The following is a 230686-nucleotide window of genomic DNA, read 5'->3' on the forward strand; positions in this document are numbered from 1 at the left end:
ACAGGCCGGACGACATCTCGCGGTGGGTCTGCGATTCCGTGGTGCGGGCGCCGATGGCGGTCCAGGCGATCAGGTCGCCCAGGTATTGCGGCGAGATCGGGTCGAGCGCCTCGGTGGCGGTCGGCAGGCCCAGTTCGCACACGTCCAGCAGGAACTGGCGCGCCTTTTCCATGCCAATGTTGACGCGGAACGAGTCGTCCATGTCCGGATCGTTGATATACCCCTTCCAGCCGGTGGTGGTGCGCGGCTTTTCGAAATACACGCGCATCACAAGCAGCATGGTATCGGCCACTTCGGCCTGCAGCGCCTTCAGGCGGCGCGCATAGTCCAGCCCGGCGACCGGGTCGTGGATCGAGCATGGGCCGACGACCACGAACAGGCGCTTGTCCTGGCGGTCAATGATGTTGCGCAAGGCTTCGCGGCCCTGCATCACGGTCTCGGAGGCCAGATCGGTCAGCGGCAGCTTGCTGTGCAAGGCTTCCGGCGACGGCATCGGCGCGAACGAGGTGACGTTGATGTTTTCAATGTCTGGGGAAATCATGATCTCTGCAGTGGTTTTATTTCTGGGGACAGATAGTGTAGCCGAAATGAGCGGGAGTGGTTTAAGCTTGCTGCCATGACCATTATCAATACCGAACCATTCGCCGCCGCCCGCTTCATCAAAGAGATTGGCCGCGGCAAGGCCGGCGCCCGCAGCATGAGCCGCGACGACGCCCAAGATTTGTACCAGGCCATGCTGGACGGCCGGGTGTCTGACCTGGAACTGGGCGGCATTTTGCTGGCGATGCGCATCAAGGGCGAATCGGTGGACGAGATCGCCGGCTTCCTCGATGCGGCCGAGGCCTCGTTCGAGCCGTTCAACGCACCGCCGGGCCAGTTTGCGCCGGTGTCGATTCCGTCGTACAACGGCGCGCGCAAGATGGCCAACCTGACCCCGCTGCTGGCCTTGCTGCTGGCGCGCGAGGGCGTGCCGGTGCTGTTGCACGGCGTCGCCACCGACCTGGGACGGGTGGCGTCGGCCGAGGTGCTGGCCGAGCTGGGCGTGGTGACGGCGCGGCACCGCTCCGAGGCGGAAGAGGCCATGTCGCAGGGCAAGCCGGCGTTTATTACGATCGATACCATGGCGCCCAAGCTGGCGTACCTGCTGTCGCTGCGCCGCAAGCTCGGCGTGCGCAACTCGACCCACACGCTGGTCAAGATCATGCAGCCGTTTGCCGGGCCGGCGCTGCGGCTGGTGTCGTACACCCATCCGGAATACTTGGAAATGCTGGGCGAATACTTCACCACGGCGGCGCTGCACGAGCGCGGCGACGCCTTCCTGATGCGCGGCACGGAAGGCGAGACGGTGGCCAACGCCAACAAGGCGCAGCAGATCGACTGGTTCCACGGCGGCCTGCGCACGACGCTGGTGCCCAAGCAAACGCTGGTCGGCGAACTGCCGCTGCTGCCGGAAAACAAGGATGCGGCCACCACGGCCGCATGGATCCAGTCGGTGCTGAACGGCGACGTGCCGGTGCCGCCGCCGATCGCCGAACAGGTGGCGCAATGCCTGCTGGTGGCGCGGACGGTGGCCTCGCGCCAGCATGTGAGCGAGCCGATCGAGTAAAATGCGCCCCCTCGTCATCCCCGCGCAGGCGGGGATCCATGCTGAGCCTCCCGGCCGGCGTTCTATGGGCCCCCGCTTGCGCGAGGGCGACGGTTGACTAACTGACGGGAACGACATGGCAAAGTTTGATGTAGCGGTAATCGGCGCAGGCGCGGCCGGCATGATGTGCGCGGCCACTGCCGCCCAGCGCGGCCTGCGCGTGGTGCTGATTGACCACGCCACCAAGCTGGCCGAGAAAATCCGCATCTCCGGCGGCGGCCGCTGCAACTTCACCAATGTGAACGCCGCCCCGGCCAACTTCCTGTCGGAAAATCCGCATTTCTGCAAAAGCGCCTTGTCGCGCTACACGCCGGCCGATTTCGTCGCGCTGGTCAAGCGCCACCGCATCGGCTACCACGAAAAGCACAAGGGCCAGCTGTTCTGTACCGAGTCCGCCGAGCAGATCATCGAGATGCTCAAGGACGAGTGCGCCGGCGGCGACGTCCACTGGCGCATGCCGTGCAAGGTCGAGCGCGTGGAGCGGGGCGAACAGGGCTTCGTGTTGCAGACCGATAGCGGCGAGATTGAAGCGACCAGCGTGGTGATCGCCACCGGTGGCCTGTCGATTCCGAAAATCGGCGCCACCGATTTCGGCTACCGCATCGCCCAGCAATTCGGCCTGCGCATGGTCGAGCCGCGTCCGGCGCTGGTACCGCTGACCTTCGACCCGCAACAGTGGGCGCCATTCGTGGAAATGGCCGGCATCGCGCTGGAAGTCAATGTCGAGACCGGCTCGCTGAAAGGCCGCAACCCCACCGGCGCGCGCTTCCGCGAAGACCTGCTGTTCACCCACCGCGGCCTGTCCGGCCCGGCCATCTTGCAGATTTCGTCGTACTGGCTGCCGGGCACGCCGATCGTGATCAACCTGCTGCCGGAACTGGATGTGGCCGCCACCTTGATCGAAGGCAAGGGCACCATCAAGAAGCAGCTGGGCAACGTGTTGTCGCAATGGCTGCCGACGCGCCTGGCGGAAGGCTTGCTGCTGGCACACGGTTTTGCGCTGGACGCCCGCCTGGCCGACATGCCGGACGCGCAGTTGCGCAAGCTGGGCGCCGTGATCAACCAGTGGACGCTGACGCCGAACGGCTCGGAAGGCTACAAAAAGGCCGAAGTGACGCGCGGCGGCATCGACACCCGCGAACTGTCGCAGCAGACCATGATGGCGACCAAGGTGCCGGGCCTGTATTTCATCGGTGAAGCGGTCGACGTTACCGGGTGGCTGGGCGGCTACAACTTCCAGTGGGCGTGGGCGTCCGGCGTAGCGGCGGGACAGGCGGTCTGATATACTGGTCGCCTGCACGTTGTTGTTTTTCCTGCGAAAGCCGCATGGCGGGCTGTTCCCGACAGCCCATGGCTTCCATTTTTGAGAAAAACCTGCTATAGTCTCTGTCTCCCTATAACCTCCAACGGTTTGAATTTTTACATGACCACTATTCGCCTTAAAGAAAACGAGCCGTTCGAAGTCGCAATGCGTCGCTTCAAACGCACCATCGAAAAAACCGGTCTGCTGACCGAACTGCGCGCACGCGAGTTCTACGAGAAGCCAACGGCTGAACGTAAGCGCAAGCTGGCTGCAGCCGTAAAGCGTCACTACAAACGCATTCGCAGCCAACAGCTGCCGAAAAAACTCTTCTAAGATTGCTTACGCAGGCCAACCTGGCACACGCCGGTTGTGTTTAGCGGCATCTAAGAGATACCCGCTCCGGCTTGGTCCGCAGCGGGTTTTCGCTTTTTCACCGCCACATTTTCTCAAGGAAACCTCATGGGCTTGAAAGAACAAATTACCGAAGACATGAAAAACGCCATGCGCGCCAAGGACAGCGGTCGTCTGGCGACGATTCGCCTGATCCTGGCCGACATCAAGCGCAAGGAAGTGGACGAGCAGATCGACGTCAGCGATGAGCAGGTGGTGGCCATCGTGGAAAAAATGATCAAGCAGCGCAAGGATTCGATCACCCAGTTTGAAGCGGGCAACCGTCCTGACCTGGCCGATATCGAAAAAGCCGAACTGGCCGTGCTGGTCACCTACATGCCGGCCGGCCTGTCGGACGAGGAAATCGCTGCCGAAGTGGCTGCCGCCGTGGCCGCCTCGGGCGCCGCCGGCCCGCAGGACATGGGCAAAGTGATGGGCATCGTCAAGCCGAAGCTGGCCGGCCGTGCCGATATGACCGTGGTGTCCGCCCTGGTCAAGAAAGCGCTGACCCCAGCGTAAGCAACACCGCCGCCGCCGTTTGATGTGCATCAAGGCGCATCGGCGGCGGCGGTATAGTCTGATCCACTCCGAGACCGTCCAGCCCAGTGATACCACAATCTTTTATCGCCGATTTGCTGAACCGCGTCGATATCGTCGACGTGGTCGGCCGTTACGTGCAGCTGAAAAAAGGCGGCGCGAACTTCATGGGGCTGTGCCCGTTTCACAACGAGAAGTCGCCCAGCTTCACCGTCAGCCCGACCAAGCAGTTTTACCATTGCTTCGGCTGTGGCGCGCATGGCACCTCGATCGGTTTCCTGATCGAATACTCCGGCATGGGCTTTGTCGATGCCGTCAAGGAACTGGCGCAAAACGTCGGCATGGTGGTGCCGGACCAGGACGACAAGATTCCGCCGGCGCAACGCGCGCAAATGCAGGCCCAGAGCCTGGCGCTGACCGAAGCGATGACGCGCGCCACCGACTTCTACAAACAGCAACTGCGCCACGCGCCTGAGGCCATCGCCTATTTGAAACGGCGCGGCCTGACCGGCGAGATCGCCGCCCGCTTCGGCCTCGGCTATGCGCCGCACGGCTGGGACAACCTGCGTTCCGTATTCCCCGATTACGACGTGGTGGCGCTGGCCGAGTCCGGCCTGGTGATCGACAAGGTGGACGAGGATGGCGGCAACCGCAAGCGCTATGACCGCTTCCGCGAACGCGTCATGTTCCCGATCCGCAATACCAAGGGCCAGGTGATCGCCTTCGGCGGCCGGGTGCTGGATCAGGGCGAACCGAAATACTTGAATTCTCCCGAAACGCCTTTATTTTCAAAGGGCTTCGAGCTGTATGGCTTGTTCGAGGCGCGTCAGGCGATCCGCGACGCCGGCTATGTGCTGGTGACGGAAGGCTATATGGATGTGGTGGCGCTGGCGCAGATGGGCTTCCCGCAAGCGGTGGCGACGCTGGGCACCGCCTGCACCACCCATCACGTGCAGAAGCTGTTGCGCCAGACCGACACGGTGATCTTCAGCTTCGACGGCGACAAGGCCGGCCGCCGCGCCGCGCGCCGGGCGCTGGAAGCGTGCCTGCCGCATGTGACGGACAACAAGACCATCAAGTTCCTGTTCCTGCCTGCCGAGCACGACCCGGACAGCTATGTGCGCGAACACGGCAAGGAAGCGTTCGAGCAGGAAATTTACGAGGCGATGCCGCTGTCGCAATTCCTGATCAAGGAAGCCTGCGGCGAGCACGACATGAACAGTCTCGAAGGCCGCGCCCGCGCGCAGTTCGACGCCAAGCCTATGCTGCAGGCAATGACGCCGACGGCGCTGCGCTTGCAGATCGTGCGCGGGCTGGCGCAGCTGACGCAGACCTCGCCGTCGGAAATCGAGGTGCTGTTCGAGCTGTCCAAGCCGGTGTCGCTGAACAAGATTGCACCGCCGCGCGGCGGGCGACCGCAGCCGAAAGGACTGGAGTTGCAAATCATGCGCGTGCTGATTGCCCATCCGGCGCTGGCGCTGGAGATCGACGACGCGGCGCAGGCAGCGTTCCAGTTCTTCGGCCAGGAATCGGCCGAGCGGCTGGCGCAGCTGGTGGCGACGGCGCGCGAGATGGGCGAGGGCGGCGCGTTTGCCGCGTTTGCCCAGCATCTGAAGTCGCTGGGCGACGATTACGACAGCCTCATCGCCGAAATCGTCAAGGAGCCGGAAACCGAGCGCGATACCGAGCGGGTGGTATTGCGGGCGGCGATCCGCCAGGTCAAGCACGATGCGCTCAAGCATGAGTTGAGCCAGTTGTTTGCGGCCGGGCTGTCATCCGATGAGATTGGAGTGCGCTACCGCGAGCTGACCGCGCAGCAGGATCAGCTGTTGCGCGAGGCGCAGGCGGAGTTGCCTACTCGTTAAGTTGTTGTTCGTTTTGTAGCGTAACGTTTCTGTCATGATTCCACTGGGGGATGTCCGGTCTTCCCTCTGGAAATTGAAAAGTGACGTGCTATAATAAAACGCTAAGTGTTGTATGTTTTGGCATCGTTTTTCTGTTCAGAGTGTGTTTGTTTTCAGTGAGTTAGGCTCTTGATCGACGCAGAGGAACGGGTGTCGGCGGCCAGGGCCAGCTACGGTCGAGCAAATAGTCTGTTTGCTAGCTCACCGAGTCACGGTTTCTTGCCCCCGCGCACGTGTCTGATGCAGTAGAATTCCTTGGAGTTCTATAGAGGGCGGTCGGCCTGACCCAGGTGTAAGTAAGTCGTAGTATTGTCGGACTTGTGTAGTCGGCAAGTTCGAAGACGTAGTGATCTAAGGATCGAAACTTTATCCGTAATCGAAAGCGCCTGTGCCAATCAAGAAACCTGAATCCAAAGCGGCTGAAAAGCCGGCTAAAGTGAGCGCAAAATCCGCTAAAACGGCTGACAAGCCGGAGACGCGTGTTGCCAGCAATCCGCCAGTGGTCAGCCAGACCACCGACGCGGCCACGCTGGCAGCCATCGACACGTCAGGCTACGTGTTGCCTTCGGTCAAAGTGCCAGGCCGGCGCGGGCGCAAACCCAAAGAATTCCAACCTGAGAACGACGAAGTCGCCGCCCTCAACGCGGTCGAACGCGCCGAGCTGAAAGCGGTCGACAAGGCCAAGGCCAAGGATCGCAAGGCCAAGGAAAAAGCGCTGCTCAAAGATGCGTTCTCGTCGGATACGGAAGCGACCGAGGAAGAGCTCGAACGCCGCCGCCAGAAACTCAAGACCCTGATCAAGTTCGGCAAGGAACGCGGTTTCCTCACGTACGCCGAAATCAACGACCATCTGCCAGACAATATCGTCGATCCGGAAGCGATCGAAGGCATTATCGGCACCTTCAACGACATGGGGATCGCCGTCTACGAGCATGCGCCCGATGCCGAGACGCTGCTGCTGTCGGACAATGTCGCCACCGTGACCAGCGATGACGAAGCCGAGGCTGCCGCCGAAGCGGCGCTGTCCACCGTCGATTCCGATTTTGGCCGCACCACCGACCCGGTCCGCATGTACATGCGCGAAATGGGTTCGGTCGAACTGCTGACCCGCGAAGGCGAGATCGAAATCGCCAAGCGCATCGAAGATGGCCTGAAGGACATGATCCAGGCGATCTCGGCCTGTCCGGTGACGATCGCGGAAATTATCGCCGCGTCGGACCGGATCCGCGCCGATGAAATCAAGATCGACGAAATTGTCGACGGTCTGGTAGACGATAACGAAGATGCGCCACCAGCGCCGGCGTCCGCCGCCAGCGACGAGGACGAAGAAGAAGAGGAAGAAGAGGAAGAGGAAGAAGAGGAAGAGGAAGAAGCCAGCGCTTCCGGTGCCGCCGCCGGCTACTCGGCCGAACAGCTGGAAGCGATGAAAAACGCTGCGCTGGATAAATTCGACACGATCTCCCTGCAATTCGACAAGATGCGCCGTGCCTTCGAGAAGGAAGGCTACAACTCCAAGGCCTACGTCAAGGCGCAGGAAGCGATTTCCTCGGAACTGCTGGGTATCCGCTTCACCGCCAAAGTGGTCGAGAAGCTGTGCGACACGCTGCGCGGCCAGGTGGACGAAGTGCGTCACATCGAGAAGCAAATCCTCGACGTGGCGGTGAACAAGTGCGGCATGCCGCGCGCTCACTTCATCAAAGTATTCCCGGGCAATGAAACCAACCTGGAATGGGTCGATGGCGAAGTGGCCGCCGGCCATGCCTACAGCGCCATCCTGGGCCGTAACATCCCGACCATCAAGGAGCTGCAACAGCGCCTGATCGACCTGCAAGCGCGCGTGGTGCTGCCGCTGCCGGACTTGCGCAACATCAACCGCCAGATGGCGGCCGGTGAAATGAAGGCGCGCAAAGCCAAACGCGAAATGACCGAGGCCAACTTGCGCCTGGTGATCTCGATCGCCAAGAAATACACCAACCGCGGCCTGCAATTCCTCGACCTGATCCAGGAAGGCAACATCGGCCTGATGAAGGCGGTCGACAAGTTCGAATACCGTCGCGGTTACAAGTTCTCGACCTATGCCACGTGGTGGATCCGTCAGGCCATCACGCGCTCGATCGCCGACCAGGCGCGCACCATCCGGATTCCGGTGCACATGATCGAGACCATCAACAAGATGAACCGGATCTCGCGCCAGATCCTGCAAGAGACCGGAGCCGAGCCGGACCCGGCAACGCTGGCCATCAAGATGGAAATGCCAGAGGACAAGATCCGCAAGATCATGAAGATCGCCAAGGAGCCGATCTCGATGGAAACGCCGATCGGCGACGACGACGATTCGCATCTGGGTGACTTCATCGAGGACAACAACACCCTGGCGCCGTCCGACGCCGCGCTGCACGCGTCGATGCGTGGCGTGGTCAAGGATGTGCTGGACTCGTTGACGCCGCGCGAAGCCAAGGTGCTGCGCATGCGCTTCGGCATCGAAATGTCGACCGACCACACGCTGGAAGAGGTCGGTAAGCAGTTCGACGTCACGCGTGAGCGGATTCGCCAGATCGAAGCCAAGGCCTTGCGCAAGCTGCGTCACCCGAGCCGCTCGGACAAGCTGAAGAGTTTCCTGGAAGGTAACTAAGGCTTGACTGAGATAGGGGGAGCCTATATGCTCCCGTGTTCTTCGGGCCCTTAGCTCATGCTTGGTTAGAGCAGAGGACTCATAATCCTTTGGTGCGCGGTTCGACTCCGCGAGGGCCTACCAATTTTTAATAGCTGCTCTTGGGCAGCTATTATTTCATCTGGCGTTAGATTTCCTGCGCAGTCTGGGGCGCCAGTCCCGCGACTTTCTTGAATGCGTTCTCGATATCCTGGCGTAGCTGATCCGGTGATGGATAGTTGCGGTAGCGGATGGTCTGGTAGCCGGCATTTCTCAGCATGGCGTCGCGGTCTGCATCTTTCGCTATCTTCTTGTCATGGGTGCTATCGTCCAGCTCGATGACAGCGATCGGCGTCAGGGTTTTGGTGCAGATCAGGAAGTCGGCGATTTTGCGGTCGTAGCGGTTGCGGTCGTGGTGATCGCTGGTGGTCAACAGGGCGGCCAGCGGCACTTGGGCGAAGACGGTGCAGTCGGTGAGGGTTTCCGTCAGCCGGAAGAACATTTGCTGCTCACGCGCGGTCAGCGGCCGGCGCGGCTGGACCTTTAGCTGGCTGAGCGGTTTGAGTTTGCTGCGCTTCTTCGGGATAAGCGAGATTGCAATTAGTATCCCGATGGTGGCGACGATCAGTAAAGCTGTGCTGTTCATGTCGAACCGTAAATAATTGTCTCGCGGCAATTTTACAGTTCGACATGCTTTCAATTCTCATACTTTGTAACAGCCGGCCATTTATTTGGCTTTGGCGGCCTCGTGCTGCTGGCGATATGCCTTCTCGGACGCCACGCTGCTGGCGATGACCTTGTCGTAGGCCGACTTGGTCAGGTTGATCGAGCAGAATTTGTCGAGCTCAGGCTTGATCTTGTCGACGGCGACTTCCTCGAATACCGCTTCTTTCTTGCCGTTCTGGCCGTGGCCGACGACGTAGTAGATGAAGCGCGGCTTGATGGTCTCGTCCAGGGAGATGTAATCGGCGCAGGTGGTTTTGACGATGGGTTTGGCGTGGTCGGCATTCTGGGCCATGGCGGCGCTGGCGGTCAGGGTGGCAAGCGTCAATGCTGCAATGTGGGCGATAACTTTCATGGCTAAACTCCTGAGATAAGGTTGGGTTTTTGATTGTTTTCGTGGCTGCGCAGCGACCAATTCAGCTTAGGTTTGGTGATTTAGAAATCACTTAAATGCCGATCTGCCTTAGGACCAGCAGTAAACCTGCCCGCAAGTAATGTTATTATTCCGGCATCCTTAACTCCATTCGAAGGCAGAAATGATTCCGTTTTCTCGCATCGTGGTACTGGCTGCTTTGAGCATTGGCTTTGCCGGCGTGCTACACGCGGCTGAATTTGATAATGTCGCGCGTACCAAGCTGATTGAAGAATATGCGCAGAAGCTGCAAGATAGCTATGTTTTCCCGGAAAAAGGCAAGCTGTTGGCCGATAGCCTGCGCAGCCACCTGAAGCATGGCGACTATGCCGGGCTGGAGGAGAAAGCCTTGGCGGAGCAGGTGCAGAAAGATCTGGATGCCATCGTGCCGGATCAGCACAACGGGCTGGTGTATGTTGAGTTTGATGCGCTGGAGGAGCCGCCACCGCCGCCGCCAAAGCCGGCTGTGCCAGTTGCGCGTCCGGGGCCAGATAATTTTGGCCTGGCCAAATTCGAGATGAAGGGCAAGGTGGCGTATCTGCAGGTCAGCCGCTTCGGGCCAGTGGATTCATTTGCCAACGAGGCGCTCGCCAAGGTGATGACCCAGGCGGCCGGTAGCCAGGCCATGATTGTCGACTTGCGCGATGGACAGGGTGGCATGCCGCCAATGGTGACGCTACTGTCCAGCTATTTCTTTGATGATCGTCCTGTGCATTTGCTGGACGAGTTGGACCGGAGTGGCAAAGTCACGGATTCCTTTATCACCACCACCAAGCTGGCCGGGCCACGCTACGGCAGCCAGCGCCCGCTGTATGTTCTGGTTGACGAAGAAACCGCATCGGCGGCGGAAGCTTTTGCTTACGGTTTGCAGCAGCAGAAGCGGGCGGTGATCGTCGGCCACAAGACCTCGGGCGGCGCGCACAAGCAGTTTGGCGAACCGGTGTCGCATCACCTGATCGCCTTCGTGGCGATTGGCCGCAGTGTCGATCCGGTCACCCAGGCCAACTGGGAACGCACCGGCGTGCAGCCGGACGTCGAGGTGCCCGCCGCGCAGGCGTTGGACGTCGCCCTGGCGCAAATCGCGAAAGCCCCCGGCGCTCGGTAACAGGTCTCGTTTATTTCACACGCTTTGAACGGGCCCAGGATACTGAGCTACCACGGGATCGGATGTAAGCAAGGCGACTCCCTCGATAATAGCCTGTGCTACAAGGATTCTGTCGAAGGGATCTTTATGGATTGATGGAAGACTGTCGATCGTAACGGCGTGTTCGCTGCTCACAGGTAGTTCTCTATAACCATTGTCAAGCAGTCCGCGTCTCAGCCTGCGCGGATCCACAAGAAAATCGTTGCGTCCGAGGCCGCGCTTGATCGTAATTTCCGATAGGCTGGCAGCACTGAACAACAGCTCGTTATTCGCGTCATCAAGTAAAGCGTGTGCGGCAGGGGGCAGCCGTTCAGGTTGCCCTGCTGCCCAGAGCAATAAATGTGTATCCAATAACAGCTTCATGCTTTACTGTTGAATAGCTGATCAATGACATCGGCCCCCATGCGGTCAAAGTCTTCCGGGACAATAATTTGTCCGGCCATAAAACCGAGACGGTGAGTTTGATCAATTTTTGGCGGGTGGAGTGCCGTTACCTTTACAAGAGGTTTCCCCGCCTTTGTAATGACAAACGACTCTCCTTTCGCAGCTTGCTCAACAAGTCTGGCAAGGTGCGTTTTTGCTTCATTGAGATTGACGGTAAGCATGGCTGCCTCTTGCTGGACTCAGTCTTCTTAGTTTGTACTAAAATCGCCTGACAAACTACCCAAAGGAGTGAGGAGATGATTGATTTGAATCGACGCGGGCTTATGCTGGCTGCTGGTAGCGCTATCACGGTGTCGGCGGTGGGATTGCCGGTGTTGGCGGCGACGCCGGAACGGAAGCTGGGTTACGCGATTGTCGGGCTGGGCGGCTATGGACTGGGCATCATTATTCCGCAGTTTAAGAACTGCCAGCACAGCAAGCTGGTGGCGCTGGTCAGTGGCGATCCGGTCAAGGCCAAGCGTGTCGCGGCCGAGTATGGTGTGCCGGAGCGCAGCATCTACAATTACGACAATTTCGACAGCATCAAGGACAATCCGGACATCGACGTGGTCTACGTCTGCTTGCCAGTGTCGATGCACGCCGAGTACACCATCCGCGCCGCGCAAGCCGGCAAGCATGTGATGTGCGAGAAGCCGATGGCGGTGTCGTCGAAGGAGTGTGAAGCGATGATCGCCGCCTGCAAGAAGGCCGGCAAGAAGCTGATGATCGGCTACCGCTGCCACTTCGAGGCCAACAATCTGGAAGCGCGCCGCCGCGCCCGCGCCGGTGATATCGGCAAGCTGCGCTACTTCCGCTCCGAACACGGCTTCACCGCCGGCAATCCCAACTCCTGGCGCCTGAAGAAAGCCATGTCCGGGGGCGGTTCGCTGATGGACATCGGCATCTATGCGCTCAATGCGGCGCGCTACATGACGGCCGAGGAACCGATCGCCGTCTACGCCAAGGAAACCACCGACCGCAACGATCCACGCTTCCGCGAGGTGGAGGATATGATCGAGTTCGAGCTGGAGTTCCCTTCCGGCGTCATCGCATCCTGCATGTCGATGTACAGCGCCAACCAGAACCACATCCTGCTGATGGGCGACAAGGGCCGCATCGATATGGAGCCGGGTACGCGCTACGACGGCAACAAGCTGTGGGTCGGACAGGATCGCAGCAACCTGATCACGCCGCCGCCGGGACCAGGCGCAACGCAATGGTCTGGCCAGCTGGACCATCTGTCGCTATGCGTGATCAATAACAAGGAGCCGATCGTGCCGGGCGAGGAAGGCTTGCGCGATATCCGCATCGTCGAAGCGATCTACCGCTCGGCGCGCGAGCAGAAGCGGATTGCGCTTACTTAGCCAGGTCTTCGACGGCGCGGATGTCCAGCATCGACACCACCAGATCCGCGCCGGTTAAAAATTCCTTCAGCGGGAAGCCGTCTTCCAGCGCCACCACCGAGCCTTCAACGATCGCCGCCGCGTCGCCGGCCGGGCGGTTGGGCGTGTGCGGCATGTAGGCGAATTGCGGGAAGCGGGTCTGGCCGCGCTCGGCAATTTCGTTGAGGCTGCGCGGCGCGGCACGCAACAGGCCGTTGCGCACGCTGCGCTGGCGCTCTTCGCTGCGCTTTTTCAGCAGTTCGCCCAGGCGGGCGATTTCCTCGGTCAACCGGTCCGATTCGGACTGCTGGCTTTGCATTTCCTCGTCGCTCAGCGCTTCTTCCCATTGCGTCAGCTTCAGCAGGCCGCGCTTGTGCATGGCCTGGCGCTGCAGGTCGATTTCCAGCGTGGACTGGCGCGTCTTGTGGCCTTCCAGCGCCTGCACGACGCTGACGTCGCCATTGGCGCGGTGCCATTTGTCGTTGAAGTCGAATACCAGGCCGTCAAAGTAAAAATACATCGGCAGCGCGTGCGGCGAGAGCAGTATTTCCTGCGGCAGCAGATTCCAGCGCTCGGCCACTTCGGTCAGGGTCAGGGTGAGGGGTTCTATCGTAGGCATGCGCATATTTTCGCACACAGCCGGTAAAATAATCATCTTGCTGTCGGGGAGTGATTGAAGATGATGTTTTTAAAAGTGCCGTTCGCGGAAAAAGAAGAAGCCAAGGCGCTCGGCGCGCGCTGGAATAGCGAGCGCAAGTCGTGGTACGTGCCGGATGGCAAAGACACCGGCGCCTTCGAGCGCTGGCTGCCGCCCGGCGGCGCCGATTTTGTGCCGGCGGTGGCCAAGCCGTCGCTCAAGTCGCGCCCGGTGATGACGGATTCGTATGCCGGCAAGCCGGTGATCGGCCGCTTCTACGTCGAGTTGCAGCACGACTGCGATCCGTTCGTAGTGTGCCCGGTGTGCGCCCCCAAGTTGGCCAGTTCAGGCTGGCAAGCGCATTACGACGATGTTGCGAAAATGCTAAATCCGCTGCGACCGGCATGATGCTCTATTTACAAAACTGACGGGAAGTGCAATCCTCGTTCTGATGAATCGCACGACTCTGCAGCCCACCTTCCGTACTGAAAACCGGCTGGCCGAGCCGGTGTTGCGTTGCCGCCAACCGGCCGATATTTTCGAGGCCCTGTTCCAGAGTATCCAGGGCGGCGAGGCGCACGCCCGCCCGACGCTGGAGCTGACGCCCGGCTCACCGTTTTTGCCGTTCCTGGAAATCGGCTATGCGCTGCGCGCCTGCGTGGAAAAACCGGCCCGCCACGATTACCTGCTGGAGCGCCTGCGTCCGCACTTGAGTGTGATGATCGGCACGCTGCCGGCCAGCATCCTGCCGATGGGCATGCTGCCCAAGCTGGCGCCGCTGCCCGGTTTCCGTCCGCTGGAGGCTATTTCGGACGACGAAGTGCATGACTGGCTGATCCTCGAGGGAGGCCTGATCTACGGCGAAATGCAGCGCTTCGAGCTGGAAAACTATTTTGACGCCATCAAACCCTTTCTGTCTCCCGGCGGCGTGATGGTCGACCTCGGCAGCGGCCTGGGCAAAGTGGTGATGACGGCTGCGCTGAGCTGGCCTTTCACGCGCTGCGTCGGCATTGAGCTGATGAATTATCGGCACCGGCTGGCGCAGGAGCGGCTGATCAAGCTGTTGACGCTGACGCGCCAGGGGCTGGAATCCCTGCCGCGACCGCTGACGCTCGATACGCCGCTGCTATTGCCCTCCGGACTGCAGGCCAGCGGCAGCCATTTGCTGGAATTGGGTTCGCGCATCGCCTTTGTCGAGAGCGATATGTTCAAGTTCGACGTGCGCGGCGCCAGTCTGGTGTTCTTGTACAGCACCTGTTTCGGCCCGCTGATGGATGCGATCAGCAACAAATTGGCGCGGGAATTGCAGGAAGGCGCGCTGGTCACCACCACCACCTATCCGATCAAGCACCCGGCGTTCCGGTTACTGCAGTCGCATGCCCCGGGTACGCTATCGTGGACCAGTGTGATGATTTACCAGCGCGTCGGGCCGCCGATGGACGAGCCGGCATCGGAAGCGCGCTATCTGCACCAGCCGGACATCGCAGCGTGGGAAGCCCGCGTGCGTGCCGAACTGGCCGGTTAAAGCAGCCAGTTGCGCGCAGTAGCGATCAAATTGTCCGACAATGCCCGCGTAAACGGGGTCTGGATGTCCCACATATGCCATATCAGCGGCACGTCCAGCCATTTACCGGGCGCCAGATCCACCAGCTGGCCCTGCTGGAGTTGCCGCTGGCATTGGGGTAGCGGCAGCATGCCGTAGCCAAAACCCGCCTCGACAAATCGCACATAGCCTTCCGAGCTGGACAGCGCGTGGTGCGGATAGCGGCCGGTATAGCCCGTATGCTGGGCGATGAAGCGGGTTTGCAGCATGTCCTTGCGGTCGAAGGTCATCACCGGCGCATGCGGAACGGTTTCGGCCGTCATGCCGCCCGGGAACCAGCGGGCGGCAAATGCCGGCGTCGCCACACAAAAATAGCGCATGATGCCCAGCGGCGTGGCGGTGGTGCCGGGTACCTGGGCGGTTTCACTTGTGACGCAGCCGAACACCCGGCCTTCGCGCAGCATGCTCAGCGTGTGGTCCTGGTCGTCCAGGCGAATCTGCAACATGCAGTCGCCGCTCTGCATCAACGGCGTCACCGCTTCCTGCAACCAGGTGGCGGCGCTGTCGGCGTTGACGGCGATGGCGATTTCGGGACGGATATCGCGGTCGCCGGGGCGCTTGTCCAGTGCCGATTCCAGCAGCCGCACCTGGCGGTAATGGGCGATCAAACGCTGCCCGGCTTCGGTCGGCGAGGGCGGCTGGCTGCGCACGATCAGCAACTCGCCGGCGCTGTTTTCCAGCAGGCGGATGCGCTGCGACACCGCCGATTGGGTGATCGACAAGGCCACAGCAGCCTTGTCAAAACTGCCATGATCGATTACCGCGTCGAGCGCGGCCAGTCCCCGGTAGTCTACGTGGCTCATTAGCTTCTCTAATACTTGGCAAATAATATTAATTATACTTATCTTGCGGCTGGCCGTAATCTGGCGTTTTTTTGCACGGAGACGGCCATGGAAGCCACCGCTTTTTTGAAAGGTATCGGTCTGGGCGGTAGCCTGATCGTTGCTATCGGTTCACAAAACGCTTATTTATTGCGGCAAGCGTTGAAGCGCGAATTTGTCATAACTTGTATTGCCATCTGTATTATCTGCGACGTGGTGTTAATTGCCGCCGGCGTCGCGGGTATGGGAAAGCTGATTATCGAAGCGCCAGCGCTGTTATTCTGGATAAAGATCGCCGGCGCCGGATTTTTGTTCTGGTATGGATTGCGTGCTGCGCGTTCGGCATGTAATCCATCGGCCATGGTCGACGATCAAAATAACACTGCGCCAGATCGAAAAACCGTGATTGCCGCCATGCTGGCCTTCAGTTTATTAAATCCACACGTTTATCTGGATACCGTCGTTTTATTAGGTTCCATCGGCGGGCAGCAGCCCGGCGATGGCAGGCTCTATTTTGCTTTGGGAGCAATGTTGGCATCCATCTTATGGTTTAGCAGCCTGGGTCTCGGTGCGCAGTATTTGAGGCCGGTATTTTACCGGCCAGGCGCCTGGCGAATTCTGGATGGGATTATCGCGCTGGTCATGTGGAGTCTTGCCATTTCGTTGTTTCTTTAGGGCGCAAGCTCAAAACTGGCTGGTACGTGCTAATTTTTGGCATGATTTGGCCGCGGTTGGGCTTACAATGACATGGTTACTTGAACCGCGCCGCAGCGGCGCCGCATGTCAATGAGCGCAGATCCAGGCTTTCTCATCGCGATGGTGGTGGAATTTACCGCCGATACCATCTTGAGCGCGTTACTGATTTTCCTTTGGCTGATGCAGCGCAAGGAAAAGCACGCGCTATTCTGGGGTGTCGGCCAGTTGGCCATTATGGCGGGCGGTATCGTCTGGTTTGGTACGGCGAATCTTATATCGCTGCAATGGCAGCTCTATTTAAGTGCATTCTTTTTGTCCGCCGGCATGGCGGGATATTGGTCCGGTACGCAATTCTTTATCGGGAAATTACGCGCGGTGCATGTGCGCTGGATCGCGCCCACCGTTTTAGTCGCCAGCGGATTGTTTTATCTGCTGTGGAATATCGATAATAACTGGCTGCCACGCGGCAGTGCCGCCGCCCTGGGCTTTATTATGCTGTGGGCAGGAACGCGGCTGATCGGTATTAATAACCGCTACCGTTTTCTTGGTATGACGCTGATGCTGCGCGGCGGGTTTAATTTAATTGCCGCCGCAAGTCTCAATCAAGATAGCTATGTAGTATGGTTTATCGGCACCAGCGTGCTGAAGGTGCTGACCATGCTCGGCCTGGTCTACGCGGTGCAGGATGAAATCCAGCAGCGCTACGCCCGCACCATCGACAGCCTGAGCCACGGCTTCCTGATCCGCGACCGGCGCGGCTACGTCCACGTCGCCAACGAACGCTGCGCCAGGTTGCTGGGTTTTGATAACGCCCAGCAACTGATCGGCAAGCACGTCTGCGATCTGCTGCCCGGTCTGTCGCGCGAAATGGCCGACCGCTATTTCTTCCGGTTCGAAGCCGACGGCGTGCAATATCCGATTGCCGATACAGCAACATTTAAACTGCGTAACGGCAATCATCTGCCAGTCGAACTGCTGGGCTCGCCGTATATTGAGCGCGGCCGCTTGTACTGCCTGGTCCAGTTGCTGGACATCAGCGAACGCAAAAAGAAGGATGACCAGCTGCACCAGGCCGCCCGCATCGATCCGGTCACCGGTTACGCCAACCGCCACGCCTTGTCGGACAGGCTGGCGCTGAAAGTTGCCAGGGCAGCCGAAAGCGGGCGCGAGTGCGCGGTGCTGTTTATCGATCTGGACAAGTTCAAGCGCGTCAACGATTCCTTCGGCCACGCGGCCGGCGACGAACTGCTGCGCACGGCCGCCCATCGTCTGCATGCATTGCTGCGTCCGGAAGATGTGCTGGCCCGCTTCGGCGGAGACGAATTCATCATTGTCCTGCCGGACCTGGCGCCGGGCAGCGCCGAACAGACGGCCATCGATTGCGCCGATGCCATCCTTGACGCCATGGCGCGCGGCTTCGAGCTGTCCTATCACGCTATCAGCGTCACGGCCAGCATCGGCATCGCCTGCTATCCAAACCACGGAACCGATAGCGAAACCCTGTTACGCAATGCCGATATCGCCATGTACGAGGCCAAGAAAACCGGCCGCGGCGAGCAGCGCATGTTTACCGAGGACATGAATGCGGCGGCCCGCGACGCCCTGGTGATTGACGGCGCACTGCGCGGCGCCATCGAGGCCAACGAATTTTCGCTGGTCTACCAGGCCATCACCAACGCCCACAGCGGTAAGCTGACCAAGGTCGAGGCGCTGCTGCGCTGGAACAGTGCGCTATTGGGACCGGTGCCGCCGGACCGCTTCATTCCGGTGGCGGAAGACAGCGGCATGATTATCGCGCTGGGCACCTGGGTGCTGGATCAGGCCTGCCGCCAGGTCGGCCTGTGGAAGCAGACGGCGCTGCATGACGTCACCATCAGCATCAACGTCTCGTCGTGGCAGCTGGCCGATCCGGGCTTTGTCACGCTGGTGTCGCAGGCGCTGATCCGCAACGGCCTGTCGCCGCATCAGCTGGAGCTGGAGCTGACCGAGCGCGTGCTGATCGAGGACACCCTCAACGTGCAGACCGTGCTGGCCCAGCTGCGCGCGCTGGGCGTCGGCATTTCGCTGGATGACTTCGGCACCGGCTATTCCTCGCTCAGCTACCTGACCCAGTTCCACCTGAACACGCTGAAGATCGACCGCGCCTTCGTCATGGACATCGAACACAGCGAACGCAGCAACAACCTGGTGCACGCGATTATCGCCATGGGCCACAGCCTCGGCTTGCAGCTGGTGGCGGAGGGCGTGGAGACCGCCGGCCAGGCCGCCATCCTGGAACGGATGGGCTGTCACTATTTGCAGGGCTATCACATCGCCCGCCCGATTGTGCCGGACGAGCTGTTGCGCTTCGCCGACAGCCGCGCCGCAGCGCTGGCGCAGACGCCTTCCCAGCCCGATTTCGCTATTTAGCGGCCGGCACTTTCTGCGCCGCTTCATCGTCGGTCAGTATCCAGATGCGGTCGATATAGCCCATGCCGTCCACCGTGTAGTTGACCACGATATCGGTGCCGCGCACAGCGGCCGGCATTTCGATGCGGTTATCCTGATTGAAGATGCGCGCCGACGGCGACAGCTGGCGCGGCTTGCCGTCCAGCGTGATGTCCGGGTAGTAGCCCGGCGTGAACTTGCCGCGCAGGATGTTGGCGGGGAAGGGACGGTCGATGGCCAGTGCCACCAGGGCCGGCAAGGCCAGCATCGCCGCCAATATCAGCGCGCTCAGTTTTCGCATCGTCCCTCCCGTGGAAAACGCCAGCTTACCCCAGCGTGCTGAACATCGCCACCACGGCGACCGCCATCACGCCGGTACACAGCCAGCCCAGTACGCGCAGCCGGCGTGAGATCACCAGCGCGCCCATCACCGACTTGCGCGAGGCCAGCAGCATGACCACCACCATCACCGGCACCGCGATCACGCCATTCAGCACTGCGCTCCAGAACAGCGCCTGGATCGGATCGACATTGGTGAAGCACAGTGCCGTGCCGACCAGCGTGGCACCGATGATGATGCCGTAGAACTTGCGCGCGCCGGACAGTTGCAGCTCCAGGCTGTTCTTCCAGCGCATGGCGCCAGCGATGGCGTAGGCGGCCGAACCGGCCAGCACCGGCACCGCCAGCAGGCCGGTGCCGATGATGCCCATGCTGAACAGCGCAAACGCGAAGTCGCCGGCGATCGGCCGCAGCGCTTCGGCCGCCTGCGCCGAGGAGCCGATATGCGTGATGCCGTGCGCGCCGAGCGTGGCGGCGGTGGTCAGCATGATGCACATCGCCACCAGGTTGGAAAAGCCCATGCCGCTGACGGTGTCGATCTTGATGCGCAGCAGCTGGTCCCTGGCCTGCTCGCTGGCGCGCTTGAGCGGGCGGGCGTCGGGATCGGCGCGCAGATCTTCCACCTCCTGCGAGGCCTGCCAGAAAAACAGATACGGGCTGATGGTGGTGCCGAAGATCGCCACCACGGTGGTGATGTAGTCCTTGTTCCAGGCCAGCGGCGGCAGCACGGCGGCATGCAGGATCTGCAGCCATGGCAGCTTGAGCGTGAGCGCGGTGACCACATAGGCCAGCAGCGCCAGCGTCAGCCATTTGAGCACGCGCACGTAGCTGCGGTACGGCAGCATCACTTGCAGCACCGCCGACAGCACGCCGGCGCCGGCCGCATACCAGTGCGCGCCGCCGCCCAGCACCATGCTGGCGGCCTGGCCCATGGCGGCGACGTCGGCGGCGATGTTGATGGTGTTGGCCAGCAGCAGCAAGCCGACCAGCGCGTACAGCAGCCAGGCCGGAAAATGACGGCGGATATTGGTTGCCAGGCCGTGCCCGCTGACGCGGCCGATCTGCGCGCTGATGGCCTGGATGCCGACCATCAGCGGATAGGTCAGGATCAGCGTCCACACCATGCCGTAGCCGAACTGCGCGCCGGCTTGCGAATAGGTGGCGATGCCGCTCGGGTCGTCGTCGGCGGCGCCGGTGATCAGGCCGGGACCGAGCTTGCCGAGCCAGCCTTTGGCCGGCGCCTTGGCGACGGTGGCCGCCGCTGGCGGTAGGGGCGGCACCGGCGGGGCGGGATGCGCTTCTGTTTCCATGAGGTCTCCTGTTTGCCCATGTTAACACGGTGCGGGCGTTAAATTAGTGTTGCTGTGTCATCAAGATGTCATGCCGGCGTCATCGCTTGGTCACATGCGCTTCCTACAATCTTGCCAGTTGACTATCCACCCCTCTAGCAAGAAAGAACTCTCTCATGTCACAGCGCTTCCCTCTGAAACCTTTGTGCCTGGTCGTCCTGCAAGCGCTGGCTTGCCAGGCTTATGCGGGCACCGCCGATGTGGCCGACGCCGCCGCCGATGACAGCGCTGCCGCCGGCGCCATGGCCGGTCCGGTGCAAACGGTGGAAATCACCGGCCGCGGCCAGTCGCGTCAGGTGCAGAATATCAACAAGACGGATCTGGCCGAAGTGCTGCCGGGCACCAGCCCGCTGAAGGTGCTGGACAAGCTGCCAGGCGTGAACTTCCAGTCGGCCGACCCGTTCGGCGCCTACGAATGGTCGACCAGCTTCAGCATCCGCGGCTTCAACCAGAGCCAGCTGGGCTACACGCTGGACGGCGTGCCGCTCGGCGACATGAGCTACGGTAACAACAACGGCCTGCACATCAGCCGCGCCATCTCGTCGGAAAACATCGGCAGCGTGTCGGTGTCGCAGGGCGCCGGTTCGCTTGGCACGGCGTCGTCGAGCAACCTGGGCGGCACGGTGCAGTTCTTCACGCTGGCGCCAACCGATGAGCGCGGCCTGACCTTCGCGCAAACCGTCGGCAGCGACTCGACCTCGCGCACCTTCGCCCGCGTCGACACCGGCCTGATCAACGGCGTCTTCAAGGCCTTCCTGAGCGGCACCCGCCAGCGCACCGACAAATGGAAAGGCGACGGCGGCCAGGACCAGGATCAGTGGAACTCGCGCTTCGTCTTCAACTTCGGCGACAACAGCCTGACCGGCTTCCTGAACTACTCGGACCGCAAGGAAATCGACTACCAGGATATGTCGCTGGAAATGGTGCGCCGCCTCGGCTACAACTGGGACAACTACCAGCCGGACTGGCAGCGCGCGGTCAACGCCGCCAAGGGCGTCTACACCGGCGGCGTCAACAGCCTGGACGATGCCTACTACTCGGCCGGCGGCCTGCGCAAGGACACCATCGGCGGCCTGACGCTGGACCTGCACCTGACCCAGGGCGTGGACCTGAAGACCACCATCTACCACCACGACAACAAGGGCCAGGGCCACTGGTACACGCCGTATGTGCCGACCAACGCGGCCAACCCGATCTCGCTGCGCACCACCGAGTACACCATCAACCGCGATGGCGTCACCAGCGACCTGAGCTGGGAAATCGGCGACCACACCGTCACCGCCGGCCTGTGGGGCGAGCGTAACAACCACACCGCCAGCCGCAACTACTATGGCGTGACCGGTCCGGCCGACACCATGTTCTACCTGACCAATCCGTTCGCCACCGACTGGAAGCAGAACTTCATCACCACCACCTCGCAGTACTACCTGCAGGACGCGCTGGCGCTGATGGACAACAAGCTGAAAATCAACGCTGGCTTCAAGGCGCTGGACGTCGACATCAAGGCCACCAACATCGTCGGCACCCGTGCCGCCGGCAACCTGGACGCCAACAAGAAATTCCTGCCGCAAGCCGGCTTCAACTACGCGCTGACCAGCGACGACGAAGTGTTCGGTTCGGCATCGAAGAACATGCGCGCGCACCAGCCGGGCGTGGGTGGTCCGTTCTCGCAGACGCAGGCGGCCTACAACGCCGGCGTCGCCAACCTGAAACCGGAAACCTCGACCAATATCGACCTCGGCTATCGCTTCAAGCGCGCCAGCCTGCAAGGTTCGGTGGCGGTGTACAGTGCGCGCTTTGACGACCGTCAACTGAGCGTGGCGACCTGCGCCGGCATCGTCGGTTGCCCGTCGACCTTCGTCAACGTTGGCAAGGTCGACACCAAGGGGGCGGAAGCGGTCGCCGTGTGGAAGTTCAACCGCGAATTTAGCTGGTTCAACTCGTACACCTTCAACGATTCGAAGTACAAGTCGAACTATATGGACGGCGCCACGCTGGTCGCCGTCAGCGGCAAAACGGTGGTGAACGCCCCGCGCCAGCTGTTCAACACCGAAGTGTCGTATGAAGGCGGTCCGGTGTTTGCCCGCCTGGGCGCCAAGTACACCGGCAAGCGCTACTACACCTACCTGAACGACAACGGCGTGCCGTCGTTCTGGCTGGCCAACCTGTCGGCCGGCTACAAGCTGAAGTCGCTGGGCTGGGCCAAGGAACTGTCGCTGCAGTTGAACGTGACCAATCTGTTCGACAAGCAGTACATCAGCACCATCGGCACCAATGGCTTCCAGGCGAGCGATCCGAACGGCACCGCGCAAACGCTGCTGACCGGCGCGCCACGCCAGTTCTTCCTGACCCTGAACGGCAAGCTGTAAGCAAGCCCGGCGCCACGCTGTTGCACGGAAAACACAAGCGCAGCGTGGCGCTGGCATGGCGCTGCACATAGTTGCATACTGGTTAGCCAGAAGCCGCTATGAGGAGTTGGGCCATGAAATGGTTTTACGATCTGAAGATAGCCACCAAACTGTTCGTTTCTTTTGGCGCCGTGCTGGTATTGACCCTGGTACTCGGCATCAGCAATATGTGGTCGATGGATCGCGTCAACCAAGCCTCCACCGACCTGGCCGAAAACTGGATGCCCAGTGTACGCGCGGTGATGGACCTGCGCACCGACGTCGGCGAAGTGCGGCGCTGGGAACTGGCGCATCTGCTCAACGAGGATCCGGCCGCCCTGGCCGATTATGAACAGCGCCTCGACAAGTCGCTGGCCCTGCTCAAACAACACCGCGACAACTACGAAAAGCTGATTTCCAGCCCGGAAGAAAAAGCCATCGCCACCGAGTTCGACAAGGGGCTGGCGGCCTTCCTCACCGATCACGGCAGGATGATCGAGATGTCGCGCGCCGGCAAGAAGGCCGAGGCGCGCGCGCTGTCGTCCGGCAGCTCGGCGCAAGCGCTGACGATCATCACCGATAGCGTCAACAAGCTGGTCAAGCTGAATGTGGATGGCGGCGATGTCGCCAGCGACGCTGCCTCGGCTACCTATCAGAATGCCCGCATCATCTCGATCGTGCTGCTGGTGCTGAACATCGGCATCGGCATGGTGCTGGCGATGTGGGTGGCGAAGATTGTCGCCACGCCCTTGCAGGAGGCGGTGTCGCTGGCGCGCGATGTGGCCGGCGGCGACCTGACCCGTTCCATCGACGTCAGGAGCGCCTGCGAAACGGGCCAGCTGATGCAGGCGCTGAAGGACATGACCGGCAATCTGCAAAGCCTGGTGAGCCAGGTGCGCAACGGCACCGACACCATCGCCACCGCGTCGTCGGAGATCGCCAGCGGCAACCAGGACCTGTCGTCGCGCACCGAGGAACAGGCCAGTTCGCTGGAAGAGACGGCCTCGTCGATGGAAGAGCTGACCAGCACCGTCAAGCAGAACGCCGACAATGCGCGCCAGGCCAACGTGCTGGCGCAGTCGGCCTCCGGCATCGCCATGAAGGGCGGCGATGTGGTGGGGCAGGTGGTCGGCACCATGGCCTCGATCAATGAATCGTCGCGCAAGATTGTCGACATTATTTCGGTGATTGACGGGATCGCGTTCCAGACCAATATCTTGGCGCTGAACGCGGCGGTGGAAGCGGCCCGCGCCGGCGAGCAGGGCAGGGGCTTCGCGGTGGTGGCGAGCGAGGTGCGCAACCTGGCGCATCGGTCGGCGGCGGCGGCCAAGGACATCAAGCTGCTGATCAGCGATTCGGTGGACAAGGTGGAAGCCGGCTCGGTGCTGGTCAACCAGGCCGGCGAGACGATGAACGAGATCGTCACCAGCATCACCCGCGTGACCGACATCATGAGCGAGATCACCTCGGCCAGCGTGGAGCAGAGCGCCGGCATCGAGCAGGTGAATACGGCGATCGTGCAGATGGACCAGGTGACGCAGCAGAATGCGGCGCTGGTGGAGCAGGCGGCAGCGGCGGCGGAGTCGATGCAGGAGCAGGCGGCCAAGCTGAGCGAAGTGGTCAGCGTGTTCAAGCTGCTGGCGACGGCCCCATCGGCGCCGGCGCGCAAGCCTTCGGTGCCGGCTGTGGTGGTGGCCAGCGCCAAGGCGCCGGCGCCACGGCCGGCGCTCAAAAAGCCGGTCAAGGAAACCGTCGGCGGCGACGAGTGGGAAGCGTTCTAACCGGATAGCCAGCAGCCGGCGCCTCTGAAAAGGCGCCGGCTTTTAAATCGCTTGACGATCATCCTACTAGAAGGTAGGATGTATGCATGAGTAAATTATCCAACACAGCGGAAGACATCCTCGGCAGCGCCCGGGTGCTGATCGCGGCGGGTGGCTACAACGGCTTCAGCTATGCCGACATCGCTGAAGTGATTGGCATCCGCAAAGCCAGCATTCATCACCATTTCCCCAGCAAGGTGGACTTGGTGCGGACGCTGGTGGCGCAGTACCGCGTCGCCGCCAGCGACGGACTGGAACAGCTGGAACTCAGCTTGCCCGATCCTGCCCAGCAACTGCGCGCCTACATCCGGTACTGGGAAACCTGCATCGGCGACGCCAGCGCGCAGTTTTGCGTCTGTGCCTTGCTGGCCAGCGAATTGCCGATCCTGCCGGAAGAAGTGGCGCTGGAAGTCCGCGCCCATTTCCGCGCACTGGCGGCGTGGATGGCGCGGGCGCTGGAGCGGGGACAGCAGCAAGGCGTGCTGAAGCTGGCACGTGCGCCGCAGGTGGAGGCGGAAATCTTCATGGCGTCGGTCCATGGCGCCATGCTGTCGGCGCGGGCTTATGGTGATCCGGCCATGTTCGGCGCCATCATGAAACCGCAACTGGATTTGTTGACCGCAGTCTAAGCAGGGATGCCGGAATGACCGGGCGTCCCTTTTTTAAACCCAATATACCTACCAACTAGTAGGTAGTAAACAAAGGAATCATCATGAACGACCATCTCAACCAGGGAAGCTGGCTCAAGCAGTACTACTCCCTGCGGGCGGCGTTTTCCATCGCCTGGGTCATTGCGGCCCTGACGGCGGGCAAGCAATCGTGGCTGATCGGCGCGGTGCTGCTGGTCGCCTATCCGGCATGGGATGCGGTGGCCAATTTCATCGACGCCGGCCGCAACGGCGGGCTGGCGGCCAACCGCACCCAGGCCATCAACTTCGGCGTCAGCCTGGCGACGGCGCTGGCAGTGGGACTGAGCTTGCAAAGCATGCAGGCGGTGCTGGGCGTGTTTGGCGCGTGGGCGATTCTGGCGGGACTGCTGCAGCTGGGCACCGGCGTGCGGCGCTGGAAAACCAACGGCGCGCAGTGGGCGATGATCCTGAGCGGCGGCCAGTCGGCGCTGGCCGGCGGCGCCTTCATCTTCCAGGCGCTGCACACGGCAGAACCGCCGGCGCTGGCCACGGTGGTGGGCTATGCGGGCTTTGGCGCGTTCTACTTCCTGATCTCGGCGCTGCTGCTGGCATTGAGCGCGCGCCGCCGGCAACGCGCGTAACGGCTTGGGGCGCCGCCGGCTTATTCCGGATGGCGCGCCTGCCAGGCCTTGAGCGCCGCGCGGTAGCGGTCCAGTTCTTCCTGGTACAGGTCATCTACGCAGTAAGTGCAGCCGCTGTGGCAGCAGTCGCCCGGTTCGGGCGGGGTGGGTGGTTGCGGCTTCGGGTCATCCATACTCATACTTTTCTCTACATCGGCGGCATGGCCAGCAGCGCCATGTTGCGGCCTTTTTCCTTGGCGCGATACAGGGCCCGGTCGGCCAGCTGCACCAGATCCTGCGGCGAGGTGTCGTCGCTCGGCACCATCACCGCCACGCCGATACTGATCGTCATGATACCAAACGGCGACTGTTCATGCGGCAACGCCCGCCGCGCCAGTTCGGCGCAGATATCCTGCGCCACGCCAAATGCATCGGCCGAGTCGGTGGCCGCCGCCAGCAGCGCGAACTCCTCGCCGCCATAGCGGGCCACCAGGTCGGTGGTGCGGCGGCCGTGGGTGGTGATCAGGTCGGCCACGGTGCGCAGCGCGGCGTCGCCAGCCAGGTGGCCGTAGTGGTCGTTGTACTTTTTGAAGTAGTCGACGTCCAGCATCGATAGCGCCAGCGTCTGCCCGGTGCGCGCGGCGCGCCGCCATTCGGCTTCCAGCGCCAGGTCGAAACCGCGCCGGTTGCTGACGCCGGTCAGGCCGTCGGTGGTGCTGAGCGCGGCCAGCTTGCGGTTGGATTCTTCCAGTTCCACGGTGCGCGCCGCCACCGTCTGTTCCAGCTCGGCCTGGTGGCGCGTCAGCCGCGTGATGCGCACCTTGTACGCCAGCGCCAGCGAACCCACCACCAGCGCCATCAGGCCGGAGCGGAACCACCAGCGCTGCCAGAACGGCGGCGTGATGGTGATGTTGAGCGTGGCCGGCACCTGGTTCCACACGCCCAGGTGATTGGCGGCCTTGACGCGGAAGATGTACTTGCCCGGATTCAGATTGGTGTAGCTGGCGGTGCGGTGGCTGGCGTCGGTCTCGACCCAGTCGCGGTCAAAGCCTTGCAGCTGGTAGGAATAACGGTTGCCGGACGGCTCGGTGTAGTGCAGCGCCGCGAATTCCAGTGCAAACACCGACGCCTGCGACGACAGGGTCAGCGCGGTCGGCGCCGTCACCGGACCTTCGGCCTTGACGTTCTCGCTCGGCTGGCCGTTTTGCAGCGAATGGTTGAATACGGTGATGTCGGTGATCGCCACCTGCGGCGGCACCGAGCTGGTCTTCACTTTCGACGGCGTCACCGCCGTCATGCCGTGCACGCCGCCGAAGAACAGCGTGCCGTCCGCGCCCAGCGCCGACGAGTTGACGGTAAAGCCTTCGGTCAAACCATCCGACGCGGTAAAGTGCGTGACCTTGCCGCTGTCCGGCTCCAGCCGGTACAGGCCGGTGATGGTGCTGCACCAGATCCTGCCTTCATGATCGTGCTGGATCGACAGGATTTTCGGCGCGCGCATGGCGGCCGCGTAGGACTTGAAGGTGATCCCGCCATCCGGCTTGAACACCACCAGGTTCAGCCCCTTGCTGGTGCCGACCCAGATGCGGCCTTGCGCATCCTCATGCAGGCTGGCGATGTTGTCGTCGCTGAGGCTGTTCGCGTCCTGGTTGGAGTGGCGGTAGTGGCGGAACTTGCCGCTGGCCTGGTCCAGCAGGTCGAGGCCGCCGCCATTCCATTCCGAGCCGGCCCACACGCGGCCTTGGCGATCTTCCAGCACCGCCGAGGTGCCGTTGACGCTGCGCGAGGTCGGGTCCTGCGGATCGTTGTAGTAGATCTTGCGCAGGTCGGTCTTGATCTCGTAGCGGATCAGGCTGTTACCGGTGGCCAGCCACAGCACGCCGCCGGCGCCGGGCGCGATGGCGTTGATGTAGTCGCTGGCGGTGTTGCCGAAGTGGATGGCCTGGAACGGGCTGTCCGGCGTGTCCAGCCGGTTCAGGCCGTTGGACGTGCCCAGCCACAGCGGACCCTTGCCGTCGTCGTCCTGGTACATGCTGTAGACGATCGAGTGCGACAGCTTGCCGGGCACCTTGTCGTCGGCGTGGTAGCTGTGCAGCACCTTGCTGGTGGCCGGGTCGTACAAGCTCATGCCCACATTCCCGCCCAGCCACATCTTGCCGTTCGGCGCGCGCGACAGGCTCAGCAGCGCATTGCTGGCCGGCGCCGAGCGGCTGTCGATGCGGAACGGCACATGGCGGGTAAAGCCTTCGCTGCTCAGGTTGGCCAGGGCGATGCCGTCGGTGAAGGAAGCGATCCACAGCATGCCGCCGCGGTCCTGCATCACCGCGCGCAGGTTGTCGCCGGGCAGGCTGTAGGGATCGTCGGCGGCGTGCACGAACTGGTCGAATGCTTCGTCGGCTTCGTTCCAGCGCAGCAGCCCGGCCGACAGCGTGGTGGCCCACAGCACGCCCTTGTTGTCGAGGCCGAAGTTGGTGATGCGGCTGTACGGCGAAACGATGGCCTTGCGGGTGTCCCAGTCGCTTTTGCCGTCCCAGCGGATGATGCCGGACTCGGTGCCGATCCACAGCGCGCCGCTGGTGTCGAATTGCAGCGCGCGGACGATGTTGACGCGCGCGTCCGGCTTGGCCGCTGGATCGACCTGGTGGTGGCGGAAGGTTTTGGCGCCGGGCGCCAGGTAATCCAGGCCGCCGGGCCAGGTGCCGATCCAGACGCCGCCTTGCGCGTCCAGCGCCAGCGCGTTGAGGTCGTTGCTGGCCAGGCTGTCGGGATCGGCGTCGCTGTGGGCGTAGATGGCGTCGAACTTGCCGCTGCGCGGATCGAAGTGCTGCAGGCCGCCCCAGGTGCCGATCCACAGGCCGTCCTTGCCGTCCGAAATGATGTTCTTGACGATGCGGTGGTTCTTCGGCGCCTTGTCGGAGGTAAACGTGGTGAAGTTGTTGGTGTCCGGATTGAAGCGCGCCAGGCCGTTCTGGGTGGCGGCCCAGATGCGGCCCTGGCGGTCCTCGAAGATGGACGACACGCGGTCATGCGGCAGGCTGGCCGGATCGGCCGGATTGTTGGTGTATTTCACCGCCTGGTAGCCGTTGTAGCGGTACAGGCCGTCCGTGTGGGTGCCGACCCAGACAAAGCCCTTGCGGTCCTGGATCAGCGACAACATCGACGGTTCGTCGCCGGCCAGCGGGCCGAGTTTCTTGAATCGCAACGACGGCGAGGGCGCCGCGCTGGTGATACTTGCGGCGCTCAGCGCCAGCAACAGGCAAAGGAAGAGCAGGCGGCGCAGGGCCGGGAAGGGCGCTAACATGGGGGGATCACAGTGAATTCTGGACAGGTTGGCTATTATACATGCCATTGATGCAAGGGTTTCGTGATAAAAGCTGCTGGTTTTTAGCGCAGTTGTCAAAAAGTAGGGTATAGTTTACGGCGCTTCACCATCCGTCCAGAATATGTCCGATACCGAGATCACCACCCCTACCGTCCCCGAGCAGGTCGCTGTCGCTGCCGCCGCCCCTGTCCGTTTCGCCGATTTCGGGCTGTCGCCCGATATCCTGCGCGCGCTGAACGACCAAGGCTACGTGCACCCGACGCCGATCCAGGCCCAGGCGATCCCTGTGCTGCTGCAAGGCCGCGACGTCATGGGCGCGGCCCAGACCGGTACCGGCAAGACCGCCAGCTTTGCGCTGCCGATCATCCAGATGCTGCTGGCGCAGGCCAGCACCAGCACCTCGCCGGCGCGGCACCCGGTGCGCGCGCTGATCCTGACGCCGACCCGCGAACTGGCGGTGCAGGTGGCCGAGAACGTCAAGGCCTACGCGGTGCACACGCCGCTGCGCTCGACCGTGGTGTTCGGCGGCATGGACATGAAGCCGCAGACCGTGATCCTGAAGGCCGGCGTGGAAATCGTCATCGCCACCCCGGGCCGCCTGCTGGACCACGTGGAGCAAAAGAACATCAGCCTGGGCCAAGTGCAGATGCTGGTCATGGACGAAGCCGACCGCATGCTGGACATGGGCTTCCTGCCGGACCTGCAGCGCATCATCAATTTGCTGCCGAAGAAGCGCCAGAACCTGATGTTCTCGGCCACCTTCTCGCCGGAAATCAAGAAGCTGGCCAACACCTTCCTGACCGACCCGATCACCATTGAAGTGGCGCGCAGCAACCAGACCGCCGACAAGGTGACCCAGGTGGTCTACAAGATCGCCGAGAACCAGAAGCATGCGCTGACCGCGCACATCCTGCGCCAGCGCGAGCTCAAGCAGGTGATCATCTTCTCCAACACCAAGCTGGGCGCCTCGCGCCTGGCGCGCGAGCTGGAACGCGAAGGCATGAAGGCGGTGGCGATCCATGGCGACCGCACGCAGCAGGAACGCATGGCGGCGCTGGACGCGTTCAAGAAGGGCGAGATCGACATCCTGGTGGCGACCGACGTCGCCGCCCGCGGCCTCGACATCTCCGACCTGCCGTGCGTGATCAACTACGACCTGCCGTACAACGCCGAAGACTATGTGCACCGCATCGGCCGCACCGGCCGCGCCGGCGCCTCGGGCGACGCCATCTCGATCTATTCGGACAAGGACGAGCGCCTGCTGGTCGATATCGAAAAACTGATCAAGCAGACCATCCGCCGCGCCGAGCCGGAAGGTTTCAATCCGGCCCCGAGCTTTGCCGACGAGCGCGGCGAACGCCGTCCGCGCCGCACCGAAGACATCGGCCGCGCGCCGGCCGGCCGTCCTGCCGAGCGCAGCGAACGTCCGCCGCGCAGCCTGGGTGGCGGCGGTCCGCCGCGCCGCGAGAAAGTCGATCCATGGTTCCTCAAACCCTATGAGCCGGCCAAGACCGCGCCAGCGCCGGCGCCAGCGACTGGCGGCGCGCTCACCAAGGCCAAGCCCAAGCTGGCCTTCCTGCTGGGCGGCGTACCCAAGTAACTTGCCGAAAAACCGCTCAGTCGAGCGGTTTTTTTCTGCGCAGCATGCGGCAATAATGTATTATTCAATGCGCAAACATTATTCTTTCGTAAATGAAACTGGCACGTACCTATCTGCTGCTGGCGATCATCGCCACGCTCTTCAACATTGCCGTGCAGGACTTGTGTACCCGCGTGTATGCCGGCCCCTATCATCTGCTGCTGGCCATGATCGTCGGCACCGGCGCCGGCCTGGTGCTCAAATACGTGCTGGACAAGCGCTACATCTTCCGCTTCCGCGCCGACAACCTCGGCCATGACAGCCGCGTGTTCGTGCTGTACGCCACCGCCGGCCTGGCCACCACAGTGATTTTCTGGGGCTTCGAGTTCGGTTTCAACCACTTGTTCGGCAGCCGCGAAGGACGCTACCTCGGCGCCGGCCTGGGCCTGGGTATCGGCTACCTGTGCAAGTACCAGCTGGACAAGCGCTACGTGTTTACTTCGGTGGCGGCCTGATGCGCTTGCACGGCTGGGGACGTTATCCGGTGGCCGAGGCCACGGTACTCACGCCAGCCGGCGCCAGTGACACCGCGCGCCTGCTGGCCGCGCGCGCTGGCCAGCCGCTGATCGCGCGCGGCCTGGGCCGCAGCTACGGCGACAGTGCGATCGCGCCGCTGGTGATCGACAACACCCGCCGTCACCTGCTGCTGGACTTCGACCCGGCCAGCGGCGTGCTGCGGGCCGAAGCCGGCGCCACGCTGGCCGACCTGCTGGACGTGCTGCTGCCGCAGGGCTGGTTCCTGCCGGTCACGCCGGGCACCAAATTCGTCACGCTGGGCGGCGCCGTCGCCAGCGATGTGCACGGCAAGAACCACCACCTGGACGGCTGCTTCAGCGCCCACGTGCTGTCGTTCGAACTGCTGCTGGCCGATGGCCGCGTGCTGGAGTGTTCGCGCAGCGCCCATCCCGAGCTGTTCCGCGCCACCTGCGGTGGCATGGGGCTGACCGGCATCTTGCTGACTGTCACGCTACGCATGCGGCGCGTGGCCAGCGCCTATATCGACCAGACCACGCTGCGCGCGCGCTCGCTGGGCGAGGTGCTGGCGCTGTTCGAACAGCACCGCGCCGCCACTTATTCGGTGGCCTGGATCGATTGCGTCAGCGGCGCCAATGGCCCGCGCCTGGGGCGCTCGCTGCTGATGCTGGGCGAGCACGCCGAGCAGGGCGGGCTGGCGGCGCTGCCCAAGCGCAGCCGCACGGTGCCGCTCGACCTGCCGCCGCAGTTGATGAACCGCCACACCATCGGCGCCTTCAACCAGCTGTACTACCACTTGCCACGCAGCACCCACGCGCGGGTGCACTACGAACCGTATTTCTACCCGCTCGACGGCCTGCTGCACTGGAACCGCCTGTACGGCAAGGCCGGCTTCGTGCAGTACCAGTTCGTGATTCCGCGCGCGGCCGGCACGGCGGCGCTGCAGGCGATCCTGGCGCGCATCGCCGCGTCCGGGCGCGGCTCCTTCCTGGCGGTGCTGAAGACCTTCGGTCCGGCCAACGACAACTTCCTGTCGTTCCCGCTGGAAGGTTATACGCTGGCGCTCGACTTCAAGCTGGAAGCCGGCCTGCTGCCGCTGCTGGACGAACTGGACGCCATGGTGCTGGCCGCCGGCGGCCGCCATTACCTGGCCAAGGATGCGCGCATGAGCCACGCCACCTTCCAGCGCAGTTATCCGCAACTTTCCGCCTTCCAGCAGGTGCGACGCGACTACGGCGCCGTCGGCGCGTTCGCTTCCTGCCAATCCACCCGTCTTGGACTCTGACATGCAAAAAATCCTCATCATCGGCGCCACCTCCGCCATCGCCGAAGCCGCCGCGCGCCGCTTCGCCCAGCGCGGCGATGCGCTGTACCTGCTGGCCCGCAACGGCGAGCGCCTGGAGGCGCTGCTGGTCGACCTGAAAATCCGCGGCGCCGCCATGACTGCCGGCGCGCCGTTCGACGCCAACGACTTCGATCAGCACGCCGCCACGCTGGAGCGCGCCGCCGCCGCCCTCGGCGGCCTGGACGCGGTGCTGATCGCCCACGGCACGCTGCCGGACCAGCAGGCCTGCCAGACCGACGCCACGCTGGCGCTGCAGGAAATCAGTACCAATGCGCTGAGTGTGATCTCGCTGTTGACCCTGATCGCCAACCGCTTCGAGGCGCAGCGCAGCGGCACCATCGCCGTGATCGGCTCGGTGGCCGGCGACCGCGGCCGCCAGTCCAACTACGTGTACGGCAGCGCCAAGGGCATGCTGGCGATCTTCCTGCAGGGCCTGCGCAACCGCCTGTTCAAGTCCGGCGTGCACGTGCTGACCATCAAGCCCGGCTTCGTCGACACGCCGATGACGGCCGCCTTCCCCAAGGGACCGTTATGGGCCACGCCGGAGCAGGTCGGCGGCGCCATCGTCAAGGCCATGGACGGCCAGCGCAACGTGCTGTACACGCCGTTCTTCTGGTGGGGCATCATGGCCATCATCCGCGCCATTCCGGAAACCATCTTCAAAAAACTCAGCCTGTAATGCGCGCCGTGCAATCGATCGCGGCGGCCCTGCTGGCCGCACTGGCGGCCGTCTGCCTGGCGCTGATGTATATGAAGCAGGGCATTACGGCGTCGCTGTTCTTCAATTCCGATGCCAGCTACCTGGCTGCGCTGTACTACGACCTGTTCGAGCGCGGCGGCCGGCTGTCGGCCTGGTTCCTGACGCCGGCGCCGTATTTTTTTCCCGACTGGCCGTTGTATTTTGGCATGCGCTGGCTGAGCGGCGCCGTCTATCCGGCGCTGGCCGGCGTCATGGCGCTGCAGGCGCTGCTGATGTGGGGCCTGAGCGCGCTGCTGTTGCGCCGCTTCACCCGCACCTCCAATGCGCTGGCGGCGGCGGCGCTGGGTACGGTGGTGATCTGCCTGCCGGCGGTGAATGGCGTCTTCCCTTACCTGTACGTGATGCTGGCGAGCTATCACTTCGGCGCCATGCTGGCGCTGCTGGGCGGGGCAGCGCTGTTACTGCCGCGGCTGGACCGGCCGGCCACGCGCGGCCAGTTGGCGGCGGTGCTGGCGCTGACCACGCTGATGGTGCTGTCCGATCGTCTGTACGCGCTGCAATTCGTGCTGCCGGCGCTGGCGCTGCTGGTGTTGTTGCGCGCGCGACTCAGTAACTGGCGTCCGCTTGCGCTGGTGTTGCTGGCCGGCTGCATGGCCGGCGTGGCGCTATACAAATGGAAACTGCTGGTGGCCCATGGCGTCAGCATGCCGTGGCATCTGACAGCGCGCTTGGCCGCCGCCAACTTGCGCGCGCTGGCCGACATCAGCGCCGTGGTGTGGCAGCACTATCCGCTGCTCGCGCTGTACAGCACCGGCTACTATGCGCTGCTGGTTGTGCTGGCGCCGGGCACGCTGCTGAATCGTGGTTGGCGGCTGCGCGACAGCCACGCCGCCTGGCTGTTTATGCTGAATTTGGCGAGCAGCGCCGGCCTGCTGCTGGCGATGACGCTGTCGGACCGCGCGCCGACCGACCGCTATCTGATTCCCGCCTTCCTGTTGCCAGTTTTGCTGGGCCCCGCATTAGGCTGGTCGCTGGCGGCGCAATGGCGCGGTGAGCAGGTGCGCCGGCACGGCGGCCTGACGCTGCTGCTGGGCGGTGCGCTGCTGGCGTTTCCCCTGTGCCAGGCGGTGGGGCGCGCCGGACCGGTTCAGCACGAATATTATCCCGCCGAGATCGCCTGTGCCGACCGCGTGTTCGCGCAGTACGATCTGCGCCGCGGCTACGCCGGCTATTGGGATGCGGCCTGGGTGGCAATGGCCAGCCAGCGCAAGCCGGTGATCGCGCTGGCCGCCATCGACCTGCGTGAACACCACTGGATCACCACCGCCGGCAATTACCAGCCGCGCTACGATTTTGCGCTGGTGACCACCGATCCGGCCGATCTCGACCGGCCGCAGGCCGGAGTGGTGATCGCCCGCAACGGGCCGCCGCAGGCGGTGGTGCACTGCGGGGCGCTGAATATCCTGGTGTATCCGCGTGACGGCGTGCAGCCGCTGGCGCCGCCGAAATAAGACGGCGGGTGCCGGCTTAGCTGGCGCCCCAGAAAATCAGCGCGAACAGCAGGCCGACCAGCAGGCTGGCGCGGTCCTTCAGCGCGAACACCACCGGGTCGTCGTGCATCTGGCCGCGGTGGGTCAGCATCCAGGTGCGGGTGACCCAGAACAGCAGCAGCGGGCAGGCCAGCCAGATCAGCTGCGGCCGGCTGTACAGCGCCACCGTGGCGCGATCCTGGGTGTACAGCGCCAGCACCAGCACCGACAGATAGCCGGACGCCGCGCCCAGCGAGGAAATCATTTCGAGGTCGCCGGGGAAGTAGCCGCGGCCGCTGGCCTGGGCGGTTTCGCCGCGGCGCCGCGCTTCGCGCAGTTCGGCGTAGCGCTTCACCAGCGCCAGGCTGAGGAAGATGAACATCGAGAACGCCAGCAGCCAGAAGGTCAGCGGCACGGCGAAGGCGGCGGCGCCGGCGATCAGGCGCAGCGTGTACAGCGCGGCCAGCGTGATGGCGTCCAGCGCCATCAGCCGTTTCAGATACAGCGAATAACCGAGCGTGATGGCGTAATACGCCAGCAGCACCGCGCTGAAGCGCCACGGCAGCAGCCACAGCGCCAGCCCGAAGGCGGCCAGCAGCAACAGCGGCGCCAGCGCCATGCCGATGCCGAGCGACAGCTGGCCGGCCGCGAACGGCCGCTTGCGCTTGCTCTTGTGGCGGCGGTCGTCGGGCAGGTCGAGCAGGTCGTTGAGCAGGTAGACACTGGAGGCGCACAGGCTGAAGCAGATAAACGCCAGCACCCCGGCCAGCACGCGCGTCGGCTGGTTGGCCGCGTGCGCGGCCAGCAGCGGCAGGAAGATCAGCACGTTCTTGACCCACTGGTGCACGCGCATGGCGCGCAGCATGGTGCGCAGCTGTTGCAGCGGCGCGACCGGCGCCATGACGGCGGCGACGTTGCCCAGCGCGGCGGCGCGGCGCTGCAGCCGGCCGCCGGCGCTGACCACGTAGGCATGGCGCGCCGCCGCCCACACCGGCAGGTCATCGTTGGAATTGCCGGCGTAATCGTAGCCGCGCTGGCCATACTGCTGCAGCAGGCGGTCGCGCTTGCGCTCGGCCGACAGATTGACGCCGTTTTCGGTGGCCAGCACCTCATCGAACAGTTGCAGGTGGGCGGCGATGCGCTCGGCATACAGCTGGTGGCTGGCGGTGGCCAGCACGATGCGGCGTCCGGCGGCGCGCTCGCGCCCGATCAGGTCCAGTACCCGCTGATCGTAGGGCAGGGTGGTGACGTCGATCTCGGCGGCCTGCGCCAGCCGCTGTTTCAGGTGGGCCTTGCCACCCGCCAGCCAGGCCAGCGGCGCCAGCAGCCGCAGCGGTTGGGCGCGGGTGTAGGCCAGCGCCGATTCCAGCAGCAGATCGGAACGCAGCAGCGTGCCGTCCAGGTCGACGACCAGCGGAATGGGATCGTCCCGGCGCATCATGATGGGCGCCGTGGCAGATTGCAAAGGGGGCGGGGAGCAAGCAAAAGGTGGCGCGAGGTCATGGAAACTCTTGGTATGAAAGACCAGCTATTATATTTGACGATTGCAAGAAAAGAAATAAAGCCACAATAGCTATGCACGCCGGCGGGGCGGCGTTGACTACAGCCAGCAGGTGGGCGCCACGCGCCAGCCTTGTTCGTCCAGCAACAGGCTGCTCAGCGCGCGCGCGCTGTCGGCCCAGTCGTGGCGCGGTAGCGCCGCCGACGCCGGCGCCCGGCCGGCCGCATGCAGCACCAGCCACTCGGTCAGGGCCGCCGCCAGGGTGGCGGCGTCGCCGTCGAAATACCAGGCGTGGTCGCCGCAGACTTCGCGGAAGACCGGGATGTCGCGGGCGATGATGGGCAGGCCATGGTGCGCCGCCTCGATCAGTGGCAGGCCGTAGCCTTCGCCGGCCGAAGCCGCCAGTAGCGCGGTGCTGCGGCGGTACAGCTGGCGCAGCGTGGCATCGCCGGCGTGGCGCAGCCAGAACAGGCGCTGGCCCCGCTCGGGATGGGCCTCGATGCGCGCGGCCAGGGTCTCGGTCATCCAGCCAGGCTTGCCGACGATGACCAGTTGCGCCGGCGTGCCGGCGGCCCACAGCTGCTCGAAGGCGTCCAGCGCCGCGTGGTGCATCTTGCGTGGCTCCAGCGTGCCGACCATCAGCAAGGTCGGCGCCAGCGCCAGCTGGTCCAGCACCCGCTGTTCCTCGGCGCTGACTGCGGTGTGGGCCGGCAGCGCGGCGGCCGGGTCGTGTTCAAAGTCGGCGCCGAGCGGGAAGGCGGCCACCCGCAGCGTGCCGGCGCGGGCGATGCGCTGCTGTTCCAGCCAGCCGCACAGCTCATCGGCCACCGTGTGCGAGATGCACAGCAGGCCGTCGGCAGTAGCCGCCACGGTGTCCAGCCAGCGCGCAAACCACGGCGCCGCGCCTTCGATGAACATGGCCGGCATCAGTAGCGGCAGCAGGTCGTAGACCACGAAGTACAGGCGCACGCCGTGGCGGCGCAGGTCGTCCAGCACGGCGCGGTTGTGCGGCAGTTGATCGGGGCACAGGTCGAGGCCGAGAAAGATATCGCCGGCGCGCACCTGGATGGCGCGCGCGGCGCCGTCGGCGGCCGGCGCCAGCTGTTCGGCATAGGCATAGTAGCCGCCGGCGTCGTACACCGGGGCGATGACGTAACCGGCCGGCGGCGCCGCCTGCAAGGCCTGCAGCAGGTTGCGCGCCAGGCGCTGGATGCCTGAATGATCGTCCTGGTGCACCAGCACCGACAGGTCGACCAGCAACTGGCGCGCGACGTTCATCTCAGGCCTCGCTCAGCGTCAGGTCGGTGGCGCGGCCAGCGGCCAGCGCGGCCTGCAGGCGCGCGCCAGCGTCGGCCGCCAGCTGCGGGCCCGGCCAGGCGCTCAGCAGCAGCGGCACGCCGCGGTCGCGCAGCTGGTTGCTGTCGAGCGGGGCTGCCGGCGCCGCGTCCAGCGCCAGCACGCGGTCGCCTTCCTGCAACTCGATCGGGCTGTCCTCGAGCTGCAATTCCGGCCGGCCGATCAGATCCAGCGCGTAGCGGCGCGCGTAGCGGTACTGGCCGTCGACCAGTTGCACCGGCTCGGTCCGGTAGCCGGCCGGCGCCTCGGTCAGCAGCGTCAGCAGCAGCTGTTCCTGCGCTGCCGCCTGCGGACCACGGCGCGCCGGCTCGGCCAGCGCGCTGACGTCGATCAGCAGCTGCGGCAGACCGCGGCGGGCGCGGTTGGCGGCCAGGCTGGCGGCGCTGGCCAGCAGGTCGGCGTCGCTCGGCGCCACCTGGGTGTCGATTTCGGCCAGGCCGCGCAGCACCTGGCGTTGCAGGCCATGCGGATGGTCGCGCGCGAAGCCCTCGATCACCTCGTGATAGGTGGCGCCGATGCGGGCCGGGTGGTGCACCGCGGCCATGTAGTCGCCGGCGGCGCGCGCCAGGCGCGCGGCCAGTTGCGGCTCGCGGCGCAGGCGCAGCAGGGCGTCGCCCAGTTCCTGTGCGGTGAACTGGTCGGGCAGCTTGATGGCCACGTCGTCCGGCACTTCGGCCGCCGAGCCGTGCGCATTGATCACGGTCGGTAGCCGGTAGGCCAGGCAATCGAGCACGGTGGCCGAGGTCTCGCCGCGCGACCGGCTGCGCAGCTGCACGGCGGCGTCGGCGGCAGCCAGGTACAGGCGGTAGGTGGCCGGGCTGGCGAAGCCGGTGATCTCGATATCCTTGCGGTTGCCGATGCGGGTTTCCAGCGCGCGGCCGAAATGCAGCACGTCATTGGCGCCGATGAACACCAGTTTGGCGTCCGGGTCCTGCGCCAGCTCGCTGCCGAGCCAGGCTTCAACGATCTGGTCGTTGCACTTGGTCACCGCCACCATGCCGAACGAGCAGACCAGGAACTGGCCGTCGGGTATGCCCAGCGCGCGGCGCGCGGCGGCCTTGTCGATGGCGCCCGGCAGCATGCGCAGCAGCGGGATCATCTGCCAGTCGGCGGCGCTGCCGGCGCCGTACCAGTGTTCGGCCAGGTCGATCGCGTGCTGCGAGTGGACGATCATGCCGGCCGCGTGGTCGAGCACCGAACGGTTGCACGGATACTGGTACACCGAGGCGTCGCGGCCGTCACGGCCCTCGTCGATCAGCGCGCGGTAGCCGTGCGACAGGTACAGCGCGCGGCAGTAGGCGTTCGGATACGGGCTGGCGCCGGCTGCGTAGTTGGTGATGCCGCTCATGTAAAAGTCGTGCAAGACCACCACGCCCGGATGGCGCTCCAGCAGCCCGAACATATGCTGGTGGAAGGCCGAGTTGCCGAAGTGGTACATGATGCGGTCGTAGCGGTGCGCGTGCTGCTCAAACCATGCCACCGAACGTTGCGGGAAATTGGCGGCGCTCCAGGCGTCGCCCAGGTTGTCCTGGGCCAGCACCAGTTCGACCTCGTAGTAGCGCGCCAGTTCCGGCAGCAGGTCGGCGCTGTAGTCGGCAATGCCGGAGCGTTCCGGCGGCAGCGGCGAGACATATGCCAGGCGCGGGCGGCGGCCCGGCAGCGCGGCCTGCACCGCCACGGCGGCGTTGCGCGCCGCGTGATTGCGCGCGTGGACTTCCTCGAAGGCCGCCAGCGCGGTCCGGGCGCTGGCGTCCCACGAGAATCGCTTGGCGTGCTCCAGGCCGTGCGCGGCCAGGTCGGCGGCAAAGCCGGGGTTGCTCAATACTTCGGCCATCTTGTCGCGGATCGCCGCCGGCCGGGTCGGATCGAACAGGGCGTCGGCGCGGCCCACCACTTCCGGGATGCTGCTGCTGTCCGAGCCGATGGTCGGCACGCCGCACGACATCGCTTCCAGCGCCGGCAGGCCGAAGCCTTCCTGCAGCGACGGGAACACGAACAGCGCGGCGCGGTTGTACAGCGACAGCAGGTCGTCGTCGGAAACAAAGCCGGTCAGCACCACGTCGCCGGCCGGCAGCTTGAACTTGGCGGCCAATTGCAGCAGGCGGTGGCGGTCGACGTCCTGGATGCTGCACACCACGGCCAGCTGGTATTGCGCGCGCAGCGGCGCCGGCAGCAGGGCGTAGGCTTCGATCAGGCCTTCGATATTCTTGCGGTAGTCGACGCCGCCGGTGTACATGATGAAGCTGCGCTGGATGCCGAACTTGGCTTCCAGCGCGGCGGCGTCGGCCGGGCTCAGCGTGCGCGGCCGGAACATGCTGTCCACCGCCGACGAGATATTGACCACGCGCTCTTCCGCCAGTTGCAGTGCCTCGATGCCCTCGCGCCGCGAATGGCCGGAAATGGCCAGCAGCAGTTCGGCGTTCTTCAGCCCTTGCAGCTTGCGGTAGTACCAGGCGGCCGCGCGCGCGTCGGTCAGGTAGACCTCCTTGCGCAGCAGCGGAATCAGGTCGTACAGCGTGACGGCGGTGTCGTAGCGCTGCTCGCCGGGCGGGCAGGACACCACCGCGTCGTCGCTCAGGCCCTCGAACAGGCTGGCCACGTGCAGCACGTCCGGCTTCAGGCTGGCCAGGTAGGCGCTGCGCAGCTGTTCCGCCGCGCGCACGCGCCAGGCGTTGCGTTCATCGTATTCGGACACCGGGCCGGGCAGGTGGCACAGCTTGATCTGGTCGGGCGGCAGCAGGCCGTCGAAGGCGGCGCGCACGGCGGCGGTGCCCTTGGCCAGCTGGCCGTTGAGGACGATTTGCAGCTGGTGATTGCCGGCGTTGCGCAGCATGGCTTGCGCCAGCGCGAGCGAGTAGCGGCCGATGCCGCGGTTCATGCTGGCGGCCTGGCAGGCCTGCAGGTCGAGAAGAATGCGCATAGTCTGATTATGGGTTGCGGGCGCGCTGCACGGCTTGCAGCAGCTGGTCGTAGACCTGGCGGGTGGCCGGTGGCAAGTGGTCCGGCTGGGTATCGGCCGGCAGCATCGGCGCGGCGCCGGCCTGGTCGGCCGGCGCCTGCGTGCTGCGCATGGCGATGGTGCGCAGCAGGCGCACCATGCGTGGCGAGCGCCCCAGCTGGCGGCGCAGGAAATGGTCCAGTGCCGGACGGCGCTGGATAAAGCGCATGGCGCGCCGCGCCACGCCCTTGGCCACCGCCGTCAGGCTCTGGCGGCTGCGGCGGCGCGCGCGCGCGGCCAGGTCGCGGCATTGCCACAGCCGGTGGCGTAACTGGTGGCGCAGGTACTTGACGGCCTTGACGGCGCCGCGGATCGGCCGTGCCAGGCGCCAGGCGACGCTGTGGTAAATCGCATCCAGTTCGCCCTGCAGGCGGCGCGTGTGCGCTACCTGCCATTCCATCTGCACCGCCAGGGCGTCGACCCGGGTGACCTGATGGGCGGCGTCGGCCGCGTGGGCTTCGGCGCGGGCATCGTTATGATCGGCACGCGCGCTTTGTTCGGCGGTGCGCTGGTTGGCTGCCTGCAGCTCACCGGTGAGTTGGGCCAGCGCCTGCTCCTGGTCCAGACGGGCCTGAGCAAGCGCCTGTTCGGTATGCTGGCGGTCAAGCTGCGCCTGCGTCAGTTGCTGTTGCAAATGCTCGGCGCGCTCGAGCAGTCCGCGTTCGTGGGCTGCCACCCAGTCCTGCGCCGCGCGTTCGGCCGCCAGGCCGGCGGCGGCGCGCTCGCGCCATGCGGTCAGCGGCATGGTGTAGTGGTGGTCTTCGGCCAGCACGAACTGGTCGCCGGCGTGCGGCGGCAGCGCCAGCACGGCGGCCAGCGCCGCCTGCTGCGGGCTGACGTAGTAGCATTTGTCGCCGTCCTGGTAGGCCAGTGTGTAGCGTGCCGCCTGCATGGCCGCCGCAATCGCGGCATCGTCCGGGTGCTGGCGCACCAGCACGATCCATGGCTGCCAGCGCGCCAGCTCGAAGCCGGCCAGCACCTCGGCCTCGGCGCCGTTGACGGCCAGGTTGACGAAGTGGATCGCGCCTTCCGCATGCTCCTCGCAAATCGCGTCCAGCGTGGTTTGCCGCACCGGGCGCTGCATGACTTCCAGGCCGTCGGTGCGGCAGGCGCGCGCCTGCTCGGCGTCGGTGCTGGAGCGCTGGCTGGCGCCGCTGTCGTAGAACAGCGCTTCGCCGTCCGTGCTGCCGGCCAGCAGCGCCAGCGTGACGTCGGCCGGGCGCGCGGCGCTCAGGCGTTCCTGCAGCGCGCGCGCCGGTTCCAGGTTGATGCCGCGCCAGCCGCGCTGGTAGAACGCCTGGGTGACCGAGCCGAGCACCGGGGCGCCGGCGCCGACATCGACGTAAAAGCCATGCGCGACGTGGCGCAGCGCGCGCCACAACATCACGTCTTCAAAATTCGGGGCGTAGGAAACGAAGTTCATGCGGAGCCTTCATGACGTTGGATCGACAGCGCCGGCGCCAGCCAGGTGCAGCCCTCGAAATACGGCAGATTCAGATTCATCACATTGAACACCAGCGCCAGGTCGCGCCACTCGTAATTGTCGACCAGGTGGGTGTCGGCGCTGTGCAGCGCGGTGGCGACCGAATAGCTGCCGACGCCGAGGTCGAGCGGGAAGGCGAAATCGACCGTCAGGCGCTGGCCGGCCTGCACCGCGCCGATCGGCTGGCCCATGTGGTGGGTGTTGGTGCCGAAAATGTTCTGGCCCAGCCGGTCCTTGATGCGGATGCCCAGCGTCAGGTTGCCGATGTCGGCCCGGATGGCGACCTCGATGCGCAGCGTGGCCGGGGCGCCGGCCGCCAGCATCTCGGCCCGCTCGCCCTTGGCGTCGAGGATGGCGATGTCGGTCACGCTGGCCTCGCCGGTGCCAGAGATGGTGGCCAGCTTGCCGCTGTCGGTGGCTTCCTGGCGCACCGTCTGGTTTTCCTTTTCCGCGATCATGGCGTTGTAATAGTCCATGATTTCCTCGGGCGGGCCTTCCTTGCTGACGCGGCCGCGCTCGAGCAGGATGGCGCGGTCGCACACCGACTGGATCGCGCTCTTGTCGTGCGAGACGATCAGCAGCGTGGTGCCCTGGGTGCGGAAGGCGCGGATGCGCTCAAAGCTCTTGTGCTGGAAATAGGCGTCGCCGACCGACAGCGCCTCGTCGACGATCAGCACGTCGGGGCGCTTGGCGGTGGCCACCGCGAACGCCAGCCGCATCTGCATGCCGCTGGAGTACACGCGCACCGGCTGGTCGATGTAGTCGCCGATCTCGGCAAACGCCTCGATCTCCGGCATCAGCGCATGCAGCTCGTCCATGGTGAGGCCGATCAGCTGGCCCGACATGAAGACGTTCTGACGTCCCGTGAAGTCGGGATGGAAGCCCATGCCCAGCTCCAGCATGGCGGCCACGCGGCCGTGCATGGCGACGCTGCCGCGGGTTGGCGCGGCGGTGCCGGTGATCATTTTCAGCAGCGTGCTCTTGCCGGCGCCATTGACGCCGATGATGCCCAGCGCCTGGCCGGGCGCGACCGCGAAGCTGATGTCCTGCAACACGTGGATGGTTTCGTGGCGCGCGCCGGCGAACGGCAGCAGCCATTCCAGCAGGCGGTCGCGGTGGCTGGCGTAGCGCTTGTACGATTTGCCCAGGCCGGATACTTGGATACTGCCGTTCATAATTCGTCCACCATTTCTCCGCCGCGTTTGCGGAACAGCTTCAAGCCCAGCAGGCACAGCACCAGCGCCAGCAGCGTCACCGGCAGCAGCGTGGCCCATTCCGGCCACAGGCCGTTGACCAGGATGCGCTGGTAGGACATGATCAGCGGCGCCATCGGGTTCCACACCAGCAAATCGGCGACCGATGGCGGCAGCACCGTCGATGGATACACCACCGGCGTGAACCAGAACCAGAATTGCAGCGCGATGGTGTAGAACTGGGCGACGTCGCGGAAAAACACGTTGAGCACGCCGAGGATCAGGCCGAGACCGATGGAAAAGACGATCTGCACCAGCAGCACCGGGATCAGCGCCAGGAAGGGCCAGCCGGGGAAGTTGCCGGAGATGACGAGGAAGCCGGTGAACAGGCCGAAGATGATGCCGAAGTTAATCAGCGCATTGGTCACCACGATCACCGGCAGGCAGATGCGCGGGAAATTGATCTTTTTGATCAGGCCGGCATGCTCGAGGAACATGGTCTGGGCGCGGCCGGTGATTTCGGCAAACAGGCCCCAGGTCAGCACGCCGGCGCACAGATAGATGCTGTAGGCGAAGGTGGAACTGGTGCCGGGCAGGCGCGAATGCATCACCTGGGCGAACACCACGGTGTAGACCACGATCATCGCCAGTGGGCTGAGCACGGTCCACAGCGCCCCCAGCAGGGAGTTGCGGTATTTCAGCTGGAATTCGCGCTGGACGCTGCTGAGGACGAAGCCGCGGTAGTTGTTCAGGTTGCCCAACAGGGCCAACGCGCTCAACGGCGCGCTCCCGCGTTGCCGATAGTGTGCATAAAGTTATTCTTAGTCATAAAAAAGCCGTGGAAAGACGGCGCGCATTATAGCGTTTTTGCATGATGTCACCGCTTCTGTTACTGCCTGTTACTGCTGGTGCGTTCAGGCGGCCTTGGAGTCGCTGCCGTCCACCAGCCGCTGCAACGCCTGGGCGTCGATGATGATCAGGCGATTGCTGTCCTTCTGAATGATGCCTTGCTGGGTCAGCTGCGCCAGCGCGCGGGTGACGGTTTCGCGGCTGGTGTTGATCATGTTGGCGATATCCTGGTGGGTCGGCAGGTTTTCCACCACGTCCGGGGTGCCGGGCTGGCTTTTCTTTTGCATCGCCAGGAAAGCGAAAATCCGGCGCGCCGTGTTGTTGATGCTGAGCAGGGTGCGGAATTCCGAGTCGCGCTGGATCTTCTCGGCCAGGTGGCGCAACATCTGGTTGGCCACCGACGGCGAATGGGAAAACAGGTGCAGCGCGGTCGGCGCCGGCAGGAAGGCGACGATCACGTCGCTCATGGCCACCACCGAGGCGGTGCGGGTGGAGCCGCTGATGACAGCGATTTCGCCGAAGAAGTCGCCCGGCTTGAGCATGCGCAGGCCGATGGCGCGGCCATCCTCGGTGACGTCGATCACCTGCAACTGGCCGTTGAGCAGGAACAGCAGACCATCGCCGCTGCCGCCCTTTTGCAGCACCACGGTGCGTTTGGGGTACTGGCGGATGCGGAAATCGCCCTTGATCGCCAGTATTTCCTCGTCGCTGAGCTGGGACAGCAACGGGATCTGGCGCAGGTGGATCTGCACATTGACCGTCGGTCCCGGATCTGCGGCGGCGGTGGTATTTTCGGGTGGACTGTCTTTCATAAGCGTATTGTAGCCGCTACTTGCCGTCGCGCCAGCGCCAGCTCAGTTGGACGATCCGGTTGTCGTATTGGAAGATTGAAATATTTTCCTTGTTGCGTATCGCGCGCCACTCCAGCTGGATAGCGCTGTTGGGGGTCACCGCATAACTCAGGCTGGCGCGCAGCGTGCGGCTGTTCTGGCGGCGCACGGCGTCGATCAGACCCGGCGAATAGCTGCGCTGGCCGTTCCATTGCAGCGCATTCCAGTCAAGTTCCGCTTCCAGCCCATGGCCCAGCGCCTGGCGCGTCGAGACGCCGAACGACCAGCCATTGCGGTCGCCGCCGGGGCGGCTGGCGACCGCATGGTCGCGCATGGCGCCGGCGCTGAGCTGGGCGAAATGGTCGTCGCCGCGGTGCGACAGGATGCTGCGCAGCTCGGTGGTGTTGGAGTCGAAGTTGGTCAGCGTGCGGTATTTGAGGTGGGTCAGGCCGCTGACCAGCGACAGCTCCATGCTCGGTGGCAGCGGCAGTGGCGGCGTCAGCCGTAATTGCGCCTGGGTCTGGGTCTGGTAGATCTTGCCGCCCAGCGTCAGCGCCCCGGCCAGGCCGCTGGCGCGCCATTTCCATCGTCCCCAGCGCCATGGATGGTCGATCCCGCCAAACGCCGAGATGGTGTTGTGGTCAAACTCGTGGTCATTGCGGCGGCCGTACAGCTGGACATAGGCGAGATCGCCGTTTTCGCTGAGGTCGGTAACGTAATCCAGCGTGACGGTCGCGTAGTGGTCGGCCTTGGGACGGTATTCGGCCGGCAGCGTCAATTCGCCACCGTCGACGCTGTAGTTGGGATTGCTGGCGCCCTGGTTGACATTGTGATCGTAGCCGCGGGCCACGTTGACGCCCCATTGCTGCTGGCGCTTCCAGCGGATGCAGCCCTGGCGGCGCTGGTCGTCGATGATGGCCTGCAAGCCCTTGGGCGGCTTGAAGGTGGTTTCGATGGTCACAAACAGCGCCTCGGCCTCGTCGGCCCGGCCGAGCGCGCACTGCAGCATGGCCAGGTCGAGCAGTTCGCCGGCGTTGCGGGCGCCGCGCTGGACCATGCGCGTCAGGATGGCGCCGGCGTCGGACTTGCGGCCGTCGGAAATGGCTTGCAGCGCCTCCAGGTAGAGGTCGGGCTCCTGGGCGGCCGGCGGCAGCGCCTCGGCCGGCGGCGTCAGCGGCGGCATGTCGACCGGCTGCTGCTGCGCCCATGTGGCCGGCGCCAGCAGCGCGCAGCCCAGGGCCAGCCAGCGACAGGCGCGCAGCATCATGCGGGCACCGCCGGATCGCTCAAGGCCCGCAAGGTGTACAAGGTGGTGAGGTGTTCTTTCCCGCGCAAGGTGATGTCGCCCAATCTGATCAGCTGGTGTCGTGTGCTCAATGCCGCCGTGCCGGGCCCGATGATGACGTCGTGCGGCAGATCGCGCGCGGCCGTCTCCAGCCGCGAGGCGACATTGACGCTGTCGCCGACCGCAGTATATATGCTGCGCGTCGAGGAGCCAAAATCGCCGGCCATCGCCATGCCGCTTTCGATGCCGATGCGCACCCGCACGGGCCGCTGGCCGCTGGCGTGGCGCTGCTGGTTGAAGCGGCGCACGGCGGCAATGATGCCGAGCGCCGCGTCCAGTGCCTGGTCGGCATGGTCGGCCACTGGCAGCGGCGCTCCCCAGAACGCCACCAGGCCGTCGCCGGTGAATTTGTCGAGCGTGCCGCGCCGTTCCAGCACCGGCCCCGTCAGGCATTCGAGGAAATCGCGCGTCAGCTGCGCCGCCGCCTCCACCGGCAGCGCGGCCACGTGGTTGGTGTAGCCTTCCATGTCGGCGATCAGCGTGGTGACTTCGCCGTGGCGCGGTTCCAGCGGATCTTCCAGGTTGCTGCGCAACAGTTCATCCACCACGGCGTCGGCCACATACTGGCGCAGCGTGCCCAGCAGCTGTCGCGACTGGCGCTGGCTGCGTTGCCAGGCCAGCGGCACCGCCACCAGCAGCAGGAACAGGTTCACCAGCAACGGGCCGGCGGCGTTGAACACGGCGTCGTGCGGACTCAGGCGCCACGCCAGCGTCAGCCACAACAGCGAGGCCGCCACTAGCATCAGCATGTTGGCCCACGCCGCCAGCCGCGGAAAACTATAGGTGGCGATCAGCGTCACCAGCAGGCCGAAGGCGATCGCCAGCAGCCGTCCGGGCCACGGCGCCGGCGCCACGCCGCTGCGGATATCCAGCTGGGCGCTCAGCGCGGCGGCGTGCACCAGCAGGCCGCTGGTGTTGGGCGAGAGCGGGGTGGCGACGCGGTCGGCCAGGCCCAGCGACGACGAGCCGATCAGCACCAGCTTGCCGTCGATCAGCTGGCGCGGCCAGCGCTGGTCGAGGATGTGGCTGGCCGGCACCACGGTGTAGGCTTCCCAGGCGCGGCTGTAGGGCAGGCGGCGCATGCCCCAGCCATCGTCCATGCCGCCGGTGGCGCCGTGGGTGCCGGGCAGCGCTGGCGCCGCGCAGCAATCGAGCAAGGCCAGCGACAGGGTCGGGTAGCGCTGGCCGGCAAACCAGGTTTGCATCGGCAGCCGGCGGATCATGCCGTCGCGGTCGGGAATGAAGCCGATATTGCCGACGTGGGCGGCCGCGCGCAGGGCCGGGTGGTTGCTGATATAGCCATTGGCGCGTACCGCGTCGCGCGGCAGCGGCGCGGCGATGCCGGCGCCCAGCGCACCGACGCGCAGCGGCCGATAGCCATCGAAGTCAAACGCATGCGGCATCACCAGCGGCCCATAGCGCGCCAGCATGGCCAGCCGGGCGTCGCCGCCGGCATCGGCCGGCTCCGGCATCACCAGGTCCAGCGCCACGCCGCGCGCGCCGTCTTCAATCAGCAACTCGATCATGCTGGCAATGCGCTCGCGCGGCCACGGCCACGGGCCGGCCTTGGCGAGGCTGCTTTCGTCGATATCGATCACCACCAGCCGCTGTTCCGGCGCGTGGCTGGCATTGATGCGGACAAAATGGTCGCGCAGCCATTCATTTGCCGTCGAGGCTGCCATATCGTAGGGCAACCACTGCAAGCCGATTCCCAATAGCACGGCCGCCAGCGCCACCGCCAGGCGGATCGCCAGAAACAGTCGGGTGCGTGGGAGAGCGGTGAGCGTCATTAAACTTGCAAATGGGAAATCGGAGAGTGTAGTGTTAAAGATGGTAACTTTGCAAGTTTGATTTCCGGCGACCTTGCCGTGGGCGATAAGGTAAGCAAATGTTGCAGAAAGTGAAGTCCAGTGTGGCGCCCGCTATACTAAGATCGTCAAAATCCGCAAAATGTGACTGCCATCACAGTATTATGGGCTATACAGCGGAGAATGGGAACTTAAAGGGAGTTTTGATTATGTCGCATACATTCAACCGCTGGTCGCTGAAGCTGGCCTTCGTGCTGGGGCTGGTGACGTCCGCTGGCAGTACGCTGGCTGCGGAAGCCGGGCGCATCGTGTTTGTCGCCGGCCCGGTGCATGTGGGCGCGCGTGCCGTGGCGCTGAATGACGCCATCCAGGAAGGCGATGAAATCACCACCGGCAAGCAGGCGTATGTTTACCTGAGGACGGTGGACAACGGGCTGCTGATCCTGCGCCCGGACAGCCGTGCGCGCATCGTCACTTATCATGTTGACAAGGTCGACCCGAGCAAGACCCAGATCAAATTCGAACTGCTGTCCGGCGTGGCGCGCAGCGTCTCGGGCGACGCCGTCAAGCTGGCGCGGCAGAATTTCCGCTTCAATACGCCGGTGGCGGCAATCGGCGTGCGCGGCACCGACTTTACCGTGTCGACCGACCAGGAAACCTCGCGCGTGACGGTGATTTCCGGCGCCATCGTAGTTAGCGGCTTCGGCGGCAGCTGTGCGCCCACCGGCAGCGGTCCGTGCGAACACGCGGCCAGCCGTGAACTGGCAGCCAACCAGGTCGGGCAGATGCTGCAGGTCAAACGCGGCCAGGCCGTGCCGCAACTGCTGAATAACTCCGCGCAGTCGCCGGATGTGGTGGCGCCGCCGCGCTCGGATGAGCCGGTCGGCAAGGGCGGCGGCGCCGCCAGCAGCGCCACACCGGGCGAAGTGAGCCTGGATCCGAAAAAGGGCGAGAACCTGCTGCATCAGGCGGAGTTGATCAAAACCGCATCGCTGACGCCGCCGGTCACCACGATGCCGCCGCCGGTCAGCACGCCCGAGACGCCGGTGACCGCGCCCGACCCGGGCGTAGTGGTGACGCCGCCGGTGGAGCCCGTCACGCCGAGCTTGCCGGCGCAGCCTGCCGCCGATCCGAGTCGTCTGATTTGGGGGCGTTGGCAGATCGTGGCCGACCAGGCCATCCAAAACAATAACGCCGCGCTGGCCGCTGCCGGCAACACGGAAATTGCCCGCAATAGTTACTATACGATTTTCCGTAGTCCAGGGGACGTCTTTAAATCGCCGGAACGCGGTTCGGTGGCGTTCAATTTACAGGGCGGCGAGGCGATGGTGTTGAATTCGGCCACCAAAGCCCAGTCGCTGGCGTCGATCGAGAATGGTTTGTTGTCGGTCAACTTCGACACTGCGCGCTTCACCACCGGGTTTGATCTGGTCAGTGACGGCACGCGCAGCAAATTGCAGGCCGGTGGCGGGGTCACCAGCGACGGCTTGTTAATGGGTGATCTTTTGTACTACACGTCCGCCAATATGACGGTGCGTGGCGGACTGAGTAATGAGAAAGGTGGCAGCGCCGCATATATATTCACCTCCCGGCTGGATGACAAGCGCGTGGTGAATGGCGTGACTTACTGGACCAAGTAAGTTGGCAAGCAACTCAACGTAAGCATATGCGTTTCATCTATATAGTAATTAGTAATGCGGTGATGAGATAAGAGAAAGCAGGCCTGGCGCCTGCTTTTTTTATACTGTGTTAATTTCTTCCCGAATTCAATGGATGACTAATGCCGTGGTCGCCGGTCAAAGCGTGGTATTAAAACCATGCATTGATTTTCAATAAATCTTCTCCGATAATGCCTCGCGGAGTGATTTTGTAGCGTTTTTATGAAATAAGAAGATTTTTTGATGGAATTTGTGACGTCCGTCACAACGAACAGCAATTGCCTTCTGCCATTATGGCACCCGTAGCAAGCACCAGGCTTCAAACACGATCTGGTTTGAGCTTCACTTTCGAATGAACACTTAGGAGTTTTAAATGGCAACTACCGTATCCCTCGACGATATCCAAGGCCTGTACATCGCTTACTTCAACCGTCCTGCAGACTTCGGCGGCCTGAAGTTCTGGCAAAACGCAGCGAATGCTGCTGGTGGCATCACCGTTGTTGCTGACGCGTTTGCGGCATCCCCTGAATACACCGAAGCCTACGCCGGCAAAACCAATTTCGAAATCGTTAACCAGATTTACCTGAACCTGTTCGGCCGCGAAGCTGAAGTGGATGGCCTGGTATTCTGGAGCAATGCTCTGGAAAATGGTCTGGGCGTTGGTAACGTTGCTTACCAAATCTTCAAAGGCGCGCAAAACGCCGACCTGGAAGCTGTTAACGCTAAAGTAGCTGCTGCTACCGCCTTCTACAACTCGCTGGACACTACTGCTGAAATCATCGGCTACAGCGGCGCCGCTGCTAACAACGTGGTTAAAGCATGGCTGGCTGGCGTTACTGACCAGGCAACCCTGGACGCAGCAACCACCACCACCGCGCTGGACGCAATCACGACCGCTACCGTAGCTGCATACAACAACGTGGCCGGCAAATCGTACAGCCTGACCACCGGTATCGACACCATCGTCGGCACCCAGTCGAACGACGTGTTCAACGCCACTCCTGATGGCTCGAACAACACCTTCACCGCCCTGGATAAACTGGACGGCGGCGCTGGCATCGACACCCTGAACATCGTTACCTCGACCGGTACCCTGGCTGGCTCCGCAGGCGCGACCGTTACCAACATCGAAATCGTCAACATTACCTCGGGTAACGCGATCACCGCAGCTGACATCTCCAGCTTCACCGGCGTGACCAACCTGAACGTAGTTTCGGGCGGCGCCATTTCGGGCGTAAAAGCTGCTGCAACCGCAGACATCAGCGTTGCAAACGGCCTGTCGAGCGTAGCAGTCGACGGCGGTAAAAACGTCACCATCAACGCTGCTGGCGCTGTCAACGTTGGCGCGGCCACCGCTGCTGCCGGCGACGTAAAAGTGACCACCAGCGCTGCTGGTAGCGTCACCATCAAAGGTGCCGGTGCTGAAACCGCAAATGTATTCAGCGGTGCAATCAACTTCGTCAACGGTACCACCGTCAACGCAACCGCTGTGAATGCCGTTTCCGCTGCAGATCGCAAAGCTCACGCTAGCGCACTGACCGCTGCAACCACTGCCAACACCGCTGCTACCAATGATACTGACGCGACCGGCGTGGCAAAACTGGCTGCTGCTGGTGTTGTAACCGACCTGGGTACCTTGGCTACCGCAATCGCTGCTGCTACCAACTCGTCGGCTGATGCTAGCACCGGCTTCTCGATTCAAGCCGCAACCTACGCTGCTCTGCAATCTGGTGCTATCACCGCAGCGAACAAGATTGCAATCGACCTGGCCTTCTCCAGCGCCGCTAGCACGGCAGCCGGCCGTACCGCCGCACTGGCTCTGGTAACCCCACTGCAGACCGCCGCTACCGCCGCAAGCAATGCTGCAATCGCTGCTGATGCTGCCAGCGATGCAACCGCCGCTGCCGCGCTGGCCGCTGCTACCACCGTTTCGGGTGCTGATACCGCTGCTGCTACGCAAAGCGCCGCTACTTCGGTAACCGCAACCACCAATACCGCGCTGACTTCGGCAACGGTTAAGGGTAACTATGGTTCGACCAACAACATCACCGACAATTCGACCCTGCACAACACCCTGACCACCGTAACGCTGGAAAACGCAGGTAATGCAACCCTGACCGGTCAAGCAATCACCAACGTGTCGGTAACTGGCCAAAGCGCTGATGTTAACGTGATTAACACCACCGCAGCGCATACCCAAAACTTCACCCTGAGCGGCATCACCGCCGGTACCTACACCGACGCTAACGCTACTACCGTGAAAATTGCAAGCACCGGTACCGCAACCAACGTGCTGACCGCCCTGACCGCCAACCTGGCTACTTCGGTTGTCGTGACCGGCGCAGCTGGCGTGAACTTCGGCACCCTGACCGCTGATGCAGCAGCAGTGATCGACGCTTCGGGCAACTCTGGCTCGAACACCATCAGCCTGCTGGCTGGTCAGCAATACAAAGGTGGTTCGGGTGTTGACACTGTGACCAGCAACGGCGCTGCAACCGTGACCGTGGATGGTGGTGCTGGTACCGCCGACAAACTGGTTCTGTCGGGCTTCGACGCAACCAAGGCCAGCAAGTACCTGAATTTCGAGGTTCTGAGCCTGAATTCCGGCGTGTCGGCTGACGTGAGCAAATTCACTGGTTCGACCGTCACCTCCGAGATCCTGAACGGCGGTACCGTGGCGCTGACCGGCCTGACCGCTGCACAAGCCGCTAACATCACTGTTGCTGCTAGCGGTGCTTATACCTTCGGCGTGACCGGTGCTACCACCGTTGGTCAGCTGGACACCGTTTCGCTGAACATCAACGATGGTCTTGGCGCCACTAACACCATTGCCCTGGCCGGCCCATCGCTGGCTGGCGTGGAAACGCTGAACCTGGCGCTGAGCGACAACCTGACCATCGACAACCTGCTGTCCGCAACTGCGCTGACCAAGGTGACCGCCACCGGTACCAAAGACCTGAGCATCATTTCCGACGCTCTGGCTCTGAACGTTAACACCATCGTTGACGCATCGGGCGTAAGCGGCGACGTAACCCTGAACTTCAGCGCTGCCACCGCAAACGGCGTAGCCCTGAAAGCTGGTGACGGCGACAACACTTTGACCGGTACGAACATCGCCGGTAAAGGCAATGCCATCACCACCGGTAACGGCGACAACAGCATCATTGGTGGTCAGGCAGATGACGTCATCGTTGCAGGTAACGGCGCTAACAGCATCAACGCAGGTGCTGGCAACAATACCGTGACCGTTGGTAACGGCGATAACCACATCACCACCGGCGCCGGCACCGACACCATCACCGCAGGCAATGGTCAGAACGTGATCAGCGCTGGTGCTGGTAACGACATCATCACCGTTGGCACTGGTAGCAACCTGATCACCGGCGGCGCTGGTGGCGACACCATCACCTTCGGCGCACACGCTGCTGGCGTGCTGGACGGTCTGGTGTACAGCGCTGCTGCTGAGACCTTCGCTGGTGTAGTTACTTCGGGTAGCACCGTGCTGACCGCTATTGACGTTGTTAAAGGTCTGCATGCAGGCGACACCATCAACATCTCGGCTCTGGGCGCCTCGACCGCTGGCGATACCGCCTTCGTCACCACCCTGCTGGGCGCTGCTGGCACCAACGGCGACATCGCTCTGGTCCGTGGTACCTTCGCTGCTGGCACCGGTATCTTCACCGCCAGCACCTCGGGCGCTGACACCCTGGTTCAGTGGGATTCCAACGGCACTGCTGCCAATGGCAACATCGAGTCGATCGTTCTGGTTGGTACGGTAAGCGCCGCTACCCACTCGACCGGTGGCGTCATCACCCTGTAATTTCAGCGACAGTTAATCTTCGCTAGTGAAAAGCCAAGCCTTCGGGCTTGGCTTTTTTTTGTTTGCAGAATTGTGTTTTTGGTCATATCTCCGTCGTATTTCGTGCCGATTACAAAAAAAATGTGATGCCAATCACATTTCCCCGTTGGAAATGGAGGATAATGGCGCCTTTGCTACAAATCGCGCCGTTCATCTTTTGATTCACGTCGGCGTTTACGTAGTCCACGTGTTCACACTGTGACGTAATAATGAAAACTCTCTCCCCGCCAAAAAACGAAATCCAGCGTGTGCTGATGATGTTCAAAAGCACGTTCATTACTGTGGGATGCTTCAGCGCCATCAGCAATCTGCTGATGCTTGCGCCGTCTTTGTACATGCTGCAGGTGTATGACCGCGTTCTGCAAAGCCGCAACGAAGTCACCCTGCTGATGCTGACAGTCATGATAGTCGGCGCGTACATGTTCATGTCTGCGCTGGACCTCGTGCGCAGCTTCGTGCTGGTACGCGTGGGCGCTCGCTTCGACATGCAGCTCAACAAACGCGTGTACACCGCCGCCTTTGAGCAGAATCTGCAAAAAACCGGCGGCAACGCCGGTCAGTCGTTGTCGGATCTGACCAACCTGCGCCAGTTCCTGACCGGCAGTGCTTTGTTCGCATTCTTCGATGCGCCTTGGTTCCCGATCTATCTGATCGTGATTTTCTTCTTCGAACAAACGCTGGGCTGGTTTGCGCTGGCGGGCACCGCAGTGCTGATCGTGCTTGCCTGGGTTAACGAACGTGTCTCGCATAAGCCATTGGCCGAAGCCAACACCATGGCGATCGCGTCCGGCAATCTGGCAACCAATAACCTGCGCAACGCCGAAGTGATCGAATCGATGGGCATGCTGCCTAATCTGATGAATCGCTGGTTCAAGCTGCATAGCCATTTTTTGCGTTTGCAGGCGGAAGCCAGTGAGAAGTCGGGCACGGTGGGCGCAATTACTAAATTCGTACAAACCTCGCTGCAATCGCTGGTGCTGGGCCTGGGCGCGTTGCTCGCGGTTGAAGGCAAGATCACGCCGGGCATGATGATCGCCGCATCGATCCTGGTTGGCCGCGCGTTGGCGCCGGTGCAGCAGGTAATCGGTGTATGGAAGTCCTTCAGCAATGCCCGTAGTGCTTATGAGCGCCTGGTGAAACTGCTGGAAACGCATCCGCCGCGCGCCAACGGCATGCCGTTGCCAAAGCCGCTGGGAGCGTTGTCGGTTGAAAATGTCACCGCCATGGCGCCTGGCACCAACATGCCGGTTGTCAAAAGCATGACATTTGCCATTCAGCCAGGCGATGTCCTGGGCGTGATCGGCCCGAGTGGTTCGGGCAAGTCGACGCTGGCACGCCTCCTAGTGGGTGTCTGGCCTGCTGCGCTCGGCAAAGTGCGCCTCGATGGCGCGGATATGTATGACTGGAACAAGGCCGAACTCGGTCCGAATATTGGCTATCTGCCACAGGATATCGAACTGTTTGGCGGTACCGTGAGCGAAAACATTGCCCGCTTCGGCGATATCGATGCCGATCAGGTAGTGCTTGCTGCCAAGCGCGCCGGCGTCCACGACATGATTTTGCACCTGCCTAAGGGCTATGACACCGTGCTTGGCGATGGCGGCGGCGGACTGTCTGGCGGCCAAAAACAACGCCTTGGATTGGCCCGCGCCATGTATGGCGATCCGGCACTGATGGTGCTCGATGAGCCGAATTCCAATCTGGACGATGTGGGCGAGGCCGCATTACTGCAGGCTATCCTGGAATTGCGCAAGCGTGGCAAGACCATCGTGCTGGTCACGCATCGCACCAGCATTATCGGTGCGACGAATAAATTGCTGATGGTGTCGGATGGTACGCTGGCCATGTTTGGCCCGACCAATGATGTGCTGCAGGCGCTGCAGCAAGCGAATCAAAAACAGCAGCAGGCGCAGCAGCAAGCCTACGCCGCGCAGCAAGCTGCTGCCGCGGCACAGTCCGGCGTAGTGAATACACCACAGCCGGCAGCTACGCAGAAAGAGGCGGATGCATTTACGGCAGCTCAGAATGCTGCCAGCGGCAAGGCAACTAGCGAACAGGAATAATCATGGGCAAAGATTTAATCACAAAGACCGAGCCGGGCGCGGCCACCGACGTAGTATCGCGTACAGTCACGCCGCTGGAAGTGAATACGGACGCAGGCTGGTACAGTAAAATGGGGTGGATTGTCGTGGCATTGGGCATCGGCGGCTTTATATTGTGGGCTGCGCTGGCACCGTTGGATAAAGGTGTGCCGATGTCGGGAACGGTAGCCAAGGAAGGCAACCGCAAAGCGGTGCAGCACCTGACCGGCGGCACTATTCAGGACATCCTGGTTAGCGATGGCGATGTGGTCAAAAAAGGGCAGGTACTGGTACGTATGAACAACGTCCAGGCCGATGCCATGGCGGACAGTACGCTGGCGCAATACATCACGGATCGCGCAATGGAGGCGCGCCTGATCGCCGAACGTGACGGCGGCAAGGCGATGGTGTTCCCGGCCAGCCTGAATGAGTTCAAAACCGACCCCCGCACCACCACCGCGATGAGTCTGCAATCCCAGCTGTTCAGCTCGCGACGCATGAGTCTGGAAAGCGAACTGAGTGCGGCAGATGAGAACATGGCCGGACTGAAGATGCAGATCCAGGGCCTTGAGGAGTCGCGCGATAGCAAAAAGGAACAGTTGGCCTTTTTGAAGGAACAACTGGGCGGCATGCGTGAGCTCTCCAAGGACGGTTATGTGGCCCGCAACCGCTTGCTGGAATTGGAGCGGACCTACGCTCAAATTGGCGGTGCTATTTCAGAAGACATCGGTAATATCGGTCGCTCCCGTCGACAGGTCATTGAAATGAGTTTGCGCCGTAATCAGCGTATCCAGGATTATCAGAAGGAAGTGCGCACCCAGTTGGCCGACGTGCAGCGCGAATCCGAAGCCTTGCTGGCGCGCATGCGCGGCCTGGAATACGATCTGCACAACGCTGAAGTCAAATCGCCGGTGGATGGCATCGTAGTCGGCAGCACCGTCTTCACCCGTGGCGGCGTGGTCGGCCCTGGCGCCCGCATGATGGAAGTCGTGCCGACTGGGGATAGTCTGGTGGTGGAAGGGCAGTTGCCGGTCAATCTGATCGACAAAGTGCATCCCGGCCTGGAAGTGGAGTTGATCTTCTCCGCCTTTAACGCGAATAAAACGCCGCATATTCCTGGCGTAGTGACGCAGGTGTCGGCCGACCGCGCGGTCGACGAGCGTAGCGGCCAGCCATACTACAAAGTGCGCGCTAAGGTATCGAAGGAAGGCGCTCAGCTGATCGCTTCCAAGAAGCTCGACATCCAGCCAGGTATGCCGGTGGAGATGTTCGTCAAGACCGGCGAGCGCACCATGATGAGCTACTTGTTGAAACCGATATTTGACCGTGCTCACTCGGCCATGTCGGAGGAATAATGATGAAGATTCGTTCCAGTAAATCCCTGCTTGCGCAGGCGATCACCGGGATGCTGGCTGCCGGCGCGCTGCTGCACGCCAGCAGCGCCTCGGCCATCAGCCTGACTGCGGCCTACGAGGCTGCATTGCAGAATGATCCGATTTTCCAGAGTGCGCTTCAGGATAAGGCCGCCGGCCTGGAATACAAGACCATCGGCCGCTCCACTCTGCTGCCGCAAGTATCGGCTAGCTATGCGAACAGCCGCAACCGGGCCGATGTGACTGAGCCTAATATCCTGGGCAACTTCGTCACCTCGCACCCGGTTTATCACAGTACCGGCACCAATCTGTCGCTGCGCCAGGCGTTGTTCAGCATGGATGCGTGGGCGCGCTACAAGCAGGGCATTGCCCAGACCCAGTACAGCGAAGCACAGTTCGTGCTGCACGGCCAGGAGTTGATCCTGCGCCTGGTCGGGGCTTACACCGATGCGCTGTTCACCGAAGACCATCTGCGCTTGGCGATCGCTCAACGTGATACCTATCTGGAGCAGAAGAAGGTCAACGACCAGCTGTTCGCAAAAGGCGAGGGCACCAAGACTGACATGCTGGAAACCCAGGCGCGCCTGGATCTGGCTGAAGCCCAGGTGCTGGAAGCGCAGGACAACCGCGAGACTGCACGGGCGCAATTGGCCACGGTGGTGGGAAGCGACGTAACCGGGCTGGATGAACTCAAGCCAGACTTTCGCGTGCTGCCGCTGCCGGAGGGCGGCTTTGACGAGCTGAAGAAAACCGCGTTGGCGGTGAATCCTGACCTGGTCTCGCAGACGTACGCGATTGCGGCGGCCAAGGAAGAAGTCAACAAGTCGCGTGCCGGTCATACGCCGCGCGTGGATTTTGTTGCCGGCTACAGCCGCAGCAATTCGGAAACCATCACCACGCGCCAGCAGGATTCGGTCAACCGCACCATCGGTATCCAGATCAATATTCCTATTTACCAAGGTGGCTACGTGAGCGCGGTCAGCCGGCAGGCGGTAGCAGCACTGGAAAAATCCAAGGATGATCTGCAGGCCCGCACCGACAAAGTGACGGTCGAGTTGCGCAAGCAATATGCTGCCGTGGTGAGCGGGGCTTCTCGGATCGCTGCGCTGGAGAAGGCCGTCGTGTCGGGCAAGCTGCTGTTGCAGGCGACCGAGCAAAGCATCAAGGGCGGTGTGCGCATCAATCTCGACTTGCTGAACGCGCAGCAGCAGTTGTACGTCAGCCAGCGTGATTTATCGCAGGCGAAATACACCTACCTGCTGTCCTTGGCCCGTCTGCGCGCCGCCGCCGGCACACTGGGGCCGGACGACGTGCGCGATATCGGCCGCTACTTCCAGTAACGCAGACTGCGGTCTCGAACCGATTCGGGACCGCGCGCCGCCGTCAGGCGTTTGCCCAAAGCGTTGCTGGGCTTTTCAATCACGATGTGCAGCAGCCAGGCCAGGCCGATGGCACTGGCCAGTGTCAGGCATACTGCCGGGCCGAACGGCAAGCCTTGCTGCATCAATAGCTTCAGCATCACGTAGCCGACTAGCGGATGCACCGCATACAGCGGGTAGCTGATGTCGGCCAGGAAGTCCAGCAAGCGCAGCGAGTGGAAGCGCTCGCGCAGCGCGTAGCAGGCGCCAAACACCATCACTGCATAGACGTAGTATTCGGCCAGCACCGGTACCTGTTCGCGCTGCGGTCCGATGCGCCAGGCTAGCAGGAAAGCGCCCAGCAGCAACAGTGCGCCGCCCATCAAGACGGCGGTGGACAACAGGCGCTGGTAGTGTTGGTAGAACAGTGTACCGATCAGCATGAATGGTACGTAGTTGAGGTCGGAGCTCAGCGCGGTGAGGAAAGGTTGCAGCGCCGCTGCATGCGGCGCCAGCAAGCCCATGCCGATGATGGCGGCGGCGATCAGTGCCAGCACGGCCGGCTTGCGCTGCACCAAGGCGGGTGCGCATAACGCTGCCAGCAGATAAAATTTCAGCTCGATCGCCAGGGTCCAGTTGACGGCGTCATAGCTGGAGAGGTTGACCAGGTTGTGTACCAGCAGTGCATTGGCGGCGATACGCTGCCAGTCCGCTGGAAACGGCTGCTGCCAGTAATTTGCAGACACTAGCAACGCCAGCAGTCCTAGCGTCAGGCAGGCGATGTAAGTCGGGTAGATGCGCAGCGCGCGCGCCAGCAGAAAGCGCACACCGCGCTGTTTCTGCAGGCTGAACGGGATGACAAAACCGCTGATCAGGAAAAACACGGCGACGCCGAACGGTCCTTTGAAATACGGGAAGTCCATGTAGGCCACCCATGCCGGCGCCACCAGGTCCAGGTCGGGCGAGGCGGTAATCATGGCCACCACGCCCTGCGCGCCGTAATAGACGCCGAAGTAGTGTGTGATCACAATCAGCAGTGCTGCAATGCCGCGCAATTGATGGGCGAAGACGAGTTTTTGCATGGGTGAGCATCGATGAACGGCGGCGGAGTGGCGCACGGGTCGCCAATTATAATGGTGAACCAGTCATAGGTCGGAGGTAAGAATGCAGGAGGAAGTTGAAGTAACCTTGAATGGCGTCAGCTATAAGGTGAGCGATCTGAGCGAAGAGGCGCAGGCGCAGGTGGCCAACCTCCAGTTTGTCGACACCCAGATGGCCGATTTGCGCGCCAAGCTGGCGGTGTACCAGACCGCGCGCAACGCCTACGAGTCGGCCTTGCAGCAGATGTTGCCACGCACAACGCAATAAGCGGGACCGGGCTAGAACGGCCAGATGCGCATCGTGGTCGGCAGCACCTCAAAGCGTTGCAGCAATAGCGCGATGTCGAACGGCAGTGCTGACCACCGCGGCAAGCCTTCCCAAACCCAGCTCCACGGCAGCATCAGCGACAGGCTGAACAGCGCGCTGACCAGTGTGCGGTTCAGGCTGTCCAGGAAGGCGCTGTTCAGCAGCCAGTACACCGAGAGCAGCGGCAAGGTGACGATGGCCAGCACGCGCGTCTGGTCGCCGGAGACCGGCAGCAGCAGCAACAGGCCGGCCAGCGCCAGCAGCATGGGCCATGCTGCCTTGCCGCGTTCTGCCCATGCCAGCGCCACCACCCAGCCCAGCCCCAGCGCCGACCACAGCACCAGGTGCAAATGCAGCAGCGTCTGCCCGACCAGGGCTGGCAGATGGTTGTGCAGCCAGTACATGCGACCGGAATTGAGGTGCAGGGCGAAGTGCTGGAACAGCAGTTGCAGCACAAATTTGCCGAGCACAATGCCGACCAGCAGGCACACTGCCCAGCGCAAGCTGTAGCCGCCCGCAGCGTCGGCGCGCCACACCTTGTTCAACCACAGCGCTAGCAGCACCGCGCCAAAGCCGAAGAAACTCTGTTCGAAATGCTGCATGCCGAGCAGGATGCCGGTCAGCAGCAACAGCGGTGACGGGCGGTCGCGTTGCAGCAGGGCCAGGGTGATCAGGCACAGCGTGATGCCGTCGATGCCGGCCCAGAAGTAGCTGGTGCCCGACACCGGGAGCAGCGTGAATAGCACCAGCGCCGTGCGGGCGGCGGCATCGGGCAGGCGGGTGAGCAGCAGGCGCATGAAGAGCGCGCTGAACAGCATCGAGAACAGCAGGAAATAGCAGAACAGCAGCCGTTCGCTGGTGGCGCCGATCAGCCATGCACCGTACAGGCCGAGCCAGCTGGTCAGCAGGTAATGCGCGTCCGGATTGCTGAACGGATTGACGAAGGGATTGCTGGCGATTAGCGCGGTGGAATCCAGGTTCGGCATGAACCAGATGCCGGTCTTGATCAGGGTGCTCAGCAGCAGCACGACGATCAGTTTCCAGCGTGGCGTGTGATAGATGAATTGCTGCACGCACTGCAAGACGCGCAGCCCGCCTTCTTCCGCCCCGCCCGCGCGGGTCATCACGCTGCGCCGGCCGTTTTGCTGTCGAAGCAGGCCGGGCACGACTTCTCGTAGACGTATTCCGGCGCCAGTTGCTGGCGCGGGGTGACCACGGCGCGGCAGACGAAGCATTGCACGGTTTCGGTCGGCTGCAGCTGCGGGTTGAGCGCGGTGCGGTAGTCGAACACGAAGCAGTCGCCGGTGTAGTGGGCGCCGCCGACTTCCTCGAAATACTTGAGGATGCCGCCTTCCAGCTGGTAGACGTTGTCGTAGCCGATGTTCTGCATGTGGATCGCGGCTTTTTCGCAGCGGATGCCGCCGGTGCAGAAGGTGACCACGGTCTTGCCTTCGAAGTCGTCCTTGTGGGCGGCGATCAGGTCCGGGAACTCGGTGAATTTCTTGATGCGGTAGTCGACTGTGTTGTCGAAGGTGCCGACGTCCACCTCGAAATCGTTGCGGGTGTCGACCATCACCACCGGCTTGCCGTTGTCGTCGACGCCGTTGTCCAGCCAGCGCTTGAGCGTGTGCGCTTCGACGAACGGCGCGCGGCCGTCTTCCGGCTTGATCAGCGGCATGCGCATGGTGATGATTTCTTTTTTGATCTTGACCAGCATGCGCTTGTGCGACTGTTCGGCCGACAGGCTTTCCTTCACTTCCAGGTCGGCGAAGCGGGCGTCGCTGCGGACCCAGGCCAGGAACTCGTCAATATTGCCGCGCGGGCCGGACAGGAACATATTGATCCCTTCCGGCGTCAACAGGATGGTGCCTTTCAGGCCCAGGCGGTTGCAGATGTCCTGGTACTGCGGGCGCATCGCCTCGGTGTCGTCGAAGGTGATGAATTTGTAGGCGGCGATGTTGACGTGCTGGGCAGCGCCAGCATGCGCTTCAGCTTGTAAAGCAGTATTAGCTTGCATGATGGTGAGATCAAAAAGGGAAAGGCGACATTATACGCGTTCTGGTGCTAAGATTATTACCACAAATGTGGTAACGGAGGTTGCGATGGCGGGGAGTACATCCATTCGTATCAATCAGCAGCTGTATGAGCAGGCCAGGCAGGATGCGGCGATAGAGCATCGTTCCATCGCCGGGCAAATCGAGTTCTGGGCGAGGGTGGGGCGGGCCGCGCTGGATAATCCCGATTTACCCGTCGGCTTTATTGCCGAGTCGTTGGCTTCGCTGTCGGAGCCGCGTGAAGATGCGCAACCGTTTGTGCCGCGCAGTAGCCGGAGCAAATAATGCGGGCGGTCCGGCAGACCAGACGATTTGCCAGGCAGTATAAAAAACTGCACGACAAGACGGCTGCCGATGTCGACATCGCCGTGGCGGCGGTGCAGGCAGATCCGCAAGTGGGGGAGCGCAAAAAAGGTGATCTGGAGGCACTTCATGTCCATAAATTCCGGAGTGGCGGACAGCTTTATCTGCTCGGTTATACCCTGGATGAGGGCATTCAGCTCATCTATTTAGAGGCAGTTGGCCCGCACGAGAATTTTTATCGCGATATCAAACGGTCTGGCTGAATCAGATTTATCGGTCTGGGCCGCTGCGCGGTAAAATACGGAGTTATTGAACCAGCCTTGAGTCGTATATGAATATGGTAGCAAATGAACAAGCAGTAGCCGGCAGTGCCGTCGTGCCGGTGGGACCGTCTTTCGTCCATTTGCGCGTCCATTCGGAGTATTCCATCGTCGACGGGCTGGTGCGCATTGACGATCTGATCAAGCAGGCCGTCAAGGACCGGCAAGGCGCGCTGGCGGTCACCGACCTGGCCAATATGTTCGGCATGGTCAAGTTCTACAAGGCGGCGCGCGGCAAGGGCATCAAGCCGGTGGTCGGCGTCGATGTCTGGATCACCAATGACGACAACCGCGACAAGCCATCGCGGCTGATGCTGTTCGCCAAGAACCGCATGGGCTACCTGCAGCTGTGCGAACTGCTGTCGCAAGCCTGGCTGACCAACCAGTACAAGGGCCGCGCCGAGATCCGCACCGAGTGGCTGCAGGAACTGACGTCAAAGACCTATGCGCTGCTGCCCTACGATAATCCGGCCAACGGCCTGATCGTGCTGTCCGGCGCCCATTTCGGCGACATCGGCACCGCCATCGAAAACGGCAATCCGGCGCTGGCCGAAGCCCACGCGCAGAAGTGGGCGGCGCTGTTCCCCGGCCATTTCTACATCGAGATCCAGCGCGCCGGCCAGGCCAACCAGGAGATGCAGGTGCGCCATTCGATCGCGCTGGCGGCCAAGCTGGGCCTGCCGGTGGTGGCGACCCATCCGGTGCAGTTCGTCAACAAGGACGAGTACATCGCCCATGAGGCGCGCGTCTGTATCGCCGAGGGCGAGATGCTGGCCAACGCCAAGCGCGTCAAGCGCTTCAACGAGCAGATGCGCTTCCTGACGCAGGCCGAGATGGCCGAGCTGTTCCACGACCTGCCAGCTGCGCTGCAGAACTCGGTGGAAATCGCCAAGCGCTGCAATCTGACGCTGACCCTGGGCAAGCCGCAGCTGCCGAATTTCCCCACGCCGGGCATGACCATCGACGATTTCCTGCGCGCCGAAACCAAGAAGGGGCTGGAGGAGCGGCTGGAGCAGCTGTATCCGGACCCGGTCAAGCGCGAGGCCAACCGCCAGCGCTACGAGGAGCGGCTGGAGTTCGAGAACAACACCATCATCAACATGAAGTTCCCCGGCTACTTCCTGATCGTGGCCGAGTTTATCCAGTGGGGCAAGAACAACGATGTGCCGATCGGCCCGGGCCGGGGTTCGGGCGCCGGTTCGCTGGTGGCGTACGCGCTGAAGATCACCGATCTGGACCCGCTGAAGTACAACCTGCTGTTCGAGCGTTTCCTGAACCCGGAACGGGTCTCGATGCCCGACTTCGATATTGACTTCTGCCAGGAAAAGCGCGAGCTGGTGATCCAGCACGTGAAGGATCTGTACGGCCGCGATGCGGTGTCGCAGATCGCCACCTTCGGCACCATGGCGGCCAAGGGCGCAATCCGCGACGTCGGCCGCGTGATGGACTTCGGCTACAACTTCTGCGACGGCGTCTCCAAGCTGATTCCGTTCAAGCCGGGCAAGCCGGTGTCGATCGCCGAGGCGATCGAGGAAGAGCTGATGCTCAAGGAGCGCCAGCAGAACGAGGAAGAGGTGGCACAGCTGCTGGACCTGGCGCAACAGGTGGAGGGCATCACCCGCAACATCGGCATGCACGCCGGCGGCGTGCTGATCGCGCCGGGCAAGCTGACCGATTTCTGCCCGCTGTACACGCAGGGCGGCGACGGCGGCGTGGTGTCGCAGTACGACAAGGACGACGTCGAAGCGGTCGGCCTGGTCAAGTTCGACTTTTTGGGTCTGACCACCCTGACCATTCTCGACCGCGCGGTGCGCTACATCAAGGCGCTCGACCCGGAGGAAAAAGACTTCGACCTGTCCAAGCTGCCGCTGAACGACCGGCCGTCGTACGACCTGCTGACCAAGGCCAAGACGGTCGCGGTATTCCAGCTGGAGTCGCGCGGCATGCAGGGCATGCTGAAGGATGCGCGTCCCGACCGTTTCGAGGACATTATCGCGCTGGTGGCGCTGTACCGTCCGGGCCCGATGGACCTGATCCCGGACTTCTGCAAGCGCAAGCACGGTGAAAAATTCGATTATCCCGATCCGCGCACCGAATCGATTCTGTCGGAAACCTACGGCATCATGGTGTATCAGGAGCAGGTGATGCAGATGGCGCAGATCGTCGGCGGCTACTCGCTGGGCGGCGCCGACATGTTGCGCCGCGCGATGGGCAAGAAAAAAGCCGAGGAGATGGCCGAGCACCGCGAGATCTTCCGCGCCGGCGCCGCCAAGGATGGCCTGAGCACGCAGAAGGCGGACGAGATCTTCGACCTGATGGAGAAGTTCGCCGGCTACGGCTTCAATAAGTCGCACGCGGCCGCGTACGCGCTGCTGTCGTACCACACGGCGTACCTGAAGGCGCACCATCCGGCCGCGTTCATGGCGGCCAATATGTCGCTGGCGATGGAGGACACCGAGAAGGTCAAGATCCTGGTCGAAGATGCGATCGACATCTGCGGCCTGACCATCCTGCCGCCGGACATCAACAAGTCCGAGTACCGCTTCGTGCCGGACGGCCCGCCGCCGTCGGTCACCGGCAAGAAGGTCACGCAGATCCGCTACGGCCTGGGCGCCTGCAAGGGCGCGGGCCAGAATGCGATCGAGGCGATCATCGCCGCGCGCAATGCCGACGGTCCGTTCACCAGCCTGTTCGATTTCTGCAAGCGGGTCGACAAGAAGCAGATCAACCGCCGCACCATCGAGTCGCTGATCCGCGCCGGCGCCTTCGACTGCCTGGGCGTCGACCGCGCCGTGCTGCTGGCCTCGGTCAGCTTCGCGATGGAATATGCCGACCAGCAGGCCAAGTCGGCCAACCAGGTCAGCCTGTTCGGCGGCGACGACAGCGACCTCGAACCGCCGCCGGATTATGTGAAGGCCACGCCCTTCACCGACCGCCAGCGGCTGGCCGAGGAAAAGATCGCGCTCGGCTTCTACCTGTCCGGCCACATGTTCGATTCGTTCGCGCCGGAAGCGCGGCGCTTCTCGCGCACCAAGCTGGCCGACCTGGAGCCGTCGCGCGATCCGCGCATGCTGTGCGGCGTGATCACCGGCATCCGCCCGCAGATGACCCAGCGCGGCAAGATCCTGATCGTCACGCTGGACGACAAGAGCGCGGTGGTGGAAGTGACCGTGTACGCCGAGGTGTTCGAGGAACACAAGCACATGTTCAAGGAAGACGAGTTCCTGGCGGTGATCGGCAAGGTGTCGGAAGACCGCTTCAACGGCGGCCTGCGGATTTCGGCCGAGAAGGTGTTCGACATCATCAGCTCGCGCGTCAAGCACGGCAAGCAGCTGAGCATGGCGTTGCCGGTGTCGGTCGATGCGAAGAAGGTGGCGGAAGTGCTGGCGCCGTATCGCCAGACCGATGGCTTGCCGATTTCGGCGCGCATCCAGCCGCAAGGGGTCAGCTGCGTGTTGCAGCTGGGGGAAGGGTGGCGCGTGGCGCCGTCGGATGAGCTGCAGCTGGCGCTCCAGCAGGTGCTGGGCGCGCGCGAGGTTGTGGTCGAATATTGACGTCGTCCCCGCGCAGGCGGGGATCCATGGAGCGCAAGCTCGGCATGGGCTCCCGCTTGCGCGGGAGCGACGGCTTAGAACTGCTGGCTGATGCCGGTGATGGCGTAACCCTTGTCGCTGATTTGCGCCAGTGGTTTGTCGATGTGGTACTTGGGCAGTGTGTCCTGGCCGTCGTCAATCTCGACCTGCTGCGCTTCCGCATGCCAGTCGGTGCTGGTGGCTTCTTCCGGAATCGGTTTACCTTCCGGCACAGCCAGATAGGTATGCTTGCCTTGTGCTTCTTCGCGGCTATAAATGTCCACACGCATGGTGATTCTCCTCTGACGAAAAGCCCATGGTAGCGGATTTCATCAAGCCAGGGCGTACTTCTCCGCGTCCTCTGCCATAGGCGGGAAAACCGGCGTCGTCTGCACCGGCAGCTGCACCGCCTCGATGCGCGGCGCGTGCAGGCTTACCGCCACCGCCTGCGCCAGTTCGCACAGCGTCTCATGGCGCTTGCGCGCTTCCGAACGTTTCTTCGATGCAATCGCCGCCAGGTCCGGCGCGCAGATCGCTTCGCTGGCCAGCGCGTAGTCGCCGTCGCTGCGCGCCACGGCGCCCAGTTCCTGCCACAGCGCATCGTAATCCGCATGCACCTTGCCCTGGCGGGTGGCGCCGCACACCGCGCGGTTGGCGTTGCCGACCAGGCGCAGTTGGGCGCAATCGTGGTCGTAGGCGATCTGGCTCAGCAGCTTGACCATCAGGTTCTTCGGCCGCAGGCCGTGCAGCTCGCGGGTGGCGTCCTTGATCAGTTGCAGCCCGCGTTCGCCTTTCGGCCCCTGCATGCAGCCGATGCCCAGCGCCATGCCATCTTGGCCGCCGTCGAGGAAGGAAAACGCCGCGCTGTAGACCAGGTCGCCGCCCTGCAGCAGTTGCAGCACCAGTTCGCCTTCACGCTCCATCGGCTCGATGGCGCGCAGCTGCACCTGGTAGGCTACGCCGCTCTTGCCGTCGATGGTGGCCAGCACCACGGCGTGGCGTGCGGCCTGCACCGTCAGCGGTCCCAGGCCGTGACGGAAGACGTGGCGGTAGTGGCCGCGCAGCAGCGCCAGGCGCTGGCCGGCGTCCATGGTGTTGCTCAGGTAAGGGCGGTAGATTTTGTAGATCAGGCGCGGGCGCGCCTTGACCAGTTCGGCAAACATTGGATGGGAGTTCAGCAGTTCCAGCCAGCCGAAGGTGGCGTGGCGGTGCAGTCGCGCGCGCAGCGCCAGCTTGAGGGTCTCGCGCAACTGTTTCAGGCCGGTAAAGCCTGCCGCGCCGGAGCGGATGGTAATGGACTGCATCGTCAACTCTTCCAAAAGGGGGCCTTGTGGGCAAGTCGCGATGGTAGTCGGCATGTAACGCAATGTAAATTCGGGTAAAGATCTACGAATTACCCTTAATAATTGCATGCTGGACAAACGGGCTGTTGTATAGATGCGATGCCTGAACGCTAAGGGTTGCCCCTAGTTGTAAAATGCAATGCAAGATGAATTGAGGCAATGCATAATGATACATTGCGATACAAGCCACCCGGTATGACCGCGCCATTCCCCTCCCGTCACCTGCTATTTCCCGCGTTCATCGGCTTGTACGTGCTATTCGACTGGGCCACGTACATCGATCCCCTGTACGGCCTGAATATCACGCCCTGGAATCCGGACCCGGCGCTGGGCCTGGTGTGCTGGCTGCGCTATGGCTGGCGCGCGGCGCTGCCATGGTTTATCGCGCTGCTGCTGGGCGAATGGCTGGTGCGCGGCATGCCGGCCGGCTTGCCGCTGTCGCTGCTGCTGTCGCTGTGGCTGACCCTCGGTTACGGCCTGCTGGGGGTGGCGCTCAAGCGCACTTTCGGCAGCGGCGGCGTGTTCGACAGCCGGCACCGGCTGTTCCAGTGGGTGCTGATCGTGGTGGTCGGTACGCTGCTCAACGATGTGGTGTACATGTCGCTGCTATCCTTGGCCGGGCTGATCCCGCCGGGTGAGTGGGTGGCGGTGGTGCTGCGCTTCGGCATCGGCGACATGGTGGGCGTGCTGGTGTCGATGCCGCTGATCTGGATGCTGTCCAGCGCCGACGGCCGCCAGCGGCTGCGCCAGACCGTGTGGCATTACGAGACGCTGGGCTACCTGGCGCTGGCGATCGCCGTGCTGTACCTGGTGTTCGGCACCATCGAGACCTCGGAGTTCAAGCATTTCTACTTCCTGTTCCTGCCGGTGATCTGGGCCGCTTCGCGCCAGGGCCTGTACGGCACGGCGCTGATGGTGTTTGTGCTGCAACTGGGCATCGGCGGGCTGGTCAAGTGGAACAACGCGGTCAACATCGAGGTGCCGGAATTGCAGATGCTCGATGCGATGCTGGCGCTGGTCGGCTTTTCGCTGGGTATCGTGGTCGATGAAGTGCGCCAGGTGTCGAACGATTTGAAGCAGTCGCTGCGGCTGGCGGCGGCCGGCGAGATGGCGGCCGCGCTGGCGCACGAACTGAACCAGCCGCTGACGGCGCTCAGCGCCTACGGCAAGGCGTGCGAATTCCTGATCGAGCGCAACGATGGCGGGCAGGGCGGCGAGATGCTGAAAAGCGCGGTGCAGCGCATGATTGCCGAGTCGGGCCGGGCGGCGGAAGTGGTGCGGCGGCTGCGCGATTTCTTCCGCACCGGCGCCATGAAGCTGGAGCCGGTCGACGCCGGCCAGCTGGTGTCGTCGGTCAGCCAGCAGTTTTTTACCCCGCTGCGCCAGCACGGCGTGGTGCTGCAGGTCGAGGACATGCCGGCGCGGGCGATGCTGGCCGACCGCCTGCAGATCGAGCTGGTGCTGCGCAACCTGCTGGCCAACGCGCTCGATGCGGTGCAGGAGCGGCCCGAGGGCGGGCGCCGCATCACCGTCTCGGCGCAGCTGCTCGACAGCAAAAAGCACGGCAAGGGCAGCTGTTTGCAGCTGTCGGTGGAAGATAGTGGCAAGGGCGTGTCGCCGGCATTGCTGGCGCGCCTGTTCGAACCGTTTGTCTCGTCCAAGGCCACCGGCCTCGGACTGGGCCTGGTGCTGAGCCGGGCCATCATGGAAGCGCACGGCGGCTCGCTCTGGGCCGAAGTGGGCGATCACGGTATATTCAGGATGGCGCTGCCGCTGGCGCGCCCCGCAGTGGAAGGTCAGGAGAACTATGTTGCAGCATGATTTAACCGTATTCATTGTCGATGACGACCCGGCCGTGCGCGATGCGCTGGGCTTGCTGCTGGGCGTGCGCGGCTATCGCACCGCCGTGTTCGGCAGCGCGGAGGCCTTTTTGCAGGCCTGGCAGCCGGCCTGGAGCGGCGCGCTGCTGATCGATATCCGCATGTCCGGCATGGACGGCTTGAGCCTGCAACGCGAGCTGATCGCGCGCGGCTGCGTGATGCCGGTGGTGATCATGAGCGGCCATGGCGACGTCAGCACGGCGCGCGCGGCGTTCAAGGCCGACGCCGTCGACTTCCTGGAAAAGCCGCTCGACGACGCCAAGCTGATCGGCGCCATCGATGAAGCGCTGTCGCGCGCCCGCACCAACCAGAGCGAACAGCAGCGGCGCAGCCGCAGCGTCAGCCTGCTGAGCGAGTTGACGCCGCGCGAGCGCGAGGTGATGCAGCTGGTGGTGGTGGGGCGGCACAACCGCGACATCGGCCCGGAACTGGGCATCAGCGTGCGCACGGTGGAGGTCCACAAGGCGCGCCTGATGAGCAAGCTGGGGGTCGACAATGTGGCCGACCTGGTCCGCATCAGCATGCTGGACCAGGGCGACTAACTTGCGCTGCTAGCGCCAGCTGCGGATCACGTCCAGCACATGTTGCGGCGTGATGGCGCGCATGCAGCTGCACTGGGCCGGGTCGGCGCACTGGCCGCAGCCCTGCTCGGCCGCCAGGTTGGTGGCGCGCGGTCCCAGCGCGGCCCAGCGCACCGGGTCGATCGGCTTGATCGGCGGGAACAGGCCGACCACCGGCCGCCCCAGCGCCGCCGCCAGGTGCAGCGGGCCGGTGCCGCTGGCCACCAGGCCGTCGCAGCCACCGATCAGCGCGGTAAAGCCGGCCAGGTCCAGCTTGCCGCACAGGTTTTCCACATTCGGCAGCGCCAGCAGTTCCGGCGCCTGCTCGGCCAGCAGCTGGCCTTCGGCCGGGCTGCCGGTCACCAGCACCCGCACCTGCGGGTCGTCGCCCAGCATGCGCGCCAGCGTGGTGAAATGCTCCAGCGGCCATTCGCGGCCGTTGCCGTTCGACTTCGGATGCAGGATCAGCTTGATGCCGGGGCCGGCCAGCACGGCGTCGGCGTCGCGGTGGCGCGACGGCGTCAGGCCGTACAGTTTCCACACGTCCTCGCGCGGCGGCACATAGTCGATGCCCAGCGGCAGCAGCAGCTTGAAGCTCAGCTGGGCCTCGTGCAGGCGCGCGCCCAGCGGCCCGGTCATGTTGACCAGGCGGTTGCAGGTGAGCCAGTGATAGACCCGGCGCGTGCTGCCGACCCGGCGGCCGATGCCGGCGCGGCGCGCGGCGTAGGCCAGCTCGCGCCGCGGGTAGGTAAACAGCACGGTGTCGCAGCCGGTCTGCCTGAGGCTCTTGGCGACGTCGCGCCCCAGCTCCTCGACCGTCAGCACGCGGTCCACATGGCGGCAGTGCGCCACCACGGCGGCCGCGTACAGGCGGCACAGGAAAACGATCTCGGCCTGCGGATACAGCTGCTTCAGGTAGCCGGCCAGCGGCAGCGTCAGCACCACGTCGCCGATGTTGTCGGTGCGGGTGATGAGGATGCGGCGCGGCGTCGGCGCGCTGTAGCGCACCGCCAGGCACATGCCGATCAGACTGCACAACATCATGACGTAGAACACCTTCGGCATCATCAGCCAGAACATCACGTCGGTCAGCCCGAAGCCGACGAAGGCGGCCACCAGCACCACCCCGGCCAGCGCCAGGCTGTGCTGGCCAAGGTCGGGACGGCGCAGCTCGCCCATGAAGTAGCGCAGCGGCGCGATGTACATCATCAGCAGCAGCCCGGCGTCGAGCAGGCCGCCGGTGGACAGGCAGAACAGCAAGTCGTTCTGGCTGTTGACGTAGGCCATCGGTGGCAGCGGCTGCAGGCGGCCGGCCGCCGCCAGCGCCGCCAGCGCGGCGTCGAAGTTGTCGCGGCCGACGCCCAGCCACGGATGGTCGGCGAACATCATCAGCGAGGCGCGGCCCAGCTCCAGCCGCACGCCGACCGAGTTCGAGACGTCGCCGGCGGTGAAGTACTGCTGCGCTTCGTGCAGCACCAGGCCGACGCGCTGCGCCATGCCGGTGGCGGGCAGCGCGAACGCCAGCGCCAGCAGGCCCAGCGTGACGGCGCACATGCGCAACAGGCGCCAGCCGTACAGGCGGCGGCCATAGGTCAGCAGCGGGATCGCCACCAGCGGCAGCGCCAGCCAGCCGCCGCGCGAGGCCGACAGCACCGAGGCCAGCATGCCGCCCAGCAGCGCGGCGGCCGGCAGCCAGTCGACCCGCTGCAGGCGCGGGTCGCGGAAGGCCGCCAGGCCGCAGGCCGCCATCAGGCCCGACACCAGCGCCAGGTCGCCGAAGGTGACAGCGTGATGAGTAAAGCCGAGCGCGCGCTCCTCGGCGCCGCTGAACACCTGCCAGGCCGCCATGGCGGCCGCCAGCAGCGTGGTGACGCACAGCCCGAGCCAGAAGTAGCGGATGCGCGGGCGCAGGGTGTACATCACGCCGATGCAGCTAAGGCCGATCAGCAGGCGCGCCGGGCCGTCGAGCATGCGCAGCGGCTGGTGGTCGGCCAGCATGCGCACCCAGGACACCAGGAAGTAAAACAGGAACGCCAGCGTCACGCCCGACAATTCGCCCCAGTGCTGCAGGTAGCTGCGGCTCACCGGGCGCAGGTGGCGCAGGAAAATCAGCAGGATCACCGCCTGCACCAGGCCCAGCCCGTCTTTGCTGGTCAGCGCCAGCGCCGGCAGCGCGAACAGCAGGAAGGACGAAGAGGGGCTGCCGCTTTCAATCAGTAGCGGCGCGTTACTGGCGTTGGTCATTGGTGCGTCAGTCGGCAAGAGGGGGGTAAGGAAAATGCAAGTATAACAGTGGCGAAGGCGGCCGCGGCCGGGCTCATGCCCGCAGCCCCTTGGTGGCCTGCACGGTGCGCGCGCGTGCGCGCTGCATGACGGTGGCGCGGTTGCTGTCGACGTGGTCGCGCACGTTTTCGCGGTGCCACAGGTGGAACACCTCGGTGGCATAGGCGCCGTCCTTGCGCATCACGCCGGCGTTGAACAGGCGCAGCACCAGGTCGGAGTCCTCGTAACCCCAGCCGAGAAAGGTTTCATCAAAACCGTTGACGATGTCCAGGTCGCTGCGCCACACTGCCAGGTTGCAGCTTTTGATGCGGCGCCAGGTGAAGCGCCGGCTGGTGCGGCCGATGTCGGGCAAGGTCAGCAGCAAAGGCAGCACTTTGTTGAGCGCGCCGCTGCGGCGCCACGCCAGCTTGTCGCCGGTGCTCAGCACGCCCAGGTCGAGATGCTGGTCCAGTACGCGGCGGGTCGCGCTTTCATCGACCAGGATGCGGCTGCCCTGCACCAGATAGCCGGGCTGGGCCAGTTTGCGGTGCTGGCTGATAAAATTGCGCTGCGGCACGCAGTCGCCGTCGAGGAAGATGATGTACTCTCCCTTGGCGTCGAGTGTGCCGAGATTGCGCGCGCGGGCGGCGCGGAAGCCCTGGTCTTCTTGCCACACATGGCGCACCGGCACCGGCGAGCGCGCTTGCAGCGCCGCCACCGCTTGTTGCGTGTTGTGGCCCGAGCCGTCATCAGCGATAATGATTTCAAACCCCGTGTCGTCCTGGGCAAAACACGCTTCTACCACGGCGGTCAGCGCATCTGGGCGGTTGTAGGTGGTGACAACAATGGAAATAAGCACGGGTGACATGGTGGGCAACTTGCTGTAGCGGATTGCTTTTTTGCAATAATCGATAATTTGAATGAATAATACCTCAGCCCAGTCCCGCGCCAGCACTGTCTTTATCCACAGCCTGATTTTTCTGTTTCCGTTCCTGCTGCTGATTACCCGCTTCGGTGTCGGCCTGTGCAGCTTCGCCTTCCTGATTGCGGCCATCGTGTATCGGCGCGAAGGCTGGCCGGCGCTGGTGCGCCATCTTACTGAGATTCGCGGGGTATTGATAGCCTTTGGCGCGCTATTGCTGCTGGCGATATTGTGGAGCCTGCTGAGCGGCGATGGCCGCCTGCGCGACCTGGAAAAACCGTTCCGCATGCTGGCTGCCAGCACCGTCATGCTGACCATGCTGGCCTGCCGTCCCAGCCGCAAGGCGCTGTGGTGGGGCCTGATCGCCGGCGCCATGGCCGGCGCCGTGTTCATTGCCTACCAGCGCTGGTTCATGGGCATCGACCGTCCGGGCGGCCTGATTAATTCGATCACGTTTGGCGACATCATGCTGTGCATGGGCCTGATGTGCCTGGCCGGCACGCTGGACTTCGCCGGCCGCAGCGCCATCTGGCCCGGCCTCGGCGCGCTGGCCGGCCTGGTCGGCTCGGTGGCGACCGGCACGCGCGGCGGCTGGATCGCCATTGTCCTGGCGGCATTGTTGTTAGGACGCTACGGTCACGTGTTGCGCGGCCGCTGGCGCAAGCTGCTGGCGCTGCTGGCGCTGGTGTTATTGGTCAGCACGTATTTCATTCCGCAGACCGGCACCCGCGAACGCATCGACCAGGGCATCAACGATGTGCACCAGTATTTCAATGGCGGCGAGACCTTTACCAACATCGGCATCCGCTTCGAGCTGTGGCGCAGCGCGCTGCAACTGATCGAGCGCCGCCCGCTGCTGGGCGCCAGCATTCCCACCGCCAGACGAGAGATGGAAGAACTGGTGGCCCAGCACCGCGCCCATCCTTACGTGCTGGAGTTTGAACACTTCCACAACGATATCCTGCAGGCGCTGGTGTTCGGCGGCGTGGTCGGCCTGCTGGTCTGGGGTTCCACGCTGGTGGCGCCGTTCGTTTTCTTCCTGCGCCAGATGCAGCGCGGCGGCGGCGCCCGCAACGCGCCGGCGCTGGCCGGCATGCTGCTGGTGCTGAGCTATTTCAGCTTCGGCCTGACCGAAGTGATTTTCTGGTCGGTGCGCAGCTGCATGTTCTATTCCATGATGCTGTTCCTGCTGGCCGGCCTGTGCCTGAACGCCAAAGAGGAAGCACCGTGAGCCAGCCGCGCACCCTGATCATTTCGCCCAACTGGATCGGCGATGCGGTCATGGCGCAGCCGCTGCTGCAACTGCTGCGCGCCGCCCACCCGGAACGGCCGATTGACGTGCTGGCGCCACCGGCGGTGTCGCCGGTATGGCGCCAGGCGGCCGAGGTGGACGAGGTGCTGGAAACGCCGTTCCGCCACGGCGCCTTGCAGCTCAGGCAGCGCTGGCAGTTTGCCCGCCTGCTGCGCAAGCGCGGTTACGTCGATGCCTACATCCTGCCCAACACCATCAAGTACGCATTGATCCCGTGGCTGGCCGGGATTAAAAAACGCGTCGGCTACAAGGGCGAGAGCCGCTACGGCATGATCAACGTCATGCACCACGACGAGGTGCCGCAGCGGCCGATGGTGCCGTTCTATGCCGCGCTGGCCAGGCCGCCGGTGACGGTGCAGGGCCCCGGCCTGCGCGCCGCCTTGCCGCGTCCGCGCCTGGTCTCCAGTGACGCGCAAATCGCCGCCGTGTGCCAGCGGCTCGGCATCGATCCGGCGCGGCCGCTGGTGGCGCTGGCGCCCGGCGCGGAATTCGGCGCCGCCAAGCGCTGGCCGGCGCAGCATTTCGCCGGCCTCGCCAAGGCGGTGCTGGCACGCGAGCCGTCGACCCAGATCGCCTTGCTTGGTTCACCCAAGGACCACGCGGCCTGCGCCGAGGTGGCGGCGGGCCTGCCGGACGGCGCGGCGGTATTCAACCTGGCCGGCGCCACCAGCCTGGCGGAGGCGATTGCGCTGATCGCGCGCGCCGCCGCCGTGGTGGCCAACGATTCCGGCTTGCTGCACATCGCCTCGGCGCTGAACCGGCCGGTGCTGGCGCTGTACGGCCCGACCGACCCCGATCACGCGCCGCCGTTTTCGGACCTGGCGGCGTCGATTTCGCTGCGGCTCGATTGCTCGCCGTGCAAGCAGCGCGAATGCCCGCTCGGCCATCACGACTGCATGGTCAAGCTGACGCCGGATCTGGCCTGGCAGCGCCTGCAGCCGATGCTGGCGGCGAGCTAAGCCGCGCAACATGACCGGCGGAATTACTGTATAAAGCGGTAAGCACAACGCCGGTTGCCAGCTTATGTTCAAGCGTCTTTCCATCACTTTCTGGGCCACCGTGTTTGTCACGGTGGTGTGCCTGTCGCTGGTCGGCGTCGATGTCTGGCGCAGCCTCAACGCCCGCAGCGCACAGCTGCTGGAAAAAGAACGGCAGGGCGCCAACCTGGCGCGCGCCATGGCGCAGCAGGCCGACGACACCATCAAGGCGGCCGACATCGCGCTGGCCGATATGGTCGAACGCATCGAGTCGGACGGCCAGGCGGCGCCCGCGCTGGCGCGGGTGCAGCGGCAGATGCAGGCGCAGGTGGCCAATCTGCCGCAGCTGGTGGGACTGTTTGTCTACGACGACAGCGGCCGCTGGATCGTCAACTCGCGCGGCGTGCTGAGCCAGGCCTACAACAATGCCGACCGCGAATATTTCATCTATCACCGCACCCACACGGAACGCGGCCCGCATGTCGGCCGGCCGGTGATCAGCCGCTCCAGCGGCAAGTGGATCCTGCCGGTGTCGCGCCGCCTGAACCGGGCGGACGGCAGCTTCGGCGGCGTGGTGCTGGCCACGCTGGACATCGAATACTTCCGCCGCTTCTACGAAAGCTTCGACCTCGGCGCGCGCGGCGCGGTGGCGCTGCTGTCCAACGACGGCACGCTGCTGCTGCGCCAGCCGTTCGACAGCGGCCGGGTCGGCAGCAGCATGCGCGACAGCGAATTGTTCCGCCACTATGCGGCGGCGTCCGGCGCGGCGCGCACCGGCAGCGCCTTCTTCCGTTCCTTCCACGATGACGAGGTGCGGCTCAACAGCTTCCGGCCGCTGGCGCACTATCCGCTGTTTGTCACGGCCGCCCTGTCGCGCGAGGAGATGCTGGAGAACTGGCGGCGCGATACGTTCACGCGGTCGATCGGGGTGGTGGTGCTGGCCGCGCTGCTGGGCTTTTTCGGCAAGCGGCTGGTGGACCAGATCAAGCTGCGCGCGCAGGCCGAGGCCGAGCTGCGCCAGGCGCGCGATGCGCTCGAGAGCGCCAACCGCACGCTGGAACGGCAGGCCATGTCGGACGGGCTGACCGGGCTGGCCAACCGGCGCCAGTTCGATGTCACGCTGGGCAATGAATTCAGCCGGGCGATGCGGCATGCCGATACGCTGGCGTTCATCATGATCGATGTCGATTACTTCAAGCAGTACAACGATCTGTACGGCCACAGTGCCGGCGACGAGGTGCTGCGCGCCGTGAGCAAGCTGATTCGCGCGCTGACGCCCAAGCGGCCCGGCGACCTGACGGCGCGCTATGGCGGCGAGGAGGTCGGCATCCTGTTGCCGCATACCGATCTGGCCGGCGCGCAGGCGGTGGCCGAACGCATCCGCGCGGCGGTGCAGGATTTGCAGATGGCGCACCACGGCAGTCCGTTCGGCGTGGTGACGCTGAGCGCCGGCGTGGCCACCCTCGCGCCGCAGCGCGGCGTGCATGTGGCCGGCATGCTGGTGGAGGCGGCCGACAAGGCGCTGTACGTGGCCAAGTCGGCCGGGCGCAACCAGGTCAGTCGGGCCTGAGCGTCGTCCCGGCGCACGCCGCTACCCATGGAAGCTGCGCATGGCATCCTCAGCATGGGTTACCGCGTGCGCGGCAACGACGGTTAGCGCTGTTCCAGCCGCAGCAGGGCGGCGCGCGCCTCTGCCGGCGAGACGAGGTGGGCGCCGTCGAATTCGTGGTAGTGGACCGCGTAGCCTTCCTGCATCAGCCGCTGGGCGATGTCGTGGCCACGGTGTACCGGCAGCACCGCATCGTCCCTGCCGTGCACGACGGCCACGCGCGGCTGTCCTTCGCGCCGCAACGGCGCCATGTAGCCGGGCGAGAACGCCAGCACGTCGCGGAACAGGTGGCCGTTCATCAGGCCCACCGACAGCGCGTACGAGGCGCCGTCGGAAAAGCCGGCCAGCGCCATCGCCTGTGCGTCCACCTGGTAGCGCTGCATGGTCCACAGCAGCGCGCGGTCGAGGAAGGCCAGGTCGGCGCCGAAGCCGCCGCGCAGCATGTCCCAGCTGGTCGACAGCGCCTCCGGCATCAGCAGCAGCGCGCCGTGGCGCATCGCGTGCGCCAGCGCCAGCTGGTCGCCGCCGCCATGCTGGCCGCCGGCGCCGTGCAGCCAGACCAGCAGGTGCAGCGGCTGGCCGCCGGCGCCGCTGCCCGAGTCCAGATGCGGCGGCACATGCAGCACCGCCTTGCGGCCGTCACTGAACGCCAGCTGGTGCGTGCCGCAGTCCAGCGCCGGCTGGCGCTGGTGGGGAATTTGCCGCAGCAGGTCGGGCCGCGCATGCAGGCGGCCGTCGGCGTAGGGTGGGGGCGCCGCTACTGGCGCCGGCGTGGTCAGAAATCCTCCCCGGTGCGGCCGAAGTCACAGAATCGCATGGTGATACCCTCCCGATGAGCAGGTCAAAGTTGTAGGCTGGCTGCGCGCATGCGATTCAGTGTAGCGAAGTTTTCCGGCGCGGCCTATCTGGTTCCGACGATTGCAGCCGGCCGGCACGCCGTGATGCACTGCTGCAACAATATATTATTGCCCCGGAAATGTTTTCATGGCTTAATGTTCCGTTCCACATGCGCGGACGGCGATCCTGTCCATGCATTCATGTAGTTACATAAATCGGGAGAGAAATACTATGCAGGGACAACACCTGTTGCGCGCGCTGGTCAGCGCCGCCCTCGCCGCCGGCCTCAGCGCCGCCGCCGTGGCCGCACCTGCGGCGGCCACCACGCCGGCTGCCGCCAGCATCTACAACCAGCCGCCGAAAGAGATCCTCGACGTGATGCGCGCCGCAGCGCCGCCGTTGCCGTCGCTCAGTCCGACCCGCGACAAGCTGATGCTGGTGACCATGCAGGACTATCCGTCGATCGCCAAGGTGGCGACGCCGTTCCTGCGCCTGGCCGGCGTGCGCATCGAACCGGGCAACCACAGCCAGCACGACACGCCGGGCGGCTACGGCATTCCGCCGTGCGTCAGCGCCATCGATCTGGTGCAGGTGGACAGCGGCAAGAGCATCGCCGTCAAGTTGCCGGCCGCTGCCGATGCCTGCCCGCGCCGTCCGGTATGGAGCGCCGACGGCCAACGCTTCGTATTTGAAAACGTCACTACCGATGCGGTAGAACTGTGGGTGGGCGACGCCAGGAGCGGCGCCGTCCGCCGTCTGCCGGGCGTGCGCCTGAACCAGATGTTCGGCGACCAGCTGCATTGGATGCCGGACCAGAAAACGCTGCTGGTCAAGCAGGTCGTCGCGCGCAAGGCGCCGCCGGCCGAAGCGCCGGGCTCGGAAGGGCCGGGTATCCAGGAGTCGCTGGGCCAGAAAGGCCAGAGCAGCACCTATGAAAACCGCGACACGCTGCGCAACCGTCACGACGAAGCACTGTTCAACTACTACGGCACTTCGCAGCTGGCGCTGGTGGATGTCGCCACCGGCAAGATCACCCCGGTCGGCAAGCCCGGCCTGTATGAAGACCTGTCGATCGCGCCCGATGGCCGCCATGTGGTGGTGACCGAGATCCGTCCACCGTATTCCTACGTCACCACGTTTGACCGTTTCCCGAAACAGGTCGACCTGTGGGATCTGGCCCAGCGTCCGGGCAAGGACGGCAATCCGGTGGTGCGCGAAATCGCCGCGCTGCCGCTGGCCGACCGCGTGCCCAACCGCGGCGTGCCGACCGGTCCGCGCAACTTCACCTGGCGTCCGACCGAGGCCGCCACGCTGGTGTGGGTCGAAGCGGTCGACGGTGGCGATCCGAACGTCAAGGCGAGCGAACGCGACAAGCTGATGCTGCTGAAGGCGCCGTTCACCGCCGCGCCGGTCGAACTGACCCGCACCGAGCAGCGCTTCGGCGGCCTGTCCTGGAGCGAGCAGCCTGACGTAGCGCTGCTGACCGACTACGACGTCAACCGCAAGTGGGTGCGCACCTGGCAAATCAATGTCGACGACGCGGGCAATTCGCGCCGCCTGATCTGGGACCAGTCGAGCGACGAGAAGTATGCCAATCCGGGCCAGCCGGTGCACCGCCGCCTGCCGAACGGCTTCTCGGTGATCCGCCTGCAGGGCGACACCATCTACCTGTCCGGCGCCGGTTCGTCGCCGGATGGCGACCGTCCGTTCCTCGACAAGTTCGACCTGAAAACGCAGCAGAAGGAGCGCCTGTTCCGCAGCAGCAAAACCTCGTATGAACAGTTCATCGGCTTCGCCGGCCCCGGCGAAGGCCGCCTGCTGACCTGGTCGCAGTCGCCGGAAGAGACGCCGAACGCCTTCGTCCGCACCCTGGGCGCCAGCACCACCGCCGAGGCCGGTGAGCCGACTTACGCTTCGTCCAGCGTGGCGCTGACCCATCTGGTCGATCCGGTCCCGCAAGTGCGCCAGATCAAGAAGCGTCTGGTGAAATACAAGCGCGCCGACGGCATCGACCTGTCGTTCACGCTGTACACGCCGCCGGGCTACAAGGAAGGCACGCCGCTGCCGACCATCCTCAACGCGTATCCGATGGACTTTGCGGATGCGTCCAAGGCCGGCCAGACCACCGGTTCGCAAGCCACCTTCACCCGTCTGCGCCAGTACCGTCTGCTGCTGTTGTCGGGCTATGCGATTATCGACAGCGCCGCCTTCCCGATCGTCGGCGATCCGCGCAAGGCGTATGACACCTATACCGAACAGCTGGTCGCCAACGCCAAGGCTGCGGTGGATGAGGCGGTCCGTCTGGGCGTGACCGATCCGAACCGCGTCGGCGTGACGGGCCACAGCCACGGCGCGCTGATGACCGCCAATCTGCTGGCGCATTCGGATCTGTTCCGTGCCGGCGCCGCCACCAGCGGTTCGTACAACAAGTCGCTGACGCCGTTCGGTTTCCAGAACGAGCGCCGCTCGGTGTGGGAAGCGCCGGACGTCTATACCAAGGCGTCGACCTTCTTCTATGCCGACAAGCTGAAGACGCCGTTGCTGATCGTGCACGGCGGTGACGACGCCAACCCGGGCACTACGCCGCTGCAATCGGTCAAGCTGTTTGAAGCGATCCGCGGCAACGGCGGCGTGACCCGCCTGGTGATGCTGCCGCACGAGCCGCACTGGTACGCCGCGCGCGAGTCGAACGAACAGCTGATCTATGAAATGCTGCGCTGGTTCGACAAGTATGTGAAGGATGCGCCGCCCAAGCAGTAATCAGCCAGGGAAAAAATCCGGAGCCAGGCGCTCTCATGCCGGTCAGTTAAGCTGAGATTTCACGTTGTCATTCCCGCGCAAGCGGGAAGCCATCGTGCGCCTGCAGGGCCAACGCGGCATGGGTTCCCGCTTGCGCGGGAACGACGTTGCCAAATTGCCATCGAGCGATGCGCTCCGGATCTTGTTGTGTGCTGCGTCGGCCGCGACGAAGACGCCCTGAAGTGCAGGGGCAGGTCGGCGCCACCTGCCGGGGGAAATCAGCGGCCGGCCAGCGGCGGCGCCGATTTGTGGGTATAGGACATCAGTTCCCAGCTGTCGCGGCTGTACAAGCGGCCCTGGGCGTCGGCGTCCTGGTACTCCAGCTTGACGTAGTTGCTGAGGGTCGGCACGAACCACACGGTCTCGCTCAGCTTGCCGCCGATCTTGCTGGCGTCGTTGACGTCGGCGTACTGCGCCTCGACCACGATCTTCAGCGCCTCGAACTCGCCGGCCGGCACCCGCACTTTTTCCCAGTCCACCACCTTGCCCTTGATCGCATAGCGCCATTGCTTGCCGGCCTTGCTGTTGTCGCCGACAACCTCGTTGCTCCATTCGGCGCCGGGCGCCAGCGGGAACACGTAGCGCGTAAACGACGGCGCAAAGTGCATGCCGCCGCGCTCGACCGGATTCATTTCGGGGGTGAACAACTGCGTGCTGATCAGGGCGCCGCTGGCGGCGCGCTTGATCGCCACGTGGACGCCGGCGTCATCGATCGCCGCCACCTCCATGCGGTTGATGTTGCCCTTGGCGCCTTTCCACACATCGGTGTACTGATAAGTCCACGAATCGCCGACCACCGGCGACGGGGCCGGCACCGCGTCGTGGCTGGCTGCCTGCGCGAGTGCGCACGGCAGGATGAAACAGAGCACTGCAAACGAACGTTTGATGGTCATGCTGTCTCCTTTATTGTGATTTGTGCATTGAATATAGCACAAGGTTGGAGCAGTGCAAGGGCCATGCAGCGCCGTAAAATCGTGTCAAAAAGTTTGAACCGCTTGCGCGCCAGGGACGAATAGCAAGGTGTCCGCCCGTTTTACGCGGTATCCCACCTATCCACTGAAAGGAATCACCATGCGCGCATTTCACCTGACTCTGACCGCAATCCCTCTGGCCCTTGCGCTCGCCCTGAGCGCCTGCGGCGGCGGCAGCGACACCGATACCGCCGCCGTCACGCCGCCCTCGACCACGCCGCCGGTCACCACGCCGCCGGTCACGACCCCGCCGGTGACCACGCCGCCTGCCACCAGCAGCAACGACCTGGCCTCGTTCGCGGTGGCCTGGGCCAGCTTCCAGATGCTGGAATCGGTACAGGCGCTGCAGCTGACCGCCGGCGGCACCGGCAACTGCGGCGCCGGCGGCACCACCGCCTACGATGCGGCCAAGGCCACGCAGACGCTGAATCGTTGCAAGCTGAACGAAATGCCCTACCAGCTGTACAGCGGCACCAGCACCGTCAAGCAATTGACCGCCAACCCCGACCACACGCTGGTGGTGGCGCAGCTGACCGCGCCGGCGATCGACGTGCTGGACACCGACGGCGCGCTGGAATTCAAGCTGGTCGGCGGCGACATCAACGGCACCATGCAGGACAACGGCAGCGACGACAGCTACTTCTACACCTCGACCCAGCTGCAATTCCGCGCCGGCGCGTCGACCAGCTACACCATCAGCAACGCCGGCAGTACCTCGACCGTGATCGCCTTCGCCGCCGGCAAGCCGGAGCGCAGCACCAACAACCTGGTGTACACCGTCAGCAACGGCAAGGACAGCTGGCAGGTCAGCGTGATGAGCCCGGTGCATGAAGCCGGCGACAACCGCCCCGACCGCGGCCAGCTGATGATTACCCGCCTCGGCGCCACGCAGGCGTTGCAGGCTGTGTTGGGCAGCAACGGCGTGACCCTGTCCGGCGGCGAGCAGAACCAGACCCAGACCTACGGCTGGACCGACGCCAGCCTGCGCGCCGCCATCGCGACCGCCACGCAGTAAGTCAGGCTACCAGCGCATGGTCTGGATAAAGTCGGCGAAGGCGCGCAGCGGTGCCGGCAGATAGCGGCGGCCGGGGTAGTACAGCGACGGCCCGCTAAAGGCCGGCCACCAGCGCTCCAGCACCGGCGCCAGTTCGCCGCGGTCCATATAGGGGCGCAGCCAGTCCTCGAACAGGTAGATCAGGCCGCTGCCGGCCAGCGCCGCATCGACCGCCAGATCGGCGCCGGCGCCCAGGCTGACGATCAGCGGGCCGGCCGGCTCGATCACCACGGTGCGGCCCTTGTTGCTGAATTCCCAGGCCGGCATGGCGCCGCTGGAAAAGCGTCCGCGCAGGCAGATGTGCTGCAGCAGATCCTGCGGCTTCTTCGGCAGCCCATGCTGCTGCAGATAGGCCGGCGACGCCGCCAGCGCCATGCGCTGCGTGCGCGGGCCGATCGGCAGCGCCACCATGTCCTGCTCCATGCGCTCGCCGTAGCGGATGCCGGCGTCGCAGCCCGAGCGCAGCAGGTCGACAAAGCTGTCTTCCACCGTGACCTCGACGCAGATCTCCGGATACGCCGCCATAAAGGGAGGCAGGATGCGCGGCAGGATCAGCTTGGACGCACTCAGAGGCACGTTGAGGCGCAGCCGTCCGGCAGGGCGGTCGCGGAAGCCGTTCACCACATCCAGCGCCGAGGTCACCGCGTCCAGCGCCGGCGTCAGCTGTTCCAGCAGGCGCTGGCCGGCTTCGGTGGCGGCCACGCTGCGGGTAGTGCGGTGGAGCAGGCGCACGCCCAGTTGCGCCTCCAGCCGCCGCACCGCCTCGCTCAGTTGCGATGCGCTGCTGCCAGTCTGGCGCGCCGCCTCGCGAAAGCCGCCATGCGTGGCCACCGCAACGAAGGCGGCGATGTCCTGTAATTCCGCCATATTAGGATTGTCCTGTTTTCGGCACAAGCTGTGCCACTGTGATGTATTGTCGCACAGCAGAAAGCTGCCTAGACTGTGTTCATTCACTCATCCACAGGAGAACACCATGAGCACCTTTCAACTCGGCGACCTGACTGTCAACCGCATGGGCTACGGCGCGATGCAACTGGCCGGCCCGCACGTGTTCGGCCCGCCGAAGGACCGCGAGGCGGCGCTGGCGGTGCTGCGCGAAGCCGTCGCCAGCGGCATCAACCACATCGACACCAGCGATTTCTACGGCCCGCACGTCACCAACCAGCTGATCCGCGAAGCGCTGCACCCGTATGCGGACGACCTGACCATCGTCACCAAGGTCGGCGCCTTCCGCGATGCCGAAGGCGGCTGGCTGCCGGCGCAGTCGCCGCAGCAACTGGAAGCGGCCGTGCATGACAACCTGCGCAACCTCGGGCTGGACGTGCTGGACGTGGTTAACATGCGCCTGATGTTCGACGTCATGGGCCCGGCCGAAGGCGATATCGAAGCCCACGTCAGCGCGTTGGCCGGTTTGCAGCAGCGCGGCCTGATCCGCCATATCGGCATCAGCAACGCCACCGCCGCGCAAGTGCGGCAGGCGCGCAGCATAGCGCCCATCGTCTGCGTGCAGAACCAGTACAACCTGGCGCACCGCCATGACGACGCCCTGATCGATGAGCTGGCCCAAGACGGCATCGCCTACGTGCCGTTCTTCCCGCTGGGCGGTTTCTCGCCGCTGCAATCGTCGCAGCTGGCCGAGGTGGCGGCCGAATTGGACGCTACGCCGATGCAAGTGGCGCTGGCCTGGCTGCTGCAAAGGGCGCCGAACATCCTGCTGATTCCCGGCACGTCCTCGGTTGCCCACCTGCGCCAGAATATCGCCGCCGCCACGCTGGTGCTGCCGCCGGATGCGCTGCGCAAGCTGGACAGCATCAAGGGCTGAAAACGCCTTCCACATTGTGAGATGCGGCATGGTGGACCGCCGCATCTTTTTTTCCATTTTTTGAAAAGGCGTTTCACATCAAGAAAATTGCGGGCTATCTCATTGAAAATGAACGAATAAATTTAACTTATATGTCTTATATAAGACTTGGTGCAACGCATCAGAATGTCCTACTATTTAGTCATACGGTTTTGCTTATTTGTGTTTTTCTTTAGGAGATAAAAATGTCCCAGTACCAAGACGACATCAAGGCAGTTGGCGCTTTGAAAGAGCAACAAGGTTCCGCCTGGAACGCCATCAATCCCGAGTCCGCCGCCCGCATGCGTGCGCAGAACAAATTCAAAACCGGCCTGGACATTGCCAAATACACCGCCGCCATCATGCGCGCCGACATGGCCGCCTACGACGCCGATCCGAGCAAATACACCCAGTCGCTGGGCTGCTGGCACGGTTTCATCGGCCAGCAAAAAATGATCTCGATTAAGAAGCACTTCAACAGCACCGACCGCCGCTACCTGTATCTGTCGGGCTGGATGGTCGCTGCGCTGCGCTCGGAATTCGGTCCGCTGCCGGACCAGTCGATGCACGAAAAAACCGCTGTCTCGGCGCTGATCAAAGAGCTGTACACCTTCCTGCGCCAGGCCGATGCGCGCGAGCTGGGCGGCCTGTTCCGCCAGCTGGACGCCGCCGACGGCCCGGCCAAAGCCGCCATCCAGGACAAGATCGACAACCACGTCACGCACGTGGTGCCGATCATCGCCGACATCGACGCCGGTTTCGGCAATGCGGAAGCGACCTATCTGCTGGCCAAGCAGTTCATCGAAGCGGGCGCCTGCTGCATCCAGATCGAAAACCAGGTGTCGGACGAGAAGCAATGCGGTCACCAGGACGGCAAGGTCACCGTGCCGCATGAAGACTTCCTGGCCAAGATCCGCGCCATCCGCTACGCCTTCCTGGAGCTCGGCGTGGACAACGGCATCATCGTCGCCCGCACCGACTCGCTGGGCGCCGGCCTGACCAAGCAGATCGCCGTCACCGCCGAGCCGGGCGATCTGGGCGATCAGTACAACGCCTTCCTCGACTGCGAAGAAGTGTCGGCCGATGCGCTGGGCAATGGCGACGTCATCATCAAACGCGAAGGCAAGCTGCTGCGTCCCAAGCGCCTGCCGAGCAACCTGTTCCAGTTCCGCGCCGGCAGCGGCGAAGCGCGCTGCGTGCTGGATTGCATCACCTCGCTGCAAAACGGCGCCGATCTGCTGTGGATCGAAACCGAAAAACCGCACATCGCGCAAATCGGCGGCATGGTCAGCGAAATCCGCAAGGTCATCCCGAACGCCAAGCTGGTGTACAACAACAGCCCATCGTTCAACTGGACGCTGAACTTCCGCCAGCAGGTGTACGACGCCTTCAAGGCCGAAGGCAAGGACGTCTCCGCCTACGAGCGTACCCAGCTGATGAGCGTGGAATACGACGAGACCGAGCTGGCCAAAGTGGCCGACGAAAAGATCCGCACCTTCCAGGCCGACGCCGCGCGCGAAGCGGGCATCTTCCACCACCTGATCACGCTGCCGACCTACCACACCGCCGCGCTGTCGACCGACAACCTGGCCAAGGACTACTTCGGCGACCAGGGCATGCTGGGCTACGTGGCCGGCGTGCAGCGCAAGGAAATCCGCCAGGGCATCGCCTGCGTCAAGCACCAGAACATGTCCGGCTCGGACATCGGCGACGACCACAAGGACTACTTCAGCGGCGAAGCAGCGCTGAAAGCGGCCGGCAAAGACAACACGATGAACCAGTTCTAAACACCGGTTCACGCACCACTTCAAGCTCGCCTCGGCGGGCTTTTTTTATGCAGTAAGATAGCGCTGCCGCGCGACGTGTGCGGGAAAATCAGGAAAGGTCCGATCCATGAAATCAGTATTATTCTTGAAGTCCGCGCTGGTGACGTTGGCGGTGGCGCCGATGCTGCTGTCGGTGCCGGCACAGGCCCAGGCGCCGTCGGCGGCGGTGACCGCGGCGGTCGCCGATAAGGCGCGGCCGGGAAAAGATATGCAACAGGATGCGGTGCGCCATCCGGCCGAACTGGTCGCGTTCGCCAAAGTGAAGGCGGGCGATGTGGTGGTCGATGTCTGGCCGGGCGGCGGCTACTGGTCGCGCCTGTTTTCCACGGTGGTTGGTCCCAAGGGCAAGGTGTACGCCTATGTGCCGGCCGAGATCACCGGCTTCAAGTCCGATCCGCTGGCGCTGGCCAAAGCCATCTCCACCGAAGCGGGACACGGCAATGTCGAGGCGACTTCTTACCCGGCCGGCGAGCAGCCGGCAGCCGATATGGTCAACAAGGTGGATGTGGTCTGGACCTTCGAGAACTACCATGACCTGCACGACAGCTTCATGAAAGGCGCCGATGTGAACGCCTTCAACCAGGCCGTGTTCAAGCGCCTGAAACCGGGCGGCTACTACATCGTTGCCGACCATGCCGCCGCTGCCGGAACCGGCTTGAAAAACATCGAAGACCTGCACCGCATCGATCCGGCCACGGTGAAAGCCGAAGTGGAAAAAGCCGGCTTTGTGCTCGATGGCGAAAGCACCGTGCTGGCCGTCGCCGGCGACGACCACCAGCTGAAAATCTTCGATCCGGCCATACGCGGCAAGACCGACCGTTTCGTACTGCGCTTCAAAAAGCCCTGACGCATGACGCGGAATCGCTTGTGGTACTGCGGGATCACGTTGGCAGTCATCGCGGTCGGCCTGGCGTCGCGGCGCTTTCCGGCGATGCTGCCCGCTGCGGCGGGCAAGTATCCGGGCGACGTGCTGTGGACCATGATGGTGTTTTTTGGTCTCGCCGTCATCTGGCCGAGGCTAGGCGTGATGCGGCTGACCGTTGCTGCGCTGGCGATTTCGTATGCGGTGGAGTTCAGCCAGCTGTACCAGGCGCCGTGGATCAATGCGCTGCGCACCCATCCGCTCGGCCACCTAGTGCTGGGTTCTACCTTCAACTGGCCGGACCTGGCGGCCTACACCATCGGCGCTGTGCTGGCCATGCTGCTGGAGCTGGCCCTCAGGCGGTTTGCTGCGTGACATAACTACAACATTTGTATCGATTTGTATCAAATCTATAACGGCTAGCGCCTTGCCGCATTTAACCATTCGCTACCCGCTTGCAAGCCGCAGCACGCCGCGTTTTCCCTCTGGCGCCCGCCGCATCATGAATTTCTTTCAAGTAAAAACACTAGACTCCCAGTAACTATGCGGATTTTCCGTCTATCGATGCGCGGGAAAATATGTATAAATTTCAACAATGAAATGCTAGAGTAAGGTGTCAAAAAACATCACATTGATTGACATTTATACCAGCCGATAAGGGATCAAATGAAGACTAAGCTTCTGATAGTGTGTGCCGCCATCGCGGCCGTAACGGGTAGCTCGCAGGCCATTACTCTGCCGGGCACTACTCCCCTGACCAAACCGCGCGTGGCCGCCGATACGCGGATCGTCGACCTTGGCGTGGCCGCCTCGACCGATGTGAAGACCATCTCGCTGTCGCTGGCGGTCCGCAACGCCGACCAGCTGGATACGTTCATCGCCAGCCTGGCCGATCCGGCCAGCGCCAACTTCCGCAAATTCATTACCCCGCAGCAGTTTGCCGCCAACTATGGCCAGAGCGCGGAATCGGTGGCCAGCGTCGTCAGCTACCTGAAGTCCAAAGGCTTCACGGTCAACAAGGTGTTTGGCAACAACCTGCAGATCACCGCCACCGGCACCAATGCTCAGATTACCGCCGCCTTCGGCGCCAGCGTGCACAACTACTCGCTGCTGGGCAACCGCTTCCAGGCCGCCGCCACCACGCCGACCATCCCGACCGCGCTGGCGTCGATCGTGAAAGCGGTCAACGGCATCAGCACCCGCGCGCTGTTCAACAAGCATTCGACTGCTGTGCCGCGCACCGGCGCGCTGGCTGGCGACGTCAATCTGAAAGTGGCGGGCGCGATCGGCGGCGCCCCGGGCCAGTACACCACCACCGATCTGGCGTCCAAGTACAACATCAATCCGCTGTATGCGCGCGGCATCACCGGCGCCGGCAAGACCATCGGCATCGCCACCCTGGCCGGCTACCTGCAATCGGACGCTTTCGCCTACTGGAACCAGCTGGGCCTGAGCGTCAACAGCAACCGCATCACCGACGTGCTGGTCGACGGCGGTCCGCGTCCGCAGGACGGCCCGGGCTCGGACGGCGCCGGCGAAACCACGTTGGACGTGCAGCAGTCGGGCGGGGTGGCGCCGGGCGCCAACCTGCGCGTCTATCTGGCGCCGAATACCGACGCCGGCTTCATCGACGTGTTTGCGCAAGCGGTGGATGAGAACCTGGTCGACGTGCTGTCGGTCAGCTGGGGCAATCCGGAGGTGTATTTCGACGACGCCACCATCGCTGCCTTCCATGCCGTGTTCCAGCAGGCGGCCGCCCAGGGCATTCCGGTGATCGCCGCCTCGGGCGACGCCGGCGCGTTCGATATCAACCGTTCGCTGCCATATCCGGCTTGCACCACGCTGCTTGGGGTCGACTTCCCGGCCGCCGATCCGCTGGTGCTGGCGGCAGGCGGCACCACGCTGCCGAACACCGCAGTGCGTAAATACGGCACCGTCACCGTGCCGACCGAGCGCGCCTGGGGCTGGGACTACCAGAAAGACTATATCGTCAAGAACTACGGTACCGATCTGTACTACGCCAGCTACCTGGCCGTGGGCGGCGGCGGCGGCGTCAGCGCGCTGTACAACGTGCCGTCGTACCAGAAAAACCTGGCCGGGGTGCAGAAAACCGCCGCCGCGCAATCGCTGGTGTGCGAAAACGCGGTGTTCAACCAGGGCGCCGGCTATGGCGACTACCTGGACATCCCGGCCAACATCGCCGGCCGCAACCTGCCGGACGTGTCGCTCAATGCCGACCCGTACAGCGGTTACGCGGTGTACGTCAACGGCGCCTGGTCGACCGGTTCGGGTGGCACCAGCTTCGTCTCGCCGCAGCTGAACGGCATCCTGACCCTGATCAGCGCCGGCATCAACGGCCGCGTCGGTCCGATCAATCCGCAGCTGTACAGCGCCTTCAAGACCTACGGCTATGGCGCCGGCTCGCCGTTCAAGCCGATCACCGCCGGCACCAACCAGTTCTATCCGGCCACCGCCGGCTACAACCCGGCCACCGGTCTCGGTTCGCTGGATGTGAACGCGCTGGCCAAGGCGCTGGGCCTCAAGTAAGCATCGACGGGACGGCGCCCGGGTGGCCGCCGTCCTTTTCCTGACCTTTTAGATACGGATCGCACATGAAATTCTTCAAGCAACTCATCGTTACCGTCGCGCTGGCCATGAGCGCCTTCGCCGCCCATGCGCAAACCTTTGTCGGCAAAGACATCGGCGTGCCAGGCGACTTCAACAACACCTGGACCTTCTCTGGTTCGACCGACACCGCGCATGCCGCCGGTAAGTACTTCGAAGACTACTTCATCTTCAACGTGCCGGATACGCAATACATTTCGGTCACGCTGACCTCGCTATTGCGCGGCACGTCCGATAGCGTCAGCTTCCTTGGTGGCGGCTTTCTCATCTACACCTACAGCGACGGCGATGTGATGGCCGCAGTCGACGCCACCCAATCCCACACCGTCACCGGCGGCGCATGGCTGTTGGGCAGCGGCACCTACGGCCTGTATGTGGCTGGTAGCTATGCGCTCAACGGCGGCAACTACGGCGGCCAGATCCTGGGCACCCCGGTGATGGCCGTGCCGGAGCCTTCGAGCATCCTGATGCTGCTGGCCGGCATGGCGCTGGTCGCGGGCGTGGCGCAACGCCGTCGCCGCAGCTGAGCGGTTTTCACGGTATCGAACGCCGCGCTGCTGCGCTGATGCTGTTCGGTGAAGCGACGTCGTTCCCGCGCAGGCGGGAACCCATGCCGCGCTTGCCAGACGTGTTATGGATTCCCGCGTGCGCGGGAATGACGGTGCGAAATTTCAGGTTAGCTCAACAGCATTAGCGCGGCGGCAGGCCGCGCGACTCGGCGCAAGGGTCGTTCTCGTCGGGAATGTGGCGCACTTTGCTGGTGGCGGTGGCGGTGGCGGACGCGGCGGCGCCGCAGGCGGCGTGGCTGCCCTTGTCGGCGGCACCGGCCCGCGCCGGCGCCTCCTGCCTGGCCGGCGCACAGGCGGTAAGACACAGCAGCATCAGCCAGCGGGGAAGGGCGGAAGAGCTCATGGCGGACTCCACAAACGTTCGGTGCGTGGTTACATCAAAATCACGTCGTATTGTTCCTGATCGTAGGCGGTTTCCACTTGCAGTGAAATCTTCTTGCCGATGAAGTCGCCCAGCATCGCCAGGTGCTGCGACTCTTCTTCCAGAAACATGTCCACCACCTCCTGCGAGGCGAGGATGCGGAATTCGCGCGGGTTGAACTGCTTGGCTTCGCGCAGCAGTTCGCGCAGGATCTCGTAGCAGATGGTGCGCGAGGTCTTCACCTGGCCCTTGCCGTGGCAGGCCGGGCACGGTTCGCACAGGATGTGCGCCAGCGATTCGCGGGTGCGCTTGCGCGTCATCTCCACCAGCCCCAGCGCCGAGAAGTTGCTGACCGAGACCTTGGTGCGGTCGCGCGACAGCGCTTTCTTCAACTCGCCCAGCACGGCGTTGCGGTGCTCGGTGTTCTCCATGTCGATGAAGTCGAGGATGATGATGCCGCCCAGGTTGCGCAGGCGCAGCTGGCGGGCGATCGCGTGCGCCGCTTCCAGGTTGGTCTTGAAGATCGTATCGGCGAAATTGCGCCCGCCGACAAAGCCGCCGGTGTTGACGTCGATGGTGGTCATGGCCTCGGTCTGGTCGACGATCAGGTAGCCGCCCGACTTCAGGTCCACGCGCCGGCCCAGCGCGCGCAGGATTTCTTCTTCCACGCCGTACAGGTCGAACAGCGGCCGTTCGCCGGTGTAGTGGTGCAGCCGCGGCAGCACGCCCGGCGTATAGGCCTGGCCGAATTCCTGCAGGTTCAGATAGTTCTCGCGCGAGTCGACCTGGATGGTGGCGGTTTCGTCCTGCACGAAGTCGCGCAGCACGCGCTGGGCCAGGCTCAAGTCCTGGTGCAGCAGCGTGGTGGCCGGCTTGGTGCGGGCGCCGTGGGTGATTGCGGCCCAGGTCTTGCGCAGGTAGTCGACGTCGGCGGCGATGTCCGGGTCCGAGGCATCTTCCGCCTGCGTGCGGATGATGTAGCCGCCTTTTTCATCCTTGGGCAGCAGGCTTTGCAAACGCGTGCGCAGCGCTTCGCGTTCGGCTTCCTTTTCAATTTTTTGCGACACGCCGATATGGCCATCCTGCGGCAGGTACACCAGCATGCGGCCGGCGATCGAGATCTGCGTCGACAGCCGCGCACCCTTGGTGCCGATCGGGTCCTTGATCACCTGCACCGTCAGCACCTGGCCGTCGAACAGCAGCTTCTCGATCGGCGTCGGGGTGGCGTTGTTGCCGCCGTCGTGCGGGCGGGCTTCCCAGATATCGGCCACGTGCAAGAACGCGGCGCGTTCCAGGCCGATGTCGATAAAGGCGGATTGCATGCCGGGCAGCACGCGCACCACTTTGCCGGAATACACGTTACCGGCCAGGCCGCGCGTGAGCGTACGCTCGATATGGAGTTCCTGCACGGCGCCCTGGACGATCAGGGCGACGCGGGTTTCCTGCGGGGTGATGTTGATCAGGATGTCTTCGTTCATGCCCTGATCATACACGGCCCTCAAGGGAGCGGCAAACCGGCTTGGCGCAGCAGTTGCACCGTTTCGTAGATGGGCAGGCCCATGATGCCGGAATGGCTGCCGTCGATGTGTTCGATGAACTGCGCGGCCGGTCCCTGGATGCCGTAGGCGCCGGCCTTGTCGTATGGTTCGGCGGTGGCGCAGTAGGCGGCAATCGCGGCCGGCGACAGCACGCCGAAGCGCACCTCGGACACCTGCGTGATCTGCGCCGAGAAGCCGGCCGCTTCCACCGCGATCGCCGTCAGCACCTGGTGCGTGCGGCCCGACAGTTGCTGCAGCATGGCGGTCGCTTCGGCCGGATTGGCCGGCTTGCCGAGGATGGCGCCGTCGATGGTGACGGTGGTGTCGGCCGACAGCACCGGGCGCGGCGCCATGCGGCGGCGCACCACCAGGTCCGCCGCGAACACGGCTTTTTCCTTGGCCACGCGGGCAACGTAGTCGAGCGGCGCTTCGTTCGGCAGCACTTCTTCGGTCACATCGGCGCCGCGCGGGCCGTCGTTGCGCAGCAGCAGAAGTTCAAAGTCGATGCCCACCTGGCGCAGCAGTTCGCGCCGGCGCGGGCTTTTGGAAGCAAGGTAGATCTTCTTGTCGACCGGTTTCATATGGTTGTTGTTAGACGCGGTGATAAGGATGGTTCTGCGTAATGGTCCAGGCGCGGTACAGCTGCTCGGCCAGCATCACCCGCACCATACCATGCGGCAGCGTCATGCTGGAAATGCGGATCAGGCCTTCCGCGCGCGCCTTCAGCGCCGGATCGAGGCCGTCGGCGCCGCCGATCAGGAAGGCGGTGTCGCGGCCATCCTGCTGCCAGGTTTCCAGTTGCTGCGACAGGCCGACCGAGGTCAGGTCCTTGCCGCGTTCATCGAGGGCGATGATGCGCACCGATTTCGGCAGCGCCGCCTCGATGCGCTCACGCTCCAGCGCCATCGCGGTGGCGGCGGTTTTGCTGCCGGAACGCTCGACCGGCTTGATTTCCTTCAGCACGATCTTCAGTTCCGGCGGCATGCGCTTCACATACTCGGCGTAGCCGCTTTCGATCCAGGCCGGCATCTTGTGGCCGACCGCAGCGATAATCAGCTGCATGGCGGATTACTCTTCCGATTTTTTGATGCGCTTGATGACGGTTTTGACCGGCGCTTCGTCCGCCTTCGGCTTGGCGACTTTTGGCTTGGAAGCCTTCAGGGCCTTGACGGCGGCAGCGGTGGCCTTCGGCACGCCGACCTTGATCTTCTTGCCGGCTGGGACGGCGGCCGGTTTGGCGGCAGCTTTCTTCGTCGCGGTAGCGGCTTTGGCGGCGGCAGGCTTGCGTGCCGAGACCTTTTTCTCGACCACTGGCGACGCTTCCACGGCTTTTTTGCCGGCGGCCAGGTGGGTACTGACTTTCTTCGGCTCGGCGGCGGCTTCGCCTTCGGCGGTGTTCTTGCGCTTGGCGGCGCCCAGCTTCACCGGCTTGTCGCCCCACAGTTCTTCCAGGCGGTAGTAGGCGCGGATCGGCGCTTGCATGATGTGGACGATGATGTCGCCCAGGTCGACCAGCACCCATTCACCGGTGTCCTCGCCTTCCATGCCATAGACTTCGCCGCCGGCGGCTTTGACCTTGTCGCGCACCGAGGCGGCCAGCGCCTTGGTCTGGCGATTCGAGGTACCGGACGCGATGGCGATGCGGTCGAACAGGCTGGTGAGGTGGGTCGTGTCGAACAGGACGATGTCTTGGGCCTTGACGTCTTCGAGGGCGTCAACGACCAGGGTTTGCAGTTTTTTGATGTCCATTAGCTTTTGTATAGATGATGTTGTTCAATATAGTCTAGCACTAGCGGCGGGATAAGCGAGTCTGCCTTCTCCCCCCGTTGTAATGCCGCACGTATCTGGGTGGCGGAAATATCCACCGCGAAGTCTTGTGCCAGATAAGTCAGACCATGCGGCGTGTTACGGATTTGTTCAGGCGTTCCCAGTCGGCTGGAGAACGCCTCGGCCACTGCCGGCGGCAAGCCGGCGGTGGCCATGTCATAGCCTGGACGGGCCGCTACGCAGAAATGCGCGTAGCCGAACAGCGACTGCCAGTCGCGCCAGGTGTCGAAGCGCTGCAGCTGGTCGGCGCCCATCAGGAAGCTGATCGAGGCTTGCGGCCCCAGTTCGGCGCGGATCTGGCGCAGGGTGTCGATGGTGTACGTCGGCAGCCCCTGGGCGCCGCGCGCGATTTCCTGCAGGTCGACCGCGACGCTGAACGGGCGGCCGGCAAACGCCAGCGCCACCATGTCGGCGCGCTGCTGCGCCGAGGCTTTCAGCGTGGCTTTCTGCCACGGCAGTCCGGTCGGGATCACGCGCAACTGGTCGACCTGCAGCAGCGTGGCGAAATACTCGCCCAGCGCGACGTGACCTAGATGCACCGGATCGTAGCTGCCTCCCAGCAGTGCGATGCGGTATGCCATCTTATGCGGCAAGCCAGTCGCGGTGCGGCAGGAAGTCGGTGTACAGCGCCGCCTCCGGCGTGCCGTCCTCCGGCTCCCAGCGATAGCGCCATTTGACGATCGGCGGCATCGACATCAGGATCGCCTCGGTGCGGCCGCCGGATTGCAGGCCAAACAGCGTGCCGCGGTCGAATACCAGGTTGAATTCGACATAGCGGCCGCGCCGGTACGCCTGGAAATCGCGTTCGCGCTCGCCGTACGGCATGTCCTTGCGCGCTTCCAGGATCGGCAGGTAAGCGGTGAGGAAAGCGTCGCCGACGCTTTGCGTCATGGCGAAGCTTTGCTCGAAACCGCCGGCGCTATGGTCGTCGAAGAAAATGCCGCCGACGCCGCGCGCTTCCTGGCGGTGTTTCAGGTAAAAATACTCGTCGCACCATTGCTTGAACCTGCCGTGCAGCTCGTCGCCGAACGGGGCCAGGGCGTCATGGCAGCTCTGGTGGAAATGCCTGGCGTCGTCCTTGAAGCCGTAATACGGCGTCAGGTCCATGCCGCCGCCGAACCACCATACCGGCTCGCCGGCAGCGTTGGTGGTGCTGAAGAAGCGCACGTTCATGTGCACCGTCGGCGCGTACGGATTGCGCGGATGGATCACCAGCGACACGCCCATGGCTTCCCACGGGTTGCCGCCGATGTCCGGGCGATGGGCCGACGCCGACGGCGGCAGCCTGGCGCCCTGCACATGCGAGAAATTGACGCCGCCGCGTTCGATCACATTGCCTTCTTCCACCAGGCGCGAAATGCCGCCGCCGCCTTCCGGACGCTGCCACTCGTCGCGCAGGAATGGCGTGCCGTCGATGGCTTCCAGTCGCTGCACGATGCGCGCTTGCAGGTCGAGCAGCCAGGCCTTGACGGCTGCCGGCTGCGGTGGCGAGGCGGTGGCGGTCATCTTAGTGTTTCAGACCACGCCAGCCGATGTCGCGGCGGCACTGCATGCCGGCGAAGTGGATCTGGTCGACCACTTCGTACGCGGTTTTCTGCGCCAGCTTGACGCTGTCGCCCAGGCCGACCGCGCACAGCACGCGGCCACCGGTTACCACCAGCTGGCCGTCCACTTCGGCGGTGCCGGCGTGGAAGGTTACCGCTTCCGGCGTTTCGGCCGGGATGCCGTCGATCACGGCGCCTTTCAGCGGCGCGTCCGGATAGCCTTCGGCGGCCAGCACCACGCCGACGGCGGTGCGGCGGTCCCATTCCAGTTCGATCTGGTCCAGCGTGCCGTTGACGGCGTGTTCCATCACCGCCAGCAGGTCGGTCTTCAGGCGCGACATGATCGGCTGGGTTTCCGGATCGCCCATGCGGCAGTTGAATTCCAGCGTGCGCGGATTGCCGGCGGCGTCGATCATCAGGCCGGCGTACAGGAAGCCGGTGAAGACGATGCCGTCCTTCGCCATGCCGGCGATGGTCGGGTTGATGATCTCGCGCATTACGCGGGCGTGCATCGCCGGCGTGACGATCGGGGCAGGGGAGTACGCACCCATGCCGCCGGTGTTCGGACCTTCGTCGTTGTCCTTCAGGCGTTTGTGATCCTGGCTGGTGGCCAGCGGCAGGATGTTTTTGCCATCGCACATGACGATGAAGCTGGCTTCTTCGCCGGCCAGGAATTCTTCGATGACGATGCGGGCGCCGGCGTCGCCGAAGCGGTTATCGGCCAGCATGTCGTCCACCGCCTGGTGGGCTTCTTCCAGCGACAGCGCCACCACCACACCCTTGCCGGCAGCCAGGCCGTCGGCCTTGATGACGATCGGTGCGCCGTGGGCGTCGATGTAGGCGTGCGCCGGGGCGACGTCCGAGAAGGTTTCGTACTTGGCGGTCGGGATGCCGTGGCGGTGCATGAAGGCCTTGGCGAAGTCTTTCGACGACTCCAGCTGCGCCGCTTCTTTGGTCGGGCCGAAGATTTTCAGGCCGCGCGCGCGGAACAGGTTGACGATGCCGCCGGCCAGCGGGGTTTCCGGGCCGACCACGGTCAGGCTGATGCCTTCGCTCTCGACGAAGTTCGCCAGCTCGTGCAGGTCGGTGATGTTGACGTTGACCAGGCGCGAGTCGCGCGCGGTGCCGCCGTTGCCGGGGGCCACGTACACCATCTGGATGCGCTCGGACTGCGCCAGTTTCCAGGCCAGTGCATGTTCACGGCCGCCGGAGCCGACTACCAATATTTTCATAATCCCTCAGTCTTCGCTCAGTCTTCAATCAGGGTGTTGGAATACACTTCCTGCACATCATCCAGCGCTTCCAGCGCGTCCAGCAGTTTCTGCATCTTGATCGCGTTGTCGCCGGTGACGGCGATTTCGACATCCGGCTTCATGATGATCTCGGCCACTTCGGCCTTGAAGCCCTTGGCTTCCAACGCATCCTTGACGGCGGCGAAGTCGTGCGGGCCGCACAGCACTTCGATGCCGCCTTCTTCATCGGTGACCACGTCTTCGGCGCCGGCTTCCAGCGCCGCTTCCATCAGCGCGTCTTCACTGGTGCCCGGCGCGAACAGGAACTGGCCGCAATGCTTGAACATGAAGGCCACCGAGCCTTCGTTGCCCATGTTGCCGCCATTCTTGTTGAAGGCGTTGCGCACTTCGGCCACGGTACGCACGCGGTTGTCGGTCATGCAGTCGACGATGATCGCCGCGCCGCCGACGCCGTAGCCTTCGTAGCGGACTTCCTCGTAGGCCGCGCCGTCTTCGCCGCCGGTGCCGCGGGTGATCGCGCGCTGCACGTTATCTTTCGGCATATTGGCGTCGGCCGCCTTGTCGATGGCGAGGCGCAGGCGCGGATTCGACGTGATGTCGCCGCCGCCCATGCGCGCAGCAACGGTGATTTCCTTGATCAGGCGAGTCCAGATCTTGCCGCGTTTCGCGTCAGTTGCTGCCTTTTTGTGCTTGATGTTGGCCCATTTGCTGTGTCCAGCCATGTTCGGTCTTCCTTCGGCGGTGTGTCGGTAATTTAAGCGATGGTGCTGCGGTGAGGGCGGTATTCTAGCATAAGAGCCTTGACAGAAACCGTCCGGGCCTCCCCATGCTGCTGCTAGAGGCCAGCCTCCACTTTTTGTAGGCAAGTTGTCACATCTGCCTGCTAATGTTGATTCTTTTGTCACTATTACATTGGCGGGAGTGAACATGGATCGTCGGCAGTTTATTAAATTCGGCAGCTTTATCACGGTATCGGTGGCTTCGGGCGTGGGCTTGACTGCCTGCGGCGGTAGCGATGGCGCGCCCGGCAGCGACCTGGCGCTGGCCAGCGGCGCCTGGAAATTCCCGCAAAGCGTGGCCTCCGGCGACCCGCGCGCCGACAGCATCATGCTGTGGACCCGCGCCGTGCCGGCAGCCTTCGACAACGTTGCCGTCGCCACCGGCAGCGACACCGCCATCCGCCTAGTGGTCACCACCACCGACAACAGCGCCGCGCTGGGCAGCAATGTGGCGCTGAGCGGCGCCACCGTGGCCGACGTCAAGCTGCCGTTGCAGGTGCAGTACGACAACACCGTGCGCCACAAGCTGACCGGCCTGTCGGCCGCCACCACTTACTATTACCAGTTCATCGCCGGCGACAACCGCTCCAACGTTGGCCGCTTCAAGACCGCACCGGCGGCCGATGCCGACGTCGCGCAGCTGCAGTTCGTCTACATGACCTGCCAGGACTGGAGCGTCAACCATTGGGGCGCGATGACGTCGATCGCCGCCGAGCAGCTGGACTTCATCGTCCACCTGGGCGATTACATCTACGAAACCGTGGGCGAGGACTTCCAGCAGGGCGCGGTGGAAAGCCGCCACGACGCGCTGGTGCTGCCGGATGGCGTATTCAAAAACGGCACGTCCGGCGCCAAGTACGCCAACACCGTTAACGACTACCGCTACCTGTACAAGAAATACCGCACCGACACCCGCCTGCAGGCGCTGCACGAGCGCTTCGCCTTCATTGCCATCTGGGATGACCACGAATTCACCGACGATGCCTGGCAGGACGCCGAAACCTACGACGGCTCCTTCAACGCCGACGGCTCCGACCTGCACCAGCCGGCACGCCGCCGCAGCGCCAACCAGGCGTGGTTTGAATACATGCCGGCCGATGTGACGCTGGACGCGGCCAACACCACCTTCCAGAACATCAAGATTTACCGCGACTTCCAGTTCGGCAAGCTGATGCAGCTGGTGATGACCGACGAGCGCCTGTACCGCGCGGACCACATCATCCCGGAATCGTCGATCAACCCGGCCACCGGCAAGCCGCTGGGGCGCATCGGCTCGCGCTACCTGGTGCCGCAGGACCTGTTCAACAGCGTGGAAGCGCAGAAGATGGCCGGCGCCAGGAGCATCGGCCTCGACCCGCTGACCACCGCCACCATCCTTGGCAACACCCAGCGCCAGTGGTGGATGGACAAGATGAAGGCTGCCACCGCGACCTGGAAACTGTGGGGCAACGAAGTCTCGCTGCTGCGCATGGGCCTGAACGGCGTGGACGCCATCGCCACCTTGCTGGCCTTGAACGCAGTAACGAGCGTGGCGACTTCGGTTGGCGCCACGGCGGCAGCGGCGGGCGGCAACTTTGCCGTGGCTGGGGCGATTGTGCCCGGTGTGACGGCGGGGGCTTCGTCGGCCGTGGCGCAAGCGGCAGCAGTCGCCATCGCCACCAGGGCGGCCGGCGGCGCTGCGGCGGATGCGCAAGTGGCGGCTGGCGTGGCGGCTGGTCTGACGGCGGCCCAGGCGGCGATTGCCGTCGCCACCTTCGGCAAGGTCGCTACTGCGGCGGCTGCCGGCCAGAGCGGCGCGGCGCTGGCGGCGGTGGCAGGGCAGACCATCGCCTTCGGCTACATCAAGCCGGAAGTGCAGGCCAACAAGGCCAATTCGGCGTTTGTGGCGGCGTCCGGCAAGAAGGATGCGCTGTCGGCGTTCTTCACCAGGTTCCTGCTCAACTGCGACCAGTGGGACGGCTACAACAGCGAGCGCAAGGCGCTGATGGCCCACCTGAAGAGCAACAACATCGGCAACGTGGTGGCGATCACCGGCGACATCCACGCCTTCTTCGCCGGCACCGTTAACGACGACTTTGATGCCACCGGTGGCGGCACTCCGGTGATGGTGGACCTGGTATCGGCTGGCATCAGTTCGGACTCGTTCTTCAGCTACCTGCGCGACGCGGCGTCGGCGCTGGGCGACATCGGCACACTGGTGTCCTACCCGGTCGCGGTGCCGGTGACCGGGCTGGGCACGGTCAACCTGAGCTTCAACCTGCTGGACTACACCATGGGCAAAGCGGCGCCGACGGTGGCGTCGCTGGCCGAACAGACCCGCGTGCAACTGCGCGGCGCGCTGGCGGCGAAAGGCGTGCCGGAGTCGCAGCTGGAGGCGACCACGGCTGCCGTTCTGACCGGCCTGCAAGCCAACAGCGACTTCAACACCAGCCTGTTGACGCTGGCCCAGCAGTTGTCCGCGCTGGGCAATAATGGCTGGCTGAAGCATCTGAACACCGATGCACAAGGCTACACGCTGGTGACGCTGACCCCAGGCAAAATGACGGCCCAGTTCCGCCAGGTGAACAAGCTGGTGGGCGCCACCGCCCCTGCCACCATCGTCGCCCGCACCACCACCGCGACGGTCACTGCCGGCGCAGCCGCCGTAACGATCAGCTAACCCCCGTCGTTCCCGCGCAGGCGGGAACCCATAGGCCGTGTGCCATTCCCGGTCAGCATGGGTTCCCGCTTTCGCGGGAACGACGGGGCGGTCTGCGGCCGTCCGCATTTGCCCGTACAATCCCAGGTATGGACAAAAGCACCACACACAGCCCGCTGACGCGCGCGGCATTTCTCAGCGGGTTGGGTATCGCCATCGGCGGCTCGGTCCTGTTTTCCACCAAGGCCATCGTCGCCAAGCTGCTGTACCGCTACCATATCGACGCCGTCACCCTGATCGCCTTCCGCATGCTGTTCTCGGTGCCGGTGTTTGCCGCCGTCGCCGTGTGGAAGATGCGCACCGGCGCGCCGCTGACCGGCGGCGACCGCTGGCGCATCCTCGGCCTCGGCCTGGTCGGCTACTATCTGTCCAGCTTCCTCGACTTCCTCGGCCTGCAATACATCTCGGTCGGCCTGGAGCGGCTGATCCTGTTCCTGACGCCCACCTTCGTGCTGCTGATCAGCTCCACCTTCCTCAAGCAGCACATCAGCCGCAAGCAGTGGATGGCGCTGCTGATCTCCTACTGCGGCATCGTGCTGGTATTCGTTCATGACCTTCAGGGCGGCCACAACGTGGTGCTGGGCGCTGCGCTGGTGACCGGCTCGGCCGCCGCCTACGCCGCCTACCTGCTGCTGTCCGGCGAAATGGTCAAGCGGCTCGGCCCCCTCAAGCTGGTGTCGTACGCGATGTGCGTCTCGACCGTGGCCTGCGTCGGCCAGTTCTTCCTGCTGCGTCCGCCCGGGTTGCTGATCCAGCCGCTGCCGGTGTACGGCCTGTCGCTGCTGAACGGCCTGCTGTGCACGGTGGCGCCGGTGTTCATGACCATGATCGCCGTCGAACGCATCGGCGCCGGCACCGCCTCGCAGGCTGGTATGATCGGCCCGGTGTCAACGTTGTTCCTGGGCGCGCTGCTGCTGGGCGAACCCGTCACCTCCTGGCAACTGGGCGGCACCGCCCTCGTGCTGGCCGGGATCTATCTGCTGTCCAAAAAATAAACTAGGATCGAGACATGAAATTCCGTATTGCCCTGATTGCGCACGACAAGAAAAAAGACGACATGATCACGCTGGCCACTGAATACAAGGCGTTCCTGTCAACCTGCGCGCTGGTGGCCACCGGCACCACCGGCGGGCGCCTGATCAATGAAGTCGGCCTCGACGTGGAACGCAAGCACTCCGGCCCGTTCGGCGGCGACTTGCAGATCGGCTCGCTGCTGGTGGAAGGCCAGATCGACTGTGTGATCTTCCTGCGCGATCCGATGACGCCGCAGCCGCACGAGCCGGACATCAACGCCCTGGTGCGCGCCTGCGACGTGCACAATACGCCGTGCGCCACCAACCTGTCGTCGGCACATCTGGTACTGTCTCAGCTTCAGCAGCGCGCTGCCTAATTCAGGAGAAAAGCAATGGTCAAGGCGATCCGCATCAACCGCGTCGGCGGTCCCGAAGTGATGGAACTGGTGGAGGTCGATTTGCCGCCGCCCGGTCCGGGCGAGGTGCGGATGCGCCATGAAGCGATTGGCCTGAACTACATCGACGTCTACCACCGCACCGGCCTGTACCCGCAACCAATGCCCGGCGCGCTGGGCGTGGAAGGCGCCGGCGTGGTGGAGGAGGTGGGCGAGGGCGTGACCGACCTGAAAGTGGGCGACCGCGTGGCCTACGGCGGCCGTCCGCTGGGTTCGTATTCGGAGGCGCGCATCATCCCGGCCTCGCAGCTGCTGGTGCTGCCGAACCAGATCGAATTCGACACCGCCGCCGCCATGATGCTGCAAGGGCTGACGGTGCAATACCTGTTCCACCGCACGGTGCCGCTGAAGGCCGGCGACACCATCTTGTTCCACGCGGCGGCCGGCGGCGTCGGCCTGATCGCCTGCCAGTGGGCACGCGTGATGGGCGTCAAGCTGATCGGCACGGTCGGTTCGGAAGAGAAGGCGGCGCTGGCGATTGAAAACGGCGCCACCGAGGTCATCAACTACAACAAGGAAAACTTCACCGAGCGGGTGAAGGAACTGACCGACGGCAAGGGCGTGTCGGCGGTGTACGACTCGATCGGCAAGGACACCTTCATCGGCTCGCTGGACTGCCTGCAGCCGCTGGGCACCATGGTCAGCTTCGGCAACGCTTCCGGTCCGGTGGCGCCGTTCAGCCTGAGCGAACTAGCCAGCCGTGGCTCGCTGTTCGTCACGCGGCCGACCCTGATGACCTACGCCGCCAGGCGCGAGGACCTGGAAGCGATGGCCAAGTCGCTGTTCGGCGTGGTCAGCAGCGGGGAAGTGAAAATCGACATCCGCCAACGCTATGCGCTGGCCGACGTGCAGCAGGCCCACCGCGACCTGGAAGCGCGCAAGACCACCGGCTCGACCATCCTGCTGCCATGAGCGCGGCACCGGAAGAGCGCGACAACGACACGCAAAGCGACGAGCGCGACGACGGCGACTTTTCGGACATGCTGAGCGAGATGCGCATCCTGCTGCCGGGGGCGCAGATGCTGTCGGCGTTTTTGATCATCCTGCCGTTCAACGGCGGCTTTGCCAAGATCGTCCACCTGGAAAAGCTGCTGTTCCTGGCGACTTTTTTGTTTGCGCTGGCCAGCCTGGTGCTGCTGAGCGCGCCGGCGATCCAGCACCGGCTGCTGCGGCCGCTAAAGGACCGGGCCCGCTTCAAGCGCATCGCCACGCGCCAGATCGTCGCCGGCGCGTTTGCGCTGGCGATCGCCCTGGTGCTGGGGACGGATCTGGTGATGTCGGAAGTGTTTGGCGCCACCGTGGGGCTGGCGGTTGCCGCCGTGATGGGGCTGCTGATTGTCTGCGCCTGGTGGCTGATGCCGGTCTACCTGAAGCGCCGGCTTTGACGCGTCGCTCCCGCGCAAGCGGGAGTCCATGCTGAGCGTGGATTCCCGCCTGCGCGGGCACGACGTCAGTTAGCCTTCGGCGCCGGATTGGCCGCCTGCACCGTCGGCGTTTTCGGATCGATGGTGATGTCGATGGTGCGCGGCACGCCGTTCTGGCCCGGGAAACCGGTGAACGCACTCTGTACCAGCGCCGGCATCACATACGGCGTCGCCTGCACGCCGCTGGTGTTCTGCACCGTCACGTCATACAGCTTGCGGCCCGCCACGGTATCGATGGTGACGCGCAGCTGGCGCTGATACTGGTGCTTGATCTGCTCGCTCACATAGCGCGGACCGAAACGGTACGGATCGTAGAAGAACGGACGATAGGCCCAGCGCGAATAGCCAAAGCGGCCATAGTAGCCGTAGCGGCCGAAGCCCGGACCCCAGTACGGATCGTCAAACGGATCGGCCTGAATCACGCGCACCGGATGATCGATGGTGAAGTATTTCATGCTGACCATCAGCTGCGGCTGCTGGCCTTCGCCCGCCTGGTGGAAGCCCAGTTGGGTCAGCTGATTGGCCACCAGCGCCTGGTAATTGCGGAATTCCAGCGTATCGTTGGCCCCCTGCGGCGCCTCGAAGGCGAAGGATTTGTCCTGGAGATCGGCGGCCGGCCAGTCGTTGAACGCGGTCACATTGCTGTGCAAGGTGGTCGCGCAACCGCTCAGCAGCATGACGGCGGCGGCCCCCAGCATGGCGAGATACTTTTTCATGATGATGCCCTTTCAGCTAAAACGGGTTATCCGGGGTTCAGTGTATGCCGCCGGCACGGCGCTCCCATGATTATTACAGACTGTTACGGCGTGATGGAAGCTAGCAATGTTAGTGCCATCAATAGCCAATTGTCTCTTAAACTGCGAATCCGCGCATGGGCCGGCCTCGGTATTGGTAAAATAAGCCTTTGTATCCGTCCTCAGAGCCTCCAATGCGCACCGACAGCAGCCCCACGACGATCTACCGCAAAGATTACACCCCTCCCGCCTTCCTGGTTGACACTGTAGAACTCGGTTTCGACCTGGCGCCGGCGCGTACCGTGGTGGCCAACCGCATCACGCTGCGCCAGAACCCGGCTTCATCCAGCCACGACATCGTGCTGCACGGCGAATCCATTGAACTGGTGCAACTGCGCCTGAACGGGACACGGCTGGAAGCCGGCGACTACACGCTGACCGAATCAACGTTGACCATCCGCAAGGCCCCGGCCGACGTGGTGCTGGAAATCGAAACCGTCTGCGCGCCGGTGGAAAACACCACCCTGTCCGGGCTGTACGTGTCCAACGGCAACTTCTTCACCCAGTGCGAGGCCGAAGGCTTCCGCCGCATCACCTTCTTCCCTGACCGTCCCGACGTGATGGCCAAGTACACCGTGATGCTGCGCGCCGACAAGGCCGCCTACCCGGTGCTGCTGTCCAACGGCAACCTGATCGAAGAGGGTGACCTCGGCGACGGTCGCCATTACGCCAAGTGGGAAGACCCGTTCAAGAAACCGTCCTACCTGTTCGCGCTGGTGGCGGCCAAGCTTGTTTGCCAGGAAGAAACCTTCAAGCTGGCCGACGGCCGCGACGTGCTGCTGCAAGTGTGGGTGGAAGAGGGCAACCTCGACAAGACCGACTACGCCATGCAGTCGCTGAAGAACTCGATCCGCTGGGACGAGGAACGCTTCAACCTGGAGCTCGACCTGGACCGCTTCATGATCGTCGCCGTCGGCGACTTCAACATGGGTGCGATGGAAAACAAGGGCCTGAACATCTTCAACACCAAGTTTGTGCTGGCCAACCCGCGCACCGCCACCGACATCGACTTCGCCGGCATTGAAGCGGTGGTTGGCCACGAATACTTCCACAACTGGACCGGCAACCGCGTGACCTGCCGCGACTGGTTCCAGCTGTCGCTGAAGGAAGGCCTGACCGTGTTCCGCGACCAGGAATTTTCCGCCGACATGATCGGCACCGACTCCGGCCGCGCCGTCACCCGCATCGACCAGGTGCGCACGCTGCGCCAGGCGCAATTCCCGGAAGACGCCGGCCCGATGGCGCACCCGGTGCGGCCCGATTCCTTCGTCGAAATCAACAACTTCTACACCGTCACCGTGTACGAAAAAGGCGCCGAAGTGGTGCGCATGTACCAGACCCTGCTGGGCCGTGACGGCTTCCGCAAAGGCATGGACCTGTACTTCGAGCGCCACGACGGCCAGGCCGTGACCTGCGACGACTTCCGCGCCGCCATGGCCGACGCCAACGACCGCGACCTGGCCCAGTTCGAACGCTGGTACTCGCAGGCCGGCACGCCGGTGGTCACCGCGCGCACCCGCTACGACGCCGTCAAGCGCAACTTCGACATCATCCTGAGCCAGCGCGGTCAGGCTGGCCAGCAACCGTTCCACATTCCCGTGGCGGTCGGCCTGCTGGGCGCCAACGGCAAGGACCTGCCGCTGACGCTGGAAAACGGCAAGCACGAAAAAGGCGCCACCACGGTGGTGCTGGAGCTGACCACGCAGGAGCAGATCTTCCGCTTCCGCAACGTCGACGAACGGCCGATTCCATCGATCCTGCGCGACTTCTCGGCGCCGGTGATCCTCGAATACGACTACACCGACGCCGAACTGCTGCACCTGTTCAACCACGACAGCGACCCGGTCAACCGCTGGGAAGCCGGCCAGCGCCTGGCGATGGAACGCCTGCTGAAACTGACCGCGCAAGTGGCGGCCCACGGCGACGGCAACCTCAAGCTGGACAACACCTTCATCAACGCCATGCGCACCGTGCTGACCGACGAGACGCTCGACCCGGCTTTCCGTGAACTGGCGCTGATCCTGCCGTCGGAAACCATCATCGCCGAGCAGATGGAAGTGGTCGATCCGCAAGCCATCCACACCGCGCGCCAGTTCCTGCGCCGCACCATCGGCGCTGCGCTCAAGCCGGAACTGCTGGCGCAGTACCACGCCAACCAGACGCCGGGCGAGTACAGCCCGGACGCGCTGTCGGCCGGCAAGCGCGCGCTGAAAAACCTGTGCCTGTCCTACCTGATGGCGACGCCGGACATGGCCGAACTCAAACTGTCGCAACAGCAGTTTGAAAGCGCCACCAACATGACCGACCGCTCGGCCGCGCTGGTCGCCATGATCCACAGCGGCGCCGAAGCCGGCCCGTACCTGAAGGCTTTCTACAAAGACTTCGAGAACGAAGCGCTGGTCATCGACAAATGGTTCGCCATGCAAGCCTCGGCGCCGACCACCGACGCAGCGGCCGTGCGCAAGCTGATGGCGCATCCGGCCTTTACGCTGAAGACGCCGAACCGCGCACGGGCGCTGATCTTCAACTTCACCAACGCCAACCCGTCGCAATTCCACGCGGCCGACGGCAGCGCCTACGCCTTCTGGGCCGAATACGTGATCAAGCTGGACGCCATCAACCCGCAAGTGGCGGCCCGCCTGGCGCGCGCCATGGACCGCTGGCGCCGTTACGCGCCGGCGTTGCAGGCCAAGATGAAACAGGCGCTGGAACAAGTCGCCACCCAAAAACTGTCTAACGACGTCGCCGAAGTGATCACCAAAGCACTCGCGGCCTAGCACGCGCCATTCCCGCGAACGCGGGAATCCATGCTGAGCCGAAAAATCGCATTACCTCTACCTCAAGGGAAACCATGAAACGCATCAGTCTTACGCAATACCTGGTGGAAGAACAACGCCAGCACAACACGATCCCGGCCGAACTGCGCCTGCTGATCGAAGTGGTGGCGCGCGCCTGCAAAACCATCAGCCACTCGGTGGGCAAGGGCGCGCTGGGCGAAGTGCTCGGCACCGCCGAGACCGAAAACATCCAGGGTGAAGTGCAGAAAAAGCTGGACATCATCTCCAACGAAATCCTGCTGGAAGCCAATGAATGGGGCGGCCACCTGGCGGCCATGGCGTCGGAAGAAATGGAATCCATCCACCCGATTCCAAACCGCTATCCGAAGGGCGAATACATGCTGCTGTTCGACCCGCTGGACGGCTCGTCGAACATCGACGTCAACGTCTCGATCGGCACCATCTTCTCCGTGCTGAAAGCGCCGGAAGGCATGGGCCAGCCGACCGAAGCCGACTTCATGCAGGCCGGCACCAAGCAGGTTGCCGCCGGCTACGCCGTGTACGGCCCGCAGACCATGCTGGTGCTGACCACCGGTAACGGCGTCAACTGCTTCACGCTGGACCGTGAAATGGGCTCGTGGGTACTGACCCAGCGCGACATCCAAATTCCGGCCAAGACCAAGGAATTCGCCATCAACATGTCGAACCAGCGCCACTGGCACGCGCCGGTGCAGCGCTACATCGGCGAACTGCTGGCTGGCGACACCGGCCCGCGCGGCACCAACTTCAACATGCGCTGGATTGCCTCGATGGTGGCCGACGTGCACCGCATCCTGAACCGCGGCGGCATCTTCATGTACCCGGCCGATACCCGCGACACCTCGATGCCAGGCAAGCTGCGCCTGATGTACGAAGCGAACCCCATGGCCTTCATCGTCGAGCAGGCAGGCGGCGCGGCCACCGACGGCAAACAGCGCATCATGGACATCCAGCCGCACAAACTGCACCAGCGCGTGCCGGTGTTCCTCGGCTCGCTCGATGAAGTGGCGGTGGTGACCGGCTACCATAACGAAGGCTGAAAAGTCGGAAATCGGCATAAGGCAATGAAATAGTTGCAACCAGCGCCAAAAATTATTGCTTTGGGGCTGGTTGGAGTGCTGGTTCTTTGTTAAAATGCTGGTCGTCGCCGCTTTAGCTCAGTTGGTAGAGCAGTTCATTCGTAATGAAAAGGTCGCCAGTTCGATTCCGGCAAGCGGCACCAGGATAACTCACTTAAGTCCTTTTAAATCAAGGGCTTAAGTGAAAAATCCGCAGATTGTTGTGGTAGAAAGTGTGGTAATCTACCTTGAAAACGACAATCGGTGTTCTCCAAGTGACACTTCCAAATTCATACTCCCGTGGCGGAGTCATCTACTACCAGCGCGCAGTCCCCAAGGACCTGCAAGACCGCTATCCCACCAAGTTAATTAAGCTGAACCTTGAAACGGGTAATCTCGTCCAGGCCGCTAAGCTCATCGAAAAGCTCAATCAGAAGCATGAAGCAGAATGGGCCGCGATGCGGGCCAACCCCGATTCCTCCCCTGTTGCCCTTAAGGTCCACGCCCAGACTCTCTTGCGAGACTTCGGGCTGCAACCTGCACCAGCTGATAATGATCCGATGGCCGTGAGCCTCTTTCACGACTACTTGGACAGTAAGCGTGAAGCCTATGCGAATGGGGACGAGGAGCTTTATCGGGAGAACCCGGCTGGCGAATATCTAAAGCCGGTGGAAATCAAGGCCGCACAACTGTTGGCCGGGACAACCAAAGAGGCATTATCCGATGCCCTTGAGGTGTACCTAGAGGCGCACCCGAAGCGGGACGACATCAAGTTCTCAACGTATGCGCGAAGGGCATTCCAAACGCTGATCGAGGCTATTGGCGATAAGCCTGTATCCGATCTTGTCCGAGAGGATGCAAAGCGCTATGTTGGTGTGAACGTGGAGGCGGGGCTGAGTACTAGCACCATCCGGCGTAGACTCAACACCATCAATTCTGTCATTGAGAGCTTCTTCCGTGAACGGGACCTATTGCAGAAGAACCCCTTTGCCGCAATGGCGATCCCAGGTGAAGGCCGCGATGCGAAGAAGCGTAAGCCCTACACTGCTGCCGAACTGAGTACGCTGTACAAGGCCTGTCAGATTCAAGACGATCCGCTGCGGTGGCTCGTTGCGTTGTTGATCGATACCGGAGCGCGCTTGGCTGAGATAACCGGGCTTGCATTGGACGACATCAAGATCGACGCAGAGACTCCCTACGTGGTCATTCAGGCGCACCCCTGGCGCTCCCTCAAGAACACCGGCAGTTCCCGCTCGGTCCCCCTTGTGGGTGCATCGCTGTGGGCCGCTAAGCGGATCTTGGAGACCGCCGAGAAGGGCCAGCGATTCGCCTTTCCCCATTACACTACCGAGGAATACAGCAACGCCAATAACGCCTCTGCGGCTATCGGCAAGTGGATCAAGGGGGTACCGTTAGACCACACGGCCCACGAGTTGCGCCATAGCTTGGCTGACCGGCTCCGAGAGGTCCAGTGCCCCGAGGACATCCGAAAAGCCATCGGGGGATGGGCTGCTAAGGAGGTAAGTGAGAGGTACGGTTACGGCTACGGTCTACAAGTGAAAGCGGAATGGTTAGCGAAGATTGCTCTTTGAGAGGTGGTCATGGACACGAAACACGTTCTTACGCTGGTCTGGCAGACGCCAAAGGGGACCCGCACGGAGACTCTTGAGTTTCCCTTTAGGCCATCTGAGGGGGAGCTTGGGACCCGCCTTGCAAACTTCTTTGGCGCTGATAACTTCAGGTTTGACGGGGGCCTTCAAGAGGTGCATGAGGGGCTTTTAGTTGAACCGCTGGTGCCCCTTGAAGTGAAATAATTTTTTCTGAAAAATGTGAGAGGGCACTCAAGCTAAAGGGGTTTCGCATTTCCCCCCATGGGGTGCCCTTGCGCGGCAATTTAGCACGGACGAGGGTTTCCCAGGCTTCTCCTTAATGATGGGGGCAACATGGTAATGGTCCTGATCCTATGCGCGGCTGGAGCTGTAGCCGTATTGCTTTATCGAGTCAGGCAGCAGGCCAACCAGCAGATTGCCGGGGTCCGCTTGGAGGCCAAGAGGAACTACGAGGCGACCAAGGCCATCTTGCTAGTTTGGTTCCCAGACCAAGATAATCCCACGTTAAGGGCATCTGCCAGGGAGGCGTTGAGGCTGCACGATACCCGTGTCCGTAATGTCACGCTCTTCCTGCCGAACCCCAGCCAGTGCCCGCCTTTAGAGTGGGAGTACCTCGCCGCGTATGCTGAGCTTTTACGTGAGGACGAGCAAGCAATTAGGCCGGGAAATGCGAATCGCATCCGCCAACAAGAGGCGATGGAATTCGCTGAGGCTTTAGTAGCCTGCCGGGCTTTGTGTGACTAGCTAGATTGCTCGAGGTTGCACAGTGGGTATGGTAGCTGGCGCTCCCCCACATAGGGAGGTAAAGCTAAGACAGCCCTATAGGTGCCACATACGGGTAGTACAGGGTAATTCTGAAGCCTTCTCAAGCTAACAGTTGGCGGCCCACTCCGCGATTTTGCTAAGCGCGCCTAAGACCTGCTTGCACCATTCCCCCCACACTAGGATGGGACTACCTAGCTGTTAGAAAAGGATCGATTTCCAACATGTCCGATACAGCATTAATACGGACGTTAGAAAAATAGGGTTTGCAATTTCCAACATGTCAGAATATTCTAACAGTGTTTTCTAACACCAATGGAGATAAGTATGGCTACATTCGCATACGGGCGCGTCAGTACCGCTGACCAGAACGTTGACAATCAGCGATTGGAAATTGAGGCCGCAGGGCACCAAGTGGACTTTTGGTTCGCGGACACCGTGAGCGGCAAGACCAGCGCCACACAGCGCCCCCAGTTCGCCGCGATGCTTGCACAGATTCGTAACGGTGAAACGCTGGTGGTATCGAAACTGGACCGTCTTGGACGCGATGCTCAAGACGTGGGGGCTACTGTCAAGTTGTTGGCAAGCCGGAAGATTGCCGTTATCGTCCTCCAGCTAGGCAAGCAGGAACTCACGTCGCCAGCAGGCAAGATGATGCTGGCAATGTTGGCTGCTGTGGCTGAGATGGAGCGAGACCTGCTAGTAGAGCGTACACACGCAGGCCTGCAACGCGCCAAAGGTGAAGGTAAAGTCTTGGGACGGCCACGCAAGACGACTCACGAGCAACGAGCCGAGATTATCGCCAAGTATGCAGCAGGTGATAGTGTCAGTGCGCTGGCGAGGGCTTATGACGTGTCACGGGCAAACATACTCGGTGTGGTCAAGCCAGCGAGTTAGCGTTTCGCTCTGAAGGCAAGGCCCCTTTGTATGACTAGATGAGGGGCCGCCGATGCCTGCAAAAGACTCGATCCCCCACACTAGGATAACAGCGCCAATGCCGGTTAGCTGTACTCGTTCCTGCACAGAAGGAGTACGTCACGAGCTTGCCCGGCTTTATTGGCCGCGACAACGTGCAGGACTCCCATGTCCAGTCCAATCGCGGCCATCCCCACCAAATGCCCACCTCTTCGGGCATCAGTAGCAATGCCGTCTTATAGCCCCTAGGTCTCTCGTAAAGAGCGCGATCTTCTTTAAAAAATTTTCCGATTACATAGCCAACGGCTCCTTCATAAAGGAATGATATGTCACAACTAAAACGTAAGTACTCCCGACACGCAAACCGTCAAAACGCGACTGCCCTTAAGTTGCTACTTGAGGACCGTCTTGCAATCCCCCTGAGGGCAGCCCAGGCAACACACCCCGCCCTTGAATGGCCGGACGGTAGCCGACCAAGCTTCGCGCTAATGCTGCGCCGTGCTACGGGACTTTACCTGGAGCGCCTCGCAGAGATGCGTCCCGATGAACACGAAGCAGAGAATCAAGCGCTGCGCCGGTTGACCTGAATGGGCACCGTAAAGAAGCCCGTAAGGGCACCTTTAGATAACTCAGCAGAGCAATCAAGCGGCCCTATTGGGCTTACGCATTCCCTATTGGGTTCCCCAAAGCGGAAGCAATTCGGTTCCCTGAAAGTGAATCAAGTACGGTTCCAGGTCCGCAGCATGGAGGCTGGCTCCTATGTCCAATCGGTGATTCGTAAGGAAGAATCACGGCAGCTATCCTCATCACTTGCCAGCCTTGTGTCTGAAGGCGAAACGCTGGACCCGCTGATCGTCTGGAAGGACCCCGTAGGTCAACTATGGGTGATCGATGGTCATCATCGAATGGAGGCCTTGCAGGAGGCCGATACGCCGCCTGAGGCGCTTGTTTGGACTCAGGAGTATCTTGGGCAGGATGAGGCGAGTGCTCGTAGGTTTGCCTTGGACTTGAACCGTAGGCTGCACCTTAACATGCACCCTAAGGAGGCCTTGGAGGCGTACTGGCTGATGCTCCTTGCGGGAGAGGTCAGCGGCAGTTTGAGGGATCGTGCGAAGCGATTCCAAATATCGAAGAGTACGATTGCCCGCATGGATAAACAGAAGCCAGCAGTCCTCGCTACGATTGAGCAGCAAGCCACGTCAATGGGCGCGGCAATGGATGTTGAATTCATTCGGGATAATGCGCCGACCTGGAAGGGCCTAGAAGAATGGAGCACAGGCCATGAGCAAAGCGACAAAGAGGAGCTAGAACAGAAGGCCGTGGAGAAGGTGACTCGATCCCTGGCTATCAGGTACGCCAGTGAGGCAAAGGCTCAGCCAGAGGTTTTGCTCCAGGCATTCACTATATTCTTTGAGGGCGTTACTGGTGAACAGATCAATATCCAGCGCGGCTCGTCTGACCAGTCCGATGCTGAATTTTAAGTTGTAGCCTGTCCCTATGTAGAGCCGTGATTTGGGACAAGTGCCAGCCCGCTCACTACCCCGAGGTGTCCTTTTGGTACACCTATCACCCATCTGGCCACCCCAAGGCCATCATTAAACCCCCATCCGCAGCCCCTTAAAACACCCTGGATTTTGCTGAGTGTTCATACGCGTCCGACCAATAACGGCGGGCCTTGTTGCGCCTATACGGTAAGGAATGGGGTTCAAAAAAGGAGCACCGTGAACACCACACAAATCGACATGCCAAGCGATACCCCATCGCCGCCTACCCAGTTTAAACAGCATTGGCTTGACGCCCCTCGTTGGGACGTGCTGTACCGACAGGAGGGAGTCCGACAGCCCCCTCACTCATTGCCCGCGTCTCCCAAATACTTGCGCCGTTACTTACTCAAGACGGACGTCAGCGTTCGCCAATTTCTGGAGTCAACAGGCACTGACTCTTTGCCCGAGTTCCAGCGCTTAAACCCCACGGTTCCTCTCTTTGCTGCCATTGGAATGACTCTGGAGTGCAAGGCCGCTGGAGACTTTGGACCCGGCCCCGAACAGTTAGGAGAAAACCCAAATGAGCAGTGAAGACATCAAGTCACAGACCGTTCTACTTCAGCGGATGCTGTACACCTACAGGCGCACCTTACCGGCCAGCGCGATGGAGTTTTTTGAGGCACCGATCCGGCGCAGGCTGAGCGCCTTACATCGGGCCGAATCGTTAATGGAGGGACTATGACCCAAAAGCTAAGCAAAACACATCGGAAATTGCGGAAGCCAGAAGAGCTAGAGATGATTCGGCTTCTTGAGCGGTTCATCGACAACCCAACCAATTCGGCCACTCTTCAGGCCCTTGTTTCCTCACTGGTTGAGCACGAGCTGAGGGCGCGACTCACGGCCATTCACAACGTGACTTTGAAGGCGTCAACAGACGCACTAGGGGCCGATGGTAACGCTGAATGAGGACTCGGTGGTGCGCGTAGGAATTTATACCGCCAGAGTAAAAGACCACATCGCGTGGGGCCGCTTGAAACGAAATGCTGCGGGTGAGTTTGTCACTACTGGAGCACACCCACACGCACCCCTGCTGATCCCCGATCCGCCCCCATACGTGCCACCCAAGATTGCCCCTAACAGCCTTGCAGGGCTTCAAGCAAGAGGCTACCGCGTCATGCGCGGGAACACTCCTGAGGAGGACCGCGTAGAAATCGGCGGGGGCTTCTTTCGGATTACAGCAGCAATACAGAATGGCCTGATCAAGGCCGATGAAAACTAATTTTTTAGAAAGAAAAACATGACTATCTCGTATCAGACCTATGTACCAAATGAGGCCGACATTCCTAACGGCGAACAGAGCAGCAGCGGCATCAACTACGTGAGTGGCGGGGTTGCGATCACATTCAACAAAGATTCGGCCACTGCCACGAGCACAACGGCCACCTCCGTGAGCACCTCGGAATTGTCGGTCTTTGAGGATGGCGACTGGCGTCAGACTGCGCGGACCCCAAGCGGCTCTCCAACTAACCTCATCGAAGGCAAGACCATTGTCCGGCTGAATGGCGTAGAAGCACCGATTGATTCGTTCGTCCGCTCGGGCATCCTCTTAAAAAGTGGAGACAACTACACGCTCCCGAATGCCCCCCAGCCTGAACAGCAAGTCCAGGAGCAATACAACCCAGATGCTGCGACGATGCCGCCTGAAATTGAGCAGGCCGCTAATGACGCGCTTGCTCCGTTTGAGCAGGGTACATACGACGCCGCTATCGCCAATAGCGTGGCGCTGGCAGTAGGCGACATGGATATGAGCGAGATGACAGCCGGTATCGTCCGCCGTTCGGGCATGGACCCGGCTGATGTCGAGCAACGAGCCCAGTTTGTAGTGAGCGCTTTCCAAGCCCAAGCCGATAGCTATTTGAGTAAGCAGGGACTGGATGCCAGCGACCTTCCTGCCTTCTACGAATGGTGTCGAAGCAGCCGGAATAAGGCCGCACTGAAAGAGGCCGTGCAGCGACAGGTCTACCATCACGACATGGCGGCGTATAAGCCACTGGTCACCAAGTACATGAACGACAATGCGCCAGATGCCGCTACGCTTCGCGCCAACGGCTTTGATGTGAGAAGCACGGCAAAAGGCGATGTGGTCTTTGTCAGCGGTGTGTGGATGGCAGTCGAGGCAGCTGCGAAGGCAGGCATGATTTAACGGCAATCTGGGGAAGGAAAGGTACTTCCCCCGGCTGCGGTGAGGTGGTAAGATCGGTGGTAATCGATCAACCTGCACCACCGCAAAACGCTGATAAATCAAAGAGTTATCCTGCTCGGTTGGAGTCCTGTATTCCGGCAAGCGGCACCAGAACACAGCAGTAAAAAGTATTAAGAAGTCGAAAAACCCGCTCTCCTCATAGGAGAAGCGGGTTTTTTGTTGTCTCTTTAAATCCGCCGGAGCACCATGAAATCCACGACGAGTGAGGGACAAAATGGCGTCAGGTCCCTCGCTTGGAAGTTGGGTCCCTCAATCGGCGCCAGAGCGCTCCCGGGAGGCAGTCATATGGCCCTTACCGAATATTAGAATTCCACTTGCTCTTCGGGGAGGAACCAATCGAGGGGGCCTAGTGCGGAGCCGTCGCGAAGAACGCTGAATCCACTGTAGAAAAAATCTACTGGTTCGAAGCCTGAGATCTGCTGGACAAATGGCTCGCGAGCTCTTGCCATAGCGACGACTTGTTTCAGGATGCCCTCTTCTATTCCAAAGAAGGTCGCATTCGGGCGGTTCAGGCGGAGAAAATCCGGGCGCTCAAAACCCAGTTTTCCGTTCCTCTCGCGCCAAGCTGGCAAGTCGCCGCCAGAGGAAAAATAACCTCCAACAAAACGGCGGCCGGCTAGCGGCCCTGCTATGACGCGCCAAGCGACCCCCACAACTCGAAGCTCATCCGGAAGAGGGACGCCATTAGCAAGCGCGTTGGCCAATACTGGCTGTGACAACTTTTCAGCAATGCTGCTGTAATGAGACGAAATCACTACGCGGCCGAGTGCCCCTAATTGGTCTGGTCCAGCAGCTCGCTCTCCTGGGCTTAGTGGATCTTCTGCCCAAATCCCAGACTGGAGCCGACTGCCACTCTCTTCGGTCGCAAAGCGTGTTGCTACAATATGCCCTTTCACACTCAGTGGAGTGCCCAACGAGTCGAGAAAAGTAACGCGTCCGAACTGTGAGCGCCAGGTGGCAAACTCCTTGTTGTTGAAATTCACTGCTGAATATCTTCATTTTGCCTCCGCCAAGAAGACCTGATCGACGCTCTCTGCGCAGAAATAGTCAGGCGTGTCTCCAGATGCAGCGCGTTCAAGTCGGAACGCTTTGAATGCTCGATGTAGCTGGCGATTCAGCACATGCTCCATATGAGCAAAATAAGTAATGTTTAAGTGGTCGTGAAGAAACCAGCGACAGAATGCTTGACCAAGTTCACTGGACCGACTGCGCTTAATTGATGGGGAAATTCCCAAGCCGTGACCTTGCAACCTAAAGTCGGAAGATGGCAAAAGAAATCGGACATGCTCGAACTGCACTGGGTCGGGTTCTGGAGGCGCTGTTCCGAATGAGTCGAGGTAGTAATGATGGAAGAGATTCGCCAATCCGACTTTGATAGAATCTGCGGCCTGGTTTTTTGTCGGATCCCTCCGAAGTTTGTGTGGGACAACCGGATATTTATTTAGAGCAAGGGTGAGTGTTCGTTCCATTGGATTTAAGCGAGTTGTTGTTAACCGAATTCTGTCTTCGAAGCGTTCTGTCTTTAAAGTGCGTCAATTTGTAATGACGAGAGTGATGCCTAACGTTAGCTAAGTTACGAGGTTCGAATGTGGATAGGTCTGAAAAACGTACTTCTCGAAGTAAACAGAAAATTGCCCTACTGCACTAAATTATCATGCATCTAGTCCATCGAGCCTCCTGAACTCGGGCGGAAGTGAGGTTTTATTTAGGCACAGCGCGCGAGCGGTCGCATCGAATCGGTAATTCTGGCAAAGGCATCACCCGATACATGCCTAGTTTGACTTAGCAGTTTAAAAATTAATCCTTCCAGGTTTCGGTTAAAAACGGGTTCATGCTCCTATTTTATACACCCTTTATGACGCCTCGGTGTTAATATTTAGACATTATTAAATACCCCTTTCCTTGCAAAATGGCACAAACTCAGAATTCCAAGCTGGCTGTACTGATCGACGCCGATAATGCCCAGGCCAGCATTATCAAAGAGCTTCTGGCGGAGGTTTCTTCGCACGGGGTTGCAACCGTTAAGCGGGCGTATGGCGACTGGACAACATCCAATCTCAAAGGGTGGAAGGAAACGCTGCACAAGATGGCTATTCAACCCATCCAGCAATTCAGCTACACCACGGGCAAGAATTCTACCGACTCGTCCTTAATCATCGACGCAATGGATCTGCTCCACTCCGGCACGGTCGATGGATTTTGTCTGGTATCGTCCGATAGCGATTTCACCCGGCTTGCCACACGCATTCGCGAAGCTGGTTTGCTCGTATATGGTTTTGGCGAAAAGAAAACGCCTGAACGTTTCGTTGTGGCATGTGACAAGTTCGTATACACGGAAATTCTGAGAGTTGCTTCGCCCTTAGCAGGTGAGTCAAAATCTTCAATTGCGACGACTCCTAATCCCGTCATCGAATCAATGACCGGACTAGAAGACTTGTTCCGGAAAGCAATTCTGGCGGTAGCGCGCGATGATGGATTTGCTCCTCTTGGCCCCGTCGGGAACCTGATGTTAAAAATGGACCCGTCGTTCGACCCCCGTAATTATGGCAGCCAGAAGCTCGGTGAGCTGGTCAGAAAACAGCCATACATCGAAGTCAAAGAAGTGCTGAGCGAGAAGTCTACCGCACACCATTTATCTATCCGCCTCAAATAAAAGACCGGGCCGACGTTGCGGAAGGTTTGAATTGAGCCTGGCTCTTGCGCATGCGCAAAGACGGTAATTGCAACAGGTTAATAATTAGCGCTTCATCTTGCCGGAGATTTAGGATGAGGCGTTACACAATCACGCTCGGCGCAGCAACCTCTGCGGGCGGTAAAGTCATCTCTGCCAGCAGTGCTGGCAGCATCAATGGCTTGCCGATTGCGCTGGAAAATGACACGATCTTCTGCCCCGCTTGCAAGTCTAAAGGGAAGATCGTATGCGTCGGGCCACGCATTCCAGAAACCTGGAATGGAAAACAGGTCGCACTTGAGAATGACTTGTGTATGTGTGCTTGCCCGTCGCCTCCAAAATTAGTTCCCAATCAAACCTTGCGGAGTCAAGTGCTTGAGGATTCCTCGGTGTCAGCAGGCGCAGCCCCCGTGAGCGATTTTTCTTCTCGCCGGAATGATAACGCGGTAGAGGACGAGATTATTGAGCAGTTTTTCTCTATCGTTGATGAACTTGATCAGCCAGTGGACGGTTTTCGCTATGACCTATACCAGGATGGTGCGATTCACAGGAAGGCTGCCAGCTATCTGAATGGTAATACGGAGAAAATTTACGGGGATGGCAATCTGAAGTTAGTAACTTGGTTCAATGCGGACGGAGCCAGTCGTCATGGGTGACAAGAACGCGAAGGGAACGCTGGCATTGCGTTCTGAGACAAGGCAGCTTGCTGCGATCGCTTATGGTGAGTCGTCACCCAAGGATGACCAAGACGAAATGTTTGCATTGGCCAGCGTCCTTGTGAGGCAGCGAGACGCACGTGGATACAAAGATATTATGAGTTTTGCGAGAAAGGAAAAGACGTTTGCCTTTGCCGTGAGCGATGGCAACCGCCGCTATGCAGATATGATGAAAGCGTCGGAAAAGGATATCGAACTGCATCCTGGAATGAAGATGGCAATCTTGGCCGCAACCAATGCGCTCGAGGGCGGGGAAGACAAGTCTAATGGCGCATATTTTTGGGATGGCGCTGATATCAAAGCGAACTACAAGCATCACTTCAAGGTCAGGCGGGGAATCAAGTTTACGGATCCATCGCATAACATCTACGGGATCCAGGAATCAACCAAGGTTGTAATCAAATACAAGACCACCAAAGTCAAGAACACCAGCACGGGCAAGGTCTCAATGACGCGTGTGGAGGTCGGTCGATACGATCAACAGTACGACTCGACAGCAGCGTACGGGGGAACCATTTTCTGGAAGTTCAATCCACAGTTCCTGGAAGTTACGCATGGATGGGAGTACAAATGATGCGCAGCGCTTTTTTACTCATGTTGAGCCTGATTTCGCTGGATGCCCAAGCTGCTGCTGAGCCTTCCAAAGCAGCGATTCGTGCCTGTTTATCCGCACGATCCATTTCATCGTCCGTTACATGGAGCGCTCTACCGACTGAAGAAATTAACTCGCAGGATGACTATGAGGATGGATTCAACGCAACCTACTATCTTAACGTGAAAGGGAAAGATGTCGGTTATGCGGAGAAGGGAGTGCAAAAGGGCATTCTCTTCGACCACAAGATATATCCGGTCGACTCGGCTCGAACGCTCTCCGGATTTGCAACACGTCCCACGGAGTTAAACCCATATTTAGCAGAGTGGGGCATGGTGAAGGATGGCCGCAGAAAATTTGTTTGTGTAAGTTTTCCATTTGGCGCACTGGGACAGGGCGGCAGTTTTCAAAAAATTAGAAGTGCCTATTTGCTGTCGCTCACCGGCTCAAAAAATGCTCGAATCCTCTATTCCGCGACTGGCAATATTGATGTGGTCATGCGGCCAAAATAGATTGCTTAGGTAGTCTAGCTAACCAGATGGTGCGGTGTTGAGATCTACCAGTTCGGAAGACGGAAGTCTAAGATGAAGACATTACTGGTTGCAGCGTTTTTGTTATTGGGTAACTTGAATATGGCCCATGGGGCGTCTGCCGTTCCCAAGGACGTTAGCAGCTTCATTTCGAAAAGGGATGGCTGCGATCACTTTCGTGGCGAACTTCCTGATCCATCGGAGAAGAAACGTATGAAGGAAGTCATCCGCAAAATCAACACCCTGTGTAAGGGCACCGATGAGGCGCTGGCTGCGTTAAAGAAAAAATACGCGAATAACGCGAAGGTGATGTCTTTGCTTAATGAGTACGAAGAAGAGATCGAAGGCCATCCAGTGCAGTAGCTACGCGCTACACCCGCAACATTCCCCGCTGCAGCGCAATGGTCACCGCATGCGTGCGGTCGTGGGCCTTGGTTTTCGCCAGGATGGTTTTGACGTGGGTCTTGATGGTCTCTTCGCTCAAGCCCATCAGCTCGCCGATTTTGCGGTTGGTGTTGCCGGCGGCGACGTAGCGCAATACCTCCAGCTCGCGCTGGGAGAGCAGCTCGCTGTCGCAGTAGTGGCCCAGCTCCAGCGCGACGTCGAGCGAGATATGCTTGAAGCCGTTGGCGATGTTGCTGATCGCCTCCACCAGCTCTTTGCGGATGCCGTGTTTCAGCATGTAGCCTGCGGCGCCGGCGGCCAGCACTTCGCGTGCCAGCACGTCTCCCTGGTAGGCGGTCAGCGCCAGAATGCGGGCAGCACTGTCGATGCGGCGGATGGCCTTGATCGCTTCGATGCCGCCCATCAGCGGCATTTTCAAATCGAGTACCGTGATGTCCGGGCGTAATTGCTCAAACAGCACCACCGCCATTTCCGCATTGTTCGCCTCGCCCACGACGTCGATCGCTTCCATGGTCGAGAGCACTGACACGATGCCTTCACGAAGAATTTCATGGTCATCGGCGATCAGGACCCGGACAGGTTTCGTTGAGGTTTTCATTGTCGGCTCAGTCAAGTATGTGTCAGTTGGCGCCGTCATATCTTACGATTCGGCCGCAATCGCTGCCAAGCTCTGCTGCGGTTTCGGCGCGATTCGCAGCGCGATCCTTCCAGTTATGCGGATTTTGTTCAAGCGCCGTCAAAACTTGCTAAGATGATTAATTCGCACATTGGAAAGAGTCATGGAACGGGCATACGGCGAAACAATGGGCGACTACTTTGCCGAGCAGCAGGCAGCTCTGCAAATCCGCTCGGCCGCGCTGGATCATCATGTGGCGGTGACGCACATGCGCTACGACGGCGCGGGAACCGGCTTCACCGATCCGGTGCCGCCGCAGCCCGCGCTGCTGATGGCGGTGCAGTTGAAGCCGCTGCTCAAGCACAATCTGTGGGTGGACGGCAAGGACATGCGGGTCAAGCCGTATCCGGCCGGCGCCCTGACGATGATGGATCTGCAGGCTTCGCCCATGGCCAATCTGGCCAGCAGCTACAACTGCGTGCAGCTGTATTTCGCCCGCGGCGCCCTGGACGCGCTGTCGGAGGCGGAGGGCGTCGCCAGGTTTGGCGAAATCCCGCTGATCAACGGCGGTGAAGACACCATCCTGGCGCATCTGGCGCAAATGGCCGTGTTCGCCGTCTCCCACGTTGGGCCGGCCACGCCGCTGTTTCTGGAAACGATGGCGCTGTCGGTCCATCGCCATCTGCTGAAACAATATTTTGGCCGCGCGCCGGCCTCGACGGCCGTGCGCGGCGGACTGGCGGGATGGCAGGAGCGCCGGGTGAAGGAGTACATCGAGGCCCATCTGCACGCGGGGATCGGGTTGCTGGCGCTGGCCGAGCAAGCCCAGCTGTCGCCGAGCCAGTTTGGGCGCGCCTTCAAGGCCAGCGTCGGCATCACGCCGCATCAGTGGATCATCAGCCGCCGGCTGGCCCGGGCCCGGGCGCTGATCGCGCAGCCGCATTTGTCGCTGGCGGAGGTGGCGCGTCTGTGCGGCTTTGCCGACCCAAGCCACCTGGCGCGGGAGTTCCGCAAAAGCGAGGGCGTGAGCGCCAGCGCGTGGCGCAAGGCGTTCGCCATCAACGGCTGACCGCATGTTCGGCTCTGCCGGTCGGCTGGCGGTGTCGCCATAGGCGGTGGCTTGTCCTACCGAGCGGCCACAGTGGAGGGCACTGGCCTACCCAACTCAGGGATGCCGCGCTTTTCGCATGGCATATGTGTCCGCACTTCCTTTGCGATTGTCGTGAAAATTTGTCGCCTGCGATGATGATGTCTCCAGCCAACCTGCTCGAACTTTCCAAGCGTTTCGATGCATTTCATCTCAGGAGAATTATCATGACTGTTATCCGTACCGACCTGGTGTTGTCGCAATCCGCCTTCAGCCACATCGTCGACGTGCCGTTTGAACAAATCGATATCGCCAAGTGGCTGTTCGCCTTGCCCGATGCGGAATACCAGCGCTGCGCGCCGCCCGACCACATCGCCGCCGGCGCCACCTTCACCGATGACGGCCGCCGCATGTCCATCAACGTGGAGATGATCGGCACCGGCCTGGTGGTGCAGCACTACGTCGGCGACATCACCGAAGCGGCGCATTGCCGCATGGTCTCCACCTCCGACGTCTTCACGCCCAACGGCCGCACCAAGGTGCAGGTGATCTGGGATCTGAGCGCGAAGAAAATCGACGACAACCGTACCGAGTACACCAACAGCGTGGTGTCGCATCCGACCGAAGAGTTCCTCGACTTCATCAAGGCACATGGCATCTCGTGGGAGCAGGCGTGCGCCGACCGCCAGGCCTCGTCGGGCGACCACAATCGCCGCGAGACGCCGCTGTTTGCTGAAAGCATCGCCCGCGCGGCGCGTGCCAACGGCTGATTGTGGCGGTTGCGGATTCCGCATCAGCCGCCATGGCCGAGCGGGACGCTTGGCAGCTTACTTTCTGAAGCGCTCCGTCAGCGGCCACAGGGTCAGTGTGGCGGCTACGGCGATGGCGCTGCCGAGCAGGTTGGTTTCCAGGCGCGCCAGTGCGTAGTTGTATTCGTTGAAGACTGGCATGGCGTAGTCGGCCACCAGTACGAAGGACGGCGTCAGGAAGGCGACGAAGACGCCGTAGCCCACCGGACGCAAAGTCATCGTCAGGCCGATCAGCGGGAACACCGCCAGCGCAATCGCCAGCGGCGAGGTTGCCAGGCCGCTGATGGCTACCGCGATGACGGTGCCGACCACCGTGCCCACCGCGCGCTCGACGCTGCGCGGCAGCGTGCCGGAGGCGGATGGCTGCAAGATCAGCAGCACCGCCATGGTGGCCCAGTAGCCGTTCGACAGGTCCAGCATGTGCACCGTCAAATAGGCCACGGTGGTGGCGATGCCGAGCCGCAGTGCGAAGTGCACGCCGTCGCTGGATAGCGAGGCATGGCGGCGCAGATGCCGCCAGCCTTCGCGCACGCTTTGCGCGGCGGCGGCGTGCCAGCGGGTGCTGTAGTGCTCCGGCGCGAAAGGGCGGATCTGCCAGATCACCACGCTCAGCGCGGTGGCGAACAGGCAGCCGAACAGGTACACGCCCAGGTAGGCCATGCCGCTGCTACCGCCGTGCCACGGCCGGTCCACCATCACCACGCAGGCGGTGGCGGCGAGGATGGCGACCTGGTAGGCCTTGGCGCCCCACACCCGCGCCAGTCCGGCACCGGTGACCACCAACAGGATGGCCAGCGCGCCGGCCGCCGTACCCAGGCTGGCGGCGTAGGTGGTCAAGCCGCCGGCCACGGTCGACAGCACGGCGAACGACAGCATCGACGCCAGCCGGTTGCGCGCGGTGTCCGATGCGGTAGCCAGCGAGGTCCAGAAGGCGCCAATCGCCGCCCACGCAAAGTCCGGCGCGTGCAGCGCGCAGCCCACCAGCAGCATGATGGCGGAGGCCGAGGCCGCGCGCATGCCTTCCAGCAGGTTGGCCTTGTCGGTGGCGTGGGTGAGCAGGGATTTGAGCATCATGAGGTCCAGCTTAAGCGCACACGCTCCGCGAATCCAATATTTCGTGCTAGTCTCTTCAAGACGAAAAAGATATCGCAACATGCTCTTCAAGATGAAAGGACAACGATGGAGTTTCGCCAGTTACGCTATTTCCTGGCCGTGGCCGAGCACCTGCATTTCACCGTGGCGGCCGAGCGGCTGGGCATTGCGCAGCCGCCGTTGAGCCAGCAGATCATCAAGCTGGAACGGGAGATCGGCACGCAGCTGTTCATCCGCCATCCGCGCCGCGTGGAGTTGACTGAGGCCGGCGTGATTTTCAAAGAGCGCGCGCGGCGCGTGCTGGACGACGCCAACGACGCGCTGGAACACGTGAAGATGGCGGCGCGCGGCGAGAGCGGCAATCTGTCGATTGGTTTTGCTGGTTCCACGGTGTTTCATCCAACTGTGGCGCGGCTGCTGCGCCGCTTCCGCGAGGACTATCCGGGCGTGAAGATCCGCACCGAGGAGAGCAACAGCACGGCGCTGCTGGGCAAGCTGGCCGACGCCCAGGTCGATTGCGCTATGATCCGCCTGCCGCTCGATTGCGGCGACCTGACCGTCACGCCGCTGGTGCAGGAGAAGATGATCGCAGTGCTGCCCAGCGGCCATGCGCTGGGCCGGCGCCGCACCATCGACTTGAAACAGCTGGCGGCCGATCCATTCATCCTGTACCCGCGTGCGATCAATCCTGAACTGTACGACGCCATCATCAGCGCCTGCCACGTGGCCGGCTTTTCGCCCAGGATTGAAATGGAGTCGCCGCAGATTTCGTCGGGCGTCAATATGGTGGCGGCGGGATTCGGCGTGGCCATCATTCCGGAGTCGATCGGCCAGTTTCGTTCCGAGGGCGTCACGTATCAGGACCTGCGCAATCAGGGGCTGGGCACGGCGATCGCATTGATTACGCGGCCGCGAGAGAAGTCGGTCACGGTGCGGAACTTTACCGACTTGGTCAAACAGTTCTACCGGCGCTGAGGGCGATGCAGCAGTTCGTCCATCACGCGTTTCTGGCGCAATTGGCGGCAGGCTGCTTGCAGCGCGGCGATGGTGGCGGCGTCGATCTGGGGATTTGCATACAGCGCCACCCGGCCGTGCATCAGCGGGTAGCGCGGGCTGACCTGGCCGGCCGCCTTGCCCAGCGCGTATTCGATGCTGTCGCCGACACCCAGCACCACATCCAGCCGCCCGGCCTGCAGCATGCGCACGCCCTGGTCGTAGCTGTCGAAGGCGTGCTTGTGGATGCGCGCTTCGGCTTCCAGTTCCGGACTGTAGCCGGAGTGGCGCAGCGTGCCGACGGTTTTGCCGAACAGGTCTTCCATGCGCTGGAAGCGGAAGCCGCTGCGGCCGAACACCACAATATCGACCGTGCCCACATAGTCGATGGCGGCGCCGCCCTTGGCGCTGGTGTCGATCAGCAGCGTCAGGTCTGCGCCGCCCCCGGTCAGCATGTGCGGCGCGCGGCCATAGGGCACCGGCATGGGTGTGATCGGCACACCGCTCAGCGTCGCCAGTTGTGCACACAACTCGATCAAGGCGCCGATAGGCTGGCCGTGCGGGCCGTTGCCGGCCCACGGCATCAGGTTGACCATCGTCAGACGCAACGGCGTGCGCGTGGCGGCAGTGGCGGCGGACGATGTCGCCGGCAGTGCGCCAAGCGCCGCGATGGCGGCCATGGACGCCAATGCACGGCGGCGTGTCACTACAGGCATGGAAGGCTCCTCGTGCGCGTTATTCTTCCCGTATTATGCCCATGAGCTGGCGAAAGCTGTGCAACTGGTTTGCGATACTAACTTCTGGAGGTGCGGAATGGATGGATTTCAGGCGGGCCGGCGCAGGTTGCTGGGGGCTGCTGCAGGGATGACGGCGATGGCGGTGCCGGGCGTATCGTCGGCATCATCGGGGGCGCCGTCATCGGCGGCGGACTGGGAGGCGATCGCGCAAAGCTATGACATCGCCGGCGATATCGTCAATCTGGAGAACGCCTACTACGGCATCATGGCGCGGCCGGTGGCGGAAGATTTCAAGCGCAATATCGATTACCTGAACCGCTATAACTCCTACTATCTGCGGCGCCAGTTCGACCGCGCCGGCATGGAGCAGTTGCGGGAACTGCTGGCGACCCATACCGGTGTAGCGGCGGAAGAACTGGCCATTACGCGCGGCGCCACCGAGTCGCTGCAAAACCTGATCTGCAATTACTGCTTGCTCAAGCGCGGCGACACCATCATGTACGCCAATCTCGATTACGACGCCATGCAGTACGCGATGAACGATCTGGCCCAGCGCAGCGGCGCCAAGGTGGCGCTGGTGAAGATCCCTGAGCCGGTCAACCGCCAGGCCGCCATTGACGTCTACGAACTGGCCTTGCGCCAGCATCCGCGTACCAGGCTGCTGCTGCTCACGCACGTCAACCACCGCACCGGCTTTGTGCTGCCGGTGGTGGAGATCATCAAGCTGGCCAAGGCGCGCGGCGTCGATGTGATCCTCGACGTGGCGCAGTCTTGGGGACAGCTGGACTACAAGCTGCCTGACCTGGGCGCGGATTTTATCGGCGCCAATCTGCACAAATGGGTTGGTGCGCCGCTCGGCACGGGTTTTCTGTATATTCGCAAGGAGCGGCTGGCGGATATCGGCGTCGAGCGCGGCGACGAGGACTATCCGGCCAGCGACACCCGCTCGCGCGTGCATTCGGGCACCTTCAACGCCGCTGCGCTGATGACGGTTCCGGCGGCGCTCAAGCTGCACGACGCAATCGGCGTTTCCAACCGGGGCCGCCGCCTGCGCGAGCTGCGCGACTACTGGGTGCGGCAGGTGCGCGGCCTGGATGGCGTGCAGGTGCTGACGCCGGACGATGCCGGCAGCTACGGCGCGGTGACCTCGTTCCGCCTGCGCGGTCACACCACGTTTGAACAGAACGCGGCGCTAGTCAACCGGCTGGTGGAGCAGTATCGGATTTTCACCGTGGCGCGCAAGGGGCCGGTGGGTGGCGCCTGCATCCGCGTCACGCCTGGCCTGTTCACCCGCACCGCCGATCTGGATCAGCTGGTGGCGGCGCTCAGGGATTTGTCTCAAAAGGGATAAGCCTACCTTTAGGCAGGTTACAAACGAGGTGCGCATCGGTTCCAATGTGATCTGGCTTTGCCACATCAATCACATAAGAAGGAGTATCACGTGAATTCCGAAAAGACTTCCTCCGACGTCAGCTCATCCCGCCGCTCGGCCATCGTCGGCGGCCTGGGTGCTGTTGCCGCGGCAGCGGCTGGCCTGCCTTCGATCGCCTCGGCTGCGACATCTTCCACCACCCCTCATCAAGGAGCATTCAACATGGACAGCGGTTTTGTTACAGTAAAAGACGGTAGCCAGATTTTCTACAAGGACTGGGGTCCTAAAGACGCACCAGTAGTCTGGTTCCACCACGGCTGGCCGCTGAGCTCGGACGACTGGGATGCGCAGATGATGTTCTTCCTGCAGCACGGCTACCGCGTCATCGCCCACGATCGTCGTGGCCACGGCCGCTCGACCCAGACCGACCATGGCAACGACATGGACACCTACAGCGCCGACACCGCCGCCGTGGTCGCGGCACTGAAAGTGAAGAGCGCCATCCACGTGGGTCACTCGACCGGCGGCGGCGAAGTGGTGCGCTACGTGCGTCAACACGGCAAAGGCCTGGTGACCAAGGCTGTGCTGATCAGCGCCGTGCCACCGATCATGGTGCAATCGGCCACCAATCCAGACGGCGTGCCGCTGAAAGTGTTCGACGACATCCGTCAAGGCACTGCGTTCAACCGTCCACAGTTCTACATGGACCTGACGATGCCGTTCTACGGCTACAACCGTCCGGGCGCCAAAGTGTCGGAAGCGATCCGCCAGAACTGGTGGCGTCAGGGCATGAACGGTGGCGTTAAAGCTGCCTACGATTGCATCTTCCAATTCGCCCAGGTGGACTTCAGCGACGACCTGCGTGCGCTGGATATCCCGGTGCTGGTGATGCACGGTGAAGACGACCAGATCGTCCCATTCGCCAACAGCGGCGCGAAATCGGTCAAGCTGCTCAAGCATGGCAAGCTGATTTCCTACCCAGGCTTCCCACACGGCATGCCAACCACGCACGCTGATGTGATCAATCCGGACCTGCTGGCCTTCTTCAAGTCCTGATCGCCGGTTAGACCCGTGGCGCAGCCGTCGCTCAATGCGACGGCCTGCGCCTTGCCGTGAGCAGGGCTGCCAGCAGCATCGACGCGCCCAGCAACGGAAACACCACGCCAATAGCGACGGCAATGACAATGGCGCCCAGCGCCAGGCGATCGCCTTGCCGGCAATGCGGCGGCGCAAACCTTCCGGTGGGACGACGCTTCCACCACACCATGAAACCGCTCACGCACAGCAGCATCAGCGCGACGCAGCCGAGCAGCATCACCATCTGATTGATCCAGCCATATTCCCCGCCTTGATGCACGCTGACGCCCCATTCGGTGACGCGGCCAATCGCGCCGATGCGATCCGCGCCCAGGTCCATCTGCACCTTGCCGCTGTACTGGTCGAGGTGGATCACGCGTCGTCCGGCCAGCTGGCGCGGCGTGCGGATGGCGCTGTAGACGGCTTGCGCGTCTTGCGGCAGCACCAGCCGATAGCCTTGGCGCAGGCCGGCGGCGGCCAGCGTACCCACTGCCTGGTCGGCGCTAATGCGGGCGATGCCGGCCGGTGCGGCGGGGCCGTGATGGCCGCCATGTCCGTGGTGTTCGGCGTGCGGATCGTCGGAGGCGGGCAGCGGTTGCTGCTGCAAGGTCCATGGCAGGTCACCCAGCGCGGAGGCGGGGATGGTGGAACGCGGCAGGTTGCGCCACATGCCGTTCGGCGCGCCGAGATCATGTTCGCTGAGCCAGCGGTTGACTTGCTGGCCCCAGACTGCGGTCCACGGCATGCCGGTCAGCGCCAGAAACAGGATGACGATGCCGCCGAAGGCGCCGGTGACGGCGTGCAGGTCGCGCCACCAGTTGCGTCCTGTGGCGCCGGGACGGATGCTGATCACGCCATGGCGGCGGCCGCGCGGCCACCACAGATAAGCGCCAGTCAGCATCAGCACAATGATCCAGCCGGCCACGGTTTCGATGACCATGCGGCCGCCGTTGCCCAGCACCGTCAGCGAATGCAGGTGCTTCACGAAGGTCATCACGCGCGCCGATTCGTCGATGGCGCCGAGTACTTTGCCAGAGGATGGATCGACGAATACCTGGCGTACCTTGCCGCCGGCTTGCGTGATGTCGACCTGCACGCTGTGCGTGTCGTCGTCCGGCAGTGTGATGGCTTTGGCGTCGCCCGGCTCTGCACGCAGCGCGGCGGCGATCAGCTGCGTGGGCGCCAGCGCTGGCCTGGTGTCGGCGTCGCGCAACAGCAGGCGGGCGTAGATCACGTCGTCGATCTGCTGATGAAACAAGTAGGCGGCGCCGGTCAGCGCCAGTAAAAAGATAAAGGGCAGGCAAATCAGGCCGGCATAAAAATGCCAGTGCCAGACGCGCCGGTACAATCCGGACGCGGAGGACGGGTGGGACATGGGAAATCTCCAGCTTTACAGATGCGAAGGCGCAGCGCGGTAACGGCGCTGCGGACGGACGAATCAGGCGGCGGCAGGAGGCGCGCGCGGATTGGCGGTCGACCAGATGAATAGCGGCGACGGCGAGTGGTAATACAGCGCAGGGAAAATCGGCTGCGCGCGGTGCAGCGGAAAGTGCCAGGCCGACGGTGGCGGCAACGCTGGCGGCGTCGCGTGCGCGGCGCAGTACGGACAATGCTCAAAAGCGTGGACAATCGCGTCCGACAGCGACTTGCCAGGCGGCGCCTTGACGCCGTCGATGGTACACATCTCCAGCCCCGGAACGCCGCCGGCCGCCGACATCGTATGCGACACGGCAGGCGCAACAGCACTAAACAGCAGCGCCAGAATGGCGATCCACAAGTGCAAGATGTTCCGTTTATCCGATAGGCGCATCCACCAATTATACCCACCCGCGCCGCTTCGCCTGCGGGCTTGAAATCTTTAAGTCAGCAGAACTACGCTATGATCGCGGCATGAACCGGAAACTCCTTGCCCTTGCTGCGATCTCTGCGGTGTTTGGCGTCATTAATTTTGCCAGCCGTGCTGCCCAGTCGGGACAGCAGGCGCCGTTTCAGGCCTTGGTCAGCCCGGCCAGTTGCGCGCAGCCGCAGTGGCCGGCCGAGGCGCGGCGGTATGAAATCGAGGGCGCGACCACGATTCGCTTTGAAATCGGCAGCGACGGCCGGGTGTTGCATCCGGCGGTGACGCAGAGTAGCGGCTGGCAGATCCTGGATCAGGCGGCGCTGCAAGGCATCGCCCGCTGCGTGTTTCAGCCGGATCTGCCGGCCGCCAGCAAGCAGACCGTGTTCCCGTTGCAGTATGTGTGGAAGTTGAGCGGCACGCCGGCGGCGCGGCCGGTGCTGCTGGCCGACAGTTGCCCGCCGTCCGACCGCTTTGCCACCTTCCGCGCGGCCGACCAGCGGCCCAGCAGTGCCGATGGCATCCTGCTGCGCTTTCTGGTCAACGCCGATGGCGCGCCGACCCGCGTGGTGGCCGAGCCGAACGGCCAGCCGCCGGCGCTGGTGGCGCAGGCGATCGGCTATCTGCAAAGCTGCCGCTTCGGCTACCCGGACGGCGCAACCGCAGCCGCCGGAGCCACCGAAGATCGCACCGATACCGGCTTCGGCCGGGTGTTGCTGAAATGATTACGCGGCGCTGGCCGTGCTGACCTGCAGCTGCGCGCGCGAGGCCAGTGCTTCGCGCACCGCAGTCAGGATGCGTTCCAGGTTGGCCGGCTTGATGACGTGGGCGTCGAAGCCGGTATCGATCACACGCTGACGGGTGACGACGTCGCCCCAGGCGGTGAAGGCGATCAGCGCCACCTGGTCGAAGTCCGGCACTGCGCGCAGCGCGGCCGCGACCTGGTAGCCGTCCATGCCGGGCATGCCGAGGTCGAGCAGCACGGCGTGCGGTTCAAAGGTGCGCACCGCTTCCAGCCCGGTCAGACCGGTGTAGGCAACCGCAGTGCGATAGCCGTGCAGTTCGAGTAGTTCGGCCGAAATGTCGGCCGCTTCGCTGTTGTCGTCGACAACGAGAATACGTTGGGTAGTGGTCTGGTCCATGATATGAACGAAAAGTGAAACGTGGCGTTCGGCTGGGTCCAGGCCGGAGGAGACGGGGCGCGACAGGGAAGGGGCACGCGAGCCAACAGAAAATTGGCTTTCCTGAAGTCAATTATAGTGCTTATTTGGCCGCACGCTTGAATAAATGTCGTGTTGTCTCCAAATTGGCCAGGAACATTTATTGAAAGGAATCAAATATGAGCACGGAAAAAGCCATTCTGGCCGGCGGTTGCTTCTGGGGGATGCAGGATCTGATCCGCAAAATGCCGGGCGTGGTGTCCACGCGGGTCGGCTACAGCGGCGGCGACGTCGCCAATGCGACCTATCGCAACCATGGCACGCACGCCGAGGCGATCGAGATCAGCTTCGATCCGGCCGTGCTCAGCTACCGCAAAATCCTGGAATTCTTCTTCCAGATCCACGACCCGAGCACCGTCAACCGGCAGGGCAACGACCTCGGCACCAGTTACCGCTCGGCTATTTATTATGTCGATGAGAAACAACGCGAAGTTGCTGAAGACACCATCGCCGATGTGAATGCCGCCGGTCTGTGGCCGGGCAAGGTGGTCACCGAAGTGGCCCCGGCTGGCCCGTTCTGGGAGGCCGAGCCGGAGCATCAGGACTATCTGGAACGTATTCCGAACGGCTACACCTGCCATTACATCCGGCCGGACTGGGTCTTGCCAAAGCGGTAAATTGTGTTTGTAAACAGCGGCTTACGAGTTCGGAAGGTAACCGGAAGGCAATTTTGACGCGGTCCGCCTAGAGTGCAGAGCATGTTCAGCTCTTCACTTTAGGAAATGTCATGAGTCAGTTATTTGCCGCCGTTTATGAAATCCACAGCGCCGCCCTGGGCCGTCCGTCGCTGCGTCTGAACCTGGTTGTCAACCGCGAAACCGAGAGCGTGGTCGGCACCGCCGTGCTGGAAACCGTGACCGGCGAAGTGCACGAAATGTCGGTGCGCGGCCACCACATGGAGATCGATACCGGCGAGCCGATGCAGACCATCGTGCTGGCCGGCACGCCGCCGATTTTCGGCGCGCACAGCGATCAGCCGACGTCGTTCCAGATGTTGCTGGTATTGCCGACCGCGTGGAAAGATGGCCAGGCTTGTTATAAGATGAGTTTCGGCAAGTTGTTCCCGCGCGTGATCGATGTCCGCGACGGCGTGGCGCGCGCAGTGTTGCCGGAAACCGTGTATTAAAAAAAGCAACAATGCAAAAAGGATAGCTCGCCGATGAACCGCCAGGATGCCGTGCCGCCGACCGCTGTCAACGATTCCTGGCGCGGCTGGATCGCCGAGAATTTGATCCTCGGCGGCCAGCCCGCGCATCTGGCGGCCATCATGGTCCAATCCGGCATCGCCGAGGCGGACGCGCGCGCCGAGGTCGAGGCGGCGCTGGCCAGTCCCTATCTGCGCGGGGTGGCGCGCTTGCATAACCGGCTGGCCAAGCGCGACTGGGTGCTGGGCATCCAGTCGCGGCTCAACCGGCTGGCGCCGGCCGAGGTGCCGCGCCGCGACCGCCTGCCGGGCGACGCATTCCTGCACGAGTTCTACCAACGCAACCAGCCGGTCATCATTACCGGCATGCTGGACGGCTGCGCCGCGCGCGACAAATGGACCTTCGACTACCTGGCCGCGCAGTTGGGTGAGCGCGAGGTGGAGGTGCAATTCGGCCGCAACGCCGATCCTGACTACGAGATCAACAGCACCTCGCACCGGCGCCGCATGCCGTTCGGCGACTATGTGGCGATGGTGCGCGACGCCGGCGTCACCAACGATTTCTACATGACCGCCAATAACGACGGCCATAACCGCGACGCCTTGCAGGGGCTGATGGCGGACCTGCCGCCGCTGGACGCCTATCTGCAGCCCGGCAGCACCGGTTTTTTCTGGTTTGGCCCGGCCGGCACCATCACGCCGTTCCATCACGATCTGACCAACAACTTCATGATCCAGATCGCCGGGCGCAAGCGGGTGCGGCTGGTGGCGCCGTGCGACACGCCCAAGATGTACAACCAGCGTCACTGCTTCTCGCCAGTGGACGGCCGTAACATCGACCTGGAGCGCTTCCCGCTGATGGCCGGGGTGCCGGTGCGCGAGTGCGTGCTGGCGCCGGGCGACATCCTGTTCCTGCCGGTCGGCTGGTGGCATTTCGTCGAGGCGCTGGATGTCACCATCACCGTCTCCACCACCCATTTCCACTGGGACAACGACTTCTACAGCCAATATCCGGCCAGCCAGGACTTCTGATTTACAATCGACGGGCGACCTTGTTCCCGGAGACCCGTCATGCCCATGCACTACCTGCGCACCTACGCCAGTCCGCAGCGCACCGACCTCAGCAACCGCCGGCTGGGGCGCGCGCTGGCGTTTGTGGCCGGCGCGGTCAATGCCGGCGGTTTTTTCGCGGTCGGCCAGTACACCTCGCATATGTCGGGCGTGGTGTCGGCGCTGGCCGACAATCTGGCGCTCGGCCACAGCGGCTTGCTGCTGGCGGGGCTGGCCTCGCTGGCGGCGTTCTTTCTCGGTGCCGCCACCTCGGCCATCCTGATCAACTGGGGCCGGCGCCGCGCCGCGCACAGCTGTTACGCGCTGCCGCTGCTGCTGGAGGCGGCGCTGCTGCTGGCCTTCGGGCTGATGGGCGCGCGGCTGGCGGCGCATGGCCATATCGCCGCCACCGTGGCCTTGCTGTGCTTTGTGATGGGGCTGCAAAACGCCATCGTCACCAAGGCCTCGCGCGCCGAGATCCGCACCACCCACGTCACCGGCCTGGTGACCGATATCGGCATCGAACTGGGCAAGCTGTGCTACTGGAACCGCGCCGCCCAGGCGGCAGTCGCGCCGGTGACGGCCGACCGCCGCCGGCTGGCGCTGCTGGGCTCGCTGCTGGCGATGTTCCTGGCCGGCGGCGTGGCCGGCGCCTTCGGCTTCCAGCAACTGGGCTTCGCGGCGACGTTGCCGCTGGCGGCGGCGCTGCTGCTGTTGGCCATCGTGCCGCTGCTGGACGACGTGCGCGGACGGAATTAGTTGGTCTATACTTCCCGCATGAATGAAATCCTCGCTACTCCCGCCCCCAATCACCAGCAGCGCGTCGGCATCGAGCGGCGCGAGCGCACCCGGGCGCTGCTGATCCGCAGCGCCATCGACGTCTTCGCCCGGCTCGGTCCGGACGCGCCGGTGATCGACGACTTCATCGCCGCCGCCGGCGTGGCGCGCGGCACGTTCTACAATTATTTCCGCACCACCCACGAGTTGCTGGCGGCCGTCACCGAAGCCCTCAATGAAGAGGTGCTGGGCGTGGTCGATCCGCAGGTGCTGCGGTACGCCGATCCGGCGCAGCGCTTCTGCGTCGGCACCCGGCTGTATGTGTATTTTGCGCTGCGCTATCCGGTGTGGGGCACCTTCCTCACGCGCATCGGCCCGGCGCATGCGGTGCGCGGCCGGCGGCTGGACCGCTACCTGCTGCGTGACCTGGAACTGGGCCTGGCCAGTGGCCGCTTTGCCGCCGGCAGCGCGCTGGCGGTGCGCGACATGGTGCTGGGCTCGGTGTTCTTCGGCATCGAGACCCAGCTGACCGAGGGCGGCGCCGGTCCGCAGCATATCGAGGACATGCTGACGGTGGTGTTGCACGGCATCGGCCTGCCGGCCGGCGAGGCGCGCGCCATCGCCAGCATGCCGCTGCCGGACATCGGCCCGGTGGCCTCGCCGCTGTTCGCCACGCTGCGGCCGGCGGCGGACAATTGATGCTGCGCGCCGCCACTGCGGACGATGCCGCCGCCATCGCCGCCATCTACAACCATTACGTCGCCACCACCACCATCAGCTTCGAGGAGCAGGCGGTCACGGACCAGGAGATGGCGCAGCGCATCCGCGACGTCAGCGCCGTGTTGCCGTGGCTGGTGCGCGAGGACGCCGCCGGCCAAGTGACCGGCTACGCCTACGCCACCCGCTGGCGGGTGCGCAGCGCCTACCGCTTTTCGGCCGAGACCAGCGTGTATGTGGCGCCCGGCCACGGCGGGCAGGGCATCGGCAGCGCGCTGTACGGCGCGCTGCTGGCCGACCTGCGCCAGCGCGGCGTGCACATGGCGATCGGCGGCATCGCCCAGCCCAATCCGGCCAGCGTGGCGCTGCATGAACGGCTCGGCTTCGTCAAGGTCGCCCATTTCAGCGAAGTCGGCCGCAAGTTCGACCGCTGGATCGACGTCGGCTACTGGGAACTCAAGCTGGGCTGAGAAGTGCGGCGGCATCGGCCGGAACTTGCTATGATGCAGGCCTGATAACTTCGTATTTTTGCGTCCAGACAATGCCCCAGGATAGCCCCGCCATCGATCTCACCAGCTGCGACCGCGAACCGATCCGCACGCCCGGCGCGGTGCAGCCGCACGGCTTTTTGCTGGCGCTGGACGAGCAACTGACGGTGCGCCAGGTCAGCGCCAACCTGACGCAGTTCACCGGTATGGCGCCGGCGCAGGCGCTGGGCCGGCCGCTGTCCGACGTCATCGGTGCCGACGGCGCCGCGCAGCTGGCGCCGCACTTGACGGCGGGCGGCCTGCGCGAGCAGCCGGCCTATCTGACCACGCTGGCCCAGGATGGCGCGCCGTTCGATGTGCTGGCGCATGCGTGGGACGGTCTGCTGTTGCTGGAGTTCGAGCCGGCGGGCGGTCCCGGCAGCGATCTGCAGCAGCTGTATCCGCTGGTAGGCGACTTCCTCAACAAAATCAGCGAGGCCGATTCCATCCCCGAACTGAGCCGGGTGGCGGCGGAGGACATCCGCGCCCTGACCGGTTTCGGCCGGGTGATGGTGTATGCCTTCGACGAAGACGGCCACGGCAACGTGCTGGCCGAGTCGCTGGCCGACGGTTACGACAGCTACCTGGGCCAGCGCTTCCCGGCCAGCGACATTCCGCGCCAAGCGCGCGCGCTGTACCTGGCCAGCCGCGTGCGCCTGATTCCGGACGCGCACTACACGCCGGCGCCGCTGGTGCCGGCGCAGCATCCGCTCAGCGGCCAGCCCAGCGACCTGTCGTTTGCGGCGCTGCGCAGCGTGTCGCCGGTGCACCTGCAATACATGCGCAACATGGGCACGCTGGCGTCGATGTCGGTGTCGCTGGTGGTCAAGGGCAAGCTGTGGGGACTGATCTCGTGCCACCACGCGCAGCCGCGCCGGCTCAGCTTCCACCAGCGCACCGTGTGCGAGCAGCTGGGGCAGATCCTGGCGCTGCACATCAAGAACCGCAGCGACGCCGACGAGTTGCAGTTCCGCCTTGAGGTGCGGCGCGCCATGGTGCGCATCCTCGGCGGCCTGACCCAGGGCGCCGACTTCATCGAGAACCTGCGCAGCGTGCTGCCCGAACTGCTGCACTTCGCCCGCGCCGGCGGCGTCGCCATCGTCATCGGCGAACGGCTGATCACCTATGGCGACACGCCGTCCGAGGCGCAGATCCAGGCGCTGGCGGCCTGGCTCAACGGCGAGGTGCATGACGACGTGTTCCACAGCGCCCACCTGGCGGCGCAATATGCCGCGGCGGCCGACTACACCGCTTGCGCCAGCGGCCTGCTGGCGATGCAGATCTCGCGCATCCACCCGCACTACCTGCTGTGGTTCCGGCCCGAGCACGTGGTGCAGATCGACTGGGCCGGGCGCCCGGACGACAAGCCGGCCGGCCCGTTCGGCCAGCTGTCGCCGCGCAGCAGTTTCCAGTTGTGGCGCGAGACCATCCACGGCACCAGCGAGCCATGGCGCGACGGCGAGGTGGAGCTGGCGCTGGAGTTCCGCACCGCGCTGCTGGGCATCGCGCTGGAGCGCGCCGAGCAGATGGCCGACCTGGCCGAGGAACTGGGCCGCGCCAACAAGGAGCTGGAGGCGTTTTCATATTCGGTGTCGCACGACCTGCGGGCGCCGCTGCGCCACATCGTCGGCTTTGCCGACCTGCTGCTGGAGGCGGCCGCCAGCGACAATCCGGAGCGCCGCCAGCGCTTCCTGGTCAACATCAAGGACGCGGCGCGGCTGGCCGGCAAGCTGGTCGACGATTTGCTGAGTTTTTCGCAGATGGGGCGGGCGGCGTTGCGGCCGGTGCCGGTGCGCATGGAGCAGCTGGTGCGCAGCTGCATCGACAAGCTGGCGCCGGATTTGCCGTCGCACCGCATCGAATGGGTGATCGAGCCGCTGCCGGAGATCATCGCCGATCCCACCTTCCTGCAGCTGGCCTTGTATAATTTGCTGTCGAACGCAGTCAAATTCACCAGCACGCGCGATCCGGCGGTGATCCGCATCAGCAGCGTGCAGTTGCCGGGCGAGACTGTGTTCCATGTGGCCGACAATGGCGTCGGCTTCAATATGGACTACGCCCACAAATTATTTGGCGTATTCCAGCGCCTGCACCGGATGGAAGATTTCCAGGGCACCGGCATCGGCCTGGCCAATGTGCGCCGTATCATCGAGCGCCATGGCGGCCGCGTCTGGGCCCATTCCGTGCCGGGGGAGGGCGCCACATTTTCGTTTGCTATACCCGTAACTGATTGAGACCGACTATGTTAAAGCCCATCCTGCTGGTGGAAGACAATCCCAACGACCTGGAACTGACCCTGATTGCGCTGGAGCGCAGCCAGCTGGCCAACGAGGTGATCGTGGTGCGCGATGGCGCCGAAGCGCTCGACTACCTGCATGCGCGCGGCGTGTATGCCGGGCGCGACCAGGGCAATCCGGCGGTGGTGCTGCTGGACCTGAAACTGCCCAAGGTTGACGGTCTCGAAGTGCTGGCCGAGATCCGCGCGGTGGCGGGGTTGAAAAGCATCCCGGTGGTGATGCTGACCTCGTCCCGCGAAGAGCAGGACCTGGTGCGCAGCTACGAGCTGGGCGTCAACGCCTACGTGGTCAAGCCGGTCGACTTCACCGAATTCGTGCGGGCGATCGCCGACCTTGGCATCTTCTGGGCGGTGCTCAACGAGCCGCCGCCGGGATCGCACCGCTACATCAAGCCGCTGTAGAAGCCGTGGCGCGCTGGTGCAGCAGCTGGCGGATGCGCGCGCTCAGCGTTTCGGCGCTGTACGGCTTGGGCAGCAGATGGACGCCGGGCGGCAGCTTGCCGTCGTGCGCCAGCACGCCTTCCGCATAGCCGGAGGTGAACAGGATCTGCGCCTGCGGCAGCTTGCGCTTGACCAGCTCGCTCAAGGCCAGGCTGCTGACGCGGCCGGGCATGACCACGTCGGTGAATAGCAGATCAATGTGGGCGCCGTCCTCGATCAGGTGGGCGGCCTGTTCGCCGTCGGCGCTGCTCAACACGTCGTAGCCCAGCGCCGCCAGCAGGTCCGCGGTGGCGGCGCGCACGTCGTCCTCATCCTCCACCACCAGAATGGTTTCCACGCCACCGCTCAGTGGCGCCGCCGTGTCAGGCGCGGCGCCGGCCGGCGTGCCGTGGCTGCGCGGCAGATAGATCTGCACGCAGGTGCCGTGGCCGACCTCGCTGTGCAGCGCGATCTCGCCGCCCGATTGCTTGACGAAGCCGTACGCCATGCTCAGCCCCAGGCCGGTGCCCTGGCCGGTCGGCTTGGTGGTGAAGAACGGTTCGAACGCGCGCTGCAGCACTTCCGGCGGCATGCCGGCGCCGGTGTCGGCGATTTCGATCAGCACGTAGTCGCACTGGCAGGCGCCCTGGCTGTCCGGCAGCGGTGCGCCGGCGGCGACGTTGCGGGCGCGGATGGTGAGCGTGCCGTCGCCCTGCATGGCGTCGCGGGCGTTGATGGCCAGGTTGAGGATGACATTGTTCAGCTGGCTGACATCGACCTCGGTGTGCCACAGTTGCGGCGCCAGGTCGGTCAGCACCTGGGCTTGTGCGCCCAGTACGCGGCGCAGCATGTCGTCCATATTCGCCAGCAGCGGCGCCAGCGCCACCACCGCCGCCTGCAAGGGCTGGCGGCGCGCGAACGCCAGCAGGTGGGCCGCCAGCCGCGCGCCGCGCTCGACGCCGTTGAGGGCGTTGTCGACGCGCGCCAGTCCCTGCGGGTTGACGCCGCCGATCATCTTGACCAGTTGCAGATTGCCGCCGATGACTTGCAGCACATTGTTGAAATCGTGGGCGATGCCGCCGGTCAACTGGCCGATGGCCTCCATCTTCTGCGCCTGGTGCAGCGCGGCCTGGCTGGCGCGCAGTTCGGCCTCGCGCTGGCGCAGTTCGAGGAAGGCGGCGTCGCGCTGGCAGCGCGCCTGGTAGGCGCCGCTGTGATAGCGGATGCGCGCCTCCAGTTCGCGCGCTTCCGGCCACTTGACCAGGTAGTCGTTGGCGCCCAGCGCGAAGGCGCGTGCCTTGGTGTCGGCGTCGTCCTCGGACGACAGCAGGATAATCGGCACGTGGTCGGTCTCGGGCGCGGCGCGCAGCAGGCGGATGACTTCGAAGCCATCCGGGCCGGGCATGCGCAGGTCGACCAGCACCACTGTGGCTTCGGTCTCCCGGCACAGGCTCACCGCCAGTTCGGCGCGCGCGTCGTAACGCAGCCGGATGTCGGCATGCTGCGACAGGCGATAGCCAATCAGGTCTTCGGCCATGGCTTCGTCATCGATCAGCAGCACGGAACAATAGGGGGCAGGGGTATCGTCGTTCATGGGCGCGAAAAAAAAGGATGGTGAAATTTTACCTGAGCGCGACCGCCTGTGATGGTGCCTTTGCGTACCGTGCGCACGTATGGACTGTGTAGAATCGTCACTTCATGTTGAATCAGGGGAATATATTGGATGTCCTGAGCGCCTTGCGCGCCGCCACCGCCGACCGTCACGCCGAGCTGGACTCGCGCACGCCGCTGGCCGCCGCCGCGCCGGACCTGCGCGCCTACCGCGACCATCTGCGCTTGCTGGAGGCCTGGCTGACGCCGCTGCAAGCGTGGCTGGACAGCTACCCGGACGGGCCGCGCCAACAGCTCCCGCCACGTGATTATCTGGCGCAGCTGCGCATCGATCTCGCTGATCCGTCGCTGCAGGCGCTGCCCGCCGCCGTGCCGCTGGCGGCGCAGGCGGCATGGCCGGCACAAGCCAGCGCCGCTTATCGTTGGGGCGTCAGTTATGTGATCGAAGGTTCTCAGTTGGGCGGGGCGGTGCTGTACAAGCGCCTGGCGGCATCATTGGCGCCGCATCCGCTGGGTTATCTGGGCGGGCAGGGATCGCCCGGTCCGCGCTGGCAGCAGTTCCTGGCTGCCTTGCGCGCCGACGTGGTGACGCCGGCGCAGATCGAGCAGGCTTGCCAGGGCGCCCGGCAAGCCTTCGACAGCCTGATCGGGCTGCTTAATAGAGCTGCTTAATAGCTCGTCAGCGGCACCGGCTGGCCGCCTTTGAAGGTGAAGATGGTGACCGGCGACTGTTTCATGTCGCCCTTGGCGTCGAAGGCGTAGGTGCCGGCCACGCCCTGATAGGAGCCGGCGCTGATGATCGCCTGCACTTTTTGCGCGTCGATCGAGTTGGCTTTTTGCATGCCTTGCGCGTACAGCATCACTGCGTCGTAGTAGGCGGCGGCGTAGACGTCGGCGTCCTGCTTGAAGCGGGCCTTGAACTTGGCCTTGAAGGCCGGACCGGTGGCGGCCTTGTCGAGGATGGCGCCGCCCTGCGAGCACAGCACGTTGTCGCCGACGGTGTCGCCGCCCAGCTTGCCCATTTCGGCGGTGCAGATGGTGTCGCCGCCCAGCAGCTTGGCGGTGATGCCCAGCTGCTTCATCTGGCGCGCCATCGGCGCCGCTTGCGGCGCGTAGCCGCCGAAGAAGATCGCCTGCACGTTCTTGGTTTTCAGCTTGGTGAGGATGGACGTGAAGTCGAACGCCTTGTCGTTGGTGAATTCGTGGCCGGCCACGGTCATGCCGGAAGCCTTGGCCTGCTTCTTGAATTCTTCCGCCAGCCCCTGGCCGAAGGCAGTGCGGTCGTCGATCACGGCGACGTTTTTCAGTTTCATTTCATTGGCGGCATACAGCGCCATTTTCGAGCCCAATTGGGAGTCGCTGGCGTTGACGCGATACAGGCCCTTGTAGCCTTGCTGGGTCAGCTTTGGATTGGTGGCGACGCTGGCCACCAGGGCGCCGGCGTCGTTGTAGGCGCGCGAGGCGGGGATGGCGACGCCCGAGTTGTACGGGCCAACCACGTAGTGCACGCCGGCGTCGATCAGTTTCTGGGCGGCGGCCATACCGGCTTTGGGGTCGCCCTGGTCATCTTCCGACAGCAGTTCGAATTTGAGCTTCTTGCCGGCCACGGTGATCGGCTTGGCATTGAGTTCTTCCACCGCCAGGCGGGCGCCGTTTTCGTTGTCCTTGCCGGCAAAGGCCTGGGCGCCGGACAGCGGGCCGCTGTGGCCAATCTTGATGATGGTGTCCTGGGCGTGGGCGCCAAAGGCGGCCAGCAGGGCCAGGGCGGCGGCGGTGTGCTTCAATTTCATGCGATCTCCTGTTTGTTGATGCGATGATTATCGCTAAAAACGCAGAATATTATCGTGCGAGTTGCGCTTGCAAACAGGTGGTCTTCAGAATTTAATTTGGCCGGTGATGCTGGCGGCGGGGCGATGTGGCGAGCGCGCCCCGCGCCAGTGCGGCCAGCGGCAAGTGGTGCGCGGCCTGCACGGTCGCGGTGCGCTGCCCCGGCGGGAATGCCGGGCAGGCGCGTTGCCGGCGCGGCAACGCAGGGCCGACGGGTTGTCAGGGCGGCTACGGCGCGTTGCCGATGCTGCGGGTGGCGGTGGTGGCGTTGACTGCGCCCACCCGCGGGATCGCGGCGGTGGCGGCACGGGCGGCATTGGCGGTGGTGCCGGCGATGTCGTTGATGTTGTAGGCGGCAATGGCTGCGGCCAGCGCTGGGTTGGCGCGCAGGTCGGCCGGTATGTTGGCGGCGTTCTGTGCGGCGGCCACTTGGGCGGCGTTGGTCCGCTCGGCGGCGGCTTGTGCTGCGGCTGCCTGCTGGGCGGCATTGGCGGCGGCGGCCGCTTGTTGCGTGGCGTTGGCAGCGGCGGCGTTGGCGGCGGCCAGGCTGGCGGCGGTTTCCTGCACGGCGGCGGCCTGTTGCGCCGCGACATTGGCTGCGGTGGTGGCGGCGTCAGCGGTTCCGGCGTTGTTCTGCGCCAGGCGTGATTGCGCGGCGGCGGCGACGGCGGCTGCATTCTGGGCCGCCATGGCGTCGGCGGCGTTCTGCGCGGCCTGCGCCTGCACGGCGGCCGACTGCGCGGCCGAGTTGGCGATGGCGACCTGGGCGGCAGCGGCTTGCGCGGTCTGCGCCTGCTGCGCGGCACTGGCGTTGGCGGGCAGTACAGGAATGTTCTCTACGGCGTTCTGCGCCGCCACGGCTTGTTGCTGCGCCTGCTGTGCAGCGCCGTTGGCAGTCGTGACGGTGGCCGTGGCTTGCTGACGCGCTGTCTGTGCCTGTGCAGTGGCTTGCGCCTGCTGGGCTGCGGTCAATGCGCTTTGTTCGGCCTGCTCGGTGGCCGTCGGTGCGGCTTGCTGCGCTTGCTGGGTTTGCTGTGCAGCGGTAGTGGCATTGACTGCATTCTGGGCCTGTTGGGCATTCTGCGCCTGCAGACTGGCCTGGTCCCGTTGCGCCGCGAGCGTTTGCTGTGCCTGCTGGCCCTGCAGTGCGGTTTGGGCTTGCTGCGCCTGGCGAGCGGCCAACGCCTGCTGCGCCGTCTGCGCTTGCTGCTGTCCTTGCAGCGTCGCCTGGGCTTGCTGAGCGTTCTGCGCCTGCTGCCCCTGTAACGTGGCTTGCGCCCGTTGCAAGGTCTGCGCTTGCTGGCTTTGCAGGGCGCCTTGTGCCTGCTGTACGTTCTGGGCTTGCTGGCCCTGGCGTGCCGCTCGCGTCTCTTGTGCGGCGCGTGCCTCTTGTTGCGCTTGCTGCGCGGCCTGGTTCAGTTGCAAGGTTTGCTGCAAGGCCGATACCTGCGCTGCCTGTGCCCGCTGCGCGTTCTGTACCTGCGTTGCCGCCTGCTGCACTTGCGCCTGTTGCGCGGCGCGTGCCTGGTCGAGTTGCGTTTGCTGATTCAGCGCCGCCTGTGTTTGCTGGGCTTGCTGCGTGGTCAGCTGGTTGGCTTGCAACTGCTGAGCGGCTTGCGCTTGCTGTGCCTGCGTCAGATTGGCCTGCTGGTCGGTCGTCGCCTGGTCGCGCAGGGCTTGCTGCAGGTTGGCTTGCTGGACGTTGGCTTGTGCCTGTTGCGCTGCCTGCGCCTGCTGTTGCTGCACAATCGGCGATGGCGTCTCCGGCTGCTGCGCCGCAGTCGCTTGCTCCAACTGCGCGCGCTGCGCCGACAAGCGGTCGGCCGCCGTTTCCGGCAGCGGATTTTGCGACAGGTTATCGATTTCCTGCCGCGCCAGGTCCAGCCGCGTATTGGCCGCCAGCTCTTCCGGCGTCAGGCCCGCGCGCTGCTGCGCATTCAGGCTCTGGAACGGATTGCTGCCCAGGGCGGGAAACTGCGCGCTGCCCGCCGCGCTCAGCTGTTCGGCGAAATCGGTGGCCAGCGCGCGGAAATTGCTGAGCGTATTGTCCAGCGTGGCGGTGGTCTGCTGGTTGTTGGCGTTGAAGGCGGCGCGCAACTGCTCCGGTTCCAGCGACAGGCCGCCGGTCAGCGCCGAGAGCAGCGGCGGCTGCAAGGTCACGCCCAGCCGCGCCAGATTTTGCGCCTGCGTGGTGGCGCCATCGTTGAGCTGCTGGTTCAAGCTGCTGACCAGGTTGTTCAACAGCGATCCTTGCAGCGGCTGGCCCTGATCGAAATCCACCGTCGGCAGCAGGTTGAACGCATCCACCACATTCTGCACCGCTGTATAGACCGTATCGGCGCGCTGCGCGGTGTCCAGCAGGGTGTTGCCCTGCACCTGGGCCAACTGCTGCTGGGCATTGGTCACCGACAACAGAAAGCCGGCCACCGGCGACAAGTCCACCGTCACCGACGCCGCCGGTGGCGCATCCAGCGCGCTGCCCACGGCATTGATGGTGGCGCTATTGACCGCCGCCGTTTCCGAAGCGCGGTTGACCGCTTGCAATTCCGTCGTCGCCGAGGGCGTCAGGGATGTGATGGGAAACATTGCCGCTCTCCAAAAGTAGGTTTGGCTTACAAGGTATGGCTCACGTATAGCATGCGCCGCCATAGCGGCCGCGTCCGTGTGTCATTTCACATAGCCGGCCATTTTGCACACTGTTAGTTCGCGCACGGTCAAGCGCGCTGGTCAAGCCTATCGTAACCATTCCAACCCCGAACAACCCACGAGAGGATCGCATTATGGATAACAGCATCGATACCAAAATCAACAGCACCCGCGACGGCGTTACCCAAATCGGCAAGGACCTGCGCGCCGACGCCCACGCCGCCATCGACAAAGTCGCCGACAAAGTGCCGCCGACTACCGACCGTCTGGCCAGCCAGGCCCACACCGGCGTCGACAAAGTTGCCGACACCGTGGAAAGCACTTCCGACACGCTGGCTGCGCGCAGCAAGCAAGTGGTTGAATCGTACAAAAACTTCACCGAAGCGAGCCGCACCCACGTGCGCGCCAATCCGGTGATCTCGGTACTGGTGGCTGCCGCCGCCGGCTACGGCATCTCCAAGCTGCTGGGTTCGCGCGGCAGCAAATAAATTTTTCGTTCGCCCGGCTGGTGTCATCGCCGGGACGACCGGTGATGTCCGCAAGGGCATTCCGTTCGTCTCGTTCAAAGGATATCCATGACCACCAAGCAAAAAACGCCGGCCTCCGTAATGGGGGCCGGTAGTATATTGAGCACCGTTGCCGGCCCATCGTCCGCCAATCCGCCCGCCAGTCTGGGCGGCGCCAGCACGCAGGACGAAGCCCTGATTGACAAAGTGACCGGCGGCCAGCAGGCCGCCGCCGCCATGCCCTACAACGCCACCAAGGCCGGCGAGCACGGCGAGGCCGCCCGTACGCCGCAGCCTGGCCAGACCTGTCCGGTGCCGCATCCGGTGGCCAGCGCCAGCACCGCCGGCGAAACCACGCCATCGCCGAAGACCGGCAACGGCGCGCCGCCGCTGGGCGTGTGCCCTGCAGGCGATCTGGACCGCGTGCGCGCGGACGGCAGCGAGCAGCGCCTGACCACCAACCAGGGCGTGCCGGTGGCCGACAACCAGAATTCGCTCAAGGTCGGCCTGCGCGGCCCGACCGCGATGGAAGACTTCATCCTGCGCGAAAAAATCACCCACTTCGACCATGAACGCATTCCGGAACGCGTGGTGCACGCGCGCGGCTCGGCCGCGCATGGCTACTTCGAAAGCTACCAGGATCTGAGCGACCTGACCCGCGCGGCGCCGTTCGCGGCGGCCGGCAAGCGCACCCCGGTGTTCGTGCGCTTTTCGACCGTGGCCGGCGAGCGCGGTTCGGCCGACACCGTGCGCGACGTGCGCGGCTTTGCCGTCAAGTTCTACACCGACGAAGGCAACTGGGATCTGGTGGGCAACAATATTCCGGTGTTCTTCATCCAGGACGCGATGAAATTCCCGGACCTGATCCATTCGGTCAAGCCCGAGCCGCACAACGGCATCCCGCAGGCGGCCAGCGCGCACGATACCTTCTGGGACTTCGTTACGCTGATGCCGGAATCGACCCACATGCTGATGTGGCACCTGTCCGACCGCGCCATCCCGCGCAGCTACCGCACCATGCAGGGCTTCGGCGTGCACACCTTCCGCCTGGTCAATGCGCAGGGCGCCTCGGTGTTCTGCAAGTTCCACTGGCAGCCGGTGGGCGGCACCCACTCGCTGGTGTGGGACGAGGCGGCCAAGATCATCGGCGCCGATCCGGACTTCCACCGCCGCGACCTGTGGGAAGCGATCGAGGCCGGCGCCTATCCGGAATGGGAACTGGGTCTGCAGATCTTCACCGAAGAGCAGGCGGCATCGTTCCCGTTCGACGTGCTGGACCCGACCAAGATCGTGCCGGAAGAACTGGTGCCGGTGCAGGTGGTCGGCAAGATGACGCTGAACCGCAACCCGGACAATTTCTTCGCCGAGACCGAACAGGTGGCGTTCTGCACCGCGCACATCGTGCCGGGCATCGACTTCACCAACGACCCGCTGCTGCAGGGGCGCATCCATTCCTACCTGGATACCCAGATCAGCCGCCTGGGCGGCGCCAACTTCCACGAAATCCCGATCAACGCGCCGCTGGCGCCGGTGCACAACAACCAGCGCGACGGCATGCACCGCCAGGCCGTGCACCGCGGCCGCGTGGCGTACGAGCCGAATTCGCTGGGCGGCGGCTGTCCGTTCCAGGCCGGCATGGCCGGTTTCACCACCGCCTTCAGCCAGATGCCGCAACCGCCGGAAGACAAGGTGCGCGGCAAGCCGGAACTGTTCGCCGACCACTATTCGCAGGCGCGCCTGTTCTGGATCAGCCAGAGCCCGGCCGAGCAGGCGCACATCGTCAACGCCTACCGCTTTGAACTGAGCCGGGTGACGGTGCCGGCGATCCGCGTGCGGCTGCTGTCGATGCTGGCCAATGTCGACCCGATCCTGGCCGAAGGCGTGGCGCAGGGCCTGGGCATGGATGTGCCGCCGGCTATGCCGCTGGCGACCGACGCCCCGCCGCCGCACTACGAGCCATCGCCGGCGCTGTCGCTGCTGAGCCGTCCCGGCGCCATCGGCGCCAAGACGCGCAAGGTCGCCATCCTGGCCGGCCACGGCGTTGACGCCGACAGCGTGAAAACCGTGTATGCCGCGCTGCTGGCGGCCGGCGCCGTACCACGTGTGGTGGCGCCGCAACTGGGCCAATTGACGGCGGCCGACGGCAGCCGCCTCGATGTCGAGATCTCGATCGAAGCCGGTCCCGGCGTGCTGTATGACGCGGTGGTGATCGCCGACGGCGCCACCAGCGCGGCGATGCTGGCCGGCGACGCCGACGCCCGCGACTTCGTGCGTCTGCAATACCGTCACTGCAAGCCGATGCTGGCGATCGGCGACGGTCAGCAGTTGCTGGCGGCGGCCGGCATTCCAGCCGCGCTGGCCGATGGTTCGCCTGATCCGGCGCTGTGGCAGGTCTCGGCTGGCGCGCTGGACAGCGCACTGGCAGAGTTCCAGCAGGCGCTGGGCGGCCACCGTAACTTCCAGCGCGAAACCGACGCTGCGCCACTGTAAAGCCAACCTATACCATTGAAGTGTTTCATTGATGGCGAGCATAGTGATATGCTCGCCATTAACGCTTTTTATTGCCTCTATCGAAAGAAAGAATCAGGACACCTGACGCATGGACGTATACGCCCCTCAAGTATGGCAGCCGCATGAACGGCCGACCCTGCCGGGATCGCCGTCCAATCCCGACCATTCCATGCCGAAGCGCGTCGCCTTCCTGCTGGTGGGCTTCATCGTCGCCATTACCGGCGGCCTCGGCAACGCGCTGGTGTCGGTCAACCTGCCGTATCTGCAAGGCTCGCTGGGCGTGTTCACCACCGAAATCCAGTGGCTGCCGGCCGCTTACGTGATGACCAACGTCTCGATGAACCTGCTGCTGGTGAAATTCCGCCAGCAGTACGGGCTGCGCCTGTTTACCGAACTCTTCCTTGTGTTGTATGCGCTGGTCACCGTGGCCCACTTGTTTGTGCATGGCCTCGGCTCGGCGATTGCTGTGCGCGCCGCGCATGGCATGAGCGGCGCGGCGCTGACCACGCTGGGTTTGTATTACACGCTGCAAGCCTTCCCGGCCAAGCACCGGCTCAAGGGCGCGGTGCTCGGCATCGGCTTTTCGCAGCTGGCGATTCCGATGGCACGGCTGTTCTCGTCCAACCTGCTGGATTTCGGCGAGTGGCGCGGCCTGTATTTCTTCGAGCTGGGAATGGCGCTGGTGTCGCTGGCCTGCGTGCTGGCGCTGAAGCTGCCGCCGGGCGACCGCATCAAGGTATTCGAGAAAATGGACTTTTTGACCTTCGGCCTGTTCGCGCCCGGCGTGGCGCTGCTGTCGGCGGTGCTGGCGCTGGGCCGCACCGTGTGGTGGCTGGATACGCCATGGGTCGGCTATGCGCTGGCCGGCTCGATCGTGCTGATCTGCGCCGCGCTGGCGATCGAACACAACCGCGCGCGGCCGCTGCTCAACACGCGCTGGCTGATCAATCCCAACATCGCCCGTCTGGCCACCTCGGTGCTGCTGATCCGGGTGGTGCAATCGGAGGCCAGCGGCACGGTCGGCTTCCTGCAGGTGCTGGGCCTGAACAATGACCAGATGCTGACATTGTGGTGGGTCGTCATGGCCGGCGCGGTGGCCGGGCTGGTGGTCAGCGCGCTATACATTTCGCCGACGCGGATTCCCGGCCAGCTGCTGTTCTCGCTGGCGGTGATGGCGCTGGGCGCCTACATGGATTCCGACGCCACCAACCTGACGCGGCCGCAAGACCTGTATCTGTCGCAGTTCCTGCTCGGCTTTGGCGGCGCGCTGTTTGTCGGCCCCACCTTTATTTCCGGCTTTGGCGCGGTGATCGCCGCGCCGAACAACCTGGTCAGCTTCTCGGTGATGTTCTCGATCACGCAAACGCTGGGCAGCCTGCTGGGTACGGCGGTGACCGGCACCTTCCAGGTGTGGCGCGAAAAATACCATTCCAGCATCCTGGTCGAGCACCTGACCCTGCTCGACCCGCAGGTGGCGGCGCGCATCCAGGCCGGCGGCGCGCGCGGGCTGGCCTCGCTCAGTGCGGCGGCGACGCGCGAAGCCAATATCCTCGCCTATAACGACGTGTTCCTGGGCATCACCGTGCTGGCGCTGCTGACGATGGCGGGGATGCTGACCCATTACCTGTGGACCGCCAGTGTGTCCCAGCAATCGAAGTCGGTGCAGAACGCCCAGACCGGCATGGCGACTGCTTCTCTCAACAATTCCGGATCCCGCTGAAACCCATGGCCAATACCCCCACTCCCGACACCCCACCGACTCCTGACAACCGCATGGCGGCGATGGCTGCGGCCGCCGCCGCAGCAGCGGTGGCCGCTTCCAGTCCCGCTGCGCCGGCGCCGGACCGGCGCGCGCAGGCGGTGTCCGCCACCTTGTTCGCGCTGGTGGCGCTGGTGGGCGTGCTGGTGGTGCTGTATGCATGGCGGCTGCCGCCGTTCACCAGCGCCATCGTCGCCACCGAGAACGCGCTGGTGCGCGGCCAGGTGACGCTGATCGGCACCCAGTTGCCGGGCTATGTGGTGGACGTCAAGGTGCAGGACTTCCAGTACGTGAAGCAGGGCGAGTTGCTGGCGCAGATCGACGACCGCATCTACCAGCAGCGCTACGACCAGGCGCAGGCGCAGCTGGCGGCGCAAAAGGCTGCGCTGGAAAACTGGGTGCAGGCGCATCGCTCGGCCGAAGCCAGCGTGCTGCTGAATGAAGCCACCTTGGCCAATGCGCAGGCGCAGGCGGCCAAGTCGGTGGCCGATCTGAAGCGGGTCAATTCGCTGGCGGAAGATGGTTCGCTGTCGCTGCGTGAACAGGACTCGTCGCGTGCGGCCAATGCGCAGACGTCGGCGGCGGTGGCGCAGGCGCGCGCCAGTGTGGACATCGCCCGGCAGCAGGTGCGCTCGGTGACGGTCAACAAGCTGTCGCTGGAGGCGGCGGTGGCGAATGCGGAAGCGGCGCTGAAGGCGGCCAAGGTCGATCTCGACAACACCCGCATCAGCGCGCCGGAAGACGGCCAGCTGGGGCAGGTCACGGTGCGCAAGGGCGCCTACGTCAACGTCGGCGCGCAGTTGATGGGATTGGTGCCGAAGCAGTTGTGGGTGATCGCCAACCTGAAGGAAACGCAGATGAACGATGTGCAGGTCGGCCAGCCGGCCACGTTTAAAGTCGATGCGCTGGATGGCGCGCAGCTGACCGGCGTGGTGGAGCGGATTTCGCCGGCCACCGGCTCGGAGTTCAGCGTGCTGCCGGCCGATAACGCTACCGGCAACTTCGTCAAGATCGCGCAGCGCATACCGGTGCGCATCCGCATCGACCAGGGCCAGGCCAACGCGCGCCGGCTGTCGCCCGGCATGTCGGTCGTGGTCAGCATCGACACCTCGGTCAAGGTGCGCGAGACGGCGCATGGCCAGCCAGCACCGGCCGCAGCGCCGGCGGGAGCCAGGCCATGACGTGGCGCGCAATGTGCGGCCGGCGCTCCAGCCACGCCGGCATGCGCGGCATGGCGGCAGCTGTCGCCGTGGCGCTGGCGCTGGCGGGTTGCGCAGCCACTGTGGCGCCGCCGCCGGCATCGACCTTGCAGGTGCCAGCCGCGTGGCGCACGGCGGTGCAGCAGCAGGGCAGTGGACCGGTGGCGCAGCAGTGGTGGCAGAGCTTCGGCGATCCCGCCTTGACGGCGCTGGTCGACACGGCCTTGCAGAACAACGGCGACCTGCGCGTCGCCCGTGGCCGGGTGGCGCAGTACCGCGCGCTGATCGGTGTGGCCAAAGCCGGGCAGAAACCCACCGCCTCGGTCGATTCCACGCCCACCCGCGCGCGCCAGCTGGCCTACAACGGCGTGCCTTACGTGACCAATGTCTACCAGGCCGAATTCCAGGCCAGTTACGAAATCGACGCGTGGGGCCGGCTGGCCGCGCTGACCGACGCCGCCACCGCCACCTATCAATCCGAGCAAGCCAACGCCGATGCGGTGGCGCTGTCGATCGCCGCCACCGTGGCCTCCGGCTATCTCAACCTGCGCGGTCTGGATGCGCAGCTGGAGCTGACCGAAGCCACGCTCAAGCTGCGCGAAGAATCGGCCAAGCTGGCCAAGCGCCAGTTCGACGTCGGCTACAGCTCGCGGCTCGAGTGGCTGCAAGCGCAGGCCGAATACCAGACCACCGCCGAAACCGTGCCGCAGCTGAAGCGGCAAATCTTTGAACAGGAAAACGCGCTGTCGATCCTCACCGGCGGCAATCCCGGCCCGGTGGCGCGCGGCACCGCGCTGGCGGACCTGCAACCGCCACCGGTGCCGGAAGGGCTGCCGTCGGAACTGCTGCGCCGCCGTCCCGACATCGCGCGCGCCGAATACAACCTGGTGGCGCTCAACGCCAACCTGCAGGCCACGCGCGACCAGTTGCTGCCGTCGTTCCGGCTGACCGCAGTGGGCGGCGTGCAAAATCTGAAGTGGCACGATCTGCTGAACGCGCCGACCGCGCTGTGGCACCTGACTGCCGCCGTGGCCGCGCCGGTGTTCGACGCTGGCCGCGTGCAGTCGCAGACCGACTCGGTGGCGGCGCAGCGCGACCAGAGCATCTATGCGTATGAGAGCGCGGTGCGGACGGCGTTTTCGGAAACCGAGAATGGCCTGGGCGCGATCGTGCGGCTGCGCGAACAGGCGATCCAGAACGATGCGCGCCGCGCCACGGCAGCGGAAACGCTGCGCATTGCGCACAACCGCTATCGCAACGGCTACGCCTCGTATCTGGAAGAGCTGGACGCCCAACGCACGCTGTACAGCGCGGACGTCGGACGCCTGCAGTTGAAGACGCGGATACTGGTCGCGTCAGTGGACCTGTACCGCGTGATGGGTGGCGGCTGGATTAAACCTTGACCGGAATGCAGAGTTCCGCAGCGAAGACGCCGGTGTCCGGGTCCATGCCGTAATCGGCCGGATAGCGCTCGAAGCACACGCCTTCGTCGATCTTGCCTTCGGCCGACAGCTGGCCGAAGAATTCGCCCCATGCCGCCGGCACGTCGGCGCCGGTGCCTTTGAACGGCGCCACCGCGTAATGCCCCGCCGGCAGGTGCGATTCCTTGGCCGGCGGCTGGATCGGATAGTCGGCCGATACCGCCACACAGGCGTCGTAGCGGCACTCGGCGGCCGGCGTGGTGGACGGATCATCCTGTGCCACGCCGTAGGTCACCTTGCCGGTCAGGCCCATGGCCTGCTGCCACGGGGTAAACACTTCCTTCCAGAATTCGCCCACGGCGGGACCGAACGGCCCCTTGTAGCGCAAATAGGCGACCCGGACTTCAGGCAGTTCTTTTATCTCGTATTGCATGCACGTCTCCTTCATGAACAGCCGGCTGGCGGCGCACCTTGCGCAGCATGCGCTGCAGCCAGTGTTCAAAGTCGTCGACATAGGTGAACACGGCAGGCACCACCAGCAAACTCAAAAGCGTTGAAGTAATCAGGCCGCCAATCACGGTGATCGCCATCGGCGAGCGGAAGCTGGGGTCGGCGCCCCAGCCCAGGGCCAGCGGCATCATGCCCGCGCCCATCGCAATGGTGGTCATCAGGATCGGACGGCTACGTTTGTGGCAGGCATCGACCAGCGCTTCAAAACGCCCCATGCCTTCCTGGCGGGCCAGAATAGCATAATCAACCAATAAGATTGAGTTTTTTGTCACGATCCCCATCAGCATGATCAAGCCGATCATCGACGGCATCGACAGCGCGCTATGCGTCACCAGCAGCGCCACGAAGGCGCCGCCGATCGACAGCGGCAGCGCCGCCAGAATCGTCGCCGGCTGCATGAAGTCCTTGAACAGCAGCACCAGCACGCAGTAGATGCACAACACGCCGATCAGCATGGCCAGGCCGAAGCTGGCGAACAGCGACGCCATCTCCTGCGTATCGCCCAGTTCCGCGATCTTCACCGACGGCGGCAGGTTCTTCAGCGACGGCAGCGCGCGCGCTTCGCTGTTGACTTCACCCAGCGCGCGCTTGCCCAGCTCCACTTCCAGCGTGACGTTGCGGCTGCGGTTGAGGCGATTGATCTGCGCCGGGCCGCTTTGCATGCTGATGTCGGCCACGGTGGCCAGCAGGACCGGGCCGTTCTTGCCCGGCACCGTAAGTCGGCCGATGGCGTCCAGATCGGCGCGCACGGCGTCCGGCAGCTTGACGCGGATCGGCACCTGGCGCTCCGGCAGGTTCATCTTGGTCAGATCGGTGTCGTAGTCGCCGGCGGTGGCCACGCGCACGGTCTGGCCGATGGATTCGGCGGTGACGCCCATGTCGGCCGCCTTGGCGAAGTCCGGCTTGACGATGATCTCCGGCCGCACCAGCGAGGCGGTCGAGCGCACGTTGCCGACGCCTTTCAGCGTGCGCAGTTCGCGCTCGGCTTTCTGTGCGGCGGCTTTCAGCGCCACCGGGTCTTCGCTGCGCAGCACCAGCTGCATCTTGACGCCGTTGTCCGGCGGGCCGACCTTGAAGCGGGCGCCGGGAATGGCGTCCAGCTTGTGGCGGATCTCGGCTTCCAGATCGGCCATCGATTCCTTGCGGTCGGTGCGGTGCACGGTGGTCAGCGTCAGCACGGCGCTGCGCGCTTCGGCTGCGGCGCCGGGGGCGAAGGCGTCGCCGCTGGAGCCGCCGCCGATGGAACTGAATACCGACTTGATGCCCTTGACCTGCATCGCCGCAAGGCGCGCGCGCTCGGCCACTACGCCGGTTTCTGCCAGCGTGGAGCCGGGCGGCAGTTCCAGGTTGATCTGGGTTTGCGAGCGGTCCGCCGCCGGCACGAAGCCGGTCGGCAACAGGCCGACCAGCATGATCGAGGTGACGAAGAACACGGCGGCGGCGCTGGCGGTCACCAGGCGGTGCGTCAGGCACCAGCGCATGACGCGGATGTAGCGCGACATCAGCCAGCCGTCTTTTTCTTCCTTGTGCGCGGCGGGCTTGAGAATGTAGGCCGCCATCATTGGCGTCAGCAGACGCGCCACCACCAGCGACGCCAGCACCGCGATCACGGCGGTCCAGCCGAACTGCTTGAAGAACAGGCCGGGAATGCCGCTCATGAAGGCGGTCGGCAGGAATACGGCCACCAGCGCGAAGGTGGTGGCGATGACCGCCATGCCGATTTCGTCGGCCGCTTCCAGCGCCGCTTCCATCGGCGTTTTGCCCATGCGCAGATGGCGTTCGATGTTTTCGATTTCGACGATGGCGTCGTCCACCAGCACGCCGACCACCAGCGCCAGCGACAGCAGCGTGACGGTGTTGAGCGTGTAGCCGAACAGGTAGATGCCGAGGAAGGCCGGCATCACCGACAGCGGCAGCGCGGCGGCGGCCACCAGTGTGGCGCGCCAGTCGCGCAGGAACCACCACACCACCAGCACCGCCAGCAGCGAGCCTTCGTACAGCAGTTCCATCGAGCCATCGAAGTTTTCTTCGACCGGATGGGCGTTGTCGATCACCTGTTTCAGTTCGACTTTTGGATTGTTCTTTTGCAGCTCTTCGATGGCGGCACGCGCGCCTTTGGCGACCGCCACTTCACTGGCGCCTTTGGTGCGGAAGATTTCAAAGCCGACCACCGGCGCGCCGTCTTGCAGTGCGATGGCGCGCGGTTCGGAGACGGTGTCGGTGACGGTCGCCACCTGGTCGAGCCGCACGCGGCGGCCATCCGGCAGCGGCAGGTCCATCGCCGCCAGTTCGGCCGCCGTCTGCACGGTGGCGATGGTGCGCACCGATTGTTCGGCGCCGCTGACATCACCGCGTCCGCCCGGCGCTTCTTTCTGCACCTGATGCAGCTGGCGCGAGACGTCCAGCGCAGAGACGCGCAACGCGGCCATGCGGGCGTCGTCCAGCTCCACGCGGATTTCGCGATAGACGCCGCCGACGCGTTTGACAGCGCCGACCCCGGGTACCGCCAGCAGGCGCTTGGCGACGGTGTTGTCGACGAACCAGCTGACTTCCTGATTGTCCATTTTGTCGCCGTGGGTCGGCGCGGCGGCGGCGGTGAAGGTCAGCACCACGCGGCCGGCGGTGGAGGCCTTGGTGACGCTGGGGTCGCGCAGCTCGGCCGGCATGTCGGCCTTGACGCGGGCGACGGCGTCGCGTACATCGTTCACCGCGTCGGAGATGTTCTTCTCCAGGATGAATTCGACGGTGGTGGTGGAGACGCCATCGAGCACGGTGGTGGAGATGTTCTTGATACCTTGCAGCGTGGCCACCGAGTCTTCGATCTTGCGCGAGACTTCGGTCTCCAGTTGCGCCGGCGCGCTGCCGTCCAGCGTGGCGGTGACGGTGACGATCGGCAGTTCGATGTCCGGGAAGTCCTGCACCGGATTGGCTTTGTAGGCCAGGAAGCCGGCCAGCGACAGCAGCGCAAACAGCATGATCGCCGGGATCGGATTCTTGATGGAGAGGGCGGAGAAATTCATGCTGGTCCTTAGCTGGCGACGACGTTGACCAGGTCACCGTCGTTGAGGAAGCCGGCGCCGCGCACCACGATCTGGGTATCGGCTTTGAGGCCGCCCAGCACTTCGATGCGGTCGCCGAGGCGACGGCCCGGTTGCACCTTGATCTGGCTGACATGCCTGTCGGCGTTGAGGCGGAACACGAAGCTGAAGCCGTCGCGCACCACGATGGCCTGCTGCGGCACGGTCATGGCGTCGGAGGCGCCCAGCTGGAACTGGCCGCTGGCGAACATGCCGGCCTTGAACGGCGCGTCCCTGCTGCCGGCGCTTTGCGGCAGGTCGACGTAGACCAGTGCGGAGCGGGTTTGCGGGTCGACGGTGGGGGCGATCATGCGCACCTTGCCGGTCACTTCGCTGCCGTTGGCGGCTTTGACGATGGCGCTGACGCCGGGCTTGAGGTAGCGCAGGTCGGCGGCGACCACTTCGGCGCGCCATTCGAGGCGGCCCTGGCGGATCATGCGGAACAGTTCCGTGCCGGCGCCGGACACCGCGCCAACGGTGGCGCTGCGGGCCGAGATGACGCCGCTGTCGGGTGCTACGACTTTGGTGTATCTGAGGCGCAGCTGCTGGCTGGCCAGTGCCGCCTTGGCGGAGGCGATGCGGGCGTTGGCGGTTTGTTCGGCGGTGTTGTACTGGCTGATCTGCTGCGTGCTCAAGGCGCCGGAGTTTTGCAACGTGCGGGCGCGGGCGGCGTTGGCGGCGGCGTCGGCGGCGTTGGCTTCGGCCTCGTGCACGGCCGCCTGGGCTTGCGCGAGGTCGGCGTTGACGGTGTCGGCGGAGAACACGGCCAGCACCTGGCCAGCCTTGACGATGTCGCCAACGTTGACGCGCACGTCGGTCAGGCGCAGGCCGTTGGATTCGCTGGAGACGCTGGCTTCCTGCCAGGCGGCGACGTTGCCGTTGGCGGCCAGTTTGATCGGCAGGCTGGCGGCGCTGGGCTGGGTGATGGTGACGGTCAGCGCGGCTTTCGGCGCTTCGGCTTTCTTGTCGTCGGCGGCCTGGGAGTAGCTGGCGACGCCGGCGGCGGCGACCGCAAAAGCGGCTGCCAGGACGTAGGCGAGTGGTTTCAGTTTGGCGTTCATGATGGGCTGATAGAGTTAGTTGGCGGCTGGCCTGGCGCGATCCGGCGCGCGAGCGATGACGGCGGGCGTGACGGCGGCAAGCTTAGTGGCTGCGCGGTCGCCGGTCGGCGCTGTGGTGGCTGACGCGGAGGCGGTGCTGGGTGCGGTGGCCTGTGCGCTGGCTGGTGGAGTGAAACCGCCGCCGGCAGCGCGGTACAGGGCAACCCAGGCGGCGCTGCGGTCGCGTTGCAGGTTGATGACGGTTTGCTCGGCGGCGAGGCGCGTGCGGCGCGCGTCTTCCAGTTCGAACAGGCTGGCCATGCCGTTCCTGTAGCGCTCATCGACGGCGGCGTAGTTGGCGCGGTAGCCTTCCAGCGCGCTTTGAGCGTGGCCGGCGCGGGCGGCGGTGCTGTCCAGGTTGACCAGCGCCTGTTCGACTTCGCTGACCGCCTGGCGCACGGTGGCGCGGTAGCTGCTGACGGCGGCGTCGTAGCGCGCGTTGGCCGAGTCGACGTTGGCGCGGCGGCGGCCAGCGTCAAATACCGGCAGCGACAGCGCGACCGGGCCGATGGTCCAGGTGTCGGTCTGGGTGCTGTCGCCGCCGGCGCGGAAGTTGGCGACGCCGACCGAGCCGGATAAGGTCAGACGCGGATAGCGCTGCGCCTGGGCATTGCCGACATCGGCACTGGCGGCTGCCACTTCGCGTTCGGCCGTGAACACGTCCGGCCGCTGACTTAACGTGCGCGCCGGCAGTTCCGCAATCGCCATCGCCGGCGCAGTGCCGGCTACGGGCAGGCCGGCTGCGAGTTTCTGGCGCAGTGCCGGTTCGTCGACGGCGGTCAGGGCGGACAGCACCTTGACGTCGATGTCGCACGCGGCGCGCTGGGCGAGGTAGCGGTTGTTGCCATCGGCAGCGCTGGCGCGGGCCAGCGCCAGGCTCGCCGGCGACTGGAAGCCGGCCTTGGCGCTCAGCTCGGTCAGCCGCTCGGTGTCGGTGCGCGACCTGGCATCCTGCTGCGCCACGGCCAGCAACTGCTCACAGGCGCGCAAGCCGTAATACTGGTTCGCCACCTCGGCCGCCACCGACACCCGGGCGTCGTGCCAGCCCGCATGCGCGCTCTCGAGGCGCGCCTGCGCCGCGTCGCGCGCTGCCCGGTTGGCGCCAAACAGATCGACCTCCCATGACGCGTTGAAGGCCGCCTGCGAGGTGGTCCCCATCGGCAGCGCCGACTGCTGGTTGGAGCGGTTGACGCTGGCCGCCGCATCCACATTCGGCAGCAGCGCCGCTCCTGCGGCCACCCGCTCGGCACGCGATTGCGCAATGCGCGACGCCGCCGACGCCACGGTCGGACTGACTGCCTGCGCCGATTCGATCAGCTGCACCAGCAAGCCATCGGCCTGCCCGCGCCACCAGGTGGCGAGATCGGCCTGGCTGCCGTTGTGCGGCAACGGCGCCTGCCATTGCTGCGGTGGCAGCGCATCTACGTGGCGCGCCGGTCCCTGCACCGCACAGGCGCTCAACGTCGCCGCAACGGCCAGGGCCATCGCGCGTAATAAAACTCTCATGCTTTCCCTTGTTGAATCAGTCGTTTAAATTATTGCTGAGGGGTTGTTGCTGAGGTGTAGACGTTGGCCGGCGGTAAATATTGCAGATGCACAGGCAAAAAAAAAACCCGCTGCCAGTGGCGCGGGTTAAATTCCAATGTTCAGCGAACGGATTGGAGGAGACAGTTCCAACTATACCCCTCTTTATGTTGCACTGCAATACCGTAGAATTACGTTGTTATTATTGTCATCTTTTAAAATCCTCAAACGCCCTTGGCCGGCAGTGCCAGCGTGAAGGTGCTGCCGTGGCCGAAGTCGCTCTTGAAGAACAGCGAGCCGCCGATCAGGTTGGCCAGGTTCTGGCACAGGTACAGCCCCAGGCCGGCGCCTTCGGCGTGCCGGGTGGAGGTCGAATCGAGCTGCGAGAACGCCTGGAACAGCTTGGCCTGGTCTTCCTCGCGGATGCCGGCGCCGCTGTCGGCCACCGAGAACTCGATCATCGGCGCCTGGCCCTCGACCACCCGCTGGCCCAGCGACACGCGCACGGTGCCGCTCTCGGTGAACTTGATGGCGTTGTTGCCCAGGTTGAGCAGGATTTGCGTCAGCGCGCGGCGGTCGGTCTCCAGCACGATGGCCGGATCGGCCAGGTCCATCTCCAGCGTCAGGTTCTTTTGCACGGCCAGCGGGCGGAGCGTGTCCACCACATCCTTGACCACGCCCTGGCACTGCACGGTTTCCAGTTCCAGCGTAACCTTGCCGGCTTCGATCTTGGCCACGTCCAGAATGTCGTTAATCAGCGAGAGCAGGTGGCGCGCGCTGGTACGGATGGTGTTGAGCTGCTTGTCCTGTTCCGGCGTCAGCGGGCCGGGCAGCTTCATCAGCAGCGCGCCGGTGAAGCCGATGATGGCGTTCAGCGGCGTGCGCAGTTCGTGCGACATATTGGCGATGAAGGCCGACTTCATGCGGCTCGCTTCGGCCAGTTCCAGGTTCTTGAGCGCGATTTCGCGGTTGATGGTTTCCAGCTCGCCGGCGTGGTGCGCCAGCCGCATATTCAGCTCGATCACCTGGCGCTCGCGCGCCTGCAGCTCGCTGTTGACCTGCACCGCCTGTTCGTAGGTGGAAATCAGCAAATCGAGGATCTGCTGGCGGTCGGCGTTGATGAAGTGCTTTTGTTCGCCAAGATACAGAGCGATGCCGATCTCCATGTTCTGGTTCTTGCGCAGCTTCTGGTTCATCAGCATGTGGCCGATGCGGTTCAGCAGATAATCTTCCGCGTACGGCTTGCGGATGAAGTTATCGGCGCCGCATTCGATGCCGCGGATGATGTCCTTCGGGTCCATCAGCGAGGTGACCAGGATCACCGGGATGTCGCGCAGCTCCGGGTCGGCCTTGATGGCGCGGCACAGCGTGTAGCCGTCCATTTCGGGCATGACGATGTCCGACAGCACCAGGTGCGGCTTGCGCTCGCGGATGGCTTCCAGCGCCAGGCGGCCGTTGGGCGCCACGCGGGCGTTGTAGCGCATCGACTGGATCAGCCGGCGCAGACGTTCGGCCTGGGTGGGACTGTCTTCGACGATCAGTATTTCGATTTCATCTGGCTGTATTTCGTAACTGGTGTCCACAGACCACCCTCCTGGTGCATAGTTGGCTAGGCAAACTATATCGGATTACCCTATCAAGGGGAAGTTTCCTGTCCCTGGAAACTGCCGGCGCGCCAGGTCAGCACCAGTGTGTCGCGATGGCCGTGTTGCGCCAGGGGCTGGATCGGCGTGGATTCATGGATGACAGTGGCGTCATCCAGCAACAACATGGTCCAAGGCGCGGTCATGGTGAAACGCTTGCCGTTCGGGCCGTCGGCCTCGAATACCCGGGTTTCGCCGCCCTTGATGCCACCGCGGGCGATCAGGATCACGGCGACGAAATCGACGCCGTCGCGGTGCGCGCCTTCCGGCGTGGGCCGGCCGATGCCGTCGGTGGTGTCGATGCGAAACTGGTGCGCCTCAACATACCATGGCGCGGCGCTGTTTTCCGCCTCGCGCGCCGCGCTGCACAACTGGCCGATGGCGGTGATCAGCGCCGGCCAGCCCTGCTGCGTGACGGTGGCCGGCAGCACCGGCTCGAACAGGCGGTGCATGCCGCCGTGCAGGGCGTTGTATTCGAGCGGCTGCCAGTGCGCGCGGTGCGGCGTCTGCGTCAGGTGGCGGCCTTCCTGGATGAAGCAGGAATGGCGGCGCCGCCGATAGCGGCCGCCGTCCTTCAGATACTGGTCGGTCGCGAGGTCGTTCCAGCTGGGGATCAGCGCGTCCAGCGCGGCCAGCGGCAGGCCGGCCAGCGTGGCCACGTCTTGCGGTTGCAGCAGCGCGTAGCCGTCCCGGCGCAGGGCCGTCACGGTGTCGGCCAGCGGCGTGTAGAGTGGTGTCGTCATCGTGTTTAGCTGGCGGAGGTCATCAGGCTGGCGCGCAGTTCGTCCAGTTGCTGCTTCATGCCGACCACCTGGTCCAGCGTGCATTGCGTGGCTTGCAGAATGGACGGCGGCAGCTTGGCCGCTTCGTGGCGCAGCGCGTCGCCGTGCGGCGTGAGCTTGATGATGACCTGGCGCTCGTCGCTGGCGGCGCGGTTGCGGGTGATCAGTTCCGCCGCTTCCATGCGCTTGAGCAGGGGCGTCAGCGTGGCCGAGTCGAGGAACAGCCGTTCGCCGACCTCCGACACGGTCAGTTCGTTTTTCTCCCACAACACCATCATCACGAGGTATTGGGAGTAGGTCAGGCCCAGGCCGCGCAGCAGCTTGCGGTACAGCTTGCTCATTGCCAGCGAGGTGGAATAGAGCGCGAAGCACAGTTGCTGATCAAGCTGCGGGACGCCGAAGGTGGGGGTAGTTTGCGTATCCATCTTCCCAGTATAGGTAGTGCACTATCCAATTGCAAGCTCGCCGGGGAAAAATAGTTTTGGCCGGTAAATCCGCTCGGTTATGATGATGGTAAGAATACTCGCGGGAGCAGCGGCGCATGAATGTCAAAAAGGCCATCGTACTGATAGTCGATGAAGCGACGGACAACCTGATCCAGATGAACGGCATGCTGGAGGATCAGTACGAAGTCCGGCTGGCCAACAGCGGCCGCGCGGCGCTGGACATCATGCAGCACGTGCCGCGCCCGCACCTGGTGGTGGTGGACGCCGACCTGCCGGGCGTGGACGGTTACAGCGTCTGCCAGCAGTTGAAGTCCAGCCCCGACACCGCCGATATCCCGGTCATTTTCCTGCAACGCGCCCCGGACGAGCAGCGCGCGCTGGACGCCTGCGCGGCCGACGTGGTGCCCAAGCCGGTGCAGGGCGGCGTGCTGCGCGCGCGGGTCGACACCCATCTGCAGCTGCGTCACGCGCGCGAGCTGCTCAAGCAGCAGCGCAACCTGCTGGAACACGTGGTGGAAGAGGTGACGGCGGAGCTGAGCCAGATGCTCGACGCGATGATCTGGGCGCTGGCGTCGCTGGCCGAAACGCGCGAGTACGAAACCGCCAACCACCTGCGGCGCGTGCAGCACTACATTGTGGCGCTGGCGCGCCAGTTGCGGCACCACAAGCGCTTCGAGGAAGAACTGAGCGAGGCCAATATCAAGGCGCTGTTCAAGGCCGCGCCGCTGCACGACATCGGCAAGGTGTCGATCCCGGACGCCATCCTGCTCAAGCCGGACCGCCTGACCGACGCCGAATTCGAGGTGATGAAAAAGCACACGGTGTACGGCCGCGACGCCATCGCCAACGTCGAGAACACGCTGGGCTACACCAACACCTTCCTGCGCTACGCGCGCGAGATCGCCTATTCGCACCAGGAGAAGTTTGACGGTTCCGGCTATCCGCAAGGGCTGGCCGGCGAGGCGATCCCGATGGCGGCGCGCCTGATGGCGGTGGCCGACGTGTACGACGCGCTGATTTCCAAGCGCGTCTACAAGCCGGCCTTCACCCACGAAACCGCCATGGAGATGATACGGCAGGGAAGCGGCGAGCATTTCGACCCGGACGTGGTCGACGCCATGCTGACGGCGGAGGAGGAATTCATGGCCATCGCCAACCGCTACAGTGACGCCGCCGGCTAGATCATGCGCGGGCGCGGCTACCTGGCTTTCTTCGTCGGGATCTGCCTGACAGCCTGGACCTGCTATTTTGTGATTCAGGAGCAGCAGAAGCAGCAGGTGCAGGATGGCTTCCAGCGCGACACCGAGAAAGTGGCGCGCGACATGCAGAACCGCCTGCAAATCTATTTCGACACACTGCACAGCATGAAGGGTGTGTATGCAGTCAACGACACCATCGACCGCCAGCGCTTCCACCGCTTCGTCAATGAGCTGAAGGTCGACCAGCGCTATCCCGGCTATCAGGCCTTGCAGTTCGTGCGCGTGGTGCCGGAGGCCGAGCTGCGGGCGTTCGTGGAGCGCGTAAAGCGCGACACCGCGCTGGCGCCGCAAGGCTATCCGCAATTTCATGTGCACCCGGCCACGCGCCGCCCGCTGCACTACATCATTGAATACACCGAACCGCTGAAGGGTAACGAGAACGCCTTTGGCCTTGACCTGGCGGCGCTGGCGCCGCACCTGAAGGCGCTGGAACTGGGACGCGACAGCGGCGACATCGTCGCCACCGAACGCATCACGCTGGTGCAGGACGCCAGCGGCGAACCGGGCTTCGTGGCGCGCGCGCCGGTGTACCGCAACGGCCTGCCGCTGGAGACTACGGCGCAGCGGCGCGAGGCGCTGCAAGGCTTTGTGGCGATTGTGTTCCGCGTCAATGCACTGATGCGCGAGGTGCTCGATCCGGCGCTGCTCGAGCATCTGCATGTGCGCATCGAAGACGGCGGCTTCCAGCAAGGGAAGCCGCCGGCGCCCGGCGTCGACACGCTGCTGTACGACAGCGATGGCAGGGTCGAGACGCACCAGGAGCGCGGCGAGAATGTGCCTGGCCTGACGGCGCAGACCGTGCTGCCGGTGGCACAGCGCCACTGGATCGTGCAGTTTGAAGGCCGCGCCGGCGCGCGTTACGGCCGCTCGCAACTGCCGGTGGTGCTGATCGGCATGGCGGGGGTGATCATCAGCGCGCTGATCGCCGCGCTGATGGTGGTCAACCGGCGCGAGACCGATGCGCGGCACGGCATGGAATTCAGCCTGAAGGAACTGGAGCTGCAAAAGCACAATGCCGAACAGGCGCGCAACAACCTGGCGCGGGTGGTGGCAACGCTGAAGCAGGCGCAGACCAATCTGCAGACTTCGGAGAAGATGGCGTCGCTGGGGGCGCTGGTAGCGGGCGTGGCGCACGAACTGAATACGCCGATCGGCAACAGCCTGCTGACCGCCACCGCGCTGGCCGACATGGTGCGCGACTTCGAGCGCCGCCTGCAGGAGGCCGGCGGCCTGAAACGATCGGCGCTGGAAGCGCATTTGGCCGATGCCCGCAAAGCCTGCGACATCATGGCGCATTCGCTGACGCGGGCGGCGGACCTGATCACTTCTTTCAAACAGGTGGCGGTGGACCAGGCCAGCGGCCAGCGCCGCCGCTTCCGGCTCGACGAGGTGCTGCACGACACGCTGGCCACCTACGCGGCGCAGTTGCGGCGCGCCTGCTGCACGGTGACGGTGGACGTGCCGGCCGATCTGGTGTTCGATTCCTATCCCGGCAGCTTGAGCCAGGTGCTGAGTAACTTAATTGGCAACGCGCTGCTGCACGGCTTCGATGGCCGCGACAGCGGCGTGCTGGCGATCAGCGCGCGGCGCGAGGGAGGCGACCTGGTGATGCTGCAAATGAAGGACAACGGCATCGGCATGACCGACGTGGTGCTGCACAAGATTTTCGATCCCTTCTTTACCACCAAGATGGGGCAGGGCGGTTCGGGGCTGGGGATGAATATCGTTTATAACATTGTGACCGGCGTGCTGAAAGGGACCATCCGCGTGGAGTCGGTGCCAGCCGGCGGCACCAGCGTGCTGCTGGTGCTGCCGCTGACGCCGGCGCCGGCGTCGGCGCCGGAACAGGAGACGGTTCAGGCGTAGCGCTGGCGCAGCAGCTGCAGCATCGCCACGTTCAGTTCCCACGCGTTCGACACTTCCTTCTGCGTGTAGGGCAGGGTTTGCGTGTACGGCGCCGGGCCGAATTCCGGCGTCAGCGTCATGCGCGATGCGCCGGCGGCGCGGCGCAAGCGTATCACTTCATCCCACCACGACAGGTGCGCTTCCAGAGCGGCCTGCGATTCCGGCGCGCGGAAGTCGGCCACTTGCGGGCCTTGCGGGTGGCCGACGCGGGCGTGGATGTGGCGCACGTGCGGCAGGGTTTTGGCCAGCGTCTCCGGCTGGTCCTCCAGCAGCGATTCGCAGGCGCAGCACCAGTGCGACAGGTCGGCTGTCAGTTGCAGCTCCGGCATCTGCTCAAGGTAAGGCAGCAGCAGCATCGGGTGGCCGCTGAAACGGCTGCGGTGGATCTCGTGGACAATCGGCACGCCGTGCTGGCGCGCGATGCCGGCGGCGAGGTCCAGCAGTTCGCGGTTCTGCTGCGGCGTGAAGTAATCCTTGCCGGTGTGCGAATTGACGTGCAGCGGCCTGGCGGCGCAGGCGTTGTGCAGCAGTTCGGCCAACGCTTGCTTGTGCGGCGCGAAGGTCGGGTGGAACACCGTCTCCCATTGGGCGACGATCAGGCCCAGGCCCGCGTCGGCGATCTGGCGCGTCCAGTCATCGCGCTCGGCGGCGTCGAGCGGCAGCGACATCTCGATGCCGTCGAAACCGGCGGCTTTCACGCGCTCGATGAACACCGGCGCCGGCAGCTCGTTATTGCCCCACTGGGCGGCGAAAATTTGAATGTGCATAGTCAGTCGTCATTGCCGCGCACGCGGCAATCCATGGGACGCGTGCGCGGATGCTTAGTATGGGTTCCCGCCTGCGCGGGAACGACGTTAGATGAAGCCCCGCGCCGGCAGCTTGTCGTCGCGCTGGATCCAGTTTTGCGGCGAGTAGCGGGTGGCGCCGTCGGTGACGTGCAGCGTATAGGCGTGGCGCGACACCGCCGAACGATTCGGCGCGCTGTAGTGCGGCAGCAGGCCGTGGAAGCACACCAGGCTACCGGCCTTGCATTCCAGCGGCACGGCGGTGCTGTTGTCCGGCCAGCCCATGTCGCTGAGCTTTTCCATGCCCACGTCGTCGCCGTTGCGCAGGAAGCGTTCGCGCATCGGGCCGCGATGGCCGCCTGGTTCGGCCCACATGCAGCCGTTGTCCAGCGTGGCGTCCTCCAGCGCGAACCAGAAGGTGGTGACGCTGACCGGGTCGGTGTCGAAGTAGGTGGCGTCCTGGTGCCAGCGCACTTCGCCGCCGATGCCGGGCTGCTTGAAAATGTACATCGACTGCCAGACCTTGGGATCGGACAGACCGAGTTCGCGCGCCAGTTCTTCCAGGCGGGCGTCGGCGGTGAAGGCGCGGAAGGTTGGATCGAGATCGTGCATGGCGTGGCCGATCTTGTTGATCGACAGTTCCTTGGCCTGTTTCAGCTGGCCGTCGGCGCCGAAGGCTTCTTCTTCAAAGAAGCAGCGCACGGTGTTGTCGGAGCCGAGGAAGTAATCGTCGGTGGTCTTTTCCTGCTCGATGGTGCTGAAGATGCCGGATTGGGCGGCCGGATCAAAATCGTTGACAATCTGCGCCGCGCGGGCGCGCAGCTTTGCGATCTCCCCGGCGCTCTTGAAAGCGGGGATGACGATGAAGCCATCGCGTTGATATTGTTGTTTTTGTGACTCTGTCAGCATGTCTGGCTCCATGGCGGGATATTTGATCCATCGTATTTTACGGACATGGCCGGGCCATCACAATCGGCAAAAGGTTGACACATTGTCGCCAAAGTGGAGACAATCAAGGCATGGACCAATTACGGGCGATGGAAATATTTGTCGAGGTGGCGAGGCTGCGCAGCTTCAGCGAGGCCGGCCGCCGCCTGGGCCTGACGCGCGCCATGGTCAGCAAGCACATCCTGCAACTGGAAGAGAAGCTGGGCGCGCGACTGCTGCATCGCTCCACGCGGGAAGTCAGCCTGACCGACGTCGGCCAGGCCTATCTGACGCCGTGCATGGCGACGGTGGCGCAGGCGCAGGAAGCGGCGCGGGTGGTGGCGCAGCAGGCCGGCGACGAGCTGGCCGGGCCGCTGCGAATCCAGGCGCCGTCGAGTTTCGGCAGCGAGTGGCTGGCCGGCGCGTTGGCGCGTTTCGCGCTGCTGCATCCGATGCTGGAGCCGATGCTGTTCGTCGACGATGCGCTGCTGGATCCGATCGAACATGGCTTCGACCTGACGATACGGGTGGGCGGCATACCGGACGTGCATGCGCTGGCCATGCGGCCGCTGGCGCCGTGCCGCGGCGTGCTGTGCGCGTCGCCGTCGTATCTGGCGCGGCATGGCATGCCGGTCACACCGCAGGAGTTGCAGCAGCACCGCTGCCTGCACTTCAGTCATCTGACCGACGGCACCCAATGGCATTTCACGCGCGGCGACCAACAGCAATCGGTGCGCGTCGCCGCCAGCTTCACGGCCAACAACGGGCTGGTGCTGCAACAGGCCGCGCAGCAGGGGCTGGGCATCGTCTACAACACGACGTTCCTGGCCTGGCGCAGCCTGATGGAAGGCACGCTGGTGCCGGTGCTGAGCGACTGGGAACTGCCGCTGAATCACCTGAGCGCGCTGTATCCCGCCAGCCGCCAGCCATCGCCCAAAGTGCGCGCGCTGATCGACTTCCTGGTCGCCGAATATCATCCCGTGCCGCCGTGGGACCGCGAACTGCAAGCCTCCGGTATATTGCCCGACTTTTAGGTTTCGCTCCCATCTTGAAAAGGTATCGTGATTATGAGCTTTGAAGAGGACTCCGAACTGACCCCGCTCACTGACGCCCAACTGGAGGGGTTACGCAGGCTCACGATTGAACGGGCACCGGAAGAACTGGCCGCAGTGGAAAGGGCGGCGACGGATCTGGACTTGTTTTACGCATTGCCTCATGCCGCCATGGGTGCGTGGCATCTCGGCAAAATCGAGCTTGCCATCAGCCTTGCGGAAAAAGCGCTTGCTGTTGCGCCTAACTTTAAGGACGACTGGAACTATGGGAATGCGCTGCACTTCGGCCATACTGCCCTTGGACTATGCGCGCTGCACAACGGCCAACCCGAGCAGGCGTTGAATCGGCTTCACCAGGCGGGCACTACGCCTGGTTCGCCGCAACTGAATTCGTTCGGTCCGTCGATGCAGCTCGCCAAGGCCTTGGCTAAGCAAGGCGAGTTTAGCGCCGTCATCGCCTACCTGGAACAATGCCGCGTCTTTTGGAAGAGAGGCGATGTATGGCTGGCTTTATGGAAGAAGAAGCTGTTGGCCGGCGAGGTGCCAAATTTCTTCTTCTCCGCATACCGCTGAGACGGTCCTGACGCCGGCGGGCTAATGTCCGTCAAGCTTTTTAAGCGTCTGTCACTTCGCGAACAAGGCTTGCGCGTCGCGCTTGAAGGACTGGGCCGAACCGTCGCGGCTGTAGAACATGTGGCCGCCCGGGTAGACGGCCAGTTTCGCCGGGGCGGCCATTGCGGCCGGCATCTGGTCGAGGATCAGCGACGACGTGAAGTACGGGCACGACAGGTCGTTGTAGCCGTGCGCGATCAGCACACCCATTTTCGGGTCGTTGGCCATGGCCTGGCGCAGGTCGCTGACCGGCTTGTCCTGGCTGGCGCCACGGTCCCACGCGGCATTCACTTCATACGACAGCGCCTTGTACTGGGCGTCGGTTTTCCAGCCCACTTCACGCGTGATGAAATCGACCATGGCGCTGGTGGTCGGGGCGATCAGCGCGTTCAGGATCGGGTCGCCCGACTTGCGCTCGGCCGAGGCCGGGAACGGGTCGTAGGCGGTGACGTTGGCGTCGTACACCGAGCCGATCTTGCGGTCGCCGCGATGCAGTTCGCGCAGGAAGGTCTGGATGTCCAGACGGCCATCGAGGCGGCCCACGGTGACGGCGTCGATGCCGGTCAGTTCGCTCACCTTGCCCACCAGGCGGTTGATGGCGCCGGGATCGGAGCGGCCGGCCAGCAGGTCGGTGGCGAACTGGCCGCGCGTGTACGCTTCGACGCTGCGCATGGCGTCCGGCGTCAGCCGTTGTTGCGCTTCCAGGTGCGAGGCCGCCATCGACGGCAGGTTGATCATCCACGGCAGCGGCGACAGCGCGGTGTCGTCGCCAATCGCGGCCGGGTCGAGGTAAGGCGAGACCATGAACAGGCCCTTGATGCCGACGCCCAGCTGGGTTTGCAGTTCGCGGGCCAGACGCGGCGCACGGTAGCCGCCGTAGGATTCGCCCATCAGGAATTTCGGCGAGCGCAGGCGGCCGTTCTTGACCAGCCAGTCATACACGGTGCGCGACAGGTATTTGATGTCCGGCTCGGTGGCGTAGAAGTCGGCCTTGGCCTTGGCCGGTTCCTCCAGCGCGCGGCTGAAGCCGGTGCCGATCGGGTCGATGAAGACCAGGTCGGTCAGGTCCAGCCAGGTGTGCGGATTGTCTTGCAGTTCCGACGAGTCGGATGGCGTGTCGCCGGCGGCGCCGAACTGCACGCGGCGCGGGCCGATCGCGCCCAGGTTCAGGTACACCGACGAGGCGCCGGGGCCGCCGTTGAAGGCGAAGGTGACCGGCCGGTTCGGGCTGCTGCCCGGCACCGTGTAGGCGGTGTAGACCACTTCGCCGATCACTTTGCCTTTGGCGTCACGCACCTTGATGGTGCCGACCGTGGCGTCGTAATTGAACGGCTTGCCGTTCAGGCGGATGGTCTGGCGGATGGTTTTGTCGTCCGGCAGCGGCGGCAGTTCGAGGTCGGACTTGGCTTTGGCGTCGGCTGCCGGTGGCGCATCGGCGGCGTGGACGGCGGGCAGGGCGGCAATCAGCAACGTCGCAAGCGCAGCGGTGCGAAGAAGGCTGGAAACTGGTGAGCGGGGCATAACATCCTTATCTGGAAAAATGTGACCAGCGCAACATTAGCACAGCCTTTCGTCCAGCGTCAGGGGAGTTGCCAGGCACCGTCCTGGTACACGCGCTGGCCGTCGAGGTAGACGCCGTCGGTGACGGCGAAGACGTCGATGTGGTAGCGGGCGTCCTTGCGTTTCAGCTGCGGCTTGGTGTAGACGCCATGCTTGGCGCCCAGCGACAGGTGGATGCCGCACATGCGCTCAAAAGTGCCGATGTCGTCCACCATGCGCTCGCGCGTGAAGGCGCGGTTCATGCCGAAGCCCAGTTCGCGCAGCCACACTTCGCCTTCATGTTCGCGGATGATGGCCAGCATCTCCTCGAATGCCGGCGTGCTGTTTTCGGTGCCGACCACGCGGCCTTTGTCGACGGTGATGGTAATCGGCGCGGCCGGCCGGTTGACCAGGAATTTGGTGTCGCCAAACACGAAGATGCGCGCGCGGCCGCTGACCGCTTCCAGATCCTGCGCTTCGGTAAACACTTCGCCCAGTGGGAACTGGCCGCCGACGTTGGTCATGCCGCTGTAATCGCCGATATTCAGCTTGGCCGCTTCAAATGGCGAGGCAAATACCAGCTGCGCGCCGTCGCCGCTGTCGACCACGCCGCGTTGCGCGCGGTCGATGCGGGCTTTCAGGCCGTGGCCGACGCCGCGGTAATAAGAAGGGTCGTAGGCCAGCGAATTGATGTAGTGCAGGCCCTGGTCGCCCGGCATGCGCGCCAGGTGGACGTGCTCGATCACCTTCAGCCCGCGCTTGAACAGTTCGATGCGGATGCGGTAGGCGTCCATGCGGAAGCTGGTCGATTGCACCAGCACCACCAGGTCGCCCGCCTGCAGGCGCTCGAAGGTGGCCAGGATGGCGGCCGGTTCGGTGCTGTCGAAGTCGATGAACTTGGCATCCGGCGCGGCGCGGCGATAGGCTGCGGTCAGCGCGCGATTGAGGTCGGTGCGGGTGTCGTAGACGATCAGCGCGGCATGCGGCGCGCGGTGCTCGATGGCGATGGTCAGCGTGTCGTGCAGGTGGCGCGCGGCCTGGTCGACGGCGGTTTCGGGAATGGCGCCGAAACGGGAAGGGGAGGACGTCATGGTGAGGCGGTTATTGGGATCAGCCCGCATTATAAGGTAGTTGTCGGCCGTACCACGCCGGCGCGCATTCTTCTTGTAATAGAGAAAAGAGCGATATAGAATTAAAAAATAGCCCAGCGGCAACTCCGTGGCGATAACAACAGGAAGCGTGATGACCGTATTAATGGGACAGGATTTGCCGCTGGAACGACCGGATATGACCGGGCGGGCCGCATTGTTTGTGCCGACGGCATCAATCAAGGGCGATGTGCTGGAGACGGTGCGGATGGGGGCGGCGATTGTCGGTTACGGCAACCACGACCGCACCTTGACGATTTATTACGAGAGCAACCGCTTTAACGAACCGAACCTGGTCAAATGGGAGCAGAAGGCGCGCAAGGCGTTTGAGCGGCTGGCGGAGAATCTGCCGACCGTGTCCAAGATGGTCAGCAAGCCGGAGAATTTTGAGCAGGTGGGCTACATCAGCAGCAAGGGCATCCTGATCCGCCGCATGGAAAAGCTGCGCAACTGGCTGGAGAAGTCCGACATGCTGGACGGCGGGCCGGAATCGGAAACCGTGGTTTTCACGCCACCGCCACCACCGAAGAAAATCGTCGAATAGCAATCTGCAATTCGCAATTCGGGGTTTGGCGTGCGCTGCGAAGCAGCAGGACGTTGTATGCTCTTGGCAAGAATTCATTCTTTCAGGAGACGATGATGATGATCCGTTATGTAGCGGTGACGTTGACGGCGCTGGCGCTGCTCGGCGGCTGCCAGAAGAAGGACGATCCGAGCGAAGCCGGCCCGGCAGAACGCGCCGGCCGCAAGCTCGATGAAGCCACCCAGCAGGCCGGCCAGAAGCTGGACAACGCCGCGCAGCAAGCCAATCAGCAACTGAGCGACGCCGCCAAGGACACCAGCCAGAAACTCGACCAGGCGGCCGACAAGGCCAGCGAGAAGCTCAACGAGGCCACCAAGGAAGCCGGCCGCAAACTCGAACGGGCCGGCGAGAAGATGCAAACCGCCGCCGACGAACGCGAGGCCAAGAAATAATCAGTGTTTTTGCGTGGCCTGCTTGATCGAGACCACATTGAGGTGCTCGTTCGGGGTGGGCGGATGGGTGTCCGGATCGCCGCCCAGCACCACGCTCAGGTCGACGAAGCCGGCGCGCCAGGCGCGTTCCAGATCGCGCTCGATCGCCTCCATCGAGGTCAGATGGAAGTTCTCGAAGCCGCGCACGCCGTAGGCGCGGTTGCGGCCGTGCGCCTTGGCCAGGTACAGCGCCATGTCGACCAGGTTGACCGCGCGTTCCCACACCAGCGGCACACCGTCCGGCATCAGCGGGAACGGCGAGAACCCCACCGACACATTCACGCTGATGTCATGCCCGCCGTATTGGAGCGACTGCGATGAGATGCTGGTGAGGATGCGGCGCGCCACTTCCTCCATGCCGTGGCGCGGTATCGCCGGCAGGAAGGCGAGGAATTCCTCGCCGCCCCAGCGCACGATCATGTCGGTTTCGCGCAGCGCGATGCGCAGGTTCTCGGAGATCATCTTCAGCACCGCATCGCCGGCCGCATGGCCGTAGTTGTCGTTGATATGCTTGAAGTGGTCGACGTCCAGCAGGAACAGCGCACCGACCACGTCGTCGGACCGTTCCTGGATTTTCAGGCCGCGCATGTAGTCCTGGAAGTGGCGGCGGTTGTACAGCGATGTCAGTGGGTCGAGCGTGGACTGCGCCTTGAGCTCCAGGTTCTTCACTTCCAGCTGGGCGTTGGTGTGCCGCACCTTGCGGTACAACAGGCCGACCACCGCCGCCGCCAGCGCAAACACCAATGCCAGCAGCCACCAAACGCGCTGTTGCAGGCGGCGGTTGTCGATCTCCGCGCCCTTGACCTGATTCTCGCGGCTCAGCAGTTCGATCTGGCGCTGCTTCTTCTCGGTTTCGTATTTCTCCTGCAGTTCCAGCATGGCCTGCTGGCGGCGCTTTTCAAACAGCTCGTTGGAGATGTTGCGTTCGCGGTGATAGGCGGACAGCGAGCCGGCCAGGTCGCCGGCGCGTTCCAGCGCTTCGCCATATTCGCGCAGCGTCGCTTGCAGATCGGGCTTGTTGTTCTCTTGTTCGAGGCGCGCCAGGCCAAGCTCGAACTGCCGCTTGCCTTCGGCTAGCCGCCCGGTGCCGAGGTAGGTCTGGCCGAGGTTGACGCGCGCGGTCGCCTCGGCGGTTTTGTCGCCGGTCTTTTGCACCGACAGCAGCGCTTCCTGCGCGTACTGCGCGGCGCGCGCAAAGTCGCGCTGCTTCAGCGAGTTATCCGACAGGTTGACCAGGGTGACGCCGACCATGCGCTCGGCCCCCAGCTTGCGTTCCAGCGCCAGGCTTTCCTCCAGCACGCGCAAGGCGCGCTTGGGCTGGCCCGAGTCGATGGCCAGGCCGTATTCGGTGTTCTTGGCCATCGCCATGCGGCCGGGCGAGTTGAGTTTTTCGGTTTCGGCCAGCAGTTCGCTCAGCGTTTCGGCCGCGTTGTCATATTCCTTCATCTGCACGTGCAGCTTGGTCAGCGCGTTGAGCGCCGCCACCAGGCTGATGGCGTCACCGGCCGGCGGGCGCGCCTGGTCCACCGCATGCTGGAGCTTGAGCAGCGCGGCCGGGAAGTTGCCCTGTTCGGCGTAGGATTGGCCGGCGGTGATGGTGGATTGGACCTTGAGTCCGATGTCGCTGGTGGTCAGCGCCAGCGTTTCGGCGTCGAACGCCAGGCGGTGCGCGGCGTCGACGTCGGCCTGCGCAAATAGCACATAAGTTTTGGCCAGCATGCCTTTGGCGATGATGGCGTTGTCGCGCAGCGATTGGCCGAGGGTGATGACCTGTTCGGCCGTCTCCATGGCTTTGTCGTTCTGGCCGAGGCGCATGCGCACGGCGCTCATCTGCGTGAGGAATTCGGCGCGGGTGCCGGGCGGCGCATTGCGCAGTTCCGGCTGCAGCTTTTGCAGCTGCTCCAGCGCCTTGTCGGGCACGAAACGACTTTGTTCGCGGATGTCGAGAATGCGGTCGTCCAGCGTGGCCGGAGTTTGCGCCCACGCCGGCGCCAGCGTCAACGCCATGGCTGCCGCCACGGCCAGCCGCTTGCTGCGCCACCCTCCACCGTTTCTTGATCCAGCCAACTTGACGCCCCCAAAACGCAACGCGATGTCTAGACAATTATAGGCGTGTTGCAGTCGAGAACGCCCTTGGGCATGCGATTTTTCCTCAAAATCGCACAGTTTTCAATGGCTTTTCAACTACATTAAGCAGCTAGTTGCTGCAAAAGGTATAGGCGTTGATACAAGCCGCCGTCGATCTGCATCAGCTGGTCGTGCGGGCCGGTTTCCGTGATGCGGCCGTGATTGAGCACAATGATGCGGTTGGCGTCGCGGATGGTGGACAGGCGGTGGGCGATGGCGATCACCGTCACCTTGCCGCGCAGTTCATCCAGCGCCACCTGCACGATCTGCTCCGTTTGCGAATCGATGTGCGAGGTGGCTTCGTCCAGCAGCAGGATGCGCGGCGCGCCGGCCAGCGCGCGGGCGATGGCGATCAGCTGCTTCTGGCCGACCGACAGGCGCGAGCCGCCTTCGCCCAGCGGCGTGTCGTAGCCCTGGTCCAGCGCTGCAATGAAGTCATGCGCGTGGGCGGCGCGGGCGGCCGCTTCGATCTGCGGCTGCGTCAGGCCGCGGCCCATGTCGATGTTTTCGCGCGCGGAGGCGGCCAGCAGGAACGGGTCTTGTGGCACCAGGCCGACGTCGGCGCGGAAGCGGTCATTGTCGATATCGTCCAGCGGCACGCCGTGCATCAGGATACTGCCGTGCGGGGCAGGGTAGAAGCGCAGCAGCAGCGACAGCAGGGTCGACTTGCCGCTGCCGGTGTGGCCGACGATGCCGACGAAATCGCCCTGCGGGATCTCCAGCGACAGGTCGTGCAGCACCGGCTGGCCGGCGTTGTAGGCGAAGTCGAGATGGCTGATGGCGACGGCCGGCGCGCTGCTGTCGTTGGCGGCGGCCTTGCCGGCGCTGGCGCGGTTGCTGGCGTGTTCCTGCGCCGCGCCTTCCTCCAGCAGCGTCGCCACGCGCGCGCTGGCCACCACCGACTGCTGCAATTGGCTGAACTGCATGGTGATCTGGATCAGCGGTTCGATCACGCGCGCCAGGTAGCTGATGAAGGCGTACAGGATGCCGACTTCGGTGGCGGTCATCTCGCGCTGGCCGAACATGAAGATCACGGCGCCCAGCAGGATGATGTTGAACATGTCCAGCGCGGGCCGCAGCAGCCAGGCGTTGGCCCGCAGTTCGGCCAGGCGCGCGGTGTAGTGGTCCTGGTTGGTCCTGGCGAAGCGCTGGCCGAAGCGCTGCTCGGCGTTGCTGGCCTGGAGCACGCTCATGCCGCCGATCGATTCGGCCATCTGGCCATTGATCTCGCTGCGCAGCGCGCGCGCGCGGGTGACGGCCGGCGCGCTCCAGCGCTGGTACAGCCAGACGATCAGCAGCACCGCAGGCAGCAGCGCCAGCACGATCAGCATCAGGCGCCAGTCGAGGAAGGCCATGGCGCAGACGGTGCCGATCAGGACGATGGTCGAGTCGAGCATCACGAACAGCACCTGGATGTAGAGACTCTTCACCGCTTCCGTATCGTTGGTGACGCGCGAGACCAGCTGGCCGGTGATGGCGCGGTCGAAGAACGCCATCGGCAGCAGCAGCACGTGGGTGTAGACCATCTGCCGCAGCCGCATCACCGAGCGCATGGCCAGGCCGGACAGGCGCACCAGCTGCAGGTAGCGCAGGCCGCTGGCGATCCAGCCGGTCAGCACCACGCCGGCCAGCAGGGCCGCCATGCGCGGCCAGTCCAGGTGATGCGGCAGCAGGTGCTCGTCGATCAGCGCCTTGCCCATGATGGGGCCCGTCACCTCCAGCAGCGCGGCGGCGACCAGCCACAAGACGGCCCAGCCGAGATGGTGCTGGTCGGGCAGGGCGGCGCGGCGCAGCAGCGACAGCGCCTGGCGCAGCTGGCCGCCCGGGTTTGCAGCTTCAGACTTCATTTCAGGCTTCATCAAGGCTGGCTTCCAATTGTTGATAGCGCCACTGGCTGGCGTACCAGCCATCCAGTGCGAGCAGCTGTTCGTGGCTGCCGGTTTCGCTGATGCGGCCATCGCGCAGCACCACAATCAGGTCGGCGCTGACCACAGAACTCAGACGGTGGCTGGCGATGATGGCGCTGCGGCCCTTGCGCGCTTGGCGCAGTTCTTCCAGATGCTGGAGGATGCGCGTTTCGGTGCCGGTATCGACGGCGGACAGCGCATCGTCGAGCAGCAGCAGATCGTTATCGGCCAACAGCGCGCGGGCGATGGCGACGCGCTGGCGCTGGCCGCCGGACAGCGTGATGCCTTTCTCGCCGACCTGCGTGTCGTAGCCGTCGGCGAACAGCAGGATGTCGTCATGGATGGCGGCGAGGTCGGCGGCGTGTTCGATCTGCGCGCGCGTGGCGTCCGGGCGGGCCAGGGCGATGTTGTCGGCGATCGAAGCGGAGAACAGGAACGACTCCTGCGGCACCCAGCTTATGGCGGCGCGCAGCGCCTGCAGCGTGTAGGCATCGAGCGCGTGGCCGCTCCACTGTGCGCTGCCGTGTTGCGGCGTAAGCTGGCGCAGCAGCACGCGCAGCAGCGTTGACTTGCCGCTGCCGGTCGGGCCGACCAGGCCGAGCGTCTGGCCGGGCTTGAGTTCCAGCGTGATGTCGCTGATGGCTTGCACGGTCTGGCCGGTGTAGGCGTAGCTGATGCCGCGCAGCGACAGCGGGCCGGCCGGCACGGTGGCCAGCGTGCCGTGATCGTCGATCGCCAGCGGCGCATCGAGCATCGGCTGCAGGCGCTGCCAGGCGGCGCGACCGCGTTCGATCAGCGACAGCACCCAGCCGGCGGCGAACATCGGCCAGATCAACTGGCCGAGGTACATGGTGAAGCTGGTCAGCGCACCGATGGTCAGCTGGTTGTGCCAGATCAGATAACCGCCCAGGCCCAGCGTCAGGCCGGTGGCGGCGGTCAGCGTCAGGCCGACGGCGGGTTCGTAGGCGGCTTCCCAGACTTGCGCGCGCAGGCTGGCGTCGGAGGCCCTGGAGGCCAGCTCGGAAAACTGGTCGGCGCTGCGCTGTTCCAGGCCGAGCGCGCGCAGCGTGCGCACGCCGGACAAGGTTTCCTGTACGTGGTCATTAAGCGCGCTGAAGCGCTTGAGCGAATCGGTGGAGGCGGTGTGGATATGGCCGGAGATGTACCAGAACGCCCAGCCCATCAGCGGGAACGGCAGCAGCGCGATGCAGGCCAGGCGCCAGTCGACGCCGAGCAGCATCACGCCGAGCACCATGACCAGCGTCAGCGCGCCGTCGAAGCCGGCCAGCATCGCTTCGCCGGCGGCCATTTCGATGGCGTCGATATCGTTGGTGGCCAGCGCCATCAGGTCGCCGGTTCGCTGGCGCTGGTAGAAGGCCGGGCCTTGCAGCGTCATGCGGGTGTAGAGGCGGGTGCGCAGCGAGACGCCGAGCTGGTAGGCGGCGCCGTACAAAATCTGGCGCCACGCCACGCGCAGGAAATAGATACCGAGGCCGATCAGCAGCAGCGAGCCGATTTCCATCAGCAGCGCGTTGCCGGATAGGGTATGGTTGGCCAGGCCGTCGATCATGGCGCCGACCTTGCGCGGCACCCACACGCTGAGGGTAGCGACGCCGGCCAGCATGATGCCGGACACAATATAGGCGCGGCTGTGCTGGCGGACAAAACCGCCGATCAGCCGGGAGAGTTTAGACATGCATGTTGCCTTGAAAAGCGTATAGCCCGCTAGGATACAACATGCACAAAAAATACCCCGGAGTTTATTTTTTGGCTTTGGGGGCGGATTTGGCAGGCTTGGTTTCCGGCGCCAGGGCAATTGGCTTTGGCGGCGGCGCCGGGAAGCTGGGCTTGACCTGGGCTTTGACTTCGATGAACTCTTGCTGCTCCGGAATCGGCGCGGCGGCGGGCTTGGCTTTGGGCGGCTTCGGCGGGGCGGCGATGGGTTCGTTGGCGGCGATGACGGCCGCGCTCACTGCCGCCGCCAGCGCCGGCGCCGCTTCGGGTATGGACTGCGGTGACGACGCTGTTGGCACGGTTGGCACTGACTGCGCCAATACGGTCGGCTTGGCCGCCGCCAGTTCGCTGGCTTGCTTGAAGCTGCTCTGGGCGCTTTTGATCAGCTCGGCCTGGGCCGCCGAGGCGATGCTGGCCAGTTCGCGGCCGTAGGCCAGCAGGCTGTCGAAGCTGCCCTGCTGCTGCGCGCTCAAGGTGAACAGTTCTTTCGGGTCTTTGACGGCCAGCCATTGCTTGGCGGCGGCCGAGGATTTTTCTACCGAGGCCTTGGTGGCGTTGAGGTTGAGGGCGATGACTTTTTCGGCGCTCTCGACCGCCGCGCTGGCGAGGGTGTTGAAGATCTGGAATTGCGCTTCTAGTTGCGATTTCGTGGCTGCGGAAAACTGTTCGGTGATCGAGGACATGGTTTCTCCTGAAATTATGATGCAACGCAATAAGCCCATTCTAACGACGATTTTTGGCGATGGAAAGTTATTTTTTCTACCATGTGCATGCAGGAAATATATAAGCCTTAGTGCAATGCAACAATTGCTGTATTTTGTTGAATATGTCTACAATGGTTTTACTTAAAATCAATGGGAGCGCAGATGGATGTCGTGATACGCAACGCCAATCTGGCCGATGGCCAGCAGGGTGTCGATGTGGCCATCGAGCAGGGCCGCATCGTCGCGGTCGGACCGCGTCTGGCAGTGCAGGCTGGGCGGGAGGTTGACGCCGACGGTGATCTGCTGAGCACGCCGTTTGTGGATGCGCACTTTCATATGGACGCCACGCTCAGCTACGGGCTGCCGCGCGTCAATGCGTCCGGTACGCTGCTGGAGGGCATCGCGCTGTGGGGCGAGCTGAAGCCGCACCTGACCCAGCAGGCGCTGATCGAGCGCGCCTTGCAATATTGCGACTGGGCGGTGGCGCGCGGCCTGCTGGCGATCCGTTCCCACGTCGATATCTGCGACGACCGCCTGCTGGCGGTGGAGGCGCTGCTGGAGGTCAAGCGCCGCGTGGCGCCGTATCTGGATTTGCAGCTGGTGGCGTTCCCGCAGGACGGCGTGCTGCGGGCGCCGAATGCGCTGATCAACCTGAAGCGCGCGATCGGCATGGGCTTCGATGTGGTGGGCGGTATTCCCCATTTCGAGCGCACCATGGCCGATGGCGCCGAGTCGGTGCGCATTCTGTGCGAGTACGCCGCCGACCAGGGCTTGATGGTGGATATGCATTGCGATGAGTCGGACGATCCGATGTCGCGTCATATCGAGACGCTGGCCTATCAGAGCAACCGCCTCGGCCTGCACGGCCGCGTCACCGGCTCGCACCTGACGTCGATGCATTCGATGGACAATTACTACGTCAGCAAGCTGCTGCCGCTGATGCGCGAAGCCGGCGTCAATGCCATCGCCAATCCGCTGATCAATATCACGCTGCAGGGCCGTCACGATAGCTATCCGAAGCGGCGCGGCATGACGCGGGTGCCGGAGCTGCTGGCGGCCGGCATCCCGGTCGCCTTCGGCCACGATTGCGTGATGGACCCGTGGTACAGCCTGGGCTCGGGCGATATGCTGGAGGTGGCGCATATGGGCCTGCACGTGGCGCAGATGACCGGTCAGGAGGCGATGCGCGATTGCTTCCGCGCCGTCACCAGCACGCCAGCCGCCATCCTCGGGCTGCAAGGCTACGGCGTGGCGCCCGGTTGCCACGCCGATCTGGTGCTGCTGGACGCGGCCGACCCGGTGGAGGCGATCCGCCTGCGCGCCGCGCGCCGCATGGTGATGCGTCGAGGCAAAATTATTGCCGAGTCGCCACGCGCGCATGCGCGGCTGAGCTTGCCGGGCCGGCCGGACAGTGTGAATTTCCGCCTGAACCGCTAGGATGCGGGCTGGACTTGAGGGCGGAAATCCATGACAATTGAACACGGTTTAATGCGCCTGGAGCTGCCTTGAAAGAAATCGCCATCCGCCCCGCCACGGAAGCCGACTTCGGCGCCATGTGGGACATATTTCAGGAACTGATCGCCAGCGGCGACACCTATTATTTTGCCGCCGATACCAGTCGCGAGGATTGCCATGCCTACTGGTTCGGTCCCGGCCTGCAGAGTTATGTGGCCATCCACAACGGCGAGCGGCTGGTCGGCATGTATCGCTTGATGCCCAACCAGCGCGACCGCGGCGCCCATGTGGCCAATGCCTCGTTCATGGTCAGCCCGGCGGCGCAGGGCGTCGGCGTCGGCAAGCTGCTGGGCGCCGATTGCCTGGAACGCGCCCGCGCCGAAGGCTATCTGGCGATGCAGTTCAATTACGTGGTCAGCTCGAATATGCCGGCGGTGCTGCTGTGGAAGAAGCTGGGCTTTTCCATTGTCGGCACCTTGCCGCGCGCATACCGCCACCAGTATCTCGGCTTTGTCGATGTGTACGTCATGTACCAGTTGCTGGAGGATCCGTCGCACTGGCCGGACGCATGAAGATCCTCGACACCGAACGCCTGCGCCTGCGCACCATCACGCCCGACGACGCGGCGTTCTATTATGCGCTGGTCAACGATCCGAGCTGGATCGAACATATCGGCGACAAGGGCATCCGCAGCGTGGAGGGGGCGCGCATCGCCATCATCGACGGGCCGTGCGCGATGCAGCAGCGCCTTGGGCATTCGCTGTATGTGATGGAGCGCAAGAGCGACGGCCAGGCGCTCGGCTTGTGCGGACTGATCAAGCGCGACAGCCTGCCGGATGTCGATATCGGCTACGCCATCCGGCCGGCCTATTTTGGCCAGGGCTATACCTATGAAGCGGCGTCGGCAGTGGTGGCGTATGCGCGCGATGTGCTGGGCCTGAAGCGGCTGATGGGCATCACCAATCCGCACAACACGGTGTCGATCAATCTGCTGGCCAAGCTGGGCCTGACGTTTATTGAACACAAAGCGCTGCCGCCCGATAATCGTCCTACCAACATTTACCAGCTCGCGCTGGCCTAGCGTGGTGATTTGATAGATTTTTTCGGCGCGATATAGCAAGATGGATGCCGGGCACTGACGATTGCCTGTTCCCCAAACAACGGAACCAATTAAGCACAGCAAGCTTGTCTGAATTGAATTCTTGAAAGGGGCAGTCATGAAACTCGCCAATCTGAAGATCGGTGTGCGTCTGGGCCTGTTGGGGGCGTTCTTCTTCCTGGCGCTGGCGATCGTCGCGCTGGCCGGCTGGCGCGCCCTGGACAGCAGTAACACGCGCAGCGCGCAAGCGCTGGCGCGCTCGGTGGCGCTGAGCCAGGCCATCGACACCGCGCGCAGCGCGCAGGTGGAATTCAAAATCCAGGTCCAGGAATGGAAGAACATCCTGGTGCGCGGCAATGATCCCGCCCAACTCGACAAATACAGCAAGGCCTTCGTCAAGGGCGGCGAGAGCACGCGCGGCGAGCTGCAAAAGCTCGATGGCCTGCTTGGCAAGCTGGACCTTAAAACGCCGCTGGTGGGGGAGGCGATGCAAACCCAGAACGAACTGGTGGCGCGCTACCTGGAGGCGTTGAAAAAATACGACTCGGCCAATCCCGACAGCGCGCACGTGGTGGACAAACTGGTCAAAGGCATGGACCGCGAGCCGACCAAGAAAATCGATGACATCGTCGCTTTCATCGGCAAGGAGTCGGGACGGCTGATCGCGGCGATCGAGGAGGAAAGCAGCGCCGCTTACCGGCAGACGCTGGTCACCATGGGCGTCACGCTGCTGGTGACGGTGGTGGTGGGCGTGTTGACGGTGACGTCGCTGATCCGCAGCATCACGCGGCCGCTGGACGCCGCCGTCAGCGTGGCGCAAACGGTGGCCGCCGGCGATCTGCGCAGCGAGGTGACGGTCAACAGTACCGATGAAATCGGCGATCTGCTGGGCGCGCTGAAGACGATGCAGCATAACCTGAGCGCCATCGTCGGCCAGGTGCGCACGGGAACGGAGACCATCCACGGCGCCTCGGTCGAGATTGCGGCGGGTAATCTGGACCTGTCGGGCCGCACCGAGGAGCAGGCCAGTGCGCTGGAGGAGACGGCGGCGGCCATGGTGGAACTGACCGCCACCGTCAAGCAGAACAATGAGAACGCGGCCGAGGCCTGCCGTCTGGCCGACACTGCCCGCGATGTGGCGGCGCGCGGCGGCAATGCGGTGGCGCAGATGGTGCGCACCATGGGCGAGATCAACGACAGTTCGCGCCAGATTGCCGACATCATCGGCGTGATCGACGGCATTGCGTTCCAGACCAATATCCTGGCGCTGAACGCGGCGGTGGAGGCCGCGCGCGCCGGCGAGCAGGGGCGCGGCTTTGCGGTGGTGGCGTCGGAAGTGCGGACGCTGGCGCAACGCTCGGCGGCGGCGGCGCGTGAGATCAAGGAGCTGATCGGCACCTCGGTCGGCCGGGTGGAGGCGGGCAGCCGGCTGGTCGGCCAGGCCGGCGAGACGATGAGCGAGGTGGAGGCCAGCGTGCAGCGCGTCACCGCCATCATCGGCGACATTTCGGCGGCCAGCGGCGAGCAGCGCGACGGCATCGAGCAGATCAGCATGGCCATCAACCAGATGGACAGCGTGACGCAGCAGAACGCGGCGCTGGTGGAGGAGGCCGCCGCAGCCGCCGAGTCGCTGGAGCAGCAGGCGGCCAGGCTGTCGGAGGCGGTCAGCATCTTCAAGCTGCACGGGCCGGCGGGCGCGGCGCCGTTGGCGCGCCGCCGCCCCTTGCAGCTGGCTGGCTGAAAATTGCCACACGCCGTTTGATGCGCCTCAAGCGGGCGGCTGAACGGCTCATCGGGCGCGGCCTGATCCACTATCATTCCCTCTTCCGCACTGCAGCCGACGAAGAGGGACAGCATGAACAGCATATGGCCGGTAGCGGCCGGCGTTGCGCCATGTTTGCTGGCGCTGGCGGCCGGTCAATGGCAGGCGCGCGGCCTGCGCGCGCGCTGCGCCCAGTTGCAGGCGGCGCTGGTGGCGCAGCGCGACAATGAGATGCGGCTGGATTTCATTGCACATCACGACAGCCTGACCGGCCTGCCCAATCGCTTGCAGTTCCAGATGCAGCTGGAGCACGGCGTGGCGTATGCACGCCGCCACGAGAGTTTGCTGGCGGTGCTGTTTGTCGATATCGACCGCTTTAAAACCATTAACGACACGCTGGGGCACGACGCCGGCGACCAGGTGCTGGTGCAGTTTGCCCAGCGCCTGCGCCAGTGCGTGCGCGAGGTCGATACGGTGGCGCGCCAGGGCGGCGACGAGTTCATCGTGCTGCTGACGGAGCTGCACAACGGCGCCGATGCGCAGCAGGTGGCGGAGAAGATCATGAACACCATCGCCGAGCCGTTTATGGTCAATGGCGACCTGCTGGACGTGGCGGCCAGCATCGGCGTGGCGGTGTATCCGGATGACGATGAGGATATCGAAACGCTGATCGAGAAGGCGGATCTGGCGATGTATGCGGCCAAGCAGCGCGGCAAGGGCGCCAGTCTGCGCTTCCTGCCCAGCATGCAGGCCAAGGCGTATTCGCGGCTGATCCTGGAGACGGCGCTGCGTCACGCGCTGGACCACGATGAGTTCATTCTGACCTATCAACCCAAGCTGGACCTGAAGCGGCAGCAGATCACCGGCGTCAAGGCGCTGCTGCGCTGGAAGCATCCGGAGCTGGGCGTGGTGATGCCGCTGGATTTTCTGCCGGTGCTGGAGCAGAGTGCGCTGATCATGCCGGTCGGGGCATGGGTGATGGCGACTGCGGCGGAGCAGGCGCGCCACTGGCTGGAGCAGGGCATGGCGCTGACGGTGGCGGTGCACCTGTCGCCGCGGCAGTTCTTCCACAAGGATATCGTGCCGAGTTTTGCGGCGATACTGGAGAAGGCCGGGGTGCCGGGGCGCTGCATCGAGCTGGAGATCACCGAGGCGATGCTGATCGATAAAAACCAGAACGCGGAGGAGATCGTACAGCAGCTCAAGCAGCTGGGCGTGCGGATTGCAATCAGCGATTTCGGCACCGGCTACGCGTCGCTGAATTATCTGCGGCGTTTCCCGGTGGATGTGGTGAAGATCGACAAGTCGTTCGTCGACGATCTGGCGCGCGGCGGGGCGATGGTGCGGGCGATTATCGAGATGGCGCATACGCTCGGCATGCAGGTGATTGCGGCGGGCGTCGAGACCCCGGATCAGCTGGCGCAGTTGCAGCAGATGGCGTGCGATGAGGCGTTTGGCTTCTGCATCAGCGCGGCGGTGTCGGCGGATGAGGTGGAGTTGCTGCTGGCGGGCGGCCAGCAGCAGGTGGCGGCGCTTACTTCTTGATTTTAGCTGTCGGCATAATGCGCACGGCGTCGATGTCGAACTTGTTGGATGGTCCCCGGACGCCACCTGCATCGCTGTAGGTGGCGTTGTTCTTCATGTAGCTCATGTTGTAGAAGTCTTCCAGTTGCAGCGTGTAGCTGCCGGGCTTTAACGCGGCGCGCAGTGGCGTCGAGTATTTGGCGCCTTCATTGGCCGGGGAGTGCGGCAGCTGCACCACGCTACCGGCGATGGTGGCGCCGCTACCGTCTTTCAGCGAGGCCCATTTGACGCCGCCACTGATGCCCAGGTTGATCTGGTGCGCAGTGTTGCGGTATTTGATCTGCAGCGCGTAGTCGCCTGCGCTGTCTACCTTGAAGGCTTGCGCGAAGGTGTCCGACGGCGCGCCCCAGGCGGCGCGGGAGACGGCGATTTCCTGGCCGTTGTTCAGGCAGGCGGGCATGCTGTGGTGGCTGCGGTTGCCGGAGCGCGTGTACACGGCTTCCACCGCGTAGCAGGCATTGCCTTCCTTGCCGGCGTGGCGGTCGGACCACATGTTGGCGCTGATGCGCGGGCCGACCAACTGGCCGTTGCGGTAGATGTTGTAGACGATTGCGTCTCCCGCCGCCTTGTCACCCGCGCCGCCAATCACACCGCCATCGATGTGCAACGTCGGAAAGCCGTAGGCGCCGCGTTCCAATTTGGCGATGCGCGGTTCGGCCGGCGCGTAGACTGCAGCGTCCTGCACCAGCGGCCCGGCGGTCACGCTGCGCTTGGTCTGCTGGCCCGGCAGCAGTTTGCCGAGTCGGATCTCGATGCTGTTGTCATCGCCCAGCGCATCCCACGCCAGCGCCGCGCTGGCAGGCTTGCCGTTCAGCGTGATGGCGGCAACCTCGTAGTAACCTTCGCCCGTGACGGTGGCCGGTAGCTGCACGCGCACGGCGATGCGCTTGCCGCGCAGCGTCAGCTGATTCAGCGCGATTGCGTCGCTGCCGGCAAACGTCTCGCGCCGCAGCCGCGCTGTGATGAACGGCCGCACGGCGATGCCGTCATTGGTGGTCTGTACGCCAAACACGCTGCCCACCACCATGCCCAGGTAGCCGCCGACAGACCACAGCTGGCGGCGCGAGTTGACCACCGGGCCACTCAATTTACCGTCGTCCAGCATCGGCTGGCCGGACAGCCACTCCAGGTTCTCCATATTGGACAAGTTGGTGGCGGCCCCGCGCATCAGGGTGGCGTAGGCGGCATCGGCCACGGCGACGTTGCCGCCTATGGCTGCCGCCTTCAGGCCGTACGCGGTGACGAACGGCCACATGGCGCGGTTGTGGTAGACGGCGGTATTGGCCTGCTGCGGCCAGATCACCGGCGCGCCGAGCGGGCCGTGCGGATAGTGGGCGAGGATGCTGGCGGCCTGCCGCTGGTCGGCGATGCCGGTGATGATGGCCAGCGCTTGTCCCAGCCATTCATATTTATAAAGCGCTGCGCCGTCGAAGTGGCCGGCGGTGACGCTGCTGTACATGCCGCTGTCGGCCTGCCAGAAGCGCTGGTTGATGGCGGTCTTCAGCGCGGCGGCCCAGCCGCTGTAACGTGCGGCGGTGGCGGCGTCGCCTTGTTCGCTGGCCAGTTGCGCGGCCAGCGTCAGCGCCTTGTAGTGGGCGGCGTTGGTGGACAGCGCCTTGGAGGTGGCCATGTACGACAGTTCGTTCGGCAGCCAGGCGGCGTAGCTTTGTTCGCGCCAGTCGAGGAAGGATTCTTCGCCGTTGTACAAGCCGTCGGCGGCGTCCCAGATGGCGATGCGGTCGTTGTCCAGCGTGTTGCGCAGCGCGTGCAGCGCTTGCTGCGCGAAGGCCTGGCGTTCGGCCGGCGGCAGGGCTTTCAAGGCTTCGTCGGCGCCGAAGGCCCAGCTGACGCGGTCGGTGCTGACCGGCCAGCTGCCGCCGCTGCCGGTGTCCTGCACGATCTGGTAGCCGTCGCCGGCGGCGTGCGCGCCGGCCGTGACGCCGTCGCGGTAGCCGGCCAGCTTGAACGCCAGCGAGTTGCGGGTGCGCTGCGGGTCGAGCATGCCGAGGCCCAGCGCGGCGGCGTAGGACAGGTCGCGGGTCCACACGTAGTGCCACAGCTCGCCGGTTTCAAAGCAGTCGCAGGGGATGGCGTCGCCCCCGTTGTAGCTGCCGTCGCGGATTTCGCTGACGGAGTCGAGCTTCATCTCGGCGCCTGCCAGCGCAAACAGGGCGTCGAAGGCGAGGTCGCCGCTGCGGACGGTCGGCAGGGCAGCGCTCTCGGCGTAGCTGATTGCCTGTTTGCCGCCTTCGCGCACCGTCATGGTGGTCGATTGGGTGTAGCTGCGCAGCGCGGCACCGGCGTCCGGCGTGGCGTAACGCACGGTTTCCTGTTTGCCATCCCAGGTCGGATAGCTGGCCGTGGCGGTGGCGTCGGCGGCTTGGGCAATGGCGGCGGTGAGCGCGGGCAGGGATAGCAGCAGCGCGGTGATGGGCTTCATTGATTGTTCTCCGTAGTCGTACTACATGCCCGTATTTTTTGCCCGACTGGGCTTAGGCTATTGATTTTTCGAAAGAATACTCTTAAAAGTCGCCGCCATCAAACGCGGCTGGCTGACTTAAATTGAGTTCAAATACAGCTTGCACCGTTTTTCGCCGTCGCTCGCGCCGGTCGGCGCAGGAAAACTGGCATTCACTTACAGAAAATGCCGGTTTTTGCCGATAAACTGTAGTTCTACTACATCGTGGTCAATCAAATCCTGTAGCCGAAATACAACGCCTACCCCGATATCGTAGGGCGAGCCTTGATATCCGGGGCTGGTATTACGTAGTGGCCGGGAAGTTTGATTGACACCGAATCTAGTTTTAGTACAAAATTCTTTCCAGAACGTCTTTAGAACGTTGCAATTCCTTGGATCCCGTGGTTGCTGCAGTTGCGGGACTTATATTTGTGTCATTCAGAGGGGACATTAAATGAACATCTTCGCAAGCAAGCGCAGCCACACTGCGTTCCAGTTAAAGCCACTCGCCGCAGGCGTTGCCCTGTTGGTCGTGGCTGCCGCAGCGCCAGCGTTTGCCCAAACCAGCGCGGATGCGCCTGCCGCTGACGAACCGAAGCTGCAATCGGTGACCGTGGCCGGTATCCGCCGCGGTATCGAAGACGCGATCTCGGTCAAGAAAGACGCCACCTCCATCGTTGAGGCGATTTCGGCCGAAGACATCGGCAAGCTGCCGGACGTGTCGATCGCTGAGTCCATCTCGCGCCTGCCAGGCCTGGCCGCCCAGCGCGTGGCCGGTCGCGCGCAGGTGATTTCGATTCGCGGCCTGTCGCCCGACTTTTCCACCACCCTGCTGAACGGCCGTGAGCAAGTATCGACCGGCGACAACCGCAGCGTGGAATTCGACCAGTATCCATCCGAGCTGATCGGCGGCGTCACCGTCTACAAAACCCCGGACGCCGGCCTGGTCGGCCAGGGCCTGTCGGGCACCATCGACCTGCAAACCGTGCGTCCGCTGAATTTCGCCGGCCGCACCGTGGCGCTCAACGCCCGCGGCGAGAAGAACTCGCTGGGCAAGATCGGTAACGCCAAGGACACCGGCAACCGCTTCAGCGCCAGCTATATCGACCAGTTCGCCAACCGCACCATCGGTGTCGCGCTCGGCTACGCGCACCTGGAAACCCCGGTGCTGGACAATGAGACCGGCCTGTACGAACCATGGAAGCGCGATGACCGCGCCGGCCTGCCGAGCGGCACTTTCGCCTCGGACGGCATCAAGGCCGTGGCCAAGAGCGGCCGCAACGAGCGTGACGGCCTGATGGGCGTGCTGCAATACCGTCCGAACAAGCAATGGACCAGCACCTTCGACGCCTATGCGTCGCGCTTCAAGAACGAAGAAACCTCGAACCAGATCGAGATCAGCCTGAGCGGCTGGAACGGCGGCAACAAGCCGGACCCGATCTACAACCCGATCGTGGTCAACAACGGCACCATCGCCAGCGGCACCGCCAACAACATCTACCCGCTGGTGCGCGGCATGTACAACAAGCGCCAGGACGATATTCGCGCGGCCGGCTGGAGCAATGAATTCCGCCTGGACGGCTGGTCGCTGTTTGCCGACCTGAACTACTCGAAAGCCAAGCGCGACGAGATCAGCCTGGAAAACAATCTGCAGATGACCAACGCGGCCGGCGCCGCCTTCCTCGATTCGGTCAAGCTGGGCTACGGCAACGGCGGCTTCTCGCAGCTGACGCCGGGCATGGACTACAACAACCGCAACAGCCTGTATGTGACCAACACCATCTACGGTTCCGGCTACGGCAAGACCCCGAGCGTGGAAGATGAGCTGAAAGGCTTCAAGCTGGTCGCCAACATCCAGTCGTCGGGGGCGCTGGAAAAAGCGTTCTCCAGCTTCGACATCGGCGCCAACTATGCCGACCGCAGCAAGAACAAGCACCAGCCGGAAGGCAACATCACGCTGCAAGGCGCGCCGACCACCATTTCGTCCGACCTGTTCTACCAGTCGGCCAATCTGGGCTTTGCCGGCGCCGGCTACATTCCGACCTGGAACGTGCCAGCCGTGGTGGCCAAATACATGGTATTCGCACCGACCGACACCCAGGGCTACCTGATCGCCAAAACCTGGGAAGTGAGCGAGAAAGTCACCACCGCGTTTGCCAAGGCCAACATCGAAGCGGAACTGGGCGCCGACGTCAGCCTGCGCGGTAACATCGGCGTGCAGGTGCAGCGCACCGACCAGTCGTCGGCTTCGCGCTGGTACGACAACACCACCGGCGCCATCAAGCCGGTCAACGACGGCAAGAAATACACCGACGTCCTGCCAAGCATGAACCTGGCGTTCGGCCTGGACAATCAGCAGACGGTGCGCCTGGCGCTGGCCAAGCAACTGGCGCGTCCGCGTGTCGACCAGCTGCGTTCGGCGCTGGACTTCGGCATCGACACCACCAAGCGCGAGCCGGGCGGCAGCGGCGGCAACGCCCGTCTGGACCCATGGCGCGCCAAGGCCTTCGACATCTCGTACGAGAAGTACTTCGACAAGAAGGCGTACTTTGCCGCAGCGGCGTTCTACAAGAAGCTGGATACCTACATCTTCACGCAGACCAAGTCGTATGACTTCAGCGCCTACGTGCCGCCTGGTTCGGTGGGCAACAACCCGACCGATCCGCTGCACACCACCATCGGTAACTACACCGCGCCATACAACGGCAACGGCGGTAACCTGAAGGGCCTGGAGCTGTCGGCATCGCTGCCGTTGAACATGGTGAGCAAGGCGCTGGATGGCTTCGGCGTTAGCGCCAGCACCACCTACACCGACAGCAAGATCACGATTGAAGATCCAAGCGGCAGCATCGGCCAGCACATCCCGCTGCCAGGCCTGTCGAAGCGCGTCAGCAACCTGACCGCCTACTACGAGAAGGCCGGCTTCGAGGCGCGCGTCAGCCAGCGCAAGCGTTCGGACTTCGTCGGCGAGATCGGCAACTTCTCGAACGACCGCGCACTGCGCTATGTGGTCGGCGAGAACATCATCGACCTGCAAGTGGGCTACACCTTCGAGAATGGTCCGATGAAGGGCTTGGGCTTCGTGGTGCAAGTGAACAACCTGCGCAACGCCGCCTACGAGACCTACAACGGCGACCGCTCGCAGCAGCTGGAATACCAGAAATACGGCCGCACCGTGCTGGCCGGCGTGAACTACAAGTTCTAAGCTGTTCGGGCGTTAGCGCTTGAACCAGAAAGGGCGTCCCGAGGGACGCCCTTTTTTTATGACGCCTTCTTCTCGGCGGCGGAGAGGATGGCGTTTTGCTGATCCAGCCAGGTCTTCAGCGGCGCGAAGTATTCGAGCAGCGCGTTGCCGTCGATTTTGTCTTCGCCGGAGATGGCTTTCAAGGCTTCCGGCCAGGGCTTGCTGGCGCCAAGGGCCAGCATCTGCTGCAGCTTGGCGCCTGCCTTGGCGTTGCCGTACACCGAGCAGCGGTTCAGCGGGCCGGTGTAGCCGGCTTCGCGGCACAGCGCGCGGTGGAACTGGAATTGCAGCATGTCGGCCAGGAAGTAGCGCGCATACGGCACGTCGGCCGCCACGTGGTACTTGGCGCCGGCGTCAAAGCCACTGGTGCCGTTAACCGGCGCCGGACGCTTCATGCCCATGTACTGCTCGCGCAGCTGCCACCAGCGGTTGTCGTAGTCGGCCGGCTTGGTCTTGCCGGAATAGACGTCCCAGCGCCATTTGTCCACCGAATAGGCGAACGGCAGAATCGCCACCTTGCTCAGCGCGCGTTCCAGCAGTTGCGGGATGTCGGCGGTGACGTCCGGCTCCTGGTCCATCAGGCCGATCTGGTTCAGGTAGCCCGGCGTGATCGACAGTGCGACGGTGTCGCCGATGGCTTCGTGGAAGCCGTCGTTGGCGCCGTTGCGGAACAGGAAGGGCTGTTTGGTGTAGGCCAGGAAGTAGTAGATGTGGCCCAGTTCATGGTGGATCACGGTGAAGTCTTCGGCGGTCGGCGTGATGCACATCTTGATTCGCACATCGTCCTTCTCATTGAGCGGCCAGGCCGAGGCGTGGCACACCACATCGCGGTCGCGCGGCTTGGTCAGCAGCGAGCGCTCCCAGAACGACGCCGGCAGCTTCTGCATGCCCAGCGAAGTGTAGAAGCCCTCGGCGTATTGGGTCATCTGTTTGGCGTCGGTCTTGCGCTGTTCCAGCACCTTGGTCAGGTCGTAGCTGCTGGCGCCCGTGGTCGGCTTTAGCAGCGGGTAGAGGTTGGACCAGTTCTGGCTCCACATATTGCCGAACAGGTGGGACGGGATCGGGCCGTCCAGCGGCACCACGTCCGGGCCGTAGGTGGCGCGCAGCTTGTAGCGGGTGTAGGTCAGCAGCGAGTCGTACAGCGGCTTGACCTGCTGCCACAGGCGTTCCATTTCGGCGGCGAAGGCTTCGGGCGGCATGTCGTACTGCGAGCGCCACATCACGCCGGTGTCGGCAAAGCCCATCTGCTGCGCGCCCTTGTTGGACAGGGCGACGTAGTCGGTGTATTTCTGTTTGTACGACGGCGACTGGGCGTGCCAGCCGACCCACATTTCTTTCAGTTTTGCTTCGTCATGGCTGGTGGCCAGGACCTTTTCCATTTCTCCCAGCGCCATGCAGTTGTCCGGCGTGGAGCAGTATTTGGCTTTGCCGTAGGCGCCGTTCATGGCGGCTTGCAGCTGGGCGTACTGTTCGCGCTCCTTCGGATCGGCAAAGACCAGCGTTTGCTGCAGCAGCATGATCTTGCGCGCGGATTCCGCCGGCAGCTTGACGCCGTTGAAGCGGCGCGCGCCGATGGCGGCTTCGCCGGACGCGGTCAGGTAGCGTTCGGCGAAGTAGGAGGCGATGCCTTCGGTGTCGTCGGTGATGAAGTTGGAACCGACCCAGGCGGCGCGCGACTGTTCGTTATTCAGCTTATTGAGCTTGGCTTCGGTGTCGGCCAGGAAGCGTTCGGCTTCGGCGGCGGTGGGTTTGGCGGCGGGTGCGGCCAGCGCGGTGACGCTGGTGGCTGCGAGGGCGGAGGCCAGCAGCGTGCTGATAATTTTTGGTGTCACAGACATCTCCCTTGGTGTGTGTGCCGGTCATCATACACGCTTGACGGGGGCTCAATCAAAGGCCACGTCTTCCAGCCGGAAGCGGAATTTGCGGCGCTCGGGCAAGGTCCAGCCTGCGCCGGACGTGGTGTCACGCGGGCGCGTTGGCGGCGGTGCTGCGCTTGATGCTTGCGGGGCTGGCGGCGCCGCGAGCAATTGCGCCAGCAGGTGCGCCAGTGTGCTGGCGTCGGCCGCCAAGGCTGGCGCCGGGGACGAGGCGGGGCGCGCGGCTTGCTCGGCCAGTTCCTTGCGCAGGCGGCCCGCCTGCTTGAACTGCTTGTCTTCAGGGCGCTTGATGTACAGGTCCATCCAGGCGTTGCGGAACGAGCGCGCAAAAGCTTGCGCGAACTGGTTGGGCGAGACCGATCTGCCTTTGTGGATGATGTCGTCGCCGACCACGCGGGCGTAGTTGTATTCGCCGTAACTCCATGAGCGTAGTTCGGTGCCGTCCGGCAGAAAGAGCGTTTTCCATTGGTAGCCGCGTACGCTTGCCGGGTCGCAGCCTGCGGCCAGTTGGGTTTGCTCACGCAACCAGAGGTTGATGGCGCTGTTGACGGCTTCCGAGACGTCTTGCGCGCCGCCGCGCACTTTTAAATGCGAAATCAGGCGGAGCAGGGTATCGGTGTCTATTTGCAGACTCATTGTGGATTTCATCCTGTTTCTCCTTCTATTTTTCACTGTTTTTCTCTATTTAGATCGATAGTTAGCGGAATAGTTCAATGCAAATGAAAATAGTGAAAAATAGGGGCGAAAATAGAAGGATTGCCACAGGGGCGCGAATCGGGCTCCCGTGTGTATATACCTTACAATGTATTTTTCACTACGGCGGCAGCGCTCACTACATGGCTCATCTTCATCCCACTGGCTGGCAAGAGATGTCGGCGACCGGCGCGGCGGCGCGCGAGATCGAAACGCTGGCGTATCTGAATGCGACGCTGGCGGAGTCGCCCTACCATATCTATCACGGCGTGCACTGGACCAATGTGGAGAAGGGCTACTCGGCGTTCGACCAGGTGGACTTTGTGATCGTGGCGCCGAATGGCCGGGTGCTGCTGATCGAGCAGATCGCCGGTTTTCTCAACGAGACACCGGATGGTCTGGTCAAGCAATACGCCGGCAAGCCGCGCCGGGTGGCGCAGCACATCATGCGTTCGATCCGCGTGCTGACCGAACGCTTTGGCAGCGAGCTGTCGATCGACTATGTGCTGTACTGCCCGGATTACCTGGTGCGCGATCCGCACCTGGCCGGGCTGGACCCGCGCCACATTATCGACGCCAGCAACAAGCATCTGCTGGCGCAAATGGTGCGCGACATCCTGCCGGTCGGCGATGGGGTAGCCGACGCGCAGTTCGACAAGGTCACGCGCTTCCTCGGCAATATGCTCAGCCTCCGTCCCGATCCGAGCGCGATGATCGGCAATGCGGCGCGCATGGTAGCGCGGCTCTCGGGCGGTCTGGCGACGTGGGCGCACCGGCTGGAGTTCGCACCGTTCCGCTTGCGCGTGATGGGCACCGCCGGCAGCGGCAAGACGCAGCTGGCATTGTCGGAATATGCGGCAGCCATCGAAGCGGGCCTGTGTCCGCTGTATGTCTGCTACAACCGGCCGCTGGCCGACCATATCCAGACGCTGGTGCCGGACGGCGGTCGCGTGACCAGCTTCCACATGCTGAGTGACGCCTTCGCACGTGAGCGCGGCAATACGCCCAACTACGCCGCACCGGACGTGTGGGAAAAAATCGAAGCGGAGATGATCGTGTCGCCGCTGCCGGAAAGCTGGCAATACGATGTGCTGATCGTCGACGAAGGCCAGGATTTCTCCGCCGCCTGGCGCGATATTCTGCTGCGCATGCTGAAGCCGGAAGGACGCGCCATCTGGCTGGAAGATCCGAACCAAAACCTGTACGGCAAACAAAGCGTGCCCTTGCCGGATTGGGTGACGCTGCATTCCGACACCAACTATCGCAGTCCGCGCCAGATCGTCGAACTGCTGGCGACCATTGGCGCGACCGATACGCCGGTGGAGGCGGGCAGTCCGTTCAAGGGCGCCGATATCGAGGAACTGGTGTACCCGCAAGGCGACACCGAGGCGATGCTGGCGCAAACGCGGCGCGCCGTTACGCTGTGTCTGGGCGCCGGCTTTACGCGTGAAGACATCGCCATCGCTTCGTTCCGCGGCCGCGAAAAATCCGCCATCCTGCACCTCGACCAGTTAAGCGACGTGCATACGCTGAAGTCTTTCACCGGCGAATACGATTTGTTCGGCAATCCGCAGTACCGCGACGGCGGCCTGCTGGCGGAGTCGGTGTACCGCTTCAAAGGCCAGTCGGCGCCGGCCGTCATCTTCACCGAGATCGATTTCGAGGATATGGACCAGCTGGTGCTGCGCAAGCTGTTCGTCGGCATGACGCGCGCGCGCCTGAAGCTGGTGCTGGTGTTGAGCGAAAGGGCCGAGCAGCAGCTGCTCGACCGGATTTGATGAAGCAAGCGAGATTCCCGCCCCGTCGTCATTCCCGCCAACCCGTCATTCCCGCGAAAGCGGGAATCCATACAGCGTTGCGACTGTAGCGGCGTCAGCATGGGTTCCCGCTTGCGCGGGAACGACTGCGGCGGGTTACAGGGTAATGTCGACGCTGCGGCTGGCGTCTGCGCTGGCCGGCAGGTCGACGGTGAGCAGCCTGGTCGCCTCGTCCCAGGCGTAGACGGCAATCTTGCCGTCGATGCGCACCGACGATGGCGCGGCCGTGACGTTATGCACGGTCAGCGCGATGGCGCGTTCCGGACGCTGGTAGTGCTGACCGACTTCCGAGTCCACCCGCAGTGACAGCGCCTTGCCTTGCAGCTTGCTGGCGAAGCGCACCAGTTCATACTTGCCTTGTTCGTAGGCTTGCGCGGTCAGGCCATCGTCGTCATACAGCTTGCCGCTGCCGGCCGGCGCCGAGGCGTCGTGCCAGTAGTGCAGCTCCAGCTGACGGGTGTTGTAGTCGCGGGTAGTCTGCACCACTTTCGTCATCGGGATGAAGGCGCCGGCGCGGACGTAGACCGGCACATGGTCCGGCGTCAGCGCGACCGAGCGCGTGGCGCCGCCGGCCTGCTTCTCGCCGGTGTAGAAATCGAACCACGCGCTGCGCGCCGGGAAGTAGACGTCGGCCCTGGTGGCGCCAGGCTTCATCACCGGCGAGACCAGGAAGTCCTTGCCCCACAAGTAGGTGGACGACATGGCGCGCACCTTGGCGTTGTCTGGCTCCTCGTACAGCATGGGGCGCATCAGCGGCAGTCCTTGCTGGTTGTTGTCGAAGCCCAGCGTGTAGTTATACGGCAGCAGGCGGTAACGCAGGCGGATCGCCTCGCGCGCCAGCGCCTTGGTTTTTGCTTCGCGGTAGATCGGCTCCGACGGCACTTCCTCCTGCGCGTGCGGGCGGAATACCGGCTGGAACACGCCGTATTGCAGCCAGCGCTGATACAGCTCGTTGTCCAGCACCGGGTTGGCGAAGCCGCCCAGGTCCGAGTGCATATAACCGACGCCCTGCATCCCCATCTGCAGGGAGATTTCCGGCTGCGATTGCAGTCCGTCCCAGCCGCGATTGACGTCGCCCGACCACGGCATGATGCCGTAGCGCTGCGTGCCCGAGTAACCGGCGCGCATCAGGATGAACGGCCGCTCGGCCGGGAAGTCGCGCTGGTAGCCTTCCGCCACCAGCTTTGCCCACTGGTGGCCGTAGATATTGTGCACCTGGTCGGCGCTGCCGGTGGCGTGGCGCGCTGCGGTCGGATGCACTTCCGGTTCACCGAGGTCGCCCCACACGCCCTTGACGCCTTGCTGGTGCAGGCCTTTGTAGATGTCCCACAGCCAGTCCTTGCCCTGCGCGCTGAAGATGTCGATCAAGCCGGTGTGGCCGAAGTAGAAGTCGTAGGCCAGCGACTTGCCATCGGCGCCGGTGGCCAGCACTTTTTTGTCCACCGCCTCCTGCCAGCGGCTGGAGGTATCCAGCACAAACGGTTCGGAGATCAGCACCGTCTGCACGCCCTTGCTCTGGAAGTCGGCGATCATCGCCTGCGGATGGGGGAAGTTGTCCTTGTCCCAAACCAGGTTGCCCATGGTGCCCTTGATCTCTTTGCCGAACCAGAACAGGTCGAACACGATGGCGTCCAGCGGGATATCGTCGGCGATGAACTGGTTAACGGTGTCGCGCGCCTGCTGCTCGTTGTGGTAGCCGAAGCGCATGGCGAAGTTACCGAAGGCCCAGCGCGGCGGCAAGGGCTGCTTGCCGGTCAGGCTGGTGTAGTTGCCCACCACATCGGCCCAGCTGTCGCCGGCGATCACCTGATAGGTCTTGCGGCCGCCGATGGCTTCATAGGTCAGCGTGTTGTCCTTGCGGCTGTCGAAATCGAGGTAGCCGGTTTGCGGATTGTCGAAGTGGATCGCGTACATCTTGGACGACAGCGCGACCGGCATGGTGTAGCCCATCAGCTCCGAATGGTCGCCGTAGCCGTAGTGCGCCTTGTTATAGAGTGTGAAGCGGTAGCCGCGACGGTCCATGCCGACCGCGCGCGAGCCGGCGCCGTACAGCGCTTCGTTCTTATCGAGCGCGAACTCGATGGCTTCCAGCGTGCGCGGCTCGCCCTTGTTGATATCCTTGCTGCCCTTGGCCACATCGTCGGTGACGTGGATGTAGCCGCGCTTTTCGGCCACCAGCGGCTTGCCCTTGTAAGCGTAGGCGATCCTGAATGGCGACCTGGTGATGGTGACGCTCAGGCCGGGCGTGGCGTATTCGATGGCGCCGGCCTTCTGTTTCAGCGTGGTCTTGACGGCGGCCGGCGCCAGCACCACCGCGTGCGAGGCCGGATCGGCGCTTTCGCCCTTGGGCACGAAAGTGGTTTCGATAATGCCGGCCGAGTAGGGCGTGATCAGGTAGCTGCCGTCGCTGGTGCGGACTTCCAGATGGCCATCGCGCTGGGTGACGCCGTCGAACTTGCGGTCGGCGTTTTGCGCGTAGGCGGGCAGGCTGGCCAGCAGGGTGGCGGCGGCCAGGGCGGTGAACGGGATGGTTTTCATGTACGTGAGTCTCAGCGCTTGTTGTTTGGCTACATTTGACACCATATCCACCCTACTAAACAAGCATATTCCCTTCATTTCATTGGGAATTTCTTATGATTGACACGCCTGGGGTCGCGTGTTATTTTGCTACAAATTTTAAAATTCGGGACGCGCAGCATGCAATCTTCCAGCCACAAGCCCCTCCTGTCATTCTGGCAGCTGTGGAACATGAGCCTCGGCTTCTTCGGCATCCAATTCGGCTTTGCGCTGCAAAACGCCAATGTCAGCCGGATTTTCTCCACGCTGGGCGCCAATCCCGACGATTTATCCCTGTTCTGGCTGGCGGCGCCGGTGACCGGCCTGCTGGTGCAGCCCATCATCGGCTACCTGAGCGACAACACCTGGCATCCGGTGTGGGGCCGCCGCCGGCCGTTCTTCTTCATCGGCGCCTTGCTGGCGTCGATCGCGCTGCTGCTGATGCCCAATTCCGCCTCGCTGTGGATGGCGGTGATCGTTTTGTGGCTGCTGGACGGCGCCATCAACGTCTCGATGGAACCGTTCCGCGCCTTCGTCGGCGACAAGCTGGGACCACGCCAGCAGACCGCCGGCTTCGCGATGCAGACCTTCTTCATCGGCTGGGGCGCGGTGATCGCCTCGCTGCTGCCGACCATCTTCACCCACCTCGGCGTCAGCAACGACGCCGGCGGCGGCGCGATTCCCGACACCGTGCGCTACTCGTTCTACGCCGGCGGCGCGGTGTACTTCTGCGCCGTGCTGTGGACCGTGCTGACCGCCAAGGAAACCCCGCCGGCCGACCTGGCCGCGTTCCGCGCCGAACAGCAGCGCAGCGACGGCCTGGGTCACGCGCTGAAGGAAATCTTCAGCGGCTTCGCCCACATGCCAAAGACCATGGTGCAGCTGGCGGCCGTCCAGTTCTTCACCTGGATCGGGCTGTTCGCGATGTGGATCTACACCACCAACGCGGTGGCCGAAAACGTGTTCGGCACCACCGACGCGCAATCGGCGGCGTTCCAGAACGCCGGCAACCACGTGGGCGTGATGTTCGCCGTCTACAGCGGCGTGTCGGCGCTGGCGGCCTTCATCCTGCCGCTGTTCGCGCGCCGCACCAGCCGCAAGTTCGTGCACCTGGTGTGCCTGGTCATCGGCGGTGTCAGCCTGTTCAGCATCTACGCCATCCGCGACCTGGACAGCCTGTACTACCCGATGATCGGCATCGGCATCGCCTGGGCCTCGATCCTGACCATGCCGTACGCGATCCTGGCCGGCGCGCTGCCGGCCAGCCGCATGGGCTACTACATGGGCGTGTTCAACTTCTTCATCGTCATCCCGCAGATCGTCAGCGGCCTGCTGCTGGGCTTTGTGACCAAGCACTGGTTCGCCGGCCACACCGTCAAGACGCTGATGCTGGGCGGCGTGTGCATGGTGGTGGCGGGCGTGCTGACGCTGCTGGTGCGGGACGACGCCGAGCAGTGATGTAATATTGTCCGCGAGACAAGTTAGTTGTGCGACGCGATTTTGCCGGAACAGGTAAAACCGTTGGGTTGAATTTGTCAATTACCTACGCGGAGCAATCATGAGCATCAATACGGTCAGCACCACCTCCTTCCCCGGCCAGCGGCCGGGCACCTCGGGCCTGCGCAAGAAAGTCAGCGTGTTCCAGCAGCCCCACTACCTCGAAAACTTCGTGCAAAGCGTGTTCGACACGCTGGGCGACTGCGCCGGCAAGACGCTGGTGCTGGGCGGCGATGGCCGCTTCCACAACCGCGCGGCGGTGCAGACCATCCTGCGCATGGCGGCGGCGCATGGCTTTGCCAGGGTGCTGGTGGGACAGGGCGGCATTTTGTCGACACCGGCCGTCAGCTGCGTAATCCGCAAGCACGGCGCGCTGGGCGGCATCGTGCTGTCGGCCAGCCATAATCCGGGCGGCCCGGATGGCGATTTCGGCATCAAGTACAACATCAGCAACGGCGGCCCGGCGCCGGAAAGCGTGACCGAGGCGGTCTACCAGCGCACCGAAGCCATTACCGAATACCGCATCAGCGACGCCGCCGACATCGACTTGCAGAAAACCGGCGCCACCCGCATTGAAGCGATGGAGGTCGAGGTGATCGACTCCGTCGCCGACTACGCGGAGCTGATGCAGCAACTGTTCGACTTCGACGCCATCCGCAAGCTGATTGCCGGCGGCTTCCGCCTGTGCTTCGACGGCATGCACGCGGTCTCCGGCCCGTACGCCAAGGCGATCCTCGAAGGCCAGCTGGGCGCCCCGGCCGGCAGCGTGATCAACGCCGTGCCGCTGGAAGATTTCGGCGGCCACCATCCGGACCCGAACCCGGTCAACGCCGCGCAGCTGATCGCCATCATGGCGGCCGACGACGCGCCGGACTTCGGCGCCGCCTCCGACGGCGACGGCGACCGCAATATGATCCTCGGCCGCAAATTCGACGTCACGCCGTCCGACAGCCTGGCGGTGCTGGCCGCGCATGCGACGCTGGCGCCGGGCTACCGCGCCGGCCTGAAAGGCATCGCCCGTTCGATGCCCACCTCGCAGGCGGCCGACCGGGTGGCGCAGGCGCTGGGCATTCCGGCGTACGAAACGCCGACCGGCTGGAAGTTCTTCGGCAACCTGCTGGACGCCGGCAAGGCCACGCTGTGCGGCGAAGAAAGCTACGGCACCGGCTCGGACCACATCCGCGAAAAAGACGGCGTGTGGGCGGTGCTGTTCTGGCTTAACCTGCTGGCGGCGACCGGCAAATCGGTCGAAGCGTTAGTCAGCGAACACTGGCAGCGTTTTGGCCGCAACTACTATTCGCGCCACGACTACGAAGGCGTCGATACCCACGCCGCCAATGAGCTGATGGCGTCCCTGCGCATCAAGCTGGCCACGATGAAGGGCCAGGACCTGGGCCATTACGTGGTCGACTTTGCCGACGATTTCGAATACACCGATCCGGTTGACGGCTCGGTATCGCAGCAGCAGGGCGTGCGCATCGTCATGACCAACGGTTCGCGCATCGTGTTCCGGCTGTCCGGCACCGGCACCGAAGGGGCCACGCTGCGGGTCTACCTGGAACGCTACGAAGCCGATCCCGAATTCCACCACCTGCCGACGCAGCAGGCGCTGTATCCGCTGATCCTGATCGCCGAGCAGGTCGCGGGCATCGCCGACTGGACCGGCCGCGCCCATCCCACCGTCACCACATAAACCATAAAGGACGACAGCATGAAATTGACAACCATCGCACTCTCCCTGGCACTGGGCCTCAGCGCCGTGGCCACCGCCGCGCCGGCCCCGGCAGCCGCCAAGCCAAAGCCATTCCTGTGGGAGAATGCGACCGTCTATTTCCTGCTGACCGACCGTTTCAACAACGCCTTCACCGGCAACGACCTGGCCTACGACCGCCAGAAGGATGCGGCGCCGCTGCGCGGCTACATGGGCGGCGACCTGGCTGGCGTGATCAACAAGATCAACGACGGCTACTTCGACAGCCTGGGCGTCAACGCCATCTGGATCACGCCGCCGGTGGAACAGATCCACGCCGGCACCGACGAAGGCACCGGCAAGTCCTATGCCTTCCATGGCTACTGGGCCTCCGACTTCACGGCAATCGACGCCAACCTCGGCACCGAAAACGACTTCCGCAACCTGGTCGACGCGGCGCACGCGCACGGCATCCGCGTGCTGCTGGACGTGGTGATGAACCACACCGGCCCAGTGACGGAAGAGGATCCGGTGTGGCCGAGCGACTGGGTGCGCACCGCGCCGCAGTGCACCTACAAGAACGCCAAGACCACCATCGAATGCACGCTGGTGAAAAACCTGCCGGACTTCCTGACCGAGAGCGACACGCCGGTCGAGCTGCCGGAACGGCTGGCCGCCAAGTGGCAGCGCGAGGGCCGCTTCGAGGAAGAGATCAAGAGCCTGAACGAATTCTTCGCCCGCACCGGCTACCCGCGCGCGCCGCGCTACTACCTGATCAAATGGCACACCGACTGGATCCGCAAGTACGGCGTGGACGGCTTCCGCGCCGACACCGTCAAGCATGTCGAGGCCAAGGTGTGGAAGGAGCTGCAGAAGGAAGCCGCGCTGGCGTTCGAGGACTGGAAGAAGGCCAACCCGGAGAAGAAGCTGGGCGACGACAAGTTCTATACGACGGCGGAAGTCTACAACTACAAGATCAGCGACGGCCTGTATCACGACCTGGGCGCCGGCCAGAGCGTCAACTACTACCAGGCCAACTTCAACAGCATGATCAACTTCGGGCTGGTGAAGGATGCGGAGCAGGATTACCAAACGCTGTTCAGCAGCTATTCCACCGCGCTGCACGGCGGCCGCCTGAACGGCTACTCGGTGCTGAACTATCTCGACTCGCACGACGACGGTGCGCCGTTCGACCCGGCGCGCAAAAAGCCGTTCGAGAGCGCCACCAAGCTGCTGCTGGCGCCCGGCGCGGCGCAGATCTACTACGGCGACGAAACCGCGCGCAAACTGGATGTGGCGGAAGCCACCGGCGACGCCAAGCTGCGCTCCTTCATGAACTGGAACGAGCTGGCGCAGAACACTGAGCGCGATGGCTACAAGGTGGCCGAGGTGCGCGCCCACTGGGCCAAACTGGGCCTGTTCCGCAAGGCCCACGTGGCGGTCGGCGCCGGCGTGCACCAGCAGCTGCAAGCCAAGCCTTACGTTTTCAAACGCACCTACGACAAGGATGGCGTGCGTGACAAGGTGGTGGTGGCGCTGGACCTGCCGACCAACAAATCGACCAGCATCAACCTGCATGGCGTATTCGCCAACGGCCAGCGGGTCAAGGACTACTACTCCGGCAAGAGCGCCGTGGTGGCCGGCGGCAGCGTCAATTTCGGCACCCGCAATGCGCTGGTGCTGGTCGGTCAGGAGTAGGCGTAGCCGGCGAAGGACTCCGCCTCCAGCGGCTTGGCGAACAGATAGCCCTGGGCCTCCTCGCAGCCGGCGCGGCGCAGGAAATCCAGCACCGCCGCGCTCTCCACCCCTTCGGCCACCACGCGGTGGCCCAGGTCCTGCGACAGCGTGATCATCGCCGTCACCAGCGCCTGCTGGCGCTTGTCGTCGGCCAGGTCGCGGATGAAGGACTGGTCGATTTTCACCACATCGGCCGGCATGGTCTGCAAGTACGACAGGCTGCTGTAGCCGGTGCCGAAATCGTCAATCGCCAGACCGACGCCCAGCGCGGCGATCTGGGTCAGCGTGGCGTGCGCCTTCAGCGGCTGCTCCATGATGGCGCTCTCGGTGATTTCCAGTTCCAGACAGGCGGCCGGCAACTGGCAGCGCGCCAGGCCGGCCGCCACGCTGGCGGCGAACGCCGGTTCGAGCAGGTTGGCCGCCGACACATTGACCGACACCTGCACCGCGAGCCCGCGCGCGCGCCAGGCCTGCTGCTGGCGCAGCGCCGCGTCCAGCACCCATGCGGTGGTCGCCTGCGCCAGCTCCGAGCGTTCGATGATGGGAATGAATTCCGCCGGCCCGATGGCGCCCAGCTCCGGGTGGTGCCAGCGCAGCAACGCTTCGGCGCCGACGCAGCGGCCGCTGGCGACGTCGATGCGCGGCTGGTACACCAGGCGCAGCTGGTCGTCGCTGTCCAGCGCTGCGACGAAATCGTTGAGCAGGCGGAAGCGGCGCTGGTACAGCGCGTCCTCCACCTGCGAGTAGACGGCGACGTGGGTCGGGCTGTCGATGGCGTCGTGGGCGGCGCTTTGCGCCTTGCGCAGCACCATCATGCTGTCGGCGCGGCCGATCTCGAACGGCACCACGCCGGCCGACGGCGTGGCCATATGGCGCGCCTTGGCGATGAACAGCGCATCCTGCATCCTGGCCTCCACCACCGGCACGATCGACTCCAGCGTGGCGCCGGGCGGCGACAGCAGCATGAACTGCGCGGTCGCCACATGGTAAATCCGGCGGCTGGCGCCGATTTCGGCGCGCAGCCAGCGCGCCGCCTCGGTCACCAGTTCGTCCAGATAGGAGGATTTCATGGCGCGGGTGGCGTGTACCACCTGTTCCGGCGTGGCCAGGTTGACCAGCACCGCCACGCGCTGCTCGCCATCGGCGCTGTCGAGTTCCAGGTCGGCGAAGTCCTCGATGAACTGGTGACGGTTGGGCAGGCCGCTGACGGCGTCGATGCGGCCCAGCGCGTGCTGCAGCTCGATCTGCGCCATCACCATGCCGGCCAGGTCGCACAGCGCGGTCAGCTCTTCGGGCGTGGTGTCACGCGGTTCGGTACCCAGCACGCACATGGCGCCCAGGCAGTGGCCATCGTTGGTGGTCAGCGGCGCGCCGGCGTAGTAGCGGATGCCGCTGGCGGCCAGCGGGCTGTCGCGATAAAAGTCGTCGGTCAGCAGGTCGGGAATCACCAGCACGTCACTGCTGTCGGCCACCTGGCCGCACGGCGCGCGCAGGCGCGGAATGCTGGTGTGCTCGACCCCGACGCGTGACTTGAACCACTGGCGGTCGGCGTCGGTCAGCGAGATGGCGGCGATCGGCAGCTTGAAGACGCTGGCGGCCATGCGCGTGATGCGGTCAAAGGCCTCGCCGGGCGGCGTGTCCAGCAGATTAAGTTTGTGCAGCGCGTCGAGGCGGCGCGCCTCGGTGAGTTCGCGGGAGATCATCATGGGCAAATCCGTAAAGCCGGTCGGTAGCAATGCGGGGCGGGGCACAGGCGAAGAAAGCGGGAGCGGGGCAGGGCTCGGGATGGCGGAAATATAACTATATTTCCGCATGGAAACCATATGGTATCACGATTCAGCCTGCGCCGCCGGTAGCGTTTTCTATGGAACCGATAGCGAATACGGCGCATCGGCGGCGCTGGCGCCGCGCCGGGTATTGGGCGCTGCCGACATCTCGAAGTCCAGCGTGGCGCCGCGCGTCAGCGCCGCATGGTCGATCCAGTTGTGGGCGTACGGCTTGCCGTTGACCTTCAGCGTCTGCACGTAGCGCTGCCGGTCGCTGTTGGCCGGCGCGCTAATGATGACGGTTTTGCCATTCTCCAGATGCAGCGTGGCTTTCTTGAACAGCGGCGCGCCCAGCACGTACTGCGGCACCGCCGGCGTGACCGGGTAGAAGCCCAGCGCGGAGAACACATACCAGGCCGAGGTCTGGCCGTTGTCCTCGTCGCCGCAGTAGCCGTCCGGCGTGGCCTGGTACAGGCGGTTCATGGTCTCGCGCGCCCAGTACTGGGTTTTCCACGGCGCGCCGGCGTAGCCGTACAGGTAGATCATGTGCTGGATCGGCTGGTTGCCATGCGCGTACTGGCCCATGTTCGCGATCTGCATTTCGCGGATCTCGTGGATCACTTCACCGTAATAGCTCTCGTCAAACGTCGGCGGCAGCGTGAACACCTGATCCAGCTTGGCGACGAATTTTTCGCGCCCGCCCATCAGCTGCATCAGGCCATGCACGTCCTGGAACACCGACCAGGTGTAGTGCCAGCTATTGCCCTCGGTGAAGGCGTCGCCCCACTTGAAGGGATTGAACGGCGACTGGAAACTGCCGTCCTGGTTCCGGCCGCGCATCAGGCCCGTCTCCGGATCGAACAGTTTTTGGTAGTTCATGGCGCGCTGCTTGTAGATGGCGATTTCCGACTCCGGCTTGCCGAGCGCTTTGCCCAGCTGCCAGATGGCGAAATCGTCGTAGGCATATTCCAGCGTGCGGGCGGCGTTCTCGTTGATCTTGACGTCGTAGGGCACGTAGCCCAGGTCGTTGTAGTACTTGACGCCCTTGCGGCCGACGGCGTCCATAGGCCCTTCATTGTCGGCGCCGTGCTTGAGCGCCTGCCACAGCGTCTCGACATCGTAGCCGCGCAGGCCCTTGACGTAGGCTTCCGCCACCACCGAGGCCGAGTTATTGCCGATCATGACGTTGGCCAGGCCGGGACTGGACCACTCGGGCAGCCAGCCGCCTTCCTTGTAGTCGTTGACCAGGCCCGCCTGCATCTCGCGGTTGATCGACGGGTACATCAGGTTCAGGAAGGGATACAGCGCGCGGAAGGTGTCCCAGAAGCCGGTGCCGGCGAACATATAGCCGGGCAGGATCTGGCCGTTGTAGGGACTCCAGTGCACGATCTGGTTGTTGGCGTCGATCTCGTACAGCTTATTCGGGAAGAACAGCATGCGGTACAAGCTGGAATAGAAGGTGCGCGTCTGATCGACGCTGCCGCCTTCCACGCTGACGCGGCTGAGCGTCTTGTTCCAGACCGCCTTGCCCTTTTGCGCGGTGGCGTCGAAGCTGTCGTCGGCCAGTTCGCGCTTGAGGTTCAGCTCCGCCTGTTCCTCGCTGATGAAGGAGGAGGCCACGCGCATGCCGACCTTCTCGCCCTTCTCAGTCTTGAAGCCGACCACCGCGCCGCTATGGTTGCTGGCCAGTTCCGTCACGCCTTCCACCAGCTTGTCGCCGCTCCAGATGCGGGTGGAGGTGAACGGCTTGTCGAAGTAGATGACGAACCAGTTCTTGAAGTTCTTCGGCAGCGGACCGCGCGCATAGCGGGTGCTGTAGCCGACGATCTTGCGCTGCTCCGGCAGCACCTTGATGTACGAGCCCTTGTCGTAGGCGTCCACCACGACATAGGCTTCGTCGGTCTTCGGATAGGTAAAGCGGAACTGCGCGGCGCGTTCGGTCGGCGTGATTTCGGTGGTGACGTCAGAATCGGCCAGATAGACGCTGTAGTAGTACGGCTTGGCCACTTCCGCCTTGTGCGAGAACCAGCTGGCGCGGTCGTCCTGGGTGAAGCGTAGCTTGCCCGTCACCGGCATGACGGCGAACTGGCCGTAGTCGTTCATCCACGGCGACGGCTGGTGCGTCTGCTTGAAGCCGCGGATCTTGTCGGCATCGTAGGTGTAGGCCCAGCCGTTGCCCATCTTGCCGGTTTGCGGCGTCCAGAAATTCATCCCCCACGGCAGCGCGATGGCGGGATAGGTATTGCCGTTGGAGAGTTCCGGCTTGCTGGCGGTGCCCATCAGGGGATTGATCCACTCCACCGGATCGGCGACCGGCGCCGCATTGGCAGCGGCACTGGCGCCGGCAGTGAGGGCGAGCAGCAGGACCGGCAGAGCGAATAAGTTCATATCAATTTTCCACGAAAACCACTGCGCTGCGCGCGGGGATGGTAAAGGTGCCGCTGAGTTTATCGTACCTGGCTTCCGCAGCCACGCGTTTGTCCGCCGCAGCCGCGCCGGTGTGGACCGGATGCAGCTGATAGCGGCGGTTGCGTTCTTCGGTGGCGGTGACGCGCTGCTCGGTCTTGTCGACGTTGATCAGGTACACCACCGTCTTGAAGCGCGCGCCGGCGTAGCCCTTGCCGTCGATGCGGGCGGCCACCACGGTCGGCACCTGCGACGGGCCGGTGTTGAAGAAGCGCAGGCGCTGCTTGATGTCGGCGGCGCTGCGCAGGCGGAACAGCGTGCTGCTGGAACGGATCGCCAGCAGGTCGCGGAAGGCGTCGCGCGCGTAGGCGATGTCCGCCGGCGCCGGTTTGATGTTCTCGTTGCGCAGCAGGGGCTTGAGCAGCGCGTAGTCCTTGCCATTGTCGGCCGCCGGCGGCAGGCCGGTGCCGAAGTAGTTGTCCAGGTAGCTCCAGTCCAGGCGATTGAACCAGTCGCCCGATTCAAAGCTGTTGCGGTCCAGCGATTTGGAACGCAGGATGTCGAAGCCGGCGTGGAAGTAAGCCACGCCCTGGCTGAAGGCGTTGATGGCGGCGCCCAGCATCTGCACCTGCGCGCGTTCGTGCGCGGTGGTCGATTGCGGCAGCTTGAAGGCGTTGATGTCGTACAGCGTCTGGTTGTCGTGGTTCTCGACGTAGTTGACCACTTCGCCGGGTTCGCTGGCGTAGCCGGCCGGCTGGTTGCCGCCGTAGACGATGTCCTGCAAGGCCACGGTATTGCCGTCGGCGGTGGTCAGCTGGTAGCTGCGCAGCGTGCCGGCCAGGCCGACCTTGACCATGTCGGAGGCGTGTAGCAGGTCGGCGGCGGGACGCTGGCCGGCTTGCGCGTTGGCGTCGTAGACCAGGCCATTGATGTAGCCCTGCTGCGTGAACAGCTGCTGGCCGCTGTCGCCGGCGCCGCCGCCACGCACGGCGTCGCGGCCACGGTCGCTGAAGGTGCCGATGCCGCTGCCGTTCAGCGACAGCTGCGAAGCCTGCACGAAGCGCGCGCCGTCGGCCACTTCGCCGAAGTTCCAGCCTTCGCCGATCAGGTTGATGTGACGGCCGGCGGCCTTGTCGGCGCGGGCCTGCACTTGCTCCATCACGGCGCGCGGCTGGTGGCCCATCAGGTCGAAGCGGAAAGAATCGATCTTGTAGTTTTTGGCCCAGAAGGCCACCGAGTCCACCATCAGCTTGCCCATCATGAGGTTTTCGGTGGCGGTGTTGTCGCAGCAGGTCGAGCGTTCGATGTCGCCCCTGGCGTTGAGGCGGTGGTAGTAGCCGGGCACCACGCGGTCCAGTACCGACTTCTCATTCTGGCCGGCGATGAAAGTGTGGTTGTAGACCACGTCCATGCCGACCCGCAGGCCGGTCTTGTGCAGCGCCTGCACCATCTGGCGGAATTCGACGATGCGTTTGGCGCCATCGGCGGGATCGGTGCTGTAGCTGCCTTCCGGCGCGTTGTAGTGGAAGGGATCATAGCCCCAGTTGAAGCAGTCCTGCGCGCTGGCTTCGGCCACTGCGGCCTGCTGCGCTTCGCTGTCGGCGTCGGCGACCGGAATGGCCGGCGTCACGCAGGCTTTTTCCGGCACGCTGCCGATGTCGTAGACGGGCAGCAGGTGGATGTCGGTTATGCCGGCTTTGCTCAGCGCGGCCAGGTGTTTCATGCCGTTGGACTTGGCCTCGGTGAAGGCCAGGTACTTGCCGCGGTTGGCCGCGCTGACGGTGTTGTCGTTGATCGAGAAGTCGCGCACGTGCAGTTCGTAGACCGTCATGTCGGTCTGCGCGGCGACCTTGTTCGGCGACGGCGTGCCGTCCCAGCCGGCCGGTTTGAGTCTGGCGGCGTTGAGATTGGCGACGTAGCTGCGCTTCGAATCGGTGGTCAGGCTGACGGAGTAGGGATCGGTCACCAGGTTGCGGACGATGCCGGCGCTTGGCGTCATCACGTCCACCACGTACTGGTAGTAAGGGCCTTGGGCGTTGGCGGACCAGATGCCGGTGGCGTCGTCGCGCTGCATCGGTGTGATGGCGGTGGCTTTGCCGGCGCCGCTGGCGTAGGAGCAGACGGCCACGTTTTGCGCGGTCGGCGCCCACAGTTTGAAGGCGGCGCGGAGTGCGTTGGCAGTGACGTTGGCGCCAAGATCGTCGGCCCTGGCGGCGCTGGCGTACAGGTCATCCAGCGCGCCGGCGATTTGCAGCGAGGTGGCGGCGATGACGGCGCCGTCGTCGGCTTCCTGCACCAGCAGCACTTGCTGCGTCATCAGCTTGGCCGCACCGGCGACGTTGAAGACGACGCCGTCGGCGGTGAACTTGAAGCGCTGCGCGACGGCGGCCGGCACTTCGCCCTCAAAGCGCGCCAGCTTTAGCACGCCATCTTCGCCGCTGACGCGGGCGCCGGGCGCTGCGCGCAGCAAGGCGTTGGCGGAGTAATACAGCTTGAAGACGCCACGCGCCGCATCGACGCCCGGCCATTTGATCAACTGACGATTCAGCCAGTAAGCGCGGGCATCGACGGCGGGAGCGGCATGCAGCGGCGCGGCGAACGGTCCATCGCAATCCGCCAGCGTCGGCGCCGCCGAGGCAGCCAGACAAGTCAGCGCCAGCGCGCTCCCCAACGAACCCGCCACCCAACCCTTACCTGCCATATGCCATCTCCAAACCGTTGATTTAGTAGCGCAGTTACAAAACGCCCCGCGCTAGCCTTAAATTTGGCGGCTATGGTACTCCAGAACTGTAGTTTCTTATCAAAAATTAACAAAAAGTAGCATAGTGTAGTGAGTTTATTGCTGATTTATATACACGTTGTTCCGCACTGTACATGCTGTATCAATCGGTAATTGTCGAATAAGGGAAGCCCTTACGCTGCTAGTCTTGGGTCATAGCCGTAACCACCTGTTGCCTCAACCCTGCGGCAGCGTCCGTTATCTAATTCACAAGGGCTATCATGATCCTGCTTTTTTGCGGCCTGTCCGGCGCCGGCAAGTCGACGCTTGCCAACAGCGTCAAAAACCGTCTCGCAAGCCAATTCGTTCCGGTTGAAGTCATCGACGGCGATCCGTACCGCGCCCGCCTGTTCACCGACCTGGGTTTTTCGCGCCGGGACCGCAGCGAGAACCTGCGGCGGCTTGGCTACCTGGCCGACAAATTCGCCGCGCACGGCATTGTGACGATTATCAGCGCCATCAGTCCTTATGACGACGTGCGCCAGGAGCTGGTTGCGCTCTATGCGGACGTGAAAGTGGTGTTCATTGATTGTGCGCTCGATGAACTGCAGCGGCGCGATACCAAGGGCCTGTACCGGCGCGCGAGCCTGCCCGATGATGCGCCCGACAAGTTGAAGTGCCTGACCGGCGTCAACGATCCGTTCGAGCCGCCTTGCGAACCCGATTTGTATCTCAACACGCGCGACAGCAGTATCGCCGACTGCACCGCGCGCATCTGCGAGTATGTGCTGAACCAGACCGCCTTTGCCGAACGCAGAAAGGTGCGGCATGGCTAATGATGTGCTGGTGATCGCCGGGATGCACCGCTCCGGCACATCGCTGATCACGCATTGGCTGCATGATTGCGGCTTGCAGGTCGGCGAGAATCTGGTCGGTGCGGGCACCGGCAATGTCGAAGGCCATTTCGAGGATGAGGGTTTCTTCCAGTTGCACCAGCAAATCCTGGTCGACAAAGGCGCGCATCCCGATGGCCTTGGTCCGCCGGAAACGATGACGCCGACCCGCCAGGAGCAGGCGCAAATGCATGCACTGATCACGGCCAGGAATGCCAGCTTCCAGCAATGGGGCTGGAAGGAGCCGCGCACCTGCCTGTTTCTGGACACCTATTCAGCCTTGCTGCCGGAAGCGAAATACCTGGTGCTGCTGCGCGATTACCAGGAAGTGGTGCACTCGCTGCTCAAGCGCGATTTCAGCCTGCTCGATAACAAGTACCGGGGGAAAAGCTGGCCGCACCGTACGGCATGGAAATATTTTTACCGGGCGATGCGGCTGGAGCAGCATCGCCGCAAGCATCGCGACCGCTATCTGAAAGCCTGGTTGGCATACAACCAGATGATCCTGAAAACCCTGCGCGCATTGCCGGAGGATCGCTATCTGGTGGTCAGCTACCAGTCCATGCAAAGCGAGTGCGCCGAGGTGTTCAGCTTCCTCTCGTCGCACTGGCCGTTCAAGCTGCAATACAAGCAATTTTCCAGCGTGTACCGGAAGGAGCTGATCAGCCGCAAGGCCGACGTGGCGCCGGCCGCAGTCAGTCCCGAGTTGCTGGACCAAGCACAGCAACTCGACGCCAGCCTGCAAAGCTACCTGCAACGCAGCCGGCAGCGGCTGGCCGAGCTGGCCATACTGCGCTAGGCGGTGCGATAGTTGTCGACCATCTTGTAGCGCATCGCGTACAGGGCGAACAGGGCGGCGACGAGCGCTGCGAAGGCGGCAAACAGGAACATCTGGAAGGCGATCGGACTCAGGCCGCTGCCGGCGATCCAGCCGCCCACCACGTCGTTCTTCACGCCGGCATTGACGATCAGTACCCACAGGTTGCCGACCGTGACGGCCAGGTACCAGAAGCTGAGGATGATGCCCTTCATCGACGCCGGCGCCTGGCTGTAGGCGAATTCCAGTCCGGTGGCGGAGACCAGCACTTCACCCAAAGTCAGCAGCGCATACGGCAGCAGCTGCCACAGGATGGAGACCTTGTCGCCGCCATCGATCCACAACTGGATCATGCCGATCACCACCCACGCCGATGCCGACAGTGCGATGCCCAGCCCCATGCGGCGCAGCGGCGTCGGCGTGATGCCGAGCGCGCGCATGATCGGAAACAGCGCGACGTTGTTGAACGGGATCAGCAGCATCACCAGGATCGGATTGACCGCCTGCATCTGCGCCGGCAGCAGCGTGAAGTTCCAGCCGAAGATCGACAGCAGCGGGCTGTCCATGGTGTTGGCCTGGACGATCCAGGTCGACGCCTTCTGGTCGAACAGCGACCAGAATGGCGTGGTCAGCGCAAACACGATCAGGATGCGCAGCACCGAGCGCACGCCTTCGACCGCTTCATCGGTGTGCTTGCCGCGCGCGCGTTCCAGCTGCATGGACACGCCGATGCCGCCAAACGCCAGCACCAGCACCAGCGCCGTGCAGGCGGCGATGACGAAGCCCCAGGCCGGCGTCATGCACAGCGAGACGACCGCCGCCAGCGCGCCGAAACCGGCCACCACCAGGCCAGGCCGCGACAGGCCATGCCACGACGGGCTGCTGGCGCGCGCCAGCAGGGCAGTGCGCGCCACGCTGCTGAACGAATCGGGATTCGGCGCAGCCGGCGGCACGTGCACATACTTGCCGCGGCCCAGCCAGAACACCAGTGTGGCAATCGCCATCAGGATGCCGGGAATGCCGAACGCCACGGCCGGGCCGTAGTCGCGCAGGAACAGCGGCATCAGCAGCGAGGCAAAGAAGGAGCCGAAGTTGATGATCCAGTAGAAGGCGTCGAACACCAGCTTGGCGCGGTTCTTGTTGGTCTGGTCGAACTGGTCGCCGACAAACGACACCACCAGCGGCTTGATGCCGCCCGAACCGAACGCGATCAGCGCCAGGCCAAGGTAGAAGCCTTGCAGGTTGTGTTCAAAAATCGCCAGGCAGGCGTGACCGGCCACGTAGATCAGGCTGAACCAGAACACCGTCTTGTACTTGCCCCAGAAGCGGTCGGCGATCCAGCCGCCCAGCAGCGGGAAGAAGTAGACGCCGATGACAAAGGTGTGGAACACATGCTTGGCTTCGGTAGTGCGGTCGCCGATCGGAATGAACAGCAGCAGGGTACTGAGCAGGAAGGGCGTGAGGATGTTGCGCATGCCGTAAAAGCTGAACCGTTCGCAGCCTTCGTTGGCGATGATGTAGGGAATTTGCCGGGGCATCGGCCCGTTGCCGTTGTTGCTCACTGTATTTCACTCCTGATGTTGTGTAGTTTGACTACTATTTTTTATCTAAAGAATCCCGTTTGGAATACTTAAGTATTTGTTTTTAAAGGTTTGTTTGTTATTTTAGCGTGACTGCGCGCGGATTGAAAAATCTGTTTTCGTGCTGTATATTCTCTACAAAATTGTGTGACCGCCCAGCCAACCCCGGATTTTCTTATGACTAAGCAACTTACTCAAGTGTCCCCGCATTCCCCAGACTGGTATCGCGACGCGATCATCTACCAGGTTTACCCGCGCAGTTACATGGACAGCAACGGCGACGGCGTGGGCGATCTGCCGGGGATTACGGCAAAGCTGGACTATATCGCATCGCTGGGCGTGGACATCCTGTGGATTTCGCCCTTCTTCAAATCGCCGATGAAAGACTTCGGCTATGACATCGCCGATTACTGCGACGTCGATCCGCTGTTCGGCACGCTGGCCGACTTCGATGCGCTGATTGCCAAGGCGCACAGCCTGGGCCTGAAGATCATGATCGACCAGGTGATGGCGCATACTGCGGAAGATCATGCGTGGTTCAAGGAGAGCCGCTCCAGCCGCGACAATCCGAAGGCCGACTGGTACGTCTGGTCCGATCCCAAGCCGGACGGCAACCCACCCAACAACTGGCTGTCCGTGTTCGGCGGTTCAGCCTGGCAGTGGGACACGCGCCGCCGCCAGTACTACATGCACAATTTCCTGGTCAGCCAGCCGCAGCTGAATTTCCACAATCCTGACGTGCAGAAGGCGCACCTGGACGCGCTGCGTTTCTGGCTGGAGCGCGGCGTCGACGGCATTCGCCTGGATGCCTGCAACTACCACTTCCACGACCAGCAACTGCGCGACAATCCGCCGGCCACCAACCGCGACTCGATCACCGTCACCGACGTCAATCCGTACGGCATGCAGGCGCACGACTTCGACAAGACGCGTCCGGAGAACGTGCCCTTCCTGCAAAAGCTGCGCGCGCTGCTGGATGAGTACAAGGCGGTGTCGATCGGCGAAGTCGGTTCCGACGATTCGCTGGCCACCATGGCCGAATACACCGAGGGCGGCGACAAGCTGCACATGGCCTACAGCTTCAACCTGCTGGTGAATCTGCTGTCGTCGCACTACATCCGCGAGCAGGTGGAACAGTTTGAAAAACGCGTGAAGGGCGGCTGGGCCTCGTGGTCGGTCGGCAATCACGACGTGCCGCGCGTGGCGTCGCGCTGGGGCGGCCCGTCGGCGCCGCAGGCGTTTGCCAAGCTGGCGCTGGCGATGCAGCTGTCGCTGAAAGGCACGCCGTGCCTGTACCAGGGCGACGAGCTGGCGTTTGCCGAAGCGGACGTGCCGTTCGAGCTGCTGCAAGATCCGTATGGCATCACCTTCTGGCCGGAGTTCAAGGGCCGCGATGGTTGCCGCACGCCGATCGCCTGGACCGATGGCGCCAACGGCGGCTTCACCACCGGCAAGCCATGGCTGCCGGTGTCGCCGGACCATCTGGCCAAGGCGGCCTCGGTGCAGGAGGCGGACGCGGCATCGTCGCTGGCGTTTACCCGCGCCTTTACTGCCTGGCGCCGCCGGCATCCGCAACTGCTGCGCGGCGAGATCGCGTTCTTCGACACGCAGGACCAGGTACTGGCATTGCGCCGCGACCTGGCCGGCGAGCGCAGCATCCTCGCCGTGTTCAACCTGAGCGGCGAAGCGCAAACGGTGGACCTGCCGGCCAGTGCCGGCGCCGAGCAGTTGCAAGGCTACGGCCTGCCGGGCACGGCGGCCGACGGCAAGGTCCAGCTGCCGCCTTATGGCGCCTGGTTCGCTTACGCGGCCTAACTCGCCGTCATTCAGGCCTACGCCGGAATGACGTAGTGGTAAGTCAACATTTCAGGTATGCTTCCGCCAACTGTTTGGACTGAACCGACAATGAAACAAGCTGAAGTGGATCAAAAACTTAATCGTACCGCCTTCGCCGACGGCCCGCGCCTGCTGGCCGACATCGGTGCCACCCATGCCCGCTTCGCCTTGCAGACCGCGCCCGGCGAGTTCCGCGCCGTGCGCGTGCTCAAGTGCGACGACTATCCGGACATCGTGGCGATGCTGCGCTCGTATCTGTCGGACCACGCCGGCGTCAACCTGAACCACGCGGCGCTGGCCGTGGCCAACCCGGTCAGCGGCGACTACATCCGCATGACCAACCGCGACTGGGAATTCTCCACCGACGAAGTGCGGCGCGCGCTCGGCCTGCACACGCTGCTGGTGGTGAATGACTTTACCGCGCTGGCGATGTCGCTGCCGGGCCTCAAGCCGGCCGATTTGATGCAGGTAGGCGGCGGCAAGCCGGCCACCAATTCGGTGATCGGCGTGCTGGGACCGGGCACTGGTCTGGGCGTGTCGGGCGTGATTCCGACCGTCGACGGTTTCGTCACGCTGGGTTCGGAAGGCGGCCACACCAACTTCGCGCCGGCCGACGAACGCGAATACGCGATCCTGCAATATGCATGGCAGACCTGGTCGCACGTGTCGACCGAGCGGCTGATTTCCGGCCCCGGCATGGAAATCATCTACCGCGCCATTGCCAAGCGCAACGGCCGTCAGGTTCGCGATCTGAGCTCGCAGGAAATCATCTCCGGCGCGCTGACCGACAAGGACCCGCTGTGCCTGGAAGTGCTGGAATGCTTCTGCGCCATGCTGGGCGGCGCCACCGCCAACCTGGCCGTGACGCTGGGTGCGTTTGGCGGCATGTTCATCGGCGGCGGCATCGTGCCGCGGCTGGGCGAGTGGTTCACCGCGTCGCCGTTCCGCGCACGCTTTGAAGCCAAGGGGCGTTTTACCAGCTATCTGGCCGAGATTCCCACTTACGTGATCACCACGCCGAATCCGGCGTTCTACGGCGTGGCGACGATTCTGTCGGAACACCTGCGCGGCCGCAGCGGCGCCAACACGCTGATGGAGCGCGTGCAGCATCTGCAGCACGAGCTGACGCCGGCCGAGCAGCGCGTGGCGCAACTGGTGCTGGAGCAGCCGCGTCTGGTGCTGAACGAGCCGATCGCCGATATCGCGCGCATGGCCGAAGTCAGCCAGCCGACCGTGATCCGCTTCTGCCGTTCGCTGGGCTTCCTCGGCCTGGCCGACTTCAAGCTGAAGTTCGCAAGCAGCCTGACCGGCGCGATTCCGGTGCGTCACAGCCAGGTGCGGGTCAGCGACAGCACGCACGATCTGAGCGCCAAGGTGATCGACAATACGGTTTCGGCGATTCTGAAATTCCGCGACCAGCTGGACGTGCGCTCGCTGGACAAGGCGATTGCGCTGGTGGCCAAGGCCAAGCGGGTCGAGTTCTACGCCATGGGCAATTCGCGGGTGGTGGCGCTGGACGGCCAGCACAAATTCTTCCGCTTCCGCATTCCGACCTCGGCGTATGGCGATTCGCATTTGCTGACGCTGGCGGCGGAGTTGCTCAATCCGGGCGACGTGGTGATTGCCATCTCCAACTCCGGCAAGCTGCCGGATCTGTTGGCGGCGGTGGATGCGGCGCGCGCCGCGGGCGCGGACGTCATCGCCATCACTTCCAGCAACTCACCGCTGGCGAAGAAGGCAACCGTCTGCCTGGCGGTTGATCACACCGAAGACAGCACCAGCTTCCTGTCGATGATCTCGCGCATCCTGCAACTGCTGCTGATCGACATTCTGTCGGTCGGCATCTCGCTGGACACGCAAAACGCCCGCCTGGTGGTCGAACACAAGAGCAGCAGCGGCGAGGCCGACAATCGCCGCCTGATGATCTCCCACCTGGACGGCTAGCCGTTGTTTTACAGCTTGTAGCGCAGCGTCAAGGCGATGCTGCGCGGCGAACCTGGCAGGCTCAGGTTCGGGCTGGAGCCGTGACCGGAAACGATGTAGCGCGCGTCGCCGAGGTTGTTCAGGTTCAGCTGCACCTCATATTTGCTCGCCTGATACGCCAGCATCGCGTCCGCCGTGATGTAGCCTGGCAGCACCACGGTGTTGCCGGTGTTGGCGTAACGGCTGCCGACTGCGTTAATGCCGCTCCCTGCCTTGAAGCCATACCCCAATTCCTTGGTCAGCCACAGGTTGCCGCTGTTGCGTGCCGTCAGCGTGGCGCGCTTGCCTTGCACCGGAATCTGCGCGGCCACGGTTTTACCGGGCTGGTTGACGCTGGTGTCGACCGCCACTGATTCGGTCACGGTAGCGTCGGTGTAGGCGTAGCCGGCCAGCACTTTCCAGGCGTTGCCCAGATCGGCGCTGAAGGTCAGCTCCAGGCCGTCCGAGCGCTGCTTGCCGATCGGGACGATGCGGTTGGTCAGCGGATCGGTGATCTTGATGTTGTCGCGCTCCAGGCGGTACAGCGACACCGTCGCATTGGCGCGGCCACCCCACAAGTCATATTTGCCGCCCACTTCGGCATTCCGCGTGGTTTCCGGCGCCAGGTCGGCATTGTTGGCGGCCAGCGCGAAGTTCTCGCCGCTCGGCTGGAACGAACGGCTCCACGACGCGTAGTACGACTGCTGCTGGCTCGGCTGCCATACCAGTCCGGCGCGCGGACTCCAGGCGTTGTCGGTGCGGCTCAGGCTGGTGGCGACACCGGCCGGGCTGACGATGCGTGACTCCTGCTTGAAGCCGTCGTAGCGTACGCCGGCCAGCGCCTTCCATTCGTCGCTGAATACCAGCGCATCCTGCAGGTAGGCGGCCGAGGTCTTGTAGGCGCCGAAGGTGTCGGTACGCGCGCCAAGTCTGGCCGGATCGACTTGCGGCAGCACCGGGTTGAAGATCGATACATTGGTCGCCACCACCACGGCGGCATTGGTGAACGCGTCCTTGCGCTGCTGGCCGAATTCCACGCCGTACAGCAGTTCGTGCCGGATGCCGCCGGTGGCCAGTTTTTGCGTCAACTCGGTCTGGTTGGACCAGCCGTGTTCCATGCGCGCCAGCTTGGCGTGCGCCAGCGACATGGTGGCAGCCACTTCGTTGACGTTGCCGGAGATGTTGGTGTTGTTGCGGTCCAGCGTGTAATCGTAATAGCGCAAGCCGTTGCGCAGCGACAGGCTGGCGTCGAAGCGGTGCGTCAGCGTGGCGGCGCCGGAGACCACGCGCGACTGGCTGTAGTCGGCCTGGCGGGCGTTGGCGGCGCCGTAGTACTGGCCTGGCTCGACATCGACCGGGCGGCCGTTGTACGACGGGATGCCGAAGTCGGTCAGGCGGCGGTCTTCCAGATAGTCGGCTTGCAGCAGCACTTTGGTGTCGGCCGACACGCGCAGCGCCACCGATGGCGCCAGGGCAGTGCGGTCGAGGAATTGCTGCGAACGGTAGCTGTCGGCTTTTTCGCGCGCGCCGGTCAGGCGCCAGGCCACGGTGTCGCCGGCGCGGCCGAAGTCGATCTCGCCACGGCGGCCGCTATGGTCGCTCAGGCTGACGGCGATGTCGCTGATGTCGGCGCCCGGTTTCCTGGTTACGCGATTGACCAGGCCGCCCGATGAGCCGCGGCCGTACAGCACGGCCGCCGGTCCCTTGACCACTTCCAGCCGCTCGATGTTGGACAGGTCGCGGAAGTACAGGGCGTCGTCGCGGAAGCCGTCGACGAACTGGTCGCCGATGGCGGTGAAGCCGCGAATGAATACCTGGTCGCGTTGGCCGTCGCCGGTGGACAGGCCGACGCCCGGCACGGTCTTCAGCACGTCCTGCAGCGACGTCGCGTGCAGATCCTTGATGACGGCGGCGGGGATGACGTTGACGGTTTGCGGCACGTCTTTCAGGTCCATATCGGTCTTGGTGGCGCCGGAACTGCGCGCCACGTAGTTGCTGCCGTCGTCGCGCGCGCCGACCACTTTGACGACCTGCAACTGCTGATCGTCTTCCGCATGTGCCGCCAGGGCAAACGCCGACCACACCGCAATACTTACCGCTTTCATGTCCAACCGCATGTTGATCCCCGTACGCATGTAAATCGGTCAATTGTAAGGCTTATGCAAAGAATAGTAAATACGAATCAATCTCATTAAATATTTGTGCTGTTACAAATTGGTACTTGCAGACTCGTCTGAATGGGTTAAGATATATCGAAATAAGTTATATCTTAAAAGGAGTTTGACCATGTTTGGATCGCATCACCATCACCGTCCACACGGCCCGCACGGCCATCACCCACATCACGGCGGCCCCGGCCACGGCGGCCCCCGTGGCCGCGGTCCGAAAATGTTCGACGCCGGCGCCATGCGCTATGTCGTGCTTCAGCTGATCGCCGAGAAGCCGCGTCATGGCTACGAAATCATCAAGGAGCTGGAGCAGCGTTCCGGCGGCGGCTATTCGCCGAGCCCGGGCGCGATCTATCCGCTGCTGTCGATGCTGCTGGACATGGGGCACGTGCTGGCCTCGCCGGACGGCAACAAGAAGCTGCACACCATCACGCCGGAAGGCGAGGCGTTCCTGGCCGAGAACCGCCAGTTTGTCGACGCCATCCTGGCCCGCCTGGCGGAAGGCGATGAGCACCGCGAAGGCCTGCGCAGCGCCATGCACGAGCTGAAGCATGCCGCCATCGAGCAGGCCCGCGCCAGCAATCACAGCCCGGAACGGATCGAGCAGATCCGCGCCATCCTGCGCCAGGCTGTGGTGGACATCAACGCCCTATGAGCAGCGCGCTGCCTTTGACGCCGGCGCGCGAGCGCATCGTGCTGTGGCTGCTGGCGCTGACGCAGTTCACCGTCATCATGGACTTCATGGTGATGATGCCGCTGGCGCCACAGCTGATGCGGGCGTTCGCCATCGAGCCGGCGGCGGTGTCGGGCGCGGTCTCGGCCTACGCCTGGTGCGCCGGCATTTCCGGGCTGGCGGCGGCGATGTACATCGACCGTTTCGACCGCAAGCAGCTGCTGCTGGTGGTGTTTGCGCTGTTCACGCTGTCCAACCTGGCGTGCGCGGCGGCGCCGAACTTCCATGTGCTGGTGCTGTCGCGCGCCTTTGCCGGCTTGAGCGGCGGCATACTCGGCGCCATCGTCATGGCCATCATCGGCGACCTGATTCCGGCCAACCGCCGTGGCGCCGCCACCGGCATCGTGATGACGTCGTTCAGCATGGCCTCGGTGCTGGGCGTGCCGACCGGCGTGATGCTGGCTGCGCATTATGGCTGGGCCTCGCCGTTCTATATCCTGGTCATTTGCTCGCTGCCGATTCTGCTGCTGGCCGCGCGCGTGCTGCCGGCGCTGGACAGCCATCTGCCGAACAACACGCCGCTGTCGGCGGTGCTGCCGAACCTGCTCGCGCTGTACAGGAAGCGGGAGCATCTGAAAGCCTTCCTGCTATCGGTCGTCAACATGATGACGGGCATGATGGTGATTCCGTTTATCTCGCCTGTGCTGGTCAGCAACGTTGGCTTGCAGCCGGCCGAGATCACCTATGTCTACCTGGCCGGCGGCCTGGCTACCTTCTTCACCGCGCGCCGCATCGGCACCTGGTCGGACCGTTACGGTGCGCAGAAGGTGTACCGCATCGTCTCGTTGCTGTTCATTCTGCCAGTGCTGTTTATTACCCATATGCCGGTGCTGCCGCTGGTGGGCGTGATGCTGTTCTTCCCGTTCTTCATGGTGCTGGCCTCAGGCCGCAATATTCCGATGCAGGCGCTGATGACCACGGTGCCGGAGCCGGCGCGACGCGGCGCTTTTCTCAGTGCCAATGCGGCGATCCAGCAAGTGGGCACCGGCGTCGGCGCCTTGCTGGGCGGGCTGACCTTGCATACGCAGGCGTCCGGCCACATCGCCGGTTACGGTCTGAATGGCTGGATTGCGGCCGGGCTGGCCGTGTTGACGGTGCTGTGGGTAGGGCAGGTACGCGGCGCCGCGCCAGTGGCGGCGCCGATAGCGGTGAAAGCGGCTTAGTTGGCCGGCTGATTGTCGAAGCCGGTGCGCTTGGCCGGATGCTTCTCGCGGCGCCAGCGCGCCAGGCTGATGACTTCGTCGTTGGCGCCGTCTTCGACCAGGATTTCATCGTCGCTGGACGACACCAGGAAGCTTTCCCAGCGCAGCGCCGACTCGGCGCTGTTTTCCACAAAGCTGAACTGCCAGTAGTTTTTGCCGTTCAGCTTGCGTGGCACCGGATCGTATTCCAGCAGGCCGCCGTGCGCCTTGCCGTTGGTGTTCTTTTCAATCAGCGCCGACCAGGCCTGCAACTCCGGCAGCGACATCAGGGCGGCGGCGCCTTGTTCCTTGGTACGCACGGCACGCGGCTCGGCCGGTGGCGCCGGGTCCTTGATCTCGGCCGGACGCGCCGGCGTTGCGGCCGGGGCCGGCTTCTTGGCGGCGGCCGTAACGCTGGCGCTGGCCGACGCCGCTACCGGCGCCTTGACCACGACCTGCGATTCGGCCGACGGGGCGCTGGCAAAATAGGCGGCAAAACCCAGCGCGACAACCGTCGTCGTCACGCCGGCGATGACCAGTTTGCGGGAAGACTGCTTGCTTAATTCCATGGGGGGATTCAGAAGACTGATTTTATAGTCGGCCATACTAAACTAAAGGCATCTTAGGGGCAACTTTTGCTCCTTTTTTACGCGTTTTGCATTGCCGTACCGACAATATCCCGTGGCTTCCCTATATTATTTTGGTATCACTCCGTCGAGATAATTCATTGGCTGTTGAGGGCGGATTTTCGTACCATCGTCGCAGCATCAGTAAAGGATATGCCTGTGAACAAGAATATTGTGGGAATCGATTGGGGCACCAGCAACCGGCGCGCCTATCTGATAGATCAATCGGGCGCCTGCCTGGCCGAGCATGAAGACGGTCAGGGCATGCTGGCCGTGGGCGGACGCGACCAGTTCGGCGCCTCGCTGGCTGGCCTGCTGGACGCGATGCAACTGCCGGCCGACGTGCCGGTAATCATGTCCGGCATGGTGGGCAGCGTCTCCGGCTGGCAGGAAGTGGATTACCTCGACGCCTCGGTGCCATTGACGCAGTTGCCGCAGCACCTGGCCGCCGTCACCGATCCGGCCTGGGCCGGCCGTGCCACCATCGTGCCCGGCTACGTTTATCGCAACGGCGCCTCGTCCGACGTGATGCGCGGCGAGGAAACCCAGCTGCTGGGCGCGGTCGCGCAAGGCCACCGCGACGGCTGGCTGGTGCTGCCGGGCACGCACAGCAAGTGGGTGCTGCTGCGCGACGGCGTGATCCAGTCGTTTGCCACGTACATGACCGGCGAACTGTTTTCCATGCTGTCCAAGGGCGGCACCTTGTCGTCAATGATGGGCGGCGACAGCGCCGATTCCGATGGCTTTGCCACCGGCCTCAACCAGGCGGCGCGCAACGAGCCGCTGTCGAATAGTTTGTTCCGCGTGCGGGCCGGCGTGGTGTCGCGCGCTGCGCCGGCACAGCAGGCGGCGGCCACCGTCAGCGGCCTGCTGATCGGCGCCGAGTTCGCCGCTGCCGCGCGTGCAGCCGAAGGCCAGGGCATTGCCGTGATCGGCTCGCCGGCGCTGGCGGCGCGCTACGCGCTGGCCGCGCAGCATTTCGGCTTGAACTGCACGGTACTCGACCCACATGCAGTGTATTGCACCGCCATTTCCCAATTCCTGAAAGCCTGACCATGACTACTGTTACCCATCCTGCCACGCCCCTGGTTGCCATCCTGCGCGGCCTCAATCCTGCCGAAGCGGTGGATGTCGCCAGGGTGCTGCATGCAGCCGGCTTCCGCGCGCTGGAAGTGCCGCTGAACCGTCCGGGCGCGCTGGAGGCGATCGCCGCCATCGTCGCGCTGGAACTGCCGGACACGCTGGTGGGCGGCGGCACCATGCTCACCGTCGAGCACGTTGACGCAGTCTTTGCAGCGGGCGGCCGCCTGCTGGTGTCGCCGAACTGCGTGCCGGCGGTAATCCGCCGCGCGGCGGAACTGGGCATGTACTGCGCACCGGGTGTGGCCACGCCAAGCGAAGCATTTGCCGCGCTGGATGCCGGCGCCCACGCGCTGAAAATCTTCCCGGCCGAGTCGGTCGGCCACGGCGGCATCAAGGCGCTCAAGAGCGTGCTGCCGGCCGGTACGCCGGTGTGGCCGGTGGGCGGCGTGTCGCCGGAAACCATGGCCGACTGGGTCAAGGCCGGCGCCACCGGTTTCGGCATCGGCGGCGCGCTGTACACGCCGGGTGTGACGCTGGAGCAGCTGAAGGAACGCGCGGAAGCGTTCGTCGCCACCTGGCGCGCTTTGGCCGTATGATGGCGGCTCTCTAATCTGAGGAATCGAACCGATGAGCAAGCATGATGTGCAGTGCCTGTGGGACCTGGGCGCGCAACTGGGCGAAGGCCCGCTGTGGGTGGCGGAACAGAACCGCCTGTACTTTGTCGACCTGAAGAGCCAGAACCTGCACGCGGTCGACGTCGGCAACGGCGAGCGCTACAGCTGGGCCATGCCGGATTACATCTGCTGGCTGATCGCGCGCCGCGACGGCGACGGCTTCATGGCCGGCCTGCGCGATGGCATCGCCCGCGTCTGGCTGGAGCCGGAACTGCGCATCGAATACCTGCACCGTCCGTTCCCCGAAGATAGCGGCCTGCGCATGAACGATGCCAAGGTCGACAGCGCCGGCCGCATCTGGGCCGGTTCGATGCACAACACCGATTACGCGCAGGCGATCGGCACGCTGTTCCGCCTGGACACCGATCACCAGCTGCACGCGACCGAGAACGACTATCACATCTGCAACGGCCCGACCTTCAGCCTGGACGGCGCCACCATGTACCACACCGACAGCTACGAAGGCCGCACCTACGCCTATCCGCTGGCGGCCGACGGCACGCTGGGCGAGCCGCGCGTGTGGCGCCAGTTCGGCGACGGCGAAGGGTCGCCGGACGGCATGACGGTCGACAGCGAAGGCTGCGTGTGGATCGCGCAATGGGGCGGCAGCCGCGTCTGCCGTTACTCGGCGGACGGCGAGTTGCTGGAAACGATCGCTATGCCGGTGCGCAATCCGGCCTCCTGCACCTTCGGCGGCGACGATCTGAAAACGCTGTTCATCACCACCGCCAGCGAGGACAACACGCCCGAGCAACTGGCCGCGCATCCGCTGACCGGCGCCGTGTTTGCGGTGCGGGTTGAGGTTGCCGGCGTGCCGGCGGCGCGCTTCGGCTAAAATGCGGGCTTTAGCAAAAGCCCGCCGCCATGCAAACTCCCGCGCCTCAATATTTTCACTTCCACCCGGACGCAGACCTTCCTGTATTGGAAGGCCTGCGCGCGTTCAAAACCATTCTTGTCGCCGATGTTGACGTGCAGGAAACCACCATGTGGGACATCAGCCGCTGGCTGATCGAGTCGGGCAGCCTGTATGTGCTGGTGTGGGGCAAGGACAGCGAACAATGGCGCGAGGCGGTCGAGGATGCGGCGCTGGAAGCCGTCAATTACGAAGACGTGGCGGAACAGCACCGCGTGCTGGTCACCGCGCACGAGGATGACGACCTGGAAGAAGTGTTCTGGTTCGCGCGCCACCGCGCGTCCCATCCGGCCGACCTGCAAGACACCCTGATCCTCCACATCGCCGACACCCCGCGCCGCGAAGAACTCGAAGACGCTTACAGCGACGCTTGAGTTGACCCGCCTCAGTCGCCGCCAGCCCTCGTTGTGCTACAAGCGCAGCAGGAGGTGGCGACATGAACAGCAAGCGCATCTATTATTCCTGCAGGCGAAGTGGGCCCACGTATCAGATTTTGCGCCGTTGATGTTTGTTATTCCATTGCAGCCGGTTGCAGGCAGAGTCACAGTAGTTGACGTCAAAAACAGGGCCAAGCTGTTGTCTGAGGAGTACATCATCACAGATCTGCCACGGCATTTGTTTGATGCGATTGAACTGTAATGAGGGAGAATGATATGAACATACTTGCTTATGTTGAATCAGTACCTTATGACACAGCCATCGAAGCAATGTTCTACGTCGGTCGGGCATTCGAGCATGCGGCGTGGCCGAAGGAAATGCGACTGGATATCTTTACGGATCATCCCGACTGCGCGCCTGGCCCGGAGAGTCGCGCGCTAACGCTCGCAATTCTGGCGGGCATCGAAGCCGAGCAGCAAAAAGAAATTGATCAGCTGGATCAACAGACCATCCGGCACTATTCCATCGCCATGAGTGAAGCGAGTACCATCCTGAAAGAGCGCGATCCGGAAATGTACCCGGACAATGGCGAGGAGTTGCTGCGCCAGTTGCGCGCGGAATGGCCTCGCCACCGTTAGAACGTGATGCGCACGGACGGCGCGCTGCGCTTGGCGTCACCGTGGAACACCGCTTCGATGTTGTTGCCGGCCGGGTCGAGCACGAAGGCGGCGTAGTACCCGGGGTGGTAGGGCCGTTCGCCCGGTGCGCCGTTGTCCTTGCCGCCGGCGCCCAGGGCCGCGTGGTAGAACGCCTCCACCATCTTGCGGTCGCTGGCCTGAAACGCCAGGTGATGGCGGCCCGTCAGCACGCCTAGCGCCGCATCGCTGTCCGCGGTCGACACGAACAACTCATCAGCCCAAAAATAGTCGTCGCCGGCGCCGCCCAACGGGATGCCCAGCACTTCAAACACGGCGGTATAGAATTTTTGCGTAGCGGGAAGGTCGGACACGACCAGGTGAATATGGTCGATCAAGCGGCCACGGTGCAGTTCTTGTGTTTCCATGCTGTACTCCTTCGCGCGAAGTCCATGGGAACGCAGATTTTAGCCCGAAAGCGCCTTTTGGACGCGCCACGATACCGGCCTTGCGATTATTTGGGGGCGCCGGCGGGGGCGGTGGTCAGGACGTCGTCGTCACTGCTCCACGCAGGCGACGTGACGGCGTAGAACGTCAGGGGCACGCCTTTGCTGGCGCGGATCGAGCGGACCGTGCTGGGCTGGATGACGATGTAGGAGCCAGGCTTCACCGCCTGCACCTTGCTGTCGGTCCAGACCTCGCCCTCGCCGCTGAGCACGAAGAACGATTCCTCGCCCAGCTTGTTGTGGCTCCACGCGCTGGCCTTGCCCGGCTCGAGCCGGAACAGCGCCACGCTGACCTTGTCGCTGCGGGCGCCGGCAGGCGCGCTGCGGCCGCTCAGTTCCCACAGCGTGACGCCAGGCGCCGCATGGATCGCGGTCAGTTGATCGGGATGCAGCACCGGCGGCAGGTCCTGCGCCAGTGCGATGGCCGGCAGCGCGGCGAGCAAAAGAGGGAATAATTTCATGCGCATCAGTTTAGCAGATGCAAAAAAGCCCGCGTCGCCGAAGCTTCGCGGGCTCTTGTTGGCAGGCTAAGTCAGCCGGCCGGCAACATTACATCATGCCGTCCATACCGCCCATGCCGCCCATGCCACCCATACCGCCCATGCCGCCGGCTGGTTTGTCTTCGGTGACTTCAGCGATCATGCAGTCGGTGGTCAGCATCAGGCCTGCGATCGACGCTGCGTTTTGCAGTGCCGAGCGGGTGACTTTAGCTGGGTCCAGCACGCCCATTTCAACCATGTCGCCGTAGGTGCCATTGGCAGCGTTGTAACCGTAGTTACCGGTGCCAGCCAACACAGCAGCAACCACCACCGACGATTCTTCGCCGGCGTTTTGCACGATCATGCGCAGTGGCTCTTCCATGGCGCGCAGAACAATCTTGATACCTGCGTCCTGGTCTGGGTTGTCGCCTTTCAGGCCTTGTACCAGGGCACGAGCGCGCAGCAGGGCAACGCCGCCGCCTGGCACAATGCCTTCTTCCACAGCAGCGCGGGTAGCGTGCAGTGCATCTTCCACGCGGGCTTTTTTCTCTTTCATTTCAACTTCGGTAGCAGCACCGACTTTGATCACGGCAACACCGCCGGCCAGTTTGGCCACGCGCTCTTGCAGTTTTTCACGGTCGTAGTCCGAGGTCGCTTCTTCGATCTGCACGCGGATTTGCTTGACGCGGGCTTCGATGTTGGCGGCTTGGCCAGCGCCATCGATGATGATGGTGTTTTCTTTGCCGACTTCGATACGCTTGGCTTGACCCAGTTCTTCCAGGGTGATTTTTTCCAGGGTCAGGCCGATTTCTTCAGCAACCACTTGGCCGCCGGTCAGCACGGCGATGTCTTCCAGCATGGCTTTACGACGGTCGCCGAAGCCAGGAGCTTTGACAGCAACGGTTTTCAGGATGCCGCGGATGTTGTTGACCACCAGGGTCGCCAGTGCTTCGCCTTCGATGTCTTCGGCGATGATCAGCAGTGGACGGCCAGCTTTGGCGACTTGTTCCAGTACCGGCAGCAGGTCACGGATGTTCGAGATTTTCTTGTCGCACAGCAGGACGAATGGGCTGTCCAGGGCGGCAACTTGTTTTTCCTGGTTGTTGATGAAGTATGGCGACAGGTAGCCGCGGTCGAACTGCATACCTTCAACGATGTCCAGCTCGTCGTTCAGCGACTTGCCGTCTTCCACGGTGATCACGCCTTCTTTGCCGACTTTTTCCATCGCTTCAGCGATACGCTCGCCGATCGAGGTGTCCGAGTTGGCCGAGATCGCGCCGACCTGGGCGATTTCTTTCGAGGTGGTGGTTGGCTTGGCGATTTTTTTCAGTTCTTCGACGGTGGCTGCAACAGCTTTGTCGATACCGCGCTTCAGGTCCATTGGGTTCATGCCGGCGGCAACGAACTTCATGCCTTCGCGCACGATGGCCTGAGCCAGCACGGTGGCGGTGGTGGTGCCGTCGCCGGCGTTGTCGCTGGTGCGGGAAGCAACTTCCTTCACCATTTGCGCGCCCATGTTTTGCAGCTTGTCTTTCAGTTCGACTTCTTTGGCAACGGATACGCCGTCCTTGGTGACGGTAGGGGCGCCGAACGAACGTTCCAGCACAACGTTGCGGCCTTTCGGGCCCAGGGTGACTTTAACGGCGTTAGCCAGGATGTTCACGCCTTCAACCATTTTGGCGCGCGCTGCGTCGCCGAAAATAACTTCTTTAGCTGCCATGTTTATTGCTCCTTGAGGTGTTGAGTGGGATCAGTCGGGACCAAGAATTACTTGGTGACGATCGCCATGATGTCTTCTTCGCGCATGACCATCAGTTCCTGGCCGTCGATCTTGACGGTCTGGCCGGCGTATTTGCCGAACAGGACGCGGTCGCCTACTTTGACATCCAGAGGACGTACTTTGCCATCTTCCAGGATCTTGCCATTGCCAACCGCCAGGACTTCGCCTTGATCTGGTTTTTCAGCAGCCGCATCAGGGATGATCAGGCCGGACGCAGTTTTGGTTTCCTGGTCGAGGCGTTTGACGATTACGCGATCGTTCAAAGGGCGAAGGTTCATACAAAACTCCTTAATTTTTAACAATGGTACAGTTGGTTGTCGTTTCAATCAGATTGCTACGACGGAAAGTTGAGCTGGGTGCTGTTAGCACTCCACCGTAACGAGTGCTAATTATAGGGACGACCTTGGTCCATTTCAAGGCGCACAAGCTTGCGAAGCATCAAATAAACAAGAAAATAGTATCGATATGACTACAATGCATGATTTTCACTGTGAATTTGACCCTCCGGCGCCGTTGCGCGGCGCCATCCGGTGCTTTTGGCACACCCGCCGCGCCGACCATGGGCCGAGCTTTGAAATCATCCCGGATGGGTATGCGGAGATCATTTTCTACTTCGGCAGTTGTTATCTCGATGGCATGCCGCTGCCGTCGCCGTTCCTGATGGGTTTGCTCAACCAGCCGCTGCAACTGACCACCGACGGCGTGCTGGACGTGATCGGCATTCGCTGTTATCCGTGGACCGTGTTCGATCTGCTCGGCCTGCCGGCGGATAAGGATGGCTTGCGGGTGTTCGAACATCCGGTGGCGGTGCTGCAACCGGCGTTGCAGACCTGCGTGGCGGAGGGCCGGATCGAGGACGCGGTGGCGCTGCTGGCGGACTATTTCAGCGGCGCGCAGCCGGCGGCGGTCGATCCCACGCTGTTCAAGGCCGGCGCGGCGATGCTGGCGGCGCGCGGCGTTCTACCTGTCAGCCAAGTGGCGGCAGCGGCGCATGCGACGGTGCGCACACTGGAGCGCAAGTTCAAGCAGTCGTCCGGCCATACGGTGAAGGACGTCTCCGGCCTGATGCGCTTTGAGCAGGCGCGCAACCGCCTGTGGAGCGCGCCGGATGCGAACTTGGCCGAACTGGCGCAGGCGCTGGGCTACACCGATCAGTCGCATCTGAGCCGGGAGTTCAAGCGCTACAGCGGCATGACGCCGGCGGCGTTCGCGCGCAAGCGGCGGCCGTAGTCTTTGTCGCGTTTGTACAATCCGGCCTGGCCCGCAAAATTTAGACTGGTCGGCATGAAAACTTACGACATCATTATTTCAGGCGCCGGTCCGGTCGGCCTGTTTCTCGCTTGCGAGCTGGCGCTGGCCAACTGTTCGGTGCTGATGCTGGAGAAGGCGGACGATCCGCATACGCCATTGAAGCAGCTGCCGTTCGGCATCCGCGGGCTGAACGCGCCGTCGGTCGAGGCGCTGGACCGCCGCGGCCTGCTCGATCAGCTGGAGGTGCCCAAGCGTGTCAAGAATCCATTCGGTCACGTGGGCTCGGCGCAGGCCGGGCACTTTGCCGGCATTCCGTTTTTGTATGGCGACATCGATACCGCACAGTGGCCGCATCGGCTGCCCAGGTCCACGCCCACCAACTTGATCTCCGAAATGGCGGAAACCGAGGCCGTGCTGACGCGTCGCGCGCAGGCGCTGGGCGTGGAGATCCGGCGCGGCGTGGGCGTGACCGGCGTCGAGCAGGATGACGCTGGCGTTACCGTGCGAGCCAGCGACAGCATCTTCCGCGCCTTGTGGGTGGTGGGCTGCGACGGCGCCCGCAGCGTGGTGCGCAAGGAGGGCGGCTTTGAGTTTGCAGGCACCGAGCCGGAATTCACCGGCTACACGGTGAAGGTCGATTTCGCCAATCCGGACCTGCTTAGCCCTGGCCGTAACGTCACGCCGCGCGGCATGTACTTCCAGTCGCAGCCCGGCTATCTGGCCATCCAGGATTTTGATGGCGGCGCGTTTCATCAAAGCGGCGAGGCGGTGACGCTGGCGCACGTGCAATCGGTGCTGCGCCGGATTTCGGCTACCGACGTCACCATCAGCGCGCTGCATGTCGCCGCCACGTGGACCGACCGCGCGCGCCAGGCCACCAGCTATCGCAATGGCCGCATCCTGCTGGCCGGCGATGGGGCGCACATTCATTCGCCGCTGGGCGGGCAGGGACTGAATCTGGGCCTTGGCGACGCGATGAATCTTGGCTGGAAGCTGGCGGCCACCATACGCGGCGAGGCGCCGGACGGCCTGCTGGACAGCTACGAGGCCGAACGCCATCCGCTTGGCGTCCGTGTGCTGGACTGGTCGCGCGCGCAGGTTGCCATCATGCGTCCCGGCCCGGAGGCCAGCGCGCTGCGCGCGATCTTCCGCGATTTGATCAGGACGCGCGATGGCGCGACCTATATCGCCGGCCGGGTATGGGGCATCGCCACCAACAGCGTGCCTAACTTTGAAATTGATGGCGTGACGGTGCAGGCACTGATGCGCGACGGGCAGGGCATGCTGCTGGACTTTGACGCCGATCCGGCGCTGCGCAACTGGGCGACTTCGCACGGCATCAAGTATGTAACGGGCAGCGTGCCGGATCGGCTGGGCTACAGCGCCTTGCTGGTGCGGCCGGATGGCGTGATCGCCTGGCGAGATGGCGACGGCGACCTTGCGCAGGCCGCCGCGCCGTGGTTCAACGTCGCTCGCCGCGCGTCTTGAGCTGGTCCAGCAGCACGGCGACCAGCAGGATCAGGCCGCGCATCAGGTATTGGTAGAAGGCGTCGACGTCCAGCAGGTTCATGACGTTTTCCACCGTCCCCATAATCAGCACGCCGATCAGCACACCGAAGATGCGCGCCTTGCCGCCCTGAAGCGAGACGCCGCCCAGCACGCAGGCGGAGATGACGTCCAGTTCAAAGCCCTGCGCCGCATTCGGCTGGCCGCTGGTGATGCGCGAGGCGAGGATCAGGCCCGCCATGGCGGTTACCACGCCTTGCAGCAGGAAGATCCAGACGCGCAGCCGTTCGACGCGCACGCCGGCCAGGCGCGCGGCTTCCGGATTGCCGCCGATGGCCAGCGTGTTGCGGCCGAAGACGGTCTGGTTCAGCAGGATGCCGAAGACGACGAAGCAGGCGCCGGCCACCAGCACCGGCAGCGGCAGGCCGAAAATGCGGGTGTCGCCGAAGTCGATGAAGCTGTCGTCGTTAATGCCGACGGCCTGGCCTTTGGAGACGATGAAGGCCAGGCCGCGTACCATCAGCATGGTGGCCAGGGTGGCGATCAAGGCGTTGACGCGCAGGTAGGCGATCAGGACGCCATTGAGGGCGCCGATCAGCGCACCGGCGCCCAGGCCCGCAGCAACGGCGATGGCGACGCTGCCGCTATGTTCCAGCACGATGGCGCCCAGCACGCCGGCGAAGGCGATGGTGGAGCCGACCGACAGGTCGAAGTCGCGCGAGGCGAGGCACAGCATCATGGTGCAGGCCACCATGCCGATCTGCGCGACCGACAGCATCAGGCCGATGACGTTGGTCACGGAGAAGAAGTTTTCCACCGTGGCTGACAGCACGGCGAACAGCGCCAGGTAGGCCAGCGGCATGCTGTACTCCGACAGCCATTGGCGCGAGATCAGCGGCGAGGCCGCAGCGGCGGAATTGAGTTGAGAGACGCTCATGCGATGCTCCGTGTAGGTTGGGCAGGCGATTCGATGTAGGCGGCCGGCGCGGTGGAAGTGGAGGAGGCGGCGGGCGTGGCGCCGTCGGGCAGGGCGAGGCGCAGGACTTCGGTTTCGTTGGCGTCTGCGCGCGACAGTTCGCCGCAGATGGCGCCTTCGCGCATGACGATCACGCGGTCGGCGATGCCCAGCACTTCCGGCAGTTCGCTCGACACGACAATCACGCAGCAACCGCGTTCCGCCACTTCATGGATGATGCGGTAGATATCGTTCTTGGCGCCGACGTCGATGCCGCGTGTCGGCTCATCGAGTATCAGCACCTTCAGCCCCGGCTCCGCCAGCCAGCGCGCCAGAATCACCTTCTGCTGATTGCCGCCGGAGAGCAAACGAATCTCCTGCTGGCGATTGGGCGTCTTGATGCGCAAACGGGCGATGAATTCATCCGCCAGCGCCGCCTCGCGCTTGTGACGCAGGAACACACCGCCAAGCAAATCATTGCGGCGCACGCTGATGTTGATATTCTCAGCTACCGACGCCGTGGCAAGAATGCCTTGCTCCTTGCGGTCCTCCGGGCATAGCACAATGCCGGCGGCAATCGCATCGGCCGGGCCGCCGGTGGCGACAGGCGCGCCGTCCAGCAGCACCGTGCCCGCAGTACGCGCATCGGCGTTGTACAACAGACGCATTAACTCGCTGCGTCCCGCACCCACCAGGCCGAAGAAGCCCAGCACCTCGCCGCCATGCACGCTGAAGCTTTGCGGGCCTTTCACATGTTTGCCACCCAGGCCCTGTACCTGCAGGCGCGCTGGCGTGTGCGGACGTTCGCGGTAATCGTAGATATCGCTCAGCTCACGGCCCACCATATCGCTGATCAGCCGATCGCGCGGCACGTCGGCCATCACATCATGCGTGACGATCTTGCGGCCGTCGCGGAAGATGGTGCAGGCGTCGCACAGCTCATACAACTCTTCCAGCCGGTGCGAAATGTAGATCAGCGTGCGGCCATCGGCACGCAGCTCTTTCACCAAGCGGAACAGGATTTCAGTCTCGCGGTGCGACAGCGAGGAAGTAGGCTCGTCGAACGCGATTACCTGCGCGTCCTGCATGATGGCTTTGCAGATCTCCACCATCTGCCGCTGCGCAATCGACAGGTCGGCCAGCCGCGCGGCCGGCGACAGGTCTACGCCGATGGCGGCCAGCTTCTCCGCCACGATGCGGTGCGCGCGCGCCTTGTCGAGAAAGCCGAAGCGCGTCGGCATGCGGCCCAGCAGCACATTCTCGGCCACAGTCAGTTCGGGCACATACTGCAATTCCTGATGGATGATGGCGACACCGGCGCGGATCGCATCCTTGGCGCTGGTGAAGTGGCGCTCCTGCCCATTCACCAG

190 protein-coding genes and 2 tRNA genes (2 of these 192 running past the window's edge) are annotated in these 230686 nt (G+C 63.6%); 111 read left to right on the forward strand and 81 right to left on the reverse strand.

The genetic code is table 11. The annotated features are described in order from the left end of the window. A protein-coding gene (locus GTP55_RS09925) for a 3-deoxy-7-phosphoheptulonate synthase (RefSeq protein ID WP_161044770.1) crosses the window boundary here: on the reverse strand, positions 1 to 541 show its 5' portion. 518 nt of this gene lie to the left of the window's left edge; the window shows 541 of its 1059 coding nt (coding positions 1-541); its start codon is at positions 539 to 541; its stop codon lies beyond the left edge, outside the window. 75 nt (positions 542 to 616) lie between these two features. Between GTP55_RS09925 and ybiB the strand changes: the two genes are divergently transcribed. The 7 genes from ybiB to GTP55_RS09960 all read left to right on the forward strand — a co-directional run bounded on the left by ybiB (position 617) and on the right by GTP55_RS09960 (position 8534). Beyond that, positions 617 to 1606 carry a DNA-binding protein YbiB gene (gene ybiB, locus GTP55_RS09930; RefSeq protein WP_161044771.1) on the forward strand — a complete coding sequence of 330 codons (990 nt, stop codon included), beginning with the start codon at positions 617 to 619 and terminating at the stop codon, positions 1604 to 1606. Positions 1607 to 1721: 115 nt separating this feature from the next. Further along, positions 1722 to 2927: a BaiN/RdsA family NAD(P)/FAD-dependent oxidoreductase gene (locus GTP55_RS09935; protein ID WP_161044772.1), complete on the forward strand. Its 1206-nt coding sequence runs from the start codon at positions 1722 to 1724 to the stop codon at positions 2925 to 2927. 141 nt (positions 2928 to 3068) lie between these two features. Next, a complete protein-coding gene (gene rpsU / locus GTP55_RS09940) occupies positions 3069 to 3281 on the forward strand; it encodes a 30S ribosomal protein S21 (RefSeq protein ID WP_008451879.1) in 213 nt (70 codons plus the stop codon). A gap of 126 nt (positions 3282 to 3407) precedes the next feature. Continuing rightward, entirely contained in the window at positions 3408 to 3857 is a 450-nt protein-coding gene (locus GTP55_RS09945) for a GatB/YqeY domain-containing protein (RefSeq protein ID WP_161044773.1), read from the forward strand. Positions 3858 to 3943: 86 nt separating this feature from the next. Then, positions 3944 to 5740, forward strand: coding sequence for a DNA primase (dnaG, locus tag GTP55_RS09950; protein WP_161044774.1), 1797 nt, complete (start codon positions 3944 to 3946; stop codon positions 5738 to 5740). Positions 5741 to 6167: 427 nt separating this feature from the next. Beyond that, positions 6168 to 8411: an RNA polymerase sigma factor RpoD gene (gene rpoD, locus GTP55_RS09955; RefSeq protein ID WP_161044775.1), complete on the forward strand. Its 2244-nt coding sequence runs from the start codon at positions 6168 to 6170 to the stop codon at positions 8409 to 8411. A gap of 44 nt (positions 8412 to 8455) precedes the next feature. Further along, a tRNA-Ile gene (locus tag GTP55_RS09960) sits at positions 8456 to 8534 on the forward strand. Positions 8535 to 8577: 43 nt separating this feature from the next. Here the strand turns inward: GTP55_RS09960 and GTP55_RS09965 are convergent. Together GTP55_RS09965 and GTP55_RS09970 are read right to left on the reverse strand one after the other, a co-directional pair. Beyond that, positions 8578 to 9075: a DUF2726 domain-containing protein gene (locus GTP55_RS09965; protein ID WP_161044776.1), complete on the reverse strand. Its 498-nt coding sequence runs from the start codon at positions 9073 to 9075 to the stop codon at positions 8578 to 8580. An 81-nt stretch (positions 9076 to 9156) separates the two neighbouring features. After that, a complete protein-coding gene (locus GTP55_RS09970; protein ID WP_161044777.1) occupies positions 9157 to 9507 on the reverse strand; it encodes an HdeA/HdeB family chaperone in 351 nt (116 codons plus the stop codon). 181 nt (positions 9508 to 9688) lie between these two features. Here GTP55_RS09970 and GTP55_RS09975 point away from each other — a divergent pair, with 181 nt between their 5' ends. Then, positions 9689 to 10669 carry a S41 family peptidase gene (locus tag GTP55_RS09975; RefSeq protein ID WP_161044778.1) on the forward strand — a complete coding sequence of 327 codons (981 nt, stop codon included), beginning with the start codon at positions 9689 to 9691 and terminating at the stop codon, positions 10667 to 10669. Positions 10670 to 10684: 15 nt separating this feature from the next. Here the strand turns inward: GTP55_RS09975 and GTP55_RS09980 are convergent, their stop codons facing one another. Both GTP55_RS09980 and GTP55_RS09985 read right to left on the reverse strand, forming a co-directional pair. Further along, on the reverse strand, positions 10685 to 11071 hold the full coding sequence (locus GTP55_RS09980; protein WP_161044779.1) for a type II toxin-antitoxin system VapC family toxin: 387 nt from the start codon (positions 11069 to 11071) through the stop codon (positions 10685 to 10687). Then, complete coding sequence (locus tag GTP55_RS09985; RefSeq protein ID WP_161044780.1) at positions 11068 to 11313, reverse strand: type II toxin-antitoxin system Phd/YefM family antitoxin; 246 nt, start codon at positions 11311 to 11313, stop codon at positions 11068 to 11070. Before GTP55_RS09985 ends, GTP55_RS09980 begins: the two co-directional genes overlap by 4 nt. A gap of 75 nt (positions 11314 to 11388) precedes the next feature. On the opposite strand from GTP55_RS09985, the gene GTP55_RS09990 reads away from it, so the two are divergent. Then, positions 11389 to 12495 carry a Gfo/Idh/MocA family protein gene (locus GTP55_RS09990; RefSeq protein ID WP_161044781.1) on the forward strand — a complete coding sequence of 369 codons (1107 nt, stop codon included), beginning with the start codon at positions 11389 to 11391 and terminating at the stop codon, positions 12493 to 12495. On the opposite strand, the gene GTP55_RS09995 is transcribed toward GTP55_RS09990, so the two are convergent. Beyond that, the gene (locus GTP55_RS09995; RefSeq protein ID WP_161044782.1) at positions 12488 to 13132 is read right to left on the reverse strand and encodes a hypothetical protein; all 645 of its coding nucleotides are present in this window, start codon (positions 13130 to 13132) and stop codon (positions 12488 to 12490) included. The genes GTP55_RS09990 and GTP55_RS09995 overlap by 8 nt on opposite strands. A gap of 60 nt (positions 13133 to 13192) precedes the next feature. Here GTP55_RS09995 and GTP55_RS10000 point away from each other — a divergent pair, with 60 nt between their 5' ends. Beyond that, positions 13193 to 13558 carry a DUF5710 domain-containing protein gene (locus GTP55_RS10000; RefSeq protein ID WP_161044783.1) on the forward strand — a complete coding sequence of 122 codons (366 nt, stop codon included), beginning with the start codon at positions 13193 to 13195 and terminating at the stop codon, positions 13556 to 13558. Between the two features lie 43 nt (positions 13559 to 13601). Then, positions 13602 to 14675 (forward strand): class I SAM-dependent methyltransferase, encoded by a 1074-nt coding sequence (locus GTP55_RS10005; protein WP_161044784.1) that lies wholly within the window; start codon positions 13602 to 13604, stop codon positions 14673 to 14675. On the opposite strand, the gene GTP55_RS10010 is transcribed toward GTP55_RS10005, so the two are convergent. Then, positions 14672 to 15556, reverse strand: a complete 885-nt coding sequence (locus tag GTP55_RS10010) for a LysR family transcriptional regulator ArgP (protein WP_161044785.1) — start codon at positions 15554 to 15556, stop codon at positions 14672 to 14674. The two genes, GTP55_RS10005 and GTP55_RS10010, sit on opposite strands and share 4 nt — an antisense overlap. A gap of 87 nt (positions 15557 to 15643) precedes the next feature. Here GTP55_RS10010 and GTP55_RS10015 point away from each other — a divergent pair, with 87 nt between their 5' ends. Together GTP55_RS10015 and GTP55_RS10020 are read left to right on the forward strand one after the other, a co-directional pair. Continuing rightward, positions 15644 to 16249: a LysE/ArgO family amino acid transporter gene (locus tag GTP55_RS10015; protein WP_161044786.1), complete on the forward strand. Its 606-nt coding sequence runs from the start codon at positions 15644 to 15646 to the stop codon at positions 16247 to 16249. Positions 16250 to 16360: 111 nt separating this feature from the next. Beyond that, positions 16361 to 18679 carry a putative bifunctional diguanylate cyclase/phosphodiesterase gene (locus GTP55_RS10020; RefSeq protein WP_229257852.1) on the forward strand — a complete coding sequence of 773 codons (2319 nt, stop codon included), beginning with the start codon at positions 16361 to 16363 and terminating at the stop codon, positions 18677 to 18679. Here GTP55_RS10020 and GTP55_RS10025 read toward each other — a convergent pair. Further along, positions 18672 to 18998, reverse strand: a complete 327-nt coding sequence (locus tag GTP55_RS10025; protein ID WP_161044787.1) for a hypothetical protein — start codon at positions 18996 to 18998, stop codon at positions 18672 to 18674. The two genes, GTP55_RS10020 and GTP55_RS10025, sit on opposite strands and share 8 nt — an antisense overlap. A 25-nt stretch (positions 18999 to 19023) precedes the next feature. Beyond that, on the reverse strand, positions 19024 to 20346 hold the full coding sequence (locus tag GTP55_RS10030) for an NRAMP family divalent metal transporter (protein ID WP_161044788.1): 1323 nt from the start codon (positions 20344 to 20346) through the stop codon (positions 19024 to 19026). A gap of 155 nt (positions 20347 to 20501) precedes the next feature. Between GTP55_RS10030 and GTP55_RS10035 the strand changes: the two genes are divergently transcribed. From GTP55_RS10035 to GTP55_RS10050, 4 genes are all read left to right on the forward strand, one after another. After that, a complete protein-coding gene (locus tag GTP55_RS10035; protein ID WP_161044789.1) occupies positions 20502 to 22754 on the forward strand; it encodes a TonB-dependent receptor in 2253 nt (750 codons plus the stop codon). Positions 22755 to 22867: 113 nt separating this feature from the next. Then, positions 22868 to 24553 carry a methyl-accepting chemotaxis protein gene (locus tag GTP55_RS10040; protein ID WP_161044790.1) on the forward strand — a complete coding sequence of 562 codons (1686 nt, stop codon included), beginning with the start codon at positions 22868 to 22870 and terminating at the stop codon, positions 24551 to 24553. 86 nt (positions 24554 to 24639) lie between these two features. Then, entirely contained in the window at positions 24640 to 25221 is a 582-nt protein-coding gene (locus tag GTP55_RS10045; protein ID WP_161044791.1) for a TetR/AcrR family transcriptional regulator, read from the forward strand. Positions 25222 to 25304: 83 nt separating this feature from the next. Further along, positions 25305 to 25862 carry a DUF308 domain-containing protein gene (locus tag GTP55_RS10050; protein WP_161044792.1) on the forward strand — a complete coding sequence of 186 codons (558 nt, stop codon included), beginning with the start codon at positions 25305 to 25307 and terminating at the stop codon, positions 25860 to 25862. Between the two features lie 20 nt (positions 25863 to 25882). On the opposite strand, the gene GTP55_RS10055 is transcribed toward GTP55_RS10050, so the two are convergent. Continuing rightward, complete coding sequence (locus tag GTP55_RS10055; RefSeq protein ID WP_161044793.1) at positions 25883 to 26041, reverse strand: oxidoreductase-like domain-containing protein; 159 nt, start codon at positions 26039 to 26041, stop codon at positions 25883 to 25885. A gap of 8 nt (positions 26042 to 26049) precedes the next feature. After that, a complete protein-coding gene (locus GTP55_RS10060; RefSeq protein WP_161044794.1) occupies positions 26050 to 29142 on the reverse strand; it encodes a ligand-binding sensor domain-containing diguanylate cyclase in 3093 nt (1030 codons plus the stop codon). 142 nt (positions 29143 to 29284) lie between these two features. On the opposite strand from GTP55_RS10060, the gene GTP55_RS10065 reads away from it, so the two are divergent. The 5 genes from GTP55_RS10065 (at position 29285) to GTP55_RS10085 (ending at position 34832) form a co-directional block, all read left to right on the forward strand. Beyond that, the gene (locus GTP55_RS10065) at positions 29285 to 30763 is read left to right on the forward strand and encodes a DEAD/DEAH box helicase (RefSeq protein WP_161044795.1); all 1479 of its coding nucleotides are present in this window, start codon (positions 29285 to 29287) and stop codon (positions 30761 to 30763) included. Positions 30764 to 30855: 92 nt separating this feature from the next. Then, positions 30856 to 31257, forward strand: coding sequence for a GtrA family protein (locus GTP55_RS10070; protein WP_161044796.1), 402 nt, complete (start codon positions 30856 to 30858; stop codon positions 31255 to 31257). After that, a complete protein-coding gene (locus GTP55_RS10075) occupies positions 31257 to 32561 on the forward strand; it encodes an FAD-binding oxidoreductase (RefSeq protein ID WP_161044797.1) in 1305 nt (434 codons plus the stop codon). The genes GTP55_RS10070 and GTP55_RS10075 overlap by 1 nt, the downstream gene beginning before the upstream one ends. A 1-nt stretch (position 32562) precedes the next feature. Beyond that, complete coding sequence (locus tag GTP55_RS10080; protein ID WP_161044798.1) at positions 32563 to 33300, forward strand: SDR family oxidoreductase; 738 nt, start codon at positions 32563 to 32565, stop codon at positions 33298 to 33300. Beyond that, positions 33300 to 34832, forward strand: a complete 1533-nt coding sequence (locus GTP55_RS10085; protein WP_161044799.1) for a hypothetical protein — start codon at positions 33300 to 33302, stop codon at positions 34830 to 34832. The genes GTP55_RS10080 and GTP55_RS10085 overlap by 1 nt, the downstream gene beginning before the upstream one ends. Before the next feature lie 16 nt (positions 34833 to 34848). Here the strand turns inward: GTP55_RS10085 and GTP55_RS10090 are convergent, their stop codons facing one another. The 9 genes from GTP55_RS10090 to GTP55_RS10130 form a co-directional block, all read right to left on the reverse strand. Then, the gene (locus GTP55_RS10090; protein ID WP_229257853.1) at positions 34849 to 36291 is read right to left on the reverse strand and encodes a UbiA family prenyltransferase; all 1443 of its coding nucleotides are present in this window, start codon (positions 36289 to 36291) and stop codon (positions 34849 to 34851) included. Between the two features lie 159 nt (positions 36292 to 36450). Then, positions 36451 to 37629, reverse strand: a complete 1179-nt coding sequence (locus tag GTP55_RS10095; protein ID WP_161044800.1) for a glycosyltransferase family 4 protein — start codon at positions 37627 to 37629, stop codon at positions 36451 to 36453. 1 nt (position 37630) lies between these two features. Further along, positions 37631 to 40627, reverse strand: a complete 2997-nt coding sequence (locus GTP55_RS10100) for a glycosyltransferase (RefSeq protein WP_161044801.1) — start codon at positions 40625 to 40627, stop codon at positions 37631 to 37633. Between the two features lie 7 nt (positions 40628 to 40634). Beyond that, a complete protein-coding gene (locus GTP55_RS10105) occupies positions 40635 to 42128 on the reverse strand; it encodes an FkbM family methyltransferase (RefSeq protein WP_161044802.1) in 1494 nt (497 codons plus the stop codon). After that, positions 42125 to 43363: an ABC transporter ATP-binding protein gene (locus tag GTP55_RS10110; RefSeq protein WP_161044803.1), complete on the reverse strand. Its 1239-nt coding sequence runs from the start codon at positions 43361 to 43363 to the stop codon at positions 42125 to 42127. The genes GTP55_RS10105 and GTP55_RS10110 overlap by 4 nt, the downstream gene beginning before the upstream one ends. After that, positions 43360 to 44160 (reverse strand): ABC transporter permease, encoded by an 801-nt coding sequence (locus GTP55_RS10115; RefSeq protein ID WP_161044804.1) that lies wholly within the window; start codon positions 44158 to 44160, stop codon positions 43360 to 43362. Before GTP55_RS10115 ends, GTP55_RS10110 begins: the two co-directional genes overlap by 4 nt. A 135-nt stretch (positions 44161 to 44295) precedes the next feature. After that, on the reverse strand, positions 44296 to 45042 hold the full coding sequence (locus GTP55_RS10120) for a Crp/Fnr family transcriptional regulator (RefSeq protein WP_161044805.1): 747 nt from the start codon (positions 45040 to 45042) through the stop codon (positions 44296 to 44298). A 16-nt stretch (positions 45043 to 45058) separates the two neighbouring features. After that, positions 45059 to 46327, reverse strand: coding sequence for a tetratricopeptide repeat protein (locus GTP55_RS10125; protein WP_161044806.1), 1269 nt, complete (start codon positions 46325 to 46327; stop codon positions 45059 to 45061). Further along, entirely contained in the window at positions 46324 to 48195 is a 1872-nt protein-coding gene (locus GTP55_RS10130; protein ID WP_161044807.1) for a CHASE2 domain-containing protein, read from the reverse strand. Before GTP55_RS10130 ends, GTP55_RS10125 begins: the two co-directional genes overlap by 4 nt. 227 nt (positions 48196 to 48422) lie before the next feature. On the opposite strand from GTP55_RS10130, the gene GTP55_RS10135 reads away from it, so the two are divergent. The 5 genes from GTP55_RS10135 (at position 48423) to GTP55_RS10155 (ending at position 58524) form a co-directional block, all read left to right on the forward strand. Next, positions 48423 to 49853 carry a FecR family protein gene (locus GTP55_RS10135; protein WP_161044808.1) on the forward strand — a complete coding sequence of 477 codons (1431 nt, stop codon included), beginning with the start codon at positions 48423 to 48425 and terminating at the stop codon, positions 49851 to 49853. A 391-nt stretch (positions 49854 to 50244) separates the two neighbouring features. Further along, complete coding sequence (locus GTP55_RS10140; RefSeq protein ID WP_161044809.1) at positions 50245 to 53691, forward strand: DUF4214 domain-containing protein; 3447 nt, start codon at positions 50245 to 50247, stop codon at positions 53689 to 53691. Positions 53692 to 53939: 248 nt separating this feature from the next. After that, entirely contained in the window at positions 53940 to 55793 is a 1854-nt protein-coding gene (locus tag GTP55_RS10145) for a type I secretion system permease/ATPase (RefSeq protein WP_161044810.1), read from the forward strand. A 2-nt stretch (positions 55794 to 55795) separates the two neighbouring features. Then, positions 55796 to 57166, forward strand: a complete 1371-nt coding sequence (locus GTP55_RS10150) for an HlyD family type I secretion periplasmic adaptor subunit (RefSeq protein WP_161044811.1) — start codon at positions 55796 to 55798, stop codon at positions 57164 to 57166. Then, complete coding sequence (locus tag GTP55_RS10155; protein WP_229257854.1) at positions 57166 to 58524, forward strand: TolC family outer membrane protein; 1359 nt, start codon at positions 57166 to 57168, stop codon at positions 58522 to 58524. The genes GTP55_RS10150 and GTP55_RS10155 overlap by 1 nt, the downstream gene beginning before the upstream one ends. Here GTP55_RS10155 and GTP55_RS10160 read toward each other — a convergent pair. After that, entirely contained in the window at positions 58512 to 59624 is a 1113-nt protein-coding gene (locus GTP55_RS10160) for an acyltransferase family protein (protein WP_161044812.1), read from the reverse strand. The genes GTP55_RS10155 and GTP55_RS10160 overlap by 13 nt on opposite strands. 82 nt (positions 59625 to 59706) lie before the next feature. Between GTP55_RS10160 and GTP55_RS10165 the strand changes: the two genes are divergently transcribed. Continuing rightward, positions 59707 to 59910: a DUF6447 family protein gene (locus GTP55_RS10165; protein WP_161044813.1), complete on the forward strand. Its 204-nt coding sequence runs from the start codon at positions 59707 to 59709 to the stop codon at positions 59908 to 59910. An 11-nt stretch (positions 59911 to 59921) separates the two neighbouring features. Here GTP55_RS10165 and GTP55_RS10170 read toward each other — a convergent pair whose 3' ends face one another. Both GTP55_RS10170 and GTP55_RS10175 read right to left on the reverse strand, forming a co-directional pair. Then, complete coding sequence (locus GTP55_RS10170; RefSeq protein WP_161044814.1) at positions 59922 to 61115, reverse strand: hypothetical protein; 1194 nt, start codon at positions 61113 to 61115, stop codon at positions 59922 to 59924. Beyond that, on the reverse strand, positions 61073 to 61966 hold the full coding sequence (locus tag GTP55_RS10175; protein WP_161044815.1) for a sulfurtransferase: 894 nt from the start codon (positions 61964 to 61966) through the stop codon (positions 61073 to 61075). The genes GTP55_RS10170 and GTP55_RS10175 overlap by 43 nt, the downstream gene beginning before the upstream one ends. An 85-nt stretch (positions 61967 to 62051) precedes the next feature. Between GTP55_RS10175 and GTP55_RS10180 the strand changes: the two genes are divergently transcribed. From GTP55_RS10180 to dnaE, 3 genes are all read left to right on the forward strand, one after another. Then, positions 62052 to 62288: a ParD-like family protein gene (locus tag GTP55_RS10180; RefSeq protein WP_154370464.1), complete on the forward strand. Its 237-nt coding sequence runs from the start codon at positions 62052 to 62054 to the stop codon at positions 62286 to 62288. Beyond that, the gene (locus GTP55_RS10185; RefSeq protein WP_202423645.1) at positions 62288 to 62569 is read left to right on the forward strand and encodes a type II toxin-antitoxin system RelE/ParE family toxin; all 282 of its coding nucleotides are present in this window, start codon (positions 62288 to 62290) and stop codon (positions 62567 to 62569) included. The genes GTP55_RS10180 and GTP55_RS10185 overlap by 1 nt, the downstream gene beginning before the upstream one ends. Before the next feature lie 68 nt (positions 62570 to 62637). Beyond that, entirely contained in the window at positions 62638 to 66180 is a 3543-nt protein-coding gene (gene dnaE, locus GTP55_RS10190; protein ID WP_161044816.1) for a DNA polymerase III subunit alpha, read from the forward strand. Between the two features lie 74 nt (positions 66181 to 66254). Here the strand turns inward: dnaE and GTP55_RS10195 are convergent, their stop codons facing one another. Both GTP55_RS10195 and GTP55_RS10200 read right to left on the reverse strand, forming a co-directional pair. Then, on the reverse strand, positions 66255 to 66488 hold the full coding sequence (locus GTP55_RS10195) for a DUF6139 family protein (RefSeq protein ID WP_161044817.1): 234 nt from the start codon (positions 66486 to 66488) through the stop codon (positions 66255 to 66257). A 42-nt stretch (positions 66489 to 66530) separates the two neighbouring features. Next, a complete protein-coding gene (locus GTP55_RS10200; RefSeq protein WP_161044818.1) occupies positions 66531 to 67502 on the reverse strand; it encodes a VirK/YbjX family protein in 972 nt (323 codons plus the stop codon). A gap of 234 nt (positions 67503 to 67736) precedes the next feature. Between GTP55_RS10200 and GTP55_RS10205 the strand changes: the two genes are divergently transcribed. After that, on the forward strand, positions 67737 to 69362 hold the full coding sequence (locus GTP55_RS10205) for an ATP-binding protein (protein WP_161044819.1): 1626 nt from the start codon (positions 67737 to 67739) through the stop codon (positions 69360 to 69362). Then, positions 69349 to 69963 (forward strand): response regulator transcription factor, encoded by a 615-nt coding sequence (locus tag GTP55_RS10210; protein WP_229257855.1) that lies wholly within the window; start codon positions 69349 to 69351, stop codon positions 69961 to 69963. The genes GTP55_RS10205 and GTP55_RS10210 overlap by 14 nt, the downstream gene beginning before the upstream one ends. A gap of 9 nt (positions 69964 to 69972) precedes the next feature. On the opposite strand, the gene GTP55_RS10215 is transcribed toward GTP55_RS10210, so the two are convergent. After that, positions 69973 to 72225, reverse strand: a complete 2253-nt coding sequence (locus tag GTP55_RS10215) for a glycosyltransferase family 9 protein (RefSeq protein WP_161044820.1) — start codon at positions 72223 to 72225, stop codon at positions 69973 to 69975. Between the two features lie 73 nt (positions 72226 to 72298). Then, positions 72299 to 73111 carry a glycosyltransferase family 2 protein gene (locus GTP55_RS10220; protein ID WP_161044821.1) on the reverse strand — a complete coding sequence of 271 codons (813 nt, stop codon included), beginning with the start codon at positions 73109 to 73111 and terminating at the stop codon, positions 72299 to 72301. Between the two features lie 52 nt (positions 73112 to 73163). On the opposite strand from GTP55_RS10220, the gene GTP55_RS10225 reads away from it, so the two are divergent. The 3 genes from GTP55_RS10225 (at position 73164) to GTP55_RS10235 (ending at position 77024) form a co-directional block, all read left to right on the forward strand. Further along, the gene (locus GTP55_RS10225) at positions 73164 to 74396 is read left to right on the forward strand and encodes an O-antigen ligase family protein (RefSeq protein WP_161044822.1); all 1233 of its coding nucleotides are present in this window, start codon (positions 73164 to 73166) and stop codon (positions 74394 to 74396) included. Then, positions 74393 to 75436, forward strand: coding sequence for a lipopolysaccharide heptosyltransferase II (waaF, locus tag GTP55_RS10230; RefSeq protein ID WP_161044823.1), 1044 nt, complete (start codon positions 74393 to 74395; stop codon positions 75434 to 75436). The genes GTP55_RS10225 and waaF overlap by 4 nt, the downstream gene beginning before the upstream one ends. A gap of 64 nt (positions 75437 to 75500) precedes the next feature. Further along, positions 75501 to 77024: a GGDEF domain-containing protein gene (locus GTP55_RS10235; protein WP_161044824.1), complete on the forward strand. Its 1524-nt coding sequence runs from the start codon at positions 75501 to 75503 to the stop codon at positions 77022 to 77024. Between the two features lie 83 nt (positions 77025 to 77107). Here the strand turns inward: GTP55_RS10235 and GTP55_RS29825 are convergent, their stop codons facing one another. Beyond that, complete coding sequence (locus GTP55_RS29825; protein ID WP_371868317.1) at positions 77108 to 77680, reverse strand: alpha/beta hydrolase; 573 nt, start codon at positions 77678 to 77680, stop codon at positions 77108 to 77110. Between the two features lie 451 nt (positions 77681 to 78131). Here GTP55_RS29825 and GTP55_RS10245 point away from each other — a divergent pair, with 451 nt between their 5' ends. Continuing rightward, positions 78132 to 80660: a S9 family peptidase gene (locus GTP55_RS10245; protein ID WP_161044825.1), complete on the forward strand. Its 2529-nt coding sequence runs from the start codon at positions 78132 to 78134 to the stop codon at positions 80658 to 80660. Between the two features lie 257 nt (positions 80661 to 80917). Here the strand turns inward: GTP55_RS10245 and GTP55_RS10250 are convergent, their stop codons facing one another. Next, positions 80918 to 81592, reverse strand: a complete 675-nt coding sequence (locus tag GTP55_RS10250) for a hypothetical protein (protein WP_161044826.1) — start codon at positions 81590 to 81592, stop codon at positions 80918 to 80920. Between the two features lie 178 nt (positions 81593 to 81770). On the opposite strand from GTP55_RS10250, the gene GTP55_RS29540 reads away from it, so the two are divergent. Next, a complete protein-coding gene (locus tag GTP55_RS29540; protein WP_202423646.1) occupies positions 81771 to 82685 on the forward strand; it encodes a hypothetical protein in 915 nt (304 codons plus the stop codon). 6 nt (positions 82686 to 82691) lie between these two features. Here GTP55_RS29540 and GTP55_RS10255 read toward each other — a convergent pair whose 3' ends face one another. Then, the gene (locus GTP55_RS10255; protein ID WP_161044827.1) at positions 82692 to 83591 is read right to left on the reverse strand and encodes a LysR family transcriptional regulator; all 900 of its coding nucleotides are present in this window, start codon (positions 83589 to 83591) and stop codon (positions 82692 to 82694) included. A 106-nt stretch (positions 83592 to 83697) separates the two neighbouring features. On the opposite strand from GTP55_RS10255, the gene GTP55_RS10260 reads away from it, so the two are divergent. The 6 genes from GTP55_RS10260 (at position 83698) to GTP55_RS10285 (ending at position 90404) form a co-directional block, all read left to right on the forward strand. Further along, on the forward strand, positions 83698 to 84546 hold the full coding sequence (locus GTP55_RS10260) for an aldo/keto reductase family oxidoreductase (protein WP_161044828.1): 849 nt from the start codon (positions 83698 to 83700) through the stop codon (positions 84544 to 84546). Positions 84547 to 84770: 224 nt separating this feature from the next. Next, a complete protein-coding gene (locus tag GTP55_RS10265; RefSeq protein ID WP_161044829.1) occupies positions 84771 to 86351 on the forward strand; it encodes an isocitrate lyase in 1581 nt (526 codons plus the stop codon). A 106-nt stretch (positions 86352 to 86457) separates the two neighbouring features. Beyond that, positions 86458 to 87237, forward strand: a complete 780-nt coding sequence (locus tag GTP55_RS10270) for a class I SAM-dependent methyltransferase (RefSeq protein ID WP_229257856.1) — start codon at positions 86458 to 86460, stop codon at positions 87235 to 87237. A gap of 3 nt (positions 87238 to 87240) precedes the next feature. Beyond that, positions 87241 to 87627, forward strand: a complete 387-nt coding sequence (locus GTP55_RS10275) for a ribosomal maturation YjgA family protein (protein ID WP_161044830.1) — start codon at positions 87241 to 87243, stop codon at positions 87625 to 87627. Positions 87628 to 87918: 291 nt separating this feature from the next. Continuing rightward, positions 87919 to 89799, forward strand: coding sequence for a S53 family peptidase (locus tag GTP55_RS10280; RefSeq protein ID WP_161044831.1), 1881 nt, complete (start codon positions 87919 to 87921; stop codon positions 89797 to 89799). A 65-nt stretch (positions 89800 to 89864) separates the two neighbouring features. Continuing rightward, positions 89865 to 90404 carry an FxDxF family PEP-CTERM protein gene (locus tag GTP55_RS10285; RefSeq protein ID WP_161044832.1) on the forward strand — a complete coding sequence of 180 codons (540 nt, stop codon included), beginning with the start codon at positions 89865 to 89867 and terminating at the stop codon, positions 90402 to 90404. Positions 90405 to 90567: 163 nt separating this feature from the next. Here the strand turns inward: GTP55_RS10285 and GTP55_RS10290 are convergent, their stop codons facing one another. The 9 genes from GTP55_RS10290 to GTP55_RS10330 are packed head-to-tail and all read right to left on the reverse strand — an operon-like array spanning position 90568 to position 97691. Next, positions 90568 to 90789 (reverse strand): hypothetical protein, encoded by a 222-nt coding sequence (locus GTP55_RS10290; RefSeq protein ID WP_161044833.1) that lies wholly within the window; start codon positions 90787 to 90789, stop codon positions 90568 to 90570. Positions 90790 to 90818: 29 nt separating this feature from the next. After that, positions 90819 to 92285, reverse strand: coding sequence for a ribonuclease G (rng, locus tag GTP55_RS10295; protein WP_161044834.1), 1467 nt, complete (start codon positions 92283 to 92285; stop codon positions 90819 to 90821). A 20-nt stretch (positions 92286 to 92305) separates the two neighbouring features. Then, complete coding sequence (locus tag GTP55_RS10300) at positions 92306 to 92926, reverse strand: Maf family protein (RefSeq protein ID WP_161044835.1); 621 nt, start codon at positions 92924 to 92926, stop codon at positions 92306 to 92308. A 10-nt stretch (positions 92927 to 92936) separates the two neighbouring features. After that, on the reverse strand, positions 92937 to 93407 hold the full coding sequence (gene rlmH, locus GTP55_RS10305; protein WP_160989439.1) for a 23S rRNA (pseudouridine(1915)-N(3))-methyltransferase RlmH: 471 nt from the start codon (positions 93405 to 93407) through the stop codon (positions 92937 to 92939). A 6-nt stretch (positions 93408 to 93413) separates the two neighbouring features. Further along, the gene (rsfS, locus tag GTP55_RS10310) at positions 93414 to 94094 is read right to left on the reverse strand and encodes a ribosome silencing factor (protein WP_161044836.1); all 681 of its coding nucleotides are present in this window, start codon (positions 94092 to 94094) and stop codon (positions 93414 to 93416) included. After that, on the reverse strand, positions 94094 to 94753 hold the full coding sequence (locus GTP55_RS10315; protein WP_161044837.1) for a nicotinate-nucleotide adenylyltransferase: 660 nt from the start codon (positions 94751 to 94753) through the stop codon (positions 94094 to 94096). The genes rsfS and GTP55_RS10315 overlap by 1 nt, the downstream gene beginning before the upstream one ends. A 1-nt stretch (position 94754) precedes the next feature. Beyond that, positions 94755 to 95678: an oxygen-dependent coproporphyrinogen oxidase gene (hemF, locus tag GTP55_RS10320; RefSeq protein ID WP_161044838.1), complete on the reverse strand. Its 924-nt coding sequence runs from the start codon at positions 95676 to 95678 to the stop codon at positions 94755 to 94757. A 1-nt stretch (position 95679) separates the two neighbouring features. Continuing rightward, positions 95680 to 96948: a phosphoribosylamine--glycine ligase gene (gene purD / locus GTP55_RS10325; protein ID WP_161044839.1), complete on the reverse strand. Its 1269-nt coding sequence runs from the start codon at positions 96946 to 96948 to the stop codon at positions 95680 to 95682. Between the two features lie 17 nt (positions 96949 to 96965). After that, positions 96966 to 97691: a YebC/PmpR family DNA-binding transcriptional regulator gene (locus GTP55_RS10330; protein WP_161044840.1), complete on the reverse strand. Its 726-nt coding sequence runs from the start codon at positions 97689 to 97691 to the stop codon at positions 96966 to 96968. Between the two features lie 205 nt (positions 97692 to 97896). On the opposite strand from GTP55_RS10330, the gene GTP55_RS10335 reads away from it, so the two are divergent. The 5 genes from GTP55_RS10335 to GTP55_RS10355 all read left to right on the forward strand — a co-directional run bounded on the left by GTP55_RS10335 (position 97897) and on the right by GTP55_RS10355 (position 103299). Next, a complete protein-coding gene (locus tag GTP55_RS10335) occupies positions 97897 to 100407 on the forward strand; it encodes an alkaline phosphatase D family protein (RefSeq protein ID WP_161044841.1) in 2511 nt (836 codons plus the stop codon). A gap of 128 nt (positions 100408 to 100535) precedes the next feature. Beyond that, the gene (locus tag GTP55_RS10340; RefSeq protein WP_161044842.1) at positions 100536 to 101441 is read left to right on the forward strand and encodes a DMT family transporter; all 906 of its coding nucleotides are present in this window, start codon (positions 100536 to 100538) and stop codon (positions 101439 to 101441) included. 14 nt (positions 101442 to 101455) lie between these two features. Continuing rightward, entirely contained in the window at positions 101456 to 101836 is a 381-nt protein-coding gene (locus GTP55_RS10345) for a methylglyoxal synthase (RefSeq protein WP_161044843.1), read from the forward strand. A 15-nt stretch (positions 101837 to 101851) separates the two neighbouring features. Continuing rightward, positions 101852 to 102826 (forward strand): quinone oxidoreductase family protein, encoded by a 975-nt coding sequence (locus tag GTP55_RS10350; RefSeq protein ID WP_161044844.1) that lies wholly within the window; start codon positions 101852 to 101854, stop codon positions 102824 to 102826. Then, positions 102823 to 103299, forward strand: a complete 477-nt coding sequence (locus GTP55_RS10355) for a DUF6328 family protein (RefSeq protein ID WP_161044845.1) — start codon at positions 102823 to 102825, stop codon at positions 103297 to 103299. The genes GTP55_RS10350 and GTP55_RS10355 overlap by 4 nt, the downstream gene beginning before the upstream one ends. 65 nt (positions 103300 to 103364) lie before the next feature. On the opposite strand, the gene GTP55_RS10360 is transcribed toward GTP55_RS10355, so the two are convergent. Further along, the gene (locus tag GTP55_RS10360; RefSeq protein ID WP_229257857.1) at positions 103365 to 104054 is read right to left on the reverse strand and encodes a DUF4136 domain-containing protein; all 690 of its coding nucleotides are present in this window, start codon (positions 104052 to 104054) and stop codon (positions 103365 to 103367) included. A 212-nt stretch (positions 104055 to 104266) separates the two neighbouring features. On the opposite strand from GTP55_RS10360, the gene pepN reads away from it, so the two are divergent. The 8 genes from pepN to GTP55_RS10400 all read left to right on the forward strand — a co-directional run bounded on the left by pepN (position 104267) and on the right by GTP55_RS10400 (position 114980). Beyond that, positions 104267 to 106909: an aminopeptidase N gene (pepN, locus tag GTP55_RS10365; RefSeq protein ID WP_161044846.1), complete on the forward strand. Its 2643-nt coding sequence runs from the start codon at positions 104267 to 104269 to the stop codon at positions 106907 to 106909. A 74-nt stretch (positions 106910 to 106983) separates the two neighbouring features. Continuing rightward, a complete protein-coding gene (locus GTP55_RS10370) occupies positions 106984 to 107988 on the forward strand; it encodes a class 1 fructose-bisphosphatase (protein WP_161044847.1) in 1005 nt (334 codons plus the stop codon). A 106-nt stretch (positions 107989 to 108094) separates the two neighbouring features. Further along, a tRNA-Thr gene (locus GTP55_RS10375) sits at positions 108095 to 108170 on the forward strand. Positions 108171 to 108254: 84 nt separating this feature from the next. Then, positions 108255 to 109598 carry a tyrosine-type recombinase/integrase gene (locus GTP55_RS10380; protein ID WP_161044848.1) on the forward strand — a complete coding sequence of 448 codons (1344 nt, stop codon included), beginning with the start codon at positions 108255 to 108257 and terminating at the stop codon, positions 109596 to 109598. A gap of 1107 nt (positions 109599 to 110705) precedes the next feature. Beyond that, on the forward strand, positions 110706 to 111275 hold the full coding sequence (locus GTP55_RS10385) for a recombinase family protein (RefSeq protein ID WP_161044849.1): 570 nt from the start codon (positions 110706 to 110708) through the stop codon (positions 111273 to 111275). Positions 111276 to 112036: 761 nt separating this feature from the next. After that, entirely contained in the window at positions 112037 to 112774 is a 738-nt protein-coding gene (locus GTP55_RS10390) for a ParB/RepB/Spo0J family partition protein (RefSeq protein ID WP_161044850.1), read from the forward strand. Between the two features lie 952 nt (positions 112775 to 113726). Continuing rightward, positions 113727 to 114056: a hypothetical protein gene (locus GTP55_RS10395; RefSeq protein WP_161044851.1), complete on the forward strand. Its 330-nt coding sequence runs from the start codon at positions 113727 to 113729 to the stop codon at positions 114054 to 114056. Positions 114057 to 114074: 18 nt separating this feature from the next. Next, a complete protein-coding gene (locus tag GTP55_RS10400; protein ID WP_161044852.1) occupies positions 114075 to 114980 on the forward strand; it encodes a hypothetical protein in 906 nt (301 codons plus the stop codon). 362 nt (positions 114981 to 115342) lie between these two features. On the opposite strand, the gene GTP55_RS10405 is transcribed toward GTP55_RS10400, so the two are convergent. Further along, entirely contained in the window at positions 115343 to 116023 is a 681-nt protein-coding gene (locus tag GTP55_RS10405) for a hypothetical protein (RefSeq protein ID WP_161044853.1), read from the reverse strand. 926 nt (positions 116024 to 116949) lie between these two features. Here GTP55_RS10405 and GTP55_RS10410 point away from each other — a divergent pair. From GTP55_RS10410 to GTP55_RS10430, 5 genes are all read left to right on the forward strand, one after another. Beyond that, the gene (locus GTP55_RS10410; protein WP_161044854.1) at positions 116950 to 117693 is read left to right on the forward strand and encodes an NYN domain-containing protein; all 744 of its coding nucleotides are present in this window, start codon (positions 116950 to 116952) and stop codon (positions 117691 to 117693) included. Between the two features lie 113 nt (positions 117694 to 117806). Next, positions 117807 to 118367 (forward strand): PAAR domain-containing protein, encoded by a 561-nt coding sequence (locus GTP55_RS10415; protein ID WP_161044855.1) that lies wholly within the window; start codon positions 117807 to 117809, stop codon positions 118365 to 118367. Next, complete coding sequence (locus GTP55_RS10420) at positions 118360 to 119001, forward strand: hypothetical protein (protein ID WP_161044856.1); 642 nt, start codon at positions 118360 to 118362, stop codon at positions 118999 to 119001. Before GTP55_RS10415 ends, GTP55_RS10420 begins: the two co-directional genes overlap by 8 nt. Then, the gene (locus tag GTP55_RS10425; RefSeq protein WP_161044857.1) at positions 118998 to 119531 is read left to right on the forward strand and encodes a hypothetical protein; all 534 of its coding nucleotides are present in this window, start codon (positions 118998 to 119000) and stop codon (positions 119529 to 119531) included. Before GTP55_RS10420 ends, GTP55_RS10425 begins: the two co-directional genes overlap by 4 nt. A gap of 72 nt (positions 119532 to 119603) precedes the next feature. Then, positions 119604 to 119912 (forward strand): hypothetical protein, encoded by a 309-nt coding sequence (locus GTP55_RS10430; RefSeq protein ID WP_161044858.1) that lies wholly within the window; start codon positions 119604 to 119606, stop codon positions 119910 to 119912. A gap of 7 nt (positions 119913 to 119919) precedes the next feature. Here GTP55_RS10430 and GTP55_RS10435 read toward each other — a convergent pair whose 3' ends face one another. After that, entirely contained in the window at positions 119920 to 120591 is a 672-nt protein-coding gene (locus GTP55_RS10435; RefSeq protein WP_308494725.1) for a response regulator, read from the reverse strand. Between the two features lie 142 nt (positions 120592 to 120733). On the opposite strand from GTP55_RS10435, the gene GTP55_RS10440 reads away from it, so the two are divergent. Beyond that, positions 120734 to 121639 (forward strand): helix-turn-helix domain-containing protein, encoded by a 906-nt coding sequence (locus tag GTP55_RS10440; RefSeq protein ID WP_161044860.1) that lies wholly within the window; start codon positions 120734 to 120736, stop codon positions 121637 to 121639. 245 nt (positions 121640 to 121884) lie between these two features. Beyond that, on the forward strand, positions 121885 to 122427 hold the full coding sequence (locus GTP55_RS10445) for a hypothetical protein (protein ID WP_161044861.1): 543 nt from the start codon (positions 121885 to 121887) through the stop codon (positions 122425 to 122427). 57 nt (positions 122428 to 122484) lie between these two features. On the opposite strand, the gene GTP55_RS10450 is transcribed toward GTP55_RS10445, so the two are convergent. Beyond that, the gene (locus tag GTP55_RS10450) at positions 122485 to 123540 is read right to left on the reverse strand and encodes an FUSC family protein (RefSeq protein WP_161044862.1); all 1056 of its coding nucleotides are present in this window, start codon (positions 123538 to 123540) and stop codon (positions 122485 to 122487) included. A gap of 105 nt (positions 123541 to 123645) precedes the next feature. Between GTP55_RS10450 and GTP55_RS10455 the strand changes: the two genes are divergently transcribed. Further along, complete coding sequence (locus GTP55_RS10455; protein WP_161044863.1) at positions 123646 to 124533, forward strand: LysR family transcriptional regulator; 888 nt, start codon at positions 123646 to 123648, stop codon at positions 124531 to 124533. Here GTP55_RS10455 and GTP55_RS10460 read toward each other — a convergent pair. Next, on the reverse strand, positions 124521 to 125267 hold the full coding sequence (locus GTP55_RS10460; RefSeq protein WP_161044864.1) for a substrate-binding periplasmic protein: 747 nt from the start codon (positions 125265 to 125267) through the stop codon (positions 124521 to 124523). The genes GTP55_RS10455 and GTP55_RS10460 overlap by 13 nt on opposite strands. 97 nt (positions 125268 to 125364) lie before the next feature. Here GTP55_RS10460 and GTP55_RS10465 point away from each other — a divergent pair, with 97 nt between their 5' ends. Together GTP55_RS10465 and GTP55_RS10470 are read left to right on the forward strand one after the other, a co-directional pair. Continuing rightward, positions 125365 to 126639, forward strand: a complete 1275-nt coding sequence (locus tag GTP55_RS10465; protein WP_161044865.1) for an aminotransferase class V-fold PLP-dependent enzyme — start codon at positions 125365 to 125367, stop codon at positions 126637 to 126639. Positions 126640 to 126882: 243 nt separating this feature from the next. Beyond that, positions 126883 to 127716 (forward strand): alpha/beta fold hydrolase, encoded by an 834-nt coding sequence (locus tag GTP55_RS10470; RefSeq protein WP_202423655.1) that lies wholly within the window; start codon positions 126883 to 126885, stop codon positions 127714 to 127716. Between the two features lie 31 nt (positions 127717 to 127747). Here GTP55_RS10470 and GTP55_RS10475 read toward each other — a convergent pair whose 3' ends face one another. After that, complete coding sequence (locus tag GTP55_RS10475; protein ID WP_161044867.1) at positions 127748 to 129112, reverse strand: PepSY-associated TM helix domain-containing protein; 1365 nt, start codon at positions 129110 to 129112, stop codon at positions 127748 to 127750. Between the two features lie 63 nt (positions 129113 to 129175). Beyond that, the gene (locus GTP55_RS10480) at positions 129176 to 129520 is read right to left on the reverse strand and encodes a DUF2946 domain-containing protein (protein ID WP_161044868.1); all 345 of its coding nucleotides are present in this window, start codon (positions 129518 to 129520) and stop codon (positions 129176 to 129178) included. A 107-nt stretch (positions 129521 to 129627) separates the two neighbouring features. On the opposite strand from GTP55_RS10480, the gene GTP55_RS10485 reads away from it, so the two are divergent. Continuing rightward, on the forward strand, positions 129628 to 130299 hold the full coding sequence (locus tag GTP55_RS10485) for an energy transducer TonB (RefSeq protein ID WP_161044869.1): 672 nt from the start codon (positions 129628 to 129630) through the stop codon (positions 130297 to 130299). On the opposite strand, the gene GTP55_RS10490 is transcribed toward GTP55_RS10485, so the two are convergent. Continuing rightward, positions 130300 to 130716 carry a response regulator gene (locus GTP55_RS10490; RefSeq protein WP_161044870.1) on the reverse strand — a complete coding sequence of 139 codons (417 nt, stop codon included), beginning with the start codon at positions 130714 to 130716 and terminating at the stop codon, positions 130300 to 130302. A gap of 197 nt (positions 130717 to 130913) precedes the next feature. On the opposite strand from GTP55_RS10490, the gene msrA reads away from it, so the two are divergent. From msrA to GTP55_RS10530, 8 genes are all read left to right on the forward strand, one after another. Then, a complete protein-coding gene (msrA, locus tag GTP55_RS10495) occupies positions 130914 to 131411 on the forward strand; it encodes a peptide-methionine (S)-S-oxide reductase MsrA (protein ID WP_161044871.1) in 498 nt (165 codons plus the stop codon). Between the two features lie 110 nt (positions 131412 to 131521). Further along, positions 131522 to 131920, forward strand: a complete 399-nt coding sequence (locus GTP55_RS10500) for a DUF1842 domain-containing protein (RefSeq protein ID WP_161044872.1) — start codon at positions 131522 to 131524, stop codon at positions 131918 to 131920. Between the two features lie 33 nt (positions 131921 to 131953). Then, complete coding sequence (locus tag GTP55_RS10505) at positions 131954 to 132970, forward strand: cupin-like domain-containing protein (RefSeq protein WP_161044873.1); 1017 nt, start codon at positions 131954 to 131956, stop codon at positions 132968 to 132970. Between the two features lie 39 nt (positions 132971 to 133009). Then, entirely contained in the window at positions 133010 to 133747 is a 738-nt protein-coding gene (locus GTP55_RS10510) for a YoaK family protein (RefSeq protein ID WP_161044874.1), read from the forward strand. A gap of 18 nt (positions 133748 to 133765) precedes the next feature. Then, complete coding sequence (locus GTP55_RS10515; protein WP_161044875.1) at positions 133766 to 134464, forward strand: TetR/AcrR family transcriptional regulator; 699 nt, start codon at positions 133766 to 133768, stop codon at positions 134462 to 134464. Further along, positions 134464 to 134952 carry an arsinothricin resistance N-acetyltransferase ArsN1 family B gene (locus GTP55_RS10520; RefSeq protein WP_161044876.1) on the forward strand — a complete coding sequence of 163 codons (489 nt, stop codon included), beginning with the start codon at positions 134464 to 134466 and terminating at the stop codon, positions 134950 to 134952. The genes GTP55_RS10515 and GTP55_RS10520 overlap by 1 nt, the downstream gene beginning before the upstream one ends. A gap of 71 nt (positions 134953 to 135023) precedes the next feature. After that, complete coding sequence (locus GTP55_RS10525) at positions 135024 to 137243, forward strand: ATP-binding protein (protein WP_161044877.1); 2220 nt, start codon at positions 135024 to 135026, stop codon at positions 137241 to 137243. An 8-nt stretch (positions 137244 to 137251) separates the two neighbouring features. Next, positions 137252 to 137707, forward strand: coding sequence for a response regulator (locus GTP55_RS10530; protein WP_161044878.1), 456 nt, complete (start codon positions 137252 to 137254; stop codon positions 137705 to 137707). Here the strand turns inward: GTP55_RS10530 and GTP55_RS10535 are convergent. Next, on the reverse strand, positions 137694 to 139319 hold the full coding sequence (locus tag GTP55_RS10535) for a response regulator (protein ID WP_161044879.1): 1626 nt from the start codon (positions 139317 to 139319) through the stop codon (positions 137694 to 137696). The two genes, GTP55_RS10530 and GTP55_RS10535, sit on opposite strands and share 14 nt — an antisense overlap. 122 nt (positions 139320 to 139441) lie before the next feature. Here GTP55_RS10535 and GTP55_RS10540 point away from each other — a divergent pair, with 122 nt between their 5' ends. Beyond that, positions 139442 to 140008 carry a biliverdin-producing heme oxygenase gene (locus GTP55_RS10540; protein WP_371868321.1) on the forward strand — a complete coding sequence of 189 codons (567 nt, stop codon included), beginning with the start codon at positions 139442 to 139444 and terminating at the stop codon, positions 140006 to 140008. Here GTP55_RS10540 and GTP55_RS10545 read toward each other — a convergent pair. Both GTP55_RS10545 and GTP55_RS10550 read right to left on the reverse strand, forming a co-directional pair. Further along, on the reverse strand, positions 140005 to 141126 hold the full coding sequence (locus tag GTP55_RS10545; RefSeq protein WP_161044881.1) for a branched-chain amino acid ABC transporter substrate-binding protein: 1122 nt from the start codon (positions 141124 to 141126) through the stop codon (positions 140005 to 140007). The two genes, GTP55_RS10540 and GTP55_RS10545, sit on opposite strands and share 4 nt — an antisense overlap. 265 nt (positions 141127 to 141391) lie before the next feature. Continuing rightward, positions 141392 to 143749 (reverse strand): hypothetical protein, encoded by a 2358-nt coding sequence (locus GTP55_RS10550; RefSeq protein ID WP_161044882.1) that lies wholly within the window; start codon positions 143747 to 143749, stop codon positions 141392 to 141394. A gap of 194 nt (positions 143750 to 143943) precedes the next feature. Here GTP55_RS10550 and GTP55_RS10555 point away from each other — a divergent pair, with 194 nt between their 5' ends. From GTP55_RS10555 to GTP55_RS10575, 5 genes are all read left to right on the forward strand, one after another. Further along, positions 143944 to 144297 (forward strand): ElaB/YgaM/YqjD family protein, encoded by a 354-nt coding sequence (locus tag GTP55_RS10555; RefSeq protein WP_110844947.1) that lies wholly within the window; start codon positions 143944 to 143946, stop codon positions 144295 to 144297. Positions 144298 to 144384: 87 nt separating this feature from the next. Further along, complete coding sequence (locus tag GTP55_RS10560; RefSeq protein WP_161044883.1) at positions 144385 to 146805, forward strand: catalase; 2421 nt, start codon at positions 144385 to 144387, stop codon at positions 146803 to 146805. Positions 146806 to 146914: 109 nt separating this feature from the next. Beyond that, positions 146915 to 148546: an MFS transporter gene (locus GTP55_RS10565; RefSeq protein WP_161044884.1), complete on the forward strand. Its 1632-nt coding sequence runs from the start codon at positions 146915 to 146917 to the stop codon at positions 148544 to 148546. 5 nt (positions 148547 to 148551) lie between these two features. Next, positions 148552 to 149766, forward strand: a complete 1215-nt coding sequence (locus tag GTP55_RS10570) for an HlyD family secretion protein (RefSeq protein ID WP_161044885.1) — start codon at positions 148552 to 148554, stop codon at positions 149764 to 149766. After that, a complete protein-coding gene (locus GTP55_RS10575) occupies positions 149763 to 151187 on the forward strand; it encodes an efflux transporter outer membrane subunit (RefSeq protein WP_229257858.1) in 1425 nt (474 codons plus the stop codon). The genes GTP55_RS10570 and GTP55_RS10575 overlap by 4 nt, the downstream gene beginning before the upstream one ends. On the opposite strand, the gene GTP55_RS10580 is transcribed toward GTP55_RS10575, so the two are convergent. The 7 genes from GTP55_RS10580 to GTP55_RS10610 form a co-directional block, all read right to left on the reverse strand. Then, positions 151177 to 151638, reverse strand: a complete 462-nt coding sequence (locus tag GTP55_RS10580; RefSeq protein WP_161044886.1) for an AraC family transcriptional regulator — start codon at positions 151636 to 151638, stop codon at positions 151177 to 151179. The genes GTP55_RS10575 and GTP55_RS10580 overlap by 11 nt on opposite strands. Further along, a complete protein-coding gene (locus tag GTP55_RS10585; protein WP_161044887.1) occupies positions 151610 to 154735 on the reverse strand; it encodes an efflux RND transporter permease subunit in 3126 nt (1041 codons plus the stop codon). Before GTP55_RS10585 ends, GTP55_RS10580 begins: the two co-directional genes overlap by 29 nt. A gap of 8 nt (positions 154736 to 154743) precedes the next feature. Then, positions 154744 to 155853, reverse strand: coding sequence for an efflux RND transporter periplasmic adaptor subunit (locus GTP55_RS10590; RefSeq protein ID WP_161044888.1), 1110 nt, complete (start codon positions 155851 to 155853; stop codon positions 154744 to 154746). Positions 155854 to 155868: 15 nt separating this feature from the next. Next, positions 155869 to 157398: an efflux transporter outer membrane subunit gene (locus GTP55_RS10595; protein WP_229257859.1), complete on the reverse strand. Its 1530-nt coding sequence runs from the start codon at positions 157396 to 157398 to the stop codon at positions 155869 to 155871. A gap of 242 nt (positions 157399 to 157640) precedes the next feature. After that, on the reverse strand, positions 157641 to 158999 hold the full coding sequence (locus tag GTP55_RS10600; protein ID WP_161044889.1) for a hybrid sensor histidine kinase/response regulator: 1359 nt from the start codon (positions 158997 to 158999) through the stop codon (positions 157641 to 157643). Positions 159000 to 159052: 53 nt separating this feature from the next. Continuing rightward, positions 159053 to 159802, reverse strand: coding sequence for a 2OG-Fe dioxygenase family protein (locus tag GTP55_RS10605; RefSeq protein WP_161044890.1), 750 nt, complete (start codon positions 159800 to 159802; stop codon positions 159053 to 159055). 5 nt (positions 159803 to 159807) lie between these two features. Then, positions 159808 to 160266 carry a MarR family winged helix-turn-helix transcriptional regulator gene (locus GTP55_RS10610; protein WP_161044891.1) on the reverse strand — a complete coding sequence of 153 codons (459 nt, stop codon included), beginning with the start codon at positions 160264 to 160266 and terminating at the stop codon, positions 159808 to 159810. 116 nt (positions 160267 to 160382) lie between these two features. Here GTP55_RS10610 and GTP55_RS10615 point away from each other — a divergent pair, with 116 nt between their 5' ends. Beyond that, the gene (locus GTP55_RS10615; protein ID WP_161044892.1) at positions 160383 to 161468 is read left to right on the forward strand and encodes an HD-GYP domain-containing protein; all 1086 of its coding nucleotides are present in this window, start codon (positions 160383 to 160385) and stop codon (positions 161466 to 161468) included. 3 nt (positions 161469 to 161471) lie between these two features. After that, positions 161472 to 163412 carry a CHASE domain-containing protein gene (locus GTP55_RS10620; RefSeq protein ID WP_202423647.1) on the forward strand — a complete coding sequence of 647 codons (1941 nt, stop codon included), beginning with the start codon at positions 161472 to 161474 and terminating at the stop codon, positions 163410 to 163412. Here the strand turns inward: GTP55_RS10620 and GTP55_RS10625 are convergent. Together GTP55_RS10625 and GTP55_RS10630 are read right to left on the reverse strand one after the other, a co-directional pair. Then, positions 163403 to 164218: a sugar phosphate isomerase/epimerase family protein gene (locus GTP55_RS10625; RefSeq protein ID WP_161044893.1), complete on the reverse strand. Its 816-nt coding sequence runs from the start codon at positions 164216 to 164218 to the stop codon at positions 163403 to 163405. The two genes, GTP55_RS10620 and GTP55_RS10625, sit on opposite strands and share 10 nt — an antisense overlap. An 87-nt stretch (positions 164219 to 164305) precedes the next feature. After that, a complete protein-coding gene (locus tag GTP55_RS10630) occupies positions 164306 to 165145 on the reverse strand; it encodes a phytanoyl-CoA dioxygenase family protein (RefSeq protein ID WP_161044894.1) in 840 nt (279 codons plus the stop codon). Positions 165146 to 165255: 110 nt separating this feature from the next. Here GTP55_RS10630 and GTP55_RS10635 point away from each other — a divergent pair, with 110 nt between their 5' ends. After that, positions 165256 to 166197 carry a LysR family transcriptional regulator gene (locus GTP55_RS10635; RefSeq protein ID WP_229257860.1) on the forward strand — a complete coding sequence of 314 codons (942 nt, stop codon included), beginning with the start codon at positions 165256 to 165258 and terminating at the stop codon, positions 166195 to 166197. Between the two features lie 33 nt (positions 166198 to 166230). Beyond that, on the forward strand, positions 166231 to 166788 hold the full coding sequence (locus GTP55_RS10640) for a hypothetical protein (RefSeq protein ID WP_161044895.1): 558 nt from the start codon (positions 166231 to 166233) through the stop codon (positions 166786 to 166788). 51 nt (positions 166789 to 166839) lie between these two features. Here GTP55_RS10640 and GTP55_RS10645 read toward each other — a convergent pair whose 3' ends face one another. Together GTP55_RS10645 and GTP55_RS10650 are read right to left on the reverse strand one after the other, a co-directional pair. After that, positions 166840 to 168348 carry a S10 family peptidase gene (locus tag GTP55_RS10645; protein ID WP_161044896.1) on the reverse strand — a complete coding sequence of 503 codons (1509 nt, stop codon included), beginning with the start codon at positions 168346 to 168348 and terminating at the stop codon, positions 166840 to 166842. Positions 168349 to 168407: 59 nt separating this feature from the next. After that, a complete protein-coding gene (locus tag GTP55_RS10650; protein ID WP_161044897.1) occupies positions 168408 to 169457 on the reverse strand; it encodes a hypothetical protein in 1050 nt (349 codons plus the stop codon). A 151-nt stretch (positions 169458 to 169608) separates the two neighbouring features. Here GTP55_RS10650 and GTP55_RS10655 point away from each other — a divergent pair, with 151 nt between their 5' ends. Together GTP55_RS10655 and GTP55_RS10660 are read left to right on the forward strand one after the other, a co-directional pair. Beyond that, a complete protein-coding gene (locus tag GTP55_RS10655; RefSeq protein WP_161044898.1) occupies positions 169609 to 170058 on the forward strand; it encodes a hypothetical protein in 450 nt (149 codons plus the stop codon). A 95-nt stretch (positions 170059 to 170153) separates the two neighbouring features. Further along, positions 170154 to 170489, forward strand: coding sequence for an apolipophorin (locus tag GTP55_RS10660; protein ID WP_229257861.1), 336 nt, complete (start codon positions 170154 to 170156; stop codon positions 170487 to 170489). Here GTP55_RS10660 and GTP55_RS10665 read toward each other — a convergent pair whose 3' ends face one another. The 4 genes from GTP55_RS10665 to GTP55_RS10680 all read right to left on the reverse strand — a co-directional run bounded on the left by GTP55_RS10665 (position 170490) and on the right by GTP55_RS10680 (position 176979). Next, positions 170490 to 172535 (reverse strand): tetratricopeptide repeat-containing diguanylate cyclase, encoded by a 2046-nt coding sequence (locus GTP55_RS10665; protein WP_161044899.1) that lies wholly within the window; start codon positions 172533 to 172535, stop codon positions 170490 to 170492. A gap of 182 nt (positions 172536 to 172717) precedes the next feature. Next, positions 172718 to 174502, reverse strand: coding sequence for an ABC transporter ATP-binding protein (locus GTP55_RS10670; RefSeq protein ID WP_161044900.1), 1785 nt, complete (start codon positions 174500 to 174502; stop codon positions 172718 to 172720). A gap of 1 nt (position 174503) precedes the next feature. After that, the gene (locus GTP55_RS10675; protein WP_161044901.1) at positions 174504 to 176258 is read right to left on the reverse strand and encodes an ABC transporter transmembrane domain-containing protein; all 1755 of its coding nucleotides are present in this window, start codon (positions 176256 to 176258) and stop codon (positions 174504 to 174506) included. 64 nt (positions 176259 to 176322) lie between these two features. After that, a complete protein-coding gene (locus GTP55_RS10680) occupies positions 176323 to 176979 on the reverse strand; it encodes a phasin family protein (RefSeq protein ID WP_161044902.1) in 657 nt (218 codons plus the stop codon). 183 nt (positions 176980 to 177162) lie between these two features. Between GTP55_RS10680 and GTP55_RS10685 the strand changes: the two genes are divergently transcribed. From GTP55_RS10685 to GTP55_RS10705, 5 genes are all read left to right on the forward strand, one after another. Continuing rightward, complete coding sequence (locus GTP55_RS10685; RefSeq protein WP_161044903.1) at positions 177163 to 178437, forward strand: amidohydrolase family protein; 1275 nt, start codon at positions 177163 to 177165, stop codon at positions 178435 to 178437. Positions 178438 to 178505: 68 nt separating this feature from the next. Then, positions 178506 to 179027, forward strand: coding sequence for a GNAT family N-acetyltransferase (locus tag GTP55_RS10690; RefSeq protein WP_161044904.1), 522 nt, complete (start codon positions 178506 to 178508; stop codon positions 179025 to 179027). Further along, complete coding sequence (locus tag GTP55_RS10695; RefSeq protein ID WP_161044905.1) at positions 179024 to 179536, forward strand: GNAT family N-acetyltransferase; 513 nt, start codon at positions 179024 to 179026, stop codon at positions 179534 to 179536. The genes GTP55_RS10690 and GTP55_RS10695 overlap by 4 nt, the downstream gene beginning before the upstream one ends. A 136-nt stretch (positions 179537 to 179672) precedes the next feature. Further along, positions 179673 to 181295, forward strand: coding sequence for a methyl-accepting chemotaxis protein (locus GTP55_RS10700; RefSeq protein WP_161044906.1), 1623 nt, complete (start codon positions 179673 to 179675; stop codon positions 181293 to 181295). Positions 181296 to 181409: 114 nt separating this feature from the next. Continuing rightward, positions 181410 to 182861, forward strand: a complete 1452-nt coding sequence (locus GTP55_RS10705) for a putative bifunctional diguanylate cyclase/phosphodiesterase (protein WP_161044907.1) — start codon at positions 181410 to 181412, stop codon at positions 182859 to 182861. On the opposite strand, the gene GTP55_RS10710 is transcribed toward GTP55_RS10705, so the two are convergent. Next, positions 182851 to 185340 carry an alpha-L-rhamnosidase-related protein gene (locus GTP55_RS10710; protein ID WP_161044908.1) on the reverse strand — a complete coding sequence of 830 codons (2490 nt, stop codon included), beginning with the start codon at positions 185338 to 185340 and terminating at the stop codon, positions 182851 to 182853. The genes GTP55_RS10705 and GTP55_RS10710 overlap by 11 nt on opposite strands. A 472-nt stretch (positions 185341 to 185812) precedes the next feature. Between GTP55_RS10710 and GTP55_RS10715 the strand changes: the two genes are divergently transcribed. Beyond that, positions 185813 to 188563 carry a TonB-dependent receptor gene (locus GTP55_RS10715; RefSeq protein WP_161044909.1) on the forward strand — a complete coding sequence of 917 codons (2751 nt, stop codon included), beginning with the start codon at positions 185813 to 185815 and terminating at the stop codon, positions 188561 to 188563. A gap of 56 nt (positions 188564 to 188619) precedes the next feature. On the opposite strand, the gene GTP55_RS10720 is transcribed toward GTP55_RS10715, so the two are convergent. Next, the gene (locus GTP55_RS10720) at positions 188620 to 190440 is read right to left on the reverse strand and encodes a M2 family metallopeptidase (protein ID WP_161044910.1); all 1821 of its coding nucleotides are present in this window, start codon (positions 190438 to 190440) and stop codon (positions 188620 to 188622) included. Between the two features lie 45 nt (positions 190441 to 190485). Continuing rightward, complete coding sequence (locus GTP55_RS10725; RefSeq protein WP_229257862.1) at positions 190486 to 191115, reverse strand: hypothetical protein; 630 nt, start codon at positions 191113 to 191115, stop codon at positions 190486 to 190488. 200 nt (positions 191116 to 191315) lie between these two features. On the opposite strand from GTP55_RS10725, the gene GTP55_RS10730 reads away from it, so the two are divergent. Further along, positions 191316 to 192950, forward strand: coding sequence for an ATP-binding domain-containing protein (locus GTP55_RS10730; protein ID WP_161044912.1), 1635 nt, complete (start codon positions 191316 to 191318; stop codon positions 192948 to 192950). Between the two features lie 135 nt (positions 192951 to 193085). On the opposite strand, the gene GTP55_RS10735 is transcribed toward GTP55_RS10730, so the two are convergent. After that, on the reverse strand, positions 193086 to 195527 hold the full coding sequence (locus GTP55_RS10735) for a TIM-barrel domain-containing protein (protein WP_161044913.1): 2442 nt from the start codon (positions 195525 to 195527) through the stop codon (positions 193086 to 193088). Between the two features lie 159 nt (positions 195528 to 195686). Between GTP55_RS10735 and GTP55_RS10740 the strand changes: the two genes are divergently transcribed. The 3 genes from GTP55_RS10740 (at position 195687) to GTP55_RS10750 (ending at position 200430) form a co-directional block, all read left to right on the forward strand. Continuing rightward, the gene (locus GTP55_RS10740; RefSeq protein WP_161044914.1) at positions 195687 to 197003 is read left to right on the forward strand and encodes an MFS transporter; all 1317 of its coding nucleotides are present in this window, start codon (positions 195687 to 195689) and stop codon (positions 197001 to 197003) included. Positions 197004 to 197103: 100 nt separating this feature from the next. Then, on the forward strand, positions 197104 to 198735 hold the full coding sequence (locus GTP55_RS10745) for an alpha-D-glucose phosphate-specific phosphoglucomutase (protein ID WP_161044915.1): 1632 nt from the start codon (positions 197104 to 197106) through the stop codon (positions 198733 to 198735). 18 nt (positions 198736 to 198753) lie between these two features. Beyond that, the gene (locus GTP55_RS10750; RefSeq protein ID WP_161044916.1) at positions 198754 to 200430 is read left to right on the forward strand and encodes an alpha-amylase family glycosyl hydrolase; all 1677 of its coding nucleotides are present in this window, start codon (positions 198754 to 198756) and stop codon (positions 200428 to 200430) included. On the opposite strand, the gene GTP55_RS10755 is transcribed toward GTP55_RS10750, so the two are convergent. The 3 genes from GTP55_RS10755 to GTP55_RS10765 form a co-directional block, all read right to left on the reverse strand. Further along, positions 200421 to 202175, reverse strand: coding sequence for a sensor domain-containing phosphodiesterase (locus GTP55_RS10755; protein ID WP_161044917.1), 1755 nt, complete (start codon positions 202173 to 202175; stop codon positions 200421 to 200423). The genes GTP55_RS10750 and GTP55_RS10755 overlap by 10 nt on opposite strands. 156 nt (positions 202176 to 202331) lie before the next feature. Continuing rightward, a complete protein-coding gene (locus GTP55_RS10760) occupies positions 202332 to 204623 on the reverse strand; it encodes a GH92 family glycosyl hydrolase (RefSeq protein WP_161044918.1) in 2292 nt (763 codons plus the stop codon). A 1-nt stretch (position 204624) separates the two neighbouring features. After that, positions 204625 to 207342 (reverse strand): alpha-1,6-glucosidase domain-containing protein, encoded by a 2718-nt coding sequence (locus GTP55_RS10765; protein ID WP_161044919.1) that lies wholly within the window; start codon positions 207340 to 207342, stop codon positions 204625 to 204627. A 299-nt stretch (positions 207343 to 207641) separates the two neighbouring features. On the opposite strand from GTP55_RS10765, the gene cysC reads away from it, so the two are divergent. Together cysC and GTP55_RS10775 are read left to right on the forward strand one after the other, a co-directional pair. Further along, entirely contained in the window at positions 207642 to 208196 is a 555-nt protein-coding gene (gene cysC, locus GTP55_RS10770; RefSeq protein WP_161044920.1) for an adenylyl-sulfate kinase, read from the forward strand. Beyond that, positions 208189 to 209052: a sulfotransferase gene (locus GTP55_RS10775; protein ID WP_161044921.1), complete on the forward strand. Its 864-nt coding sequence runs from the start codon at positions 208189 to 208191 to the stop codon at positions 209050 to 209052. The genes cysC and GTP55_RS10775 overlap by 8 nt, the downstream gene beginning before the upstream one ends. Here the strand turns inward: GTP55_RS10775 and GTP55_RS10780 are convergent. Beyond that, positions 209049 to 210608, reverse strand: a complete 1560-nt coding sequence (locus GTP55_RS10780; protein WP_161044978.1) for a POT-type proton-dependent oligopeptide transporter — start codon at positions 210606 to 210608, stop codon at positions 209049 to 209051. The genes GTP55_RS10775 and GTP55_RS10780 overlap by 4 nt on opposite strands. 219 nt (positions 210609 to 210827) lie before the next feature. On the opposite strand from GTP55_RS10780, the gene GTP55_RS10785 reads away from it, so the two are divergent. Both GTP55_RS10785 and GTP55_RS10790 read left to right on the forward strand, forming a co-directional pair. Continuing rightward, positions 210828 to 212465, forward strand: coding sequence for an alpha-glucosidase (locus GTP55_RS10785; RefSeq protein ID WP_161044922.1), 1638 nt, complete (start codon positions 210828 to 210830; stop codon positions 212463 to 212465). Between the two features lie 90 nt (positions 212466 to 212555). Beyond that, positions 212556 to 214430: a glucokinase gene (locus GTP55_RS10790; protein WP_161044923.1), complete on the forward strand. Its 1875-nt coding sequence runs from the start codon at positions 212556 to 212558 to the stop codon at positions 214428 to 214430. 8 nt (positions 214431 to 214438) lie between these two features. Here the strand turns inward: GTP55_RS10790 and GTP55_RS10795 are convergent, their stop codons facing one another. Next, a complete protein-coding gene (locus GTP55_RS10795) occupies positions 214439 to 216565 on the reverse strand; it encodes a TonB-dependent receptor (protein WP_161044924.1) in 2127 nt (708 codons plus the stop codon). A gap of 169 nt (positions 216566 to 216734) precedes the next feature. On the opposite strand from GTP55_RS10795, the gene GTP55_RS10800 reads away from it, so the two are divergent. Continuing rightward, on the forward strand, positions 216735 to 217271 hold the full coding sequence (locus GTP55_RS10800; protein WP_161044925.1) for a PadR family transcriptional regulator: 537 nt from the start codon (positions 216735 to 216737) through the stop codon (positions 217269 to 217271). Continuing rightward, entirely contained in the window at positions 217268 to 218512 is a 1245-nt protein-coding gene (locus GTP55_RS10805; protein WP_161044926.1) for an MFS transporter, read from the forward strand. The genes GTP55_RS10800 and GTP55_RS10805 overlap by 4 nt, the downstream gene beginning before the upstream one ends. Here GTP55_RS10805 and GTP55_RS29830 read toward each other — a convergent pair. Then, entirely contained in the window at positions 218509 to 219099 is a 591-nt protein-coding gene (locus tag GTP55_RS29830; protein ID WP_229257864.1) for a hypothetical protein, read from the reverse strand. The genes GTP55_RS10805 and GTP55_RS29830 overlap by 4 nt on opposite strands. A 210-nt stretch (positions 219100 to 219309) precedes the next feature. Between GTP55_RS29830 and GTP55_RS10815 the strand changes: the two genes are divergently transcribed. The 5 genes from GTP55_RS10815 (at position 219310) to GTP55_RS10835 (ending at position 222842) form a co-directional block, all read left to right on the forward strand. Further along, positions 219310 to 220209: a 2-dehydro-3-deoxygalactonokinase gene (locus GTP55_RS10815; protein WP_202423648.1), complete on the forward strand. Its 900-nt coding sequence runs from the start codon at positions 219310 to 219312 to the stop codon at positions 220207 to 220209. Positions 220210 to 220211: 2 nt separating this feature from the next. Then, a complete protein-coding gene (locus tag GTP55_RS10820; protein WP_161044928.1) occupies positions 220212 to 220835 on the forward strand; it encodes a 2-dehydro-3-deoxy-6-phosphogalactonate aldolase in 624 nt (207 codons plus the stop codon). A 31-nt stretch (positions 220836 to 220866) separates the two neighbouring features. Further along, entirely contained in the window at positions 220867 to 221748 is an 882-nt protein-coding gene (locus GTP55_RS10825; RefSeq protein WP_161044929.1) for an SMP-30/gluconolactonase/LRE family protein, read from the forward strand. 29 nt (positions 221749 to 221777) lie between these two features. Then, positions 221778 to 222200, forward strand: a complete 423-nt coding sequence (locus GTP55_RS10830; protein WP_161044930.1) for a DUF7684 family protein — start codon at positions 221778 to 221780, stop codon at positions 222198 to 222200. Between the two features lie 279 nt (positions 222201 to 222479). Next, positions 222480 to 222842, forward strand: coding sequence for a hypothetical protein (locus GTP55_RS10835; RefSeq protein WP_161044931.1), 363 nt, complete (start codon positions 222480 to 222482; stop codon positions 222840 to 222842). Here the strand turns inward: GTP55_RS10835 and GTP55_RS10840 are convergent. From GTP55_RS10840 to groES, 4 genes are all read right to left on the reverse strand, one after another. Continuing rightward, positions 222839 to 223267: a VOC family protein gene (locus tag GTP55_RS10840; RefSeq protein ID WP_161044932.1), complete on the reverse strand. Its 429-nt coding sequence runs from the start codon at positions 223265 to 223267 to the stop codon at positions 222839 to 222841. The two genes, GTP55_RS10835 and GTP55_RS10840, sit on opposite strands and share 4 nt — an antisense overlap. A gap of 86 nt (positions 223268 to 223353) precedes the next feature. Continuing rightward, on the reverse strand, positions 223354 to 223806 hold the full coding sequence (locus GTP55_RS10845; protein ID WP_161044933.1) for a cupin domain-containing protein: 453 nt from the start codon (positions 223804 to 223806) through the stop codon (positions 223354 to 223356). An 88-nt stretch (positions 223807 to 223894) separates the two neighbouring features. Beyond that, positions 223895 to 225544, reverse strand: coding sequence for a chaperonin GroEL (gene groL, locus GTP55_RS10850; RefSeq protein WP_110844882.1), 1650 nt, complete (start codon positions 225542 to 225544; stop codon positions 223895 to 223897). A gap of 47 nt (positions 225545 to 225591) precedes the next feature. Continuing rightward, positions 225592 to 225882 carry a co-chaperone GroES gene (groES, locus tag GTP55_RS10855; protein ID WP_026637491.1) on the reverse strand — a complete coding sequence of 97 codons (291 nt, stop codon included), beginning with the start codon at positions 225880 to 225882 and terminating at the stop codon, positions 225592 to 225594. Between the two features lie 196 nt (positions 225883 to 226078). Here groES and GTP55_RS10860 point away from each other — a divergent pair, with 196 nt between their 5' ends. Both GTP55_RS10860 and GTP55_RS10865 read left to right on the forward strand, forming a co-directional pair. After that, on the forward strand, positions 226079 to 226834 hold the full coding sequence (locus GTP55_RS10860; protein ID WP_161044934.1) for a helix-turn-helix domain-containing protein: 756 nt from the start codon (positions 226079 to 226081) through the stop codon (positions 226832 to 226834). 54 nt (positions 226835 to 226888) lie between these two features. Next, positions 226889 to 228343 carry an FAD-dependent monooxygenase gene (locus tag GTP55_RS10865; protein ID WP_161044935.1) on the forward strand — a complete coding sequence of 485 codons (1455 nt, stop codon included), beginning with the start codon at positions 226889 to 226891 and terminating at the stop codon, positions 228341 to 228343. Here GTP55_RS10865 and araH read toward each other — a convergent pair. Both araH and araG read right to left on the reverse strand, forming a co-directional pair. Beyond that, positions 228318 to 229298 carry an L-arabinose ABC transporter permease AraH gene (gene araH, locus GTP55_RS10870; protein ID WP_161044936.1) on the reverse strand — a complete coding sequence of 327 codons (981 nt, stop codon included), beginning with the start codon at positions 229296 to 229298 and terminating at the stop codon, positions 228318 to 228320. The genes GTP55_RS10865 and araH overlap by 26 nt on opposite strands. After that, positions 229295 to 230686, reverse strand: partial view of an L-arabinose ABC transporter ATP-binding protein AraG gene (gene araG, locus GTP55_RS10875; RefSeq protein WP_161044937.1) — the 3' portion only. The gene runs 183 nt beyond the window's last position; 1392 of the gene's 1575 nt are visible here — the last part of the coding sequence; its start codon lies off the right edge, out of view; the stop codon is at positions 229295 to 229297. Before araG ends, araH begins: the two co-directional genes overlap by 4 nt.

The sequence above is a fragment of the Duganella margarita genome (assembly GCF_009857535.1).
GTDB classification, from domain to species: Bacteria; Pseudomonadota; Gammaproteobacteria; order Burkholderiales; family Burkholderiaceae_D; genus Rugamonas; species Rugamonas margarita.

What these genes read in the sequence shown, in the direction of transcription:
- ybiB (WP_161044771.1), top strand. Translation starts at nt 617, where the DNA reads ATGACCATTATCAATACCGAACCATTCGCCGCCGCCCGCTTCATCAAA.
- GTP55_RS09935 (WP_161044772.1), top strand. Translation starts at nt 1,722, where the DNA reads ATGGCAAAGTTTGATGTAGCGGTAATCGGCGCAGGCGCGGCCGGCATG.
- rpsU (WP_008451879.1), top strand. Translation starts at nt 3,069, where the DNA reads ATGACCACTATTCGCCTTAAAGAAAACGAGCCGTTCGAAGTCGCAATG.
- GTP55_RS09945 (WP_161044773.1), top strand. Translation starts at nt 3,408, where the DNA reads ATGGGCTTGAAAGAACAAATTACCGAAGACATGAAAAACGCCATGCGC.
- GTP55_RS09965 (WP_161044776.1), bottom strand. Translation starts at nt 9,075, where the DNA reads ATGAACAGCACAGCTTTACTGATCGTCGCCACCATCGGGATACTAATT.
- GTP55_RS09970 (WP_161044777.1), bottom strand. Translation starts at nt 9,507, where the DNA reads ATGAAAGTTATCGCCCACATTGCAGCATTGACGCTTGCCACCCTGACC.
- GTP55_RS09975 (WP_161044778.1), top strand. Translation starts at nt 9,689, where the DNA reads ATGATTCCGTTTTCTCGCATCGTGGTACTGGCTGCTTTGAGCATTGGC.
- GTP55_RS09980 (WP_161044779.1), bottom strand. Translation starts at nt 11,071, where the DNA reads ATGAAGCTGTTATTGGATACACATTTATTGCTCTGGGCAGCAGGGCAA.
- GTP55_RS09985 (WP_161044780.1), bottom strand. Translation starts at nt 11,313, where the DNA reads ATGCTTACCGTCAATCTCAATGAAGCAAAAACGCACCTTGCCAGACTT.
- GTP55_RS09990 (WP_161044781.1), top strand. Translation starts at nt 11,389, where the DNA reads ATGATTGATTTGAATCGACGCGGGCTTATGCTGGCTGCTGGTAGCGCT.
- GTP55_RS09995 (WP_161044782.1), bottom strand. Translation starts at nt 13,132, where the DNA reads ATGCCTACGATAGAACCCCTCACCCTGACCCTGACCGAAGTGGCCGAG.
- GTP55_RS10000 (WP_161044783.1), top strand. Translation starts at nt 13,193, where the DNA reads ATGATGTTTTTAAAAGTGCCGTTCGCGGAAAAAGAAGAAGCCAAGGCG.
- GTP55_RS10005 (WP_161044784.1), top strand. Translation starts at nt 13,602, where the DNA reads ATGAATCGCACGACTCTGCAGCCCACCTTCCGTACTGAAAACCGGCTG.
- GTP55_RS10010 (WP_161044785.1), bottom strand. Translation starts at nt 15,556, where the DNA reads ATGAGCCACGTAGACTACCGGGGACTGGCCGCGCTCGACGCGGTAATC.
- GTP55_RS10015 (WP_161044786.1), top strand. Translation starts at nt 15,644, where the DNA reads ATGGAAGCCACCGCTTTTTTGAAAGGTATCGGTCTGGGCGGTAGCCTG.
- GTP55_RS10020 (WP_229257852.1), top strand. Translation starts at nt 16,361, where the DNA reads ATGAGCGCAGATCCAGGCTTTCTCATCGCGATGGTGGTGGAATTTACC.
- GTP55_RS10025 (WP_161044787.1), bottom strand. Translation starts at nt 18,998, where the DNA reads ATGCGAAAACTGAGCGCGCTGATATTGGCGGCGATGCTGGCCTTGCCG.
- GTP55_RS10030 (WP_161044788.1), bottom strand. Translation starts at nt 20,346, where the DNA reads ATGGAAACAGAAGCGCATCCCGCCCCGCCGGTGCCGCCCCTACCGCCA.
- GTP55_RS10035 (WP_161044789.1), top strand. Translation starts at nt 20,502, where the DNA reads ATGTCACAGCGCTTCCCTCTGAAACCTTTGTGCCTGGTCGTCCTGCAA.
- GTP55_RS10040 (WP_161044790.1), top strand. Translation starts at nt 22,868, where the DNA reads ATGAAATGGTTTTACGATCTGAAGATAGCCACCAAACTGTTCGTTTCT.
- GTP55_RS10045 (WP_161044791.1), top strand. Translation starts at nt 24,640, where the DNA reads ATGAGTAAATTATCCAACACAGCGGAAGACATCCTCGGCAGCGCCCGG.
- GTP55_RS10050 (WP_161044792.1), top strand. Translation starts at nt 25,305, where the DNA reads ATGAACGACCATCTCAACCAGGGAAGCTGGCTCAAGCAGTACTACTCC.
- GTP55_RS10055 (WP_161044793.1), bottom strand. Translation starts at nt 26,041, where the DNA reads ATGAGTATGGATGACCCGAAGCCGCAACCACCCACCCCGCCCGAACCG.
- GTP55_RS10060 (WP_161044794.1), bottom strand. Translation starts at nt 29,142, where the DNA reads ATGTTAGCGCCCTTCCCGGCCCTGCGCCGCCTGCTCTTCCTTTGCCTG.
- GTP55_RS10065 (WP_161044795.1), top strand. Translation starts at nt 29,285, where the DNA reads ATGTCCGATACCGAGATCACCACCCCTACCGTCCCCGAGCAGGTCGCT.
- GTP55_RS10070 (WP_161044796.1), top strand. Translation starts at nt 30,856, where the DNA reads ATGAAACTGGCACGTACCTATCTGCTGCTGGCGATCATCGCCACGCTC.
- GTP55_RS10075 (WP_161044797.1), top strand. Translation starts at nt 31,257, where the DNA reads ATGCGCTTGCACGGCTGGGGACGTTATCCGGTGGCCGAGGCCACGGTA.
- GTP55_RS10080 (WP_161044798.1), top strand. Translation starts at nt 32,563, where the DNA reads ATGCAAAAAATCCTCATCATCGGCGCCACCTCCGCCATCGCCGAAGCC.
- GTP55_RS10085 (WP_161044799.1), top strand. Translation starts at nt 33,300, where the DNA reads ATGCGCGCCGTGCAATCGATCGCGGCGGCCCTGCTGGCCGCACTGGCG.
- GTP55_RS10090 (WP_229257853.1), bottom strand. Translation starts at nt 36,291, where the DNA reads ATGATGCGCCGGGACGATCCCATTCCGCTGGTCGTCGACCTGGACGGC.
- GTP55_RS10095 (WP_161044800.1), bottom strand. Translation starts at nt 37,629, where the DNA reads ATGAACGTCGCGCGCCAGTTGCTGGTCGACCTGTCGGTGCTGGTGCAC.
- GTP55_RS10100 (WP_161044801.1), bottom strand. Translation starts at nt 40,627, where the DNA reads ATGCGCATTCTTCTCGACCTGCAGGCCTGCCAGGCCGCCAGCATGAAC.
- GTP55_RS10105 (WP_161044802.1), bottom strand. Translation starts at nt 42,128, where the DNA reads ATGAACTTCGTTTCCTACGCCCCGAATTTTGAAGACGTGATGTTGTGG.
- GTP55_RS10110 (WP_161044803.1), bottom strand. Translation starts at nt 43,363, where the DNA reads ATGAACGGCAGTATCCAAGTATCCGGCCTGGGCAAATCGTACAAGCGC.
- GTP55_RS10120 (WP_161044805.1), bottom strand. Translation starts at nt 45,042, where the DNA reads ATGAAAGACAGTCCACCCGAAAATACCACCGCCGCCGCAGATCCGGGA.
- GTP55_RS10125 (WP_161044806.1), bottom strand. Translation starts at nt 46,327, where the DNA reads ATGATGCTGCGCGCCTGTCGCTGGCTGGCCCTGGGCTGCGCGCTGCTG.
- GTP55_RS10130 (WP_161044807.1), bottom strand. Translation starts at nt 48,195, where the DNA reads ATGACGCTCACCGCTCTCCCACGCACCCGACTGTTTCTGGCGATCCGC.
- GTP55_RS10135 (WP_161044808.1), top strand. Translation starts at nt 48,423, where the DNA reads ATGTCGCATACATTCAACCGCTGGTCGCTGAAGCTGGCCTTCGTGCTG.
- GTP55_RS10140 (WP_161044809.1), top strand. Translation starts at nt 50,245, where the DNA reads ATGGCAACTACCGTATCCCTCGACGATATCCAAGGCCTGTACATCGCT.
- GTP55_RS10145 (WP_161044810.1), top strand. Translation starts at nt 53,940, where the DNA reads ATGAAAACTCTCTCCCCGCCAAAAAACGAAATCCAGCGTGTGCTGATG.
- GTP55_RS10150 (WP_161044811.1), top strand. Translation starts at nt 55,796, where the DNA reads ATGGGCAAAGATTTAATCACAAAGACCGAGCCGGGCGCGGCCACCGAC.
- GTP55_RS10155 (WP_229257854.1), top strand. Translation starts at nt 57,166, where the DNA reads ATGATGAAGATTCGTTCCAGTAAATCCCTGCTTGCGCAGGCGATCACC.
- GTP55_RS10160 (WP_161044812.1), bottom strand. Translation starts at nt 59,624, where the DNA reads ATGCAAAAACTCGTCTTCGCCCATCAATTGCGCGGCATTGCAGCACTG.
- GTP55_RS10165 (WP_161044813.1), top strand. Translation starts at nt 59,707, where the DNA reads ATGCAGGAGGAAGTTGAAGTAACCTTGAATGGCGTCAGCTATAAGGTG.
- GTP55_RS10175 (WP_161044815.1), bottom strand. Translation starts at nt 61,966, where the DNA reads ATGCAAGCTAATACTGCTTTACAAGCTGAAGCGCATGCTGGCGCTGCC.
- GTP55_RS10180 (WP_154370464.1), top strand. Translation starts at nt 62,052, where the DNA reads ATGGCGGGGAGTACATCCATTCGTATCAATCAGCAGCTGTATGAGCAG.
- GTP55_RS10185 (WP_202423645.1), top strand. Translation starts at nt 62,288, where the DNA reads ATGCGGGCGGTCCGGCAGACCAGACGATTTGCCAGGCAGTATAAAAAA.
- dnaE (WP_161044816.1), top strand. Translation starts at nt 62,638, where the DNA reads ATGAATATGGTAGCAAATGAACAAGCAGTAGCCGGCAGTGCCGTCGTG.
- GTP55_RS10195 (WP_161044817.1), bottom strand. Translation starts at nt 66,488, where the DNA reads ATGCGTGTGGACATTTATAGCCGCGAAGAAGCACAAGGCAAGCATACC.
- GTP55_RS10200 (WP_161044818.1), bottom strand. Translation starts at nt 67,502, where the DNA reads ATGCAGTCCATTACCATCCGCTCCGGCGCGGCAGGCTTTACCGGCCTG.
- GTP55_RS10205 (WP_161044819.1), top strand. Translation starts at nt 67,737, where the DNA reads ATGACCGCGCCATTCCCCTCCCGTCACCTGCTATTTCCCGCGTTCATC.
- GTP55_RS10210 (WP_229257855.1), top strand. Translation starts at nt 69,349, where the DNA reads ATGTTGCAGCATGATTTAACCGTATTCATTGTCGATGACGACCCGGCC.
- GTP55_RS10215 (WP_161044820.1), bottom strand. Translation starts at nt 72,225, where the DNA reads ATGACCAACGCCAGTAACGCGCCGCTACTGATTGAAAGCGGCAGCCCC.
- GTP55_RS10220 (WP_161044821.1), bottom strand. Translation starts at nt 73,111, where the DNA reads ATGTCACCCGTGCTTATTTCCATTGTTGTCACCACCTACAACCGCCCA.
- GTP55_RS10225 (WP_161044822.1), top strand. Translation starts at nt 73,164, where the DNA reads ATGAATAATACCTCAGCCCAGTCCCGCGCCAGCACTGTCTTTATCCAC.
- GTP55_RS10235 (WP_161044824.1), top strand. Translation starts at nt 75,501, where the DNA reads ATGTTCAAGCGTCTTTCCATCACTTTCTGGGCCACCGTGTTTGTCACG.
- GTP55_RS10245 (WP_161044825.1), top strand. Translation starts at nt 78,132, where the DNA reads ATGCAGGGACAACACCTGTTGCGCGCGCTGGTCAGCGCCGCCCTCGCC.
- GTP55_RS10250 (WP_161044826.1), bottom strand. Translation starts at nt 81,592, where the DNA reads ATGACCATCAAACGTTCGTTTGCAGTGCTCTGTTTCATCCTGCCGTGC.
- GTP55_RS29540 (WP_202423646.1), top strand. Translation starts at nt 81,771, where the DNA reads ATGCGCGCATTTCACCTGACTCTGACCGCAATCCCTCTGGCCCTTGCG.
- GTP55_RS10255 (WP_161044827.1), bottom strand. Translation starts at nt 83,591, where the DNA reads ATGGCGGAATTACAGGACATCGCCGCCTTCGTTGCGGTGGCCACGCAT.
- GTP55_RS10260 (WP_161044828.1), top strand. Translation starts at nt 83,698, where the DNA reads ATGAGCACCTTTCAACTCGGCGACCTGACTGTCAACCGCATGGGCTAC.
- GTP55_RS10265 (WP_161044829.1), top strand. Translation starts at nt 84,771, where the DNA reads ATGTCCCAGTACCAAGACGACATCAAGGCAGTTGGCGCTTTGAAAGAG.
- GTP55_RS10270 (WP_229257856.1), top strand. Translation starts at nt 86,458, where the DNA reads ATGAAATCAGTATTATTCTTGAAGTCCGCGCTGGTGACGTTGGCGGTG.
- GTP55_RS10275 (WP_161044830.1), top strand. Translation starts at nt 87,241, where the DNA reads ATGACGCGGAATCGCTTGTGGTACTGCGGGATCACGTTGGCAGTCATC.
- GTP55_RS10280 (WP_161044831.1), top strand. Translation starts at nt 87,919, where the DNA reads ATGAAGACTAAGCTTCTGATAGTGTGTGCCGCCATCGCGGCCGTAACG.
- GTP55_RS10285 (WP_161044832.1), top strand. Translation starts at nt 89,865, where the DNA reads ATGAAATTCTTCAAGCAACTCATCGTTACCGTCGCGCTGGCCATGAGC.
- GTP55_RS10290 (WP_161044833.1), bottom strand. Translation starts at nt 90,789, where the DNA reads ATGAGCTCTTCCGCCCTTCCCCGCTGGCTGATGCTGCTGTGTCTTACC.
- rng (WP_161044834.1), bottom strand. Translation starts at nt 92,285, where the DNA reads ATGAACGAAGACATCCTGATCAACATCACCCCGCAGGAAACCCGCGTC.
- GTP55_RS10300 (WP_161044835.1), bottom strand. Translation starts at nt 92,926, where the DNA reads ATGAAACCGGTCGACAAGAAGATCTACCTTGCTTCCAAAAGCCCGCGC.
- rlmH (WP_160989439.1), bottom strand. Translation starts at nt 93,407, where the DNA reads ATGCAGCTGATTATCGCTGCGGTCGGCCACAAGATGCCGGCCTGGATC.
- rsfS (WP_161044836.1), bottom strand. Translation starts at nt 94,094, where the DNA reads ATGGACATCAAAAAACTGCAAACCCTGGTCGTTGACGCCCTCGAAGAC.
- GTP55_RS10315 (WP_161044837.1), bottom strand. Translation starts at nt 94,753, where the DNA reads ATGGCATACCGCATCGCACTGCTGGGAGGCAGCTACGATCCGGTGCAT.
- hemF (WP_161044838.1), bottom strand. Translation starts at nt 95,678, where the DNA reads ATGACCGCCACCGCCTCGCCACCGCAGCCGGCAGCCGTCAAGGCCTGG.
- purD (WP_161044839.1), bottom strand. Translation starts at nt 96,948, where the DNA reads ATGAAAATATTGGTAGTCGGCTCCGGCGGCCGTGAACATGCACTGGCC.
- GTP55_RS10330 (WP_161044840.1), bottom strand. Translation starts at nt 97,691, where the DNA reads ATGGCTGGACACAGCAAATGGGCCAACATCAAGCACAAAAAGGCAGCA.
- GTP55_RS10335 (WP_161044841.1), top strand. Translation starts at nt 97,897, where the DNA reads ATGGATCGTCGGCAGTTTATTAAATTCGGCAGCTTTATCACGGTATCG.
- GTP55_RS10340 (WP_161044842.1), top strand. Translation starts at nt 100,536, where the DNA reads ATGGACAAAAGCACCACACACAGCCCGCTGACGCGCGCGGCATTTCTC.
- GTP55_RS10345 (WP_161044843.1), top strand. Translation starts at nt 101,456, where the DNA reads ATGAAATTCCGTATTGCCCTGATTGCGCACGACAAGAAAAAAGACGAC.
- GTP55_RS10350 (WP_161044844.1), top strand. Translation starts at nt 101,852, where the DNA reads ATGGTCAAGGCGATCCGCATCAACCGCGTCGGCGGTCCCGAAGTGATG.
- GTP55_RS10355 (WP_161044845.1), top strand. Translation starts at nt 102,823, where the DNA reads ATGAGCGCGGCACCGGAAGAGCGCGACAACGACACGCAAAGCGACGAG.
- GTP55_RS10360 (WP_229257857.1), bottom strand. Translation starts at nt 104,054, where the DNA reads ATGAAAAAGTATCTCGCCATGCTGGGGGCCGCCGCCGTCATGCTGCTG.
- pepN (WP_161044846.1), top strand. Translation starts at nt 104,267, where the DNA reads ATGCGCACCGACAGCAGCCCCACGACGATCTACCGCAAAGATTACACC.
- GTP55_RS10370 (WP_161044847.1), top strand. Translation starts at nt 106,984, where the DNA reads ATGAAACGCATCAGTCTTACGCAATACCTGGTGGAAGAACAACGCCAG.
- GTP55_RS10385 (WP_161044849.1), top strand. Translation starts at nt 110,706, where the DNA reads ATGGCTACATTCGCATACGGGCGCGTCAGTACCGCTGACCAGAACGTT.
- GTP55_RS10390 (WP_161044850.1), top strand. Translation starts at nt 112,037, where the DNA reads ATGGAGGCTGGCTCCTATGTCCAATCGGTGATTCGTAAGGAAGAATCA.
- GTP55_RS10395 (WP_161044851.1), top strand. Translation starts at nt 113,727, where the DNA reads ATGGTAACGCTGAATGAGGACTCGGTGGTGCGCGTAGGAATTTATACC.
- GTP55_RS10400 (WP_161044852.1), top strand. Translation starts at nt 114,075, where the DNA reads ATGACTATCTCGTATCAGACCTATGTACCAAATGAGGCCGACATTCCT.
- GTP55_RS10410 (WP_161044854.1), top strand. Translation starts at nt 116,950, where the DNA reads ATGGCACAAACTCAGAATTCCAAGCTGGCTGTACTGATCGACGCCGAT.
- GTP55_RS10415 (WP_161044855.1), top strand. Translation starts at nt 117,807, where the DNA reads ATGAGGCGTTACACAATCACGCTCGGCGCAGCAACCTCTGCGGGCGGT.
- GTP55_RS10420 (WP_161044856.1), top strand. Translation starts at nt 118,360, where the DNA reads ATGGGTGACAAGAACGCGAAGGGAACGCTGGCATTGCGTTCTGAGACA.
- GTP55_RS10425 (WP_161044857.1), top strand. Translation starts at nt 118,998, where the DNA reads ATGATGCGCAGCGCTTTTTTACTCATGTTGAGCCTGATTTCGCTGGAT.
- GTP55_RS10430 (WP_161044858.1), top strand. Translation starts at nt 119,604, where the DNA reads ATGAAGACATTACTGGTTGCAGCGTTTTTGTTATTGGGTAACTTGAAT.
- GTP55_RS10435 (WP_308494725.1), bottom strand. Translation starts at nt 120,591, where the DNA reads ATGACGGCGCCAACTGACACATACTTGACTGAGCCGACAATGAAAACC.
- GTP55_RS10440 (WP_161044860.1), top strand. Translation starts at nt 120,734, where the DNA reads ATGGAACGGGCATACGGCGAAACAATGGGCGACTACTTTGCCGAGCAG.
- GTP55_RS10445 (WP_161044861.1), top strand. Translation starts at nt 121,885, where the DNA reads ATGACTGTTATCCGTACCGACCTGGTGTTGTCGCAATCCGCCTTCAGC.
- GTP55_RS10450 (WP_161044862.1), bottom strand. Translation starts at nt 123,540, where the DNA reads ATGATGCTCAAATCCCTGCTCACCCACGCCACCGACAAGGCCAACCTG.
- GTP55_RS10455 (WP_161044863.1), top strand. Translation starts at nt 123,646, where the DNA reads ATGGAGTTTCGCCAGTTACGCTATTTCCTGGCCGTGGCCGAGCACCTG.
- GTP55_RS10460 (WP_161044864.1), bottom strand. Translation starts at nt 125,267, where the DNA reads ATGCCTGTAGTGACACGCCGCCGTGCATTGGCGTCCATGGCCGCCATC.
- GTP55_RS10465 (WP_161044865.1), top strand. Translation starts at nt 125,365, where the DNA reads ATGGATGGATTTCAGGCGGGCCGGCGCAGGTTGCTGGGGGCTGCTGCA.
- GTP55_RS10470 (WP_202423655.1), top strand. Translation starts at nt 126,883, where the DNA reads ATGGACAGCGGTTTTGTTACAGTAAAAGACGGTAGCCAGATTTTCTAC.
- GTP55_RS10475 (WP_161044867.1), bottom strand. Translation starts at nt 129,112, where the DNA reads ATGTCCCACCCGTCCTCCGCGTCCGGATTGTACCGGCGCGTCTGGCAC.
- GTP55_RS10485 (WP_161044869.1), top strand. Translation starts at nt 129,628, where the DNA reads ATGAACCGGAAACTCCTTGCCCTTGCTGCGATCTCTGCGGTGTTTGGC.
- GTP55_RS10490 (WP_161044870.1), bottom strand. Translation starts at nt 130,716, where the DNA reads ATGGACCAGACCACTACCCAACGTATTCTCGTTGTCGACGACAACAGC.
- msrA (WP_161044871.1), top strand. Translation starts at nt 130,914, where the DNA reads ATGAGCACGGAAAAAGCCATTCTGGCCGGCGGTTGCTTCTGGGGGATG.
- GTP55_RS10500 (WP_161044872.1), top strand. Translation starts at nt 131,522, where the DNA reads ATGAGTCAGTTATTTGCCGCCGTTTATGAAATCCACAGCGCCGCCCTG.
- GTP55_RS10505 (WP_161044873.1), top strand. Translation starts at nt 131,954, where the DNA reads ATGAACCGCCAGGATGCCGTGCCGCCGACCGCTGTCAACGATTCCTGG.
- GTP55_RS10510 (WP_161044874.1), top strand. Translation starts at nt 133,010, where the DNA reads ATGCCCATGCACTACCTGCGCACCTACGCCAGTCCGCAGCGCACCGAC.
- GTP55_RS10515 (WP_161044875.1), top strand. Translation starts at nt 133,766, where the DNA reads ATGAATGAAATCCTCGCTACTCCCGCCCCCAATCACCAGCAGCGCGTC.
- GTP55_RS10520 (WP_161044876.1), top strand. Translation starts at nt 134,464, where the DNA reads ATGCTGCGCGCCGCCACTGCGGACGATGCCGCCGCCATCGCCGCCATC.
- GTP55_RS10525 (WP_161044877.1), top strand. Translation starts at nt 135,024, where the DNA reads ATGCCCCAGGATAGCCCCGCCATCGATCTCACCAGCTGCGACCGCGAA.
- GTP55_RS10530 (WP_161044878.1), top strand. Translation starts at nt 137,252, where the DNA reads ATGTTAAAGCCCATCCTGCTGGTGGAAGACAATCCCAACGACCTGGAA.
- GTP55_RS10535 (WP_161044879.1), bottom strand. Translation starts at nt 139,319, where the DNA reads ATGAACGACGATACCCCTGCCCCCTATTGTTCCGTGCTGCTGATCGAT.
- GTP55_RS10545 (WP_161044881.1), bottom strand. Translation starts at nt 141,126, where the DNA reads ATGAAATTGAAGCACACCGCCGCCGCCCTGGCCCTGCTGGCCGCCTTT.
- GTP55_RS10550 (WP_161044882.1), bottom strand. Translation starts at nt 143,749, where the DNA reads ATGTTTCCCATCACATCCCTGACGCCCTCGGCGACGACGGAATTGCAA.
- GTP55_RS10555 (WP_110844947.1), top strand. Translation starts at nt 143,944, where the DNA reads ATGGATAACAGCATCGATACCAAAATCAACAGCACCCGCGACGGCGTT.
- GTP55_RS10560 (WP_161044883.1), top strand. Translation starts at nt 144,385, where the DNA reads ATGACCACCAAGCAAAAAACGCCGGCCTCCGTAATGGGGGCCGGTAGT.
- GTP55_RS10565 (WP_161044884.1), top strand. Translation starts at nt 146,915, where the DNA reads ATGGACGTATACGCCCCTCAAGTATGGCAGCCGCATGAACGGCCGACC.
- GTP55_RS10570 (WP_161044885.1), top strand. Translation starts at nt 148,552, where the DNA reads ATGGCCAATACCCCCACTCCCGACACCCCACCGACTCCTGACAACCGC.
- GTP55_RS10575 (WP_229257858.1), top strand. Translation starts at nt 149,763, where the DNA reads ATGACGTGGCGCGCAATGTGCGGCCGGCGCTCCAGCCACGCCGGCATG.
- GTP55_RS10580 (WP_161044886.1), bottom strand. Translation starts at nt 151,638, where the DNA reads ATGCAATACGAGATAAAAGAACTGCCTGAAGTCCGGGTCGCCTATTTG.
- GTP55_RS10585 (WP_161044887.1), bottom strand. Translation starts at nt 154,735, where the DNA reads ATGAATTTCTCCGCCCTCTCCATCAAGAATCCGATCCCGGCGATCATG.
- GTP55_RS10590 (WP_161044888.1), bottom strand. Translation starts at nt 155,853, where the DNA reads ATGAACGCCAAACTGAAACCACTCGCCTACGTCCTGGCAGCCGCTTTT.
- GTP55_RS10595 (WP_229257859.1), bottom strand. Translation starts at nt 157,398, where the DNA reads ATGAGAGTTTTATTACGCGCGATGGCCCTGGCCGTTGCGGCGACGTTG.
- GTP55_RS10605 (WP_161044890.1), bottom strand. Translation starts at nt 159,802, where the DNA reads ATGACGACACCACTCTACACGCCGCTGGCCGACACCGTGACGGCCCTG.
- GTP55_RS10610 (WP_161044891.1), bottom strand. Translation starts at nt 160,266, where the DNA reads ATGGATACGCAAACTACCCCCACCTTCGGCGTCCCGCAGCTTGATCAG.
- GTP55_RS10615 (WP_161044892.1), top strand. Translation starts at nt 160,383, where the DNA reads ATGAATGTCAAAAAGGCCATCGTACTGATAGTCGATGAAGCGACGGAC.
- GTP55_RS10620 (WP_202423647.1), top strand. Translation starts at nt 161,472, where the DNA reads ATGCGCGGGCGCGGCTACCTGGCTTTCTTCGTCGGGATCTGCCTGACA.
- GTP55_RS10625 (WP_161044893.1), bottom strand. Translation starts at nt 164,218, where the DNA reads ATGCACATTCAAATTTTCGCCGCCCAGTGGGGCAATAACGAGCTGCCG.
- GTP55_RS10630 (WP_161044894.1), bottom strand. Translation starts at nt 165,145, where the DNA reads ATGCTGACAGAGTCACAAAAACAACAATATCAACGCGATGGCTTCATC.
- GTP55_RS10635 (WP_229257860.1), top strand. Translation starts at nt 165,256, where the DNA reads ATGGACCAATTACGGGCGATGGAAATATTTGTCGAGGTGGCGAGGCTG.
- GTP55_RS10640 (WP_161044895.1), top strand. Translation starts at nt 166,231, where the DNA reads ATGAGCTTTGAAGAGGACTCCGAACTGACCCCGCTCACTGACGCCCAA.
- GTP55_RS10645 (WP_161044896.1), bottom strand. Translation starts at nt 168,348, where the DNA reads ATGCCCCGCTCACCAGTTTCCAGCCTTCTTCGCACCGCTGCGCTTGCG.
- GTP55_RS10650 (WP_161044897.1), bottom strand. Translation starts at nt 169,457, where the DNA reads ATGACGTCCTCCCCTTCCCGTTTCGGCGCCATTCCCGAAACCGCCGTC.
- GTP55_RS10655 (WP_161044898.1), top strand. Translation starts at nt 169,609, where the DNA reads ATGACCGTATTAATGGGACAGGATTTGCCGCTGGAACGACCGGATATG.
- GTP55_RS10660 (WP_229257861.1), top strand. Translation starts at nt 170,154, where the DNA reads ATGATGATCCGTTATGTAGCGGTGACGTTGACGGCGCTGGCGCTGCTC.
- GTP55_RS10665 (WP_161044899.1), bottom strand. Translation starts at nt 172,535, where the DNA reads ATGGCGTTGACGCTGGCGCCGGCGTGGGCGCAAACTCCGGCCACGCTG.
- GTP55_RS10670 (WP_161044900.1), bottom strand. Translation starts at nt 174,502, where the DNA reads ATGAAGTCTGAAGCTGCAAACCCGGGCGGCCAGCTGCGCCAGGCGCTG.
- GTP55_RS10675 (WP_161044901.1), bottom strand. Translation starts at nt 176,258, where the DNA reads ATGTCTAAACTCTCCCGGCTGATCGGCGGTTTTGTCCGCCAGCACAGC.
- GTP55_RS10680 (WP_161044902.1), bottom strand. Translation starts at nt 176,979, where the DNA reads ATGTCCTCGATCACCGAACAGTTTTCCGCAGCCACGAAATCGCAACTA.
- GTP55_RS10685 (WP_161044903.1), top strand. Translation starts at nt 177,163, where the DNA reads ATGGATGTCGTGATACGCAACGCCAATCTGGCCGATGGCCAGCAGGGT.
- GTP55_RS10695 (WP_161044905.1), top strand. Translation starts at nt 179,024, where the DNA reads ATGAAGATCCTCGACACCGAACGCCTGCGCCTGCGCACCATCACGCCC.
- GTP55_RS10700 (WP_161044906.1), top strand. Translation starts at nt 179,673, where the DNA reads ATGAAACTCGCCAATCTGAAGATCGGTGTGCGTCTGGGCCTGTTGGGG.
- GTP55_RS10705 (WP_161044907.1), top strand. Translation starts at nt 181,410, where the DNA reads ATGAACAGCATATGGCCGGTAGCGGCCGGCGTTGCGCCATGTTTGCTG.
- GTP55_RS10710 (WP_161044908.1), bottom strand. Translation starts at nt 185,340, where the DNA reads ATGAAGCCCATCACCGCGCTGCTGCTATCCCTGCCCGCGCTCACCGCC.
- GTP55_RS10715 (WP_161044909.1), top strand. Translation starts at nt 185,813, where the DNA reads ATGAACATCTTCGCAAGCAAGCGCAGCCACACTGCGTTCCAGTTAAAG.
- GTP55_RS10720 (WP_161044910.1), bottom strand. Translation starts at nt 190,440, where the DNA reads ATGTCTGTGACACCAAAAATTATCAGCACGCTGCTGGCCTCCGCCCTC.
- GTP55_RS10725 (WP_229257862.1), bottom strand. Translation starts at nt 191,115, where the DNA reads ATGAGTCTGCAAATAGACACCGATACCCTGCTCCGCCTGATTTCGCAT.
- GTP55_RS10730 (WP_161044912.1), top strand. Translation starts at nt 191,316, where the DNA reads ATGGCTCATCTTCATCCCACTGGCTGGCAAGAGATGTCGGCGACCGGC.
- GTP55_RS10735 (WP_161044913.1), bottom strand. Translation starts at nt 195,527, where the DNA reads ATGAAAACCATCCCGTTCACCGCCCTGGCCGCCGCCACCCTGCTGGCC.
- GTP55_RS10740 (WP_161044914.1), top strand. Translation starts at nt 195,687, where the DNA reads ATGCAATCTTCCAGCCACAAGCCCCTCCTGTCATTCTGGCAGCTGTGG.
- GTP55_RS10745 (WP_161044915.1), top strand. Translation starts at nt 197,104, where the DNA reads ATGAGCATCAATACGGTCAGCACCACCTCCTTCCCCGGCCAGCGGCCG.
- GTP55_RS10750 (WP_161044916.1), top strand. Translation starts at nt 198,754, where the DNA reads ATGAAATTGACAACCATCGCACTCTCCCTGGCACTGGGCCTCAGCGCC.
- GTP55_RS10755 (WP_161044917.1), bottom strand. Translation starts at nt 202,175, where the DNA reads ATGATGATCTCCCGCGAACTCACCGAGGCGCGCCGCCTCGACGCGCTG.
- GTP55_RS10760 (WP_161044918.1), bottom strand. Translation starts at nt 204,623, where the DNA reads ATGAACTTATTCGCTCTGCCGGTCCTGCTGCTCGCCCTCACTGCCGGC.
- GTP55_RS10765 (WP_161044919.1), bottom strand. Translation starts at nt 207,342, where the DNA reads ATGGCAGGTAAGGGTTGGGTGGCGGGTTCGTTGGGGAGCGCGCTGGCG.
- cysC (WP_161044920.1), top strand. Translation starts at nt 207,642, where the DNA reads ATGATCCTGCTTTTTTGCGGCCTGTCCGGCGCCGGCAAGTCGACGCTT.
- GTP55_RS10775 (WP_161044921.1), top strand. Translation starts at nt 208,189, where the DNA reads ATGGCTAATGATGTGCTGGTGATCGCCGGGATGCACCGCTCCGGCACA.
- GTP55_RS10780 (WP_161044978.1), bottom strand. Translation starts at nt 210,608, where the DNA reads ATGCCCCGGCAAATTCCCTACATCATCGCCAACGAAGGCTGCGAACGG.
- GTP55_RS10785 (WP_161044922.1), top strand. Translation starts at nt 210,828, where the DNA reads ATGACTAAGCAACTTACTCAAGTGTCCCCGCATTCCCCAGACTGGTAT.
- GTP55_RS10790 (WP_161044923.1), top strand. Translation starts at nt 212,556, where the DNA reads ATGAAACAAGCTGAAGTGGATCAAAAACTTAATCGTACCGCCTTCGCC.
- GTP55_RS10795 (WP_161044924.1), bottom strand. Translation starts at nt 216,565, where the DNA reads ATGCGGTTGGACATGAAAGCGGTAAGTATTGCGGTGTGGTCGGCGTTT.
- GTP55_RS10800 (WP_161044925.1), top strand. Translation starts at nt 216,735, where the DNA reads ATGTTTGGATCGCATCACCATCACCGTCCACACGGCCCGCACGGCCAT.
- GTP55_RS10805 (WP_161044926.1), top strand. Translation starts at nt 217,268, where the DNA reads ATGAGCAGCGCGCTGCCTTTGACGCCGGCGCGCGAGCGCATCGTGCTG.
- GTP55_RS29830 (WP_229257864.1), bottom strand. Translation starts at nt 219,099, where the DNA reads ATGGAATTAAGCAAGCAGTCTTCCCGCAAACTGGTCATCGCCGGCGTG.
- GTP55_RS10815 (WP_202423648.1), top strand. Translation starts at nt 219,310, where the DNA reads ATGCCTGTGAACAAGAATATTGTGGGAATCGATTGGGGCACCAGCAAC.
- GTP55_RS10820 (WP_161044928.1), top strand. Translation starts at nt 220,212, where the DNA reads ATGACTACTGTTACCCATCCTGCCACGCCCCTGGTTGCCATCCTGCGC.
- GTP55_RS10825 (WP_161044929.1), top strand. Translation starts at nt 220,867, where the DNA reads ATGAGCAAGCATGATGTGCAGTGCCTGTGGGACCTGGGCGCGCAACTG.
- GTP55_RS10830 (WP_161044930.1), top strand. Translation starts at nt 221,778, where the DNA reads ATGCAAACTCCCGCGCCTCAATATTTTCACTTCCACCCGGACGCAGAC.
- GTP55_RS10835 (WP_161044931.1), top strand. Translation starts at nt 222,480, where the DNA reads ATGAACATACTTGCTTATGTTGAATCAGTACCTTATGACACAGCCATC.
- GTP55_RS10840 (WP_161044932.1), bottom strand. Translation starts at nt 223,267, where the DNA reads ATGGAAACACAAGAACTGCACCGTGGCCGCTTGATCGACCATATTCAC.
- GTP55_RS10845 (WP_161044933.1), bottom strand. Translation starts at nt 223,806, where the DNA reads ATGAAATTATTCCCTCTTTTGCTCGCCGCGCTGCCGGCCATCGCACTG.
- groL (WP_110844882.1), bottom strand. Translation starts at nt 225,544, where the DNA reads ATGGCAGCTAAAGAAGTTATTTTCGGCGACGCAGCGCGCGCCAAAATG.
- groES (WP_026637491.1), bottom strand. Translation starts at nt 225,882, where the DNA reads ATGAACCTTCGCCCTTTGAACGATCGCGTAATCGTCAAACGCCTCGAC.
- GTP55_RS10860 (WP_161044934.1), top strand. Translation starts at nt 226,079, where the DNA reads ATGCATGATTTTCACTGTGAATTTGACCCTCCGGCGCCGTTGCGCGGC.
- GTP55_RS10865 (WP_161044935.1), top strand. Translation starts at nt 226,889, where the DNA reads ATGAAAACTTACGACATCATTATTTCAGGCGCCGGTCCGGTCGGCCTG.
- araH (WP_161044936.1), bottom strand. Translation starts at nt 229,298, where the DNA reads ATGAGCGTCTCTCAACTCAATTCCGCCGCTGCGGCCTCGCCGCTGATC.